The organism is Methylobacterium organophilum, assembly GCF_022533465.1.
Taxonomy (GTDB): domain Bacteria; phylum Pseudomonadota; class Alphaproteobacteria; order Rhizobiales; family Beijerinckiaceae; genus Methylobacterium; species Methylobacterium organophilum.
In genome coordinates this window covers 4039724-4267295 of the sequence record NZ_CP092848.1, presented here as the reverse complement: position 1 = coordinate 4267295, position 227572 = coordinate 4039724, and the positions used below count along the sequence as shown (strand labels likewise).

General features: G+C 69.8%; 201 protein-coding genes, 1 tRNA gene and 16 pseudogenes (2 of these 218 cut by a window edge). 113 read left to right on the top strand and 105 right to left on the bottom strand.

The features are described 5' to 3' along the window. The 6 genes from MMB17_RS20150 to xoxJ form a co-directional block, all read left to right on the top strand. On the top strand, window positions 1–28 hold the final stretch of the coding sequence (locus MMB17_RS20150) for an ABC transporter substrate-binding protein (protein ID WP_241100049.1). Its footprint begins 959 nt before the window's first position; the window shows 28 of its 987 coding nt (coding positions 960–987); its start codon lies beyond the left edge, outside the window; the stop codon is at window positions 26–28. Between the two features lie 25 nt (window positions 29–53). Continuing rightward, complete coding sequence (locus MMB17_RS20145) at window positions 54–788, top strand: ABC transporter permease (RefSeq protein WP_241100048.1); 735 nt, start codon at window positions 54–56, stop codon at window positions 786–788. Continuing rightward, entirely contained in the window at window positions 769–1542 is a 774-nt protein-coding gene (locus tag MMB17_RS20140) for an ABC transporter ATP-binding protein (protein ID WP_241100047.1), read from the top strand. Before MMB17_RS20145 ends, MMB17_RS20140 begins: the two co-directional genes overlap by 20 nt. Before the next feature lie 665 nt (window positions 1543–2207). Further along, window positions 2208–4013 carry a lanthanide-dependent methanol dehydrogenase XoxF1 gene (gene xoxF1, locus MMB17_RS20135; protein WP_241100046.1) on the top strand — a complete coding sequence of 602 codons (1806 nt, stop codon included), beginning with the start codon at window positions 2208–2210 and terminating at the stop codon, window positions 4011–4013. A gap of 153 nt (window positions 4014–4166) precedes the next feature. Further along, window positions 4167–4766 (top strand): c-type cytochrome, methanol metabolism-related, encoded by a 600-nt coding sequence (locus MMB17_RS20130; protein ID WP_238310926.1) that lies wholly within the window; start codon window positions 4167–4169, stop codon window positions 4764–4766. Beyond that, on the top strand, window positions 4766–5617 hold the full coding sequence (gene xoxJ / locus MMB17_RS20125) for a rare earth element methanol dehydrogenase accessory protein XoxJ (RefSeq protein ID WP_241100045.1): 852 nt from the start codon (window positions 4766–4768) through the stop codon (window positions 5615–5617). The genes MMB17_RS20130 and xoxJ overlap by 1 nt, the downstream gene beginning before the upstream one ends. A 16-nt stretch (window positions 5618–5633) precedes the next feature. On the opposite strand, the gene folK is transcribed toward xoxJ, so the two are convergent. From folK to MMB17_RS20045, 16 genes are all read right to left on the bottom strand, one after another. Beyond that, a complete protein-coding gene (gene folK / locus MMB17_RS20120; protein ID WP_238310902.1) occupies window positions 5634–6110 on the bottom strand; it encodes a 2-amino-4-hydroxy-6-hydroxymethyldihydropteridine diphosphokinase in 477 nt (158 codons plus the stop codon). Next, complete coding sequence (gene folB / locus MMB17_RS20115) at window positions 6107–6481, bottom strand: dihydroneopterin aldolase (protein ID WP_238310903.1); 375 nt, start codon at window positions 6479–6481, stop codon at window positions 6107–6109. The genes folK and folB overlap by 4 nt, the downstream gene beginning before the upstream one ends. Next, window positions 6478–7257 carry a dihydropteroate synthase gene (folP, locus tag MMB17_RS20110; protein ID WP_241102248.1) on the bottom strand — a complete coding sequence of 260 codons (780 nt, stop codon included), beginning with the start codon at window positions 7255–7257 and terminating at the stop codon, window positions 6478–6480. The genes folB and folP overlap by 4 nt, the downstream gene beginning before the upstream one ends. 798 nt (window positions 7258–8055) lie before the next feature. Continuing rightward, a complete protein-coding gene (locus tag MMB17_RS20105) occupies window positions 8056–8421 on the bottom strand; it encodes a hypothetical protein (protein WP_238311262.1) in 366 nt (121 codons plus the stop codon). Further along, the gene (locus MMB17_RS20100) at window positions 8402–9115 is read right to left on the bottom strand and encodes a hypothetical protein (protein ID WP_420847288.1); all 714 of its coding nucleotides are present in this window, start codon (window positions 9113–9115) and stop codon (window positions 8402–8404) included. Before MMB17_RS20100 ends, MMB17_RS20105 begins: the two co-directional genes overlap by 20 nt. After that, window positions 9112–10266 (bottom strand): pyrroloquinoline quinone biosynthesis protein PqqE, encoded by a 1155-nt coding sequence (pqqE, locus tag MMB17_RS20095; RefSeq protein ID WP_241100044.1) that lies wholly within the window; start codon window positions 10264–10266, stop codon window positions 9112–9114. The genes MMB17_RS20100 and pqqE overlap by 4 nt, the downstream gene beginning before the upstream one ends. Beyond that, window positions 10263–11351, bottom strand: a complete 1089-nt coding sequence (pqqC, locus tag MMB17_RS20090; RefSeq protein ID WP_241100043.1) for a pyrroloquinoline-quinone synthase PqqC — start codon at window positions 11349–11351, stop codon at window positions 10263–10265. Before pqqC ends, pqqE begins: the two co-directional genes overlap by 4 nt. Window positions 11352–11532: 181 nt before the next feature. After that, on the bottom strand, window positions 11533–12432 hold the full coding sequence (gene pqqB / locus MMB17_RS20085; RefSeq protein ID WP_241100042.1) for a pyrroloquinoline quinone biosynthesis protein PqqB: 900 nt from the start codon (window positions 12430–12432) through the stop codon (window positions 11533–11535). Window positions 12433–12480: 48 nt separating this feature from the next. Further along, on the bottom strand, window positions 12481–12570 hold the full coding sequence (pqqA, locus tag MMB17_RS20080) for a pyrroloquinoline quinone precursor peptide PqqA (protein ID WP_007564431.1): 90 nt from the start codon (window positions 12568–12570) through the stop codon (window positions 12481–12483). 251 nt (window positions 12571–12821) lie between these two features. Next, complete coding sequence (locus tag MMB17_RS20075; protein WP_241100041.1) at window positions 12822–13526, bottom strand: response regulator transcription factor; 705 nt, start codon at window positions 13524–13526, stop codon at window positions 12822–12824. Next, window positions 13523–15151, bottom strand: coding sequence for a sensor histidine kinase (locus tag MMB17_RS20070; protein WP_241100040.1), 1629 nt, complete (start codon window positions 15149–15151; stop codon window positions 13523–13525). The genes MMB17_RS20075 and MMB17_RS20070 overlap by 4 nt, the downstream gene beginning before the upstream one ends. A gap of 137 nt (window positions 15152–15288) precedes the next feature. Further along, the gene (locus tag MMB17_RS20065; RefSeq protein WP_238311268.1) at window positions 15289–15495 is read right to left on the bottom strand and encodes a hypothetical protein; all 207 of its coding nucleotides are present in this window, start codon (window positions 15493–15495) and stop codon (window positions 15289–15291) included. Between the two features lie 161 nt (window positions 15496–15656). Further along, window positions 15657–16457 (bottom strand): formylmethanofuran dehydrogenase subunit C, encoded by an 801-nt coding sequence (locus MMB17_RS20060; protein ID WP_241100039.1) that lies wholly within the window; start codon window positions 16455–16457, stop codon window positions 15657–15659. Next, complete coding sequence (gene fhcD, locus MMB17_RS20055) at window positions 16454–17392, bottom strand: formylmethanofuran--tetrahydromethanopterin N-formyltransferase (RefSeq protein ID WP_238311270.1); 939 nt, start codon at window positions 17390–17392, stop codon at window positions 16454–16456. The genes MMB17_RS20060 and fhcD overlap by 4 nt, the downstream gene beginning before the upstream one ends. A 31-nt stretch (window positions 17393–17423) precedes the next feature. Continuing rightward, the gene (locus tag MMB17_RS20050; RefSeq protein ID WP_241100038.1) at window positions 17424–19067 is read right to left on the bottom strand and encodes a formylmethanofuran dehydrogenase subunit A; all 1644 of its coding nucleotides are present in this window, start codon (window positions 19065–19067) and stop codon (window positions 17424–17426) included. Then, window positions 19061–20152 (bottom strand): molybdopterin-binding domain-containing protein, encoded by a 1092-nt coding sequence (locus MMB17_RS20045; RefSeq protein WP_241100037.1) that lies wholly within the window; start codon window positions 20150–20152, stop codon window positions 19061–19063. The genes MMB17_RS20050 and MMB17_RS20045 overlap by 7 nt, the downstream gene beginning before the upstream one ends. 403 nt (window positions 20153–20555) lie before the next feature. Between MMB17_RS20045 and MMB17_RS20040 the strand changes: the two genes are divergently transcribed. From MMB17_RS20040 to MMB17_RS20000, 9 genes are all read left to right on the top strand, one after another. Next, on the top strand, window positions 20556–21530 hold the full coding sequence (locus MMB17_RS20040) for a beta-ribofuranosylaminobenzene 5'-phosphate synthase family protein (RefSeq protein ID WP_241102246.1): 975 nt from the start codon (window positions 20556–20558) through the stop codon (window positions 21528–21530). 266 nt (window positions 21531–21796) lie between these two features. Further along, complete coding sequence (locus MMB17_RS20035; RefSeq protein ID WP_238311273.1) at window positions 21797–22690, top strand: NADP-dependent methylenetetrahydromethanopterin/methylenetetrahydrofolate dehydrogenase; 894 nt, start codon at window positions 21797–21799, stop codon at window positions 22688–22690. Window positions 22691–22713: 23 nt separating this feature from the next. Continuing rightward, on the top strand, window positions 22714–23874 hold the full coding sequence (locus MMB17_RS20030) for an ATP-grasp domain-containing protein (RefSeq protein ID WP_241100036.1): 1161 nt from the start codon (window positions 22714–22716) through the stop codon (window positions 23872–23874). Further along, entirely contained in the window at window positions 23871–24842 is a 972-nt protein-coding gene (gene mch, locus MMB17_RS20025; protein WP_241100035.1) for a methenyltetrahydromethanopterin cyclohydrolase, read from the top strand. The genes MMB17_RS20030 and mch overlap by 4 nt, the downstream gene beginning before the upstream one ends. A 163-nt stretch (window positions 24843–25005) precedes the next feature. Further along, window positions 25006–25920, top strand: coding sequence for an ATP-grasp domain-containing protein (locus MMB17_RS20020; RefSeq protein ID WP_241100034.1), 915 nt, complete (start codon window positions 25006–25008; stop codon window positions 25918–25920). A 3-nt stretch (window positions 25921–25923) separates the two neighbouring features. Next, the gene (locus MMB17_RS20015) at window positions 25924–26802 is read left to right on the top strand and encodes a triphosphoribosyl-dephospho-CoA synthase (RefSeq protein WP_241100033.1); all 879 of its coding nucleotides are present in this window, start codon (window positions 25924–25926) and stop codon (window positions 26800–26802) included. Between the two features lie 241 nt (window positions 26803–27043). Further along, a complete protein-coding gene (gene fae / locus MMB17_RS20010) occupies window positions 27044–27553 on the top strand; it encodes a 5,6,7,8-tetrahydromethanopterin hydro-lyase (RefSeq protein ID WP_238311278.1) in 510 nt (169 codons plus the stop codon). Between the two features lie 314 nt (window positions 27554–27867). Further along, window positions 27868–29151: a sensor histidine kinase gene (locus MMB17_RS20005; RefSeq protein WP_241100032.1), complete on the top strand. Its 1284-nt coding sequence runs from the start codon at window positions 27868–27870 to the stop codon at window positions 29149–29151. Window positions 29152–29264: 113 nt separating this feature from the next. Continuing rightward, complete coding sequence (locus MMB17_RS20000) at window positions 29265–29627, top strand: response regulator (RefSeq protein WP_238311280.1); 363 nt, start codon at window positions 29265–29267, stop codon at window positions 29625–29627. 7 nt (window positions 29628–29634) lie between these two features. Here the strand turns inward: MMB17_RS20000 and MMB17_RS19995 are convergent, their stop codons facing one another. After that, complete coding sequence (locus MMB17_RS19995; RefSeq protein WP_241100031.1) at window positions 29635–30315, bottom strand: HisA/HisF-related TIM barrel protein; 681 nt, start codon at window positions 30313–30315, stop codon at window positions 29635–29637. A 36-nt stretch (window positions 30316–30351) separates the two neighbouring features. Here MMB17_RS19995 and MMB17_RS19990 point away from each other — a divergent pair, with 36 nt between their 5' ends. Continuing rightward, window positions 30352–31392 carry a hydantoinase/oxoprolinase family protein gene (locus MMB17_RS19990; RefSeq protein WP_241100030.1) on the top strand — a complete coding sequence of 347 codons (1041 nt, stop codon included), beginning with the start codon at window positions 30352–30354 and terminating at the stop codon, window positions 31390–31392. A gap of 26 nt (window positions 31393–31418) precedes the next feature. Continuing rightward, window positions 31419–31604, top strand: a complete 186-nt coding sequence (locus MMB17_RS19985) for a hypothetical protein (RefSeq protein WP_241100029.1) — start codon at window positions 31419–31421, stop codon at window positions 31602–31604. Window positions 31605–31821: 217 nt separating this feature from the next. On the opposite strand, the gene MMB17_RS19980 is transcribed toward MMB17_RS19985, so the two are convergent. The 3 genes from MMB17_RS19980 to mntR all read right to left on the bottom strand — a co-directional run bounded on the left by MMB17_RS19980 (window position 31822) and on the right by mntR (window position 33058). After that, a complete protein-coding gene (locus tag MMB17_RS19980) occupies window positions 31822–32001 on the bottom strand; it encodes a YegP family protein (RefSeq protein WP_238311284.1) in 180 nt (59 codons plus the stop codon). 200 nt (window positions 32002–32201) lie between these two features. Then, the gene (locus MMB17_RS19975) at window positions 32202–32510 is read right to left on the bottom strand and encodes a hypothetical protein (protein WP_238311285.1); all 309 of its coding nucleotides are present in this window, start codon (window positions 32508–32510) and stop codon (window positions 32202–32204) included. A 62-nt stretch (window positions 32511–32572) separates the two neighbouring features. Beyond that, entirely contained in the window at window positions 32573–33058 is a 486-nt protein-coding gene (gene mntR, locus MMB17_RS19970; protein ID WP_238311286.1) for a manganese-binding transcriptional regulator MntR, read from the bottom strand. Between the two features lie 324 nt (window positions 33059–33382). On the opposite strand from mntR, the gene MMB17_RS19965 reads away from it, so the two are divergent. Continuing rightward, a complete protein-coding gene (locus tag MMB17_RS19965) occupies window positions 33383–34729 on the top strand; it encodes an Nramp family divalent metal transporter (RefSeq protein WP_420847382.1) in 1347 nt (448 codons plus the stop codon). A 19-nt stretch (window positions 34730–34748) separates the two neighbouring features. On the opposite strand, the gene MMB17_RS19960 is transcribed toward MMB17_RS19965, so the two are convergent. Then, a complete protein-coding gene (locus tag MMB17_RS19960; RefSeq protein ID WP_238311288.1) occupies window positions 34749–35633 on the bottom strand; it encodes a LysR substrate-binding domain-containing protein in 885 nt (294 codons plus the stop codon). Between the two features lie 248 nt (window positions 35634–35881). Here MMB17_RS19960 and MMB17_RS19955 point away from each other — a divergent pair, with 248 nt between their 5' ends. The 12 genes from MMB17_RS19955 to MMB17_RS19900 all read left to right on the top strand — a co-directional run bounded on the left by MMB17_RS19955 (window position 35882) and on the right by MMB17_RS19900 (window position 48344). Beyond that, a complete protein-coding gene (locus MMB17_RS19955; protein ID WP_241100028.1) occupies window positions 35882–37204 on the top strand; it encodes an SLC13 family permease in 1323 nt (440 codons plus the stop codon). A 127-nt stretch (window positions 37205–37331) separates the two neighbouring features. Continuing rightward, window positions 37332–37733: a succinate dehydrogenase, cytochrome b556 subunit gene (gene sdhC / locus MMB17_RS19950; protein ID WP_241100027.1), complete on the top strand. Its 402-nt coding sequence runs from the start codon at window positions 37332–37334 to the stop codon at window positions 37731–37733. Between the two features lie 8 nt (window positions 37734–37741). Then, complete coding sequence (gene sdhD, locus MMB17_RS19945) at window positions 37742–38161, top strand: succinate dehydrogenase, hydrophobic membrane anchor protein (RefSeq protein ID WP_238311291.1); 420 nt, start codon at window positions 37742–37744, stop codon at window positions 38159–38161. A 26-nt stretch (window positions 38162–38187) separates the two neighbouring features. After that, window positions 38188–40008: a succinate dehydrogenase flavoprotein subunit gene (gene sdhA, locus MMB17_RS19940; protein ID WP_238311292.1), complete on the top strand. Its 1821-nt coding sequence runs from the start codon at window positions 38188–38190 to the stop codon at window positions 40006–40008. Window positions 40009–40101: 93 nt separating this feature from the next. Further along, the gene (locus MMB17_RS19935; protein ID WP_238311293.1) at window positions 40102–40926 is read left to right on the top strand and encodes a succinate dehydrogenase iron-sulfur subunit; all 825 of its coding nucleotides are present in this window, start codon (window positions 40102–40104) and stop codon (window positions 40924–40926) included. A gap of 129 nt (window positions 40927–41055) precedes the next feature. Further along, entirely contained in the window at window positions 41056–41658 is a 603-nt protein-coding gene (locus MMB17_RS19930) for an AprI/Inh family metalloprotease inhibitor (protein ID WP_238311294.1), read from the top strand. Between the two features lie 208 nt (window positions 41659–41866). Next, the gene (locus MMB17_RS19925; RefSeq protein WP_241100026.1) at window positions 41867–43093 is read left to right on the top strand and encodes a D-alanyl-D-alanine carboxypeptidase family protein; all 1227 of its coding nucleotides are present in this window, start codon (window positions 41867–41869) and stop codon (window positions 43091–43093) included. Between the two features lie 47 nt (window positions 43094–43140). Then, window positions 43141–43932 carry a dTMP kinase gene (tmk, locus tag MMB17_RS19920; protein WP_238311296.1) on the top strand — a complete coding sequence of 264 codons (792 nt, stop codon included), beginning with the start codon at window positions 43141–43143 and terminating at the stop codon, window positions 43930–43932. Continuing rightward, window positions 43922–44983 (top strand): DNA polymerase III subunit delta', encoded by a 1062-nt coding sequence (locus MMB17_RS19915; protein WP_238311297.1) that lies wholly within the window; start codon window positions 43922–43924, stop codon window positions 44981–44983. The genes tmk and MMB17_RS19915 overlap by 11 nt, the downstream gene beginning before the upstream one ends. Window positions 44984–45119: 136 nt before the next feature. Then, on the top strand, window positions 45120–46682 hold the full coding sequence (metG, locus tag MMB17_RS19910; RefSeq protein ID WP_241100025.1) for a methionine--tRNA ligase: 1563 nt from the start codon (window positions 45120–45122) through the stop codon (window positions 46680–46682). 35 nt (window positions 46683–46717) lie between these two features. Continuing rightward, a complete protein-coding gene (locus MMB17_RS19905; RefSeq protein ID WP_238311299.1) occupies window positions 46718–47509 on the top strand; it encodes a TatD family hydrolase in 792 nt (263 codons plus the stop codon). Window positions 47510–47540: 31 nt separating this feature from the next. Next, complete coding sequence (locus MMB17_RS19900) at window positions 47541–48344, top strand: MBL fold metallo-hydrolase (RefSeq protein ID WP_241100024.1); 804 nt, start codon at window positions 47541–47543, stop codon at window positions 48342–48344. Between the two features lie 17 nt (window positions 48345–48361). Here the strand turns inward: MMB17_RS19900 and MMB17_RS19895 are convergent, their stop codons facing one another. From MMB17_RS19895 to MMB17_RS19830, 14 genes are all read right to left on the bottom strand, one after another. After that, the gene (locus MMB17_RS19895) at window positions 48362–49048 is read right to left on the bottom strand and encodes a response regulator transcription factor (protein ID WP_241100023.1); all 687 of its coding nucleotides are present in this window, start codon (window positions 49046–49048) and stop codon (window positions 48362–48364) included. Beyond that, window positions 49045–49539, bottom strand: a complete 495-nt coding sequence (locus MMB17_RS19890; RefSeq protein WP_241100022.1) for an MxaH protein — start codon at window positions 49537–49539, stop codon at window positions 49045–49047. Before MMB17_RS19890 ends, MMB17_RS19895 begins: the two co-directional genes overlap by 4 nt. Next, window positions 49536–50498, bottom strand: a complete 963-nt coding sequence (locus MMB17_RS19885; RefSeq protein WP_241100021.1) for a YncE family protein — start codon at window positions 50496–50498, stop codon at window positions 49536–49538. Before MMB17_RS19885 ends, MMB17_RS19890 begins: the two co-directional genes overlap by 4 nt. Before the next feature lie 14 nt (window positions 50499–50512). Continuing rightward, window positions 50513–51046, bottom strand: a complete 534-nt coding sequence (locus MMB17_RS19880; protein ID WP_241100020.1) for an SRPBCC family protein — start codon at window positions 51044–51046, stop codon at window positions 50513–50515. 2 nt (window positions 51047–51048) lie between these two features. Then, entirely contained in the window at window positions 51049–52062 is a 1014-nt protein-coding gene (locus MMB17_RS19875; protein WP_241100019.1) for a vWA domain-containing protein, read from the bottom strand. After that, window positions 52059–52682: an MxaK protein gene (locus tag MMB17_RS19870; RefSeq protein WP_241100018.1), complete on the bottom strand. Its 624-nt coding sequence runs from the start codon at window positions 52680–52682 to the stop codon at window positions 52059–52061. The genes MMB17_RS19875 and MMB17_RS19870 overlap by 4 nt, the downstream gene beginning before the upstream one ends. Continuing rightward, entirely contained in the window at window positions 52679–53731 is a 1053-nt protein-coding gene (locus MMB17_RS19865) for a vWA domain-containing protein (RefSeq protein WP_241100017.1), read from the bottom strand. Before MMB17_RS19865 ends, MMB17_RS19870 begins: the two co-directional genes overlap by 4 nt. Window positions 53732–53736: 5 nt before the next feature. Further along, window positions 53737–54663 (bottom strand): nonribosomal peptide synthetase MxaA, encoded by a 927-nt coding sequence (locus MMB17_RS19860; protein WP_241100016.1) that lies wholly within the window; start codon window positions 54661–54663, stop codon window positions 53737–53739. 2 nt (window positions 54664–54665) lie between these two features. Then, entirely contained in the window at window positions 54666–55523 is an 858-nt protein-coding gene (locus MMB17_RS19855) for a DUF58 domain-containing protein (RefSeq protein ID WP_241100015.1), read from the bottom strand. Then, window positions 55520–56551: an AAA family ATPase gene (locus MMB17_RS19850; protein ID WP_241100014.1), complete on the bottom strand. Its 1032-nt coding sequence runs from the start codon at window positions 56549–56551 to the stop codon at window positions 55520–55522. The genes MMB17_RS19855 and MMB17_RS19850 overlap by 4 nt, the downstream gene beginning before the upstream one ends. A gap of 237 nt (window positions 56552–56788) precedes the next feature. After that, window positions 56789–57079 carry a methanol dehydrogenase [cytochrome c] subunit gene (locus tag MMB17_RS19845; RefSeq protein ID WP_238311310.1) on the bottom strand — a complete coding sequence of 97 codons (291 nt, stop codon included), beginning with the start codon at window positions 57077–57079 and terminating at the stop codon, window positions 56789–56791. Window positions 57080–57164: 85 nt separating this feature from the next. Next, window positions 57165–57767, bottom strand: coding sequence for a cytochrome c(L), periplasmic (gene moxG, locus MMB17_RS19840; protein WP_241100013.1), 603 nt, complete (start codon window positions 57765–57767; stop codon window positions 57165–57167). A 46-nt stretch (window positions 57768–57813) separates the two neighbouring features. Further along, a complete protein-coding gene (gene moxJ, locus MMB17_RS19835) occupies window positions 57814–58704 on the bottom strand; it encodes a methanol oxidation system protein MoxJ (protein ID WP_241100012.1) in 891 nt (296 codons plus the stop codon). Window positions 58705–58834: 130 nt separating this feature from the next. Beyond that, window positions 58835–60715, bottom strand: coding sequence for a methanol/ethanol family PQQ-dependent dehydrogenase (locus MMB17_RS19830; RefSeq protein WP_238311313.1), 1881 nt, complete (start codon window positions 60713–60715; stop codon window positions 58835–58837). Window positions 60716–61069: 354 nt separating this feature from the next. Between MMB17_RS19830 and MMB17_RS19825 the strand changes: the two genes are divergently transcribed. Continuing rightward, window positions 61070–61882 carry a S1 family peptidase gene (locus tag MMB17_RS19825; RefSeq protein WP_241100011.1) on the top strand — a complete coding sequence of 271 codons (813 nt, stop codon included), beginning with the start codon at window positions 61070–61072 and terminating at the stop codon, window positions 61880–61882. A 40-nt stretch (window positions 61883–61922) separates the two neighbouring features. On the opposite strand, the gene mdoH is transcribed toward MMB17_RS19825, so the two are convergent. Next, window positions 61923–64097 carry a glucans biosynthesis glucosyltransferase MdoH gene (mdoH, locus tag MMB17_RS19820; RefSeq protein WP_241100010.1) on the bottom strand — a complete coding sequence of 725 codons (2175 nt, stop codon included), beginning with the start codon at window positions 64095–64097 and terminating at the stop codon, window positions 61923–61925. Window positions 64098–64152: 55 nt separating this feature from the next. Then, the gene (locus MMB17_RS19815; protein WP_241100009.1) at window positions 64153–65775 is read right to left on the bottom strand and encodes an OpgD/OpgG family glucan biosynthesis protein; all 1623 of its coding nucleotides are present in this window, start codon (window positions 65773–65775) and stop codon (window positions 64153–64155) included. Between the two features lie 208 nt (window positions 65776–65983). Here MMB17_RS19815 and glmU point away from each other — a divergent pair, with 208 nt between their 5' ends. The 3 genes from glmU to MMB17_RS19800 all read left to right on the top strand — a co-directional run bounded on the left by glmU (window position 65984) and on the right by MMB17_RS19800 (window position 70206). Beyond that, complete coding sequence (glmU, locus tag MMB17_RS19810) at window positions 65984–67366, top strand: bifunctional UDP-N-acetylglucosamine diphosphorylase/glucosamine-1-phosphate N-acetyltransferase GlmU (RefSeq protein WP_241100008.1); 1383 nt, start codon at window positions 65984–65986, stop codon at window positions 67364–67366. Between the two features lie 260 nt (window positions 67367–67626). Continuing rightward, a complete protein-coding gene (gene glmS / locus MMB17_RS19805; protein ID WP_238311318.1) occupies window positions 67627–69453 on the top strand; it encodes a glutamine--fructose-6-phosphate transaminase (isomerizing) in 1827 nt (608 codons plus the stop codon). A 114-nt stretch (window positions 69454–69567) separates the two neighbouring features. Continuing rightward, window positions 69568–70206, top strand: coding sequence for a 3'-5' exonuclease (locus tag MMB17_RS19800; RefSeq protein ID WP_241100007.1), 639 nt, complete (start codon window positions 69568–69570; stop codon window positions 70204–70206). Window positions 70207–70213: 7 nt separating this feature from the next. On the opposite strand, the gene MMB17_RS19795 is transcribed toward MMB17_RS19800, so the two are convergent. After that, window positions 70214–71440: an acyl-CoA dehydrogenase family protein gene (locus tag MMB17_RS19795; RefSeq protein WP_238311319.1), complete on the bottom strand. Its 1227-nt coding sequence runs from the start codon at window positions 71438–71440 to the stop codon at window positions 70214–70216. A gap of 181 nt (window positions 71441–71621) precedes the next feature. Here MMB17_RS19795 and MMB17_RS19790 point away from each other — a divergent pair, with 181 nt between their 5' ends. Next, window positions 71622–72011 carry a YciI family protein gene (locus MMB17_RS19790; RefSeq protein WP_241100006.1) on the top strand — a complete coding sequence of 130 codons (390 nt, stop codon included), beginning with the start codon at window positions 71622–71624 and terminating at the stop codon, window positions 72009–72011. Continuing rightward, window positions 72008–73264 carry an RNA polymerase sigma factor gene (locus MMB17_RS19785; protein WP_241100005.1) on the top strand — a complete coding sequence of 419 codons (1257 nt, stop codon included), beginning with the start codon at window positions 72008–72010 and terminating at the stop codon, window positions 73262–73264. Before MMB17_RS19790 ends, MMB17_RS19785 begins: the two co-directional genes overlap by 4 nt. A 47-nt stretch (window positions 73265–73311) precedes the next feature. On the opposite strand, the gene MMB17_RS19780 is transcribed toward MMB17_RS19785, so the two are convergent. Next, window positions 73312–73608 carry an FAD assembly factor SdhE gene (locus MMB17_RS19780; RefSeq protein ID WP_241100004.1) on the bottom strand — a complete coding sequence of 99 codons (297 nt, stop codon included), beginning with the start codon at window positions 73606–73608 and terminating at the stop codon, window positions 73312–73314. 240 nt (window positions 73609–73848) lie between these two features. On the opposite strand from MMB17_RS19780, the gene recG reads away from it, so the two are divergent. Both recG and MMB17_RS19770 read left to right on the top strand, forming a co-directional pair. After that, entirely contained in the window at window positions 73849–75984 is a 2136-nt protein-coding gene (gene recG, locus MMB17_RS19775; RefSeq protein ID WP_241100003.1) for an ATP-dependent DNA helicase RecG, read from the top strand. Between the two features lie 344 nt (window positions 75985–76328). Then, window positions 76329–76658 (top strand): hypothetical protein, encoded by a 330-nt coding sequence (locus MMB17_RS19770; RefSeq protein ID WP_238311324.1) that lies wholly within the window; start codon window positions 76329–76331, stop codon window positions 76656–76658. A 23-nt stretch (window positions 76659–76681) separates the two neighbouring features. Here the strand turns inward: MMB17_RS19770 and MMB17_RS19765 are convergent, their stop codons facing one another. Next, on the bottom strand, window positions 76682–77473 hold the full coding sequence (locus MMB17_RS19765; RefSeq protein WP_238311325.1) for a DUF502 domain-containing protein: 792 nt from the start codon (window positions 77471–77473) through the stop codon (window positions 76682–76684). Between the two features lie 94 nt (window positions 77474–77567). Continuing rightward, complete coding sequence (locus MMB17_RS19760; protein WP_241100002.1) at window positions 77568–78737, bottom strand: PepSY-associated TM helix domain-containing protein; 1170 nt, start codon at window positions 78735–78737, stop codon at window positions 77568–77570. Window positions 78738–79257: 520 nt separating this feature from the next. Here MMB17_RS19760 and mfd point away from each other — a divergent pair. After that, complete coding sequence (gene mfd, locus MMB17_RS19755) at window positions 79258–82857, top strand: transcription-repair coupling factor (RefSeq protein WP_241100001.1); 3600 nt, start codon at window positions 79258–79260, stop codon at window positions 82855–82857. Between the two features lie 78 nt (window positions 82858–82935). Here the strand turns inward: mfd and MMB17_RS19750 are convergent, their stop codons facing one another. Both MMB17_RS19750 and MMB17_RS19745 read right to left on the bottom strand, forming a co-directional pair. Continuing rightward, window positions 82936–83274, bottom strand: coding sequence for a hypothetical protein (locus tag MMB17_RS19750; protein WP_238311328.1), 339 nt, complete (start codon window positions 83272–83274; stop codon window positions 82936–82938). A gap of 235 nt (window positions 83275–83509) precedes the next feature. Continuing rightward, the gene (locus MMB17_RS19745) at window positions 83510–84853 is read right to left on the bottom strand and encodes an AMP-binding protein (RefSeq protein WP_241100000.1); all 1344 of its coding nucleotides are present in this window, start codon (window positions 84851–84853) and stop codon (window positions 83510–83512) included. 347 nt (window positions 84854–85200) lie between these two features. On the opposite strand from MMB17_RS19745, the gene MMB17_RS19740 reads away from it, so the two are divergent. Continuing rightward, window positions 85201–85989: an invasion associated locus B family protein gene (locus MMB17_RS19740; RefSeq protein ID WP_238311330.1), complete on the top strand. Its 789-nt coding sequence runs from the start codon at window positions 85201–85203 to the stop codon at window positions 85987–85989. A 149-nt stretch (window positions 85990–86138) separates the two neighbouring features. Here MMB17_RS19740 and hspQ read toward each other — a convergent pair whose 3' ends face one another. Both hspQ and MMB17_RS19730 read right to left on the bottom strand, forming a co-directional pair. Beyond that, a complete protein-coding gene (gene hspQ / locus MMB17_RS19735; protein ID WP_238311331.1) occupies window positions 86139–86477 on the bottom strand; it encodes a heat shock protein HspQ in 339 nt (112 codons plus the stop codon). Window positions 86478–86557: 80 nt separating this feature from the next. Continuing rightward, complete coding sequence (locus tag MMB17_RS19730; protein ID WP_238311332.1) at window positions 86558–87607, bottom strand: HpcH/HpaI aldolase/citrate lyase family protein; 1050 nt, start codon at window positions 87605–87607, stop codon at window positions 86558–86560. A 427-nt stretch (window positions 87608–88034) separates the two neighbouring features. Here MMB17_RS19730 and MMB17_RS19725 point away from each other — a divergent pair, with 427 nt between their 5' ends. Further along, window positions 88035–89261, top strand: a complete 1227-nt coding sequence (locus tag MMB17_RS19725) for a patatin-like phospholipase family protein (protein ID WP_241099999.1) — start codon at window positions 88035–88037, stop codon at window positions 89259–89261. A 3-nt stretch (window positions 89262–89264) separates the two neighbouring features. Here the strand turns inward: MMB17_RS19725 and MMB17_RS19720 are convergent, their stop codons facing one another. Further along, window positions 89265–90491, bottom strand: a complete 1227-nt coding sequence (locus MMB17_RS19720) for a UbiH/UbiF family hydroxylase (RefSeq protein WP_238311334.1) — start codon at window positions 90489–90491, stop codon at window positions 89265–89267. Between the two features lie 229 nt (window positions 90492–90720). Between MMB17_RS19720 and MMB17_RS19715 the strand changes: the two genes are divergently transcribed. From MMB17_RS19715 to MMB17_RS19690, 6 genes and pseudogenes are all read left to right on the top strand, one after another. After that, window positions 90721–90921 carry a hypothetical protein gene (locus MMB17_RS19715; protein WP_241099998.1) on the top strand — a complete coding sequence of 67 codons (201 nt, stop codon included), beginning with the start codon at window positions 90721–90723 and terminating at the stop codon, window positions 90919–90921. Then, window positions 90918–91157, top strand: a complete 240-nt coding sequence (locus MMB17_RS19710; RefSeq protein ID WP_241099997.1) for a hypothetical protein — start codon at window positions 90918–90920, stop codon at window positions 91155–91157. The genes MMB17_RS19715 and MMB17_RS19710 overlap by 4 nt, the downstream gene beginning before the upstream one ends. Before the next feature lie 131 nt (window positions 91158–91288). Then, window positions 91289–92263: a quinone oxidoreductase family protein gene (locus MMB17_RS19705; RefSeq protein WP_241099996.1), complete on the top strand. Its 975-nt coding sequence runs from the start codon at window positions 91289–91291 to the stop codon at window positions 92261–92263. 41 nt (window positions 92264–92304) lie between these two features. Continuing rightward, window positions 92305–92929 (top strand): annotated as a pseudogene (locus MMB17_RS19700) (nicotinamidase). A gap of 257 nt (window positions 92930–93186) precedes the next feature. Then, entirely contained in the window at window positions 93187–93405 is a 219-nt protein-coding gene (locus MMB17_RS19695) for a hypothetical protein (RefSeq protein WP_241099995.1), read from the top strand. Window positions 93406–93645: 240 nt separating this feature from the next. Then, complete coding sequence (locus MMB17_RS19690; RefSeq protein WP_241099994.1) at window positions 93646–93852, top strand: hypothetical protein; 207 nt, start codon at window positions 93646–93648, stop codon at window positions 93850–93852. 23 nt (window positions 93853–93875) lie between these two features. On the opposite strand, the gene rimO is transcribed toward MMB17_RS19690, so the two are convergent. After that, window positions 93876–95210, bottom strand: coding sequence for a 30S ribosomal protein S12 methylthiotransferase RimO (rimO, locus tag MMB17_RS19685; protein ID WP_241099993.1), 1335 nt, complete (start codon window positions 95208–95210; stop codon window positions 93876–93878). 274 nt (window positions 95211–95484) lie between these two features. On the opposite strand from rimO, the gene pabB reads away from it, so the two are divergent. The 4 genes from pabB to MMB17_RS19665 are packed head-to-tail and all read left to right on the top strand — an operon-like array spanning window position 95485 to window position 98782. Next, window positions 95485–96870, top strand: a complete 1386-nt coding sequence (gene pabB / locus MMB17_RS19680) for an aminodeoxychorismate synthase component I (RefSeq protein ID WP_241099992.1) — start codon at window positions 95485–95487, stop codon at window positions 96868–96870. Beyond that, window positions 96867–97496, top strand: a complete 630-nt coding sequence (locus MMB17_RS19675) for an anthranilate synthase component II (RefSeq protein ID WP_241099991.1) — start codon at window positions 96867–96869, stop codon at window positions 97494–97496. Before pabB ends, MMB17_RS19675 begins: the two co-directional genes overlap by 4 nt. Further along, the gene (locus tag MMB17_RS19670) at window positions 97483–98331 is read left to right on the top strand and encodes an aminotransferase class IV (protein ID WP_241099990.1); all 849 of its coding nucleotides are present in this window, start codon (window positions 97483–97485) and stop codon (window positions 98329–98331) included. The genes MMB17_RS19675 and MMB17_RS19670 overlap by 14 nt, the downstream gene beginning before the upstream one ends. A 10-nt stretch (window positions 98332–98341) precedes the next feature. Then, window positions 98342–98782, top strand: coding sequence for a DoxX family protein (locus MMB17_RS19665; protein WP_241099989.1), 441 nt, complete (start codon window positions 98342–98344; stop codon window positions 98780–98782). A gap of 75 nt (window positions 98783–98857) precedes the next feature. On the opposite strand, the gene mazG is transcribed toward MMB17_RS19665, so the two are convergent. After that, a complete protein-coding gene (mazG, locus tag MMB17_RS19660) occupies window positions 98858–99697 on the bottom strand; it encodes a nucleoside triphosphate pyrophosphohydrolase (RefSeq protein ID WP_241102244.1) in 840 nt (279 codons plus the stop codon). Between the two features lie 655 nt (window positions 99698–100352). On the opposite strand from mazG, the gene MMB17_RS19655 reads away from it, so the two are divergent. Together MMB17_RS19655 and MMB17_RS25445 are read left to right on the top strand one after the other, a co-directional pair. Continuing rightward, on the top strand, window positions 100353–101447 hold the full coding sequence (locus MMB17_RS19655) for a replication protein RepA (protein ID WP_241102243.1): 1095 nt from the start codon (window positions 100353–100355) through the stop codon (window positions 101445–101447). A 247-nt stretch (window positions 101448–101694) separates the two neighbouring features. Further along, on the top strand, window positions 101695–102549 hold the full coding sequence (locus tag MMB17_RS25445; protein ID WP_241099988.1) for a winged helix-turn-helix domain-containing protein: 855 nt from the start codon (window positions 101695–101697) through the stop codon (window positions 102547–102549). Between the two features lie 210 nt (window positions 102550–102759). On the opposite strand, the gene MMB17_RS19645 is transcribed toward MMB17_RS25445, so the two are convergent. Continuing rightward, complete coding sequence (locus tag MMB17_RS19645) at window positions 102760–103581, bottom strand: SGNH/GDSL hydrolase family protein (RefSeq protein WP_241099987.1); 822 nt, start codon at window positions 103579–103581, stop codon at window positions 102760–102762. A 502-nt stretch (window positions 103582–104083) separates the two neighbouring features. On the opposite strand from MMB17_RS19645, the gene MMB17_RS19640 reads away from it, so the two are divergent. Continuing rightward, window positions 104084–104536 carry a DUF2441 domain-containing protein gene (locus tag MMB17_RS19640; protein ID WP_241099986.1) on the top strand — a complete coding sequence of 151 codons (453 nt, stop codon included), beginning with the start codon at window positions 104084–104086 and terminating at the stop codon, window positions 104534–104536. A gap of 135 nt (window positions 104537–104671) precedes the next feature. Here the strand turns inward: MMB17_RS19640 and MMB17_RS19635 are convergent, their stop codons facing one another. After that, window positions 104672–105709 carry a methyl-accepting chemotaxis protein gene (locus MMB17_RS19635; RefSeq protein WP_238311347.1) on the bottom strand — a complete coding sequence of 346 codons (1038 nt, stop codon included), beginning with the start codon at window positions 105707–105709 and terminating at the stop codon, window positions 104672–104674. A 501-nt stretch (window positions 105710–106210) separates the two neighbouring features. On the opposite strand from MMB17_RS19635, the gene MMB17_RS19630 reads away from it, so the two are divergent. The 4 genes from MMB17_RS19630 (at window position 106211) to MMB17_RS19615 (ending at window position 111679) form a co-directional block, all read left to right on the top strand. Beyond that, the gene (locus tag MMB17_RS19630; protein ID WP_241102242.1) at window positions 106211–107644 is read left to right on the top strand and encodes a protein adenylyltransferase SelO; all 1434 of its coding nucleotides are present in this window, start codon (window positions 106211–106213) and stop codon (window positions 107642–107644) included. Between the two features lie 12 nt (window positions 107645–107656). Continuing rightward, window positions 107657–108595, top strand: coding sequence for an alpha/beta hydrolase (locus MMB17_RS19625; RefSeq protein WP_238311495.1), 939 nt, complete (start codon window positions 107657–107659; stop codon window positions 108593–108595). After that, window positions 108592–110124, top strand: coding sequence for a flavin-containing monooxygenase (locus tag MMB17_RS19620; RefSeq protein ID WP_241099985.1), 1533 nt, complete (start codon window positions 108592–108594; stop codon window positions 110122–110124). Before MMB17_RS19625 ends, MMB17_RS19620 begins: the two co-directional genes overlap by 4 nt. Window positions 110125–110287: 163 nt before the next feature. Then, entirely contained in the window at window positions 110288–111679 is a 1392-nt protein-coding gene (locus tag MMB17_RS19615) for a TolC family outer membrane protein (protein ID WP_241099984.1), read from the top strand. A gap of 15 nt (window positions 111680–111694) precedes the next feature. Here MMB17_RS19615 and MMB17_RS19610 read toward each other — a convergent pair whose 3' ends face one another. The 3 genes from MMB17_RS19610 to MMB17_RS19600 all read right to left on the bottom strand — a co-directional run bounded on the left by MMB17_RS19610 (window position 111695) and on the right by MMB17_RS19600 (window position 115094). After that, window positions 111695–111871 carry a hypothetical protein gene (locus MMB17_RS19610; RefSeq protein ID WP_238311350.1) on the bottom strand — a complete coding sequence of 59 codons (177 nt, stop codon included), beginning with the start codon at window positions 111869–111871 and terminating at the stop codon, window positions 111695–111697. A gap of 134 nt (window positions 111872–112005) precedes the next feature. Continuing rightward, window positions 112006–114180, bottom strand: coding sequence for a glycosyltransferase family 2 protein (locus tag MMB17_RS19605; protein ID WP_241099983.1), 2175 nt, complete (start codon window positions 114178–114180; stop codon window positions 112006–112008). Then, window positions 114177–115094, bottom strand: coding sequence for a class I SAM-dependent methyltransferase (locus MMB17_RS19600; RefSeq protein WP_241099982.1), 918 nt, complete (start codon window positions 115092–115094; stop codon window positions 114177–114179). The genes MMB17_RS19605 and MMB17_RS19600 overlap by 4 nt, the downstream gene beginning before the upstream one ends. Before the next feature lie 143 nt (window positions 115095–115237). Here MMB17_RS19600 and MMB17_RS19595 point away from each other — a divergent pair, with 143 nt between their 5' ends. From MMB17_RS19595 to MMB17_RS19580, 4 genes and pseudogenes are all read left to right on the top strand, one after another. Then, window positions 115238–116155, top strand: coding sequence for an aldo/keto reductase (locus MMB17_RS19595; RefSeq protein ID WP_241099981.1), 918 nt, complete (start codon window positions 115238–115240; stop codon window positions 116153–116155). Beyond that, complete coding sequence (locus MMB17_RS19590; protein WP_241099980.1) at window positions 116145–116888, top strand: NADPH-dependent F420 reductase; 744 nt, start codon at window positions 116145–116147, stop codon at window positions 116886–116888. The genes MMB17_RS19595 and MMB17_RS19590 overlap by 11 nt, the downstream gene beginning before the upstream one ends. Then, window positions 116885–118246, top strand: a complete 1362-nt coding sequence (locus tag MMB17_RS19585) for an NTP/NDP exchange transporter (RefSeq protein ID WP_241099979.1) — start codon at window positions 116885–116887, stop codon at window positions 118244–118246. The genes MMB17_RS19590 and MMB17_RS19585 overlap by 4 nt, the downstream gene beginning before the upstream one ends. A gap of 238 nt (window positions 118247–118484) precedes the next feature. Next, window positions 118485–118970: pseudogene (locus MMB17_RS19580) on the top strand (sigma factor); the annotation flags it as partial. A gap of 27 nt (window positions 118971–118997) precedes the next feature. Here MMB17_RS19580 and MMB17_RS19575 read toward each other — a convergent pair. The 3 genes from MMB17_RS19575 to MMB17_RS19565 are packed head-to-tail and all read right to left on the bottom strand — an operon-like array spanning window position 118998 to window position 122742. Then, window positions 118998–120422, bottom strand: coding sequence for an MATE family efflux transporter (locus MMB17_RS19575; protein WP_241099978.1), 1425 nt, complete (start codon window positions 120420–120422; stop codon window positions 118998–119000). Further along, window positions 120419–121744, bottom strand: a complete 1326-nt coding sequence (locus tag MMB17_RS19570; protein WP_241099977.1) for a lysine N(6)-hydroxylase/L-ornithine N(5)-oxygenase family protein — start codon at window positions 121742–121744, stop codon at window positions 120419–120421. Before MMB17_RS19570 ends, MMB17_RS19575 begins: the two co-directional genes overlap by 4 nt. A 23-nt stretch (window positions 121745–121767) precedes the next feature. After that, window positions 121768–122742, bottom strand: coding sequence for a GNAT family N-acetyltransferase (locus MMB17_RS19565; protein WP_241099976.1), 975 nt, complete (start codon window positions 122740–122742; stop codon window positions 121768–121770). 165 nt (window positions 122743–122907) lie between these two features. On the opposite strand from MMB17_RS19565, the gene MMB17_RS19560 reads away from it, so the two are divergent. From MMB17_RS19560 to MMB17_RS19530, 7 genes are all read left to right on the top strand, one after another. Then, window positions 122908–125757: an amino acid adenylation domain-containing protein gene (locus tag MMB17_RS19560; protein WP_241099975.1), complete on the top strand. Its 2850-nt coding sequence runs from the start codon at window positions 122908–122910 to the stop codon at window positions 125755–125757. Between the two features lie 38 nt (window positions 125758–125795). Continuing rightward, complete coding sequence (locus MMB17_RS19555; RefSeq protein WP_241099974.1) at window positions 125796–126563, top strand: GNAT family N-acetyltransferase; 768 nt, start codon at window positions 125796–125798, stop codon at window positions 126561–126563. 350 nt (window positions 126564–126913) lie between these two features. Further along, a complete protein-coding gene (locus MMB17_RS19550) occupies window positions 126914–130159 on the top strand; it encodes an efflux RND transporter permease subunit (protein WP_241099973.1) in 3246 nt (1081 codons plus the stop codon). After that, window positions 130156–131439, top strand: coding sequence for an efflux RND transporter periplasmic adaptor subunit (locus tag MMB17_RS19545; protein WP_238311362.1), 1284 nt, complete (start codon window positions 130156–130158; stop codon window positions 131437–131439). The genes MMB17_RS19550 and MMB17_RS19545 overlap by 4 nt, the downstream gene beginning before the upstream one ends. A 174-nt stretch (window positions 131440–131613) precedes the next feature. Then, window positions 131614–131703: transfer RNA gene (locus MMB17_RS19540), tRNA-Ser, on the top strand. 72 nt (window positions 131704–131775) lie between these two features. After that, window positions 131776–133434, top strand: coding sequence for a site-specific integrase (locus MMB17_RS19535; RefSeq protein WP_241099972.1), 1659 nt, complete (start codon window positions 131776–131778; stop codon window positions 133432–133434). 334 nt (window positions 133435–133768) lie between these two features. After that, the gene (locus tag MMB17_RS19530) at window positions 133769–134584 is read left to right on the top strand and encodes an IS5 family transposase (protein WP_048444039.1); all 816 of its coding nucleotides are present in this window, start codon (window positions 133769–133771) and stop codon (window positions 134582–134584) included. On the opposite strand, the gene MMB17_RS19525 is transcribed toward MMB17_RS19530, so the two are convergent. The 5 genes from MMB17_RS19525 to MMB17_RS19505 form a co-directional block, all read right to left on the bottom strand. Beyond that, on the bottom strand, window positions 134581–135267 hold the full coding sequence (locus tag MMB17_RS19525) for a hypothetical protein (RefSeq protein ID WP_135417729.1): 687 nt from the start codon (window positions 135265–135267) through the stop codon (window positions 134581–134583). The genes MMB17_RS19530 and MMB17_RS19525 overlap by 4 nt on opposite strands. A gap of 175 nt (window positions 135268–135442) precedes the next feature. Further along, window positions 135443–137107 carry a type IV secretory system conjugative DNA transfer family protein gene (locus MMB17_RS19520; protein ID WP_048444040.1) on the bottom strand — a complete coding sequence of 555 codons (1665 nt, stop codon included), beginning with the start codon at window positions 137105–137107 and terminating at the stop codon, window positions 135443–135445. 54 nt (window positions 137108–137161) lie between these two features. Then, window positions 137162–137716, bottom strand: coding sequence for a hypothetical protein (locus MMB17_RS19515; protein ID WP_048444041.1), 555 nt, complete (start codon window positions 137714–137716; stop codon window positions 137162–137164). An 83-nt stretch (window positions 137717–137799) separates the two neighbouring features. Further along, complete coding sequence (locus MMB17_RS19510) at window positions 137800–138546, bottom strand: P-loop NTPase family protein (RefSeq protein ID WP_048444042.1); 747 nt, start codon at window positions 138544–138546, stop codon at window positions 137800–137802. Further along, the gene (locus MMB17_RS19505; RefSeq protein WP_048444043.1) at window positions 138546–139073 is read right to left on the bottom strand and encodes a hypothetical protein; all 528 of its coding nucleotides are present in this window, start codon (window positions 139071–139073) and stop codon (window positions 138546–138548) included. Before MMB17_RS19505 ends, MMB17_RS19510 begins: the two co-directional genes overlap by 1 nt. Window positions 139074–139387: 314 nt before the next feature. On the opposite strand from MMB17_RS19505, the gene MMB17_RS19500 reads away from it, so the two are divergent. The 3 genes from MMB17_RS19500 to MMB17_RS19490 all read left to right on the top strand — a co-directional run bounded on the left by MMB17_RS19500 (window position 139388) and on the right by MMB17_RS19490 (window position 142989). After that, window positions 139388–139684, top strand: coding sequence for a hypothetical protein (locus MMB17_RS19500; protein WP_048444044.1), 297 nt, complete (start codon window positions 139388–139390; stop codon window positions 139682–139684). After that, on the top strand, window positions 139681–142626 hold the full coding sequence (gene mobF, locus MMB17_RS19495) for a MobF family relaxase (RefSeq protein WP_048444045.1): 2946 nt from the start codon (window positions 139681–139683) through the stop codon (window positions 142624–142626). Before MMB17_RS19500 ends, mobF begins: the two co-directional genes overlap by 4 nt. 69 nt (window positions 142627–142695) lie before the next feature. Then, window positions 142696–142989, top strand: coding sequence for a FitA-like ribbon-helix-helix domain-containing protein (locus tag MMB17_RS19490; RefSeq protein ID WP_083469131.1), 294 nt, complete (start codon window positions 142696–142698; stop codon window positions 142987–142989). Window positions 142990–143057: 68 nt separating this feature from the next. Here the strand turns inward: MMB17_RS19490 and MMB17_RS19485 are convergent, their stop codons facing one another. Then, entirely contained in the window at window positions 143058–144284 is a 1227-nt protein-coding gene (locus tag MMB17_RS19485; protein ID WP_238235811.1) for an IS701 family transposase, read from the bottom strand. A gap of 125 nt (window positions 144285–144409) precedes the next feature. Here MMB17_RS19485 and MMB17_RS19480 point away from each other — a divergent pair. Then, window positions 144410–144562 (top strand): annotated as a pseudogene (locus MMB17_RS19480) (transposase); the annotation flags it as partial. Window positions 144563–144620: 58 nt separating this feature from the next. On the opposite strand, the gene MMB17_RS19475 reads toward MMB17_RS19480, so the two are convergent. Next, on the bottom strand, window positions 144621–146021 hold the full coding sequence (locus tag MMB17_RS19475; protein ID WP_236012924.1) for an ISL3 family transposase: 1401 nt from the start codon (window positions 146019–146021) through the stop codon (window positions 144621–144623). A gap of 318 nt (window positions 146022–146339) precedes the next feature. On the opposite strand from MMB17_RS19475, the pseudogene MMB17_RS19470 reads away from it, so the two are divergent. Continuing rightward, window positions 146340–146522, top strand: a pseudogene (locus MMB17_RS19470) (IS5/IS1182 family transposase); the annotation flags it as partial. 248 nt (window positions 146523–146770) lie between these two features. On the opposite strand, the gene MMB17_RS19465 reads toward MMB17_RS19470, so the two are convergent. Further along, window positions 146771–147799 carry an IS110 family RNA-guided transposase gene (locus tag MMB17_RS19465; RefSeq protein ID WP_048444047.1) on the bottom strand — a complete coding sequence of 343 codons (1029 nt, stop codon included), beginning with the start codon at window positions 147797–147799 and terminating at the stop codon, window positions 146771–146773. 74 nt (window positions 147800–147873) lie between these two features. Between MMB17_RS19465 and MMB17_RS19460 the strand changes: the two are divergent. Beyond that, window positions 147874–148212 (top strand): annotated as a pseudogene (locus MMB17_RS19460) (transposase); the annotation flags it as partial. Between the two features lie 260 nt (window positions 148213–148472). Here MMB17_RS19460 and MMB17_RS19455 read toward each other — a convergent pair. Beyond that, window positions 148473–149501, bottom strand: a complete 1029-nt coding sequence (locus MMB17_RS19455; protein WP_048444048.1) for an IS110 family RNA-guided transposase — start codon at window positions 149499–149501, stop codon at window positions 148473–148475. Between the two features lie 92 nt (window positions 149502–149593). On the opposite strand from MMB17_RS19455, the pseudogene MMB17_RS19450 reads away from it, so the two are divergent. Continuing rightward, a pseudogene (locus MMB17_RS19450) lies at window positions 149594–149737 on the top strand (IS5/IS1182 family transposase); the annotation flags it as partial. A gap of 505 nt (window positions 149738–150242) precedes the next feature. On the opposite strand, the gene MMB17_RS19445 reads toward MMB17_RS19450, so the two are convergent. Further along, on the bottom strand, window positions 150243–151778 hold the full coding sequence (locus tag MMB17_RS19445) for a carbohydrate porin (RefSeq protein ID WP_053080306.1): 1536 nt from the start codon (window positions 151776–151778) through the stop codon (window positions 150243–150245). 106 nt (window positions 151779–151884) lie between these two features. Further along, window positions 151885–152364 carry a DUF2721 domain-containing protein gene (locus MMB17_RS19440; protein WP_048444058.1) on the bottom strand — a complete coding sequence of 160 codons (480 nt, stop codon included), beginning with the start codon at window positions 152362–152364 and terminating at the stop codon, window positions 151885–151887. A gap of 222 nt (window positions 152365–152586) precedes the next feature. On the opposite strand from MMB17_RS19440, the gene MMB17_RS19435 reads away from it, so the two are divergent. Beyond that, window positions 152587–152991, top strand: coding sequence for a flagellar basal body rod C-terminal domain-containing protein (locus tag MMB17_RS19435; protein WP_048444049.1), 405 nt, complete (start codon window positions 152587–152589; stop codon window positions 152989–152991). A 6-nt stretch (window positions 152992–152997) separates the two neighbouring features. Here the strand turns inward: MMB17_RS19435 and MMB17_RS19430 are convergent, their stop codons facing one another. Beyond that, the gene (locus MMB17_RS19430) at window positions 152998–154533 is read right to left on the bottom strand and encodes a phospholipase D-like domain-containing protein (protein WP_048444050.1); all 1536 of its coding nucleotides are present in this window, start codon (window positions 154531–154533) and stop codon (window positions 152998–153000) included. 225 nt (window positions 154534–154758) lie between these two features. Between MMB17_RS19430 and MMB17_RS19425 the strand changes: the two genes are divergently transcribed. The 4 genes from MMB17_RS19425 (at window position 154759) to MMB17_RS19410 (ending at window position 157687) form a co-directional block, all read left to right on the top strand. After that, entirely contained in the window at window positions 154759–155310 is a 552-nt protein-coding gene (locus MMB17_RS19425) for a DedA family protein (RefSeq protein WP_091891680.1), read from the top strand. A gap of 97 nt (window positions 155311–155407) precedes the next feature. Beyond that, entirely contained in the window at window positions 155408–155656 is a 249-nt protein-coding gene (locus MMB17_RS19420) for a hypothetical protein (RefSeq protein WP_236012820.1), read from the top strand. Between the two features lie 60 nt (window positions 155657–155716). Further along, on the top strand, window positions 155717–156319 hold the full coding sequence (locus MMB17_RS19415) for a hypothetical protein (protein WP_241099971.1): 603 nt from the start codon (window positions 155717–155719) through the stop codon (window positions 156317–156319). A 16-nt stretch (window positions 156320–156335) separates the two neighbouring features. Then, window positions 156336–157687, top strand: a protein-coding gene (locus MMB17_RS19410; protein WP_085987083.1) for an IS3 family transposase whose coding sequence is annotated in 2 segments (ribosomal slippage) — window positions 156336–156672 and window positions 156672–157687 — 1353 coding nt in all. Because the reading frame shifts where the segments join, the coding sequence is not laid out codon by codon here. Here MMB17_RS19410 and MMB17_RS19405 read toward each other — a convergent pair. Together MMB17_RS19405 and MMB17_RS19400 are read right to left on the bottom strand one after the other, a co-directional pair. Further along, on the bottom strand, window positions 157684–158238 hold the full coding sequence (locus MMB17_RS19405) for a heavy-metal-associated domain-containing protein (RefSeq protein ID WP_241099970.1): 555 nt from the start codon (window positions 158236–158238) through the stop codon (window positions 157684–157686). The two genes, MMB17_RS19410 and MMB17_RS19405, sit on opposite strands and share 4 nt — an antisense overlap. A gap of 65 nt (window positions 158239–158303) precedes the next feature. Next, the gene (locus MMB17_RS19400; protein ID WP_048447856.1) at window positions 158304–158540 is read right to left on the bottom strand and encodes a DUF2171 domain-containing protein; all 237 of its coding nucleotides are present in this window, start codon (window positions 158538–158540) and stop codon (window positions 158304–158306) included. 355 nt (window positions 158541–158895) lie between these two features. On the opposite strand from MMB17_RS19400, the gene MMB17_RS19395 reads away from it, so the two are divergent. The 3 genes and pseudogenes from MMB17_RS19395 to MMB17_RS19385 form a co-directional block, all read left to right on the top strand. Next, entirely contained in the window at window positions 158896–159429 is a 534-nt protein-coding gene (locus tag MMB17_RS19395) for a hypothetical protein (protein WP_048447857.1), read from the top strand. A 955-nt stretch (window positions 159430–160384) separates the two neighbouring features. Further along, window positions 160385–160726: a hypothetical protein gene (locus tag MMB17_RS19390; RefSeq protein ID WP_048447858.1), complete on the top strand. Its 342-nt coding sequence runs from the start codon at window positions 160385–160387 to the stop codon at window positions 160724–160726. Continuing rightward, window positions 160717–160890: pseudogene (locus MMB17_RS19385) on the top strand (histidine kinase); the annotation flags it as partial. The gene MMB17_RS19390 and the pseudogene MMB17_RS19385, both read left to right, overlap by 10 nt. Before the next feature lie 336 nt (window positions 160891–161226). Here the strand turns inward: MMB17_RS19385 and MMB17_RS19380 are convergent. Then, a pseudogene (locus tag MMB17_RS19380) lies at window positions 161227–161460 on the bottom strand (transposase domain-containing protein); the annotation flags it as partial. A gap of 306 nt (window positions 161461–161766) precedes the next feature. Between MMB17_RS19380 and MMB17_RS19375 the strand changes: the two are divergent. From MMB17_RS19375 to MMB17_RS19365, 3 genes and pseudogenes are all read left to right on the top strand, one after another. Then, window positions 161767–161946 carry a hypothetical protein gene (locus MMB17_RS19375; RefSeq protein WP_048447860.1) on the top strand — a complete coding sequence of 60 codons (180 nt, stop codon included), beginning with the start codon at window positions 161767–161769 and terminating at the stop codon, window positions 161944–161946. Next, window positions 161933–162130, top strand: a pseudogene (locus MMB17_RS19370) (recombinase family protein); the annotation flags it as partial. The gene MMB17_RS19375 and the pseudogene MMB17_RS19370, both read left to right, overlap by 14 nt. Before the next feature lie 167 nt (window positions 162131–162297). After that, window positions 162298–163452, top strand: a complete 1155-nt coding sequence (locus MMB17_RS19365) for an IS110 family RNA-guided transposase (protein WP_048447862.1) — start codon at window positions 162298–162300, stop codon at window positions 163450–163452. Window positions 163453–163889: 437 nt separating this feature from the next. Here the strand turns inward: MMB17_RS19365 and MMB17_RS19360 are convergent, their stop codons facing one another. Both MMB17_RS19360 and MMB17_RS25440 read right to left on the bottom strand, forming a co-directional pair. Continuing rightward, window positions 163890–165707: a site-specific integrase gene (locus MMB17_RS19360; protein ID WP_167350808.1), complete on the bottom strand. Its 1818-nt coding sequence runs from the start codon at window positions 165705–165707 to the stop codon at window positions 163890–163892. Between the two features lie 87 nt (window positions 165708–165794). Next, window positions 165795–165923 (bottom strand): annotated as a pseudogene (locus tag MMB17_RS25440) (DUF6538 domain-containing protein); the annotation flags it as partial. A gap of 684 nt (window positions 165924–166607) precedes the next feature. Here MMB17_RS25440 and MMB17_RS19355 point away from each other — a divergent pair. The 3 genes from MMB17_RS19355 (at window position 166608) to MMB17_RS19345 (ending at window position 167683) form a co-directional block, all read left to right on the top strand. Beyond that, window positions 166608–166841: a hypothetical protein gene (locus MMB17_RS19355; protein WP_241099969.1), complete on the top strand. Its 234-nt coding sequence runs from the start codon at window positions 166608–166610 to the stop codon at window positions 166839–166841. Between the two features lie 354 nt (window positions 166842–167195). Beyond that, entirely contained in the window at window positions 167196–167441 is a 246-nt protein-coding gene (locus tag MMB17_RS19350; RefSeq protein WP_241099968.1) for a hypothetical protein, read from the top strand. Next, window positions 167441–167683, top strand: coding sequence for a hypothetical protein (locus MMB17_RS19345; RefSeq protein ID WP_241099967.1), 243 nt, complete (start codon window positions 167441–167443; stop codon window positions 167681–167683). Before MMB17_RS19350 ends, MMB17_RS19345 begins: the two co-directional genes overlap by 1 nt. 452 nt (window positions 167684–168135) lie before the next feature. Here the strand turns inward: MMB17_RS19345 and MMB17_RS19340 are convergent, their stop codons facing one another. Genes MMB17_RS19340 through MMB17_RS19305 form a run of 8 tightly spaced genes read right to left on the bottom strand, consistent with a single transcriptional unit; the run spans window position 168136 to window position 176896 of the window. Beyond that, entirely contained in the window at window positions 168136–168597 is a 462-nt protein-coding gene (locus MMB17_RS19340) for a PTS sugar transporter subunit IIA (protein ID WP_241099966.1), read from the bottom strand. A gap of 31 nt (window positions 168598–168628) precedes the next feature. Continuing rightward, the gene (locus MMB17_RS19335) at window positions 168629–169375 is read right to left on the bottom strand and encodes a response regulator (RefSeq protein WP_241099965.1); all 747 of its coding nucleotides are present in this window, start codon (window positions 169373–169375) and stop codon (window positions 168629–168631) included. Beyond that, window positions 169372–172089: a sensor histidine kinase gene (locus tag MMB17_RS19330; RefSeq protein ID WP_241099964.1), complete on the bottom strand. Its 2718-nt coding sequence runs from the start codon at window positions 172087–172089 to the stop codon at window positions 169372–169374. Before MMB17_RS19330 ends, MMB17_RS19335 begins: the two co-directional genes overlap by 4 nt. A gap of 9 nt (window positions 172090–172098) precedes the next feature. After that, window positions 172099–172704: a K(+)-transporting ATPase subunit C gene (locus MMB17_RS19325; protein ID WP_241099963.1), complete on the bottom strand. Its 606-nt coding sequence runs from the start codon at window positions 172702–172704 to the stop codon at window positions 172099–172101. A gap of 22 nt (window positions 172705–172726) precedes the next feature. Continuing rightward, window positions 172727–174817: a potassium-transporting ATPase subunit KdpB gene (kdpB, locus tag MMB17_RS19320; protein ID WP_241099962.1), complete on the bottom strand. Its 2091-nt coding sequence runs from the start codon at window positions 174815–174817 to the stop codon at window positions 172727–172729. 59 nt (window positions 174818–174876) lie between these two features. Continuing rightward, a complete protein-coding gene (locus tag MMB17_RS19315) occupies window positions 174877–175065 on the bottom strand; it encodes a hypothetical protein (protein ID WP_241099961.1) in 189 nt (62 codons plus the stop codon). A 1-nt stretch (window position 175066) separates the two neighbouring features. Further along, entirely contained in the window at window positions 175067–176782 is a 1716-nt protein-coding gene (gene kdpA, locus MMB17_RS19310; RefSeq protein ID WP_241099960.1) for a potassium-transporting ATPase subunit KdpA, read from the bottom strand. 24 nt (window positions 176783–176806) lie between these two features. After that, window positions 176807–176896 carry a K(+)-transporting ATPase subunit F gene (locus MMB17_RS19305; RefSeq protein WP_241099959.1) on the bottom strand — a complete coding sequence of 30 codons (90 nt, stop codon included), beginning with the start codon at window positions 176894–176896 and terminating at the stop codon, window positions 176807–176809. Between the two features lie 634 nt (window positions 176897–177530). On the opposite strand from MMB17_RS19305, the pseudogene MMB17_RS19300 reads away from it, so the two are divergent. The 4 genes and pseudogenes from MMB17_RS19300 to MMB17_RS19285 all read left to right on the top strand — a co-directional run bounded on the left by MMB17_RS19300 (window position 177531) and on the right by MMB17_RS19285 (window position 182001). Further along, window positions 177531–178632, top strand: a pseudogene (locus tag MMB17_RS19300) (IS3 family transposase). A gap of 791 nt (window positions 178633–179423) precedes the next feature. After that, a pseudogene (locus tag MMB17_RS19295) lies at window positions 179424–180183 on the top strand (IS5 family transposase). A 353-nt stretch (window positions 180184–180536) separates the two neighbouring features. Further along, window positions 180537–181070 (top strand): annotated as a pseudogene (locus MMB17_RS19290) (IS3 family transposase); the annotation flags it as partial. A 256-nt stretch (window positions 181071–181326) separates the two neighbouring features. Further along, window positions 181327–182001 (top strand): hypothetical protein, encoded by a 675-nt coding sequence (locus tag MMB17_RS19285; protein WP_241099958.1) that lies wholly within the window; start codon window positions 181327–181329, stop codon window positions 181999–182001. 100 nt (window positions 182002–182101) lie between these two features. Here the strand turns inward: MMB17_RS19285 and MMB17_RS19280 are convergent, their stop codons facing one another. The 4 genes from MMB17_RS19280 to MMB17_RS19265 are packed head-to-tail and all read right to left on the bottom strand — an operon-like array spanning window position 182102 to window position 184909. Beyond that, the gene (locus MMB17_RS19280; protein ID WP_241099957.1) at window positions 182102–182719 is read right to left on the bottom strand and encodes a 7-cyano-7-deazaguanine synthase; all 618 of its coding nucleotides are present in this window, start codon (window positions 182717–182719) and stop codon (window positions 182102–182104) included. Window positions 182720–182721: 2 nt separating this feature from the next. Beyond that, window positions 182722–183882 (bottom strand): PfkB family carbohydrate kinase, encoded by a 1161-nt coding sequence (locus MMB17_RS19275; protein WP_241099956.1) that lies wholly within the window; start codon window positions 183880–183882, stop codon window positions 182722–182724. 4 nt (window positions 183883–183886) lie between these two features. Continuing rightward, window positions 183887–184216 carry a hypothetical protein gene (locus MMB17_RS19270; protein ID WP_241099955.1) on the bottom strand — a complete coding sequence of 110 codons (330 nt, stop codon included), beginning with the start codon at window positions 184214–184216 and terminating at the stop codon, window positions 183887–183889. A 36-nt stretch (window positions 184217–184252) separates the two neighbouring features. Continuing rightward, window positions 184253–184909, bottom strand: a complete 657-nt coding sequence (locus MMB17_RS19265) for an 8-oxoguanine DNA glycosylase (RefSeq protein ID WP_241099954.1) — start codon at window positions 184907–184909, stop codon at window positions 184253–184255. Here MMB17_RS19265 and MMB17_RS19260 point away from each other — a divergent pair. From MMB17_RS19260 to MMB17_RS19230, 7 genes are all read left to right on the top strand, one after another. Beyond that, window positions 184904–185320 carry a hypothetical protein gene (locus tag MMB17_RS19260; RefSeq protein WP_241099953.1) on the top strand — a complete coding sequence of 139 codons (417 nt, stop codon included), beginning with the start codon at window positions 184904–184906 and terminating at the stop codon, window positions 185318–185320. The two genes, MMB17_RS19265 and MMB17_RS19260, sit on opposite strands and share 6 nt — an antisense overlap. Before the next feature lie 262 nt (window positions 185321–185582). Next, on the top strand, window positions 185583–186455 hold the full coding sequence (locus MMB17_RS19255) for a hypothetical protein (RefSeq protein ID WP_241099952.1): 873 nt from the start codon (window positions 185583–185585) through the stop codon (window positions 186453–186455). Window positions 186456–187028: 573 nt separating this feature from the next. Continuing rightward, on the top strand, window positions 187029–188258 hold the full coding sequence (locus MMB17_RS19250) for a PGN_0703 family putative restriction endonuclease (RefSeq protein ID WP_241099951.1): 1230 nt from the start codon (window positions 187029–187031) through the stop codon (window positions 188256–188258). Next, window positions 188258–188605, top strand: coding sequence for a DUF2958 domain-containing protein (locus MMB17_RS19245; protein ID WP_420847287.1), 348 nt, complete (start codon window positions 188258–188260; stop codon window positions 188603–188605). The genes MMB17_RS19250 and MMB17_RS19245 overlap by 1 nt, the downstream gene beginning before the upstream one ends. A 417-nt stretch (window positions 188606–189022) precedes the next feature. Then, a complete protein-coding gene (locus MMB17_RS19240; protein WP_241099950.1) occupies window positions 189023–190996 on the top strand; it encodes an ATP-dependent nuclease in 1974 nt (657 codons plus the stop codon). A gap of 336 nt (window positions 190997–191332) precedes the next feature. Further along, a complete protein-coding gene (locus MMB17_RS19235; RefSeq protein WP_241099949.1) occupies window positions 191333–191710 on the top strand; it encodes a DUF6538 domain-containing protein in 378 nt (125 codons plus the stop codon). Beyond that, window positions 191653–192156, top strand: a complete 504-nt coding sequence (locus tag MMB17_RS19230) for a hypothetical protein (RefSeq protein ID WP_241099948.1) — start codon at window positions 191653–191655, stop codon at window positions 192154–192156. Before MMB17_RS19235 ends, MMB17_RS19230 begins: the two co-directional genes overlap by 58 nt. Here the strand turns inward: MMB17_RS19230 and MMB17_RS19225 are convergent. After that, window positions 192092–192583, bottom strand: coding sequence for a metallophosphoesterase family protein (locus tag MMB17_RS19225; RefSeq protein ID WP_241099947.1), 492 nt, complete (start codon window positions 192581–192583; stop codon window positions 192092–192094). The two genes, MMB17_RS19230 and MMB17_RS19225, sit on opposite strands and share 65 nt — an antisense overlap. A 97-nt stretch (window positions 192584–192680) precedes the next feature. Here MMB17_RS19225 and MMB17_RS19220 point away from each other — a divergent pair. Continuing rightward, window positions 192681–193738, top strand: a protein-coding gene (locus MMB17_RS19220) for an IS630 family transposase (protein ID WP_173807913.1) whose coding sequence is annotated in 2 segments (ribosomal slippage) — window positions 192681–193173 and window positions 193173–193738 — 1059 coding nt in all. Because the reading frame shifts where the segments join, the coding sequence is not laid out codon by codon here. Between the two features lie 131 nt (window positions 193739–193869). On the opposite strand, the gene MMB17_RS19215 is transcribed toward MMB17_RS19220, so the two are convergent. The 7 genes and pseudogenes from MMB17_RS19215 to MMB17_RS25435 form a co-directional block, all read right to left on the bottom strand. Beyond that, window positions 193870–194631 carry a 3'-5' exonuclease gene (locus MMB17_RS19215; RefSeq protein WP_241099946.1) on the bottom strand — a complete coding sequence of 254 codons (762 nt, stop codon included), beginning with the start codon at window positions 194629–194631 and terminating at the stop codon, window positions 193870–193872. A gap of 115 nt (window positions 194632–194746) precedes the next feature. Beyond that, window positions 194747–195064 carry a DUF6634 family protein gene (locus tag MMB17_RS19210; RefSeq protein ID WP_241099945.1) on the bottom strand — a complete coding sequence of 106 codons (318 nt, stop codon included), beginning with the start codon at window positions 195062–195064 and terminating at the stop codon, window positions 194747–194749. 88 nt (window positions 195065–195152) lie between these two features. Continuing rightward, entirely contained in the window at window positions 195153–197321 is a 2169-nt protein-coding gene (locus tag MMB17_RS19205) for an AAA family ATPase (RefSeq protein ID WP_241102240.1), read from the bottom strand. A 2-nt stretch (window positions 197322–197323) separates the two neighbouring features. Next, a complete protein-coding gene (locus MMB17_RS19200) occupies window positions 197324–198193 on the bottom strand; it encodes a metallophosphoesterase (RefSeq protein ID WP_241099944.1) in 870 nt (289 codons plus the stop codon). Then, complete coding sequence (locus tag MMB17_RS19195; RefSeq protein WP_241099943.1) at window positions 198193–198771, bottom strand: hypothetical protein; 579 nt, start codon at window positions 198769–198771, stop codon at window positions 198193–198195. Before MMB17_RS19195 ends, MMB17_RS19200 begins: the two co-directional genes overlap by 1 nt. 168 nt (window positions 198772–198939) lie before the next feature. After that, window positions 198940–199254 carry a hypothetical protein gene (locus tag MMB17_RS19190; RefSeq protein ID WP_241099942.1) on the bottom strand — a complete coding sequence of 105 codons (315 nt, stop codon included), beginning with the start codon at window positions 199252–199254 and terminating at the stop codon, window positions 198940–198942. Window positions 199255–200003: 749 nt separating this feature from the next. Beyond that, window positions 200004–200213 (bottom strand): annotated as a pseudogene (locus tag MMB17_RS25435) (ISL3 family transposase); the annotation flags it as partial. A gap of 354 nt (window positions 200214–200567) precedes the next feature. On the opposite strand from MMB17_RS25435, the gene MMB17_RS19180 reads away from it, so the two are divergent. Then, the gene (locus tag MMB17_RS19180) at window positions 200568–201089 is read left to right on the top strand and encodes a dihydroorotase (RefSeq protein ID WP_241099941.1); all 522 of its coding nucleotides are present in this window, start codon (window positions 200568–200570) and stop codon (window positions 201087–201089) included. Between the two features lie 99 nt (window positions 201090–201188). Here the strand turns inward: MMB17_RS19180 and MMB17_RS19175 are convergent. From MMB17_RS19175 to MMB17_RS19165, 3 genes and pseudogenes are all read right to left on the bottom strand, one after another. Next, window positions 201189–201461: pseudogene (locus MMB17_RS19175) on the bottom strand (IS5/IS1182 family transposase); the annotation flags it as partial. Window positions 201462–201757: 296 nt separating this feature from the next. Beyond that, window positions 201758–203419: a DUF3987 domain-containing protein gene (locus tag MMB17_RS19170; RefSeq protein WP_241099940.1), complete on the bottom strand. Its 1662-nt coding sequence runs from the start codon at window positions 203417–203419 to the stop codon at window positions 201758–201760. Window positions 203420–203671: 252 nt separating this feature from the next. Continuing rightward, complete coding sequence (locus MMB17_RS19165; protein WP_241099939.1) at window positions 203672–204607, bottom strand: plasmid recombination protein; 936 nt, start codon at window positions 204605–204607, stop codon at window positions 203672–203674. Between the two features lie 353 nt (window positions 204608–204960). Here MMB17_RS19165 and MMB17_RS19160 point away from each other — a divergent pair, with 353 nt between their 5' ends. Next, window positions 204961–205317, top strand: a complete 357-nt coding sequence (locus MMB17_RS19160; protein ID WP_241099938.1) for a hypothetical protein — start codon at window positions 204961–204963, stop codon at window positions 205315–205317. 579 nt (window positions 205318–205896) lie between these two features. Here the strand turns inward: MMB17_RS19160 and MMB17_RS19155 are convergent. Next, on the bottom strand, window positions 205897–206535 hold the full coding sequence (locus MMB17_RS19155; protein ID WP_241099937.1) for a recombinase zinc ribbon domain-containing protein: 639 nt from the start codon (window positions 206533–206535) through the stop codon (window positions 205897–205899). Between the two features lie 2 nt (window positions 206536–206537). On the opposite strand from MMB17_RS19155, the pseudogene MMB17_RS19150 reads away from it, so the two are divergent. Beyond that, window positions 206538–207020 (top strand): annotated as a pseudogene (locus tag MMB17_RS19150) (IS3 family transposase); the annotation flags it as partial. Between the two features lie 466 nt (window positions 207021–207486). On the opposite strand, the gene MMB17_RS19145 reads toward MMB17_RS19150, so the two are convergent. From MMB17_RS19145 to MMB17_RS19120, 6 genes are all read right to left on the bottom strand, one after another. Then, window positions 207487–208851, bottom strand: coding sequence for a hypothetical protein (locus MMB17_RS19145; protein WP_241099936.1), 1365 nt, complete (start codon window positions 208849–208851; stop codon window positions 207487–207489). Between the two features lie 341 nt (window positions 208852–209192). Further along, complete coding sequence (locus MMB17_RS19140; RefSeq protein ID WP_241099935.1) at window positions 209193–210794, bottom strand: dipeptide ABC transporter ATP-binding protein; 1602 nt, start codon at window positions 210792–210794, stop codon at window positions 209193–209195. A gap of 113 nt (window positions 210795–210907) precedes the next feature. Beyond that, window positions 210908–211774 (bottom strand): ABC transporter permease, encoded by an 867-nt coding sequence (locus MMB17_RS19135; protein WP_241099934.1) that lies wholly within the window; start codon window positions 211772–211774, stop codon window positions 210908–210910. Next, window positions 211774–212769: an ABC transporter permease gene (locus MMB17_RS19130; RefSeq protein ID WP_241099933.1), complete on the bottom strand. Its 996-nt coding sequence runs from the start codon at window positions 212767–212769 to the stop codon at window positions 211774–211776. Before MMB17_RS19130 ends, MMB17_RS19135 begins: the two co-directional genes overlap by 1 nt. Before the next feature lie 89 nt (window positions 212770–212858). After that, window positions 212859–214478: an ABC transporter substrate-binding protein gene (locus tag MMB17_RS19125; protein WP_241099932.1), complete on the bottom strand. Its 1620-nt coding sequence runs from the start codon at window positions 214476–214478 to the stop codon at window positions 212859–212861. 28 nt (window positions 214479–214506) lie between these two features. Further along, window positions 214507–215445 carry a LysR substrate-binding domain-containing protein gene (locus MMB17_RS19120; RefSeq protein WP_241099931.1) on the bottom strand — a complete coding sequence of 313 codons (939 nt, stop codon included), beginning with the start codon at window positions 215443–215445 and terminating at the stop codon, window positions 214507–214509. 267 nt (window positions 215446–215712) lie between these two features. Between MMB17_RS19120 and MMB17_RS19115 the strand changes: the two genes are divergently transcribed. From MMB17_RS19115 to MMB17_RS19085, 7 genes are read left to right on the top strand one after another with little or no spacing between them, the layout of a single operon-like run. Next, window positions 215713–216921 carry an aromatic ring-hydroxylating oxygenase subunit alpha gene (locus tag MMB17_RS19115; protein WP_238311406.1) on the top strand — a complete coding sequence of 403 codons (1209 nt, stop codon included), beginning with the start codon at window positions 215713–215715 and terminating at the stop codon, window positions 216919–216921. Window positions 216922–216951: 30 nt separating this feature from the next. Further along, complete coding sequence (locus tag MMB17_RS19110) at window positions 216952–217998, top strand: flavin reductase family protein (protein ID WP_238311405.1); 1047 nt, start codon at window positions 216952–216954, stop codon at window positions 217996–217998. Next, window positions 217998–219257: a cystathionine gamma-synthase family protein gene (locus tag MMB17_RS19105; protein WP_241099930.1), complete on the top strand. Its 1260-nt coding sequence runs from the start codon at window positions 217998–218000 to the stop codon at window positions 219255–219257. The genes MMB17_RS19110 and MMB17_RS19105 overlap by 1 nt, the downstream gene beginning before the upstream one ends. Window positions 219258–219272: 15 nt before the next feature. Beyond that, window positions 219273–220880, top strand: a complete 1608-nt coding sequence (locus MMB17_RS19100) for an FAD-dependent oxidoreductase (protein ID WP_241099929.1) — start codon at window positions 219273–219275, stop codon at window positions 220878–220880. Window positions 220881–220888: 8 nt separating this feature from the next. Then, the gene (locus MMB17_RS19095) at window positions 220889–222061 is read left to right on the top strand and encodes an NAD(P)/FAD-dependent oxidoreductase (protein WP_238311402.1); all 1173 of its coding nucleotides are present in this window, start codon (window positions 220889–220891) and stop codon (window positions 222059–222061) included. Window positions 222062–222096: 35 nt separating this feature from the next. After that, on the top strand, window positions 222097–223227 hold the full coding sequence (locus MMB17_RS19090; RefSeq protein WP_241099928.1) for an NAD(P)/FAD-dependent oxidoreductase: 1131 nt from the start codon (window positions 222097–222099) through the stop codon (window positions 223225–223227). A gap of 35 nt (window positions 223228–223262) precedes the next feature. Next, window positions 223263–224936, top strand: coding sequence for an electron transfer flavoprotein-ubiquinone oxidoreductase (locus MMB17_RS19085; protein ID WP_241099927.1), 1674 nt, complete (start codon window positions 223263–223265; stop codon window positions 224934–224936). A gap of 241 nt (window positions 224937–225177) precedes the next feature. Here MMB17_RS19085 and MMB17_RS19080 read toward each other — a convergent pair whose 3' ends face one another. Continuing rightward, window positions 225178–225666: an Lrp/AsnC family transcriptional regulator gene (locus MMB17_RS19080; protein ID WP_238311399.1), complete on the bottom strand. Its 489-nt coding sequence runs from the start codon at window positions 225664–225666 to the stop codon at window positions 225178–225180. Window positions 225667–225809: 143 nt separating this feature from the next. Between MMB17_RS19080 and MMB17_RS19075 the strand changes: the two genes are divergently transcribed. Continuing rightward, window positions 225810–226733, top strand: coding sequence for a DMT family transporter (locus tag MMB17_RS19075; RefSeq protein ID WP_241099926.1), 924 nt, complete (start codon window positions 225810–225812; stop codon window positions 226731–226733). Between the two features lie 236 nt (window positions 226734–226969). On the opposite strand, the gene MMB17_RS19070 is transcribed toward MMB17_RS19075, so the two are convergent. Continuing rightward, a protein-coding gene (locus tag MMB17_RS19070; protein ID WP_241102239.1) for an IS3 family transposase crosses the window boundary here: on the bottom strand, window positions 226970–227572 show its 3' portion. Its footprint extends 378 nt past the window's final position; 603 of the gene's 981 nt are visible here — the last part of the coding sequence; its start codon lies beyond the right edge, outside the window; the stop codon is at window positions 226970–226972.

Sequence of the window (227572 nt, the reverse complement as noted above, 5' to 3'; positions counted from 1 at the left end):
CTACCTCGACGCCTCCGGCAACGGCTGAATCCGGCCGAGCCGCCCCGCACCGGATGGCCCTCCTCGCCCGCCTCGCCTCTCTCGCGGTGCTGCTCGCTCTCTGGCAGGGCGCGGCCGTCTATGCGCAGGTGCGCACCCTGCCCTCGCCGGAGGCGGTGGCCGCCTTCGTGCTGCGCGAGGCCGAGACGGGCCAGCTTCTCTTCAATGTCGGAGTCACCCTCGCCCGGGTCGGCGTCTCCTTCGTCATCGCCATGAGCCTCGGCGTGCTGCTCGGCATCGCACTCGGGCGCTCACGGGCCGCCGACCGGCTGCTCGACACGCCGCTCCTCGTGGTCCTGAACACCCCGGCCCTCGTCATCACCGTGCTCGCCTATGTCTGGCTCGGGCTGACCGAGACCGCGGCCATCGTGGCGGTGGCGCTCAACAAGCTGCCGAACGTGGCGGTGATCATGCGCGAGGGCGCCCGGGGCCTCGATCCGGGCCTCGAGGAGATGGCCCGGACCTACCGCTTCGACCGGCGCACCTGGATTGCCCATGTGCTGGTCCCGCAGCTCCAGCCCTTCGCGGTCGCGGCGGCGCGCTCCGGCATCTCGCTCGCCTGGAAGATCGTGCTGGTGGTCGAACTGCTCGGACGCCCGAACGGGGTCGGCTTCGCCATCAACTATTACTTCCAGCTCTTCGATGTGACCGCGGTCATCGGCTACAGCCTCGTCTTCATGACGGTGATGCTCGCCATCGACACCCTGATCCTCCAGCCCCTCGATGCCCATGTCCGCCGCTGGCGCTGAGGTGGCTCCCCTGCGGACGGACCGGGATGCGCCGCTCCTGACCGTGGCGATCGCCGAGAAGGTCTACCGGCGCGCCCGCACTCAGGCCGTCGAGGCGGTGCGCGACCTGACCTTCGCGATCCATGCCGGCGAGATCGCCTGCCTGATCGGCCCCTCGGGGGCCGGCAAGACGACGACCCTGCGCATCCTGCTCGGCCTCGACCGGGATTATGCGGGCAGCGTCGCACCGGATCCGGCCACGCTCGGCATCGCCATGGTGTTCCAGGATCCGCGGCTCCTGCCCTGGCGCAGCGTGGAGCAGAACGTGCGCCTCGGCCTGCCGCGGGCGGAGCGCGGACGCGACCTCGATGCGCTGTTCGAGTCCCTCGGGCTCGCGCCCTGGCGCGACCGCTATCCCGGCGCGCTTTCCCTCGGCATGCAGCGCCGGGTGGCGCTGGCCCGGGCCCTTGCCCTGGATCCGCGCCTGCTCGTGCTCGACGAGCCCTTCGTCTCCCTGGACGACACCGCCGCCGCCGCCCTGCGGGGGATCGTCGTCGACACGGTGACCCGTGCCGGCATGAGCGTGCTGATGGTGACCCACAACGTGGACGAAGCGATTGCGATCGCCGACCGGCTGCTCCTCGTCTCGGCGCGTCCGGCCCATCTTCTCGGCACAGTGTCCCTGGACCTGCCCCGGCACGAGCGCTCCCGGAGCTGGGCCGAGGCGACCCGGGCCGATCTCTCCCTCCGATTCCCCGGCATCATCGCGGGCTGAGCGGGCTTTCTCCCGAATTTCCGTCCCTCGCGCCGCTCTCCGTAGTTTCTACGGAAGGCTTATGCGGCGAGAGAACGCATCCCCCATAAGCTCCGGAAACGAGGAATCCGACCTCCGGACATCCAGCCGTTTTGAGCGCGCGTCCTCGCAATGCCGCAACGCACCACGCCCCTCCTTCGAGGAATGATCGCCCCGCACGGGTTCTCACCTTCGGAGGCGGCGCCAGAGACATGGATGACCGGATGTTATCCGGCTCGACATGCGGCCTGAACATGAGTCGGGGCTAAGGTGCGGCAAATGGAATTTTGCTCACGATCTCGTAATTGTGCGATGCAATAACTTCGTGTGCGAAGCAGCGCAAAGAGGCGTCCCGTTTTGACCGCGTTTCGACTTGATGGAACCGGCTCCTGAGCTTGAGGAAGCGAGTTGACGGCGCCCGAAATTTTCTTAGAGTTCATTCAAGCTTCGGACTGAGGAGGCCGCGAGGGATGGCGGTCTCGACCCGAAACGATGGGGGACGAACGGGAGGCTCAAGAGCCTAACGAGCGACTTTCTGCGTGTCGTGAGTTTCTGAAGCGAATTTCAATCCCTGTCGCAAACAGCAGGTCAGCAGCAATTCGCGAGTTTACTTGCGGCTTGCTGTCAAAGACCTGCCGGAGGAATCCATGAGAGCGGTACATCTCCTCGCACTCGGTGCGGGGCTTGCGGCTGCTGGCCCGGCCCTCGCCAACGAAAGCGTGCTGAAGTCCATCGCCAACCCGGCGGAACAGGCGCTTCAGACGGTCGACTACGCCAACACCCGCTATTCCAAGCTCGACCAGATCAACGCCAGCAATGTGAAGAACCTCCAGGTCGCCTGGACCTTCTCCACCGGCGTGCTGCGCGGCCACGAGGGCTCCCCGCTCGTCGTCGGCAACATCATGTACGTCCACACCCCCTTCCCGAACATCGTCTACGCCCTCGATCTCGACCAGGGCGCCAAGATCGTGTGGAAGTACGAGCCGAAGCAGGATCCGTCCGTGATCCCGGTCATGTGCTGCGACACGGTCAACCGCGGCCTGGCCTATGCCGACGGCGCCATCCTGCTGCACCAGGCGGACACCACCCTGGTCTCGCTCGACGCCAAGACCGGCAAGGTCAACTGGTCGGTCAAGAACGGCGACCCGTCCAAGGGCGAGACCAACACCGCCACCGTGCTTCCGGTGAAGGACAAGGTCATCGTCGGCATCTCCGGCGGCGAGTTCGGCGTGCAGTGCCACGTCACCGCCTACGACCTGAAGTCCGGCAAGAAGGTGTGGCGCGGCTACTCCGAGGGCCCGGACGACCAGCTCCTCGTCGACCCCGAGAAGACCACTGCCCTCGGCAAGCCGATCGGCAAGGACTCTTCGCTGAAGACCTGGGAAGGCGATCAGTGGAAGACCGGCGGCGGTTGCACCTGGGGCTGGTTCTCCTACGATCCGAAGCTCGACCTGTTCTACTACGGCTCGGGCAACCCCTCGACCTGGAACCCCAAGCAGCGTCCGGGCGACAACAAGTGGTCGATGACCATCTGGGCGCGTAACCCGGATACGGGCTTGGCCAAGTGGGTCTACCAGATGACCCCCCACGACGAGTGGGATTACGACGGCATCAACGAGATGATCCTCACGGATCAGAAGATCGACGGCAAGGAGCGTCCGCTCCTGACCCACTTCGACCGCAACGGCTTCGGCTACACCCTCGATCGCGCCACCGGCGAGCTGCTCGTCGCCGAGAAGTACGACCCGGCGGTGAACTGGGCCACCAAGGTCGACATGGACAAGGGCTCCAAGACCTACGGCCGCCCGCTGGTCGTGTCGAAGTACTCGACCGAGCAGAACGGCGAAGACGTGAACTCGAAGGGCATCTGCCCGGCGGCGCTCGGCTCCAAGGACCAGCAGCCTGCGGCCTACTCGCCGAAGACGCAGCTGTTCTACGTGCCGACGAACCACGTCTGCATGGACTACGAGCCCTTCCGGGTGAGCTACACCCCGGGCCAGCCCTATGTCGGCGCCACTCTGTCGATGTACCCCGCGCCGAACAGCCATGGCGGCATGGGCAACTTCATCGCCTGGGACGGCGTGAACGGGAAGATCAAGTGGTCGAACCCCGAGCAGTTCTCCGCCTGGGGCGGCGCGCTGGCGACGGCGGGCGACGTGGTCTTCTACGGTACCCTCGAGGGCTACCTGAAGGCCGTCGACTCGAAGACGGGCAAGGAACTCTACAAGTTCAAGACCCCGTCGGGCATCATCGGCAACGTGATGACCTACGAGCACAAGGGCAAGCAGCACATCGCCGTCCTGTCGGGTGTCGGCGGCTGGGCGGGCATCGGCCTCGCGGCCGGCCTGACCGACCCGAATGCCGGCCTCGGCGCGGTGGGCGGCTACGCGGCCCTGTCGAGCTACACCAACCTCGGCGGCCAGCTGACCGTCTTCTCGCTGCCGAACAACTAAGTCGCATAGCAGCCATCGACCAAATGGTGCCGGCGCGGGTTTCCGCGCCGGCATCTTTATGATTATGTCCCGCTTATTAGAGGGAACCCCGCCGCACCTTGTTGCGGCGCAATATCAACATCAACCTCTCGGGGAGAGACGTCGTTGTTCAATATGAAGAAGTCCGCGCTCCAGGTTTTCGTCGCCGCCCTGGCGCTCGGGACGGTCTCCTCTGTCGCCGTGCAGGCCGAGGATGCGAAGCCCGATGCGGCCCTCGCCAACTCGCTGAACCCCAATGACAAGAGCGCCGAGCCGGACGAGAAGCTCCTGAAGCAGGATGCCGCGGTCAAGGTCGACGACGGCAAGTACTTCGACAAGGACGGCCACCCGACCTTCCACGTCACCAACGAGGGCAAGAAGGTCGACTGGTATGCCTATTCCGGCTACCGCCGCTATCACGCCGAGTGCCACGTCTGCCACGGCCCGGACGGCATGGGCTCGACCTATGCCCCGGCCCTCAAGGATTCGCTGAAGCACCTCTCCTACGAGGAGTTCATCGGCATCCTCGCCGGCGGCAAGCAGGACGTGAACGCCGCCGAGCAGAAGGTGATGCCCGCCTTCGGCGACAACAAGAACGTCATGTGCTACGCGGACGACCTCTACGTCTACCTGAAAGCCCGCGCCGCCGGCGCCATGGGCCGCGTCCGACCGAGCGACAAGGAAGACAAGCCGGAAGCCGCCAAGAAGACCGAGAAGGAGTGCCTGGGCGGCTGATGTCGCGCCAGAGCCCCTTCGCCGCGGCCCTCACCGCGCTCCTGCTGATCTCGGCAGGGGCGCGCGAGGCGCTCGCGCAGAATCTGCCGGATCTCGTCACCACGGATGTCCTCCGTGTCTGTAGCGATCCCGGCAACATGCCCTTCTCCGAGCGCAAGGGGGATGGCTTCGAGAACAAGATCGCCGAGATCGTCGCCGACGAGCTCAAGGTGAAGGTGCGCTATTACTGGCTGACGCAGGGGCCGGGCTTCGTCCGCAACACCCTGGGCAGCGGCCTGTGCGACGTCATCATTGGCACCTCCGGCGGCGAGATCGTCCAGCCGACCAATCCCTATTACCGCTCGGCCTATGTGCTGGTCTCCCGGAAGGGCGACCTGTCCGGCGTCGACCGGCTCGACGATCCCAAGCTCAAGGGCAAGCAGATCGGCATCATCGGCGGCACCCCGCCGACGGACCGGCTGGGCGCGCTCGGACTGACCGGGAACACCCATGCCTACGCGCCCTACGCCTTCGGGGCGGACCGCACATTCCAGACGGTGGCCGCGGAGGTGATCGCCGACCTCGCCGCCAAGAAGCTCGACGCCGCGATCCTGTGGGGGCCCGCCGCGGGCTGGCTCGCCCGGCAGAGCGGAACCGCGATGGAGGTGGTGCCCCTCCTGCACGAGCCCGACCGGCCGCCGCTCGCCTTCCGCGTCTCCATGGGCGTGCGCCACGAGGAGAACGAGTGGAAGCGCAGCCTCAACACCGTCCTGCGCAAGCGCCGGGCGGATATCGAGAAGGTCCTGCGCGATTACGACGTGCCCCTCCTCGACCAGGAGGAGAACAAGCTCCTCGAGGACGGCCCGAAATAGGGGCGGGAAGCCGCCCCTATTCGGCCCGCTCGATCCCGGTGCGGTCGAGCTTGTCCAGGGCCTGCGTCACGCTCTCGCCGCCGATCACCAGGTCGGGGGCGATCTCGGCGAGCGGCACCAGCACGAAGGCGCGCTCGCGCACATAGCGGTGCGGCAGGACGAGGCGCTCGTCCGAGACCTCCGCGCCCTCGAAATACAGCACGTCGATATCGATCAGCCGCGGCCCCCAGCGCCGCTCGCGCACCCGGCCGAGGGCCGCCTCGATGCGCAGGCAGGTCTCGAGCAGGTCGTGAGGCGTCAGGTCGGTGTCGATGCCGAGGGCCGCGTTGAGGAACCAGTCCTGATCGGTCTCGCCCCAGGGCGGGGTGCGGTAATCGCCGGAGCGGGCCACGACCCGGATGCCGGGGGCGGCGGCAAGCTTGTCCACGGCGGCCGCGATCAGCGCGGCCTTGTCGCCGATATTGCTGCCGAGGCCGAGATAGGCGCGGCTCATCCCCGTGTCTCCCGAAGGCGCCGGACCTCGACGCTGACCCCGTCGATCACCGCCGGCACCGGCGCGGCCGGCTTGTCGACCCGGACCCGGATCTCGTCGATCCGGGGGAAGCGGTCGAGGATCTCCGCCGCGACCGCCTCGGCCAGGGCCTCGATCAGGGCGAAGCGGCGGGTGGTGGCGATCCGCACGGCGATCTCGGTCAGGTCGGCATAGCTGACGCTGTGCGCCATGGCGTCGCTGCGCCCGGCCTGCGACAGGTCGAGGCGCCCCTCCAGGGAGAGGTAGAAGCGCTGGCCGATCCGCGCCTCCTCCTCCAGCAGGCCGTGATAGGCGAAGACCGCGATGCGGTGGACGAGGATGCGGTCGCTCACGGGCGGGTCTCCGGGCGCATCACCGCATCCGCCACCCGCAGGGCCTCCACGTGCTGGCGCACGTCGTGGACGCGCACGATGTCGGCGCCGAGCGTCGCGGCGAGCACATGGGCCGAGAGCGAGCCGATCAGCCGGTCCTTCGGCGCGGTCTCCGCATTATGCAGGCGCCCGAGCAGGCTCTTGCGGGAGACGCCGACGAGGAGGGGGAAGCCGAGGGCCCGGAGCTCGGGCAGGCGCCGCAGGGCCTCCAGATGCTGCGCCCAGCTCTTGCCGAAGCCGATGCCGGGATCGAGCACGATGTCGGCATCCGGGATGCCGGCCTGCCGGGCGATGGTGAGCGAGCGCTCGAAGAAGCGCAGCATGTCGGCGACGATGTCGAGGGTGCCGTCGATGGTCTCGCGGTTGTGCATGATCATCACCGGCGCGCCGTGGGCGGCGGCGACCCGGGCGATGTCGGGCTCGCGCTGCAGGCCCCAGACGTCGTTGACGATGGCCGCGCCCGCCTTCAGCGCCAGCGCGGCGGTCGAGGCCTTGTAGGTGTCGATGGAGATCGGGACGGAGAGGCGGCCGGCGAGCGCCGCGATCACGGGCAGGACCCGGGCCTGCTCCTCCTCCGCCGGGACCGGGACATGGCCGGGCCGGGTCGATTCCCCGCCGATATCGACGAGATCGGCCCCCTCCGCCACCAGGGCCTCGGCCTGGGCGAGGGCGGCCGGCGCCGCGTCGAACAGGCCGCCATCGGAGAAGGAATCGGGCGTGACGTTGAGGATGCCCATCACCAGGGTCTTGCGGCCCAAGGCGGGCAGCAATCCGGACAGGCGGTTCGAAGACGATTCGGGACGCGACACGATGGCCTCGGGGCGGTGCTCGGGCGGGGCTCACGCGAGACAAACGACTCCGCGTGATCCCTCAGAACGGGCGCGAAAGCCAGTCCTGTTTCCAGGGGCAAGCCCCGTGCCGGGGCCGCGCCGCCGGGGCAGGGGTCCCCGCTCCGATCGGGCTGCGCCACCGGCCCCGCGCGGAAACCCGCCGGGGCGCTCGTGCTTGACGACAGGGGACGCGGGACGCCGCGGAAACCCTTGTACTCTGTCATGCGCGTGGATCCGGTTTCCCCGGCGTCCCGCGGCTCGGGGAGGCAGACGCCGCCTCGAACCGATTTTGCGTCGCGGTTTTTTGCTCGCCCTGGCACGCCCCTGTCTCTCGGCACGGGAGGTGTCCTGCCCTCCCGGGCTCGGCGCGCGGAACCGCCGCGGCGACCCGGCCCTCGTAGTGGGGGCGGGCAGATCAGGTCCCTTGTAAGGCGCGAGCCGGCTTGCGGGATGAACCCGCCGCTCCGGCCGCCTCCAGCGTGCACGACGCCCGGGGCGTGGGTCGATCGCCACCCACGACGCGGGAACCGCCTCGCCGCCCCCGAAAGCCCCCCCGGCCGATCCTCCGGAAGGCTTCCCTGTGCCGTGTCGCCGGGACCCTGACAAAGGCCCCGCCGCCGGCGGCGAGCGGGACGACACCTAAGACATCAGACCCAGAATGTCAAGATATTATTCCCAATCGCGCAGTGCACCGGGAGCCCTTGGTCAGGACGCGCCGCGGTAGCAGCGGATCTCGGCCTCGGCCTGGGCGCGGCGGAGGTCGGCGACCTTGTCGTCGAACATCTTGGTCGACTTGAAGGCATTGGTGCGCTGGCCGATGCCCTGGCGCATCGAGAGGATCGTGCTCGCCTGGACGTATTTGTCGTAAGGAAGGATCGCGGCGAGGGCGTCGAGCGAGCAGGAGCATTTCTCCATCGCCTCGCGGGTCTGCCCGTTGGCGGCCATGCAGCCGAACACGTAATCGACCCGCGCATCGGTCGGGTAGTCGTTCTCGTCCGCCCGCGCCGGCAGGGCCAGCGCGGCGGCGGCGAGACCGGCGAGGAGGCCGGCCTCAAGAATCCTTCTGCGCATAATCCAGCCTCTCCTCGAGGAGCTCGCCCCCATCCGGCTTCTTGGCCCGCGCCTCGATCGAGACGATCTCGCCGGGCACCTCGGGGGCGGTGACGAAGGTGTAGGTGAGGGCGTCGAAGCCGCGCATGCGCTCGGTCTGGGCGTCGCCGACGAAGGGCTGCATCTCGACGCGCCAGCCATCGACCTGACGGCCCTTGTAGGTGACCTGGGTCGGGGTCACCGTCGCCTTCTCGCGCAGACCCTTGCGGATCGCGTTCTTGATGTAGCGCGGATTGGCATCGAGCAGGCCGGCGAGGCCCTTGAGGTGGTTCTCCAGGAACAGCGGCAGGATCGGGTTGCCGGGCATGTCCTCGAAGGGGCCGGCGGGCACGCGGTTGGCGCCGGAGAACATCTGCACCTCGATGTTCCGGCTGCCGGCATCCTTGGCCGGGTCGATCTTGAACTTGATCTCGTCGTTGATCGGCGGGCCGTAGGGACCCTTGGCGATGCCGGAGCGGCGCAGATAGGTGTAGGTGATGGTGCTGCCCGGCGCCGCGTTCTTCATCTGCGGCTGCTCGAAGAGCAGGTCCGCGGCGTTGGGCGTCGCCGAGGTCGCGGCGGCCTGCGGGGCGGGGGCTTTCTCGTCGGCCGGCGCAGCCTGCGCCAGCCCGATGCCGGCCAGGAGCAGGCCGGCGGTGAGCAGGGGGCGTTTCACAGAGGGGCCTTTTCTTTCAACGGATCCTGCACGTTGGATCCGATGGTGCGGTATATATAGTCGGGCGGGTTCTCGGCAGCCTCTTCCCGGGCGAGATCACGCATTTTCGAATGCAGCGGCGAGAGCGAGCAGGCCGGGTCGGTGGCCGCCGCGTCCCCCGCCAGGGCCAGGGCCTGGCAGCGGCAGCCGCCCCAATCCTTCTCGCGCCGGTCGCAGGAGCGGCAGGGCTCCTTCATCCAGGCGGTGCCGCGATAGGCGTTGAAGGCCGGCGAGCGCGTCCAGATGTCGCCGAGGGCATGGTCCTGCACATACCAGAATTCGAGGCCGGGGATGGTCTCGGCGGCGTGGCAGGGCAGCACCTTGCCCTGCGGCGTCACGTTCATGAGCTTGCGGCCCCAGCCACCGGCGCAGGCCTTGGGGTACTTGGCGTAGTAATCCGGCACCACGAGGTCGATGACGAGCTGGCCCTTCAGCCGCTCGCGGGCCGCCTCGACGATGCGGATCGACTCGTCGACCTGGGCCTTGTCCGGCATCAGCGCCGCGCGGTTCACGTAGGCCCAGCCGTAATACTGGGTATGGGCCACCTCCAGCCGCTTGGCCCCGAGCTTGACCGCGAGGTCGATGAAGCCCGGCACCTCGTGGATGTTGCCGCGGTGGATCACCGAATTGAGGGTCAGCGGCAGGCCGAGCTCGGTGACCCGGGCGGCGAACTGCATCTTCTGCGGCTGCGCGTTCTTCAGCCCGCCGATCTTTTCCGCGTTCTGCGCGTCGACGCCCTGGACCGAGAGCTGCACATGGTCGAGGCCCGCATCGTAGAGGGCGTCGAGCTTCTGCAGCGCGCCGCCGACGCCGGAGGTGATCAGGTTCGAGTAGAGTCCGAGCTCCGCGCATTTCGCGGTGATGGCGACGATGTCGTTGCGCGCGGTCGGCTCGCCCCCCGAGAGATGGACGTGGAGCACCCCGAGCTTGGCCGCCTCGGTGAAGACCCGCAGCCAGGTCTCCGTGTCGAGCTCGGCCGAACGGCGGTCGAGCTCCAGCGGGTTCGAGCAATAGGGGCAGCGAAGCGGGCAGCGATGCGTCAGCTCGGCGAGCAGGCCGACGGGCGCCGGGATCACTTCGGCGGGGGAGGGGGCGGGCGTCGGTGCATTCATCGCTCCAGAACCCTTTTGGCTGCGAGGTCGGCCAGCATCACGCTGATATCGGCCTCGATCACCGCCCGGTCGGCGGCATAGATCTCGGCGAGTTCGCCGGCGATGTCGCCGACGCTGCGGCTGCCATCCACGAGCTTGAGGACGGCGACGGCGTTGTCGTCGAGGTCGAAGGTGCGCTCGGGCGCGAGCAGGACGTGCTTGCCCCGGACGTCGTCGAAGCGCAGGCGCACGCCGCGGGGCAGGCGCGGCACGTCGCCCGAGGCGAAGGCGCCGGTGGCGGATGCGGGCGCCGTGGCGGCGGCGGCCTCGCGCACCAGCCCCTCGCCCGGCTGCCAGGCATCCGGCGGGATCATGCCGGGGGACACGTAGGCGAAGTAGAGCGCGTCGAGCTGCGTCCAGAGCACGTTGCACTTGAAGGTGAGCGCGGCCATCGCGGCGCGCTGCAAGGCCGGGGTGGTGGCGTGCTGCTTGACGTAGTCGAGGGCGAAATCGGCGTCCCGCGGCGCCTGGGTCAGGCGCTTGTCGAAATAGGCCAGCGTCTCCTTGGTGATGAAGTCGTAGTTCTTCAGCATCCCGGCGACGCGCTCGGAGATGATGGTCGGCGAGAACATCTCGGTCAGCGAGGAGGCGATGGCCTCGAGCAGGCTGCGCTCGGAGACGAAGTGGACATAGGCGTCCACCGAGAAGCGGGTGGCCGAGAGGAGGCCCTTGGTGGAGAGCACGTAATCGCGGTCGAAGCCGACGCCCTCGGCGAGCTTCAGCCAGCGCTCGATGCCGCCGTCGCCTTCGTGATCGCCGTCATGGTCGACGATGCGCTGGCGCCAGATCCGGCGCAGCGCGGCATCCTGCATGCGCGCGAGCACCGCGGCGTCCTTCACCGGGATCATCGCCTGGTAATAGTAGCGGTTGAGCGCCCAGGCCCGGACCTGATCCTTGTTCAGCTTGCCGTCGTGCAGCAGCCGGTGGAACGGGTGCAGGTTGTGGTAGCGGCGCGCGCCGATGTCGCGGAGCGCCGCCTCCAGCTCGTCATGGCTCAGGAGGCGCTCGTCGGCGTCCGGGACCGGGGTAGGGAACTGGGCAGTCATGGTCTTCGGCTTTCCCGACTTGGTTCGCGTTTCCTGGAGCTTTTTTTAACATGGGCCCCGGCCGCCCCGAAGGACAGCATGGCCACCGCGCGATTGTATCGCGCAAGAGATATTGGTTCCGGCACTAAAATTCCAGGCCGCCCGCCCCGCGCGGAAGCCCCCTGTGCGCTTTGGCGGCGCCTCAGAGCGCGAGGGTCAGGCCGTCATGGCCGACGATCCAGCCCCGCGCCTCCACGCTCGCGCGCTCGGGCGAATCCTCGATCAGCACCGGGTTGGTGTTGTTGATGTGCACGAAGATGCGGCGGCCGATCGTCGTCTGCGCCAGCGCGGCGATGGAGCCGGTCTCGCCGTTCATCGGGAGATGGCCCATGCGCCAGCCGGTCTTGGTGCCGACCCCGGCGCGGATCATGTCGTCGTCCTCCAGCACCGTGCCGTCGAAGAGCAGGGCGTCGACGCCCTCGATGCGGGCCTTCAGGTCCTCGGTGACGCGGGCGCAGCCGGGGATATAGGCGAGGCGCTTGCCCCCCGCCTCGATCATCGCGCCGACCGTGGTCTCGGTCTCGGCGCCGATCTGCATCGAGGCATCCTCCAGCCAGAGCGGCACCTTGCCGGGCACGGCGAACAGGGTGACCCGGAGGCCGGGCACGGGCTCGAAGCCGTCGTTCAGCGCGATCGGCTGCCGGGTCACCTTGTCGGCGGCCATCACGTCGAAGACGCGGTTCTCGTTGATCGAGCCGAGGATGCCCGCCGTGCCGTAGAGGGTGAAGGGCTGGCCCTCGCGCAGGGTGAGCAGGCCCGCGACGTGGTCGACGTCGCCGTTGGTGAGCAGCACCGCGTGGATGGGGGAGTGGCGCAGGCCCTGGCGCGGATGCATCTCCGGCACGGCCTGGATCTGTTGCCGGATGTCCGGCGAGGCGTTCACGAGGAGCCAGCGGTCCCCATCGGGGGAGACGGCGATGCTCGACTGCGTGCGCGGCTTGACGCGGGGGTCGCCCGCCCAGGCCAGGGCGCAGATGGAGCAGCGGCAGTTCCACTGGGGAATGCCGCCGCCCGCTGCCGAACCGAGGACCACGAGACGCATGGAACGGATCCGACGCTGCCTTACGATCCCCGGACGGCGACGAACACCTTAGTTGAAGGTGTCGATCTCGGCCGACTCGTAGCTCGTGACTTCCATGCCGACGCAGATCTCGGAAACGACGGGGGCAGCCCACTTCATGGTGTTTCTCCGCTGTTTATGAAACGTCAGCAGCATCCGGAGCAACTCTCTAAGAAGTTCCTAAGATACTGACGGCGCAGTGGTTTCTGTCGCGGGAGGTATATCGCCAATTCGCGGCCTGGCCGCAAGAGCTAAATTGCCGATTTTTCCCGTCTTCCGTGAATCAAACCGTGAACGAGGCCGTGACCGGAGGGCGCACCCGCCCCGTCCGACGCCGTCGGACCGGGACATGGCTCGGGCGCCCCGCGGGCTCAGTGCCGGTAATCCGGCCCCTTGAGGTCGAGCATGAAGCCGCGCCCCCGCACGGTGACGATGACGGGGCCGCCGAATCGCACGAAACCCGAGAGCTTCGAGCGCAGATAGCCGACATAGACGTCGACCACGTTGAGGGAGAGCCCGCCCTGGCTCGCCCAGAGCTTGTCGAAGATGTCGCCCCGGGAGACCGGCTTGTTGACCTCCTCCATGAGCAGGGCGAGCAGCTCCGCCTCCCGCGGGGTGAGCCGCGCCGAGGCGTCGCCGAAGCTGACCTGGCGCACGGTGAGGTCGAGGGTGAGGCGCCCGGCGGTCACGATCGTGCGCGGGGTGTCCGCCTCGCGCCGGCGCAGGAGATGGGTCTGCAGGCGGGCGAGCAGCTCGTCGAAGTCGAAGGGCTTCACGATGTAGTCGTCGGCGCCGATGGCCAGGCCCTCGGCCCGGTCGCGCACCTCGTCGCGGGCGCTCAGGAACAGGATCGCGCCGGGATAGCCGCCCTCGCGCAGGGAACGGCAGACGTCGTGGCCCGAGCCGTCCGGCAGGGTGATGTCGAGCACCACCGCCTCCGGCGCCTGGTCGCGGGCCGCGGTCAGCGCGTCCTCGACGCGGCCGGCGACGCCCACCGAGAACCCCTCCGATTCGAGGCCGCGGGCCAGCATGCCGCGGATGTCTCCGTCATCCTCGACGATCAAGATGCGTGTCATGCCACGCTCATCCTCCCCGTAGGCGCGCGTTCCGCGCCGGCCTCGCCCGCCATCCGTTCCGGCGGCAGGTCGAGGGTCACCCGGGCCCCGCATCCGTTCTCGCCGGAACCGAGGCCGATCCGCCCATCATGGCGCTCTATCACCCAGCGCGCCAGAGCCAATCCGATGCCGAAGCCGGTCTCGCCGGAGCGGCCCTCCCGCCGGAAGCGCTCGAACAGGCCCTCGCCCGGCTCCGGGAAGCCGGGGCCGTCGTCGATGATCGCGATGCGGGCGCCCCCCTCCGGCGTCGGCTCCAGGCGGACGACGATGCGGCAGAGGCCGGTCGCGTGCCGGAGGGCGTTGTCGATCAGGCTCTCCACGACCTGGCGCAGCCATTCCGGGTCGGCGCTGATCTCGACGTCCCGGTCGCCCGGCTCCAGCGTCAGGGCGACCCGGCGGCGGGCGGCCTCGGAGCCGGCGCTGTCGACCGCCTCGCTCAGGATGGCGACGGCGCTGACCGGGCGCCGGTCGAGCTCGATCTGACCCGATTCCGAGCGCGCCACCCGCAGCAGGTCCTCGACCCGGCGCTTGAGCCCCTGCGCCCGCTTGCGGATCGTGGCGAAGACCGGGGTGAAATCCGTGGGCCTGTCCGAGGCCCGGGCGGCGCTGCGCGAGGCGATGTCGCATTCGCCGAGGATCACGGTGAGCGGCGTGCGCAGCTCGTGGCTCACATCGGCGAAGAAGCGGCGGCGGGAGCGGTCGACCATCTCCAGGCGCGCATTGGCCGCGCGCAGATCGGCGGTGCGGGCGGCGACCGTGTCCTCCAGGGCGGCGCGGTCGGCGGCGAGCCGCCCCTCGCGCCGGGCCAGGCGGGCGACCATACGGTTGAAATTCGCCACCAGCAGGCCGAGCTCGTCCCGCCCGGTGAGGGACAGGCGGGTGTCGAGGGCGCCGCTGCCCACCGCGCTCGCCGCCCGGCGCACCGCCTCGATCCGGGCGAGAACCGGCCGGGTGACCCGCCGGTAGAGCAGCAGCACGAGGCCGAGGCCGAGCAGGACCGCGATCAGCGAGGCGACGGCGAGGCGCCGGGAGAGGGCGCGGGCCTCCTCCTGGCCGGCGGTCATGCTGCGCCGCTCCGCCTCGATCAGCAGGGAGAGGGGCGGCCCGGTCATGGCGCCGAAGCCGTTCAGCGTCCCCTGGATCGCGCTCTTGCGCTTCTCGGGATCGGTCTCGCGCTGGACCAGGGCGACCTGCCGGTCGAGGATGACGCGGGCGGCGCGCACCTTGGCCAGGGGCCGGGTGCGGGCGAGGTACTGCATGCGCTCGGCGGGATCGTCGCTGGCGCCCATGCCCCGGCCCAGGGCCTCGTCGACGGTGTTCAGCGCCTTGTCGACGGCGTCGCGGGTGACGGAGAGGGCTTCCGGCGGCGCCTCCGGATTGCCGACGCTCTCGATCGCCGCGAGGCCGTACTGCGTCAGCCGGCCGGACAGTTCGGCGAGCAGCTCCAGCCGGCCCTGGGCGGCGAGCGTACGGTCGATGGTGCGCTCGGCCAGCCCGATCGACCAGTTCACCCCGGCCGCGGCCAGCACGACGATCAGCGCGGTGCCCCCGAGCAGCAGCGCGAACCGGACCTTCAGCGAGCGCATGGCGTCCTTCCCTGCCGCGGGCGCGGCGGCGGGACCTTGTCACCGGGCCCGGGCCACCTCAAGGCCTTGCGGGATCGGCCGATCCCGCCTCGAGCCGTCCCGCGGAGGCGGAGCCGAACGCATGAGCGCAACCCGCCTCACAGATCGTTCGGGATCTGCCCCTTGGAGGCGCAGCGCCAGCGCTCGACATGCCAGTCCGGATGCTCTTCCTGCCAGCGGGCCAGGGTGCTCTGGGAATTGCGCAGGCAGAGGAAGGGGTTGGGATTGTCGTAGGAGAGGTTGATCCGCTCCTCGCGGCAATGGCTCGGCTGGGCGATCAGGCAGACGGAGAGCAGGAGGAACATGCCGGCTTCGGGGCTCGCGGGGACACAGCCGGCGCCGATCGGCGCCGGCCGCCCCGGCAAGATCTGGGACGAAGCGGCAGGGTGGCAAGTGAAATCCTGCAAGGGCGACCGTTCACGATCGCCGCATCGGCACGATCGTGCCTATCGGACGCCGTGCGGGCTCAACCCGCCGGCGTGAACAGCTCGCCCTTGCCGAGGGTGGCGAGGTCGCCGGAATAGCGGCGCAGGCCGCCCTGCAGCAGCCCGGCCTGCGGCGCGCCGATCCGGGCGAGCTGGCGGGCGAGGAGCTTCGGGTAGACCAGCTGGTCGAGGAGGCCGGTCTCGGCGAAGGTCGGCAGCAGCGCCCCGTGCCGTCCGGCCACGATCGTGCCGCGGCGCATGCCGTAGCCGGGATGGTCGCCGAGGGCGCCCGCGACGATGGTCCCGGCGATCATGCGGGAGGCGGCGAAGGCGCCGGCCTCGCCGACCAGGATCAGCCCGCGGCGCATGCGGTCGCCGAGATGGTCGCCGGCCTTGCCCTTCACGATCAGGGTGGCGCCGTCGAGGCCGGCCTTGGCGGCATAGACCGCGCCGCCGGCATGGGCGCCGGCATCGCCCTCGATGGTGATGGTGCCGCCGGTGGCCCCGGTCCCCGCATAGGGGCCGGCCGCGCCGGAGACCGTGAGCGTGCCGCCGGCCATGCCCTCGCCGAGGCGCTGGCCGACATCGCCCTCGACCCGGATCGTGCCCTCCGAGAGGGCCGCGCCGACCCGGTCGAGCCGCTCGGAGCCGCCCTCGATCACCAGGGTGTCGGAGCGGTCGAGGGTGATCGCGAACAGGTCGCCCAGCGTCACGCCGGTGCGGCTGGTGCCGACCGGGAGCCGGGCCGCCTCGGCCTCCGACAGGGCGGAGAGGGCGAGCGGGGTGACGGCGCGGAGGTCGATCCGCTCCGGCGGGGCGGCGCGCAGCTTGAGGGTGCTCATGCCGTGGGCGCCTTCTCCAAGAGGTCGCGCAGATGGTAGTGGTGGCGGCCGAGGTTGCCCCCGTAATTGCCCGCGGTGACCGCGACCAGGCCATGGGCCGCGCCGACCTCCGTCGCCGCATGCAGGCCCGCCCGCATCGATTCGGCCACGGCCTGCGAGGTCAGGGCGTCGATCACGATCTCCAGCACCACGCCGCATTCGGGCGGCAGGGCCGAGCCGGCCCGGCCCTTGAGCGTCGGGCAATAGGCGTCGTTGGTCGAGGCCATCATGCCCTTGGTGCGCCCGCCGACCTTCGAGCCGGAGCGGACGATGCCGCCGGGGAAGGGCAGGATGGCGCCGGGCACGGCCTTGGCCGCCTCCACCGCGATCTCGGCGACCTTCAGGGTGTCGGCATGCCGCCGGCCGAGGAAGAGCAGATTGCCGCCGCCCACCGCGCCCTCGACGGCGCGGGTGGAATCCTCGCACAGGAACTCGCCGTCCATGACGGGGATGCGCCAGTAGCGGCGCATCTTGCCGTTGGCGTCGGGCAGGCGCTTGGCCACGGCGAAGCCGTCGCCGAAATAGCGGATCGCCCCGCCGAGCTTGATCTTGGTCGGCCCCTCCACGCCCGCGTAGCAGGCGGTGCCGGGGCAGGTGAGGATGCACTGGCCGACGCGCTTGAGCAGCTGCTCCTTGAGCCCGTTCGGCTCGAAGCCGAACAGCAGGATGCGCACGCCCGGCCGCCCGTCCGGCGTCTCCTCCGGGGAGAGCTCGGCATCGATGCCCGCCTCGGCGCCGCAGCCGATCACCGAGGTGGCGAAGCCGGTCATCACGGTGGCGGCGATCATCGCCCATTTGGGCGTGTCGTTGGTCACGACGATCGCGGTGGCCGCGACGTCGAAGGCCTCGGCGAAGGTGTCCTCGACCTTGATGCCGTTGAGGATGAGGTCAGCCATCGTCAGTTACCTTGGCCCGGAGGCATCAGCGTCACGCCCGGCATGCCACGTCCTCGAACACGGCGGCTTCGGGGAAGGCGGCGTCGGGCACCGCGAAGGTGTCGAGGCCCGCGCCGAAGCGGTCCTGAAGATAGGCCTCGCTGCGCCTGGCGATGGCGGGATCCGCCTCGACGTCGAGCTCCAGGGTCTTGCCGAAGCCCCATTCCACGACCTCGCCGTCCTCGACGATGGTGCGGCCGTCCTTGAGCACGAGCTTGGCGTTGGCGAACATCGCCGTGCGGTTCTTGTCGTCGCGGTAGATCGCGACGTCGGCCCGGGCGCCGGGGCGCAGGTGGCCGCGATCGGTCAGCCCGAGGAGCTTGGCCGGGCCGGAGCGGGTCAGCTGGGCGATCTCGCTCAGGGTGTATTCGCGCTCGATGCTCGCGAGGCCCGAGCGCTCCGAGACGACGGCGGGCAGGGTGGCGATCTCGCGGGCGCGCTCCTCCGCATCCATCAGCAGGTGGATGATGCGCGGATACTCGGTGAAGACGCCGCCATTGGGATGGTCGGTGGTGAGGATGGTGCGCTCGGGATTCGACGAGAGCAGCATCAGCTCCAGGCCGATCGCCCATTGCAGGGACGAGACCGGGCCGCGGGGCCGGTAGAGGAAGGGCACCACGCCGCCGCCCTCGGCATCGCCCGCCTGCAGCACCCACTTCTTCGGCTTGGCGCCCTTGCGGCCGCCGAACTGGCGCAGGATGTCCAGCGAGATCGTGACGGTCTGGCCGAACACGACCTGGCCGACATCGTAGGTGGCGTTGGGATGGGCCTCCATCGCCGCGGTGATGCGCTCGGCCGCGGAGCGGAAGCCGCCGGTCAGCGGGTTCTCCGGGTCGGCGACGCCGTAGGCGTAGAACTGGGCATGGGCGAAGTGGATGCGCCGCCCCTCGGCCGCCTCCAGGGTCGCGACGAAGGAGTCGTCGGCGCCCGGCAGGCCGAGATTGTTGCAGTGGACGTGGAGCGGATGGGGCACCTTGATCGCCTCGACCGCGTCGAGGAGGGCGCCCATGATCTTGCGGGTCGAGAGACCGTAGCAGGGGATCTCGTCGTCGAGGCTGAGCTTCAGCACCCCGTCCTTGAAGGCGGAGGCGCCGCCCGCGTTGATGCATTTCACGCCGAGGCCGCGGGCATGGGCCAGGGTGTGGGTGACGAGGTCGCGCACCGCGTCCTTGCTCTCGCCGTCCCGCAGGAGGGCGAGGAGGTGGTCGTCGTTGCCCATCACCGCGAGGCCGCCGCGGTCGAGGAGCGGGATGTCGGCGAGCTCGAGATGGGTGGCGAGGGCGTTCGAGGGCGGCAAGGCCGGCTCGACGGCGGTGGTGTAGCCCATCCGCGCGTAGTTGGCGCCGATCCAGGCCCCGGAGCCGCCGGCATGGGCGAAGGGATGCCCGTCGGGCGCCGATTCGCTGACATAGAGGTCGGGCAGGAGCAGGCGGCTCATCACCACGTTGCCGCCGGCGATGTGCGAATGGACCTCGACGCCGCCGGCCATCACCACGCAGCCGGTGGCGTCGATGGTGCGGTCGGGGGTGCGGTCGCCTGCGGCGACGATGCGGCCGTTCTCGACGAAGACGTCGCCGACGGCGTCGCGCCCGTCGGTCGGATCGACGACGCGGCCGCCCTTGATACGGATCAGCATGAGGCGGCCTTCTTGCTCGGGCGCTTGCTCAGGAGGCTGGCGCGGATGCGGGCGAGAACGTCGGCGGCGGTCACGGCCTCGGCCGGGCTCGCCGCCTCCTGGAAGGCGACGACGCCGCGGCGCTCGTGCCAGAGGGCGCCCCCCGTGGAGGCGCCGGGCACGCCGACCGTGATGACGATCTCGGCGGTGCCGGGGCCGGCCTCCGGGCTGCCCTCGCCGACGACGGCGATGGCCGGCAGGCTGCCGAGCCAGGCGGGGCGCGGGGCGGGCAGGGCGGCGAGCCAGAGGGCGGCATCGGCCTCGCCGGCGGCGATCTGGCGGGCGCTGTCGAAGCGCCAGGGATCGTGCTCCGGCAGGGCACGGCCGAAGCCGACGCGGGGCGCCTGGCCGGTGGTCCAGGCGGAGAGCTGGAGCACGGCGCGCCCCTGGAAGGGATCGGCCAGCGGCAGGGCGAAGAAGCGGGTCGCCTCGTTGAGGTCCCGGATCAGGCCCTGCAGCATCTCGACCCCCAGGGTGCCGAGCTCGCCCGCATCGTAGACGACGACGCCGTACCGGGCCGCGGCCAGCCGCTTGCCGAGGTCGGAGAAGGCCTCGTCCCCGGCGAGATGCCCCTTCACGAAGGCGCGCAGGTGGCCGAGCGCCACGGCGAGGCCCTGGCTGCCGGCGGCATAGGCGACGTGGCGGGTGCCGCCGTTCTGCGGCCCGCCGAGGGAGAGCAGGGCGCGCTCCGCGCCCGCGGCCCGGCCGCGCACCGGCTTCGTGCCGGCGATCTCGGCGAGCAGGCCGCCGTCCCAGGGGCGCTGGCCCAGGGCGAGCACCACGTCGGCGCGCCCGATCGTCTCGGCGGCGGTGGTGGTCATGCCCCCGCCGGCGCTCAGGGATTCGAGCTCCGCGTAGAGATGGTCGCCCGAAACCGAATCGAGCGAGGCGCCCGCCGTCTCGGCCAGGCGATAGGCGGCCCTCACGGCCGCGAGATCGGCGCAGAGGCCGGCGATGACCGGCGTTCGTGCCGCGGCGATCAGATCGGCGGCGGCCCCGATGGCCGCATCCAGATCCACCGCGCCTCCCTTCACCCAGGCTGCCATGTCGGGTCCCGTGGTTTCTTGGTTGGCCGGGCGGGGCACCTTGGTGGCGGCGCCTTCGCCCGTGAAAGAGCTGAAGCGATCCGCCGGGATGCCGCCTCATGCTGGCATCCGACCACGCCGTGACGCGAAGGCGCCGGCGCTTCGGGGCTGATCAACCCGTGGCCGGCTCCTGCAGGCCGGCGCCCCGGTTTTGCATCCCCGGCCCGCGCCCCGCAAGCCCGGCGGTCGCAAAAAAGCGACGCTCGCCGGGCGCTTGCGCGTGTCTCGGGGCCGCCGGGGGCACCTTGCCGGTTGTCGCGGCGGCGCACCCATGGGAGAAGCCGGCCCGCGAGTCACGGGCCCGGCAGTCGGGACCCGGCCGGCGGAATGAGGCAGGATCGTCGTGGCCGAGGCCTCCGACAGGATGGGCGAGACGACCACCGGCTCCGTGCGCGGCGCGCCCGGCGTGCGGGTCCGGGCCCCGGCGCGGCTGCATTTCGGCTTCCTCGATCTCAATGGCGGCCTCGGGCGGCGCTTCGGCAGCCTGGGCCTCGCCCTCGACGCCCCCGCGGTGCAGCTCGTCGCCCGCCCGGCCCGGCGGGCCGCCGCGAGCGGGCCGGAGGCCGAGCGGGTGCGCAGCTACCTCCTCGCCGCCGCCTCCCATCTCGACGTGCCCGACGCCGCCGCGATCACGGTGGAGGAGACGATCCCTGCCCATGCCGGCTTCGGCTCGGGCACGCAGCTCGCCCTCTCCGTCGCCGCGGCGCTGGCCCGGCTCAACGGCCAGCCCTTCTCGCCCGACGACTTCGCCGACGTGCTCGACCGCGGCAACCGCTCCGGCGTCGGGCTCGCCGCCTTCACCCAGGGCGGGCTGATCGTCGACGGCGGCCGGGACGAATCCGGCGCGCCGCCCCCGGTGATCGCGCGGCTGCCCTACCCGGAGGCCTGGCGCGTCGTGCTGATCCTCGACGAGGCCGCCATCGGCGTGCACGGCTCCCGCGAGACGGAAGCCTTCCGCGACCTGCCCGTGTTCGATGCGGGCCAGGCCGCCGAGATCTGCCGCATCGTGCTGATGCAGGTTCTGCCCGCCGCCGCGACCGCCGAGCCCCGGGGCTTCGGCGCCGGCATCACCGCGATCCAGAAGCGGATCGGCGACCATTTCGCGCCCCATCAGGGCGGCCGCTTCGCCAGCCCCGCCGTGGCCGAGGTGCTGGCCGCCATCGCCGCCGAGGGCATCCCGGGCTACGGCCAGTCCTCCTGGGGGCCGACGGGCTTCGCGCTGATGCCGTCCCAGGCCGAGGCCGAGGCCCTGGTGGCGCGCCTGGAGCGGCCCGGCCGCCTGCGCTTCGTCATCGCCAAGGGCCGCAATGCGGGCGCGAGCGTGCTCGACATCGCCTGAGAATCGGCCCGAAAATCCGCCCGGTCCGGGAAAAGGGGCCGAGCCCTCAGGTTTTCTTCACCCGGGGGTTGAAAAACCATCGCTTGACCGGTCCTGCCGGGATCGGCTTTGGACTGGCCCGCGAGGGGCGGCACGCCGCGTTCGGGCGCCGGCCGCGATCCGATTCATCGGGTCGAAACCGGCGCCCTGTCATCAGTTTCGACGCGCATCCCCGATTGCCGGATTCGCCTTAAGCTCCCGGCACGGAGCGCTCTAGGGAGACGACCATGGCCCGTTCGATCCTTCACATGCTGACGCCGCTCAAGCACATGAGCCCGTTCGACGTGAACATGGCGATCGATGCGGGCTTCGAGACCCTCGTGACCTATACCGGCGTCGACCTCGCCGACGTGGTCTCCCTGACCCAGGATTCGATCTTTTCCCGGGCGCCGCAGGACGGCGTGCGCACCGGCATCTTCATCGGCGGCAAGAACGCCGAGGACGCCCTCGACATGATGGACCGCGCGAAGAAGGCCTTCGTGCCCCCCTTCGCCAACCATGTCTTCGCCGATCCGGCGGGCTCCTTCACCACCGGCGCGGCTATGGTCGCGGAGGTGTCCCGGGCGCTGAAGGCCAAGTTCGGCACCGACCTGAAGGGCAAGCGCATCGTGATCTTCGGCGGCGCCGGCGTCGTCGCCTACGTGGCGGCGGTGATCGGGGCGCTGGAGGGCGCGAAATCGGTGCTGGTCGGCCATGACGGCGAGGAGCGCGTCTCGAAGATCGCCTTCACCATGAAGTGGCGCTTCGGCATCGAGGTCGGCGCCGTCGACGGCTCGACCCCGGAGGCGCGCCGCGCCGCCATCACGGATGCCGACGTGATCCTCTCCGCCGGCCCCGCCGGCATCCCGATCCTCTCGGCGAAGGACCTCGAATCCGCGCCGAAGCTGCTCGTCGCCTCCGACGTCAACGCCGTGCCGCCGGCCGGCATCGCCGGGATCGACGTGAACGCCAAGGACGTGCCCCTGCCCGCCGGCAAGGGCGTCGGCATCGGCGCGCTGGCGGTCGGCAACGTGAAGTACCAGACCCAGTGCCGCCTGTTCCGCCGCATGCTCGAGGCGGACGAGCCCCTCTGCCTCGACTTCCGCGACGCCTACAAGCTCGCCGTGGAGATCGCGGGCTGACCCCGCCGATCCGGTGACACCGGATGGGGCGTGAGGCCTCCCCGGCCGGGGAGGCGATCCTCATCGCCGCGCAGTCGGGGCGGGCGCTGGCGGAGGCCGCGCGGCGGGCGGGCCTGCGCCCCCTGGTGCTCGACCTGTTCGGCGATGCCGATACCCGCGCTTTGGCGGAGGCCTACCGGCCGCTGCCCGGCCGCTTCGGCACGGGCCGCCTCGGCGGGGCGGCGCTGCTCGCCGGGCTGGAGGCCCTGGCCGAGGGGGCGGGGCGCCTGCGCGGCGTGGTGCTCGGCTCCGGCTTCGAGGGCGCGCCCGACCTGATGCGGGCCATCGCCGCCCGCTTCCCCCTGATCGGCGCCGAACCGGAGACGGTGGCCGCGCTCAAGGACCCCTTCGCCCTGGCCGCGCTCTGCGCCCGCCTCGGCATCCCCCATCCCCCCGTGACGCGGGAGCCCGTGCCCGACCGGGCGCGCTGGCTGCTCAAGCGCGTGGGCGGCTCGGGCGGCAGCCATATCCGCGCGGCCACCGCGGGCGCGGCGCCCCCGGGGGGCTATTTCCAGGCGCGGGTGAGCGGGCGCGCCTTCGCCCTGAACGTGCTGGCGGATGGGCGCGGGATCACGCCCCTCGCCCTGACCGAGCAATGGAGCGCGCCCTCGCCCCTGCGCCCCTTCCGCTATGCCGGCGCCCTGGCGCGGGGGCGGGGGGAGCCCGGCCCGGTCCCGCCCGCGCTGGTGGAGCGGGTGAGCGAGGCGGTCGCCCGCCTCGTGGCGGCGACGGGGCTGCGCGGCCTCGCCTCCGCCGACCTGCTGATCGACGGGCCGGATTGGTGGCTCATGGAGATCAATCCGCGCCCCGGCGCCACCCTCGACGTGCTCGACCGGCAGCCCACGCCCCTGCTTGCGGCGCATATCGAGGCTGCGTTCGGCCGCCTGCCGCCCCCGGAACCCGCACCGGAGGATGCGGCCGGCGCGGAGATCTGTTACGCGGCAAGCCGATACGCCCCGGTCCCGTCCCTGGACTGGCCCGGCTTCGTCCGCGACCGCCCGGTCGCCGGCTCGGTCGTGGCCCGGGATGCCCCGCTCTGCACGCTGCTGGCCAGCGGCCCGGATGCGGGGACGGTGCGAGAACGTTTGCGGGAGCACGCGGAGGCAACGCGCGCCCTGCTGGAGGAGACGGAGACAACACGATGAGTGCCGAGCAGACCTATCCGAGCGTCAACGCCCTGGCGGCCCCGCTGGTGGAGCGCCTCGCCGCCGACGCCGCGCTGCTCCGGCTCGCCGTCACGCAGGAGAACGGCGCGCGCATGATCGATGCGGGCGCCTCCGCCCGCGGCTCGATCGAGGCCGGCCGCCGCATCGCCGAGATCTGCCTCGGCGGCCTCGGCACCGTGACCCTCGCCCCCACCGGCCCGATCGCCTCCTGGCCCTATTCGGTGGTGGTGCATTCCGCCGATCCGGTGCTGGCCTGCCTCGGCAGCCAGTATGCCGGCTGGAGCCTCGCCGACGAGACCGGCGAGTCCGGCTTCTTCGCCCTCGGCTCCGGCCCCGGCCGCGCCGTCGCGGCGGTGGAGGAGCTCTATCACGAGCTCGGCTACCGCGATTCCGCCGACCGGATCGCCCTGGTGCTCGAATCCGCCAGCGCCCCGCCGGCCTCCGTGGTGGCCAAGGTCGCCGAGGCCGCCAAGGTCGCCCCGGAGAACGTGACCTTCATCTACGCCCCGACCCAGAGCCTCGCCGGCGCGACCCAGGTCGTGGCCCGCGTGCTGGAGGTGGCCCTGCACAAGGCGCACACCGTCGGCTTCGACCTGCACAAGATCCTCGACGGCATCGGCTCGGCGCCGCTCTCGCCCCCGCACCCGGACTTCATCCAGGCCATGGGCCGCACCAACGACGCCATCATCTATGGCGGCCGGGTGCAGCTCTTCGTCGATGCCGACGATGCCGAGGCCAAGCAGCTCGCCGAGCAGCTGCCCTCGACCACCTCGAGCGACCACGGCGCCCCCTTCGCCGAGATCTTCTCGCGGGTGAACGGCGACTTCTACAAGATCGACGGCGCCCTGTTCTCCCCGGCCGAGGCGATCGTGACCTCGGTCCAGACCGGCCGGACCTTCCGCGGCGGCCGCCTCGAGCCGCAGCTCGTCGACGCCTCCTTCGCGTAGGACGCAACCGGAAATCCCTCTCCCCTCCGCGGGAGAGGGTGCCTCGCGGAAGCGAGGCGGGCGCGGGGGCGGCGCTTCCGGAGACGGCGCTCCCCTCACCCGACCCGCTGTGCGGGCCCCCTCTCCCGCTAGAGGGGCGAGGGCGACAGAAACGGACAACGACATGCGCATCGGGCTCGCGGCCGATAACGGCACCTGGCACAAGACGCGGCTGCGCGAGGCCCTGCGCGCCCACGGGGTCGAGCCGGTGCTGTTCTCCCTGGCCGACGTCGCCGTGGTGACCGGCGGGGGCGAGCCCCTGCGGGTGCCGGGCTTCGAGGACAGGCTGCCGGACGGCGTCCTTCTGCGCACCATCGCGGGCGGCACCTTCGAGGCGACGACGATGCGCCTCGGCGTTTTGCATGCCCTCGTCGCCTCAGGCGTGACCGTCTGGAACGGCCCCGTGGCCATCGAGCGCTCCGTCGACAAGGCGGCGACCTCGCTGATGATCGCCCGGGCCGGCCTGCCGACCCCGGACACCTTCGTGTTCTCGAAGCGCGAGGCCGCCGCCGACTGCGTCGCCCGCGAGGCGGGGCCGGGCCGGCCGCTGGTGCTCAAGCCGCTCTTCGGCTCGCAGGGGGAGGGGCTGATGCTGATCGAGCGCCCCGAGGACCTGCCGCCGGAGGAGGCGGTGAGCCGCGTCTATTACCTGCAGCGCTACGTGCCCCGCCGGGACGGGCTCTGGCGCGACTACCGGGTCTTCGTCTGCGAGGGCCGGGCCATCGCCGGCATGATCCGCGAGGGCGACGGCTGGATCACCAACGTCCACCGGGGCGGCCGCCCCTTCGCCTGGGAGGTGCCGGAGAAGGCCGGCGCCCTGGCCGAGGCCGCCGCGGCGGCGATCGCCGTCGACTATACCGGCGTCGACCTGGTCGAGGACGGGGAGGGGGGCTTCCTGGTGCTGGAGGTCAATTCCATGCCCGCCTGGTCCGGCCTGCAACAGGTGACCGAGACCGACATCGCCGGGGCCGTGGTGCGCGGCTTCCTCAACGCCGTCCATGCCGCCCGCCCGCCGCGGCTGGTGGCCTCGCAGGGCTGACGCGTGGCCGAAGGCGGCGCCGAGGCGGGGACCGGGCCGGGCCGGGCGCTCCCGCAGGCGGTGATCGCCGACCTGTTCCGCGCCGCCTGCCTCGCCGAGCTCGACGCGCTCAAGCCCGGCAACGTCCATGCCTATGCCGCCGGCCACCGCATGGAGGTGGACGACTTCGTCACGAGCGCCGCGGTCGCCGCGCCCCCCCTCGCCGAGGCCGGCGCCGCGGTCGGGCGGCGGGTGCGCGGCGCCGTCGAGGCCACGATGGCGGCGGTCGGCCAGAACACCAATCTCGGCATCCTGCTCCTGTGCGCGCCGCTCGCCGCCGCGGCGGAATCCGCCCGGCCCCTGGGGCAGGCCCTGCGCGGGGTGCTCGGCGGACTCGACGCGCGGGACGGGGCAGAGGTCTTCGCCGCGATTCTCGCCGCCAATCCCGGCGGCCTCGGCCGGGCCGCGGGCCACGACGTCGCCGGCCCCGCCCCGCCCCTGGCCGAGGCCATGGCGGAGGCCGCCCCCCGGGACCGCATCGCCCGCGCCTACGTCACCGGCTTCGAGGACCTGTTCGCGATCGGCCTGCCGGCCCTGGCGGCGGCGCGGGCGAAGGGGCTCGCCCCGCCCTGGAGCACGACGGCGATCCACCTCGCCTTCCTCACCGGCGTCCCCGACAGCCACATCGCCCGCAAGTTCGGGCCGGAGCGGGCGGAATCGGTGCGGGCGGAGGCCGCGGCCGCCCTCGGCGCCCTCACGCCGGGCGAGGCCACCCGGGACACGCTGCTCGCCCATGACCGGCGCTTGAAGGAGGCGGGGCTCAACCCCGGCACCAGCGCGGATTTCACGGTGGCGACGCTGTTCCTCGACGCGCTCCTGCGCGCACGGGGAGAGGCCGCCTGACCCCTCGCGGGGCCGGGCGCGCACTACCGTTCGTTCACGCCCGAAAGCAAGGTCTCGCGCGCCGAAAAATTACCGATTTCAGGGCGTTGCCCAGGGTTGTTCCGGGCAGGGGGCCGCTGTAGGGTCCGCGCCGCTGTCCGGGCTAACCGGCTCGGTTCCGAGCGCCGCAAACAAGGATGGCTTCCGGCCTGCCTGCCTCAAGGCAGGCCTTCCTTTGAGGAATCCAGGGAGAAACCCCGACATGGCGAAGATCACCAAGGTTCAGGTCGGCGAGGCCCTCGTCGGCGACGGCAACGAGGTGGCTCACATCGACCTCATCATCGGACCGCGCGGCTCGCCCGCCGAGACGGCGTTCTGCAACGGCCTGATCAACAACAAGCACGGCTTCACCAGCCTGCTCGCGGTCATCGCGCCGAACCTGCCCTGCAAGCCGAACACCCTGATGTTCAACAAGGTCACCATCAACGACGCCCGCCAGGCCGTCCAGATGTTCGGCCCGGCCCAGCACGGCGTCGCCAAGGCGGTGCAGGATGCGGTTGCCGAGGGCATCATCCCGGCCGACGAGGCCGACGACCTGTACATCCTGGTCGGCGTGTTCATCCACTGGGAAGCGGCCGACGACGCCAAGATCCAGAAGTACAACTACGAGGCCACCAAGCTCTCGATCCAGCGCGCCGTGAACGGCGAGCCGAAGGCCTCCGTGGTCACCGAGCAGCGCAACTCGGTGCAGCACCCCTTCGCGGCCAATTAGATCGGGGGCAGTCCTGGGCAGAGCGAGCCTCCGCCCGCACCGCGGGGCCTGCTCCAGCGACTGGCCTCCATCTTTCTTGGACGCTGACTTCGATCGGGACGGTGCGCAAGCGCCGTCCCTTTCTTTTTGAGGCGCCGCGGGCCCCGCGACGGCGCGGCCCAACCCTCTGAGCGACAATGTGAACCTCGCCTTCGACGGGCGCCGCTCCCGCGGGGCTGCGACACGGCGCCGGAGGGGCGTTGGTACGGTGCCGGGCGCTTGCCCAGCTACACGGTTTCGGCAAAGAACGGAGGCCGATCCGTCGTGGTGCTGCCATGTTCGAATTTTTCAGAAAGTTCTGGGAAGCGGACAGTCTCTCCCCGCACGGTATCTGCCTGCTCTGGCGGCCGGAACTGATCTGGACACATGTGGTCTCCGATCTTCTGATCGCCGCCGCCTATTTTTCGATCCCCGGTGCGCTCGCCTGTTTCGTCTTGCGGCGCAGCGATGTCGTCTTCGGCTGGATGTTCTGGAGCTTCGCGGTCTTCATCACCGCCTGCGGCGCCACGCATCTGATGTCGGTCTGGACCCTGTGGGTGCCGGATTACGGGCTGGAAGCCCTGATCAAGGCGGTCACGGCCCTGGCCTCGGTCGCCACCGCCATCGCCCTCTGGACGCTGCTGCCGAAGGCGCTGGCGCTGCCCTCGCCCGGCCAGCTGCGCCAGGCCAACGAGGCCCTCGAGGCCCGCATCGCCGAGCGCGACGCGGCGCTCGCCGCCCTGGAGCAGGCCACGGCCGAACGGCTCCAGACCGAGGCGCTGCTGCGGCAATCGCAGAAGATGGAGGCGCTCGGGCAGCTCACCGGCGGGGTGGCGCACGACTTCAACAACATGCTCGGGATCATGCTCGCCAATATGGAGCGGGTGGAGTGGCAGCTCCCCCCGGACAGCCCGCTCCTGCGCCACGTGCGCAACGCCATGACCGGGGCGGAGCGGGCCGCGGCCCTCACGCACAAGCTCCTCGCCTTCGCGCGCAAGCAGCACCTGTCGCCCGTCGAGAGCGACCTCAACCGCCTCCTCGGCGATCTGGCGGAACTGCTCCAGAGCTCCACGGGACGGGCCGTGCGGGTGGAGACGGCGCTGGCGCCGGACCTGCCGCCGGTCGCCCTCGATCAGAACCAGTTCGAGAACGCCATCCTCAACTGCACCGTGAATGCGCGGGACGCGATGCCCGAGGGCGGCGCCCTCACCCTCGCCACCCGGTTCGACCCGCTTCGCGGCGAGGGCGGCAGCGTCGTGGTCGAGATCCGCGACACCGGGGCCGGCATGTCGCCGGAGGTGGCGGCCAAGGCCTTCGAGCCCTTCTTCACCACGAAGCCCCTGGGGCAGGGCACGGGGCTCGGCCTCAGCCAGGTCTTCGGATTCGTGCAGCAATCCGGGGGCAGCGTCGAGATCGAGAGCAGGCCGGGCCAGGGCACCACGATCCGGATGGCGTTTCCCGCCCTGGGCGCCGCGCCCGCCCCGACTCCAGCTCCCGCGGCCGGCTCGGTCGCGCCGCCGCAGGAGGAAGGCTGGCCGGCGGCCCTCGGGGTCCTAGGTCAGGGATCGGGACGGGCTTGAGGTGCCGAGAGATGACGTTCTTGCCACCTGAAGTTGCCTTATGCTTTGACCCGGGCGCAGGGCGGAGCGGCGACGGCGCCGCTTCGGGGGGCGGGCCCGGGAGAGAGGGAGCGATGGGCGGCAAGCCGATCGTCCTCGTCGTGGAGGACGAGGAACTTCTGCTCGACGTGATCGCGTCGGCCTTCGAGGATGCGGGCTTCGGCGTGCTGCAGGCCAAGACCGGCGCGGAGGCGATCGCCCATCTCGGGAGCGGCCAGCCCATCCACCTGCTGCTCACCGACATCCGCCTGCCCGGGGCGATCGACGGCTGGACCATCGCCGAGCAGGCCCGCGACCGCCTGGCGACCCTGCCGGTGATCTACGTGACGGGCTTCAGCCACGTGGCGCCCCGGCAGGTCCAGGGCAGCCTCCTGCTGCGCAAGCCCTACCGGCCCTCCACGCTGATCCAGGCCGCGCGCCAGCTCGGGGTCGGCTGAGGGGCGGTCAGACGCGACGCAGCCGGCCGTCATGGATCGCGGTGGCGACGAGGGCCCCGGCCACGCCGATCCCGGCGAGCGCCGCGAGATCCTCCGGCCCGCGCACGCCCCCGGCCGCGTGGACGCGGCATCCCGGCGCCAGCGCCCGGACCGCCGCCAGCGCCGCCAGATCCGGGCCCTGGCCGGCCCCGACCCGGGCGAGGGTCATCACGATCACGTCCCCGGGCCAGAGCGCGGGCTCCGCGTGCAGGGCGGCGGGGCCGAGGCGCTCGCCGCCGCGGCTGTCGAGGGAGAGCACGGCGGCCTCGCGGAAGCGCTCCAGGAGCGCGGTTCCCGTCTGGCTCTCGCTGCCGAGCACCGGCCGGCCGAACCCCGCCTCCAGGAAGCGGGCGACGCCCTCTTCTTCCCCGAAACCGGCATCGACCCAGAGCGCGGTGCCCGGGCAGGCTTTCGCGATCGCCGCCAGACTCGCCCGATCGGGCGGGCGGCCGCTGACGATGGCGTCGAGATCGGCGACGTAGAGCGTGTCGGACGGATAGGCGGCCAGAAGCCCGGCGGCGACCTCGGCGGGGCCGGAGCCGCTGGCCAAGGGGGTATGGATCGGGGCATAGGCGTCGCGTTCGCCGGCGCGGGCGCGCACCACCACGCCCCCGCGCAGGTCGATCACCGGGATCACCCGGACCGGCATGTGCCTCTCCTCGAAACCGTTTCAGGACCCTCACGCGTGAGCCAGCATCAAGTCCGGACCGTCGGGTGGGATCTCGGCGGGGTCCATGTCAAGGCGGCGCTGATCGAGGGCGGCCGGGTGCGGGCGGCGCGGCAGGCGCCCTGCCGCCTCTGGCACGGCCTGCCCGCCCTCGACGAGACCTTCGCCGGCCTGCCCGACTGGGCGCGGGGCGAGGCCGACCATGTCGTGACCATGACCGGCGAACTGACCGACTGCTTCGCCGACCGCGCCGACGGCGTGGCGCAGCTCGCCGGCTGGGCCGCCGCGAACCTGACGGGGCGGGTCCGCCTCTATGCCGGCCGGGCCGGCCTGGTCGGGCCTGAGGCCGCCGGGCGGCACGCCGCCGACATCGCCTCGGCCAACTGGCACGCCACCGCCGCCCTGATCGGTCGCCACCGGCCGGACGCGCTCCTCGTCGATATCGGCTCCACCACCGCCGACCTGATCCCGATCGCGGGCGGCCGCCCGGCGGCGACCGGCTACAGCGACGCGGAGCGCCTGGAGACGGGCGAGCTCGTCTATTCCGGCGTGGTGCGCACGCCGCTCGCCGCCCTCGCGAGCCACGCCCCCTGGAACGGGCGCCGGGTCGCCCTGATGGCGGAGTATTTCGCCACCACCGCCGACATCCACCGCCTCACCGGCGACCTGCCGGAGGGGGCCGACCAGCAGCACAGCCCCGACCTCAAGGGCAAGTCGGCGGCCGAGAGCGAGACGCGGCTCGCCCGGATGATCGGCCGGGACCGGGGGGAGGGGAACGCGGCCCAATGGGCGGCGCTCGCCGCCTTCTTCGCCGAGGCGCAGCTGCGCCCGCTGCAGGATGCGGCGGCCACCCTGCTCTCCCGCGCGGACCTTCCCGAGGGGGCGCCCCTGGTGGTCTGCGGCGCCGGCCGCTTCCTGGCCGAGCGCATCGCCGCCCGGCTCGGGCGCCGGGCCGAGCCCCTGACCGGGCTGATCGGCGCGGCCCTGGGGGAGGCCGACCCGGCCTGGGTCTCGACCTGCGGCCCGGCCGTCGCGGTCGGGCTGGTGGCGGCGGCGTGAGAATCGGCGAAGCGACGAGGAGACCCATGAGCGACGCGAAGAGACTGGTCCGCATCCTGGCCACCCGCTCCGGAGGGGAGGTGGAGCTCGCCTTCGCCCTGGCCGGCGGCGAGACCGTGCGGGTGCTGGCGAGCGAGGACCAGATCGACCGGCTCATCGACGAGCTGGAGGACATCCTCAACAGCCCCGGGGACGAGCCCTCCGAGACCTGAGCGGGCCGGAGCGTTTCCTGCTGATCGCGGCCCTCTACGGGGGCTCCTATCTGCGGGCGCGCTCCGTCTGCCAGGCGTTGCAGGCCCGCGGGCCGCTCTTCGACGGCATGCCGATGGACCGCATCGGGATCGCGATCAAGGCGCCGCAGCTCTCGCTCCCGCGGCATCTCGCGATCATCAACGACAGCGATCCGAGCGTCGCCCGCTGAGCCGGCGCCTAGCGCCGCTGCATCTGCTGGCAGGCCTTCGTCACCATCTGGGCGAAGGCGGTGGCGGCCGCGGAGGCCTGGATCCGGGAGGGGTAATCGGCATGGGAGCGGGCGATCAGCTCGCCGAAGGAGCCGCGCAGGATCCAGGACCAATGGCCCGGCCGATCCTCGCTCACTTCGAAACGCATGGCCCGCTCGCATCACGTTACCGCATGCGTATGAGACTAGACACGGAAAAGCGATGCGGCGTTAACGGCTTAGCCTGCAGCAAGTTTGAGCCGGCTATCCGGCCCTCCTCTCCCCGGAATCCCCGCTTTGCACATCGTGCGACATCGGGATGCGCAGGGCGGCAGCACCCCCGCTGCCGCCCGGGCAGCGGATTCGCGCTTTAGGAATCCGCGTCGGTCTCCGCCGGGCGCAGGCTCCGCTCCACCGTGTCGAGCACGGTGGCGGCCAAAGCCGCGTCCGGGTCGTCCCGGGTCAGGGCGTCGCGCAGCATGGCGAGATAGCCGCCGAGCCGCTCGTCGTAATGGTCGGAATCGATCGAGCGCAGCACGCTCGCCAGGAAGCCGATCGCCATCTGGTGGGCGACCTGCTTGGCGCTGGTCTCGGCGAGTGCCTCCGACAGGCTCTTGATCGCCGCGTCGTGCCCCGTCGTGACCGCGGCCAGGGCCGCCACCTGCCTCTCCAGATCCATCGTCCTCATCCCTTCTCACGAAATCCGTTCGGCCCCAGGCGGATTCCGGCCGCGCTCCGGCGTCACGCGTCCCGGGCGCGTTCGTCGGCGAAGCGGCGGAAGGCCTCCAGCGTCTCGCCGCTGACATGGTGCTCGATGCCCTCCGCGTCCCGGCGGGCCGTCTCCGGGCTCACGCCCAGGGCGCAGAGGAAGCGCTCGACGATGCGGTGTCGCTCCCGCGACTGCGCGGCGAGCGCCTGCCCCGCCTCCGTGAGGAAGACGCCGCGATAGGGCCGCTGCTGCACCAGCCCGTCCTCGGCGAGCCGCTTCAGCATCTTGGCCACCGTCGGCTGGGCGACGCCGAGGCGGGCGGCGATGTCGACCTGCCGAGCCTCGCCCCCGTCGCCGATCAGGTCCGCGATCAGCTCGACATAATCCTCGACGAGCTCAAGCCGGCGCGCCTCGCGCGCCTGCCGGAAGCTCTCGACATGCAACTCGGCATCGACGAGGGGCGCCTCGGCCGAGGCGCGTCCCGGACGCGGCTCCCGATCCTGCGACGTGTCCTGCATGGGGGTGGCCGGCTCCTCCGATCCGCGCGCCGATGCGGGGCCGCGCCTTGCGGCTGTCTAACCCATGCGGCGCGAAAGCGGGACCCCGGATGTCGCGCGAGCCCGCGCTCCGGGCGCCGCCGTCCACGCCCTCCCGGCGCGCGGCGTCGCAACGCTGTCGCGTCCGCTTGATATCAGCCTCGGCACAGCTTTATAGCTTGTGCTATATCGCCCTGGGCCGATCGGCCCGGATCCTGCCCTCCCATCCTCCCCGGTGCCGAGGCCGCCCCGACCGGCGGGGCCGGCCTCCGGCGGCCGGGGCGAACCGGAACGACGCGCATGCGGATGGACGCCGCCATGGACCAGCTCACCCCCCCGCGTCCGGTGGAGCGGCCGGAGGAACGCAGCCTCGGCGCGCTCAATGCCAGCGTGCCGGTGCGCCTGGGCGGCTCCTGGCTGCGGCGGCTCTTCGGCTTCCTCGGGCCGGGCTACATGATCTCGGTCGGCTACATGGACCCGGGCAACTGGGCGACCGACATCGCCGGCGGCGCCCGGTTCGGCTACACCCTGCTCAGCGTCATCCTGCTCTCGAACCTGATGGCGATCGTGCTGCAGGCGCTCGCCGCCCGGCTCGGCATCGCCACCGGCCTCGACCTCGCCCAGGCCTGCCGGGCGCGCTATTCCCGCGGCACCGGCATCGCCCTCTGGCTGATCTGCGAGGCGGCGATCATCGCCTGCGACCTCGCCGAGGTGATCGGCACGGCGATCGCGCTCAAGCTGCTGTTCGGCATCCCCCTCGCCCTCGGCGCGGTCCTCACGGCGCTCGACGTGCTCGTGGTGCTGCTGCTGCTGCGGCGCGGCTTCCGGGCGCTGGAGGCCTTCGTGATCGGGCTGCTCAGCGTGATCTTCGTCTGCTTCGGCGTGCAGATCGCGATGGCCGCCCCGCCGATCCAGGCGGTGCTCGGCGGCTTCCTGCCCGCGCGCGAGATCGTGACGAACCCGGCCGCGCTCTACATCGCCATCGGCATCATCGGCGCCACCGTGATGCCCCACAATCTCTACCTGCACTCGTCCATCGTGCAGACCCGCGCCTATCCGCGCACGGAACGCGGCCGGCGCGAGGCCCTGCGCTTCGCGGTGACCGATTCCACCCTCGCGCTGATGCTGGCCCTGTTCGTCAACGCCGCGATCCTGATCATGGCGGCGGCGGTGTTCCATGCGGGCGGGCGCACGGAGGTGGAGGAGATCGAGGAGGCCTACGCGCTGCTCTCGCCGCTGCTCGGCATCGGCCTCGCCTCGACGCTCTTCGCCGTGGCCCTGCTCGCCTCCGGCCTCAACTCGACGGTGACCGCGACGCTCGCCGGCCAGATCGTGATGGAGGGCTTCCTAAGGCTGCGCCTGCCCGACTGGGCGCGCCGCCTGGTGACGCGGGGCATCGCCATCGTGCCCGTGGTGGCCGTCACCGCCCTCTACGGCGACCAGGGCACGGCCAGGCTCCTGGTGCTGAGCCAGGTCGTGCTCTCGATGCAATTGCCCTTCGCGGTGATCCCCCTGGTGCGCTTCGTCTCCGACCGGGGGCTGATGGGCAGCTTCGTGATCCCCGGCTGGCTGAAGGGCCTGTCCTGGGCGATCGCCGGGGTGATCGTGGTGCTGAACCTGAAGCTGCTGGTCGATACGATCATGGGGCTCTGACGGCCTCGCAGGCGGCGCGTCAGCCGCGCAGATGCGCCACGAAATCCTGCGCGAAGGGGGGCAGGGCATCGAGGGCGCGCAGGCAGAGCTTGAGGTCGCGGGCCGCCCAGGCATCCTCCAGGGGCACCATCGCGATCTCCATGCCGCGCCGGGCGCGGCGCGCCGTCGTCTCCGGCACGATGCCGAGGCCGACGCCGCATTCGACCAGGCGGCAGACCGCGTCGAAGCTGCGCAGCTGCACCCGGAGCCGCATCGGCCGGCCGATCCGGGCCGCCTTGTCCGACAGGAACCGGGTCAGGGCGCTCGGCCGGTCGAGCCCGACGAGGTCGTGCTCCAGCACCTCCGCGAAACCGACCTGCGCGCGCGCCGCCAGGGCATGGCCCGCCGCCACCACCAGCACGAAGCGGTCGTGGCGGAAGGGGAAGGTCTGCAGCGTGCCGGTATCGACCGTGCCCGCGACGATGCCGAGATCGGCAGCGCCGTCGGCCACCAGCCAGACGATCTCGTCCGAGGTCTTCTCCTCGATGTCGACGCTCACCCCCGTATGCAGGGCGAGATAGGCGGAGAGCGCCTCCGGCAGGAACTCGGTCAGGGCATTGGTGTTCGACAGCACCCGGATCTGCCCGACCGCGCCGCCAGCGAAGACCGAGAGGTCGCCCTGCATCCGCTCGATCTGGCCGAGGATCTCGCGGGCATGGGCGAGCAGGGCGCGCCCTGCCGGGGTCGGGCTCACCCCCTGGCGCCCGCGCAGGAGCAGGGCGGCGCCCAGGGACTCCTCCATCGCGCGGATCCGCGTCGAGGCGGCGGCCAGGGCGAGATTGGCCCGCTCCGCCCCATGGGTGATCGAGCCCGCCTCCACGATGTGGCGGAACAGGTTCAGGTCGACGAGATCGAAGCGCATCATGGGGGAGGGGGCTTCGGGAAGGATTTGGGGGAGGGCGTCCAGGCCCGCCTCCCCGGGACGGGAGAAGGACGCGTCGCGGTGGCCGCGTGCGGATCCGGCCGGGGCGGGTTCGTCCGGAGCGGAGCCGATCCCGCGCCGCGCGATCCTATCACGCCCCCGGAATCCGCCGCCAGCCTTCGCCATCGACGAAGGCTCCTGCTACGAAAGCCGAATTGCGAATGCCTCCAATTCGCGATTGAAGCCCGGCCATGGGCGCAGCGGCGGGCATCATGGGCGGGCAGGGGACGGTCGTCGCGACCGGCGGCCTCCTCGTGCTCTGCATGGGGCTGTGGGCCACGGGGCTCGTGGCCGAGATCGTCACGGCGCTCCTGTTCTTCGCCCTGGCGATGCTGCTCAAGCTCGCCCCCGCCCCGACCGTGTTCTCGGGCTTCGCCTCCTCCGCCTTCTGGCTGGTGACGAGCGGCATGGTGGTGGGGCTCGCCATGAACCGGACCGGGCTCGGCGACCGGCTCGCGCGGATGCTCGCCGCGCGGCTGCCCGCCTCCTATCCGGGCTTCATCGGCGGCCTCGTCGCCTTCTCCTTCCTGCTCGCCTTCGTGATGCCCTCCAATCTCGGCCGCATCGCCCTGATGGTGCCGGTGATCCTCGCGCTCTGCGACGCCTTCGGCCTCGCCCCGGGGCGGCCCGGGCGGACGGGGGCGATCCTGTCCTTCGGCATCGCCACGCCGATGCTCTCGGCGGCGATCCTGCCCGCCAACGTGCCGAACCTCGTCATGGTCGGCACCGCCGAGACGCTCTACGGCGTGCACCTCGCCTACCTGCCCTATCTCTGGCAGCACCTGCCGGTCCTGGCGCTGCTGAAGGGCGCGATCCTGACCGCCTGCACGGTGCTGCTCTTCCGCGACCGGCTCGACGGGCAGCGCCCCGAACTGCCGGCCCTGCCCCCGGCGACGCCGGCGGAGCGCCGCCTCTCGGTGATTCTCGCGACGATGCTGGCCCTCTGGATGAGCGACGGCTGGCACGGCATCCCGCCCGCCTGGATCGGGCTCGCCGCGGCGGTGATCTGCCTGATGCCGCGGATCGGGGTGCTGCCCGGGGGCAGCTTCGGCGAGATCCCCTTGCGCACCTGCTTCTACGTCGCCGCCCTGTTCGGGCTCACCGCCACGGTCAACGAGACCGGGCTCGGGCGCGACCTCGGCCACGCGCTCCTGGCGCTGGCGCCCCTCGCGCCCGGCGCCGAGGCGACCAACTTCCTCACCCTGGTCGGCCTCTCGATCGGCTTCCTGTTCGTGGCCACCGCCAACGGCGCCCCGGCCCTCTACACCGCGCTCGCCGGCGAGCTCTCCCGGGCGAGCGGCCTCGGCCTGATGGACGTGCTGATGATCCAGGTCGTCGGCTACTCGACCCTGTTCCTGCCCTATCAGGCGCCCCCCATCGTGATGACGATGGAGCTCGGCCGGATCGGCCTGCGGGATGCGAGCCGGCTGACGATCGCCACGGGCCTCGCCTCCCTGCTGATCGCCACCCCGGCCGCCTATCTGTGGTGGCGCCTCGTCGGGGGACCGCCGTGAGACAGATGCGCGCGAGTCTCACCCCGACCCATGCCGCACCGCAATACGCGGCATTGCCGGCACCCACCCGCCGCCCTAACCGTTCCCTGGAAGAACTCCAGCTTTCGAGCCGAGGATCGTCATCGCGATGGCCCCACCCGTCCGCCCCACGGTCGCCCAGCCGCTCTCGCCGCATCTCCAGATCTACCGCTGGACCTGGACCATGGCGATGTCGGTCTTCCACCGCGTCACCGGCACCGCGCTCTACGGCGGCAGCGTTCTCGTCGCCGTCTGGCTGGTGGCGCTCGCCTCCGGCCCCCGCGCCTACGACGCGGTCGCCTGGTTCTTCGGCTCCCTGGTCGGCCGGCTGATCCTGTTCGCCTATACCTGGGTGCTGATGCACCACCTGCTCGGCGGCCTGCGCCACTTCATCTGGGATGCCGGCATCGGCTTCGACCGGGAGCGCCGCCTCGGCCTCGCCCGGGCGACGCTGATCGGCTCGGTCCTGCTCACGGTCGTCATCTGGGCGCTCGCCCTCATCCTGCGCTGAGGCCCGCCATGTCCAAGGTCGACACCCGCCAGAATCCCAGCCTCTCCATCCGCACGCCCCGCGCCCGGGTGAAGGGCCTCGGCGCCTCCGGCCACGGCGCCGGCCATTTCTGGCTGCAGCGTCTCACCGGCGCGGCCAACGCCCTGCTGATGCTCGGCTTCGTCGTCATCATCGCCCTGATGGCCGGCCGGCCCTATCCGGAGGCGGTCGCCCTCATCGCGAACCCCCTCGTGTCGATCGTCCTGATCCTCGCCGTCGTCTCGGTGACCGTGCACATGCGGCTCGGCATGCAGGTGATCATCGAGGACTACGTGCACGACAAGGGCCTCAAGGTCGCGGCCCTCATCGCCAACAACTTCTACGCGGCCGCGGTCGCCGCCGCCTGCCTCTACGCGATCCTGCGCGTGGGCCTGAGCCGGCTCGTCTGACCGCCCCGAAACGCGAGGATCCTCCCATGGCTTCCAACGGCACGAACGGCAGCGGCGCCCCGGCCTATGCCATCATCGACCACACCTTCGACGTGGTGATCGTCGGCGCCGGCGGCGCGGGCCTGCGCGCCACGGTCGGCTGCTCGCAAGCCGGCCTGCGCACCGCCTGCATCACCAAGGTGTTCCCGACCCGCTCGCACACGGTGGCGGCGCAAGGCGGCATCTCGGCCTCGCTGGGCAATATGGGCCCGGACGACTGGCGCTGGCACATGTACGACACCGTGAAGGGGTCGGACTGGCTCGGCGACCAGGACGCGATCGAGTATCTCGTGCGCAACGCGCCAGCCGCGGTCTACGAGCTGGAGCACTGGGGCGTCCCCTTCTCCCGGACCGAAGAGGGAAAGATCTACCAGCGCCCCTTCGGCGGCATGACCACCGATTACGGCAAGGGCACCGCCCAGCGCACCTGCGCCGCGGCGGACCGCACCGGCCACGCCATGCTCCACACCCTCTACGGGCAGGCGGTGAAGAACCACACCCAGTTCTTCATCGAATACTTCGCCCTCGACCTGATCATGGACGAGGAGGGCCGCTGCCGCGGCGTCATCGCCCTCGACCAGGCGACCGGCGAGATCCACCGCTTCCGCGCCCAGATGACCGTGCTCGCCACCGGCGGCTACGGCCGCGCCTATTTCTCGGCGACCTCGGCCCATACCTGCACCGGCGACGGCAACGCCATGGTCCTGCGCGCCGGCCTCGCCCTGCAGGACATGGAGTTCGTGCAGTTCCACCCGACCGGCATCTACGGCGCCGGCTGCCTCATCACCGAGGGCGCGCGGGGCGAGGGCGGCTACCTGACGAATTCCGAGGGCGAGCGCTTCATGGAGCGCTACGCCCCCTCGGCCAAGGACCTCGCCTCCCGCGACGTCGTCTCGCGCTCCATGACCATGGAGATCCGCGAGGGCCGGGGCGTGGGCAAGACCAAGGACCACATCTTCCTGCATCTCGACCATCTCGACCCGAAGATCCTGCACGAGCGCCTGCCGGGAATCTCCGAATCCGCAAAAATCTTCGCCGGCGTCGACGTGACCAAGGAGCCGATCCCGGTCCTGCCGACCGTGCATTACAACATGGGCGGCATCCCCACGAACTATCACGGCGAGGTGCTGACGCTGCGCGACGGCAACCCGGACACGGTGGTGCCCGGCCTGATGGCGCTGGGCGAGGCGGCCTGCGTCTCCGTGCACGGGGCCAACCGCCTCGGCTCCAACTCGCTGATCGACCTCGTGGTGTTCGGCCGCGCCGCCGGCCTGCGCTGCGCCGACATCGTCGAGCCCAATGCCCGCCAAGCCGAGCTGCCGAAGGACTCGGCCGACAAGGCGCTCGCCCGCCTCGACCGCTTCCGCTACGCCGATGGCGGCACGCCCACCGCGCAGCTGCGCGACCGCATGCAGCGGACCATGCAGAACAACTGCGCGGTCTTCCGCACCGGCGAGGTGCTGGAGGAGGGCAAGGGCCTGATCCACGAGGTCTGGAAGGGCGTCGCCGACCTCAAGGTCTCGGACCGTTCCCTGGTCTGGAACACCGACCTGCTCGAGACGCTCGAATTCGACAACCTGATCGGCCAGGCGGTCGTGACCATGGAATCCGCCGTCAACCGCAAGGAGAGCCGCGGGGCCCATGCCCGCGAGGACTTCCCCGAGCGCGACGACAAGGAATGGATGAAGCACACCCTCGCCTGGCTCGACGAAACCGCGCACACGGTCGCGATCGATTACCGGCCGGTCCACACCTACACGATGTCGAACGAGATCCAGTACATCGAGCCCAAGGCGCGCGTGTACTGAGCCCGACCCGCCCCTCTTCCATCCCGGGACGATCGCCCTCTGCGGCTTGATCGTCCGGGATCGATCCCGATCACTTGCGGAAGCTGCCTGCACATGGCCCAGTTCTCCCTCCCCAAGAACTCCCAGCTGACCGAAGGCAAGACCTGGCCGGCACCGGACGGCGCGAAGACCGTCCAGGTGTTCCGGATCTACCGCTGGAACCCGGATGACGGGAAGAATCCGCGCATCGACACCTACCATGTCGACCGCGACGATTGCGGGCCGATGGTCCTCGACGCCCTGCTCTGGATCAAGAACAAGGTCGACCCGACCCTGGTCTTCCGCCGCTCCTGCCGCGAGGGCATCTGCGGCTCCTGCGCCATGAACATCGAGGGCCAGAACGCGCTGGCCTGCACCATGGGCATCGACGAGTGCCGCACGCCGGACAACGCCCTGCCGTTCCTGACCCGCAAGGACAAGGACGGGGCGGTGCGGATCTACCCGCTGCCGCACATGCCGGTGCTCAAGGACCTGGTGCCGGACCTGACCAACTTCTACGCCCAGCACGCAGCGATCGAGCCCTGGCTCCAGACCGAGACGCCCGCCCCGGAGAAGGAATGGCGCCAGACGCCGGAGGACCGCGCCCGGCTCGACGGGCTCTACGAGTGCATCCTCTGCGCCTGCTGCACCACGAGCTGCCCGAGCTACTGGTGGAACGGCGACAAGTTCCTCGGCCCGGCCGCCCTGCTCCAGGCCTATCGCTGGCTGATCGATTCCCGCGACGAGAACACCGGCGAGCGGCTCGACGCCCTGCACGACCCCTTCCGGCTGTATCGCTGCCACACGATCATGAACTGCGCGAACACCTGCCCGAAGAGCCTCAACCCGGCCAAGGCCATCGCCGAGATCAAGAAGATGATGGTCGAGCGCGAGGTCTGAGCCCGGCCGGGTGCGGCACCTCCGCCACACCGGCCCGAAAAGGCCCGGGCCGGGTGGCACCGCCTTGCGGGCAGCGCATTTGACGGCGAGGGACGGGATGAAGCTGGACCGTTCCAGGAAGAGCCATCGATGCCGCGCACGCATTCCGCGACCTATGCCGCGACCCACGCCGCGACCCTTGCCGTCCTCGCCCTGTCGCTGGGCCTGAGCGCCTGCGCCTCGCAGCGCTTCGAGGGACCGAGCGCCCGCACGCCCCGGCCGCAGGCCTCCCTCGAACCGCTCGCCCCGGCACCGACCGGCACCGTGACCACCGCGCCGCTCGCCCCCCCGCCGGGCGCCTCGGCCGCCCCCGTGGAGGCGCCCCCCGGCGCCGGGACCGACGTGGCCGTCGCCGTGCCGCCGCCCGTCTCGGTCGAACCGCCGCCGGCCCCGGCGCCGCCCCCGGTGGTCGCCACCGGCCGCTCCGCGGTGGTCGGCGGCTGGACCGCCACGGACGCCGCCGGCTCCTGCAAGGTCTCCCTGTCGAGCGCCCCGGCCCTCGACCTCTACAAGGCCTCGACCTCGGGCTGCGCCAACAAGGACCTCGCCAAGGTCTCGGCCTGGGATTTCCGCGACGGCGAGGTCTATCTCTACCAGCCCGGCGGCACGGTGGCCGCGCGCCTGCGCCAGGGCAGCGGCGCGCTGGAGGGCGCCTTCTCGAAATCCGGCGCTCAGCTCTCCCTGGCGCGCTGAAGCCGCCAGCCAATGCTGTGATCCCCGGGCCCGCCGCGGCGTTTTGCCTTCGATCGCGCCGTGAAACCGGGTATGGTCGGCGGGGTTATGGCTACGCTTGAACCATGCCCCGGCCGGCCCGGCCGGGGAACGGGCGCCCTTCGCTGACGCGGTGATCCGTTCGGCGGAGAAGGGGCGCGGCATGGCACCGGGTGTGCGGGAGCGGTCGATGCGCGTGCGGTTTTCCTCGACGATCCTCGCCGGCGCCTGCGCGCTCCTGATCGGCCTCGCGGGCTCCGCCGCCCGGGCGCAGAGCTTCCAGACCGCCGCGCCCCACGCGATCCTGATCGACGCGGAATCGGGCTCCGTGCTGTTCGAGAAGGCCGCCGACGAGCCCTTCTCCCCGGCCAGCATGGCCAAGCTGATGACCACGGAGATCGTGTTCGCCGCCCTGAAGGAAGGGCGCCTCTCCATGGACACCGAGTTCACGGTGACCGAGGACGCCTGGCGCCGGGGCGGCGCGGGGGGCGGGGGCTCCTCGATGTTCGCGCAGGTCAACAGCCGCATCAAGATGTCGGACCTGCTGCGGGGCCTCATCGTCCAGTCGGGCAACGACGCGGCGATCACCATCGCCGAGAACATGGCCGGCACGGAGGACGCCTTCGCCGGCATGATGAACCAGAAGGCGAAGCAGATCGGGCTGACGCGCTCGACCTTCCGCAACGCGACCGGCTACTCGGCCCCGGACCAGAAGGTGACCGCGCGGGACATGGCGCGCATCGCCCTGCACCTGATCGACACCTATCCGGACCTGTACAAGATCTTCGCCGAGCGCGAGTTCACCTGGAACAAGATCAAGCAGCAGAACCGCAACCCGCTCCTCACCCTCGATATCGGCGCCGACGGGCTCAAGACCGGCTACCTCGAGGAATCGGGCTACGCCCTCACCGGCTCGGCGGTGCAGAACGGCCAGCGCCTCGTCATGGTCCTGTCCGGCCTGAAGACCGCCCGGGACCGCGCCTCCGAGTCGCGCAAGCTGATGGAATGGGGCTTCCGCGCCTTCGAGCCGCGCCAGGTCTTCAATGCCGGCGAGAGCGTGGCCGAGGTCTCGGTCTTCGGCGGCGAGAAGGGCGCGGTGCCGGTCGTGGCCAAGAAGCCGGTGCGGCTGCTGCTGCCGCGGGGCTCCTCCGAGCGGGTCGCCGCCAAGGTGATCTATCAGGGGCCGATCGTGGCACCGGTGGAGCAGGGCCGGGAGATCGCCCGGCTGCGCGTCACCCGCGGCGACGCGGTCGCCCTGGAGATGCCGCTCTATGCCGGCGAGGACGTCGCCGCCGGCAGCCTGTCGCAGCGGGCCCTCGACGCGGCGCTCCAGGTCGGCACCGACCTGATCCGCAAGGCCTTCGACAAGGCGAAGGGCGGCGCCGGCCCCAAGGAGGGCACGGCCAACGCCTCGTGAGGCGCGCGGGAATCGCGCTGGCGGGGCACCCGTGATAGGGGCCGGGCATGACGAGCGATGCGCCTGGAGCGCTCTCCGCGGCGGCCGCCGGTCCGGCGAAGGAGAGCGCGTCCGAACAGAGACAGGGTGAGCCACCTCCGGCCGGGCACGGCGCCCGCGGCCTGTTCCTCACCTTCGAGGGCGGGGAGGGGGCCGGCAAGTCGACCCAGGTCGCCCGGCTCGCCGCCACCCTGCGCGCGGCCACCGGACGGGAGGTCGTGACCACCCGCGAACCCGGCGGCACCCCCAAGGCCGAGAGCCTGCGCGCCGCGGTGCTGGAGGGCGTGGCCAAGCCCTACGGCCCCTTCGCCGAGGCGCTGATCTTCTCCGCCGCCCGCATCGACCATCTCGACCGGCTGATCCGCCCGGCGCTCGCCCGCGGGGCGATCGTGCTCTGCGACCGTTTCGCGGATTCGACCCGGGCCTATCAGGGGGCCGCGGGCGGGGTGGACGAGGCCACCCTGCGCGCCCTCGAACGGGTGGTGGTGGGGCGCACCCGGCCGGACCTGACCCTGATCCTCGACCTGCCGGCGGAGACCGGGCTCGCCCGCGCCAGGCGCCGGGGCGGGGAGGGGGACCGCTTCGAGGCGGAGGCGCTCGGCTTCCACGAGCGCCTGCGGACGGCCTTCGCCGGGATCGCCCGGGCGGAGCCGGGGCGCTGCGCGGTGATCGACGCCACCCCCGACCCGGACGCCGTGGCCGCGGCGATCCGCCGGGCCGTGGCCGCGCGGCTGCCGGGGCTGCTGCCCGCGGAGACGTCTCTGCCGGACCGGAACCGGGATCGCGACGATGCGGCCTGACCGCGCCGAGACGCCGGACGAGGCCGGCGACCTGCCCGACATTCCCCGCCCCCGGGAGCAGACCCGCCTCGTCGGGCACGGGAGCGCGCAGGCCGCCTTCGTCGAGGCCCTGCGGGCGGGGCGGCTGCACCATGCCTGGCTGATCGGCGGTCCCCAGGGCATCGGCAAGGCGACACTGGCCTACCGGGTCGCGCGCTGGCTCGTCGCCAATCCCGAGATCCGGTCCGTGCCCGACGACCTCGCCGTGGCGCCGGACCATCCGGCGGCGCGGCAGGTCGCGGCGCTCTCGCATCCGAACCTCGTCGCGCTGCGCCGGGTCCAGGCGCCCGGGGCCAAGACCCTGCCGACCAAGATCCCGGTCGACGCGGCGCGCAAGGCCCTCGACCTGTTCGGCGCCACCGCCGGCAATGCGGGCTACCGCATCTGCATCGTCGACAGCGCCGAGGACCTGAACGCCAACAGCGCCAACGCTCTCCTCAAGATGGTGGAGGAGCCGCCGCCGCGCTCCCTCTTCCTGATCGTCAGCCACGCCCCGGGCCGGCTGCTGCCGACGATCCGCTCCCGCTGCCGGGCGCTCACCCTGCGCCCCCTGTCCGAGGCCCAGGTGCGGGCGGTGGTGACGGGCTTTCCCCCGCCCTTCCCCGCCCCCGACGAGGCGGCGCTGGCCAATGCCGCCGCCCTGGCCGAGGGCTCCGTGGCGCAGGCGGTGGCGATGCTCGATCCCGCGACGGCGGGCATCGTCGCCGAGGTCGAGATCCTGCTCGGCCGGATCGCGGCGCCGGACTGGCGGCGCATCCTGAAGCTCGCCGACAAGCTCGCGCCCCGGGAGGCGGAGGCCCTGTTCGCCACGGCGCTCGACACGGCGGCGCGCTTCGTCTCGGCCGAGCTCGACCGGCGCCAGACGGAGAGCCCGGCCCGGCTCGCCGCCCTGGTCGAGGCGGCCGAGCGGGTGAACCGTGCCGCCCGCGAGGCGGCGATCTACAATCTCGACCGGCGCCCCCTGGTCCTGACCCTGTTCGAGGAGCTGTCCCAGGCCCTACGCACGCCGTGAGCCCCCGCGGCGCCGGAATCAGGCGGGCCCAGCCATCGGCCGGATCCCGCTTGAGGACGCCCGGGCCGCTTGTCTCGGTTGCGTCCCAGCGCCGGCCGCGCGACAAGGCGCGACGAAGATCCGGAGAGCGGCAGACGTGAGCCAGAGCGAAGGCAAAACCTTCAGCATCACCACGGCGATTTCCTATCCCAACGGCGCGCCGCATATCGGGCACGCCTACGAGGTGATCGCCACCGACGCCATCGCCCGCTTCAAGCGGCTCGACGGCTACGCGGTGCTGTTCTCCACGGGCACCGACGAGCACGGGCTCAAGATCCAGCAGACCGCCTCCCGGGCCGGGGTGAGCCCGCGCGCCTTCGTCGACGGCATGGCCGCCCGGTTCAAGGCGGTGGCCGACGCGCTGAACTGCTCCTACGACCGCTTCATCCGCACCACGGAGCCCGAGCACTACGCCGCGGCCCAGGCGCTGTGGCGGCGCATGGAGGCGAATGGCGACATCTACCTCGCCAAATATGCCGGCTGGTACTCGGTGCGCGACGAGGCCTATTACGACGAGGCCGAGACGGTGGTCGGCCCCGACGGGCAGCGCCGCTCGATCAAGACCGACACGCCCGTCGAGTGGATGGAGGAGGAGAACTATCTCTTCCGCCTCTCCGCCTACCAGGACCGCCTGCTCAAGCTCTACGCGGAGCAGCCGGGCTTCCTCGGCCCCGACACCCGGATGAACGAGGTCGCGAGCTTCGTGCGCTCGGGGCTGAAGGACCTCTCCGTCAGCCGCACCACCTTCGACTGGGGCGTGCCCGTGCCGGAGCATCCCGGCCACGTCATGTATGTCTGGGTCGACGCCCTCACCAACTACCTGACGGTGACGGGCTTCCCGGACGCGGCGGATGCGCGCAACAGGTTCTGGCCGGCGGACCTGCACGTCATCGGCAAGGACATCGTGCGCTTCCACGCGGTCTACTGGCCGGCCTTCCTGATGTCGGCGGGGCTGCCCCTGCCCAAGCGCGTCTTCGGCCACGGCTTCCTGCTCTCCCGGGGCGAGAAGATGTCGAAGTCGCTCGGCAACGTGGTCGATCCCCTCGACCTCGTCGCCACCTACGGCGTCGACGCCGTGCGCTACTTCGTGCTGCGCGAGGTGCCCTTCGGCGGCGACGGCAGCTACAGCCACGAGGCGATCATCAACCGCATCAACGCGGATCTCGCCAACGACCTGGGCAACCTCGCCCAGCGCTCCCTGTCGATGATCGCGAAGAACTGCGCCGCGGCGGTGCCGGAGCCGGGCGCCTTCACCGCGGCCGACGAGGCCATCCTCGGGGCCGCGGCGGCGCTGCCGGACAAGGCGCGGGCGTTGATGGGCGACCTCGCCCTCCACGCGATCCTCGCCGAGATCTGGGCGGTGGTGGCCGAGACCAACCGCTACTTCGCCGCCGAGGAGCCGTGGAAGCTCAAGAAGAGCGATCCCGCCCGCATGAACACGGTGCTCTACGTCACCGCCGAGACCCTGCGCCGGGTCGCGCTGCTGGTGCAGCCCTTCGTGCCGAGCGCGGGCGCCGCGCTCCTCGACCTGCTCGCCGTCCCGGCCGACCGGCGGCTCTTCGCCCATGTCGATCCGGCCCACCGCTTGCAGGCGGGAACCGCCCTGCCGGCGCCGAGCCCGATCTTCCCCCGTTTCGAGAAGCCGGACGCGGCCGCCTGAGCCGCCCCTTCCTTCCGAGGACCGTCACGCCTTCCATGCTGGTCGACAGCCACTGCCATCTCGATTTCCCCGAATTCGCCGAGGACATGCCCGGCGTGATCGCCCGGGCGCAGGCCGCCGGGGTGACGCGCATGGTCACGATCTCGACCCGGGTCGCCAAGGCCGACACCTACCGGGCCATCGCCGAGGCGCATCCGGCCGTCTGGTACACGGTGGGCACCCATCCCCAGGGCGCGGGCGAGGAGCCCGACGTCCCGGCCGAGGCCATCGCCGCGCTCACCGACCATCCCCGCTGCATCGGCATCGGCGAGGCGGGGCTCGACTACCATTACGAGGACGCCGCGCCGGAGGCGGTGCAGGAGCGGGTGCTGCGCGCCCATATCGAGGCCGCCCGCACGACCGGCCTGCCCCTGGTGATCCATTCCCGCGACGCCGACGAGCACATGGAGGCGGTGCTGCGCGACGAGATGGGCCGGGGCGCCTTCAAGGCGGTGCTGCACTGCTTCTCCTCCGGCGCGCGACTGGCGGCGGTCGGGGTCGAGCTCGGCCTGTTCGTCTCCTTCTCCGGCATCGTCACCTTCCGGCGCTCGACGGCCCTGCGCGACATCGCCCGGGCCGTGCCGCGGGACCGGCTGCTGGTGGAGACCGACGCGCCCTTCCTCGCCCCGGAGCCGCATCGCGGCCGGCGCTGCGAGCCGGCCTACACCGCCGACACCGCCCGCTCGCTCGCCGAGACCCTGGACCTGCCGTTCGCGGATCTCGCCGCCCTGACCACCGCCAATTTCCACCGCCTGTTCGACAAGGCCGCCCGCTCGGAGGCGGCATGAACCGGCGGGCCTCCACCGGAACGGAGCCGCGATGGCGCGCCTGAACCTGCGCATCCTCGGCTGCGGCTCCTCGGGCGGGGTGCCGCGGGTCGGCTACGGCTGGGGCGCCTGCGACCCGGCCGATCCCCGCAACCGCCGCCGGCGCTGCTCGCTGCTGGTGGAGCGGGAGGAGGGCGCGCGCAGGACGCGGCTCCTCGTCGACACCTCGCCGGACCTGCGCGAGCAGCTCCTGGAGGCGGAGGTGAAGCGGCTCGACGCCGTGCTCTACACCCACGCCCATGCCGACCACACCCACGGCATCGACGACCTGCGCCCCCTCGTCATCGACATGCGACAGCGCATCCCCGTCTATGCGGACGCGCATACCCGCGCCCTGCTCCTGGCCCGGTTCGGCTACGCCTTCGAGACGCCGCCGGGCTCGGCCTATCCCCCGATCCTCGACCTGCACGACCTCGCCGAGGAGGCCGTGCTCGCCGTCGACGGGGAGGGCGGCCCGGTGGAAGCCCTGCCCTTCCGGATGGAGCACGGCAACGAGGCGGCCTTCGGCTTCCGCTTCGGCCCCGTCGCCTACGCGCCGGACGTGAGCCTGATGCCGGAAGCGGCGGTCGACCGCCTGCGCGACCTCGACCTGCTCATCATCGACGCCCTGCGCGAGACGCCGCATCCGACGCATTACTCGGTCTCGGACGCCCTCGCCCTGATCGAGGCGGTGAAGCCCCGCCGGGCGATCCTCACCAACCTGCACACCGACCTCGACTACGCGACGCTGGCGCGCAAGCTGCCGCCCGGCGTGGTGCCGGCCTATGACGGGATGGCGGTGAGCGCGGAACTCTAGGCGGAGGCGGCTCCGCCTCAGGCGATGGTGCCCGCCCGGCTGACGGCGATGCGGATCAGGGCGGCCCTAGATTCGGCGCCGAGCTTCCGGCGCATGCTGGAGCTCGCATTGATCACCGTCCGGTAGCTCACCGAGAGGGCATTGGCGATCGCCTCGTAGGACTTGCCCTGGCTCAGGAGCGACAGGACCTGCAGCTCGCGGGCGCTCAGGGTGGCGAGCGGGGCGGGGCGCACGCTCCGGTTCAGCATGGCGACGTCGGTGGCGAGCGCGTGGGGCAGGTAGCCCCGGCCCAGGCCGACCGCCGCGACCGCCTCCAGGACCGTTTCGCTCCCCGCATCCTTGAGCACGAAGCCGAGGGCGCCGCTCTCCAGGGCGCGCGAGACCACGACCGGATCGGCGTGCATGCTGAAGACCAGGATCCGGGTCTCCGGCTCCAGGGCCTTGATCCGGCGGATCAGGGAGAGGCCGGACAGGCCGCCGTCGCGGAAGCTCAGATCGGCGACCACGAGGCCGGGCCGGTGCCGGTGGAACAGGCGGTAGGCCGAGACGATGTCGGCGGCCTCGAACACGCGGGCCATGCCCGCCTCCTCGGCGAGGCGGCGCAGCCCCTGCAGCACGATCGGGTGATCGTCCACGACGAGGACCGCCTCCGGCCGGGCCGGCGGCGCGGCGGGGCGCCGGGCGCTGGGGCGGCCGGGCGTCATCGCCGCTCCCGCTCGGCGAGGCGGGCCAGGGCCGTGTCGTGGTCGGCGCCCTGGGCCCGGGTGTTGTAGTAGTGCTGGCACATCTCGCCGTAGAGGCTCTTGTGGCGCCCGCGCTCGGCGGCGATCCGGCCCAGGCCCTGGAGCAGGACGAGATAGGGCTCGGGCTTGCCGATCTCGGAGAGCATCTGCCCGAGCTGCACCGTGCGGTTGGCGATCATGCGCGTGTCTTCCACGAAGCCGCCGCGCGCCTGCGCGAGGGCCTCGCGCATCGCCATCACCTCCGCCGCATCCCCCGGGAGGGGATGGCCCGCCGCGCGGCCGGCGAGCCAGCGCGCCGGCTCCGTCCCGTCGGTCTGCCCGAGCCAATCCGGCAGGTCCTTCTCCGCGGTCGTGGCGACCACGGCCTGGTCCTCGCCCCGGGAGGCCTGCTCCTCGCCGCGGTCGCAGGCGCCGAGCAGCAGCAGCGCGCCGAGCGCGGCAACGGCCTTCATCGCGTCTCCCCCTCCGATACGGCCCCCGCGGCGACGGCGAGGCTGCGCGGCCCCTCGGCCACCGGCAGGCGCGCGACCGGCTTCAGCGTGGCGAGATCGATCACGGAGACGTCGTCGGAGAACCAGTTGGCGACATAAGCCCGGCCGTCCGAAATGGCGATGCCCTCCGGGTAGCGGCCGACGCCGACCGTCGCCGCGACGCGGAGCGTCCCGGCATCGAGCACGGTGACGGTGCCGGCATGCTGGTTCGTCACCAGCACCCGCGCCCCGTCCGGGCTCACCGCGACGCCGTAGGGCATGCCGCCGGCGGGCACGGTCGCGCGCGCCGTGAGCGTCCCGGTGTCGATCACCGTGAGGTCGTTGCTGCGCACGTTGCCGACATAGAGCCGGTCCTCGTCCGGGCTGAGCGCCAGGGCGAAGGGCGCCTCGCCCACGGGGATCGTCGCGACCCGCACCATCCGGGCGGCGTCGAACACGCTGACCTGCCGGCTCTCCCGGTCCGCCACGAAGAGCCGGCCGGCGCGGTCGAGGACGAGATGGGCCGGATCCCGGCCGGTCTCGGCCGAGGCCTCGACCCGGCCATCCGCCGCCGCGATCCGGTCGACGCGGTGGCCGGACCAGTCGGCGACGAAGAGGTGGCGCCCGTCCGCGCCGGCCGCGAGCCCGAAGGCCTGGCCGGCATAGGGCAGGCGGCGCAGCACCCGGCCCGTGGCGGCCTCGGCCACGGTGATCGCGTGGCCGTCCGGGTGGGTGAGGAAGACCAGCCCGCCGCCCGCCGCGACCGTGGCCGGCGCCGCCGGGACCGACACGGCAGGGACCGACGCTTGGCCGGCCACCGCCGCCGCTTCGATCCGCGAGAGCTGCCCCGCCTGCTGGCTCGCGACGAAGACCGTGCCGGCCCGGGCGGGCAGGCCGGCGGCGGCGGCGAGACAGAGGATGGCGAGGGCGGGACGGATCATGGGGAAGGGGCCTCCTACTTGCCCTCCACCGCCGCCTTCAGGCCCTTGAGCCCGGCGGCGAAATACGCGTTCATGGCCGTGCGGCCGGCCTCGTCGCTCAATTCCTCCGGCGGCTCGTTGCCGGTGTCGCCGCGGTAGAAGCGGCCGAGCCACTCGACCTTGGCGCCGTCGCCCTCGGGCGAGACCGTGATCGTCGCGGAATAGGAGGAGACGGGCAGCGCCTTCAGGTCCGGATCGGACATCCGGTAGGAATAGGTGCGCGCCTCCGCCTTCCATTCGTCGAGGCCCTCCTTGAGGACGCCGCCGTTCTTGAGGGTCACGGTGCGGACCGCGCCTTCGCCGTTGCCGCCGGTGCCCTCGGCCTTGGCCACGTCCGGATGCCATCGGCCGATGCCCGCGAAGTCGCCCACCACCTTCCAGACGGCCTCCGGCTTCGCCTGGATCGTGACCGACTGGACGATCTTCTGCGGCGTCGGGCCATGGGCGAGCGCCACGCTCGCGACCAGCGCGAGCGCCGAGGCGGACAGCGCGACGAAGGGGAAACGCATGATCACATCCTGCTTGCGGTGAGGGGGGAGGCGGGCCGCAGCGCGCGCAGCGGCCCCGCGAGGAAGGTGGCGAGGACCAGGGCAAGGGCCGCGGTGCCGAGGAAGGGGCGCAGGTCGAGCCGGCCGGGCAGGGGGCGCGGGGTCGCGGCGGCGGCGAGCGGCGCGGCGAGGCCGCCCGGGCCGTCGAGATGCGCATAGGCAAGGCCGGTCTGGGCCGCGAGGGCCTTCAGATGCGCCTCGCGCACGGAGGAGAGATGCTCCGTGCCCCGGGCCGCGGCGGCGCCGAAGGGGGCGTTGCGCGGGTTGTAGCCCTCCCGGGATTCCGCATCCGCCGGCGGCGGCCCGAAGCGGTTCTCCTGCTGCACGTCGGTCTCGGCGTAGAAGCCGGTCTCGCGCCCGCGGTCGTTGTATTTTGGGATCGGGGACAGGGCGTAGCCGCCCGCCCCGACGATCAGGCCGCGCACCGCGCCCGGCTTGCCCTCGAAGGGGGGCAGGTCCGTGGAGGGCGGGGGCGGCGTCTCCTGCCCGTCGCTGACGAAGAGGAGATCCGTGCCGAGCTCGCCCGCCATGGCGACCGCCCGGTGCAGGCCCGCCGCCACGCGGCTGTCGCCCTCCCAGGCCATGCGCCAGTCGAGGGCGGCCAGGGCCCCGTCCAGGGGCGCGAAATCGGCGCAGACCTCGATGGGCGTGAACAGCAGGAAGGGCCGGCGCTCCGTGAACAGCCCCAGGGCAAGGCGCGAGCCGCAGGGCAGGTCGGCCACGAGCCGGCGCAGGGCGGCCTTGGCGGTGTCGAGGCGGCTCACCGGCTTGCCGCCTTCCGTATAGTCGCGCACGTTCATGCTGCCGGTGATGTCGACCACCGCCAGCACCGCGACGCCGGAGCGCGTGAGCGGCAGGGGCGGCACGAAGGCCGCGAGCAGCGTCAGCAGCAGGGCCGCCCCCAGCGCCTGCAGGCGGCGGTCGCGCAGATTGCGCGCGAGGGGCAGGTCGCGGAGCAGGCTCCCCGGTCGCGTCATGGCCCACCCCGCGGCTGGCCGGGGATGTCCGTCCAGATCTGCTTGGGCTCGGCCTTCATCTCGTCGCCGAAGGTGCGGTCGAATTCGGGGAAGTCGCGGATCAGGCGCGAGGCCACGTCGAAATTGAACTTCGCGTCCCAGAAATCGGGCTTGGCCTGGAGCGCCCGGCGGTAATCCTGGCGGGCCAGGGTCACCTGGGGGCCGGCCTTGTCGAGCTCGCTGCGCTCGATCAGCCGGAAGGCCTCCCGGATCCGGGCATTGGCGACGCTGTAGCGGGCGCGGGCGGCCTGCTCCGGGCTGCCCCTGCGGTCGAGGCTTTCGAGAAGCGGCTCGGCCTCGTCCAGCCGGTCGCGCCGAGCCAGGAACTTGACCCGCGCGACGAGGAGGGGTCCGGGCGCGTCGGGGGCGACGGCGACCTCCCGCCCGGCCTCCAGGGCAGCGATGGCCGCGTTGGTGCGCGCCGCGCTCCAGGCGGAGAGCGCGGAGAGGATGGCGAGGGCCAGAAGCAGGATCGGCAGCAGCACGAGCAGGTGCGGGCGGCCCGCGCGCCAAGCGCGGCGGATCTCCGCGCCGAGGCGGGCGCCCAGGCCGGGGGCGGGCGCGCGGGTCGAGGCGGTCATGCGGCTTCCCTCCGAGCGTCCTGCACCGGGGCCGCGGCGGCCCGGGCGGGCGCGGCGCGGACGAGATCGGCCTCCGCGAGCTTGGCGAGCACCAGGAGGAGGAGCCCGAAGGCGGAGAGGCCGTAGGCGAAGGGGGTGAGGTCCCGGCGGGGCCGCTCCTCGGTATAGGGGATGGGATCGCGCTCCAGCGCCTCGATCTGGCGGACCGCGTTCGCCACCGCCTCCGCCCCCTCCGCCTCGAAGGCGCGATAGGGGATGCCGAGGCTCTTGAAGAACAGGTCGAGATGGCGCTCGGGCGCCGCCTGCGGCGTGTCCTCCCCCGCCGGCTTGTCGTAGATCGAGGGGGAGCCCTTGGTGCGCAGGAACAGCCAGTAGAGGTTCGGCCGGACCTTGGCGAACTGCGCCCGCAGCTGGTCCTGGATGCGCGGGTCGATCACCGCCGCCCCGTCCGAGACGAGGAGGAGGGCGCGGGACACGCCCGGCGCGTTCGCTCCGAACTGCGCCAGGGCCAGCCCCAGGCCTCGGGCGACGTTGGTGTAGTCGAGCCCCGGCCGGTCGATCGCCGCGATGGCCGCGCGCACGGCCTCGTGCCGGTCGGTCATCGGCACGACGAGCATCGGCGCGGTGGAGAAGGCCGTGACCGCGAACTGATCGTGGGCGCGGTCACCGACGAAGTCGCCGAGGATGCGCCGGGAGGCCATCGCCTTCGATTCCTCGGCGCCCGAGGGCTGACGGCCGGCGAAGGTCTCGTTCATGCTGCCGGAGCGGTCGATCAGCATCGAGACCTGGGCGCCGATGCCGATCCGGGTCACCCGCTCCCCCGCCCGGTAGGGACCGGACAGCGCCAGGATCAGGCCGCCGATGGCGAGGAGGCCGGCCAGCGTCAGCACCGCGCGCAGGGCGGAGGAGAGCGGATCCTCGGGCGCGGCGGAGATCGCGGAGATCGCCATGCGGCGGTTGGCGGAGAGCGCCAGCGGCAGCAGGGCGAGGGGCAGCAGCCAGAGCCACAGGGGCGTGACGACCCCGAGGGGGGGCAGGAGGGCGGCCATCGCGCTCACGCGCTCCGCTCGATGGCGGACAGCCGTCCGAGCAGGGCCTCGATGTCGGGCAGCGGCAGGGCGCGGCTCGCGGCCGCCGTCTCGCGGCCGAAGAAGACGAGGCGCGACGCCGCGAAGAACGTCGCCAGGGCCGCGGCCTGCGCCCGGAAGGCCGGGTGCCGGGCGAGGAAGCCCGGCAGGTCGTCGGCGAGCAGGCGCGCGCCGTTGGTCTCGTCGAGGCCGCGATGCAGGGCGAGCAGAGCCTCGCGATACAGGGCCTCGCCCTGCGCCCTGGGCCGGGCCTGGCGCAGGGCCTTGCGGGCACGGGCGAAGGGCCGGCCGCGTCGCCGCCCGAAGATCCACCAGGCCCGGTCCCGGGCGAGCACGAGGCCGGCCAGGGCGGCGAGGGCGGTCAGCCCCAGGGCGGTCGCCGCCGCGGGCTGCGGGTCGAGGCGCGGGGTGCGGCCGTCCGGGCGCAGGTATTCGGCCGCGTCGTCGTGGCGCTCCGGCTGCACCTCGCGCAGGGCCGAGACGCCGAGCTTCCAGCCCGGGATCGGGGCGACGGCGCTGGTGAGGCCGTCCGATCCCCGGCTCTCCACCACGACGGAGAAGCCCGGCACCTCGAGGGTGCGGGTGTCGAGGGCGGCGTAGAACGTCTGATAGGTCAGGTGCAGGCGCACCAGGGTCGAGCCGTCGGCCGCGCGCTGCTCGTCGGCGGCGATCGCCCGCAGGTCGAGCCAATAGGCGACCGGGCCGGGCTTCGGCAGGGAGGGCCGCTGCAGGGTGAAGCCCGGATCGAGGCGGATCTCGGCCTGGACCAGGACGAGGTCGCCGAGGAAATAGCCGAAGGCGCGGGGCGTGCGCAGCTCGACGCCGCGGATCTGGGCGGCGGCGGGCAGGGCGGCGAGGGCGAGCAGCAGGGCGGCGGAGAGGAGCGCGCGCATCGTCACGTCGCCATCAGGTGCCGGCTCAGCGCCTCCGCGTCGAAGCGGTCGGCGAGGCGGAAGGGGGGGCGGGCGAAGGGAGCGCAGAGCCGGCGCAGGGTCTCGATCCGGTCCGCCTCCCGGGCGAGCCAGCGGCGGCGCAGAGAGGGCCGCAGGAAGACGAGGCGGCGCCCGGCGCCCTCGAGATCCTCGAGCTCGACGAGGCCGAAGGCCGGCAGCGCCGTGTCCTCGGCCGCATCGGCGAGCAGGACCGGCGTCACGTCGTGCAGCGCCAGCGCGGCGAAGACCTGCCCGATCAGCGCCTCCGGCCAGCGGAAATCCGAGACGAGGAAGATCAGCTTCGGCCGCCCGGCCAGGCGCCGGGCCGCCTCCAGCAGGCCCTCCGCGCTCGACCCGGCGCAGCGCGCGGCCCCGATCCGGCCGGCCGCGGCGAGGGCCGCCGCACGGTGGCGGGTGGCGGCCAGGAACAGGTCCTCCCGCAGGGCGCCGTCGCAGCCGATCAGGCCGAAGCCGTCGCCGATGCGGGTGGCGGAACGGGCGAGCCCGGCGCAGAGCGCGGCGGCGAGGCCGAGGCGGTCGGCGCGGCCGCGGAAGCGCATCGAGGCGGAGAGGTCGACCAGGGCATAGGTCTCGACGGGGTTGCGCGCCTCGAAGCGGCGCACGAACACGCCCTCGAACGGGTCCCGCAGGGAGGCGCGCAGGTCGATGCGCCGGGCATCCGGCAGGCGCAGGAAGGGCACCTGATCGCGGAAGGTGCCGAGCCCCCCGGCATCGCGCCCCCGATGGGCGCCGATCCTCTGGCCGCCGGGCCGCCAGCGCGGCAGATAGACGATGTCGGCCCCGTCCTCCTCCGCGCTCACGGGGCGGGCACCGTCTCGAACACCGCCCGGATGAGCTCGGGCACGATGGCCGAGCGCCGCATCTCGTAGACCGGCTCCAGGAAGACGCGGTGGGCCATCACCTCGGGGAAGACGGCGCGGACATCCTCCGGCACCAGCCAGTCCCGGCCCTCCAGCCAGGCGCGGACGCGGGCGGCGCGGACGAGGAAGGCGACGCCGCGGGGGGAGGCTCCGCCCTGGATCAAGCGGTCCATGTCGATGCCCGAGAGGCGGATGCCCGCGGCTCCGGGGCGGACCAGCGCGTCCCAGAGGCCGCCGACGTAAGCCTCGATGGCCGGCTCCGCCCGGACCGCGTGCTGGATCGCGCTGGCGATGGCGCCGATGCGCGCATGGTCGAGCACCCCGGCCTCGACCTCCCCGATCAGCCGGTCGGTGTCGTGGAAGCGCGGATCGAACACGAGGGCGCGGCGGGCCTGCGCGTCCCGGGGCGCCTCCATGCCGATCTCCATCAGGAAGCGGTCGCGGGCCGCCGCCGGCAGCTCGAAGGTCTCCTCGCGCTCGACGCGGTTGCGGTCGGCGAAGACCTGGAGATGGGGAAAACGGTATTCGCGGTTGAAGGCGGTGACGCTGCGCTCGGCCATCAGGCGCAGGAGCAGGGCGTGGACCTGGGGCCGGGCCCGGTTGATCTCGTTGAAGAAGAAGACCGACAGGTCCTCCGATCGGCGCAGCACCGGGCCGGGCTCGACCCGCGGGCGCCCGTCCTCGCCGAGAAAGGTGTGGTAGATGAGGTCCGTCGGCATCATGTCGACGGTGCCCTCGACGCGCTCGTAGGCGCCCCCCAGCCCCCGGGCCACCGCCCGCAGCAGGGTGGTCTTGCCGACCCCGACATCGCCTTCGAGCATGGCGTGCCCGCGGGCGAAGATCGCGATGGTGACGAGGCGGATCGCCTTCTCCTGGCCGACCACCGCCTTGGCGATCGCGCCCTCGAAGCGCGCGGCGGCCTGCCGCCAGTCGGTGAGCATCGCGTCGCCGGGGCGCAGGGTGTTCATTCGCCGGACGGGCCTTGCAATGATGGGTCTCGTTGAGGACGCGAGCGCAACCACGGCGCCGCGCTGTCCCTCGCCCCGAGGCGGGGGAGGGCGGCCCCGAAGGGGGTCCGGGAGAGGGGCGCCCGGCGTCGGGTGCCCGCATCGCGTCGAGGGCGGGCGCCGCGTTCGGGGCGCTCGCTCCCCTCTCCCGCCCCGCCTCCGCGGAGCCCCTCCCCCGGGAAGGGGGGAGGGCCGAGCTTAGTTCGACGAGATCTTGTTCACGTCGTATTCGAACTTGCCGTTCTTCTTGAAAGCCTCGACGCGCTTCTTGTTGCGCTCTTCCATCGCCTTGATGGACTCGGACTGCTTGTTCAGCTCCTTGGGGTCGTGCTTGGGATCGTACTTCGAGCCGGCGATCTTCTCCGGGAAGCCGGGCTTGGGCTCCCAGCAATTGCCGGCGGCCTTGCACTTGGTGCCGTCATAGGCGGCGGCGGGAAGGGCGATCACGGCACCGGCGAGGGCCGCGGCGGCAAGCAGATAGGTCTTCATGGTTTCCTCTCCGTCTCTCGATTGCGCGAGCGGTTCCTCCGCCCCTTGACCGCGCCCAGGAGGGCACGACCCCTTCCCCGGCGGATCACTCCTCCAGCGGCTTGCACTGGCCCTGGGCGTCCTTCGGGATGACCTCGCCCTGCTTGTAGGGCTTGTAGTTCTTCTTCTGCTCGTCATTGAGCCAGACGGCGTCCTGCACCGGCCCGGTGTAGAGATGCCGGATCCAGCTGATGACCTGCAGCATCTCGTCGGGGGTCAGGTTCTCGTTGTGCGGGCCCATCATGCCGTTGGCGCCGCCGAAGATCGTCGAGAACAGGCCGGTATCCTGGGTGTTGCTCGGATAGGTCCAGTAATTGTCGTTGAGGCCCGGGCCGAGCTTGCCCTCCGCGAGATGGCCGTGGCAGCCCGAGCAGGAGGTGGCGAACAGGCTCTCGCCGTTCCTCAGGCAGGACTTGTCGTCGATGTAGCTGTTCACGCCGGTCTCGAAGAACTTCTTCACCGCCGGGGTGTCGCGACCGCCTTCCTTGCCCTGGGACACGTCGAGCTGCTCGCCGGTCACCGTGTTGCGGAACACGACGCCCGTCTGCGGCGCCGATTGCGGCTGGGCCAGCGCGGGCAGGCTCACCGCGGCGAACCCCGCGCCGAGCAGGGCGGCGAGGGCGGTCGCGTTCATTTTCTTCTTCGTCATCGTGCTGTTCGTCTTCCTCATCACGGCATCGGATCCGGCCGGTATTTCAGTTGGAGGCGGCGAGCACCGGCACGCCCTCCTGCTTCAGGATCGCGTCGATGCGGGGCTTGGCCTTGGCGAGCGCCGCGTCGAGCTCGGCCTTGAGCGCGGTGTCGTCCCGGCGCACGCCCATGGACTGGTCGAAGCTCTGCGGCATCTTCTGGCCGTCGCTGCGGGTGGTGTCGTCGGGCACCGGCGTCATGCGCAGGGGCGTGGACGAATCCCGCACGTAGCGGGCGACGTCGGGGGCGAAGGCCACGGCGACGTCGGCCTTGCCGCCCACCACCTCGCTCACCATCCGGGCCGGATCGATCTGGGTGTACTGGTTGCGCGGGGCCCGGAAGTTCACGAGCGAGTAGAGGTAGGCCATGTCCTCCTCGTAGCGCCCGATATCCTTGAGCATCGCCTCGCCGGGGGTGCCGAAGCCGACCACCATGTGGTCGACCTGCTTGAGGCGCGGATCGGCCCAGGACTTCACGTCGAGGTCCTTGTCGGCGCGGGTGAGGAAGACGTAGCCGGAGCGGTAATAGGGCTTGGTGGTGAGGACCCGCGGGTCGTCGGAATCGAGCCCGACCACGACGTCGCAGGCCTTCTTCTCCAGCCCGTCCCGCACGAGATAGATCGCGGGCTTGCCCAGCCAGACGAAGTCCGGCTTGCGGCCCATGGCCTCGGCCACGGCGGCGGCGATGCGGTTCTCGAGGCCGGAACCGTCCTTGAGCGAGAGCGGCGGCTGCTCGGCGGCGCAGATGCGCAGGCGGCCCGGATCGGCCTTCGTCCCCTGGGCATTCTCGGCGGCCTTCGGCTCCTGGGACCAGGCCGCCGGCGCCCACAGGCAGGCCAGGGCGGTCAGGGCAGCGGCCGAGGCGGCCGCGCGGCAGCGTCCGTTGACGAGCGACATCTCGGGTTTCCTCTGGGATTTCTTCGGTCTTGGCGCGGGGCCCGGGCATGGCGTGCCCGTCTCGGTTTCTCTCGCGCGGGGCAGGCGAGGCCTCCCCCTCCGGAGGAGGGAGAGGCCGGCGCGTTGGTCCTTACTTGGAGGCCGACTTCCACTCGCCGACATTCGGGTCGTCGTAGGGACCCTTGCCGTCGAGGGAGAAGACGATCACGCCGCCACCCTGCTGGGTGTAGTTGGCGAGCTTCTTGAAGGCGCCCACCGCGCCGAGACCGGCGGTCGGGTCGGCGAGGTCGAACACCAGGCCCACACCCGGCCAGCCGCCGACGCCGTAGTAGATGGCGACGTACTGCGTGCCCTTGTGGGTGTAGGTCATCGGATAGCCGATGGCGCCCGACGGGATCTTGAACTTCCAGAGGAGGTCGCCCGTGTCGGAGTCGCGCGCCTTCAGGTAGCCGTCGAGCGTGCCGTAGAAGACCAGGTCGCCGGCGGTGGCGAGGGTTCCGCCCCACACCGCGAAGCGCTCCATCTTCTCCCACTTATAGCTGCCGGTGATCGCGTTGTACGCCTTGATCTGGCCGAGACCTTCGTAGTTCTGACGGTCGCCCTTCGGGCCCGGATACATGTTCAGCGTGGCGCCCACGAAGAACTGACCCGCCCGGTAGGGCAGCATGAAGGGCTCCCAATCCATGCAGATGTGGTTGATGCCCATGAAGAAGAGCTCACGCTTCGGATCGTACGAATCGTGGCCCTGGTTGTGGTAGCCCATCGCCGAGGGGCAGACGTCCTTGGCGAGGTGGTCCATCCGGGTGCCGTATTCCGGATCGCGCACCGGCTGGCCGGTCTTCAGGTCGACCGTCTTGAACACGTTGACCGTGTCGTCGAGCTTGTTGGCCGAGACCAGCGCGCCGTCGGTGCGGTCGAGGGTGTAGACGATGCCGTTGCGGTCCGGATGGGTCAGCAGCTTGCGGGTCTTGCCGTCCTTGTCCTTCTGCTCGGAGAGCATCATGACGTTGACGCCGGCATAGTCCCACTCGTCGTGCGGGGTCTTCTGGTAGCCGAACTTGGCCTCGCCGGTGTCGGCGTCGCGGCCGAAGATCGTCATCGTCCACTTGTTGTCGCCGGGACGCATGGTCTCGTTCCACGGCGCCGGGTTGCCAGTGCCGAAATAGATCAGGTTCGTGCCCGGATCGTAGGCGTACCAGCCCCAGTTGGTGCCGCCGCCGATCTTCCAGGCGTCGCCCTCCCAGGTCGCGGTGCCCAGGCCCTTCTGGCCGTAATGGGCGTTCTTAACGTTGAAGTCGTCGGCCAGCAGCAGGTCCTTGTCCGGGCCGGTGGCGTAGGCGCGCCAGACCTGGCCGCCGGTCTTCACGTCGTAGGCGGTCAGGTAGCCGCGCACGCCGAGCTCGGCGCCCGAGGAGCCGATGATGACCTTGTCCTTGACGACGTAGGGGGCGATGGTGAGCGTCGAGCCGACCTTGATGTCGGAATTCTCGACCTTCCACACGGTCTCGCCGGTCTCGGCGTTGAGCGCCACGACGTGGCCGTCGAGCTGGGTCTTGAGGATCAGGGCCGGGGTCTTGCCGTCGCCCGGCCAGTAGGCGAGGCCGCGGTTGACGAGGTCGCAGCAGGCGACCGCGCGGGCGGCCGGGTTCTGCTTCGGCTTGTCCTGCCACAGGATGTGGCCCGGATCGTCGAGGTCGAGGGCGAAGGTGTTGTTCGGGAACGAGGTGTGGACGTACATCTTGCCGTCCACGACCAGCGGGGCGCCCTCGTGGCCGTTGAGCAGGCCGGTGGAGAAGGTCCAGGCCGGCCGGAGCTGCTTCACGTTGCTCTTGTTGACCTGCTTGAGCTCGCTGTAGTTGTTCGAGTCGTAGTTCTTGCCGGGCATGACCCAGTTGTCGTCGCTCTTCGAGAGCTCGACGAGCTTGTCATTGGCGTAGGCCACGCTCGACAGCGCGGCGGGCGCGAGCGCCAGCATCGCCAATGCCGAGACCGATGTCACAAACCTGCTCATCCTGCGTCTCCTCGCTTGACCGCCACGCCTTTCGGCCTCGCGGTACCTCTTGAGCTATTCCCTCTGAGGTTCAGGGTTCGCCACGAAGTCCATTCCTCGACCGAGCAGAAAATCTAAGAACAATCTTAGATAAACCCTGTCTTATGAAAGACTTATTAGCACCCCGTCGCCTATCGTTTCTAGGCGTTGATTGAAGGAGATGTCTTTACCCGGTCAGACATTTCTTGCTGGGAAGATGTGGCATTTCTAAATTGGCGATCTTCTCGCGTGCCTCCGGCTTGACCGCGACGAAGGCCCGGCGCACCACTAGGCGCAACGGGCGCGCAGCAGCCCGAGGCATCGGGAGGAGCGGTGATGGCGCGAGGCTGGCATGGCCTGGCGGCGGGGTTGGCGCTCGCGCTCTGCGCCGCGGGCGCGCGGGACGTCGGCGAGACCGGCGCCCTCTATCCCCGCGACGGCCGGCGCGACCTCACCGGCAGCGACCGCGCCCGCTTCCCCGGGGCCGGCGTGCTCTGGTGCCGCCGGCCGGACGGCGTGCCGCAGAAGGCGGCGGCGGCCTGGCTGATCGGCGCCCCCTCCCTGGTCATGCTCAACGCGCACAATTTCCGGAACCGGCAGCTGGAGACGACCCGCTCGGTGGCCGATTGCTACTTCCAGATCGACGGCCGCAACTACGATTTCGTGGCCGAGAGCCTGCGCCTCGGCGCGGCCCGGGACGCCCAGCGCCTGCACATCACCGACGACTGGGCGCTGCTCAGGCTCGCCCAGCCGGCCCAGGCCCCGCACCAGCCGCTGCCCGAGGCGCCCCCCGACCTGCCGGTGGGGGACATCACGCTCCCCGTGACCATGGTCTCCCCCGGCGGCCACGAGAACTATCGCGGCCCGAGCAGCCTCGAGACCTGCGCGATCCGGCGGATCGACCCGCCGACGGAGGGGGGCACCCGCCGCGCCCGGCACGATTGCAACGACGGCTACGGCGGCTCGGGCTCGGGGCTCTTCGACGAGGCCGGGCGGCTCGTCGCCATGCAGAGCGCCTCGCTCTCCATGAATTCGCGGCACGCCTTCGACATCGAGTTCCATTACGGCTCCGCCCTCCTGATCGAGGGGGCGTTGCGCGAGGCCCTGCGGCAGGCGCTGAAGGAGGGGCGGGCGGACCCCGCCCCGTGAGCCTCAGCCCATGAGTCTCATGAGTCTCACGCCCCTGGTCTCAGGCCGGGCGCAGGCGCTGGAGCCGGTCGAGGAGGGCGCGGTCGTGGAGCAGCGCCATGCGCTCCTTCGGCTGCAGCCAGGCGCTGGCCTCGCCGATGGTCTCCGCCTCCACCACCTTGGCCTGGGCGAGCGCCCGGTCGGGATCGATCGCCCCGCGCGGCCGGCTCGGGGAAGGCGGCAGCATGGCGGCGTGGTCCGCGGCGAACGCCGGGTCGGCATGGAGGGCGACGAGGGGGTCCGCGTCGTCGAGCCCGGCTTCGGCGTTGCGGGCGGCGAGCTCCCCGGCCCGCGTGGCGATGGCGGGCGGGTCGCGCTCCTCCGGCGTCATCAGCAGGCCCCGGCGCTTGAGGGCGAGGCCCCAGGCGAGCTGGCCGCTCGCCCAGGAGAGCGGGATCGCCAGGACGAGGCCGAGGATGGTGGGCGACATCCAGAGGAACAGCGAGGTGGCGATGGCGAAGGCCGCCACCCCCGTCACCAGGCCGAGGATGGTGTGCCAGCGGTGGCGGGCGACGATGGCCGAGAAGGGGATCGAGCCGTCGTCGCGCCGCTGCGGGTTCCAGCCGGTGTCGCGGCCAGCCAGGATCTGGAAGACCGAGCCCGACTGGATCAGCATGGCGATGGGCGCGATCAGGGCCGAGAGCAGGATCTCGATCGCGAAGGAGAGGGTGAGCCGCCCCGCCCCGCCGCAGGCCCGGCGGGTGGGGCCGTCGGCGAGGGCGAGCACCAGGCCGAGGCCCTTCGGCGCGAGCAGGATGCCCATGGTGAGCCCGAACAGCTGGAGCGCGCGCACGGGATCGAACCGGGGGAAGACCGGGTAGAGGCCGAACTCGGCGGAGAAGTATTCGGGCCGCACCCAGGCCGTCTGCAGGACGAGGGCGATACCGATGACGAGCTGGGCCAGCCAGAGCGGGGAGGCGAGGTAGCCGGCGATGCCGGTGGCGAAGTGCTGGCGGGAGGCCAGGGCCAGCCCGGCCGCGCCGATGATGCGGGAATGCTGCAGGTTGCCCTGCGCCCAGCGCCGGTCGCGCACGGCGAGGTCGATCAGCGAGGGCGGGCTCTCCTCGTAGGAGCCCGGGAGCCGGGGCAGCATGTACACCGCCCAGCCGGCCCGGCGGATCAGGGCCGCCTCCACGAAATCGTGGCTGAGCACGTGGCCGCCGAAGGGCGGGCGGCCCTTCAGGTCGGGCAGGCCGCAGGCCTCGGCGAAGGCCTTCGTGCGGATGATGGCGTTGTGGCCCCAGTAATTGCCGTCCCGGCCCGACCAGATCGCCAGCCCCGTGGCGATGACCGGCCCGTAGATGCGGGCGGCGAATTGCTGGACCCGGGCGAACAGGGTGTTGCGGTTGATGATGAGCGGCAGGCTCTGGATGATGCCCGCATCCGGATCCGCCTCCATGGCCGCGGCCAGGGTCACGATGCACGCGCCCGAGAGCAGGCTGTCGGCGTCGAGGACCAGCATGTGGTCGTAGGCGCCCCCCCAGCGGGTGACGAAGTCGCCGATATTGCCCGCCTTGCGGTGATGGTTCTTCGGGCGGTGGCGATAATAGAGCCGCGCCCCGGGGCCGATCGCCCCGCGCAGGGCGAGGAAGGCCCGCTCCTCGGCGATCCAGGCCTCGGGCTGGGTGGAATCGGAGAGCACGAACCAGTCGAAGGCCGCCCCCTGGCCCGTGGCCTCCACCGCCTCGCGCATCGCCTGCACGGCGGCGAAGGTGCGCGCGGTGGCCTCGTTGTAGACCGGCATGATCACCGCGGTGCGGGTCGTCAGCCGCGCCGCCGGAGGCGCCTCCTTCGGCCGGCGCAGGAGCGCGAGGAAGCCGAGGATCGCCCCCGTGAAGGCCAGCGCGATCCAGGAGAAGTTGAGGGTGAAGAGCACGAGCAGCAGGTACTGCAGGGCGGTGGCGCCCCCCGAGACCGAGATCACCTCGTACATCTGCAGGGCGCCGTAGACGGTCAGCAGCCCGGCCCCGCCGAAGACGAAGAGGCGCGCCGCGACGGGGGAGCGCGGCGGGCGGGCGGGCCGGTGGGCGCGGCTCCCGTCCCAGCGCGCGAGATCCTGCACCGGCATGGCGAGCGGGGCCTCGTCCGGCATCGCCGGGCGGAAGGCGCGGGCCGGGGCGGGCTCGGGAACGGGGCGGTCGGTGACCGCGGCGTCGAGGGTCAGGGTTTCGGCCATCGGCGATCCGGCGGTGAGGGCAGGGGAGGCGGCGGGTGGGTCGGCGCGTGTCGGGTCAGGGCGTCCAGCGGTAGAGCCAGGTCTCGGTGATCTGGCGCCCGGCCGTCTTCAGGGCGAGGCGCAATTCGCAGGCCGGCGCGCCGGACGGCTCCATCTCGAAGGCGACGCGCACGGTGCGGCGCTCGGGATAGGGATAGAGCGTCTGGCGCACGATCTTGCCGGGGCTGGCGAGCAGCACCGTCTCCAGATCGGGCATCTGCCCGCCGGGGCCGGAGAACAGGGCGTCGCCGGAAAAGTCGACGAGGAAGAGCCGGCGCGCCTCCGTCGAGCCGCGGCCGCTGCGGGTGCCCGCCACCGCGGCGACGGGGAGGGGATCGGCGAGCCGCCAGCACCAGGTCTGGCGGTAGCTGAAGCTCGCCTCGCGCTTGGCGGGCACCTTCGCCTTGGGCCGCCAATAGGCGAGGATGTTCTCGTTGAGCTCGGAATCGCTCGGGATCTCGAGAAGCGTCACCGCGCCCTCGCCCCAGAGCCCGTCGACGCCGGAGGCCCCGAGGGGCTCGATCCAGAGCGAGGGCCGCCATTCCCAGTGCTGCACGTCGTCCTGGAAGGCGGCGTAGTCGCGGGCGCGCTGCATCAGGCCGAAGCCCTTGGGCTCGGAATCGAGGAAGGAGGAGATCTGCAGGGATTGCGGGTTGTGGACCGGGCGCCAGATCGCCTCGCCGCCGCCGTTGCGGATCTGCAGGCCGCCGGCGGCATAGGCGCCGGCCCGGGCGTCGTCCGTGCCGCGGCTGTCATGCGGCCCGAACAGGTAGCTCGCCTGCATGCCGGCGAGCCCGAGATGGTCGATCTCGGCCCGGGTGACGATGGTGCCCTCGATATCGGCGAGGGAGGCCTCGCCCGGCCGCAGGGTCAGGCGCAGCGCCCCGGCCGCCGATTCGGAATCGATCAGCGCGTGCACGATCAGGGGTCCGCCCACGACCGGCTTCTCGATGAAGAAGGCCCGCCAGCGGGGAAACTCCTCGCCGCGGCTGTCGGCCGGGCGCAGGGCGAGGGCCCGCGCATTGATGCCGAAGCCCTGCCCGCGGGCGAGCAGCCGGAAGAACGAGGCCCCCTGGAACACCGCGAAATCGGAGAGCTCGGCCGTGCCGAACCGCGCCTTCACCTTGAAGCCGGAGAAGCCCGGATCCTGCTTGCCCGGCTCGGGCAGGGTGACGCCCGCGGCCTCGAAGCGCTCGCGGGTATAGGCGACGGGGCGCAGGGTCCCGTCCTCGATGAGATAGAGCGCGACCTTGTCGGTGTAGACGAAGCCGCGATGCAGGGGCTCCAGGGTGAACCCGAGCTCCGCGTCGTGCCAGATCGCCGTGTTGGGGGCGGCGCGGATGCCCGCATATTGCTCGCGGCTCAGGGTCTTGAGCCCTTCGGGCAAATCGTCGGCATTGGGCTTGGCGAAGGCCTGCCCCGCCAGCGTGCGGGCGAGGTCGCGCAGGGTCGTGTCGGTGAAGGGCGTGCCGGCGGCGGGCAGGGCGAAGCCTTCCGCCTCCGCCGCCGCGCCGGGCAGCAGGGCGGCGCCGGCCGCGACGGCGGCACCGGCGAGGAGGTCGCGACGGCGGAACGCGCCGGAATTGGGGCGCGGGGCCGGGTGCGGGGCATCCCGGCGGCGGTCGAGCGGAAGCGTCATGCCCTCGTCGAAAGGTTCCAGGGTTGGTTGCGGTGCAAGACGTATCACGGGAACGCCTGAACCCCAGGTTAAGGTTGCTTTTTTGTCATCACCGCGGCCTGCAAAGTGTCATCGCTGCGGGCGCGCCGGCCGCCGGTTTCGCGGATGCGGCACGATCGGCTAAACGCTGCCGGAGGGCCTGGAAAGGGCTGCAGGACGGATCGGGCGGATGACGGGGCGCGTAGAGGACACGGCCGGGCGCGGCTTCACCGCGGTGGTGCTCGCCGCGGGCAAGGGCACGCGGATGCGCTCCGCCCTGCCCAAGGTGCTCCACGCCATCGCCGGGCGCAGCCTGCTCGGCCACGTGCTCGCCGCGGTCCAGGAGGCGGGCGCCGCCCGGATCGCCGTCGTGGTGGAGCCGGGCCAGGAGGCGGTCGCCCGGGAGGTCGCGGCGATGGCCCCGGGCGCCAGCGTCCATCCGCAGGCCGAGCGGCTCGGCACCGCCCATGCCGTGCTCGCCGCCCGCGAGGCCCTGGAGGGGCAGGCGGCGGACGTGATCGTCGCCTTCGGCGACACCCCCCTCGTCACCCCGGAGACCTTCGCCCGGCTGCGGGCGCCGCTGACCCAGGGCGCCGGCATCGCCGTGCTCGCCTTCGAGGCCGCCGACCCCAAGGGCTACGGGCGGGTGCTCACCCGGGACGGCCGCGTCACCGCGATCCGCGAGGAGAAGGACGCCTCGGAGGCGGAGCGGGCGGTGCGGCTGAGCAATGCCGGGCTGATGGCGCTCTCCGGCGCCCATGCCCTGTCCCTGCTCACCCGGATCGGCAACGACAACGCGGCGGGCGAGTACTACCTCACCGACGCCGTGGCGCTCGCCGTCGCGGAGGGGCTCCCCGTGGTCGTGGTGCCGGTGGACGAAGCGGAGGCGCAGGGCGTCAACGACCGCGTCCAGCTCTCCGTGGCGGAGGCCGCGATCCAGGCGCGCCTGCGCCGGGCGGCCCAGCTCGGCGGCGCCACCCTGGTCGCTCCCGAGACGGTCTTCCTGAGTGCCGACACGGTGCTCGGCCGCGACGTGGTGGTGGAGCCGCATTGCGTGTTCGGCCCCGGCGTGGTGATCGGCGACGGCTGCACCATCCGCGCCTTCTCCCATCTGCACGATGCCCGCCTGGAGGAGGGGGTCGATATCGGCCCGCATGTGCGCCTGCGCGGGGGCGCCGTGCTGAAGGCGGGGGTGCATCTCGGCAATTTCGTCGAGATCAAGAACGCGGTGCTGCAGGCGGGCGCCAAGGCCGCGCATCTCACCTATCTCGGCGATTCCGAGGTGGGGGCGGGCGCCAATATCGGCGCGGGCACCATCACCTGCAATTACGACGGGGTGAGCAAGCACCGCACGGTGATCGGGGCGGGGGCCTTCATCGGCTCGAATTCCGCCCTCGTCGCCCCGGTCACGGTCGGGGCCGGCGCCCTGATCGGGGCGGGCTCGGTCATCACCAGCGACGTGGCCGACGGCGCCCTCGCCGTGGCCCGCGGCCGCCAGACCACGCTTCCCGGCGCGGGCGCCCGGCGCATGGCGAGCCTGCGCGCCGCCAAGGCGAAGGCCGCGAAGGGCTGAGCCGCGGCGGCGCGGAGGATTCCTCTTCCGTAAGATTTATCAAAGGCCTGCGGAACGATCTTCATCTCGCATCCGAAGACCGTCCCGGCTTCGCGAAACGCCGCGGCGGCCGGGCTGGCTTTGCGGGGCCGCGATCCGGTACAACCCCCGGCTTCGCGGCACGCTCAAGGTACGGTCCTTGCGCGGGGGAGCGGCGGGCGGCCGGCCCTGTTCCGGAACGGGACGGAAGGCCGCAATCTGGGGCTTTCGAGGGGCACGCCATGTGCGGAATCGTCGGGATCGTCGGGCGGGACAGCGTGGCCGACCAGGTGGTCGAGGCCCTGCGCCGCCTCGAATACCGGGGTTACGATTCCGCCGGCATCGCCACCCTCGAGGCCGGGCGGCTGGAGCGGCGGCGGGCGGAGGGCAAGCTCTCGAACCTCCAGCTCAAGCTGATCCAGGCCCCGCTGAAGGGCGCCATCGGCATCGGGCATACCCGCTGGGCCACCCATGGCCGGCCCAACGAGACCAACGCGCATCCCCACGCCACCGAGCGGCTGGCCGTGGTCCATAACGGCATCATCGAGAATTTCCGCGAGCTGAAGGGCGAGCTGGAGGCGCAGGGCGTGCGCTTCGAGACCGAGACCGACACCGAGGTGGTGGCCCAGCTCGTCAGCCACGCCATGGGGCAGGGGCTCGGGCCGGTCGCGGCGGTGGAGGCGGTGCTGCCGCGCCTGCGCGGCGCCTTCGCCCTCGGCTTCCTGTTCGCGGGGGAGGCGGACTTCCTGATCGGCGCCCGCCACGGCGCGCCGCTCGCCATCGGCTTCGGGCCGGGGGAGACCTATCTCGGCTCGGACGCCCTGGCGCTGGCCCCCTTCACCGACGAGATCACCTATCTCGACGAGGGCGACTGGGCGATCCTGACCCGCGACGGGGCCGAGATCCGCGACCTCTCGGGCCAGGTGGTGGCCCGGCCCCGGCAGAAGATCGTGTCCCAGGCCTTCCTGGTCGACAAGGGCAACCACCGCCACTTCATGGCGAAGGAGATCCACGAGCAGCCGGAGGTGGTCGGGCGCACGCTCGCCCATTACGTAGATCTGGCCAACGGCCGGGTCGCCCTGCCCCAGGCGCTGCCCTTCGACTTCGCGAACCTGTCGCGCCTCTCGATCACCGCCTGCGGCACCGCCTATTACGCCGGCCTCGTCGCCAAATACTGGTTCGAGACCCTGGCGCGGCTGCCTGTAGAGATCGACGTGGCCTCCGAGACCCGCTACCGCGAGCCGCCCCTGGAGAAGGGCGGCCTGACCCTGGTCATCTCGCAATCGGGCGAGACCGCCGACACCCTGGCCTCGCTGCGCTACGCCAAGGCGCAGGGACAGCACACCCTGGCGGTGGTCAACGTGCCGACCTCGACCATCGCCCGGGAGGCCTCCGCCGTGGTGCCGACGCTGGCCGGCCCCGAGATCGGCGTCGCCTCCACCAAGGCCTTCTCCTGCCAGCTCACCGTGCTGCTCTGCCTGGCGCTCGCCGCCGCCCGGGCCCGGGGCACGATCGACGCCGCCCGCGAGCGGGCGCTGGTCGACGCCCTCATCACCGTGCCGGGGCTGATGGCGGAATCGGTCACGCTCGAGCCCGCGGTCGAGGCCCTGTCCCGCGAGATCGCGAAGGCCCGGGACGTGCTCTATCTGGGGCGCGGCACCAGCTATCCGATGGCGCTCGAAGGCGCCCTGAAGCTCAAGGAAATCAGCTACATCCACGCGGAAGGTTATGCGGCAGGCGAACTCAAGCACGGCCCGATCGCGCTCATCGACGAGAGCGTGCCGGTGATCGTGATCGCCCCCCACGACGCGATCTTCGAGAAGACGGTCTCGAACATGCAGGAGGTCGCCGCCCGCGGCGGCAAGATCATCCTGGTGGGCGACGCCCAGGGCGCGGCCAAGGCCGGGCTCGACACGCTCGCCACCCTGACCATGCCCGAGATCGATCCCGTGGTGGCGCCGATCGTCTACGCCGTGCCGGTGCAGCTCATCGCCTACCACACCGCCGTCTTCATGGGGAAAGACGTCGACCAGCCCCGCAACCTGGCGAAATCCGTGACCGTGGAGTGAGCGAACCGGGAGGCGTACTCGCTCCCCGGTCAGGTAAGGCTTCCTGTCTTTGTTCCGGCGCTGCCGATCTGCCAGGATGTGCAGTCAAATCCGCAGGCTCAGGATCCGATGACGATGAGGCAGCCCCTTCCTCCGCATGTCGTCGCCGTCGATGTAGAGACCACGGGATTGGGCAGTGGGGACCGCATCGTCACGCTAGCGGCAATCTGCCTGGAGACTTCAGGTCTCGAGAGCGGAGCGATCGATCTGGAGTACATGCACCTTGCCTTCGATCCCCGGAAGGATTGCCACCCAGCGGCGGCGGCCGTGCACGGATATTCGGACTGGGATCTGCGGCATCAGGATTTGTTCTCGCATCATGCGGAGACGATCCGATCCTTCATCCACCGGGCGCCGCTCATCGTGGCGCACAACGCCGCCTTCGATATGCGTTTCATCTGCAGCGCTTTCGAACAGAGCGGCGTCTCACCCGTCACCAACCCGGTCTTCTGCACCATGGAGGCCTACAGGAAGCGCGGATTTTCCGGTTCTGCGTCCCTGGATGCAGTCTGCAAGAAGATCGGAGCAGTGCGCTACGGAGCGCGGCACGGCGCCCTAGAAGACGCCTGGCTCGCCCTGAAGGTCTATCTCTGGCTCCATGGATGGAAGGGCAAGTTCGATACGCCGGAAGCCCTTCGCGCCCGGCCAGTCAACTGGGTTGAGCCGCCCCCACTCCCCGAGGGCCTATTGCCCTCGCGCGCGCGGAGGAGCTGATCCCCTTTCACGGCCGCGGCAGCATCCGGTCGCTGATGATGCGGCGCTGGATCTCGCTGGTGCCCTCGAAGATCGTGGTGAGGCGGGCGTCGCGCCAGTAGCGCTCGATCCGGCGCTCGGTGGTGTAGCCGTTGCCGCCGTGGAGCTGCATCGCCTGGTTGGTCACCCGCACCGCCATCTCCGTGGCGAGCAGCTTCACCTGGGCCGATTCGCTCTCGGCGGGTTCGCCCTGGTCGAGGAGATGGGCGACCTGCTGCCAATAGGCGCGGGCCTGCGCCACCTCCGCGGCCATGTCGGCGAGGGCGAAGCGCAGGGCCTGGAAGTCGCCGATCGGGTGGCCGAACTGCTCCCGCTCCTGCAGGTAGAGCGTGCAATCCTCCAGGGCCGCCCGGGCGACGCCGACGGCGCGGGCCGCGGTGTGGACGCGGGCGATGTTGAGGCCCCGCTGCACCGAGGCGAAGCCGCCGGCATCCGCATCCGCCCCCTCGTCGCCGTAGAGCCCGGTGAGCCGGTCGCTCTCGGGCACGCGCACCCCGTCGAGTTCGAGCTCGAAGGTGAGGAAGCCGTGATAGCCGATCTTGTCGATGACCGTGCCGGTCATGCCCTCGGGGAAGCGGCCGGGCTCCTTGACCACGAGGAAGGGCTCCAGGCCCGCCGAGCGGGGCTCGCCCGGCTTCGGCTCGCGGGTGCGGGCCAGGACCTCGATGAAGTCGGCGCCCTGCGCGAAGCCCGCCCAGCGCTTGGTGCCGGTGAGCACCCATGCGTCGCCCTCGCGCACGGCCCTGGTCCGCACGCCGGCGAGGTCCGAACCGGCGGTGGGCTCGGAGAGCGCGATCGAGCCGATCCACTGGCCCCTCGCGGATTTCGCCAGAAGCGCCCTGCGCCGGTCGTCGTCCAGGGTCTGCGTGCCGAGCCCCTGGCCGCGGGCGAGGATGGAGCCGACGGAGAGCCAGGCCCGGGCCAGTTCCTCGGAAACGAGGCAGTACTCGAACACGCCGAGCCCCATCCCGCCATAGTCGGCGGGGATGGTGATGCCGAACCAGCCCTTCTCCGCCATGGCGTCGATGAGGGTGCGGGGCATCTCGCCCTTCTGCGGGTCGAGCGCGTCGGCGAGGGGCAGCACCACCTCGCGGGCGAAGGCGCGGGCCTCCTGCTGCAGGGCGACCCGGGCCTCCGTGCGCCACGGGGACAGCAGCTCCGGCGGCCGCGGCGCCTTCAGCTCCGGCGTCGACATGGATCCTCCCCGTCCGGTTGTTTTCCAAGCCTGCGCCAACGCTCAAGGTGGCCAAGCGTTTCAGCGACCATGCGTTTCGCGGGGACGCATCGGGGGAGGGGGCCGGGCCGCCTTTTTCGCGCGCGGCCTGTCGGCACGCGCTAGGCTCGCCCGTCCTCGCCGCAAACACGGGAACCGGCCGATGCTCTACGCCCTGCTCTGCTACCACTCGGAAGAGGTCGTCTGCGCCTGGAGCCAGGAGGAGGACGCGGCGGTGATGGCAAAGCTCGCCGTGGTGCAGGAACGGCTCGCGCGCGCGGGCAAGCTCGGCCCCGTCGCGCGGCTGATGCCGACCACCGCGGCGACCACCCTGCGCAAGGACCGGGAGCCGCCGCTCGTCGTCGACGGCCCCTTCGCCGAGACCAAGGAGCAGCTCCTCGGCTTCTACCTCCTCGAATGCACGGATCTCGAGGAGGCCCTGTCGATCGCCCGGGAGCTGGGCCAGGCCAATCCCGGCGGCTCCTACGAGATCCGGCCCGTGGCGCATTTCGCCCCCGGCGCCGCCAGCCCGGTCGGCGCGGCCACCTCATGAGCCCCAACGCCCTCGCCTGGATCGACCAGGCCCTGCGGGCGGCTCGGCCGACCGCCCTGGCGGCGCTGCTGCGCTATTTCCGCGATCTCGACACCGCGGAAGAGGCCTTTCAGGAGGCCTGCCTGCGGGCCCTCGCCCATTGGCCGCGCAACGGGCCGCCCCGGGATCAGGCCGCCTGGCTGATCCTGGTCGGGCGCAATGCCGGGGTCGACGCCCTGCGCCGCCGCGCCCGGCAGGAGGCCCTGCCCGACGAGGCCGCCCTCTCCGATCTCGGCGACGCGGAGGCGGACATCGCCGAGCGTCTCGACGGGGCGCAGTATCGCGACGACATCCTGCGGTTGCTCTTCGTCTGCTGCCATCCGGACCTGCCCCGCACCCAGCAGATCGCGCTGGCCCTGCGCGTCGTCTCCGGCCTCTCGGTGACGCAGATCGCCCGCGCCTTCCTGGTGAGCGAGGCCGCCATGGAGCAGCGCATCACCCGGGCGAAGGGGCGGGTGGGGCGCTCCGACCTGCCCTTCGAGGCCCCGGGCGCCCCGGAGCGGGCGCGGCGCCTCGCGGGGGTCGCCGCCATGCTCTACCTCGTCTTCAACGAGGGCTATTCGGCCGGCTTCGAAGCGGTGGGCGCCCGCGCGCCGCTCTGCGACGAGGCGATCCGGCTCGCCCGGCTGTTGCTCAGGCTGTTCCCGGCCGAGCCCGAGATCATGGGGCTCACCGCCCTGATGCTGCTCCAGCATGCCCGCGCCGCCGCGCGGTTCGATGCGGAGGGGGCGGCCGTGCTCCTGGAGGATCAGGACCGCGCCGCCTGGGATGGGGGGATGATCGGGGAGGGGCTCGCCCTGCTCGACAAGGCGATGCGCCACAACGCCCCCGGCCCCTACCAGATCCAGGCGGCGGTGGCCGCGCTCCATGCCCGGGCGAAGCGGGCCTGCGACACCGACTGGGTGCAGATCGACCACCTCTATGCCAGCCTGGAGCGGATGCAGCCCTCCCCCGTGGTGACCCTGAACCGGGCGGTCGCCGTCTCCAAGGCGCGGGGGCCGGGGGAGGCGCTGGCCCTGATCGAGCCCCTGGCCGAGAGCCTGTCCGGCTATTTCTACTTCCACGGGGCGCGGGGCGCCTTCCTCAAGCAGCTCGACCGGCGGGCGGAGGCGCGGATCAGCTTCGACCGGGCGATCGCCCTTGCCGGCACCGCGGCCGAGGCCGCCTTCATCCGGGCGGAGCTCGACGCCCTGGGCGGGGAGGGGCCGCCCTGACGGCGCCCGCCCCCCGCGGCTCTGCCGCGCGCGGACGGGGAGGGCGCTCAGGAATGGATCGGCGCGTCGTGCCGGTGGAAGGCCTTGAGGCGGCGGTAGACCGTGGTGTCGTAATGGCCCGGGACCTCGGCCTCGCCGGTGAGCCAGGTGAAGAGGTCGCGGTCGGGCACCTCGATCAGGGCCTCGAAATCCGCGAGCTCGTCCTCGGAGAAGTCGCCGATCGCCGCATCGGCGAAGCGGCCCATGATCAGGTCCATCTCGCGGATGCCCCGGTGCCAGGCCCGGAACAGGGTGCGGCGGCGGCGGGGATCGAGATCGGCGCTGGAGCGGGTGGTGCCGGACATGGGAGAGACCTGGGACGGGCCGGACGGACGAGGCAGGATCCCGGGATCCGGGGAGACCGCGATCCTTGGATCCCGGACTCCTTGGACGCCGTGATCCCGAGCGGGACCCGAGCATAGGGCAGGGCGGGGACCGATGCACGCCGCCGGCATCCACAGGCCGGGCTTGCAACCTCATGCCGCAGCGCTACCGGATGGAAACCGGGGCAGGGCATCATGACAGGACAGGCCGCCCCTCCCCCGATGACCGACGAGACACCCCGCCTGCGCCCCAGCATCCTCGACGCGCTCTTCGCCCCCGCCCGCGGCCTGCCCGGGGTCGGGCCGAAGATCGCGCCGCTGATCGAGCGGCTGCTCGGCAGCGAGGAACGCCCGGCCCGGGTGGCCGACCTGCTGTTCCACCTGCCCCAGCGCGGGGTGGCGCGGCCGCTCTCGGGCTCGGTCCGCGACGCGCCGGTCGGCGAGCCGGTCACGATCGGCGTGACCGTGGTGGCCCATCGCCCGCCGATGCCCGGCGCCGGCAAGCGCCCGTTCCGGGTGCTCGTCGAGGACGAGACCGGCGACGTGACCTTGGTCTTCTTCGGCATGCCGCGCCAGCGGGTGGAGAAGATGCTGCCGCTCGGGGCCCATCGCTACGTCTCCGGCCGGATCGAGCTCTGGGACGGGCACCGGCAGATGGTCCATCCCGCCCGCGTGGTCGATGCCGAGGGGCTCGCGGCCCTGCCGGCGGTGGAGCCGGTCTACGGCGCGACCGAGGGGCTGACCTCGCGCATGATCGGCAAGATCGCCCATGCCGCCCTCGACAAGCTCCCCGTCCTGCCGGAATGGCAGGACCCGGCGTGGCTGCAGCGCAACCGCTTCCCCGCCTTCGCCGAGGCGTTGAAGGCCGAGCACCATCCCGAGGAGGCGCCCTCCGCCCCGAAGGAGGGGGAGGAGGCCCTGCAGACGCCGGCCCGGCGCCGGCTGGCCTATGACGAACTGCTCGCCTCGCAGCTGGCGCTCGCCCTGATGCGGGCGCGCCAGCGGCGCAAGCCCGGCCGCTCCAATGCCGGGGACGGCGCCCTGCGCGACCGGATCGAGGCGGCCCTGCCCTTCGCGCTGACCGGCGCGCAGCGGCGGGCCGTCGCCGAGATCCGCGCCGACCTGGCCTCGGAGCGGCGGATGCTGCGCCTGCTCCAGGGCGATGTCGGCTCGGGCAAGACGGCGGTGGCCCTGCTCGCCATGGCGCATGCGGTCGAGGCCGGGCGGCAGGCGGCGCTGATGGCGCCCACCGAGATCCTGGCCCGGCAGCATTTCGAGCGGCTGGCCCCGCTCGCCGGCTCCCTGCGCCTGCGGCTGCTCACCGGCCGGGACAAGGCGGCCGAGCGCCGGGCGACGCTCGCCGACCTCGCCGCCGGCAACATCGACATCGTGGTCGGCACCCACGCCCTGTTCCAGGAGGCGGTGGCCTTCCGCGACCTCGGCCTCGCCGTGGTCGACGAGCAGCACCGCTTCGGCGTCCACCAGCGCCTGGCGCTCGGCGCCAAGGGCCAGGCGGTCGACATCCTGGTGATGACCGCGACGCCGATCCCGCGCACCCTGGCCCTGACCTGCTTCGGCGACATGGACGTCTCGGTGCTCGACGAGAAGCCGGCCGGGCGCCAGCCGATCAAGACCCTCACCATCCCCACCGAGCGCATCGACGAGGTGGTGGAGGGGCTGCACCGGGCGCTGGCCGCGGGGGACCGGGTCTACTGGATCTGCCCGCTCGTGGCCGAATCCGAGTTCGTGGACCTCGCCGCGGCCGCCGAGCGCTTCGAGGACCTGAAGGCGCATTTCGGGGAGGCGGTCGGCCTGATCCACGGCAAGATGCCGAGGCCGGAGAAGGACGCGGCCATGGAGCGCTTCGCCGCCGGCGCGACCAGGGTGCTCGTCTCCACCACCGTGGTCGAGGTCGGCGTCGACGTGCCGGAGGCGACGATCATGGTGATCGAGCATGCCGAGCGCTTCGGCCTCGCCCAGCTCCACCAGCTGCGCGGGCGGGTCGGCCGGGGCTCGAAATCCTCCTCCTGCCTGCTGCTCTATCGCGGCCCCCTCGGCCAGGTCGCCAAGGCCCGGCTCGAAATGATGCGCGAGAGCGAGGACGGCTTCCGCATCGCCGAGGCCGATTTGCGCCTGCGCGGGGAGGGCGAGGTGCTGGGCACCCGCCAATCCGGCCTGGCGGCCTTCCGCCTCGCCCGGCTCGAGAGCGACGGCGATCTCCTGGAGGCGGCGCGGGACGATGCCCGGCTGATCGTGGAGCGCGATCCCGGGCTGACCTCGCCGCGGGGCGAGGCCCTGCGGGTGCTGCTCTACCTGTTCGAGCGGGACGCGGCGATCCGGCTGATCGGGGCGGGCTGAGCCCCGGCCGGCTCCGCCGCGCGGAGCGGCCGACAGGCACGTTCAGCGCCGTTCAGGTCCGTTCAGATTCACGGGGCCGTTCAGCTTCGCTTCAGGAAGCTTGGCGGGTGCGCAGGCGCACCGATCGCCGCAGCGGCGACACGGACACGAATCCGCTAAGAATTATTTTTCGATCAACTTCAATGACTTGCCAACATATCCTCATCTTTTGGATGAGGTTCCGGGTCGCCCTCGCGGAACTTTGCCAGCCTGAAATTCCTTGAATTGGCCCAAAACCTCCCTTAACTGAAGATGAACGAAAGGCCTCGATCATCGGGGCGCCACAGGAATCCAGGAGGAAGGCTATGTCGGCCGGACTGTTCCAGACCCTGCCGGGCGCGCACGAAATGGGCGGCGCTCAGGCGCTCCCCAGCGAGCCCTGGCTTCTCCCGATCTCGGACCGCGAGGAGCGGCGCGAGGAGACCTCGTCGGAAGCGTTGCTTCAGGCGGTCAAGCTCTCGTCCCGCCGCTTCTGGCTCGCCGCCAACGCGCTCTGCGCCGTGCTGGCTCTGCTTCTGACGGCGCAGGTCGCCACCGACTGGCGCAGCCCCGTCGGCCAGCCCGCGAGCGGGCAGGTGGCCGAGGCCACGCCGCCGACGATCGCCGTGGAGAAGGCCTCGCTCGTCCACCACTGACGCCGGCCCTCGGGCCGATCGGTTCAGGACTCCTGGCGCGCCGGCTCCCGGCGCGCCTTTTCCATGTCCGGGGGCGCACCGGACTGGGCCGCCCGCAGGGAGGCGGCCATGGCGTTGAGGCGGGCCTGCGGATCCTCGGGCTGGATGACGCCGGCCGACATCACCAGCTTGGCCGCGTCGTCCACGCTGATGCCGACCTCGATGATCTCGGAGCGGGGCAGGTAGAAGAAGAAGCCCGTGGTCGGGTTGGGCGCGCAGGGCAGGAACACGCCGACATAATCGTGCCCCGCCTTCTCGCGCTCCTCCAGCGCCCCCTGCACCTCGCTCGCCGCCGGGGCCGAGAGGAAGACCACCGACCAGGTGCCCTTCACCGGGAACTCGACCAGGCCGACCGTGCGGAACGAGGTGCCGTTGGCCGAGAACAGCGTCTCGAAGATCTGGCGCAGGCCGCGATAGAGCCCGGAGATCACCGGCGTGCGGGCGAGGAGCACCTCGCCGAACTCCACCACCGAGCGGCCGACCAGGTTGGCGGTGAGGAAGCCGAGCAGCGTCACCGCCACGAAGGCGATGACCAGGCCGAGGCCGGGGATCGAGAAGGGCAGGTAATGGTCCGGCAGGTAGCTCGCCGGCACCAGGGGCTTCACCCAGCCGTCGATCAGCGCGATCACCCACCAGGTCAGGTAGGCGGTGATGGCGAGCGGACCCGCCACGATGATGCCGGTGAGGAAATAGGTCCGCAGGCGCCCGCGGGCGCTCACCCGCGTCTTGGTGCTCGCGGGCTCGGGGTCGGGGATCGGCGAGATCGTGGGCGCCACGCATGCACCTTGGGGGAGGCGGGCGCCGGCCTTTGAGGCCGGCACGCCGCAGGATTCTGCCCTGTGCCTGACGTAGCGGCTGCGCCGCAGCGCCTCAAGAGCCGCCGGCTGCGGCGTAGGCGGGCTGCGTCGCCGGGGGCGCCCGCCGCCGGGCCGCGGCGCGGCGCAGCCAGTACAGGGTCAGCCCGGTCCCGGCGAAGAGCGGCATCATCAGCGCGGCGAGGCAGAACAGCAGGGCGACGGGGGCGCCGAAGAAGCGGCCGCGATGCACCTCCAGCATGTTCTCGGCGATCTGCCGGCCGAGGGGCTTATCGGCGGCCGGCTGCACCGCGAGCAGGGCGCCGGTCTCGGCGCTGAAGCGCGCCTCGTCGCGGTCCTTCTGGCCCTGGCCGCCCGTGGCGGTCAGGAAGCGGATGCGGATCGCCTCCGCCTCCGGCCCCGGCAGGGCGATGACGGACAGGCGCGCCTCCCGGCCCGGCCCGGCCATGAAGGCGGCCCAGGCCTTGTCGAGGGCGAGGGGGCCGCCGGCGCCGCGCTTGCGCTCCGCCTTCGCCGCGGGCGAGGCACCGGTGAGGAGGAGGGTCGCCCCCGTCCGGTACCAGTCGTAGGACCACCACAGGCCCGAGAGGGCGATGACCGCGTAGACCGGGACCAGCCAGGTGCCGAGGACGGCGTGCAGCGACCACCAGCGCGCCCGGCCGGGCCGGGACAGGCTGGGCTTCAGCCAGATCCGCCAGCGATGCAGCTTGGGCCAGCGCAGGTAGAGGCCGGTGCCGAGGAAGACGAGGAGGGACAGGGCGCAGAAGCCGGTGAGCGTGCGGCCCCAGCCCCGGCCGTCCCCGGGCAGGAGGAGCCAGCGATGCAGGGCGCGGATGGTGGCGAAGGCCGCCTCCGTCCGGGCCTCGCCGCGGACCGCGCCGTCATAGGGGTCGAGATAGAGCGAGGCGGGCCGGGCGCCGTCCCGGCCGCGGGCGAAGCGCAGGCGGGGGGCCTCGGCGGGATCGCCCGACAGGGTCAGGGCCTCGACCCGCGCCCCGGGCCGCTCGGCCTGCGCCCGGGCGACGAGCGCTTCGGGCGTCAGCCGCCCCCGCCCCTCCTCCACCCGGACGAGGGCGAGGTCGGCATCGACGAGATCCCCGATCGCCTCCTCGTAGGAGAGCAGCGCCCCCGTGATCCCCATCAGGGCCAGGACGAGCCCGGCGGTGAGGCCGAGCGCCCAGTGCAGGCGGAACAGGACGCTGCGCAGGCGGGGAAACGCCGTCATTCAGGACTCGGGGTTCGAGGATCACCGGAACGGACGACCGGCGGCGAGGGCCGGGGCGATCGAGGGAAGGTCACAGGTCTCACCGGCGCGGTCGCGACGGTCGAGCCGCAGGGTCGCCGGCCCCTTTCGGCCGGCCAAGCAAGGATCGGGGATAGAGGAGCGCGCGAGGAGCGGTCAACGATCACCGGTACATGGCGCGCATGCATTCGATAGATTATAATTTTTATAAATCAGAACTCTCCGCTGTTCTTGCCGATCACGGCTGAAGCAGAAGCAAGGTCAGGCATCGACATGTTCAGGTTGCAAGACCGGTCGTCGGGCGCGGGCGCCGGCCCCGCGGCGGGAGCAGGCGGCCCATGCGGCGCGGCCCTGCGGCATGGCGACTTCGCCCCTGACCGCGGGCGGGGTTTCGGCTAAACGTCCCGTCGAAGACCCGATCCCTTGCCGCCCGTGGGCCCCGGATGTGATCCGCCGTGCCCTTCGAGCGTTTCCCCGCCGACGAGATCCGCCGCGCCTGCCGATGGCCAAGCCGAAGCCCCCAGCCCCACAGCCCGCCCCGAAGCCGCAGACCGCCCGCTTCGCCCTGCCGAAATCGGCGCCGCTGACCCAGGCGCTGGAGGCGCTCAAGCGCGGGGACAGCCCGACGCTCGCCAGCGTGCCGGAGGGTTTCGACACCCTGGTCGCCGCCGATCTCGCCCGCGCCCTGTCGGGCAGCTTCGAGGGGCCGGCGGTGCTGGTCCACGTCGCGCGGGATTCCGGCCGCTCCAACGCCTTTCAGACCGCCCTGAAATTCGTCGCCCCCGAGATCGAGGTGATGAGCTTCCCGGCCTGGGACTGCCAGCCCTACGACCGGGTCTCGCCGAACGCGGCCATCGCCGCCCAGCGCATGACGGCGCTCTCGCGGCTGACCCGCTCGCGCTCCTCGGAGGAGAAGCCCCGCATCCTCTGCACCACGGTGAACGCCATGGTGCAGCGGGTGCCGCCCCGGGACCGGGTCGCGGTCGAGACCTTCTCGGCGGCGATCGGCAACGTGGTGCCGATGGACAAGGTCGTGGCCTGGGTCGAGGCCAACGGCTTCCTCCGCACGGGGACGGTGCGGGACACCGGCGAATACGCCGTGCGCGGCGGCATCCTCGACCTGTCGCCGCCGGGTCTGCCCAACCCGATCCGCCTCGACTTCTTCGGCGACACGCTGGAGACGATCCGCGCCTTCGATCCCGAGACCCAGCGCACGGTGGGCTCCCTGCGCTCCCTCGACCTCGTGCCGATGAGCGAGGTGCAGCTCACCACCGAGACGATCCGGCGCTTCCGCCAGGGCTATCTCACGAGCTTCGGCGCGGCCAACCGGGACGACCGCCTCTACGAGACGGTGAGCGAGGGGCGGCGCTATGCCGGCCTCGAGCACTGGATGCCGCTGTTCTACGAGAGCCTCGACACCCTGTTCGACTATCTCGGCGACGTGCCCTTCCTGTTCGACGCGCAGGTGGAGGATGCCGCCGCCGAGCGCTTCGCCCTGGTCCAGGACTATTTCCAGGCCCGCGAGAGCGCCCTGAAGACGCCCCAGCCCGGGGTCGCCCCCTACAAGCCCCTGCCGCCCCGCGCTCTCTACCTGACGCCCAACGAGTGGAAGAGCCGGCTCGAAGCCTTGAGCGTGGCCCGGCTCACCCCCTTCGCCCAGCCGGATTCCCCCGAGCGCGCGGTGATCGATTGCGGCGCCCAGGCCGGGCGCAACTTCGCGCCGGAGCGGGCGAACGAGGCGGCGAGCGTGTTCGACGCCGCGGTCGCGCATATCCGCGCGCTGCAGGGATCCGGGCATCACGTGATCCTCGGATCCTGGTCCGAGGGCTCCCGCGACCGGCTCTGCGCCGTGCTGACCGATCACGGCCTGAAGAAGCCGATCGAGATCAACACCCTGACCGCGGTCAACGCGCTCAAGCGCGGCACCGACGTGGCGGTGGCGGTCTGGGGCCTGGAGGCCGGCTTCACCATCGACCGCCTCGCGGTGATCGCGGAGGGCGACATCCTCGGCGACCGGCTGGTGCGCCAGAAGCGCAAGTCGAAGCGGCCGCAGGACGTGATCCTGGAGGTGCAGGCGCTCCAGCCCGGCGACCTCGTCGTCCATGCCGATCACGGCATCGGCCGCTTCGTCACCCTGAAGACCGTGCACGCCGCGGGCGCCCCGCACGATTGCCTGGAGCTGCAATATACCGGCGGCCTGCTGCTGCTGCCGGTGGAGAACATCGAGCTCCTGACCCGCTACGGCTCGGAGGATTCCGAGGTCGCCCTCGACCGCCTCGGCGGCGGGGCTTGGCAGGCCCGCAAGGCCAAGATGAAGCGCCGCATCCTCGAGATGGCCGGCGAGCTCATCAAGGTGGCCGCCGCCCGCTTCGTGAAGCCCGCCCCCGCCCTCAAGGCGCCGGAGGGGCTCTACGAGGAATTCGCCGCCCGCTTCGCCTTCCAGGAGACCGAGGACCAGGCCAACGCCATCGACGCGGTGCTCGACGACCTCAATGCCGGCCGCCCGATGGACCGCCTGGTCTGCGGCGATGTCGGCTTCGGCAAGACCGAGGTGGCTTTGCGCGCCGCCTTCGCCGCGGCGATCTCCGGCAAGCAGGTCGCCGTGGTGGTGCCGACGACGCTCCTCGCCCGCCAGCATTACCGGACCTTCGCCGAGCGCTTCAAAGGCCTGCCCGTTAACGTGGCCCAGCTCTCGCGCTTCGTCTCGGCCGGCGAGCAGCGCCAGACCCGGGCCGGGCTCGCCGAGGGCAAGGTCGACATCGTGGTCGGCACCCACGCCCTGCTCGCCAAGAACGTGGCGTTCAAGGATCTCGGCCTCATCATCGTCGACGAGGAGCAGCATTTCGGCGTGGCCCACAAGGAGCGGCTCAAGGCGCTCCAGGCGGAGGTCCACGTGCTGACCCTCTCCGCCACCCCGATCCCGCGCACGCTCCAGCTCGCCATGACCGGGGTGCGCGAGCTCTCGATCATCGCCACGCCCCCCGTGGACCGGCTCGCGGTGCGCACCTTCGTGACGCCGTTCGATCCGCTGCTGATCCGCGAGGCGCTGCTGCGGGAGCGCTATCGCGGCGGCCAGTCCTTCTACGTGGTGCCGCGCATCGAGGACCTCGCCGAGGTCAAGCGCTTCCTCGATCAGGAGATGCCCGAGACCACGGTGGCCGTGGCCCACGGCCAGATGGCGGCGGGCCAGCTCGAGGACGTGATGACCGCCTTCTACGAGGGCAAGTACGACGTGCTGCTCTCGACCACGATCGTCGAATCGGGCCTCGACATCCCCACCGCCAACACGCTGATCGTGCACCGGGCCGACATGTTCGGCCTCGCCGCGCTCTATCAGCTGCGCGGCCGCGTCGGCCGCTCCAAGGCCCGCGCCTACGCCCTGTTCACGACCCCGGCCAACCGCCAGCTCACCGCCCAGGCCGAGCAGCGCCTCAAGGTGCTCCAGAGCCTCGACACCCTGGGCGCGGGCTTCCAGCTCGCCTCCCACGACCTCGACATCCGCGGCGCCGGCAACCTCCTCGGCGACGCTCAGTCCGGCCACATCAAGGAAGTGGGCTACGAGCTCTACCAGCAGATGCTGGAGGATGCGGTGACCGCGCTCAAGGCGGGCATCGCGGAGCCGGAGGCGGAGGCCTGGTCGCCGACCATCGCCATGGGCGCGCCGGTCACGATCCCCGAGAGCTACGTGGAGGACCTCACCGTCCGCCTCGGCCTCTACCGGCGCCTCTCGACCCTCGAGAACGACCAGGAGCTCGAGAGCTTCGGCGCCGAGCTGATCGACCGGTTCGGGCCGTTGCCCGGGGAGGTGGAGCAGCTCCTCAAGATCGTGACGATCAAGATCCTGTGCCGGGAGGCCAATGTCGAGAAGGTGGAGGCGGGCCCGAAGGGCATCGTCGTCCAGTTCCGCGACCGTGCCTTCGCCAACCCGCAGGGGCTCGCCGCCTTCGTGGTGGAGCAGGGCTCCTTCGCCAAGGTGCGCCCGGACATGAGCGTCGTCTTCATCCGCGAGCTCGATTCGGTGCCCGAGCGCCTGAAGGTGACGACGCAGATCCTGCGCAACCTCGTGAAGATCGCGGCCCGCGGGGGCAAGAAGGCGGCCTGATCGGCGCCGCCTTCGTCCGGACAACGAAAAAGGCGGACCTCTCGGCCCGCCCCGTCATCCCTGCGTCAAGAGACGCGATTACTTGTCGGGCTCGTTGAGGACGTAGGGGCCGATCCGGCTCTTCAGGTCCACGGGCGCGCCGGCACGGGGGCCGGCATCGTCCATGTCGATCACCGGGATGCCGCCGGCCAGCATCTGCTCCCGCAGGCGCTGAGCGAGGGCCGCCCGGGTCGGATCGGTGGAGGAGAGCTGGAGCAGGATCGCCGCGGGCCTGGCGATCACCGCGAGGACATCGTCGGCCGCCTCGATCGACGCGGTGACGCTCGCGAAACCGAGCCCCGCGAGGTCGGCGGCGAGAGAATGGTCGACGGCCCTGCGGCCATCATCGACGACGAGCACTTGTTGCAGCGCACCCATAAGCTCAAGCGTTACCCTATGTCCGGCCCCTTGAAAAGGGACCGCTGCCATAACCCCCACAGCCACGATTTGGTTCGCCGGCCCTCCGCGCCGGAGGCGGCCGCGGGGCGGCGCAAAGGGAGGAGCGGCCCTGCGGCCGCCTCCGGCAACGCGCGCCAACCCTCGCAGGGGCTTCATGAATTCGGGCTGAAGCGCGGCGCTTGGCGCCCCCTGCGGGGCCTCCGGCGGAGGGCCGTCAGGCAGCGGCGGAGGCGTCCGGCGTCGCGTTGCGGGCGGTTTCGACCGCCGCGACCACCCCTTCCGAGGCGGACAGCGCATAAGGCGTAGCCCGCCAATTCTCGTCGGAGGCCGGATTCGCGCTTCCGCGTTGCAGCGGAGCGGCGTTGCAGGCCCGGCCTCGGAAACCGATTCGCCCGTCGCCCTCGCGGCGCATCGCCATCAGGTTGGCCGGCAGGGCGAGTCGGTCCGGGCGGGCCAGCACCAGGCCGAGATCCCCGGCCTCGCCGCGCGGCCGGGAGAGGAGGGCGGTCTCGCCGAAGGCGAGAGCATCGACCACGCTCGACACGCGCAGGGCCTCGCCCGCGCGGATCGCCGGCCCAAGCGGGGCCGGTGCCCGGCGGGCGAGGATGACCGAGCGCAGGCTCTCGGGCAGGTCGCGGCCGGCGAGATTGCGCTCCAGGAAGGCGGGGACGACGAGATGCGTCGGGACGGGGCGGGCGAGGGCGCGGGCGAAGCCCTGTCCGTCGAAGACCGGCAGCGTCTCGAGGCTCGCGCCCGAGACGAGGGCCGCGGCCAGGCCCGTGGCGAGGCCGAGCAGGTCCTGCGCGCCGATCAGGCTGAGGATGCGCGCCTCGGGGGCGATCCGCGCCGCGCAGAGATGGGCCGCCGTGGCCGCGACCAGGGCCTCCGAGGAGCGGTAGAAGGGCGCTTCGGGATCGCCGCCGCAGAAGCTCACGAGGCCGCCGCAGGGGAGGGGCGGGGGCGGCGCGTCCTCCGTCCGGGCCGGGAGGTTGCGCCCGTCCAGCGCCATGGCGTCGAGATTGATCACCCCGTCCGGCACCTCGGGCCCGAAGGCGGCGAGATAGCGCAGCCCGAAATAGCGGGCGGCGACCCCGCAGAGCCGCTGGGCGAGGGCGAGGGAACCGAGCCGGCTCTGCGTCAGGATCGCGCAGAGGCCCGCGCTCTGGGCGGCGGCGAGCAGCTTCTCCTCGTCCCAGCTCACGGGCAGCAGGCAGGGCAGGTGGCCGGCCGCCTCGACGGCGAGGAAGGCCAGGGCGCCCTCGCTGCCGGGCGGCAGGCAGAGGCCGATCCGGCTGCCGGGCGGCAGCCGCCAGGCGCGCAGGCCCCGGGCGAAGCGCTCGACGATCTCGGCGGCGGCGGCATAGGTCCAGGTGATGGCCGGCCGGTCGCTCCAGGCGGCCTTGTCGGCGGGATCCACGAAGGCGACCCGGTCGGGATGCCGGCGGGCGGTGGCGGAGAGCAGCAGGCCGAGGCGGATGCGGGCGAGCGGTGCCAGACCCGGCGAAGGCGTCTGCGCCGCTAGTCCTGCCTCATCCCCGATCGGACGATGCGCCGTCACCTTGAGCGATCTCCTGCGCGAACCGCCGGCCGCGCCTCCGCTGAGAGATGGGCGGCCATGGTTAACGGCGCGTTAAGTCGGGCCGCCGGGGCTCCGATTTCGTTCACGATCCGGCGGGCGGCGCTTGAGGCGGCGCGGGCGGCAGTGTAGGGCGCAGGCGTCATGCCTTCGCCGCATTCCAGGGGAAAGCAGGCGCCCCGATCGTCCGGGCAGGATCGGTCCGCGCTCCAGGGTCCACGACGATCCCGGTGATTCGACGCGCCGGCTGTGCCGCCTCCGGAAAGGCCTGCCCGCGACCGTCCGCCCTCACGTTCGAACGCGCTTTCGCTGAAGGGGTCTTGAAGCCGATGTTTCCTGCAAACCGTCCCGCGCGCCCGCTGCGCAGCACCGCTCTCCTGGTCCTGGCGGGCCTCGGGGCCGGCCTCGCTTCGCCCGCCCTCGCCCAGTCGAAGAAGCCCGCCGCGCCCGCCCCGGCTCAGCCCGCCCCGGCGCCGGCTCAGCAGCAGCCCGCGACCAACGCCGCGCAGCAGCCGGCCAATGCCGGCCCGCAGATCATCAACGTGAAGTCCGAGCCGAGCCAGGCCAACTGGACCAAGGTGTGCGGCAAGGACAACACCAGCGGCACCGACGTCTGCTACACCACCCGCGACTTCGTGTCGGACAACGGCCAGCCCGTGCTCGCGGCCGCCGTCTACGACATGAAGAACGCCGCCCAGAAGCAGGAGGTGCGGGTCGTCCGCTTCCTGCTGCCGCTGGGCCTGATGCTCAACCCGGGCATCCGCTTCAACATCGACGGCAAGGAGACGATCGGCGGCCGCTTCGCGGTCTGCTTCCCGAACGGCTGCTTCGCCGAGGCCGGCGGCGTCACCAACGAGTTCATCGCCGCCCTCAAGAAGGGCAACACCCTCAACGTCTCGGTGCAGAACCAGACCCAGCGCGAGGTGGTGTTCGCGGTGCCGCTCGCCGGCTTCGGCACGGCCTTCGACGGCCCGGCGGTCGACCCGAAGGTGCTCGAGGAGCAGCAGAAGAAGCTCCAGGCCGAGCTCGAGAAGCGCTCCGACGAGATGCGCAAGAAGCTCGAGACGCAGCAGGGCGGTGCCGCGCCGGCCGCCACCCCGGCTCCCGCCGCGAAGTAAGCGAGCGCGTCCCGCGCAGGAACAGGGCGGTCGCCGGCCACGGCGGCCGTCTTTTTCTTTGTCGTCACGGCCGCGCCCCGTGCCCGGAATGACGAGGGGCGCCGCTGAACCTCAGCGGCGCCCCTCCGTCCTCGATCGCGCGGCTGCGGTCAGTTCGCCTGGCTGCCGCGCATCCGGTAGCCGCCGTGGGAATCCCGCTCGAACACCTCGGGGATGCCGTGGTGGCGCAGGGCCTCGCCCGAATGGTCGGGCACGAGGTTCTGCTCCGAGACATAGGCGATGTACTCGCTGTCCGCGTTCTCGGCGAGGAGGTGGTAGAACGGCTGGTCCTTGCGGGGCCGCACCTCCTCGGGGATCGCGAGCCACCATTCCTCGGTGTTGGCGAATTCCGGATCGACGTCGAACACGACGCCGCGGAACGGATAGATCCGGTGGCGCACCACCGAACCGAGGCCGAACTTCGCGGTTCTCATCGTCGTCGCTGTCATGGTCGTCTGGGTCATGCCCGGAGAGATAGGGACGGGGGCGGCCGTCGTCACCGTCGATGCCCCGCGACCCTGCGCCCCGATCACGGCAGATTGTAGACCTTGGCGAGCTCCGGATCCTTCGCGGCGACGAGCTTCGCGAGGTCGACGATGACCTTGGCCTGCTTCCAGGTGGCGTCGTCCTGCATCTTGCCGTCGATCATCACGGCACCGGTGCCGTCGGGCATGGCCTCGACGATGCGCACGGCGAAGGCGACCTCCGCCGGATCCGGCGCGAAGACCGTCTTGGCGAGCGCCACCTGGCTCGGATGCAGGGTCCAGGCACCGGCGCAGCCCATCAGGAAGGCGTTGCGGAACTGGACCTCGCAGGCGGCCGAATCGGAGAAGTCGCCGAAGGGGCCGTAGAAGGCCTTGATGCCGTTGGCCATGCAGGCATCGACCATCCGGGCGATGGTGTAGTGCCACAGGTCCTGCTGGGCGGAGGCGCGCTCGGCATCGCCCTTGGGATCGGCGATGACGCGGTAATCCGGGTGGCCGCCGCCGACGCGGGTGGTCTTCATGCCGCGCGAGGCCGCGAGATCGGCCGGGCCGAGGCTCATGCCGTGCATGCGGGGGGAGGCGGAGGCGATGGCGTCGACATTGGCCACGCCCTCGGCCGTCTCCAGGATCGCGTGGACCAGGATCGGCTTGGTGACGCCGTGGCGCGCCTCGAGCTGGGCCAGCAGCTGGTCGATGTAGTGGATGTCCCAGGGGCCCTCCACCTTCGGCACCATCACCACGTCGAGCTTGGAGCCGATCTCGGCGACGATCGTGAACAGGTCGTCGAGAATCCAGGGGGAGTTCAGGGCGTTGATGCGGGTCCAGAGGCCGGTGCCGGTGGCGGCGAAGTCCGTGGCCCGGGCCATCTCGACGAAGCCCTTGCGTGCCGCCTCCTTCTGATCGGCGGGGACCGCGTCTTCCAGGTTGCCGAGCACCACGTCCACCGTCTTGGCGAGTTCGGGCACGCGGGCGCGGACCTTCTCGTTGTGGGGCGGCACGAAGTGGATCATCCGCTCGAGCTTGATCGGAAGCTCGCGGAAGGGTTCCGGCGCGCCGGCGGCGAGCGGCTGGAAGAAGCGGCGCGGCAGTTTCATGGGGTGTTCGCTCCTCGAGACTGTTCTTGGTGGCCCGGTTCGTTGGCCCGTCGCGGGACGGGAAGGGCTGCCTCCCGGTTAGTGCAGGGCCGCCCGTCCCGTAAAGCCTCGATGGGAGGGACCTTTCGGCGGAGGGCGGGTCCGCGCGACGTTCCCGTTGCCCGAGTCGTCGCGCGGCATGCTTGCGATGTCCCGGCGCGGGGCCAAGAAAAATAACTCGTCGTCAAGAAGTCGATGAGATATTGTTCATGTCTCTTCAGTCTTCGTCTCGTCCGAGGTGTTGTCGCGCACGGATGCCAGCTTCCCGACCGCTCCCCGCAGGCTCCGGCCGGAACCATCCGCGCCCGAACGTCTTCCACGGACGAGGTGGGTGAAGGTTCGACTGTCGACCGGTGTCGAAGGACCGGCGGCAGGGGAGGCTGTGGCCATGTCGGGATTGACCAAGCGCCACGTGCTCGCCGGTGCGTTCTCTCTGACGCTGGCGGCGGGCACGGCCGAGGCGAGGCCCACGCACCGCAAGATGCTCGACAAGTCGGCCGGGCGGCCGGACGGGGAGGGCGGCGAGAGGCAGGGGGACCGCACCGCGTTCACGGCCGAGGAGGCCGCCCATGCCAGGCCCGCCGGCCTTCCGCAGGCGTTCCGGATCGCGGGCGACGACAGCGAGGCCTTCGCGGCCCTGCTGGCCGGGGCTTCCCGCGCCGCCGATCCCTGGCTGGTGATGTCGGGCGGCGGCGAGAACGGCGCCTTCGGGGCCGGGCTCCTCTGCGGCTGGTCGCAGGCCGGCAACCGGCCGGAATTCGGGGTGATCACCGGCGTGTCCACGGGCGCCCTGATCGCGCCCTTCGCCTTCGTCGGCGCCCAGGCGGACGACGCGCTGCGCCGAAACTACACCGAGATCTCCGCGGCCGACGTGTTCGAGTTCGGGGCGACGCCCGTTTCGCTGACCGATACCTGGCCGCTCAAGGAGCGGATCGACGCCGCGGTCACGCCCGCGCTCCTCAAGGCGGTGGCCGCCGAGCATGCCAAGGGCCGGCGCCTGCTCGTCGCCACCACGCAGATCGACACGGAGCGCCCGATCCTGTGGGACATGGGCGCGCTGGCGCGCGAGGGCGGCCCGGCGGCGCTGACGCTGTTCCGGGCGATCATCCTCGCCTCCACCGCCGTGCCCGGCGTGTTCCCGCCGGTGCGCCTCCCCGTCGTCTCGGCCGAGGGCAAGGCCTTCGAGGAGCTGCACGCGGATGGCGGGGCCATGGGGTCGTTCTTCCTCGCCCCGGCCGAGGCGGTGGCGGGCGAGACGAACCGGGCGCTGACGCTGCCGGCCCGGGAGGTCTATCTCATCGTGCACAACCGGCTGACGCCGGAATTCCAGATGGCGGGCCTCTCGACGCTCGGCGTGCTCGGGCGCAGCATGTCGGCGGCGATCAAGGCGCAGACCCGGGCGGCCCTGGCCCTGACGCGGGCCTATGCCGCCCGCACGAATCTCGACCTGCGCGTCGCCCAGATCGACGGACGCTTCCCCGACATCTCCGCCGCCCCCTTCGACCGGGGCTACATGCGGGCCCTGTTCGCCCATGGCGAGGCCCTCGGCCGGGACGGGACCGGGTTCGCGCCGGCTGCCCAGTCGAACGATCGGGCCCTCGCGGCGATGCGCTGAGCCTCAGCCCTGCCGGCGGCGCATCAGGCTCGGCACGCCGAGCTGGGGCAGCAGGCCCTCGCGCATGACGAGGCGGCGCAGGGGCGGCAGCGCGCTCACGGCGGCGAGCCCGATCCCGCGCAGGGCGTCCACCGGCAGGAGATGGGTGAGCAGGCTGCGGTTGAGCATGTCCACCGCCGTGCTGCGCAGGCCCGCATCGAGGGTGCGGCCGGCGGCGAAGCGGGCCAGGGCCGCGGGCAGGCCGGGATCCCGCCCGTTGTCCCGGGCCGCCAGCACCGCGTCGCGCAGGGCCGCCGCATCGCGCAGGCCCAGATTGAGGCCCTGGGCGCCGATGGGCGGGAAGACATGGGCCGCCTCCCCGATCAGGGCGAGCCGCGTCGCGACCGGCGCCGCGACGGAGAGCCCGCGCATCGGCACCAGCCCCCGCGGCCCGTCGATCCGCATGGCGCCGAGCATGGATTGCGCCTGATGCTCGACGGCGGCGGCCAGGGCCGGGTCGTCGAGACGGGAGAGGCGCTTGGCCGCCCGCTCCCCGGTGACCCAGACGAGGCTCGAGCGCTGGCCGCCGGGCAGGGGCACCAGGGTGAAGGGCCCATGCGGGGTGTGGAACTCCGTCGAGACGTCGCGATGGGGCTTCTCGTGGGCGAGCAGGGTGGTGATCGCGGCCTGGGGATAGGACCATTCCCGCACGAGCAGGCCGGAGGCGGCGCGCAGCGGCGAGCGTCCGCCATCCGCCCCGACGACGAGCTGGCCCTCGACGCTGCGCCCGTCCTCCAGGGTGACGCGCGCGCCCTCCTCGCTCCTCCGGCTGCCCGCGGCATCGCTCTCGAACAGGGTCAGCCCCGGCACGTGGCGGGCCCGGCGGCGCAGGGTCTCGATCAGGGTCGCGCTCTCGACGTTCCAGCCGAAGGCGTCGAGGCCGATCTCCGCGGCGGTGAACCGGGCCGGCGGCGGCCGGAACAGGCTGCCGGTGTCGTCGATGATGTGCAGTTCGGCCAGCGGCGCGGCGTGGGGGGCGATCTCCGGCCAGGCGCCGAGGGCGTCGAGGAGACGGATCGATCCGTCGAGCAGCGCCACCGTGCGCCCGTCGGCGACCGGGGCATGGCGGCCGATCAGGGCGGTCCGGATGCCGTCGCGGGCGAAGGCCAGGGCGGCGGCGAGCCCGACCGCGCCGGCCCCGACCACGATCGTCTCGAACCGCTGGTCCCGTGCCGGCTGCGGATCCGCCACCACGCCTCTCCCTCGCATCGCACGCGTCTCTCCCGACGCGTCTCTCTCAGAGATCCTACAGAGGAGACGGACGGGCGAGGTCAAGGCCAACAGGCCAGGTCCGAGGGGCGATGCGGGACTCGGCGTCGGCCCGGATCGGGCCGGCCGACGCTGAGACGGCAACCAACCGGCTCCGCGGGCATTGTCCCGTACGGCCGCGGTTCTGCCGGATGCCGCACGGGAGCATGGCGTGAAGACCTTCATCGACCAGAAACGGGATCTCGACGGGCACCGCACGCGGTCGGATTACGATCCCGTGCTCCTCGGCGTGGCCCATGGGCTGGCCCGCCTGCTCCCCCCGGTCGAGCATCCCGGCGCCCTGCGCGGAAACCCGGCCCGGGATACCGGGACGACGCGGCCGGCACCGGCGGGGAACGGCCCGAACGCATGAGATCCGAACGGATGAAACCCGAGCTGATCGACCAGCACATCACGGCGATGACCCGGGCGGGCACGAACCTGCTCGCGCAGATGCGGGAGGAGGGGCTGCGCTACCGCCTCTCGATCCGCCGCGAGGACACCGCCACCGTCCATGTCGCCGTCGAGGGCCTGACCCCGGACCTGGAGAGCCGGATCCGCCGCTGCCTGTCGGGCACCGGCATGCGGGTGGCGGTGGCGCAGGTCTGACGTGGGAGGCGGGCGTAACGCGGGCGAGGGGCGCAGGCGCTCCCGACAAGGCCACGCGGGTTGAGACTTCGAGGGCCGTTGGTCCTATCATGGCCGCCACGAGGCGGGCGTCAGGCCAGGGACGACACGACATGCCGAAAGCGATCCGGGTGCACGCATACGGTGGGCCGGAGGTGATGCGCTACGAGGAGGTGGCGGTCGCCGATCCCGGCCCGGGCCAGATCCGCGTCCGCCAGACCGCCATCGGCGTGAACTTCATCGACATCTATTTCCGCTCCGGGGCCTACAAGATGCCCGCGCTGCCCTTCACCCTGGGCAAGGAGGGCGCCGGCGCGGTGGTCGCCGTGGGCGAGGGCGTGACCGATTTCCGGGTCGGGGAGCGAGTCGCCTATGCCGGTGCCAGCGGCACCTACGCAGAGGAGGTCGTGGTCGACGCGGCCGGCGTCGTGCACATGCCGGAGGGCATCGCCGACGAGACCGCCGCCGCGATGATGCTCAAGGGCCTGACCGCGCAGTACCTGCTGCGCCAGACCTACCGGGTCGAGCCGGGCGACACGATCCTGTTCCATGCCGCGGCCGGGGGCGTCGGACTCATCGCCACGCAATGGGCCAAGCATCTCGGGGCCACGGTGATCGGCACCGTCGGCAGTCCGGAAAAGGCGGAGCTCGCCAAGCAGCATGGCTGCGACCACGTCATCCTGTACCGGGACGAGGATTTCGTGGCGCGGGTCCGGGAGATCACCGGCGGCAAGGGCGTGCCGGTCGTCTATGACGGCGTCGGCAAGGCGACCTTCCCGGCCTCCCTCGACTGCCTGCGTCCCCGGGGCCTGCTCGCGAGCTTCGGCTCCGCCTCCGGGCCGATCGAGGCCTTCGATCTCGGCCTCCTCGCCGCCAAGGGCTCGCTCTACGTCACGCGCCCGACCCTGTTCAGCCACACCGCCACCCGGGCCGGCCTCGACGCCATGGCCGCCGATCTGTTCGAGGTGGTGCGCAGCGGCGCGGTGAAGATCCCGATCCATGCCCGCGCCAAGCTCGCGGACGCGGCCCAGGTGCATCGCGACCTCGCCGGCCGGCAGACCACCGGCGCCACGGTGATGACGCCGTGATCCGCGGATCACGGGATCCGGGGATCTTCGGATCCCCGGCTATGAGCCTCGGCCCGCGCGACGTCCTGCTCGTCATCGACGTGCAGAACGACCTCCTGCACGGCGGCGCGCTCGCGGTGCCGGAGGGCGACGCCGCGAGCGCGCCGCTCAACCGGCTGATCGCGGCCGCGCCCCACCTGGTGCTGACGCAGGACTGACATCCGCGGAGGCACGCCTCCTTCCACGCGCCACGAGGGCCGCGCGCCCTTCGAGACCGCGGCGCTGTCCTACGGCCCGCAGATGCTCTGGCCGGACCATTGCGTGCAGGGGACGCCGGGGGCGGAGATCGCCCCCGGGCTCGCGGCGGAGAAGGCGCAGCTGATCCTGCGCAAGGGCTTCCATCGCGGCGTCGACAGCTACTCCGCCTTCCTCGAGGCCGACCGCACCACGCGCACGGGGCTGACCGCCTACCTGCGGGAGCACGGATTCGAGCGCCTCGTGCTGTGCGGGCTCGCCACCGATTACTGCGTCGCCTGGAGCGCCCTCGATGCCCGGGCGGACGGCTTTTCGGTGAGCGTCGTGGAAGACGCGGTGCGGGCCATCGATCTCGACGGCTCGCTGGCCCGGGCCTGGGTGGAGAGGGAAGGGGCGGGCGTCGGCAGGCTCCTAAGCGCGGCTCTTCTCTAGAACGCCTTCCGACGAAGGGCCTGCCGCCAGCTTCGCAGTCCCCCGCTTCGGATCCGCAAGCACCGAACCCGTTCCCGCGCATGCCGCGAGGTGAATTTCTCCAGGCGGCGCAGGCCCGGGGATGGCGAAGACGGCGCCGCCCGGTCGTGTGTCTCGGAGCACAGCCAAGCTGAGGGGATCCGTTGTTCTATCGGGACAGATGCAAACACGGCATCGGTTCCGAGTTCGGAGATCCTCCCATGACGCATGCAGTGAACATGAAGCTCGACGACGCCGCTCTCGACGCCGTCCAGGGCGGAACCGGCGGATACTGGGATCACAGCGGCAAGATCTCGATGTATGTGACGCCGGTCGCCGGCAACGCCACGATGTCGACCGCGCAGGACAGAAGCTCCGTCCGCAAGAACGAGCAGGGCGTCTTCGTGAAGTGGGACCGGGCGCAGGGGCGCGAGGTTCCGGCGGCAAAGCTGCGTTGACGTCTTCCGGCCGTACGGGACGGCTCTGCTGAGCACGCGCTCGGCAGAGCGCATCGCGGGCCGATCGGGAAGACGAGCCGGATCGGGGCCGTGCGGCGTGCGATCGAGCCGCGGCCCACCCCGGCCGAAACCCCACCTCCAGAGGCGCGCGTCCGGACACACCCGGTGGTTCCGAGAGGGCCGGGAAAGATCGCGCAGCCCATGGGTTCTCCCGGGACGTTAGGAGAACCGGGAGGCCGCATGGCGACCAAGCATCTCAAGACCGCGCATCCGAGCGACGCCGACCTCAAGGGCGATCCGGGCATCGGCGCCGCGAAGGGCATGACCCGCTCAGGCGGCGATCCGGAGGATCTGCAGGCGGATTCGACCTTCGAGGGCGATGTCGAGAACGAGACGACGCCGGAGGGCGGCGTCGATCCGGATCACCGCCCGCGCAAGAACCGCTGACCGAAAGCCTGAGAACGACGACGTTACACCGCCGTCCCGTGCAGGTCGTAGGCGTCGGCGCCCTCGATCTTCACGGTGACGATGTCGCCCGGGCGGACCGGGCGGCGGAAGGCAACGTGGACGGAGCCGTCGATCTCCGGCGCGTCGTATTTCGAGCGCCCCTTGGCGACGGTCGGGCCGGCCTCGTCGATGATCACGGGCAGGCGTCTGCCGACTTTGGCGCGCTGCAGCTTCAGGGACACGCCCTGCTGCGCCTCCATGAAGCGCCGCTTGCGCTCGGCCTTCACCTCCGGCGGGACCAGCTCGGCGAGGTCGTTGGCGGGCGCGCCCTTGACCGGCTCGTATTCGAAGCAGCCGACCCGCTCGAGCCTGGCCTCGCGGATCCAGGCGAGCAGCTCCTCGAACTCGGCCTCCGTCTCGCCGGGAAAGCCGACGATGAAGGTGGACCGGATCGCGAGGTCCGGACAGATCTCGCGCCAGCGGCGGATCCGGTCGAGCTGCTTCTCCTGATTGCCGGGGCGCCGCATCCGCTTGAGGACGGAGGGGCTCGCATGCTGGAGCGGCATGTCGAGATAGGGGAGGACCTTGCCCTCGGCCATCAGCGGGATGACCTCGTCGACATGGGGGTAGGGATAGACGTAGTGCAGACGCACCCAGGCCCCGAGCTCACCGAGCTCGGCGGCGAGATCGTAGAAGCGGGCGCGCACCTCGCGGTCGCGCCAGGGGCTCGCGGCGTAGCAGGTGTCGATGCCGTAGGCGCTCGTGTCCTGCGAGACGACGAGCAGCTCCTTCACCCCGGCCTTGACCAGCTTCTCCGCCTCGCGGAGCACGTCCCCAGCAGGGCGGCTGACGAGGTCGCCGCGCAGGGAGGGGATGATACAGAAGGTGCAGCGGTTGTTGCAGCCCTCCGAGATCTTCAGATACGCGTAATGACGCGGCGTGAGCTTCACGCCCTGCGGCGGGATCAGGTCGAGGAAGGGGTCGTGGGCCGGCGGCACCGCCTGATGGACGGCCTCGACCACGGACTCGTAGGCCTGGGGGCCCGTCACCGCGAGCAGGTTCGGGAAGCGGTCGCGGATCTCGTCCGGCTGCGCGCCCATGCAGCCGGTAACGATGACCCGGCCGTTCTCCGCCATCGCCTCCCCGATCGCCGAGAGGGATTCGGCCTTGGCCGAATCGAGGAAGCCGCAGGTGTTGACGATGACCACGTCGGCCCCGTCGTGGCGCCGGGCCAGCTCGTACCCCTCCGCCCGCAGCTGGGTGAGGATGCGCTCGGAATCGACCAGCGCCTTGGGGCAGCCGAGGGAGACGAAGGAGATCCGCGGGGCGGCGGTCTTGGGAGAAGCGGTGGTGGTCATGGCAACTCGTCGCGCCCGAACCCGAGGCCGGTCCGGCACAATCGATAGGGCGCGTCTTTCGGATGTCGCGCGTGCTATAACGCGATTGCGGCGCCCATGCGAGCCTCGTCGCGGCCGGCTTCGCGCGGCAGCGTTCGCATGGATGCAATCCGCCCTTGCATCCCGCCCCTGCATCGGACGGGCCCGGCTTCGCCCCGGAAGCGATTGACGGGGACGTTCCGGCACGGTTGGTGGGCAAGGTTGCTTTCCGGCCGAAAAGTTCTGCTGCCGTTTCATGGTCTGGACCCGAGACATCCCGCCGATCGAGCCGATCACGGCTGCGGCCCGGCTCGCCCGGCTGCCGGGGCTCGCCTTCCTCGACAGCGCGATGGCGCATCCGACCCTGGGCCGGGTGTCGGTGCTCGCGGCCGATCCGTTTGGGCGCTTCCGTGTCCAGGACGGGAAGCCGAGCCTCGACGGCCGAAGCCTCGACGGAGCGCCCCTCGAAGCCCTCCGCGTCTGCCTCGCGCCCTATCGCCTTGATCCGCAACCGGATCTCCCAGGCTTCCCCGGCGCAGCGATCGGCTACTTCGCCTACGACTTCGCCACTTGCCTGGAGCGGGTCGAGCAGCCGGCCCGGCGGGCCGGGCTCACCAACGATGCCGCCTTCAACTTCTACGACACGCTCCTCGCGATCGATCATGCAAACAGGACCTGCCGCCTGATCGCGACCGGCTTTCCCGAGATCGGCACCGGCCAGGAAACGCGGGCGAAGGCGCGCCTCGACGCTTTCGCGGCTCTTCTCGCGAGCCCGGAACCAGAGCCGCAGGTGCAATCCGCGGCGACATTCATCTGGGATTCCAACTTCACCCGAGCAGGCTACGAGGCCGCCGTAGAGAAGGTGCGGGATTACATTCGCGCCGGCGATATCTACCAAGCCAACATCGCGCAGCGTTTCTCGACAACACTTCCGCCGGGCTTCGATGGTTTTGCTCTGTATCGCCGCTTGCGGGAGACGAACCCAGCGACATTTGGCGCCTATCTCGCCTTCGAAGGGCTGACCGTCGCCTCCTCCTCGCCGGAGCGGTTCCTGAAGCTCGACGGGCGGCAGGTCGAGACGCGGCCGATCAAGGGAACGGTGCGGCGTTCTTCCGATCCTACGGAAGATTCCCGTCTGGCGGCAGCGCTCCAGGCCCATCCCAAGGAGCGGGCCGAGAACATCATGATCGTCGACCTGCTGCGCAACGACCTCTCCCGGGTCTGCGCGCCGGGTAGCGTCAAGGTACCGATCCTGTGCGGGCTGGAATCCTATGCCGGGATTCACCATCTCGTCTCCGTGGTCACGGGAACCCTACGCGAAGGCCGGGACGCCCTCGACCTCATCGCGACGACCTTCCCGGGCGGCTCGATCACCGGTGCGCCGAAGCTCAGGGCCATGGACATCATCACCGAGATCGAGGGCGATGCGCGGGAGCTCTATTGCGGAGCCATCGGCGCGATCGGCTTCGACGGCTCCCTCGACACCTCGATCGCGATCCGCACCGTGTTCATGAACGACCGGGAGGCGGTGCTGCAGGCCGGAGGCGGGGTGACGCTGCTCTCGGAACCCGGTCCGGAATACGAGGAGACGCTGACCAAGGCCGCCCGGGTCTTCCAGGCTTTCGAGGCGCCGGAATCATGATCCTCGTCATCGACAACTACGATTCCTTCGTCTTCAACGTCGTGCGCTACTTCGAAGAGCTCGGCGAGACGGTGAAGGTCGTGCGCAACGACGCCCTCGACGTGGCCGGCATCCGCGCCCTCGAGGCCGATGCCCTGGTGCTCTCGCCGGGGCCCTGCACGCCCAACGAGGCGGGGGTGACCTTGCCCGCGATCCGGGAACTGTCCGGGAATATTCCAATTCTCGGCGTCTGCCTCGGCCATCAGGCCATCGGCGCGGCCTTCGGCGGACAGGTCGGCCGGGCGCGGCAGCCTCTGCACGGGCAGGCGACGCCGATCCGGCACGAAGCGGCGCGGCTGTTCTCGGGCCTGCCCGATCCGATGCAGGTCGGGCGCTACCATTCCCTCGTGGTCGAGCCGCAGCCGGCGATGGCGGAGCATCTCGTCGTCGACGCCCTGTCCGCGGAAGGGGAGGTGATGGCCCTCTCGCACCGGACGCACCCGACCTACGGGATCCAGTTCCACCCCGAGTCGGTGCTGACGGAGAACGGCCACGCCCTCTTCGCCAACTTCCTCGATCTCGCCCGGACCTGGCGGGGGAAGCCCGGCCGGGGACGGTCCGAGACGCCGGCCGATGCTGTGGTTTGACGGCCGGCCCACGGAAGGGAAGGTGCCCTTCGACCTCGCCGACCGCGGCCTGCTGCTCGGGGACGGGGTGTTCGACACGGCCCTGGCGCTCGAGGGCCGCATCGCCTTCGAGGAGGCCCATATCGCCCGCCTCGTCGCGGCGGCCGCGACCCTGGGCTTCGCAGTCGCGCCCGAGACGATCCGGGCGGCGATGCGGGGGCTCGCCGCGGGGGAGGCCCGGGCCGGCATCCGCACCACGGTGACCCGGGGCGTCGGCCCCCGCGGGATCCTGCCGCCGGAGACGGCACAGCCGATCGTCTTCGCGAGTTCGGCCCCTTTGGCGCCCAATTTCGCCGCCGCGACCCTGACCCTGCGCACGACCGGCATCGCCCGGAACGAGACCTCCCCCACCTCCCGGCTCAAGACCCTGGGTTATCTCGACGCCGTTCTCGCGATCCGGGAAAGCCGGGCCGCGGGCTTCGACGAGGCCCTGTTCCTCAACACGCGGGGCCGGGTCGCCTGCGCCGGCACCGGCAATCTTGTCGCCCTCAGCGGCGACCGGTTGATAACGCCGCCGCTGGGGGAGGGGGTGCTGGCCGGTATCCTGCGCGGGGTTCTGGGCGATCTGGCGCCGAATCTCGGCCTCGTCTGGGACGAGAGCCCTCTGACGCCGGAGGCGCTGAAGGCTGCGGAAGCGGTCTTTCTCACGAATTCCCTGCGGCTCGTCTGCCCCGTCACCCGCATCGACGACACGATCCTCGGGAGCGCCGGGCATCCCCGCCTCCGGCAGCTCGCGGAAGCCGTCCGGCGGGCGACGGCTGCCTCCTGCGGCGTCGATCCGGGCCGGCTCCCATGAGCCGAGATCGATGAGGGGAGGGGGCCGCGACGGGCGGGCGCCCCTGCGCTGGGCCCTGTCCGGCCTCTACGGAATCATCGGCCTCGTGCATCTCGTCGCGACCGAGCACTTCCTGCCGATCATGCCGAGCTGGGTCCCTGCCCCGGTCCTCGTGGTGATCCTCACCGGGCTGTGCGAGATCGCCGGGGCCGTTGCCCTGTTCCTGCCGCCCCTGCGGCGGGCGGCCGGTTTCGCCTTCGCGCTCTATGCGATCTGCGTCGTCCCGGCCAATCTCAAGCAGGCCTTCGAGCATATCGACGTGCCGCCGATCCCCGACAGCTGGTGGTATCACGGGCCGCGCCTGCTGCTTCAGCCCGTCCTGGTCTGGCTCGCCCTCTACGCGGTGCATCTCATCGACTGGCCCCTGCGGAGACGGAGAGGGGAGAGGGACGATCCCAGCCGGTCCGGTTGAGCAGGACTCGCGTTTCTTCGCCCGCTTGGGGGAGAAGAAACTTGCGTTCCCGGACGTGAGTCGGAAAAATCCGCGTCAGCGTTGCGCCTTCTCGACCTGCTTCACCGCCTGCCAGGCAGCCTCCATCGCGGGGAGGTCGCTTTCGTCAAGATTTTGGCCTTGCCGGGCGAGGAGATCTGCCATGGCCTCGAAACGGCGGATGAATTTTTGGGTGCCGCGGCGCAGGGACTCCTCCGGGTCGACGCCGGCATGGCGGGCGAGATTGGCCACGGAGAACAGGAGATCTCCGATTTCCTCCGCCACGGCTTCCCGGTCGTTCTCGGCCAGGCTCTGTTCGACCTCGAGCACCTCCTCCCGGACCTTGGCGAGGACGTCCGCAGCGTTCGGCCAGTCGAAGCCGTAGCCAGCCGCCTTCCGCGAGATCTTTTCGGCTCGCATCAGAGCGGGGAGGGCACTCGGAATGCCGGCGAGGGGACCTTGCGGCTTCCTGACTCCTCGCCCGGCTTTCTCCGCCCGTTCCTCCGCCTTGATGCGTTCCCAGGCCTGCTTGATCGCCTCCGGATCGGTTCGGCGCTTTTCCGGGGCGAGGAGGTTGCCGGAAGCATCGAAGACATGCGGGTGCCGGCGGATCAATTTGCGGATGATCGCCTCGACCACATCGGAAAAGGCGAAGGAGCCCGCTTCCTCCGCCATCCGGGCCTGGAACACGACCTGGAGGAGCAGATCTCCGAGCTCGTCGCGCAGCTCGAAGGCATCGCCCTGATCGACGGCTTCTGCCACCTCATAGGCTTCCTCGATCGTGAAGGGGATGATGGTCGCGGGTGTCTGCGCGACATCCCAGGCACAGCCTCTCTCGGGATCTCGCAAGGTCGCCATGATCCAGAGAAGGCGGTCGACGGAAAAGGATTGCGTCATGGGGAGTCCAGGCACCTGCGGAGAAACGTGGTTTTGTGGACAAGCTGCGGGAAAAGGGTAAGGAGCTTGTGAAAAATTCCAAAAATTCTCTCTTTGAACCAAGCCAGCACAGCCCGTTCGTCGACACGAACGCTTTGGGCCTGCCTTATAGGAAAGATATCAGAAGGGGTTATAGGGAGTCTGTTCTGTCTGTTATATGGGAGGCGAGATTCCTCCTTTTCCTGAACGGTTTAAGAAGGATCCGCGTATCGAATTCTGCGTAAATCCGCATGAGATTCTGCGTGGATGCGTAGGGGATTCTGCGGGCCGGAACAGGGGACCTGCATAGAAGTCTGCGCAGAAGCGTAGGGGATTCAGCGGGGATAACCGGACAAGGGGGCCGGCTCTGTGGAAAAGTCCCGGAGATGCCGTCGTATCGAACTCTGCGCAGTGGCTTCGATCGGTGTTCTCGATCCCCTCCCCACGCAGCGCGGGTTGGGGAGGAATGCTCCCCCTTGACGTCCTCGCTCTCATCGAAAAACCCACCCGACTTGCGGGGATAGCCGGGATAAATCGTAAGCTCCCCGAGACTCCCGCCGCCCGAATCGTGTGAGGCTACCTGAGGACTCTGCCCACGGACCGGCAGAACCGGACAGGAAGGGTGAGGGCGACACAAGTGGGGCTCGCGGACAAGATCGCGCTGATCCGCGATGCGGACCTCCTCGCGGAGCTCGAGGCCGCCCGGGGCGATTTCCTATTCGCGCCGATCGTCGAGCATCTGCTGTTCCGTCAGCGGGAGCGGGATGCGGCCGCGAGCGCCCGGGCGGTGGAGGTGGACAGCCAATCCTCCCGCCGCGCCGGCATGGGCCGCGACCAGCGCCGGCGCGATGCCGTCCGCGAGGTGATCGAGAATGAGCCCACGGGGCCGGAGAACCTCCAGCACATCCATTCGGTTCTGGCTCTGTGCGGCCTGCCCTATCGCGATCCCGGCGCCGCCCGGGAGGTGTTTCGCGAATACGGCCGCAATTCCCTCAGCCTGACCGCCGGGCGGCTCAAGAACCCCGTGACCGGGGAGATGGAGCCCCAGGGCCTGCCCTACGGCCCCAAGGCCCGCCTGGTGCTCCTGCATCTCTGCTCGGAGGCCGTGCGTCAGCGCAGCCCGGTGATCGAGGTGGGCGACAGCCTGTCGGGCTTCATGAAGGCCATGGGCTTCGCCGTGACCGGGGGCGAGCGCGGCACGATCGGCGCCTTCAAGGAGCAGCTCAACCGGCTCGCCGCCTGCTCCATGCAGATCGGCCTCTGGGACGGGGCCGACCAGGCCTCGACCCTCAACGTGCCGCCTTTCCGCCGCCTCGACCTGTGGCGGGCGGGCTCGGACGGGCTGGTCTGGCAGAAAGAGGTGCAGTTCCACCAGGATTTCTACGACAGCCTGATCCAGCACGCCCTGCCCGTCGATATCCGGGCGGCCCGGGCCTTTTCCGGCTCCGCCCGCAAGCTCGACCTGCTGTTCTGGCTCGGCTACCGCCTGCGCCTGCTGCAGCGGCCCCTGCGGCTGACCTGGGACAACCTGCACCGGCAGTTCGGGGCGGACAATGCCAGCATCCGCAGCTTCCGCCAGGCCTTCAAGGCGGATGTGGCCGGGGTGCTCGAGGTGTTTCCGAAGCTGCCCCTGAGCCTCGACGACAACGGCATGACCCTGCGGCCGGCCGATCCCGGGGCCCTGCTCGTTCCGCCGAAGCCGGCGGCGCGCAGACGGAATGGGACGGAATAAAGCGCACGCTCGCCCCGCGAAACGGAAACGCGGCTTCAAGGCGGCTTCCTCGGCCTTCCGCAAGCGCCTCGAAGCCGGCTCCGGGATCTTCCAAGCCGATACGCTTTTTGTTCTATTCCCTATGATATTCCACGGAAGATGGTGGTGGAATTAATAGGAATAAGATGGAACAAAGAAATCCATATTCCATAACGGTCCTTTCCGTGCTACGGGATATTCCATTGGGGAAAGTGACCGGGAAAATTCCATGGTTCTGTCGGAAGCGGAAGCGGAAGCCCGCCTGAACGCGCTGCGGCGTCAGCGCGAGGCCCTGGACCGGGCCATCACCGATCTGACCCTCTATCTGGAACTCGGCCGGCGACTGAAGGCCGGGCTCGGGACGACGGCGGAGGACGAGCCGACCGAGATCAGGCACCCGGCACAGGCCACCCCTCCGTCTCCGCCTATCGCCCCTTCCTCCGCATCCGCCAAGTCGGGGCGGGACGACATCGCCTCCCGGTCGGCCTGGGCGGATCGGCCCGATCCCCTTGCGCCTGCCGAAGGGAGCGAACCCCGCCGGGGCTCGCCCTCCCGCCCGGACGGCGCGGTTCCGGCCAGTCCTGCCGAGGGGGCTTCCCGCCCTGCGGGTGCCGGGGGGCAGGAGAGGCACGATCTTCGGGCGGCCGATTCGGGCGATCCGGGAACCGCGACGGCGGGGCCGTGGCCGGTGCCCGGCTTCGCCACGCGCGGAGCCGATCGGCCGCCGCCGCGCCCGGCAGAGAGGGCATGGCCCGAGCCCTGGCCGGCCGCGACTCCCGCGACGGCGACGGGGCAGGGGGCGTCGAAGGAGGCCCGCTCCGAGGCCGTGGCCGCCCGGCGCTACGGACGGGTGCTGATCGGGGCAGCGCTCGCCGTGCTGCAAGAGGCCGACCGGCCGCTCCATGCCAGCGAGATCTGGGCGGCGCTCGCCGCCCGGGGCTTCAGCCTGCCGGGGGCCGACCCGATCGCGGCCCTCAACACCCGGCTCTGGAAGCGCTCCGGCCCCGGCGGCCCGCTCCGCCGCCTGGGGGACGCGGTCTACGCCCTTCCCGGCAGCCGCGGCGCTCCCGAGGAGGTCGGCTGACGGGCTGTGAGGTCGGTTGCCGGAGAGCGACCCGGCCCGATGCCTACGTTCTGAGACGCAGTCGAGCCAGGGGCCTTGCCGGATCGGGCAAGGCCCCTGGCTCGCCTCGCGTCCATGCGAGGACGAACACGACACCTGTACGATCGCGCAGTGACGGGAGCCTGGGCCGGGGAGGGGCGTCTCTCGATGCTCCGCCCTGCCCCGTCCGGCTCAGTTCCGGGCGAGGGAGGGCTGGATCAGGCCGGCGCCGACGAGGATCTGGGCGGCGGCGGCCTTGGCGAGCTGGCGGTAGCCGGCATCGGTCATGTGCAGGCCGTCCGGGCCGATCATCTGGGCCGGGGTCATCAGGCCGTGCGAGACCCAGGATTGCATCAGGGCGTGGCGGCGGATCACTGGCACGCCGAGCTCGGCGGCGACCGCGTGCAGGGCCTCGCCGTAGCGGCCGGCGCCCTCGACGCCGGAGAGCTTGCGGCACCATTGCTGGTCCATCAGCACCACGTCGGCGCCGGTGGCCCGGATCGCGGCGATGCCCTGGCGGGTCAGTTCGGCGAAGCGCTCCACCGGCACGCCGGAGAGCGGGTCGTTGCTGCCGGTCTGCCAGACCACGAGATCCGGCTTCTCGGCCAGCACGTCGCGCTCCAGGCGTCGGGCCATCGCCTCGGAATCGTCGCCGCCGATGCCGCGGTTGATCACGGTGACGGCGCGGCGCTCATGGGCGCCGACCTGGAGCCGCTCCTCGAGGTCGCGCTGGAGCAGGGCAGGGTAGGCCGCTGCCGGTGAGGATGCCCCCGCCCCCGCCGTCGAGGAGGAGCCGAAGGCGACGATGCGGATGTCGCCGTTGCCCGCCAGCCGCGCGGCGAGCCGGGTCAGCTTCACCGGCAGACGCTCCGGCGCCCCTTGCGGGACCGCGGCGGGCTTCAGGGCCGGGGGCGCCAGATCCGGCTGGGCCTGGGCACTCTGGTCCGGCGCGGCGAGGGCGAAGCCGAGGGCGGTGGCGAAGCCGAGGAGCGGCAGGCGCAGGCTGAGCGACATCGGAGGCGGTTTCAGTGATTCGGAAAGGCGAATATCGGCGTGTCCAGTGCCAGCGATGCCCCAGGATTATGACAATTGCGAGAGCCTCGGGTTACGAAACGCCCTTAATGAATTTTTTATTTTCATTCCTGCGGTCAAGGTTGCCGAAGGCTGACGCTTGGATCCTCATGCGAGAGAATTCGTCTCCGTGACTTGAGCCTGACTTGTCCGTGCGACGGGGTGTGATGCGCCGTGACTTGGCTGTCGGCGGCACCGTCTCCGTGCGCGCGGAAACCGTGCCGAGACGAGGCGGGACGGCGGGCGCCGGTTTCCGGCCGCCTTTCCAGGCCCCCTGCCCCCGCGATCGGGGTCTCAGGTTCCATAATATATCTTATGCGAACAGCTTTGAACGGTTTTGAGTGGCCTAGCTAGGCGCCAAGGGTGCGTTGATTTACCGGCGAGCTTAAACTTCGGACCGCGGACCAGGGGCTATTGTCCCCCATTCATCTTTGAAGGACCGACCTTGCCCTTCCACTTCAACAGCACGCCGTTAGCGCCGGGTTCTGTGATTTTTCCGGGCAACTGGGGGCGGATTGTTTTGAGGGCCGGCAAAGCCCATAGCTTCTATAGGCGCGAGACAATTTTGGAGGATATTAGACAAGCCGAATTCCCAGATAAGCCTTCACGGCTTGCTGCCGCCTACTTCTTTGATACCGAGGAGATGGCAAAGGTATACGGTATGGCTGATCAATTACGATATATTACGGGAATTCTATATGAGGTCGAACTGCTAAACCCGAGCGCTCCGCAGCATCGCACAGACTGGAACGCCCTACCGCAAAGTGAAAACCCTGACGCGGACATGGCCCGGCGATATTGGCAAGGCTATGAGTATAGCTTGGTTGTGGGTGCAATTGAGCGCGTCGAGGTTCTTTCGCAAACCCCGATGAAGATTGTGCGGGAGATCCCCTACTAGTGGAAGGCGTGAGAACCGCCGAAATGCTCTCATGCTTCACCGTTAGCGATGTTAGCGATCCCCGCCCGATGCGGGCGGGGGCAACTCTCACAGGCTCCGATGCGGCGTGCCTATCGAACCGCCGGACCTGTCCGGTCAATCCGCTTCCCGGACGATGACCCCGCGCCAGCCGAGGCCGCGATAGGTCTCGTAGCCGGGGGTCGCGTGGAAGGCGACGAGACGGCCGGCCTCGTCCCGGTAGGAGCCATGCGACTGCCCGCCCGTGCGCAGCGGGAACACCTCGCTCAGCACGCCCTGCCCGCGCGAGCAGGCGATCACCCGGTTGCCGGCATCCAGCAGCATCACCCGGGTCCTCTCGCGCTCGCTCAGGCCCAGGCGGACCCCCTCGACGATCGCCCGCGCCTGCGGCTGCCAGTCGAAATGGATGGCGAGGACGCCGAGGGGCCGGCCGTCGACGCGGCCGTCCTCCCGGACGCTCGCGCAGTAGGTGGCGACCTGCGCGCCGTCGAGGGCGGCCTCCCGGCGCACATCCGCCGCCACGAAGGCGTCGCCGTTCCGCAGCGCCAGGGCCTCGCGGAACCAGGCCTCGCCATGGACGGAGGTGCCCCGGACCCGGGGATAGCGCTCCGGCCGGCCATGGGCGACGACGCGCCCCTGGAGGTCGCAGAGCCAGAGGTCGAGATAGACGGTGTAGGCGGACAGGATCACGCCGAGGCGTTCCTCGGCATAGGCCACCGCCGCCGGGGTGCCGTCGGCGGCGCAGGAGACCACGGCGGAATCCGTCGCCCACCAGCGGACGTCGCAGGTGCGCTCGTAGAGATTGCGGTCGATCAGCTCGACCGCATTCAGGGCGAGGTCGACGTAGCGCGTCGCCTGCGCCTCGTCCGTGAGCCTGTCGACCGCCTTCGTCAGGTCGTCCACGCCGTTGCTGATGTTGTCGCCGAGCGTGCTGGCGAGATGCTCGACCTCCCCCGCCACGGCCCGGACTTCCTGCGCCACCACGGAGAACCCCGCCCCCTTCTCGCCCGCATGGGAGGCCTCGATCAGGGCGTTCAGCGCCAGGAACTTCATGCGCCGGGTGATGGATTGAATCGATCCCAGATCCGATGCGGCGCTGGATTTCAGAGCGTGCGCGGAGGTCTCGACAACTTCGGAGAGTGTTGAATTGGTCATTGTGTTGTGCAAGTCTAGAATTCTCCGGATCGCGTCGCGGCGAGATCGATTATTTCCACGCGGAAAGTGATTGTGTAAAGTTAACCAAATGTTGCTTCGAGCAAAACCAGCGGTGCTCGTGCCGGTTTTGCTGAGGTTCCTGCCCAGTCGCTGGGCAGTCCGCCGGATATGTCCCTCGGACTGCGTATCGGGCAAGCTGAAAGTGCCTGTTTTCAGGCTGCCAAACGATTCGTGATCGATCGCATCATCGACCGTTCTTGGGCTGATATGCAGGGAAATCATGTATACGTATGCACGACGCTGCCTGTGCGCGTCGAACGTATGCGATGTCGGCCTTGAGCTTGGTTTCCGTCCGGCGTGACGGACTGTGCCGCGACAGCGGCCGATCCGGGGCAGGGGCTCCGCAACGTCCGATGCATCCCGGGCGCCTCCGCCTGGGTTGACGGAAGGCGCGCCCTGCACGACCTCCCTCCCCTCACCCGCGCCCCGTGGAGCCCGCCCCTGCCCTCCCCGAAGACCTCCCGCCGCCATGCCGATCTCGGGCCCGACTTCTACGACGTGGTCGCGCCGGCCGATTTCCCGCAGGCGATCCTGCGCTACCGCAACCAGGACTGGGCGCAGCGGGTCGGGCTCGACGGCCTGAGCGAGGCGGCGTGGATCGCGCATTTCGCGCGGTTCGAGCCCTTGCCCGGCAGCTTCGAGAAGCCCCTGGCCCTGCGCTATCACGGCCACCAGTTCCGCTCCTACAACCCGGATCTCGGCGACGGGCGCGGCTTCCTGTTCGCGCAGCTCCACGACCTCCGGGACGGGCGGCTCCTCGATCTCGGCACCAAGGGCAGCGGCCGGACGCCTTGGTCGCGCACCGCCGACGGGCGGCTGACCCTGAAGGGCGGCGTGCGCGAGGTGCTCGCCACGGCCCTGCTGGAGGCGTTGGGCGTCGAGACCTCCAAGAGCTTCAGCCTGATCGAGACCGGCGAGGCGCTGGAGCGGGGCGACGAGCCCTCCCCCACCCGCTCCGCGGTGCTGGTGCGGCTCTCCCACGCGCATCTGCGCATCGGCACCTTCCAGCGCTTCCTCTTCCTCGACGAGCCGCACAACATCGCCCGCCTCGTCGACTACGTGGTGGCGACCTACTATCCCGATATCCAAGAGGCCGATCCCGCGGAGCGCGCGCGCGCCTTCTTCACGGCGCTGACGGCCCGGGTCGCCCGCATGGGCGCGCAATGGATGGCCGCGGGCTTCGTCCACGGCGTGCTCAACACCGACAACATCAACGTCACCGGCGAGAGCTTCGATTACGGGCCCTGGCGCTTCGCGCCGGAGAACGACCCCGCCTTCACGGCGGCCTATTTCGACCAGTTCGGCCTCTACAGCTTCGGCCGGCAGCCCGAGGCGCTGTTCTGGAACCTGAGCCGGCTCGCCGAATGCCTGATCCCCCTCGTGCCCCAGGACAGGCTGGAGGCGGCGCTGAAGGGCTTCGGGCCGGCCCTGCAGCAGGGCTTCGCCGAGGCGATCCTGTTCCGGCTCGGGATCGTCCCCCGGGAGGGGGAGGGCGAGGCGGCGGTCCACCGGCTGGTGGGCAGCCTCTGGAGCTTCCTCGAAAAGACCCGGGCGCCCTTCGAGCGCGTCTTCTTCGACTGGCGCGGGGGCCTCGCCAGCGAGGCCCGCGCCGCGGCGAGCCCGGCCGCGCCCTTCTACGCCCGCGACGCGTTCCGGCCGGTCCACGCCGCCCTGCAGGCGATGCGGCCCGCGGCGGACGCGAATCTCGACCATCCCTATTTCGCCGATCCCGCGCCCTGCACCCTGCTGATCGACGAGGTCGAGGCCCTGTGGGCGCCGATCGCCGAGCGGGACGACTGGTCGGCCCTGGAGGCCAAGCTCGCCGCCATCGCCCGGATGGGGCAGGCCTACGGCACGCGGCTCGAGCCGGCCTGACCGCCCGTGAGCCTGTTCCGGGGGAGCCTGCGGGCGCATCTCTTCGACGCCGTGCTGCGGCTGGCCGTGCGCCGGCGGCTCGGGCAGGTCTTCGATGTCCAAAAAATCCGGGCCTCCCTCGACCGCCGGGGACGGCCGGACCCGCGCGGCGTGGCCTTCACCCCGGGCGCCCTCGGGGGCGTGCCGGGGGAATGGGCGGTCGCGCAGGCGGGGGAGGGGGAAGAGACGGCCGGAGAGACGGCCCCTGCCCTGCTCTATTGCCATGGCGGCGGCTTCATCGCCTGCTCGCCGAAGACCCACCGCCCGATCACCGGCGCCTTCGCCCGGGCGGGCTTTCGGGTCTTCGTGCCGGATTACCGGCTCGCCCCCGAACATCCCTTCCCGGCGGGACTCGAGGACGTGGTCGCGGCCTGGGCCGCCCTGTCGGCGCGGGGGCCGGCGGCGATCGCGGGGGATTCCGCCGGCGGCAACCTGGCCCTCGCCACCCTGCTGGAGGCGCGCCGCCGCGGCCTGCCGCCGCCGGCGGCCGCCGCCCTGTTCTGCCCGGTGACGGATCTCCTCGGCCGCAGCCCGTCCCTGCGCCGGAACGCGGCCTGGGACGCGATGTTCAAGCCGGAGGCGCTGATGCGGCTGGCGCCGGTCTATCTCGCCGGGGCCGATCCGGGCGATCCCCGCATCTCCCCGATCGAGGGGGATCTCGCCGGCCTGCCGCCGCTGCTGATCCATGCGGGCGAGCGGGAGATGCTGCGCGACGATTCCGTGCGCTTCGCCGACAAGGCGCGGGCGGCGGGGACCGCCGTGACCCTGAGACTCTGGCCGGTGGTGCCCCATGCCTGGCAGATCGCCGGGGACGCGCTGCCGGAGGCGCGGCTGTCGCTGGCCGAGGCCGCCGATTTCCTGCACCGGCATCTTGCGCGCAGGGCCGCCCTGGACGAAGCGATGCCGGCATGAGCATGCCCGGCCCCGACGATCCTCTGGACCTGTTGATCGTGGGGGCGGGCTTTTCCGGCCTCGCCCTGGCGATCCGGGCCGAGCGGGCCGGGTTGCGCAACTTCCTGATCCTGGAGAAGGCGGGAGCGGTCGGCGGCACCTGGCGGGACAACACCTATCCGGGGGCGGCGAGCGACATCCCCTCGCATCTCTACGCCCTCTCCTTCGCCCCCAAGGCCGATTGGAGCCGGCTCTATCCGCGCCAGCCGGAGATCGCGGCCTATCTCGAGGGCCTCGTCGCCGCCCATGGCCTCGGCGACCGCCTGCGCCTCTCCACCCCGGTCGGCGCCTGCCGCTGGGACGAGGCGGCGGGGCGCTGGCGGGTGGAGACGCCGCACGGCACCCTGACGGCCCGCGCCCTCGTCCTGGCGGTCGGCGGCCTGCACGAGCCCGCCCTGCCCGCCCTCCCCGGCCTCGACCGCTTCGCGGGCGCCGCCTTCCACTCCGCCCGCTGGGACCACGGCGTGCCGCTCGACGGCAAGCGCGTGGGGGTGATCGGCACGGGGGCGAGCGCCGTTCAGTTCGTGCCGGAGATCGCCGACCGGGTCGGGCACCTCGTCCTGTTCCAGCGCTCGGCGCCCTGGATCCTGCCCCGGTGGGACCGGGCGCTCGCGGGCTGGGAGCGGGCGCTCTATGCGCGCCTGCCGATCCTGCGGCGGCTCTACCGGCTCGCCCTGTACGGGCGGCAGGAGGCCCCTGCCCTCCTCGGCTTCACCCGCCTCTCCCGCCTGACGGCCCTCGCGGAGACGCTCGGGCGCCGCCACCTGCAGCGCGCGGTCTCGGATGCGCGCCTGCGGGCCAAGCTGACGCCGGATTTCCGCCTCGGCTGCAAGCGGGTGCTGCTCTCCGACGACTACTACCCGGCGCTGGCGCGCAGCGGCGCCCTGGTGGTCCAGGCGCCGATCCGGGAGGTACGGCCCGGCGGCGTCCTCGCGGCCGACGACGTCGAGCACCAGCTCGACGTGCTGATCCTCGCCACCGGCTTCGAGGTCGCGGGCAGCGTCGCGCGCATCGCCGTGACCGGCCGCGGCGGGCGCAGCCTGACGGAGGCCTGGTCCGGGGGGCGCGACGCCTTCCAGGGGCTCGCCGTGCACGGCTTCCCGAACCTGTTCCTGCTGCTCGGCCCCAATACCGGCCTCGCCCACAACTCGGTGCTCCTGATGATGGAGGCGCAGCTCGACCACGTGCTCGGCGCCCTGCGCCACCTGCGCCGCCATCCCCGGGCGGCGCTCGACGTGCGCCCGGACGCCCAGGCGCGCTTCCGGCAGGCGGTCGATGCCAGGATGCGCGACAGCATCTGGCTGCGGGGCGGCTGCGGCAGCTGGTATCTCGACGCGGCGGGGCGCAACCGCGCCCTCTGGCCCGGCACCGTGGGGGCCTATCGCCGCGCCGCCGCCCGGCTGCGGCTGCGCGACTACGACACGCGTCCCCAGGCTTCCCAGGCTCCCGCGCCGGCCGAGACGAACGGGGCGGATCGGTCCGCCTCGTGACGGGCGCCCCGGCGCCGGGCCCCTCCCCGGCCGGCGGACCTGCATGGAAATACAACCTGTACGGGCTAACGAATACTTAGAAAAACTTCTGCTAAGGATGACTTCCTGAGCCCGACATGGTGAAGGAGACGATTAATTAATCGCCATCCTTCATGATTTCTCAATGCCATCTGGATCGAGACACGTTCGCACGGCATGGCGTCTGATCGCCATCCTTCCGCTGCTTTCCGTGCCGTCCGGCCCGATCCGGGCGGAGACTCTGGAAAGCGCCCTGTCGCGCGCCTACGCGGCCAATCCGACGCTGAACGCGCAGCGCGCCAATGTGCGCTCGACCGACGAGAACGTCGCCATCGCCCAGTCGGGCTACCGACCCACCGCCAGCATCACCGCCGATATCGGCCTCGAAACCCTGTCGGGGACGATCCAGAGGGCGACGGTCGACCAGCGGGTCACCCGCCCGGGCGGGGCGGGGCTGACCGTCAACCAGATCCTGTTCAACGGCTTCCGGACCGACAACCAGACCCGCCGGGCGGAATCGGGCGTGCTCGGCGCCCGCGAGACCCTGCGGCTCAGCGAGATGCAGACGCTGTTCGGCGCCGCCCAGGCCTACATGAACGTCCTGCGCGACACCGCCACCCTCGAGCTCCAGCGCAACAACGTCGAGGTGCTCGAGGAGCAGCTGCGCCAGACCCGCGACCGCTTCAACGTCGGCGAGGTCACCCGCACCGACGTCGCCCAGGCCGAGGCCCGCCTCGCCGGCGCCCGCTCCCAGGTCAGCGCCGCCGAGTCCAACCTGCGCTCCTCCATCGGCGTCTACCGCCAGGCCATCGGCGTCGAGCCGCGCCAGCTCGCCCCCGGACGCCCCCTCGACCGCTACGTGCCCGCCAGCCTCGACACCGCCGTCACCATCGGCCTGCGCGAGCATCCCCAGATCCTGGCCGACCTGCACGCGGTCGATGCCGCCGAATTGCAGGTCAAGGTGCTCGAAGGCGCGCTCGCCCCGCAATTCGGCATCCAGGGCAACGTCCAGCAGCGCTACGACCAGACCCTGCCCGGCGACAACGGCGTCACCGCCTCCATCGTCGGCCGCCTGACCGTGCCGCTCTACCAGGGCGGCCAGGAATACGCCCAGATCCGCCAGGCCAAGGAACTCGTCAGCCAGGCCCGCCTGCTGGCCGAGCGCGACCGCGACGCCGTGCGCGCGGCCATCGTCCAGGCCTGGGGCCGGCTCGAGGCGGCCAAGGCCCAGGTCATCGCCTCCCAGGCCCAGGTCCAGGCCAACGAGGTCGCCCTCAACGGCGTGCGCGAGGAGGCCCGGGTCGGCCAGCGCACCACCCTCGACGTGCTCAACGCCCAGCAGGAACTGCTCAACGCCCGGGTCAACCTGATCCTGGCCCAGCGCGACCGCGTCGTGAATTCCTACGACGTCGTCCAGGCCGTCGGACGCCTCACCGTGCGCTTCACCGCGCTGCCCGTGGCCGCCTACAGCGCCAAGGAGCATTACGACCAGGTCAAGGATCTCTGGTTCGGATTGCGCACACCCGACGGACGATGAGCGGGCGGCCCGGGCTCAGGCGTCGCGGAAGGCGGCCGCCACGCCGGCCCTGAGCATCCGCGCCTTCGCCTTCAGGAAGGCGGCGAGGTCCATGAGGGCGAGGATCGCGCCGAAGCCGAGGCGCAGGATCGGGCCGTGCGGCTCGGGCGCCTCCGCGCGATCGTACCAGAGGGGGTCGTCCTCGACCGGCATCGGGGCTCCGGTGGCCTGATGTTTACACTTCCGTTACCAAACCACAGGCGTCCCGCCCTGTCGATGACACCACCGTCGCTTGTTCTTCCGATTCCGACGGGGCGTTCTACGGAGGGCGCCCGCGCCCCCTCCCCTCAGATCAGCTTGAAGTTCGCCTTCGCCCGGCTGAGATTCGGGTTGTAGAACGGGTCGCGGGACAGGCGCTTCTCCCAGCGCTCGACCATGGTCCGGGTCTCCCCCTCGAAGCGGGCGCGCTTCTCGGGCGTGTCCTCGAAGCCGCGGCTCTTCGATTCGTGGTGGATCAGCACCGCGTGCGGGGTCCAGATCACCCGGTAGCCGGCCTGGCCCACCCGCAGGCAGAGATCGATGTCGTTGAAGGCCACGGCGAGCCGCGCCGCATCGAAGCCGCCGACCGCCTCGAACACGTCCCGGCGCATGGCGAGGCAGGCGCCGGTCACCGCCGAGACCTCCTGCGCCACCACCATCCGGGCGAAGTAGCCGGGATCCTCCCGCACGATGCCGAGATGGGAATGGCCCGCGATGCCGCCGGCGCCCAGCACCACGCCGCCATGCTGCAGCGTCCAGTCCGGATAGAACAGCTTGGCGCCGACGGCGCCGACCTCCGGCTCCGCGGCGATCGAGACGAGCTCGGTGAGCCAGCCGGGCTCCACCACCTCGATGTCGTTGTTGAGGAAGAGCAGGATGGAGCCGCTTGCGGCGGCCGCCCCCGCGTTCGAGAGCTTCGAGAAGTTGAACGGCCCGGGGCTCTCCACCACCCGCACCCGCGCGTCGTCGCGGTAGCGGTCGAACAGCGCCCGGGTCTCGGGCTCGCGGCTGTCGTTGTCGACGATCACCGCCTCGAGGGCCGGGTAGTCGGTCTTGGTGAGCAGCCCGTCGAGGACGACGCCGAGCAGTTCCGCCCGGTCCCGGGTCGGGATCACCACGGAGACCAGGGGGGCGGGGTCGGGCAGGGCGCGCACCAGCCGGTTGAAGCCCTGGCCGCCGCGCTCGGCCCGGTGCGGCCAGCCCCTCCGGGCGATGGTCTCCTCCAGCGCCCGCAGCCGCGCGGCCTCGGCCACGGCGAGCGCCTTGTCCGAATAGGTGCCCGAGCCGATGGCGGTGCGCCAGTGATAGAGCACCTTCGGGATGTGGTGGACGCGGGCGGCGGGCAGGTCGTCGCCGATGCGCAGGAGCAGGTCGTGGTCCTGGCTGCCCTCGAAGCCGGGGCGGAAGCCCCCGGCCCGGCGGATCCGCTCGGTGCGCAGCACGGTCAGATGGTTGATGTAGTTCTGGGCGAGCAGGAGCTCCGGGTTCCAGTCCGGCTTGAAATGCGGCTCGAAGCGCTTGTCCCGGGCATCGACCTTGTCCTCGTCCGTGTAGACGAGATCGAGGCCGGGATCGGCCACCAGCGCGGCGGCGACCTCGTGGAGGGCGTGCTCGGGCAGGAGGTCGTCATGGTCCATCAGGGCGCAGAACGTGCCCGTGGCGAGCGCCAGGGCGTCGTTCGAGGCCCGGGCGATGTGGCCGTTCTCGGACCGGCGCACCAGCCGGATCCGGGGCTCGGTGGCGGCGGCCTTCTCCAGGAGGCGGGCGATGCCCGGCCGGTCGGAGGCGTCGTCGGCGATGCAGAGCTCCCAATGCGGGTAGATCTGGCCGCGCACGGAGGCGATCGCCTTCTCCAGCACCGCCGGGTCCGGGTTGTAGACCGGCATCAGCACCGAGATCGTCGGCGGCGCGGCCCAGCCCGCGAGCGCCGCGCGCATCCGGTCGCGGTCGGCCTGGGTGAGCGTGTCGAAGCGGGCGATCCAGTCGTCGTAGCCGGCGAGCGCCTTCGGCTTGATCGCGGATTCGATCCGGTACTTCGCCCGCAGCCGCCGCTTCAGCAGCCACCACCAGGCCCCCTCCGCCGCGAGCCGCGGCCGGCGGGCGAGCGCCGTGCCGATCAGGCGCGCGGGATGCGGCTCGGCGATGCGGATCTCGGTCAGCGGCGGCAGAACGTCGTCGAAGGTCGGCGCGAGCTCGAGGTGGCACACGGCCTCGGGCAGGATCCCGGTCCAGCTGAAGCGGCCGCTGCCATCCGCCGAGAGCGTCAGCTGGGGCTTGTAGGCCGCCTGTTTCAGGCCGGCGCTCAGGGTCACCCGGCTGAAGGCGGCGCTGGTGGCATCGCGGAAGCTCACGGTGACGAAGCGGAGGCCGAGGCCCTCCCCTTCGAGGTCGACGAGGCGGCGGGTGCCGCTGCCGGCGAGGGGCAGCAGGCGCGGCGCCTGCCCGCGGCGGAGCAGCGTCGCGGTGGCGGCAGGCGCGCTCATTCGTGGGCGTAGGCGAGATCGGCGATGGCGCCGGCCTCCGCCTCCCAGGCGACCTGGGGCGCGCCCGTCTTCTGCACGAGGCAGGCGGAGGCGAGGAAGGCCTGGCCGTAATCGAGCCCCGCGAGCGGCCCCCCGGCGGCGGCCACCGGCACGGCCATGGCCGGCAGGTCGTAGCCGGCGCCGAGCAGGGTGAAGCCGGTATGGGCGTTGAACAGCCCGCGCCAGCCGTTCTCGGAAAAGCGCCAGAAGTCCCAGGGCTCCTCGTGCAGGGGCCACATCGGGTGCGACTGGATATAGGCGAGGCCGCCCTCCCGCATCACCGCGTTCATCTCCAGGGCCACCTTCCAGGGCAGGAGCAGGTGCTCGAACACCGAGACCGAGAAGACGTAGTCGAACGGCCCCGCCGTCCCGGGGGGCAGGTGGCGGGAGAGATGGTGCGCGTCGCCCACCACGTCGACATTCGGCCCCGCCTTCACGTCGAGGCCGGTATAGGGCAGCCCGTCCGGGAAGTTGGACCGGTAGGAATGGCCGCTGCGCGCCCGCGAGCCGATCTCCAGGAGAGGGCCCGGCGCCTCCGCCACATGCGCGCGGAAGCGCTCGAACAGCGCGCTCATCAGCGGCCGGCCCGGCGGCATCGAGGCGGTGTCCCGCGGGCCGGTGCGGCGCCCGTCCGGCCAGACCAGGGCGAGGGCGGAATCCGGCACGATCACCTCGGCCGTGACGGCGGCGATGCGGAAGCCCCAGTCGCGCGCCCGCGGCCCGAAATGCGGGACGAGGTCCTCCCGCGGCGCCCGGGACGCGCAGGTCTTGGCCGCCTTGCCGCCGATCAGCAGGCGCGGCAGCGCGCCGTCGGTCCAGCCGGTCACGACGACGCATCCGCGGAGAATGGCGAAGGTGTCGATCGCGAAACGCATCCGGGGCCTCGAGGAGAGGGCGCGGGTCTAGCCGCGGGGCGGGCGGGGATCAACTCGGGCCGGGATCTCCCTGCGTCCTTTGGCCCCCCGACAGGGCCGTTGCGCGCCCCATGTAGTCCCCGTCCGCCCGGAAGGAGCGCGCCATGCCGTCGTCCCTGTCCCGCCGTTCGCTGATCGCCGCTGCCGCGCTGGGGCCCCTCGCCCCGCCCCTCGCACGGGCCGCCGCGGCGGAGCCGGCCCTGCTCGCGCGAAGGATCCCCTCCTCGGGCGAGAGCCTGCCGGCGATGGGCATCGGCACCTCGCGCCGCTACGAGGTGCCGCCGGTGCCCGAGCAGGTCGCGCCCCTGCAGGCGGCGGTGGAGCGCTTCGCGGCCCTCGGCGGCCGGGTGATCGACACCGCGCCGAGCTACGGCACCGCCGAGGACGTGCTCGGCCTGATCCTGTCCGGGAGCGACCTGCGCCCGAACATCTTCCTGGCGAGCAAGGTCTCCGAGAGCGGCCGGGAGGCGGCGCTCGCCCAGATCGAGCGCTCGTTCCGGCGCCTGCGCACGAACCGGATCGACCTGATCGCCGTGCACAACCTCGTCGACACGAAGGGCAACCTCGCCCTCCTGCGCGATCTGAAGGGGCAGGGCCGGATCCGCTATCTCGGCGTCACGGTCTGGCGGGACGACCAGTTCCCCGACCTCGAGGCGGTGATGCGCGAGGCCGCCCTGGACGTCGTGCAGGTCAACTACGCCCTCGACAACCGCAAGGCGGCCGAGCGCATCCTGCCGCTCGCCGCCGACCGGGGCATGGCGGTGATGGTCAACGTGCCCTTCGGCCGCGACCGGCTCCTCAACGCCGTCAAGGGGAAGCCCCTGCCCGACTGGGCCCGGCCCTTCTGTGCGAGCTGGCCGCAATTCTTCCTGAAATACGTCCTGGCCCACGAGGCCGTGACCTGCCCCATTCCCGGAATGGCCAAGGTGGCCTACGTCGAGGACAATCTCGGCGCCGCGCGGGGGCGCCTGCCCGATGCCGGCGAGCGCCGGAAGATGGAGGAGCTCATCGATGCCGCTTAACGTTCCGCCGCCCCATCGCCGCGCCGTGCTCGCCGGTCTTTTCGCCGGCCTGTTCGCCGGCGTCCTCGCCCTGCCGCTCGCCGGCCGGGCCTTCGCGGAGAACGGGACCAAGCGGATCGGCATCATCGGCGGCGGCCATATCGGGAGCACCTTCGCCGCGCTCTGGAGCAAGGCCGGCTACGAGGTGCTCGTCGCCTCCCGCCACCCGGAGGAGCTGAAGGGTCTCGTCGAGAGCCTGGGGCCGAAGGCCAGGGCCGGCACGCCGGCCGACGCCTTCGCCTTCTCCGACGCGGTGTTCCTGGCGATCCCCTACAGCGCCTATCCGGCCTTCGCGAAGGAGCATGCCGCCGCCCTCAAGGACAAGATCGTGATCGATGCCGGCAACGCCACCCAGGGGCGGGACGGGGCGGTCTACGAGGAGGTGGCGGCCGAGGGCATCGCCGCGGCGTCGCGCAAGTACCTGCCCGGGGCGCGGATCGCCCGCGCCTTCAACGCGATCAACTACAAGATCTTCGTGGCCCAGGCGAACCGCCCGGCCCCGCGCATGGCGGTGCCGATCGCCGGCGACGACGAGGCCGTGGCGGTCGCCAGGATCCTCGTCGCCGATGCCGGCTTCGACCCCGTCGTGGTCGGCCCCCTGAAGGAGGCGGACACCTTCGCCATGGGCTCGCCGGGCTTCGGCCACGACCTGCCCGCGCCGGAGCTGAAGGCCAAGCTCGGGCTGAAGCCTTGAGCGCGGCCCCCGCCCCCCTCCTGCGCCGGCTCGTCGACATCCGGCCCGGAGAGGGGCAGGCCCTGGCCTGGTCCTGGGCCTATATCTTCGCGCTGCTCGCCGCCTATTACGTGCTGCGCCCGATCCGCGACCAGATGGGCGTGGCGGGCGGGCTCGAGAACCTGCCCTGGCTGTTCCTGGCGACGCTCCTCAGCATGCTCGCCCTGAACCTGCCCTTCGGCTGGCTGGTGAAGCACCTGCCGCGGGCGCGCTTCGTGCCCCTCACCTACCGGTTCTTCGCCCTGAACATCCTCGGCTTCGCCCTGGCCGTCTCCCAGGTCCGGGGGGAGGCGGAGATCTGGGTCGGACGGGTGTTCTTCGTCTGGCTGTCGGTGTTCAACCTGTTCGTCGTCTCGATCTTCTGGGCGACCGTCGTCGACATCTTCTCGACCGAGCAGGGCAAGCGGCTGTTCGGCTTCATCGCTGCCGGGGCGACCCTCGGGGCCATCACCGGCTCCGCCTTCACCGCCGTGCTCGCCCGGGACGTGCCGACCGCCTGGCTCCTCGTGGCCGCCGCGCTGCTGCTCGAGGCGGCGGTCTTTGCCATGCGCGGCCTCGCCCGCCTCTCCGACGCGCTCCGTGCGGTGCCGGCCTCCGAGCAGGCCCGGGCCATCGGCGGCAGTCCCTTCGCCGGCATCACCCGCACGGTCCGCTCGCCCTACCTGCTCAACATCGCGCTGTTCCTGCTCCTGTTCTCGATCACCTCGACGGTGCTGTATTTCGAGCAGGCGGGGATCGCGAAGCGCAGCTTTCCCGACCGCGCCGCCCAGACCGCCTTCTTCGCCAGCGTCGACCTCGCGGTGAACCTGCTGACCCTGGGCGTGCAGCTCTTCCTCACCGGGCGGATCACGCAAGCGATCGGCGTCGGCCCGACCCTGGCGCTCCTGCCGGCGGCGAGCATCGCCGGCTTCGCGGCCCTCGCCTACGCCCCGACCATCACCGTGATCGTCGCCTTCCAGGTGCTGCGCCGCGCCGGCAACTTCGCCATCAGCCGGCCGATCCGCGAGGTGCTGTTCACCGTGGTGCCGCGGGAGGACCGCTACAAGGCCAAGAGCTTCATCGACACCGTGGTCTACCGCACCGGCGACCAGATCGGCGCCTGGTCGACCTGGGCCATCGGCGCCCTCGGCCTGACCGGATCGGCCGCCGCGCTCCTGGCGGTGCCGCTCTCGGCGGCCTGGCTCGTCAACAGCCTCTGGCTCGGGCGGGCCCAGGAGCGGCGGGCGGAGGCGCTGGCGGCGCAGGACGAAGGGTCGCAGGCGGCAGGAGAGGACGTGCCCGAGGGCCGGGCGCGCGTGGCCGAACCGGGGCGCGCATGAATTGAGGGCGATCTTCCAGGAGCGAATGTCTCGATATCCCCGTGTTCTAGGGAAGTTTATCCTCAATAAAGGCAAAGTTATAACAATTAAAAACAACAAGTTGTATAAAAGATCGGTTGATACTTCGGCGTGACTGTGCTGGTTTGCCGCTCGACGAAGCATCGTCGCGCATGCCCCGTCGTGCCCTCGCGCGCGCCGGCCGCCGCGATGCGCCCCCGCTCTTTCGGGGGTCGAGACCATGCCGAGGCCCATGCCAACGATCTCGCACGACGCGGCCGGCCGTGCCGGTTCCGGCCGGACCGACGACGGGGCGGCCCCCGGTCCCTGGGGCCTGGCCGCGCTCGCCGCCCGCAAGCCGGTCTATCTGGCGCTGGCCCGCCGCCTCACCGGCTGCCCGGCCCTCGCCGAGGACGTGGTGCAGGACGTGTTCCTGCGCCTCGTCGCCGAGCCGCCCCACCGGGGCCGGGGGGCGATCCCGGGCAAGCCCGAGGCCTATGTCGCCGGCATGGTGCGCAACCTCGCCATCGACCGGGCGCGCCGCCTGCGCTTCGAGGCGCGGGTCTTCACCGATCTCGACGGGGCGGGGGAGGCTGCGGGCGGCCTCACCCCGGAGGCGGTCGCCTCGGACCGGCAGCGCCTGCGCCTCGCCGAGGCCGCCCTCGACGGGCTGCCGGAGCCGGTGCGCACGGTCTTCTGCCTGCACCGGCTGCACGGCGTGCCGCAGAAGGACATCGCCGCCCGGCTCGGCGTGTCACGCGCCCTCGTATGCGGCCTGGTGCGGCGCGGCCATCTCGGCTGCCTCGCGGCGCTGGAGGGGGGCTGCCCCCTGGCGGGATCCGCGCAGGAAGCCGAGGAGGAGCAGGGCCCCGAGCCCGTCGGCGAGGAATTCCGCCGCCAGCCGGCTGCCCAGCACGCCGTCGAAGCCGTAGAGCTGCGGTAGCACCAGGAGCGGCGGGATCAGGGCGAGGCCCTGGGCGGAGAGCGAGACCGCCGCGGCCCGCCGCGGCGCGCCGATCGCCTGGAACAGGGTGGCGGCGGAGAGCTGCAGCCCCACCGGCATGAAGGCGAGGGCGAAGGCGCAGAGCGTGCGCGCCCCGGCCGCGATCGTCGCCGCATCCTGCGCCACCAGCCCGACCAGCGGCTCCGCGAACACGATCATCAGGGCGCCGACGACGAGGCCGTAGGCGAGCGCGCTCCCGGTGACGAAGGCCAAAGCCGCGTCCCGCCGCCGGCCCTGCCCCGCCCCGTGGGCGAAGCCGAGCACGGCCTGGGCCCCGGCCATGACCCCGAGCAGGGGCAGGGCCGCGACCATGACGAGGCGCAGGCCGAGGCCGAGGGCCGCCACCGCGGCCTCGCCATAGGCGGCGCCCGCGCGCACGAACAACGCCATGGCGAAGGCCGCGAGCAGGCTCGAGGCGGTGACCGGGGCGCCGATGCGCAGGAGCTCGCCCGCGTGAGCCCGGCCCGCTTGCCCCATCCGCCAGGGTGCCCGGAAGGCGATGCGGTCCGGCGGACGCGCCGTCCGGAAATGCCAGACGAAGGCGAGGGCGGCCGCGCCCTGCGCGAGCAGGGTCGCCCAGCCCGCCCCGACCGTGCCGAGATGCAGGCCCCGGATCAGCAGGGCGTCGAGGGCGATGTTGAGGCCGAAGGCCCCGACCATGACCGCGCCGGAGAAGCGGGCGAGGCCCTGCGCCCGCACGACGAAGCCGCCGACGATCATCACCAGCATCAGGCCGGTGCCGAGGGTCGCGAGCGCGGTATAGGGCGCGGCGGCGGCGGCGAGGGAGTCGTCGGCGCCGAGCAGCCGCAGCCAGAACGGCGCGTCGAGGGCGATCAGCCCGGCGAGCAGGGCACCCGGGGGCAGCACCAGCCAGAAGCCGAGGGAGGCCGCCTCCTCGACGCCGCGCCGGTCGCCGCGCCCCAGCGCCCGGGACAGGATCGAGGCGGCACCGATCCCGCCGCCATAGCCGAGCGCGGCCACGAGCAGCGTCACCGGATAGGCGATGCCGATCGTGGCGATGGCCGCGGCGCCGAGATCGGCCACGAACCAGGCATTGGCCAGCATCTGCAGGGAATGGGCGGAGATGCCGAGGATCGCCGGCCCGGACAGGCGCAGGATCAACGGGACCACCGGCGCCCGCCCGAGATCGAGGGGCGCGCGAACGGGGGCGCTCACGACGCCCGCAGGGCCGGGCGGTTGGCGGCGCGGGCCTCGGCCTCGGCGTCGAGGATGGTCCGGGCGATGGCGGCGGCGCGCACGGGCAGGATCGAGAGCAGGGTCTCGGTGAGGCCGTGGCTCGCCTCGGCGAAGCCCTGGAGATGCACCGTGACCCGCGGATCGGCCCGCTCCAGGGGCAGGCGGTAATGCCGGTCGACGGTCTCGCCGGCGAGGAAGGGGCGCAGGCCGTCGAGCAGGGCGGGCAGCGTCGCCCGGGCATAGCCGGTGGCGAGCACGATCAGGTCGTACTCCGCCGTGTCGACCGTGCCGGCGAGGCGGTCGCGCAGGGTCACGCGCAGGCCCCCGGGGCCGGCGGCGACGGCCTCGGCCACCGTGTTGCGCAGGAGCCGGTTGCGGGCCTCGCCCGCGACGCGCTCCTCGTAGAGCGTGGCGTAGAAGCTCTGGATCAGGTCGGAATCGACCACCGCGTAGTTGGTGGCGCGGTAGCTCGCCAGGAGATCGGCCCGCATCGCCTCCGGGGCGTCGTGGACGAGATCGACGCTCTCCGGATCGAAGATCTCGTTGACGAAGGGGCTGTCGTCGGCGGGCTTGAGGGCGGGGCCGCGGATGGCGAGATCGACCCTGGCCTCCGCGTAGCGGCTGCCCGCATCGACCGCGACCTCGACGGCGCTCTGGCCGGCGCCGATCACCAGGATGCGCGGCGGCGCCGTCCGCGCCCGCGGGTCGCCCAGGGCCGCGGCGATGCCCGGCAGGTAGCCCGAGGAATGGATCACCCGGGGATCGGACAGGCCGGCGAAGGGCGCCGGGACCACCGGCTCGCCGCCGGCCGCCAGGACGAGGTGGCGGCAGCGGCGCTGGCGCAGTTCGCCCGCGGAATCGCGGGCCAGGACGCCGATCGCCACGAGGCGCCCGTCCCGGGTCTCGGGCTCCACCGCCTCGACCCGCTCGCCATAGGCGGCGTGCTCGGTGAAGTGGGCGGCGGCCCAGGCGAGGTAGTCGTTGTACTCGACCCGGGAGGGGTTGAAGGTCTTCAGGTTGAGGAAGGCGTTCAGCCGGCCCTTCTCGTGCAGGTAGTTGATGAAGCTGAACGGGCTCGTCGGGTCGCGCAGGGTCACGAGATCCTTCACGAAGCTGATCTGCATGTCGGCCCCGGGCAGCATCATGCCCCGGTGCCAGCCGAATGCGGCCTGGCGCTCCAGGAACAGCATGGAGGGGCGCTCGCCCCGGGCGCGGGCCGCGTCCGCGAGCGCGATCGCCAGGGAGAGATTGGCCGGGCCGAAGCCGATCCCGAGGATGTCGGTGGTCGAGGGAGGCGTCATGGGTGCTCTCTGAAGGCGTGAGGTCAGACGGCGGCGGGGCGCGGGGTCGCGTCGGCCGCGGCGGCGCCCGGCACCCAGAGCCGGTCGCGGAAGAAGTGGTCGCGGGTCAGCATCACCAGGGCGGCCCGCTTGTGCGGGAAGTCGACCGTGGCGACGGTGGAGAAGCCGGAGCCGTGCAGGTTGCGGATCTGCTGGGCGTGGTCGGCCCGGGGCTCGCCGACGATCCGCCGGGTGCGGGGATCGTCGAGGAAGAGGAAATGCATCAGCGAGGGCAGCCAGGCGGAGACGTAGCGCCGGCCGCGCACGCCCTCCTCCCCCACCGCGACATGCCAGCCGCGGTCGTAATCCGCCGCCGCGTAGAGCGGGCCGAGGCGGTTCTCCTTGGCCCAGTACAGCTCGAAATAGGCGAAGGGCTTGTCGTCGAGGCAGCCGAACAGGGGCAGCATGTGCGGATCGGCCTGCAGGCCCTCGAGATAGGCGCGGTGCCGGTCGAGATCGCCGCGCTCGTCCCAGATCGCGGCCACGCGGTCGTCGTTCATCCAGCGGGAGAACAGGGCGACGTCGCCGGGCTCGGTCAGGGTGCGGAAGCTGAGCGACTGCCCGAGCCAGGGGATCTCCCGGCGGTAGAGGAGGCCCTCCGGCGCCTCGGGCCGCAGGGGATGGCGCCGGCCGTGGCTGATCGTGGGAAGCTCGGGGAAGGGCGGGCGCGCCTGCGGCAGCCAGCCCTGCGCCACCTGCCAGAGCAGGCCCGGCAGGATCTCGACGCGCCCGTCCGCCCGCCGGGCGGCGCCCTCGGCGACGAGCCGCGCCGCCGCCTCCGGGCAGGGGCCGGGCTCGACCAGGATGCGCGTGACCCCCGCATCCTCCGCCGTCAGCGCCTCCGCCCTGCGCAGCAGCGCCTCGGCCGCCGCGCCCGCATGCGAGGCGGCCTCGAGGCGCAGGACGGGCTCCTTCGCCTCGCCCGTCACGCTCAGGCGCACCGTGTTTTCCTCCCGCACGTCGAACGCTCCCGTCTCATCCCGTGAAGTCCCGGGCTTTCCGCGCCCCGGTCCTTCCATGACGGATGAGCCGCGGGCCGGTTCACGGGCCGCGGCGAAATCGAGCGGAGGCGTTGGGCGGGCGCGGCTCGTGAACCGGCCCCGCCCTCATCCGTCTTGTCAGGGATGACCCAGACCGCGATCCCCGACCCCGTTTCCGAATCCGCCGACTGGAGCGCCGGCCCGCTGATCGTGGTGCAGGACGCACGGGGCCACCGGGCGCTGTGGCCGGCGGAACGGGCCCTGCCGAAGGGCTGGGACTTCCTGCACGGCCCCCTCCCCCTGGCCGCGGCCAAAGCCTGGCTCGACGCCCCGGAGAAGGCCGGTCCGGTCCCCTCCCCGCCCCGTCCCGCGGCCTGGCCCGAGGGCGTGGACGAGAGCATCCCCGCCACGCTGGCCCGCCTCGCCCGCGCGGCGCCGGAGCATCCGGCGATCCTGTTCGGCGGGGAGACCCTCACCCGCGGCGGCCTCGACGCGCGGGCCGGCCGCCTCGCCGCCGGGCTCATGGCCCGCGGCATCGGCCGCGGCCACATCGTCGCCGTCGCCCTGGAGCGGGGGCCGGAGGCGGTCGCCGCCTTCCTCGGGGTGCTGCGCGCGGGCGCCGCCTTCCTGCCCCTCGACCCGGCCGCGCCCCCGGAGCGGATCCGGCTGATGCTGGAGGATGCGGGCGTGCGCCACGTCCTCGCCCCGGCCGCGCTCGCCGCGCGGCTGGACCTGCCGGCAGGCGCCGCGGCGCTCGACCCGGCCGCCTGCGACGCGCCGCCGGGTGCCGAGCCGGCCATCGGCCCGGAGGACCCGGCCTATGTCATCTTCACCTCGGGCTCGACCGGGCGGCCCAAGGGCGTGCTCGTCGAGCACGGGCCGCTCGCCATGCACTGCTTCACCACCGGCGCGGCCTACGAGATGGGCGAGGCCTCGCGGGAACTGCACTTCCTCTCCTTCGCCTTCGACGGGGCGCATGAGCGCTGGATGACGCCCCTGGCCCTGGGCGGGGCGATCGTCCTGCGCGGTCCCGAGCTCTGGACGGCGGCCGAGACGCTCGCCGTGATCCGCCGCCACCGGGTCACCCATGCGGGCTTCCCGACGAGCTATGTCGGCCAGCTCGCCGAATGGGCCGACACCCTCGGCGAGGCGCCCCCGGTCGAGGTCTATTCCTTCGGCGGCGAGGCGATGTCGCAGGCGGTCTTCGCCAAGGTCGGCCGCGCCCTGAAGCCGCGCCTGCTGATCAACGGCTACGGGCCGACCGAATGCGTGATCTCGCCCCTGATCTGGAAGGTGGCGCCGGGCACCGCCTTCCCCGAGCCCTACGCCCCGATCGGCTCCGCGGTCGGCGCGCGACGGACCTACGTGCTCGGGCCGGACCTGGCGCCGGTGCCCGCGGGCGAGACCGGTGAGCTCTACATCGCCGGCGGCCTGGCGCGGGGCTATCTCGGCCGGCCGGGCCAGACCGCCGAGCGCTTCCTGCCCGATCCCTTCGACCCGGCGGGGGGCCGCATGTACCGCACCGGCGACCTGGTGCGGCTGCGCCCGGACGGGGCCCTCGCCTATGCCGGCCGGGCCGACGACCAGGTGAAGATCCGCGGCCACCGGATCGAGCTCGGCGAGGTCGAGGCGGCCCTGCGCGCCCTCGACACCGTGGCCGAGGCGGTGGTGGTGAAGCGGGAGGGGCCGGCGGGCCCCTATCTCGCGGGCTACGTCACCCCCGCCCGGGGCCGGAGGCCGGAGGCGGGCCGGCTGCGGGCGGCCCTCGGCCGGGCGCTGCCGGATGTCATGGTGCCGGCGCGGCTCGTGGTGCTCGACCGCCTGCCCGTGACCACCAACGGCAAGGTCGATCGCCGGGCCCTGCCCGATCCGGCCGCGGACGAGGCCCCGGCCCGGGCGCCCGAGGGGCCGACCGAGACCCGGCTCGCCCGGATCTGGTCGGAGATCCTCGGCTATCCGGTGAAGGCGGCCGACCGGCCCTTCTTCGAATGCGGCGGCGATTCCCTCTCGGCCCTGCGGCTGGTGGCACGGCTGCGCCTGATCGCGCCCCAGGGCGGCATCGGCGTCGCCGACCTCCTGCGCAACCCGACCATCGCCGCGCTCGCCGAACGGATCGAGGCGGGACGCGGCGAGACCGGGGGCGATGCCCTCGCGCCGGTGGTGGAGCTGAGCCGCGGCGGCGACAGCGCGGCGCCGCTCCTCGTCCTGTTCCCGGGCCTGCTGGTGAGCACCCGGGAATACGAGCCGCTGGTGGCCCATCTCGGCGCCGAACAGCCGGCCCTCGGCTTCCTCTGCGCCTCGCTGACGGAGGCGGTGCGCCCCCTGCCGGCGGTGGCCGATCTCGCCCGCGCCTATGCGGCGGCGGTGCGCCGGCGGGCCGAGGGGCGGCCTTGCATCTTCCTCGGCTGGTCCTGGGGCGGGGTGCTCGCCTACGAGACCGCCCGGGCGCTCGGCGAGGGCTTCCCCCTCCCCTTCGTCGGCATGCTCGATGCCTGCGGGCTGGAGGCGAATTTCGCGGTCGGCGCCGGCCGGCCCCTCGGGGCGGAGGAGCGGGCGGCGCACGAGGCGATGCTGGCGGAATGGCTGTCCCGCTCCGCGATGCGGGCCGACTGGGAGGCCCTGTTCCCGCGCATGGATGCGGAGGCACGGGGGCAGTTCCTGCGCTTCCTGGCGGCCGAGCCGCAGCCCCTGGCCGCGGACGGCCCGGAGGTCGGCAGCCGCGAGCGCATCCTCTGGACGCTCGTCGACCACGCCCTGCAGTTCCGGGCCCTGCGGCTCGGCCCGAGCCGGGTGCCGGTGCGGGTGTTCCGGGCGAGCCGCTCGGTGGCGGAGGGCCTGCCGATCCTCGACTGGTCGCGCCTCACCCCGAACCTGCTCTCCGACGAGACCATCCCCGAGACCGACCATCTCGACATCGTCCTGTCGCCGGCCTTCCACGCCCGCTTCGGGCATTGGCTGGCGGCGGCGCGGGAGACCCGGCGGCCGGCGGCCTGAGCGCCCGGCCGTCCCGAACCTGGATCGAAAGGAGCCCGATGACTGCCTTCGAGACCCTGCGCGACGCGCATGTCGTGATGCTCACCGGCACCTATCTCGACGGCTGCGCGGAGGGGCCGGACGGGGCGGGCTACGTCTTCTCCCGGGCGATCCCCGACCCGACCCTGAATTTCGCCTACGGCATCCGCAGCCCCGCCCAGCTCGACTGGGCGCGGGCCCAGGCCCAGGCTCTGGGCCGCGCCCCGGCAGTGCTGGCGCGGGAGGAGGAGCAGGCGGGGCTGCTCGCCCTGTGCAGGCCGGAGGCGACCTATCCCGCCCGCTGGATGCTGCGCCCGGCCGCCGAGCCGCCCGCCTGCGCGGCCCTGGAGGCGGTGGTCGTGGAGCCGCATGCCGATCCGGTGCCGCCGGAGGATTTCGTCGCGGTGTTCGGCGCCCTCTCGGACGAGCCCTTCGTGCGCGAGCACCTCGCCCGCTACTACCTCCCCTCCCTCGCCGAGGCCGCTTCCCCCGAGGCCATCGCCGCCCACCACATCGTGGTGCATCACGAGGGGGCGCCCGCGGCCTGCGCCAGCCTCTACCTGCAGGAGGATCTCGCCGGCCTCTACAACGTCTCCTGCCGGGCCGATCTCCAGGGCCGGGGCCTCGGCAGCGCGGTCACCGCCGCCGCGATCGGCCATGCCGCGGCGGAGGGCGCCCGCGCGGTCTTCCTGCAATGCCCGGCCGACGGCCCGGTCGAGCGCCTCTATGCCAGGGCCGGGTTCGAACCCGCCTACGCGCCGGTGCTGGTCTGCCTGCCGGAGGAATGAACGGTCCCGGCGGGCGCGGCCGGAGGCGCCCGCACGCAGCCCCCTCCCCCGCGGAGCGTGAAGAACAGATGTCGCGGAGCCCGCAGCGACGCGGTGGCGCCGCGTCGTTCCACGCAGGCGCGCAGCCTTGAAGAATCTGCTACCGCGTTGCGTCATGGCAGCGCGGCGGCCCCGGGACTGTTTCCGGACACAGGACAGAAACATGGGCCGCCTTTTGTTGCCGGATCGTCACCGGTGAGGGATCGGCGCCGCCGCGCCCGGGTCCCCTCCCCCGGCACAGTCAATCCCGTCGCGCGCTGGACCGGCCCCGCAGGGCAGCGCCTCGGATCGGAGACGGCAACGGGAAGGGCATGGGCCTCGTCCAGTACGCGCTGAAGTTCCGCATCACGACCTACGTGCTCGCCGTGCTGATGATGCTCGGCGGCCTGGGCGCGATCGTCGTCACGCCCAAGGACGTGCTGCCCACCGTCGACATCCCGGTCGTCGTGGTGGTCTGGACCTATACGGGCCTGTCCGCGCCGGAGGTCGAGAAACGGATCACGACCTATTCGGAATTCGGAATCTCCAACAACGTCAACAACATCGCCCGGATGGAATCGACCACCCTCCAGGGCACGGCGGTGATGAAGATCTATTTCGACCCGAGCGTCAGCATCGATCTCGCCATCGCCCAGATCGTCTCCTCCACCAACTCGATCCGCGCCCTGATGCCCCCCGGCGTGCAGCCGCCGGTGATCGTGCGCTTCTCGGCCTCCTCGGTGCCGGTGATCCAGCTGGCGCTGACCTCGGCCAAGGACAGCCTCAACAAGGTCTACGACTACGCCCAGTACCGGATCCGCCAGCGCCTGACCCAGGTGCCGGGCTCGACCCTGCCCTCCCCCTTCGGGGGCGCCCCGCGGCAGGTGATGGTCGATCTCGACCTGCAGGCCCTGCAGGCGCTGGGGCTGACCCCGCTCGAGGTCACCAACGCGATGACCTCGCAGAACCTGACGATCCCCTCGGGGCTCGCCAAGATCGGCGAGCAGCAATACCCGGTGCAGCTCAACGCCACCCCGGACGCCATTGCCCAGCTCAACGAGATCCCGATCAAGGTGGTGGCCGGCCAGCCGGTGCTGGTGCGCGACGTGGCCCATGTCCGCGACGGCGGGCCGCCCCAGGTCAACATCGTGCGCGCCGACGGCCAGGCCTCGGTGCTGATGCGGGTGCTCAAGAACGGCAACGCCTCGACGCTCGACGTGGTCAACAACGTCAAGAAGGCCCTGCCCGACATCCGCGCCGCCGCCCCCGAGGGCATGGAGATCAAGCCGCTCTTCGACCAGTCGGTCTTCGTCTCGGCGGCGATCGAGGGGGTGCTGCACGAGGCGGCCATCGCCGCCGGCCTCACCGGCCTGACCATCCTGCTCTTCCTGGGCTCCTGGCGCTCGACGCTGATCGTGCTGGTCTCGATCCCCCTCTGCATCATGACCTCGCTGGCGATCCTCGCCGCCCTCGGCCAGACCATCAACGTGATGACGCTCGGCGGCCTGGCGCTCGCCGTCGGCATCCTCGTCGACGACGCGACGGTGGCCATCGAGAACACCTACCGCCTGTTCGAGGAGGGCCGGCCCTTCCGCAACGCGGTGGTCGAGGGCGCGGCGGGCATCGCCAAGCCGGCCCTGATCTCGACGCTCTCGATCTGCGCCGCCTTCGTCTCGGTCTTCGCGCTCACCGACACCCCGAAATACCTGTTCACCCCGCAGGCGCTCGCGGTGGTGTTCGCGATGCTGACCTCCTACCTGCTCTCGCGCACCCTGGTGCCGGTGCTGATCGACGTGCTGGTCGCCCGGGAATACGCGCAGCATCACGGGCAGGACGAGGGGCTGCGTCGGGGCCGGATCGAGCGGGCGCTCGGTGTCCTGCTGCGCCCCCTGTTCCGCCTGGCCGGCGCCTTCCGGCACGGCTTCGAGGCGCGCTTCGCCCGCTTCCACCGCCGCTATCTCGGCCTGCTCCACGCGGTGCTGACCCACCGGCTCGCCACGCTCGCCACCGTCATCGCGATCCTCGGCGGCAGCGGCGTCCTGCTCGGTTTCACCGGGCAGGACTACTTCCCGCAGGTCGAATCGAGCCAGATGACCCTGCACCTGCGCACCCGGCCGGGCATGCGCATCGAGACCGCCGAGCAGGTCTTCGCCGGCGTCGAGGGCGTGGTGCGCGAGGTGATCCCCGAAGGCGAGATCGCGCAGATCCTCGACAACATCGGCATTCCGTCCAACAACTACAACTTCGCCTTCTCGGACGGCTCCTTCGTGTCCTACAACGACGGGCAGATGCTGATCGACCTGAAGGAGGGCCACGGCTCCGTGGCGCTCTACCAGAAGCGCCTGCGCCGGGTGCTGCGCGAGCGCTTCCCCGACCTGACGGTCTATTTCCAGCCCTCCGACATCATCACCCAGATCCTGAATTTCGGCGTGATCGCGCAGATCGACGTGCAGGTCTCCGGGCGCAACACCGACAAGGACCTCGAGGTCGCCCGGCGCATCGAGGCGCGGCTGAAGCGGACCAAGGGCCTCGTCGACGTGCATCTCCACCAGATCGTCGACGTGCCGCAATTCTTCGTGGACGTGGACCGGCGCCTCGCCTCCGAGCTCGGCCTGACCCAGCAGCAGATCGCCCAGAGCCTCAACGTCTCGCTCTCGGGCTCCTTCCAGGTCACCCCGAACTTCTGGACCGACCCGAAAACCGGCATCCCCTACCAGCTCTGGGTGCAGACGCCGGAATACCGCAACGACTCGCTGACCGCCCTGCAGAACACGCCGCTCCTGGCCCGGGCGGATGCGGCGGCGGCGACCTCGGGCAATGGCGGCCCCGGCGTGCTGACGCTGCTCTCGAGCGTGAGCCGCTTCACCCGGCAGCCGACCCAGACGGTGATCAACCACGTCAACACGCAGCCGACCTTCAACGTCTACGCCGCGGTGCAGGACCGCGACCTCGGCGCGGTGGCCCGCGACATCGACCGCATCGTCGAGGAGGAGCAGACGGCCCTGCCCGCCCCCGACAAGATCGCCGTGCGCGGCCAGATCGAGAACATGCGCGCCGCCTTCTTCCGGCTGGAGGTGGGCCTCGGCATCGCGCTGATCGCGGTCTACCTGCTCATGGCGGTGAACTACCAGAGCTGGGGCGACCCCTTCGTGGTGCTCGCCGCCCTGCCGCTGGCCTTCTGCGGCATCGTCGCCAGCCTGTTCGTGACCGGCACGACCTTCTCGATCCCCTCCCTGTTCGGGGCGATCATGTCGGTGGGCATCGCGAGCGCGAACTCGATCCTGCTCGTCACCTTCGCCAAGGAACACCGGGAGGCGACCGGCTGTTCGGCCTACGAGGCGGCGATCGCGGCCGGCGAGACCCGGCTGCGGCCGGTGCTGATGACCGCGGGCGCCATGTTCCTCGGCCTGATCCCGATGGCGCTCGGCACCGGCGAGGGCGGAGAGCAGAACGCGGCGCTCGCCCGGGCCGTGATGGGCGGCATCGCGCTCGGCACGCCGTCGACCCTGCTGTTCGTGCCCTTCCTCTACACCCTGCTGCGCCGCGGCCCGGTGAGGCCGCTCGAGGATTACGTATGAGTGCGCGCGTCGCGACCGGGACGGAGGACGGGGAGCGGCCGCGCCCGCCGGGCAAGGGCCTGTTCTTCCTCGTGGTGCTCGTGGCCGGCAGCCTGATCGGCTACGGCGCCTACGGGCATTGGCAGCGCAGCGCCGAGGCCGACGCGACCCGGCGCCGGCAGATCGAGTTCGTGCCCAAGCTGCGCACGGCCGAGGTGCAGCGCCTCGACGCGCCGATCGCCCTCACCCTGCCCGGCCAGACCGAGCCTTTCGCCACGGCCCGCATCTTCGCCCGCGCCACCGGCTACGTCGCCGAGCGCCGGGTCGATATCGGCTCCCGGGTGAAGAAGGGCGACACGCTCCTGCGCATCGCCGCCCCCGACCTCGACCAGCAGCTCGCCCAGGCCCAGGCCCAGCTCGGGCAGCTCGAGGCGCAGCGCCTGAAGGCCAAGGCCCTGGTCGACCAGGCCAAGGCCAACCTGACGCTCGCCGAGGTCACCAACAGCCGCACCGCGACCCTGGCCGGCCAGGGCTGGGCCTCGAAGCAGAACGCCGACAATTCCCAGGCGAGCCTGCTCAGCCAGAACGCCAACCTCGCCTCGGCGGAGGCCGACGTGAAGGTGGCCGAGGCCAACATCAAGGCGCAGCAGGCCACCGTCGATCGGCTGAAGGCGCTGACCGGCTTCGAGACCGTCACCGCCCCCTTCGACGGGGTGGTGACCACCCGCACTGTCGATGTCGGCGACCTCGTCCAGGCCGATGCCGGCGGGGGCACGGCGCTCCTCGCCATGGACCGGGACGACGTGCTGCGCATCTCGGTGAACGTGCCCCAGAACGCCGCGGTGGGGGTGGAGCCCGGCATCGCCGCCGAGATCAAAGTGCCGCAGATCCCCGGCCGCAGCTTCAAGGGCGAGGTCGAGCGCAGCTCGGTGGCGCTGCTCTCCGCCTCGCGCACCCTCACCACCCAGGTCGACGTGCCCAATCCCGACCGCGCGTTGCGCGCCGGGCTCTACGTGTACGTGACCCTGCAGATCCCCCGCACGCGCCCGAGCGTGGCAATCCCCGCCGAGGCCCTGGTGTTCAACCAGAAGGGCACGCGGGTGGCGGTGGCCCGCGACGACGGCACCGTCGCCTGGACGCCCGTGCGGATCGAGCGCGACCGGGGCGCCACCATCGAGATCGACCAGGGGCTCTCGGGCCAGGAGCGCATCGTGCTGAGCCCCCCCGCTGACCTCTCCGACGGCGCCCGCATCACCCCCCAGGCCCCCGCGGGCAAGCCGATGCAGGCGGCCGAGCGCTGACGGGCCGCGGCCCCGGACTGCCCTGCCCCGCCGTGGCAAGGCGGTCGCGGCGCGCCGGTCGCAGACAGGCCGTCGCGACGCCGCCGCCGGCCAACCCGGCCCGAAGGGGCGGCCGAACCCGCTTGTGAGCGTGAAACGCGCGTGCTAGTCACCCGCCACCGCTGACGGATCCACGGAGAGGTGGCAGAGCGGTTGAATGCACCGCACTCGAAATGCGGCATGCCTGCAAGGGCATCGGGGGTTCGAATCCCCCCCTCTCCGCCACATTAATCCCTAGAGCGCCGATCCGGCCGGTGAACCGCCACGCACCCGCGATGTACACGGGATTGTACACGCGTGCGAAGCCGCCACCTGACCCGTAACGGGCGAACTTCCGTCTTCCAGATCCGGGTGCCCAAGGCGCTCGATCCCGCTTTGACCCTGGCGCCGATTCGGATCACCCTCGGGTGCGTGCCGAATTCGCAGGCCCGTCGCATGGCCGACGTGCTCGGCGGCTTGGCGCGCATTGAGTTCGCACGGATCGAGAACACGCCCATGAACGATGCGACGCCTGCCGATGCCAGGCGGCAGGTCGAGGATCGGCTGACCCTCGTCCTGCCGACCCTCCTCGGGCTCGGCGTCCTCGGCCAGAGCAGGCTCTCGCACGAGATTGCGCCGGCCGCGATCGATGGCGTCTTCGACCTGCTGGCGGAGGTCGGGGCGAAGCGTCTCGCAGGCGACGACAAAGCAAGACGTCTGAGACCGGAAGTGCCGATCATCGCGGCGCTGGCGGACGAGAATACGGCGCGCGGGATGCTGGGGCTTGCACCGATCACGCTTCCCCCGAAGCCCGATCCGATCATGGCCGAACTCGTCGCGATCCGGGAGATGATCGGCGGGCAGAAGGGCCCACAAGGTCCCCTTTTCAGCGTGGCCGCCGAGCGCTTCATCACCGGCCGGGTCGAGACCTACGGTGACCCCCGCCATCCGGAAATCGGCTACCTCCGTCACCGGTCTTCGGTGTTCCTTGCGCTCGTTGGCGACAAGCCCGTCGACGCCTATGACCGCACGGACCTGCAGCACTTCGCCAACGAGCTGTCGTGGCTGCCACCCAACATCTCGAAGCAGGAAGGCTACGATCTCGCCAGGGTCGCCGAGTACGTTGCGGCCAACAAGGAGGCCGAGGGACCTGGGTTAGCGGAAAAATCGATCCGCGAGACGTATCTGAGCCGGATCAAGACGATCCTGCGTGAGGCCTGCGCCGACGCCAAGGTGCCCGTCGCCTTCGAGGGCCGGATCGTGATCCCGAAGCGCGCCGCGCCTTCGAAGGCACGCATCGCACCCGACCAAGACGAGTTCGGCAAGGTCGTCGCCGCGGGAGTCGCCTCCGGCATCCTCTCCGATGCCCTGCTGCCGGCCCTCGGTCAACTTACTGGACGGCGGCTGGGTCTGCTCGCCTTCATGCGGCGCGAGAACATTCTGCGCTACAATGGGGTTTGGGTGTACCGCCCTCAATCGCACCAGATGCGGGACGGGCGCTGGGAGCCGGTGCCGTTCAAGACCGGCGAGTCGCTCGGCTTGTTCGTCCTGCACGACTTGTTTGCAGAGTGCGGCTTCATCGAATGGGCGCTTCGAGACGCGGGGCCAGTGTTCCCAATGCTGATGCGAACGGAAGATCCCGCCGACGCGGCACAGAAGCGCATGAAGCGCCTGTATGTGCGGTCGGGCGCTGATCCGCAGCGCTCCAGTACTTTCCATGGCTTGCGCGTCGGCAAGATCCGCAATGACCGTGATCTTGCGTTGCCCGCGCGGGCTGTGCGCCTGCAGGTTGGCCACGAGCTCACCGACGTGCATGAGCGCTACGACGGGCAGATGACCGATGGAGAGCTCAAGGCGTTCGCGACCGCGCCCCTGCCGCCTGGCGTCAATTGGAGCTTGCTCAAGACGATCGACTTCGGCGCATTCGCTGTGCGACAGCCGAAGGGCGGACGACCGCGCCGGTCGTCATTACAATGACGACTGGCTGCCAGCCTGCCTCTGCGCAGGGCGGCCGGCGAGCTAACTTGGCTGAGGCGCCAGGATTCTCACCTAAGCGGCAGCCCGCGTAAGTCGTTGACTCAGCAGCACTAAACGGCGTTACAGCTGCGTTGTCATACATTGATGTGCGACAACGTGCAACTCGTCGTTGGCTCAATATTGCGGACGTCAGTTCGGCTTGGTCAGCATGTAATGAATGGCCGAATGTGGCCGGCTGAGGTTTGCCCTTCAAAGTCGAATTGGAGCTAACTATGAGGTGTAGTCAGAATTCTAGAGGGTGTTACGGACCTACGAGGGCACCAAATTGGCGGCGATGCAGTCCCGCCGTGCCTACCCCTCCGATGTCAGCGATGAAGAATGGGCGCTGGTCGCCCCCTACCTGACCTTGCTTCCCGAAACGGCCGCTCAGCGCGAGCACAGTCTGCGGGAGGTGTTCAACGGGCTGCGCTACGTCGTGCGCTACGGCGTGGCTTGGCGCGCGATGCCCCACGATCTGCCGCCCTGGCACGCCGTGTATGACCAGGCGCAACGCTGGCTGAAAGCGGGCTGCTTCGAGAGTTTGGTCCACGACCTGCGCGCCGTGCTGCGCTTGGCTTCGGACCGGACCGAGGAACCTTCGGCCGTGGTGCTCGACAGCCGGACGCTCCGCTCGACGCCCGAGAGTGGCGCTCGCGCCGCCTGGGACGGACACAAGCGCACCCGCGGTTCGAAGCTGCACGCGGCGGTCGATACGCTCGGCCAAGTGCTGGCGCTGCATGTCACACCCGCCGATGCCGATGACCGCGCCGCCGTGGCCGCGCTGGCTGATGCCGTGCAGGAGGCCACCGGCGACAGCGTGGATCTCGCCTATGTCGATCAGGGCTACACCGGCGAGCGCGCGGCGAAGGCGGCGGCTGATCACGGCATCGCCCTGGAAGTGGTGAAGCTGCCCGAAGCCAAGCGCGGCTTCGTCCTGTTGCCACGCCGGTGGGTGGTCGAGCGCGCCTTCGCCTGGATGGCCCGCTTCCGCCGCTTGGCCCGCGACTACGAACGCCTGCCGGCTACCCTGGCCGGGCTGCACCTCGTCGCCTTCAGCGTCCTACTGCTCCGCAGGGCTGCCGATTTCGCAGCAGTCCGTAACAGCCTCTAGGGCCCGAAGCGAAGTCTACTCAGGATCTCCTGTTCAGCATAACTACTGTTTTCCTCTAACGATGTTGTGAGTTCATCTAAACGATCCCACCTTTTGGTTTGTTCTCTGAGGGCAGAAGACTGAGAGTGATGCGTGATTCTGTATAGCATCGGCATATCGCAGAACCGAATTACTCTATGTCCTTCTATAAGATTACCACTGCCCAATTTCTTGAGGATTGCGTGGTGTAGGGCGTATGCAAAATACCTTTCCGACCTAGTCGGAAATTTGGTTCCGTAATCCGCAAATAATCTCTCCGCAAACGGAACGCCGGAATCGATTCTGTTTGTGAGGGCTGGGTATATTTTTCCTGATGCTCTAACCATATCGGCAATCTTCATGAAATCGCCGTATGCGGTGTCGACATTAAAATCGCCAAAAATTGCCTTCTCCATGAATACTCCCGAAGCATGGATTAGGATTTGATTTTCAATTGAAATTTCTGAAGTATCAGAAGGAGAAGGGGCAAATATAGATCCTATGTTATAATCTTCATGTATCGCTATATAAGCTGTGCTTATACCTATGCGGCGGTATGCAATCACATGCCCAATTTCATGCATGATTACACCCGATTTAGTCTGATGTTTTGCACTGAGTTCTTCGCGGCTCAACATCAGGAGATTTTTCTTGAAGATTTTCATGGCTCAGACCTTCATTTTACTGTAGTTGACGACACTGCTAATAATTGTGCCATTATAATTCTAATGACAAACGTAGCATTTATCGCGAATTTGCAATTTTATAATAATATATTTATTGTGAATCGATATAATTCAGTTCAATAAGTTTTGCACGTCGTTCAATGTAAGTGCATCATCAGCTTTGTCCGACCGGGGCTACAGAGTTGATCAGACTTAAGAAGCGTGGGTCGGAATGAGCCACGGTTTTGTGCAAGCGGATCGGATGGCGCGGATAAGCGGCACTGTTGGCGAACACCAGAAGCTCTCGGCTCGGCATGCTGGTCAGGGCCTGAGCCGGGACCAACCGCGCGGCCTGCGGTGTCAGGGCAATGCTGCGCTGACCCTGCCCCTCGGCGGGCCGGGTCAGCGTCTCGACCCGGGCGGTGTAGTCGCCGAGCGCCCGCGACCAGCGCTCGCTCGCGTCGGGATCGACCGCCGGCACGTCGAACACAGTCACGATCTCGGCGGTGTTGAGGATGGTGTCGGCCCCCGCCTGCCCGTAGAGGCCGACAATCTGCGAACGGTCCTGCCACAGAGTCCAGAGCGAGGCGCCGTAGCCCGGAAGCTCGGCAGATGCAGTCAGGATCTCGGAGAACCGCCCGAGGGCTGCGGCCTCGTCGATCATCACCAAGATGCGTTCGGCCGGCCGGTTGCGGCGCACGCTCGTGAACAGATCGCTGAGGAACCAGCGCAGCAGCGGCGCCAGCAGATCTTTGTACTCGGGCGGCACCGCCACGAACAGATCGACCCGGCCGGTGGCGAGGTCGGCGAAGTCGAAGCTGGTGGCGCCGACGAGATGGCGTAGGCGCGCGTCGGCGAGCCATTGGAAGGCCTGGGCGCAGGTGGCGACGAGCGGGTCGCGGGTCTTCGGATCGGCCTTGAGGATCTCCAGGGCGCTCAGCGCGGCGGGGGCCGGTCGCAAATGTTCGAGTTGCGCGATCAAAGTATCAGGGTCGGCGATCAGCGCCTGGACCTGTGCGACGCTGCGGGTGCCGCGCTTCAGGGTGACTAGGAGTGCACCGGTGATGAGATCGATCGCCCGGTTGCGGAAGTAGGCGGCAGCCTCGCCGTCGCCGCCCGGTTCGGGAAGGAGGGCGGCAGCGGTATGCTGAAGATAGAGCACATCCTCCGGATCGCGGTCAGCAAGGGGATTCCATCGGTCCGTGCCTCCCACGAGGTTCAGCGGATCGAGACAAATGACACGCCTGCCGATGGCGCGGCGCCGCTCGGCCGTAGCCCTGTAAAGTTCGCCCTTCGGATCGAAGACGACCGCGGGCCCGGACCAGGCGTTCGGCTCGGGATAGGCCAGGTTCGGGATCAACGCGCCGGAGGTCTTGCCCTTGCGCGGTGGCGCGATGGTCGCGAGCGTGCCCTGGACGGCGACGCGCACCGCGCGCCCGGTCTCCGGGTCGAGGCCGAGTTCGAGGCCTCGACCCATCGCGGCGCGCTCGGCGGCGGTCGCGAAGCGCGCCCCCCCGAACAGGTCGGAGGCGTCGCGCCGGGGCGCGGCCTTCGATCCGGCGAAGCGCCAGCCGATCATCAAGGCAATCGGTGCGAGCACCGCCATCAGCGTCCAGAAGCCGCTCGCGAACGCCGGCGCGCGGCCGATGAGCATCGCCCAGTACAGTTCCACGATCGCATCGAGCTGCCCGGTGCGCCAGAGCGCGAACCACATGCCCGGGCGCATGGCCTCACTCGGCCAGAGGGTTGGATCGAGCCCGTGCACGACGAGCGCCGCAGTGGGGTAGCCAAGAAGCAGGATCGCGATCGTCAGGACGACGATCTTCAATGCGAAGGACATCGATGGTGGATTCCGTCGATCAGCGGTTTGAGCGCAGGCGAGAGGTCATTCAGCTCAGGGGGCTGTGGCGAGGAGGCTCAAGGGCACGCGCGCCTCCGCGTAGCCGGACTGCGCCACCCAGCTTCGCAGCACACCGTCCGCGCCATCACGGCGCCAAAGCAGTGCGCGGGAACCAGGATCGAGCCGGCCCGCGACGCGCATGCCGTCCGGCATACGCCAGCCGATCGGCTGCGGCTCCGCACCCCGCAGGGTGACCCATCGCTCTGGCGTGCGGTACCAAGCGACTAGTGCCAAGCCGAAAAGCAGTAAGGCACTGCCCAGGCCGAGACCGATTGGCACGAGGCGGTAGGGCAGCCGAGAGCGCCAGATCGCGAGCCGGCTCGCCGTCCCGGCTCGGATCGGCCGATGCGAGGCCTCCGCATTCCGCAGCGAGTCCAACAGCGCCAGGCGGTCTTCCGGCGTGAGTACGGATTCCGCCTCGGCGAGGGCGGCAAAGCGCGCATCGGGTCGCGCCTTTAAAAGCCCGTCAAGCCGACGCTTGCTTACCCGCGCCACCTCCGTCGCCTCGGCCTCGGCCGCCTTAGTGGCGGCAGCGAGGTTGTCCCGCACCGTCTTCGCCGTCGGTGATCCCGAGGCAGATGGAGCCGAGGCGGGCGGGCCCGCGGGGCGCTTCGGTGGAATGGCCACGAGGCTCAGCCCTCGACTAGCCAGAGAGCCGCGGGCTTGACCGCTTCCATCACCGCGAGGCGGAAGGCGGTCAGGTCGCGCAGCATCCGCCCGGCCTGGGCCGGCGAGGTCTCCTTAGCGAGCCTGGCGCGGTCGAGCTTCGGGATGCCGCGGAGCTGCCCCGCCGTGAGCACCTCGCGGGTGGCGTCCTCTAGCTCGAACGCGCGCAAATGGCTCAGCGTCGCCGCACCTGCGACCCGCTTCAGAATGACGGGATCGATCGCGCCGCGCAGCGCGTTCGCCACCACGAAGCTTGCCGCCGCCCAGTCCTTGGCCGCCTGAAGCAGCTTGCCCGCATCCGCCAGCGACCCTGCCTCGGCCGCGACCACCACGACGAGGCCGAGCTCGATCCCGGCCTCACGCAGCGACGCCGCCTCGTCCTTGAGCACGCCGAGCAGGCTCGCCGAGGAATTGGCCCCGAGATCGACCAGCGTCGGACCGGTCACGCTGTAGAGCGCGTTGACGACCGGGTCGAACTCGGCGCGCGCTGCCTTGCCGCCCGAGGCCTCGATCGCCTCGCGGCTGGCGCGCACCGAGAAGTGGCGCACGCTTCCCGGCTCGTTGTCGGCCTTCGCGGTCTTGAACTCCGTAAGGCGCGGGGTCGATTCGACTTCGAGTATCGGCACGTCGGTGACCGCCTCGGCCAGCCCGCGGGTGATCGTGCTCTTGCCGATGCCGCCGGTTTCCTGAGCGACGATAAGAACGCGGGCCATCACTCGGGGTCCTTCCTGAACAGGTGCTTGTGCTTGGTGACGTGATGATCGCGGATTTCGGCCTCGCTCATGGGCGGCTCGCCGGATTCCGGAGGCGAACCGGCCGTGAGCTCGGGGGCGAGCCGGGCTCGCCGTGCGCCGGCATCGGAGGGCGAAGCCGGCGCGGGCCGGCGCGGTGGCAGTGGAGCCGCGGCGAGATCGGGCCGCATGTCGCGCAGAGCCGCCCGCGCGGCCCGGCGGCGGGCCTGCCGGCGCACGCTAGAAATCACGCCGGTCAGCTGCGTGTCGGTGAGCGGGCGCCCGTCGGCGGTGGCGTAACCCTGTGCGGTCAGGCCGGCGGCAATCTCCTTCCAGGTGCTGCCGGAGGCCTTCAGGGCGAGCAGCGCGTCGAGGTTGTCGCGCACCATCGCCATCAGCCCTGTGGCCGCCCGCCCGCCCGGGGCGAGCGTCATGCCGTCGCGCGCCTTGGCGGAGGCGGCGAGGTCGCGCTTGAGGCGGCTGAGGTCGAGGCGGGACTGCATCGGCATGTACGCCGACCTATCAGGCGGTCCCTTGTCGGCCGGTGTGGTGGGGCCGGCAAATGCCAGGGATCACGGCAAGGAATCGTTAGCGCGCGGCTGCATACGGCAGGTAACGGTTGCATCGCGGCTGGACGCGGCAGCAATACGGCAACCCACGGCCAAGTACGGCAGCGATTACGGCTGGGCCACGGTAGCAGAAGGGATATCACACCACACGCACTGAAGTGGCCCGGCGTTAACCGCGCGGCCGTGTCGGCCTCGCCCAACCGCCTCGTCCGTGCCAAGCCTGCCGTCTCGATCCGCGCGCAGCAGGTACGCCGATGGCCCAGGAGGTCAAGCTCACCGTGACCCTGGAAGCGGCGCTCGCCGCCCGGTTGCGAGCCGCCGCGGCCGAGCGCGGCTGGTCCGCCGAGAGCTTGGCCGTCGAGTGCATCGTCCAGCACCTGGAAGTGGCGATCCGTCACCGCGTCCTAGTCGAGCGGATGGAGCAGATCGACGGCGCCATCCTCGAGATGGCCCAGGCGGTCGGCGAACTCGGTGCGCCGTCGGCCGGCATCGACCTGTCCAAGGTCTGCCGCCTGCACAAGGGCGACGGCGTCGCCGATCCGGCGCCGTGACCGCCTCGCTGCACCGGCTCGGTGCCGGTTCGCCGGCAGCGTCGTACTACACCCACGACAGCCAGCGCGAAGCCAAACCCGACAAGCGGGACGAGTACTACCTCTCGGACGGCGGCGGGGTCTGGTGGAGCAGCGGCGAGACGATCGTGCGCCACGGCGCGGCGATCGATGCAGCCTCGTTTCGCGACCTGTGTGCGGGGATCCACCCAGGCACGGGCAAGCCGCTGGTGCGCGGTGCCGGCCCGGGTCACTGGGCGGGCGTCGACTGCACTATGACCCCCGGGAAGAGTGTGTCCGTGCTTTGGATGGCCGGCACGCCCGAGCAACGCGCTGCGATCGAGGCCGCCCATCGCGCCGCCGTCGAGCGGGCGCTGAGTTTTGTCACCGCGGAGGGCCTCGTCACTGTCCGGACCGGCGCCGGCGGTACCGACCAGCATCGCCCGCGCGACCTGATCGTCGGCCGGTTCGATCACTATACAACTCGTGAGGGTGACCCGAATATTCACACGCACTGCGTGTTCATCAATGTCGCTGGTACGCCTGCAAATGCCGGTGCTGGTCGATACAAGTCCCGGACGCATCTAACCATTGAGCCTGAGCGATTATATGCCGCCCAGCTCGGAGTGGGAGCGGCGTACAGGGCGGCCCTCGCCGAAGGGCTGCGCGAGCGGTTCGGCCTGCAGTATCGCGAGGCCGGACGCGGGCAGTGGGAGGTCGCCGGCCTGCCGGAGACGTTACTCGCGGCCTTTTCCAAGCGCTCGCAGCAGATCCTAGCCTATGCGGGCACGGGCGCCAGCAGCGCCCAGCGCGAGATCGCCGCCTTGGCGACCCGCCGGGGCAAGGAGGAGTTGCCGACCGGGCCGGAGCTGGAGGCACGCTGGCGCGCGGAACTCGCCGCCTGCGTGATCGATCCGTGGCTGGCCGCGCGTCACCTTGAGCGCGACTCCGCCCTCGTGCTGACCGCCGAGCGCGATCGGGAGCGGGAGACCCCGTTCGAGCCGCCCGAGATCCCCGGCGACGGTGCGGTGGCACGCGCCGCCTCGGCCTTGTTCCGGCACGAGAGCGTCGTGGCGCGCAAGGATCTGCTCCAGCGCGCCCTGGAGGTCGCGGGCCTCGCCGGCGTCGGGGTCGACGCCGTGGAGGCGGAGCTCGCCCAGCTCGAACGGGATGGCGCGCTGCTGCCGCTGGCCGACGCCGCGATGGTCCCGGGTGCCAGCGCGTGCTGGACCAGCCCGGGCATCGCCGCTTGCGAGGCGGCGATGCTGCGCGCGGCCGATCGTCCCCTGGAGCGGACCTGGATTACGCCCGAGGCGGTCGAGGATGCGCTGGAGCATGCGCCTCACCTCAGCGCCGAGCAGGGCGAAGCCGTGCGCCACGCCGCCGGTCGGGACGGGGTGTCGCTGCTGCAGGCCGGTGCGGGGACCGGCAAGACCACGACGGCGGCCGCCCTGGTGGCCGCCGCCCGCGGCTCCGGTCTCCGGGTGATCGGCCTCGCCCCGTCGTGGGTGGCCGCCGACGAGCTCGGGCGCTCGACCGGGATCCCGGCGCAGGCGATCGCGCGCTGGCGCCAGGACCGGACGCTGACAGCAGGTCCGGATACCGCCAACCGCCCCGACCGGCCGGCGCTGCTCGACGCCGGTACCCTGGTGCTGGTCGATGAGGCGGGGATGGTCGCGACCCGCGACATGGAGGCCGTGCTGAGCGCGGCCCGGTCGGCCGGGGCGAAGGTGGTTCTGATCGGCGATCGGCGCCAGCTCGCCTCGGTCGGGGGCGCGAGCGCTCTGCGGGCGGTCGCCGATGTGGTCGGGCGCTCTGTGGTGCTCGAACAGGTCCGCCGGCAGACGGTGGAGTGGCAGCGCGCGGCCTCGGTGCTGATGGCGCGCGGCGAGGTCGAGGCGGGCTTGCGCGCCTACTCGGCCCGGGACCAGATCGAGCTGGTCGCCGGCGCCGAGGCTGCGCAGGCGCGCGTGCTCGCGATCTGGACCGAACAGCGCGCGGCGCAGGGCGAGGACGTGCTGATCGTGACCCGGCGCAACGCCGACGCTGCAGCGCTGAATATCCGGGCGCGGGCCGTGCTGCGGACAGAGGGACACCTCGGTCCCGATGTGGTCACCCTGCCGGCGCGCGACCGTGACGACAGGCCAGTGCCGCTCGCTCTCGCTGTCGGCGATAGCCTTCGCATCGGCGAGAGCCTGCCGCATCTCGGGTTGCGCAACGGCAATCGCGCCCGGGTCGAGGGGATCACAGTCGAGCCGGAGGGAGGAGCACGCCTGCGCCTGGCGCTGGAGGATGGTCGCGCGCTGGAGGTGGCGTGGTCGGATCTGGCGCAACAGCCGCGGTTCGGCCGGAAGCGGCCGCAGCCCAGGATCGTGCATGCCTATGCGGGCACGGCCTACGCGGCGCAAGGCCGGACCTCGTCCGCGGCGGTGATGTATGTCGGGGCGGCGACCGACGCGCGCGAGCTCTATGTCGGCCTGACCCGGCACCGGCACGAGGCCAGGGTGGTGGTCGAGCGCGACCGGCTCGACGCCCTGTGCCGGCAACGTCAGGCGGATGCGTGGATGCCGGCCACCGACGCGATGGTGCTGGAGCGCCTGTTCCGTGAGGCGCGGAACTACAGCGAGAAGGCCAACGTAGTCGATCACGCCGCCGACCGGGTGGCTTTCGTGCGGGATGGATCGCTGGAAACGCGCGAGCCCATCGGCCAAGGGGTCGACGTGCCGCGCGTGATGCGCGCGGCGCGGCTTTTACGTGAGGCGATGTCGTGGCTTGGCGTCGAGCCGCTCATCGTGCCGACGTGGCGGCTGGTGGATGCCTACGGGCGTCGTCTGACGCAGGCACCGGCCCGGGCGACGCGCGCTTTGGTCGACGAGCTCGCCCGCCGCCTCGATCGCCCCGATCCGCTACTCGACCGTGAGCGGGGTCGCCACATCGAGCGATGATAAGGCTGAATGCAGAGTGCAAAAAACGATTTCGTTGCCAGCAGTGCTAGCAACGCCTACGATCGGAGCATGGCCGTTTCCCACGCACCCAGCGCGACGATCACGATCGGTAATCTTGACGGGCGGGTGAAGAAGCGGCTTCGCGGGCGCGCTGCTATGAATGGCCGATCAATGGAAGCCGAGGTGCGTTCAATCTTCTCGGACACGCTCGGCACCGAGGCAGTCGAGTCGGTGAATTTGGCGGAAGCGATCCGCCGGCGGGTCGCGCCGCTTCGTGGCATTGAGCTTGAAGATCATCCAGCCATCTCGCTCGGTGAGCCGCTCGGATGGTGCTCTAAGATTACAGTTGCATCCTTCTTCTGAGATGCGCCTGTCGAGCGGCAGCTTGGTGGGCGCGCCGCCAGGCTGACCAGGCGAGCACGAGGGCGGGCTCAATGCGCCGCTGCGCCAGCCGCATCGCCACGCGCCGGATCTCTTGGATGGACCACGGCACCGGCGAGCTTGGCGATGAGCGTCGTTTTTGGGGGCGGACTGTTGGCCAAGTGGCGCACCCGCGCCAGCATCGCGAAGGCCAGCATCACCAAGCTGACGTGCCGGTGCCAGCCGTGCCACGAGCGGCTCTCGTTGTGGGCCAATCCGAGTTCCGTCTTGGCGGTCTGGAACGCGTCCTCGATCGCCCAGCGCCGGCCTTCCACCATCACCAGCTTCTCGACCGGCGTGCCGGCCGGGCACCAGGTGGTGAAGTACGCGAGCGCCCCGTCCGACAGGCTGCGCCGCACCAGCAGGCCGCGCGTCCACAAGCTCTGATCGAGCGCGGCGTCGAGCGCGTCGGCCCGGAGCGTGGCCAGCGGCAGATAGGCCCAGTCAAACAGGCGTGGTCCCTTGATTCCGGCTCCGGCCGAGAGGCGCAGCCAGTCCTGGTCGGGGATGCCCTTGGCGATCTCCGCGGCGGTGCCCGCGACGTCGAGGTGTGCGTTCCAGGACCAGAAGTGATGCTGACCGGTAACGCCCAGCACGTAGCCCTTGTAGGCGCGCCGCAGAGCCAGCTCGATCTCGCCCACGCCGTAGATGCTGTCGACCGCCATCCAGGCAAACGGCACCTCTGCCTGGATGGCCCGCTCGATCATGGTCTGCGCCAGCTGCGGCTTGGTGGCGAACGTGATCGCCTCGGGCACATGCGCTGCTTGCCTTCGGGCTGGATCGCCGGTCCAGGCTTTGGGCAGGTACAGGCGACGGTCGATGAAGGCATGGCCCTGATCCGAGACGTAAGCGGCAAACACCCCGGTCTGGCAGTTGGTGATCTTACCGGCCGAGCCTGTGTACTGCCGGCCCACACCGCATGAGGCTTTGCCCTGTTTGAGAAAACCGGTCTCGTCGATCACGAGAACCGCGTCGGGTGCGGCAAGCGTCTCGACGACGTAGTCACGCACGACATCGCGCAACGCCTCCGCATCCCAGTGCGTGCGACCGAGGATGGCCTGCTGGCGCCAGGGACCCGGGTCCCCGGCAGCCTCAGCCCGCATCCAGCCGGTTTTGCGCCGCTCACCCCCGAGCAGGCCGTCCAAGAAAGCGTTAACCGAGGCGGCGACACTCGGGGCGGCGAACAAGGGGCGGATGCGCTGTTTGGCCTGTCGTAGCGTCCTGGACCAGAGCTCCAGCGTGGATTGGAGCGAGGCTTAGGACATCGCGCTCTCCCATCCGAAACCTCTCAGATAGGAGCCTTTCCCTTCAACTGTAATGCTAAAAGCGTGGGACAAAACTGGTGTGAGTGGGTTGGGAGCGTATGGACGCTCTCGTTCCCGACGACCTGTGGGCAGTGATCGAGCCGCTTCTGCCGTTTGAGCCTGAGAAGCCGAAAGGCGGTCGACCGCGCACCTCGGATCGGGCGGCGCTGGCTGGCATCATCCTGGTTCTGCGCACGGGCATGCAGTGGAAGCTGTCAGCGGGCGTTGAATACTGGTTCTTCCGCACTTCGTGCGGCGCGGAACGACAGGTCAGATCGCTATGAGGGCGCGCTGGCGCAACAGCGCGAAGCCCGCGCGGCCGAACATCGTGCGCTTGAGCATCTTCTGCCTACCGATCTGCCCCTCCACCGGACTCGTCGACCAGGGCGTCGTGATCGTGCCGCGTAACGCGTCCCTGTCGCCCTCGAGGCCGACGGCGAACTTCGCCAGCGGCGTCGCAGCCGCCGCCGCGAACCAAGCCTCCAGGCTCTCGCCCGAGCGCCGTCGCACGAGGTCGGCAAAGCGCGTCGCGACGGCCACGCTCTTCGCCAGATCGGGTGCCTCTACCCGTAAGCGATCGAGGAAGCGGCGATCGTCCGCAACGAGCGTGCTCGGGTCCGCCTGCAGAAGCCACGCCGTCCGGTTGATCGACGGGGGCCGCCATGGCGGCGCGCTCGTCGAGCCGGGCGTGGCGTCCATCACGTCCGTGCTCGCGCGACGCCGCCGCATCGCCCAATCCCGCACCATACGCGGACGGATGTCGGCGCCCGCGTGGATCAGCCCGCGGGCGAGTTCGGCGGCGTTGCGGCAGCCGGCCTGCCAGCGCGCCTCGAGATGATCGCGGTAGGGGTCGAGGATCGTCGGCACGATGCGGCGTCGCTGCCAGGAGGGCGGTGCGTCCTGGCGCAGCCAGACCCGCACCGTCTTGCGATCGAGATCCAGAGCGCGAGCCATGCCGGCCACCGAGGCGCCGGCCTCGGACAGCCGCTTGAGCTCGGAGTGCCGAGCCCGACGCGGCGCGTGCGTCGCCTGCTTCCGAACCTCGATCGCCGTCGGCGGCCGCGCGGCTCCCGCCACAGCCCGCGCCGCCTCGACCTCGTAATCGACGCGCGCACGACCGACGGCGCGGATCACGCCATGATGATGGGCAACGATCGCATGCAGGGCGACGCTAAGGTTACGCAGCAGGTGAAAACGATCGAGCACGTGCTGGGCTTGCGGCGCGCCCGCGCGGGCGCCCTCGGCGAAGACGTCGGCGCGGTCGCGAGCGATGACCTCGATGCCCGGATGGGCGCGCAGCCACGCGGCGACGCTCCCGGCGTCCCGGTCGGGCAGGAGATCGAGGACGGTGTGACGTTCGAGGTCGACGACCATAGTGCCGTAGCTGCGCCCGCGCCGCCAAGCCCACTCGTCGATGCCGACGACGCGCGGCTCGGGTTGCGTCGGCAGTGGCGCCGCACGCACGAGGCGCACGAGGGTATCGCCACTCACCGGCATCGCGAGACGATGCGCCATACGGGCGGCGGGCGCACCACCGAGGGCGAGACCGAGATGGCGCTGGAGCACGCGCAGCCGCTCGGACCGGCGGGCGTGAGAGACGGCGACGTCACCAACGCTCTCGCTGAAGGTCCGCCGCGGACAGGCTGGGTTCGCACAGCGGAAGCGTTGCAGCCGGAGGCGCAGGCGGACGGACCGGCCCTGCTAGGGAAAATCGGCGAGGGTGCGCTCGCAATGACCGTGCTTGCGCCCTGCTGACGATCGACAGGTGGGACAGCGCGTCGGGCTCGGGCGGGGTACAACGCGCACGATGAGCGGGTCGGTCGCCGGCTCGATGCCGACGACGTTCAAGCCATCGGGCACGAGGGGCAGGATACGGCGGGGCATGGCGTCCTCCGGAAAGCCGATCTCCGGAGATGGGGCACGTCACGCCGGCCGGCACACTTCGCCACACGAAGTGCGGAAGAACCAGACTTCGGTGCCCGTTGATAGAAGCACCTGCCGCGTTTTGAGGTGGGCTGCAGCGGCAAAACGAGTTGGCGGCGGCTCGGCACGTGGCAGGCAGCCGGTGTTTGGGCCGCCCTGCACCGCGTGATGATGGAGCAGCTTCAGGACGCCGATGCGCTCAACTGGTCGCGCGCGGCCCTCGACAGTAGGAGCCTGCCGGCAAAACGTATGGCCCGCCCCGTCCGCAAGTGGCTCTGGATCCGCTGGTCTGAGCAGTCTGCATAAACGTATCCGGCCTTCGGGCGAGCCCTTGGCCAAGATGGAGATCCGCGCGTCCTGGGCCTCATAAAGGGGTCGGCGTCGAGCGCCATTTTTGCCGGGAGGCTTCCAGAACACCGATCTACTGTCAGGCCATCTTCCTCTCACCGCTCGCAGACATCGGAAGGCCGGCGCGCGCCGCGCCAGCCAAACTCGGATCAGGCGGCCACGGCCGTCGCCTCGTAGACGCGCCCGTGGCGCAGCAGCGCCCAGACGATGCGCGCCATCTTCGCCGCCAGCGCCACTACCGCCGTGTTGGCATGCGCCCGCGCCAGAAGCCCGCGCAGCCACTGCCCGAGCCGCGTATCACTTTGCCGGAGCGTCGGCATCGCCGCCCGGGCACCCTGGATGAGCGTTTTGCGCAGGTACTTGCTGCCGCGCTTGGTGATGCCGACCAGCCGGGGCTTCCCGCCGGTCGTCACCTGCCGCGGTACGAGGCCGAGCCAGGCGGCGAGGTCGCGTCCGCGGGCGAAGCTTGCCACGTCGCCGATGGCCGCAATCAGCGCGGTCGCATTGAGCGCGCCGATGCCTGGGATGGTGGTCAGCCGACGCGCGTTCTCGTCCGTGCGCGCCTGCTCGGCGAACTCAGCATCGAGCGCGGCGATACGCCGGTCGAGGCCCTGCCAACGCTCGCGCACCTCAGCCACGAGGGTGCGCATGCGCGGTGTGAGCGAGGAGCCCGCTCTTGTGTCGAGTAACGCAGCCAGACAGGCGGCCAGCTTGGCCCGCCCTTGCGCGACGACATGGCCGCGCTCCAGAAGGATGGCGCGGACTTGGTTCATCAGCGCCGTGCGCTCGCCCACGAGCTGGTCCCGGACCCGGTGCAGGGTTTGCACGTCGAGCTGCGCCTCGGACTTGAGCGCCACGAACCGCATCGTCGGGCGGGTGGCCGCCTCGGCGATGGCTTCGGCATCGCGGTCGTCGTTCTTCTGCGCCTTGACGTACGGGCGCACGTATTCCGGCGACATCAGCCGGACCGTGTGTCCCTGCTCTACGAGGGCGCGGCCCATGTGGTGCGCACCGCAGCACGCTTCCATGGCCACGACGCACCCCGGCAGCTTCGCGCCGAAGGCGATCACCGTCTCGCGCCGCATCTGGCGGCGCAGCACGACCCGCCCGCTCGCATCCAGCCCGACAAGGCTGCAGCTGTTCTTGCCCAGATCGATCCCCAGCACCGCGATCGTCATCGTTCCGCTCCATCCCTCATCTCGGCCGCGCTGCAAGCCTAGCAGTGCAGCCCGGTGAGGGGCGGGCCATCCATAAAGGGGGCTCCGCGACGGGCCCGAACCCGACGGACCGGGGCAAGCCGGGGACGAAGCGCCACCTCGTCGTGGACGCCAACGGCACGCCGCTCGGCCTGACGCTGACCGGGGCCAACTGCAACGACAGCCGTATGCTTGCGGCTACCCTCGACGCGGTGCCGGGCGTGCGCACGGGCCGCCGGGGCCGTCCGCGGCGCAGACCGGACAAGCTGCACGCCGACAAAGGCTACGATCATCGTCGCTGCCGGCACGAGTGCCGGGCACGCGGGATCGTGCCACGGATCGCTCGGCGTGGGGTGGAGAGCCGCGAGCGGCTCGGGCGCTATCGCTGGGTCGTTGTTTGATCGCGTTGCAGGCGTCAAGTTGGACGAGAGCGGTCGCCGCCGGATCGTGGTTGTTTCCGCGGTCGGCCCCTCTGACCGCCGCACCATGCGTCTCGAAGCGAGGCTCACCATGTCGAACGCGCGGTCCGGCTCGACACCGGCCGCAAGACCCGACCCCGGGATGGCCCTGCTCGCGTCCCGGCGGGGACGCCCTTGTCCGCCTCACGCTGGCGGAACTCGATGAACGGTACCCGTGCGTGCGTTCAGTACGTGCCTCACGCGGCAGCCGGCGGCCACGGCTGGAACGGTGTTCCCGCTCGCCACATCGCGTGCAACACGACCGCGAGTTTGCGCGCCACCGCGACGGCGGCGTGCTTGAAGCCCATGCGCTCGGCCAGTGCCCGTCCCCAAGTCTTCAGGGCCGAGTCCTGCCGCACGCGCACCAACAGGCTGGCCGCCGCCTCGAACAGGTAGCTTCGCATCAGCCGGTCGCCGCGACGCGAGATCCCGCCCGTCCGGTCGATCTCGCCGGACTGACGGCGGACCGGCGTCAGCCCGAGATAGGCCCCAACGGAGCGTGAGTGGCGGAAGTGCTCGGGCGCCTCGATGGCGGCCGCAAAGCTCGTGGCGACGATGACCCCAACGCCGGGGCAAGTCATCAGCAGGCGGCAGGTCGCATCGCCCCTGGCCAAGGTGATGAGCCGTCGATCCAGGACACCGATCTGGCCGCGCACGGCGCGCCATGCCGCCAAGAGCGGCTCGACGATGACGGCGACGGTCGGACGGGACGCGATGAGGTCTTGCACCCGGATCTCGAAGGCCCGCCCCGCTCCCTTGCCGGCCATCAAACCGAACGTCTTGAGCGTGCTGCGGATCTGATTGGACAGGTCAACCGCTACGCCCATGAGCTGGGCGCGGGCGCCGATGAGGTGGCGCACGGCATGGGCGGCGTAGCTTTTGACGCGGGCCTCGCGGTACCAACCCATGCGTACGAGTTGCGCCAGCGTCTCTGCATCGCGCGCGTCGGTCTTGTTCCGCTGCAGGGCCGTGGCGGCTCGCGCATGCCTCGCATCCAGGCAGACGATGGGCAGGCCGAGCGCCTTGCAGGTGTGGTAGATCCAAGGGGTCAGCGGCCCCGTCTCCAGGCCGACGCGCAGGAGATCGGGGGCGTGACTCCGCAAAGTCGTGGTGAGCACATCCGGATCGCTGGCGCGTTTGCCGCGCCAGACCGTGGCTCCGGTCTCGTCGATAACGTGGATGGCGGTCTCTTCGTTGGAGACATCGAGGGCGCCGTATTGGGGCATGGAGGCGCTCCGATGCAGGTAAGGACGCGGCCATCAGACCGCATCGCGTCACCCTCAGCAGCCTTCAATTCCGGCTCGGGTCGCGATCAGCGCATGTCGAGCGCGCCTTCGCCTGGATGGCCCGCTTCCGCCGGCGGGCCATCCGCTACGAACGGCGCGCCGACCTCCATCTCGCCTTTACCACCGTCACCTGCGCCCTCATCTGCCGCAAACAGGTCAAACGGTTTTGTCCCTGACTTTAATTGACCAAGAGCGCGAGACGGTTCAAACTATGAATTGCTAGGATTTTAGGCAGTGATCAGACATGTTGTGTCGATGGTTGCTGATTTTGTTGGCGTCGAGCGTCTCTGCCGAAGCGCACCCCAGCGCTTCGCAAGGTGACGTGGGCACACCGCAGACGCTCACCGAACCCGTGTACGTCAGGCCTATCTATGGCGCCTATCGCCGGTGCGGAGGCGCCTGCCTCAAGAGCGGGTTGCTGACGTGGTTCTGTGGGACAAAGACGATCTGCATTCTCAACTGCGCGACTGGCCCCCCCGCCAGGCGCTGCGCGTCACGTTGAGCCGCTTCGACGCTCTACTGAAAAGAAGTGCGTGACCCGCGGGAGCGAAATATCCTGAAATTAAAAAATGACAGCCTGGAGTAGCTTGCGCCACTAACCCCAACCAGAAAAGTCTCTTAAACTCCAAGGTCAACACGGCCATCCGGTCGGCTTCGATCCTGTTCGAAATCATGTCGGCTTCAGAACTGTGCACGCAGCCGTGTCCCGAAGATAAAGGCCGGCCCACGATCCCGATTGTATCCGGGGCTTACTACGATCTGACTGTCGAACGTCAGTCGTATAGAAGGCGCCAGCGGCAAGCTGTAGTAAGCTTCGACGATCCTCTCGGCCCCAGGGTGGGGCAATCGACCGTCCCCGACGAGGATGCCGAGTCCTCCGGCATCGAAGTAGGCTTGATGCGGGCGGGTGATACCGTTGATGACGCCGGCTAATCCCACGGTGTCCGATGGGCGTCCCCAACGCTCACCCGCGATCGACAATCCCGCTGCCAAGGTTCTATCGACGTCGGTGAACTCGTACGGCTCAACATTTCCGTCGGCCAAGCCGCATCGGACGAACATACCGACGTCGGGCAAGATCTGCTGTTCGAGGTTGAAGCTGAGCCCTGGGCGGCTGCGGTAGCGGCGGACGGTCGCCACATCCGCGGGCCCGCCCGTCACCATTGCCAGACGAACCGCGTCGTCGAAGCGACCCATGCGGCCGCGACTGAGAAAGCCGGTGACCTTGATCTTGCCGGGTCGTCCCCAAAGTTCATGCCTCCGTTCGATCTCGAGAACGGCTTGATTTTGATTGAAACCTGGGTCCAGATCCTTGCTGTTGGGGACAATAGAGAGGTCGAAAAAGCCCGCGCGGAACACCCAGGCGTCCTGGTACCACTCTGCTGCGGCGCCGACCGTATAGCCCCACGCATTCGCAGCGTAATCGAATGTGCCGGTGTCAATAAGGGCCCAGTTGAGGAAGTCGGTTCGTGGGTCGTGGGCGTACCTGTTGGTGTCGAAGACATCAGCGACGCTGAACTTCCCTAACGTCAGCACGATCCTGTCGGCCTGCCGCGACCCGCCGAGCTGGTTCAGATCTGGATCGACCCTCTCGGTTTCGCCTCCCAAGCCGATTATCTGGCGGATGAAAGCGCGGTGAAGCTTCACGTAGGGGGTGATGCTGCCGACCTTGTAAGCTTCCCCGTTTGGGAAACCAGCGACACCAAGCGTGGTACTGAGACCAAAACCCTGATCGACCTCCGGGTTTAACCAAATCTCTGCCCCGGGCCACAGCCGCATACCCGCGTAGAGCGTGAAATCGAAGGTCTCCTTAATCTGCCCTTTGGCGTTGAGGCTGTTCGGCCCACGGTAGGGCGAGCGAAACCGAGAATTGCCCTGTGTGACGAAGGTGGTCTGGGCGCGAATGGCCCAGTCTTCTTCGACGAAAGCATCTGACACCGGAGCGTCCGAAGAGGGCGAACGCGACGTATCCTTCATCTCCGATCCGGCAGAATTCCAAACCGCGTCGCCGGTCCGAAAGATCGGGATGCTGGGTCCGCTGCCCGTGGTCAGCTTGAAGTCGGAGCCGCTGTCGGAAGCGTCAGCGCCGCCCTTTGCGTTGAGATGGTCGCCGAACCAATCGACGAAGGTCGGCCTCGACGGCATCGAGCGACCGAGCGGGAGGTCAGCCGTTCGACCGAACTCAACCGACATCAGCAACAGGGTCAGCGCACCCATAGCGGCTGCAGGGAGGGCGCAACACCGGGTAGGCATCGTGAATGCGGGCCCGAATTGATTAGCTGTTGCTATACCGTAAGCGGTGTGCTCAGGCCACGAGGAATGCTCAATCCGCTGCAGCAACTGCAGTGTCCTGCTGGTGCCCGACCTCAAGCCGGATGCTCCGGCTTGCCATAAGGATTTCGCACAGGAAGCCTGCAATGGCGGCGATCGTGAAGGCCAGAGCCAGTCCAAAACAACCGTAGAGCACCGTCTCCGTTGTCGCGTTCCTCAACTCGCCGATGAAAAGCACCATGGCTGCGATGCCCGTCAGGAACCCCGCCAAAGCCACGAGGCACACAGCTCCGTCGAGCAGGAGGGATCTCCGCTGCAATTGCGACAGCTGACGCGCCAGCCTTTTGGTCTCGCGGGAAGGCCCCTTCTTAAGATCCTGGGAGAGGTCACGGACTTGGTCCCCGATCCGGCCGTGGCGCGTTGCGAAAACGTTGAGCAAGGTCGCCAGGGCCGAGAGTAGAAAGATCGGGGTCAAGGCGACTTGGATGATGTGAGACAGATTGTCGAGGGCAACAGCAGTCGGATTTGGCATGCCGAGGCTCATAGGCAAAGCAGGCCTTGGATACCAGGGCCGATCGCGGGCGGTTTGACGCTTCGCCACGTGCAGCCCTGCAGAGCGCGGTCGCGACGCCATCCACTGAACCAACGCGCCGTGATTAACCGGCCATTAACCGCAATCCCTAACCCTTCCTTCAGGATTTTGCGAGTCGCGCCGGCATCGATCGTCCGCTCGCCGGATCAGGGGAGAGAACAGATGGCCGGGAGCGAGGGCGTCTCTGGATCCGCCATTGCGGCGGCAGGCCTGCGGGTGCAGCAGGGCCGCCTGCGCGTCATGACCGAGAACCTCGCCAACGCAAACAGCACCGCGAGCACGCCCGGCGGCGACCCCTACCGGCGCAAGATCGCGGTGTTCGAGCCGGTCGGGGCCGATGCCGAGCCGACCGGTCGCGTCGTGCGCGACACCAGCCCGTTCCGCTCAATCTCCAGCCCCGGGCACCCCGCTGCCGACGCGCAGGGCATTCTGAAGCTGCCCAACGTCAATCCTGCCACCGAGATGGCCGGGTTGCGCGCGGCGATGGGCGCCTACGAATCCAATCTGAAGGTGATCGCGACGCTCGACGACCTCAACAGGCGCACCGTCGACCTGCTGAAGATCTGAGGAGCGTCATTCGCTTGAGACGCCCGTTCGTTCGGCTCCGCGGCGCAGCGGATGCGCGCGGCGCCGATCGGCGAGCGCGTGCAGCACGGCTCTCCAGACCGGCTCGGGCTGCTCGGGGTCCAGAAGCTCGCCCTCGCTCAACGGCTGCACGGCTCCTGCGGCTGATGCGTCCAGGGGAACCAGTGTACGCCCGGTGTCGCAGCGTAGCGCCTCGATCGCCGCAATCAGCGAACCCGAGCGCGCCAGGGTGCGGGCGATGTCGTCCGGTGGAACACCGAGGTGCTCGCCGAGAAGCGCATCGCGCAAGCCGAGGATCTCTGCCGCGACGGCTCGATCGGTCGCATGGCCAGGCACGGCTTCGACGGCCAGATCGCATTCCGTATCGAGGCCCATCGAGCGGTTGTTCAGGTTGGACGAGCCGATCTTCAGCAGGCAGTCGTCGACGATCAGCACCTTGGCATGCACGTAGATCGGCTGCCCGGCTGCGGTCACCGGACGATAGATGCGGAAGCGTCCGAAGCGGTCCGCGCCGCGGATACGCGCCAGAACACGGCCGCGTCCCCGTCCCATGGCCGCTTCCTCGAGCCAGCCCATGGCACGCTCGGGATTGATCACGACGATCTCGGGCCCGTCCGGCTCCCTCAGACGGGATGCCATGGCCTCGGCGATGCAGCGTGCGGCGAAGTACTGACTCTCAATATAGATCGTGTGTCGCGCGGCTGCGATGGCGGCGAGGTAGAGTTGCTCGATCTCGTGCACGTTGGGGCGGCCGTGAAAGGGCGGCGCGGTCCGGGCGATCCCCACCTGCACGTCGCGCAGAAGCGGCCTCAGCCCGTCGGGCCAGGGGTCTTGCGTAGATGGACCGGGCGGCGCGATCCGCTCGCCGGTAGCATAGTGCCAGCGCTCGCGCGCAAGGTCACCGAGGGCTGACGCGGCCGCGCCGTCGACCGCGACGGTGGCGTCGTGGAACGGCGCGTAGGCGCGTCCCGACGGGCGCACCCGGCGCGTGTCCTGGTCGGCATGGTCGCGGGTGTCCCAGCGGTCGTCCGTCATGTCGATGCCGCCGCAGAAAGCGAGCGCGTCGTCGATCACCACGATCTTCTGGTGATGCGAGGCTCCGGGCGGGTGGGCACTGTCGAGCCGGAACTGGAAGCCGCGGGCCCGCATCGAGTTCAGAAGGTAGAGCGGCGTCGTGCCGCGCGCCAGCGTGCCGAGGACCCCTAAATTCCACTGCAGCACGCGGATGCTCAGCTCCGGCCGGCGCCGGCCGAGTTCGGACAGGAACGGGCCGAGTTCCTCCGGCAGGCCCGGCAGCGGGTGGTCGGGGTCGAGCTTGATGCGGGTGTCGAACTCCCAGCCGATGAACAAAACCGCGTGGCGGGCGCGCAGGAGGGCGCTGCGCAGATGCGCGAAGTAGGCGGCGGCATCCACGATTGGGGCAAAGCGCGCCGCAGGCTCGACGCGCCAGCAGGTCAGGCCGGACTGCAGCAGCTTCGCCCCGCCCGTGAGCGGGACCGATGCCGTATGGGGCGGATGATGCATCGGCGCGTTTGGTCCCCGGGATGGCGGCCCGCTGCATCGTCGCGCTGCAACAGGGCGCGGGCAGCGCTTTGGTGTCTGCGTATGAACCCGCCCCCCACTTAGTGCGTTCCCGATCCGACCTGCGGCGGCAAGGCTTCTGCAGGTGCCGCTTGCGAGGAGGTTGCGCTGGTCGACTGGATCGTAGCCGCGATCGAGCGGACCGGCTATCTCGGCGTCTTCCTGCTGATGCTGATCGACAACATCTTCCCGCCGATCCCCTCTGAGGTGATCATGCCGCTGGCAGGCTTTGCCGCGGCGCGCGGCCAGCTCAGCCTCGTCGGCGTGTTCCTCGCCGGCACGGCCGGATCGCTCTCCGGCGCGCTGGTCTGGTACGGCGTGGGGCGCTGGCTCGGACGCGAGCGCTTGCGGCGCTTCGCGGCCCGGCACGGGCGCTGGCTCACCCTGAGCCCGGCGGAGGTCGATCGGGCCGGCGCCTGGTTCGCCCGGCGCGGCGGCGTCACCGTCCTAGTCGGTCGCGTCGTCCCGGGCGTGCGCAGCCTGATCTCGGTGCCGGCCGGGGTGGCCGGTATGCCGCTCACGCCCTTTCTGGCCTACTCGGCTCTCGGCACGATCGTCTGGACCGGGCTGCTGACGGCGGCCGGCTACGGGCTTGGCGAGAACTACCGCAGCGTGGGCCGCCTCATCGAGCCGATCGGCAACGGCGTGCTGGTCCTGGCGCTCGTGCTCTACCTCTATCGTGTCGCCACCTTCGGACGCCGGAGCGGCGTTCGGGGCTGAGGCGCGGCAGAAACAGTCCTTTGCCGGCGTGATCGCGCGACGCTCGCTTCAGCGGAACGCGAACAGGCAGGCCGTGACATGACGTAGAGGAGTTCGCGTGAAACGCTTTCTGATCCTGGTTGCCGTCGCGGTCATGGCCACCCTCCCGGCCCTCCTGCTGCGCGCGACGGGCTGGCGGCCCAGCCCGGTCCTCGATGCCGCCGCCTTCGGCAGCGCCATTCTGGCGGCGGGCTTCCTGCTGTCTTGGGGAGCGGAGACGGCCGAGCAGCATATCGCGCAAGGCCTGATCCTGGCCGTGGTCGCCCTGGTGACCGTGCTGCCGGAATACGCGGTCGATCTCTATTAAGCCTACAAGGCCGGGCTCGAGGGTCCGGGGTCGCAATACGTTCATTACGCCGCCGCCAACATGACCGGCGCCAACCGGTTGCTCGTCGGCTTGGCCTGGCCCCTGATGGTGTTCCTGCATTGGACGAAGGACCGGCACCGCGCGGTCGATCTTGCCCCTGTCAATGCCGTCGAGATGGGCTTCCTGCTGCTTGCCAGCCTCTACGCCTTCGTGATCCTGTTCAAGCGCAGCATTTCCGTCGTGGATTTCGCCGTGCTCGCGGCCATCTTTGCGGCCTACGTCTGGCGCGTGCGCAACCTTCAGAAGAGCGACAATCCGGACGAGGCGGAGGAGCCGGGGCCAGCTGCCGCTCTAAACGCCTTGTCTCCCGGCCAGCAATGGGCCGCGATCGGGGCTCTGGTGGCCGTGGCCTGCGGCGTCATCCTCGCCTCGGCCGAACCCTTCGCCGAGGCCATGGTGGGCACCGGCCGGGCGATCGGGCTCAACGAGTTTCTGCTGATCCAGTGGCTGGCGCCCCTGGCCAGCGAGGCGCCGGCCATCTCGGTGGCGGTGCTGTTCGTGCTGGCCAACCGCGCCGGCGACGGGCTGATCGCCTGTCCGCCGTCAGCGGCCGTGAGACAGAGTGAGGCCCTTCACGAACGGAGGATGACTGGTTCATCGTAGCCCCCAAGGAGCGAAGATGAAGCAGACATCCGGGCCGGCACGGAAGCCGGCAGAGGCGGTGATCAAGGACATCCGCCGCGCCACCCGCCGCCAGTTCTCGGCCGAGGAGAAGATCCGCATCGTGCTGGAGGGCCTGCGCGGCGAGGACAGCATCGCAGAGCTGTGCCGACGCGAAGGCATTGCCACCTCGATGTACTACGGCTGGTCCAAGGAGTTCCTGGAAGCGGGCAAGAAGCGGCTGGCCGGCGACACGGCCCGCGCCGCCACCTCGGACGAGGTCAAGGACCTGCGCCGTGAGGCTCGTGCCCTCAAGGAGGTCGTGGCCGATCTCACCCTGGAAAACCGCCTGCTCAAAAAAAGTATGAGCGGAGCTGGGGAAGACGAGGCATGAGGTACTCGGCTTCTGAGAAGCTGGAGATCATCCGGCTGGTCGAGCAGTCCTCTCTGCCGGTGCGCGCCACCCTGGAGAAACTCGGCATCCCGCGCGCCACATTCTACCGCTGGTACGACGCCTACCAGCAAGGGGGACCCGAGGCCCTGGCCGACCGACCCTCTCGGCCCAGCCGGGTCTGGAACCGCCTGCCCACGGCGATCCGCGAGCAGATCGTCGCCCTCGCGCTCGAGCAGCCGGAGCTCAGCCCACGCGAGCTGGCCGTGCGCTTCACCGACGAGCAGCGCTCCTTCGTCTCGGAAGCCACGGTCTACCGCCTGCTCAAGGCGCACGACCTGATCACCAGCCCAGCCTACATCGTTGTCAAGGCAGCCGACGAGTTCCGTGACAAGACCACGGCCTCCAACCAGCTCTGGCAGACCGACTTCACCTACCTGAAGGTGGTCGGCTGGGGCTGGTACTATCTGTCGACGGTGCTCGACGACTTCTCCCGCTTCATCGTGGCCTGGAAGCTGTGCGCCACGATGCAGGCCAGCGACGTCACTGCCACGCTCGACCTGGCGCTCAGCGCCGCCGGGCTCGATCAGGTGCAGGTGGTGCACCGGCCGCGGCTGCTGACCGACAACGGATCGAGCTACGTCGCGGGTGACCTGGCCGACTGGCTCGGCAGCCGCGGCATGACCCACATCCGCGGTGCTCCCCGCCATCCCCAAACTCAGGGCAAGATCGAGCGCTGGCACCAGACGCTGAAGAACCGCATCCTGCTCGAACACGCCTATCTGCCCGGCGAGTTGGAGGCGCGGGTCGGGGCGTTCGTGGAGCACTACAACCACGTCCGAGCTCATGAGAGCCTGAACAATCTCACGCCGGCCGACGTCTACTTCGGCCGGGGCGAGGCCATCCTGCGCGAGCGGGAGCGGATCAAGCGCCAGACTCTCACCGACCGCCGCTTGCGCCACCACGCGCAGGCTGCCTAACTTCTCAACCCAGGTGGACCAGTGCCTCCGTTCCTGAGGCCCGCAGCCTGTCTCAAATCATCTGACGACGGACAGGCGCCGGTGAACAGGACCAGACGGCCCTTGCTGGCCTGCCACCAAGGCCTGTCAGCGCTCTCGCCATGTGCGTGCCCTTGCTTTGCGAGAACGCCGTCATGCTGGTCTGCCGCCGTCAGGGGTGCCTGCTCGTCCTGGTCACAGCCCGGCTCACCACAGCCGTGTGCTGCGTTCGCATCGCGGCGGCCGAGCAGCTCGTGCTCGGGACCGGAAGTGAGGGATGGCGGCAATTTGCGCGTGAGCGTGTAGCCGAGGCCGGCCACGCGTTTCTCGACGGTCCTTGAGGAGATCTGGGTCTGATCGATCGTGGCGGTCAGGGTCTCGGTGATCGTCGAAGCCCTGACGTCGCTGACGCCCGGCAACTTGGCCAACGCCGTTTGGATCTTGCCGACGCAGCTGGCGCAATCCATCCCCTCGACCTTCCAGGTGAAGGTCGAACCGTTCTCGCGCGCGGCGTCCGCACTGTGTCCCGTCATGAGATCCTCCTGCTCCCCGGCAGCCTAGAACCTTTAGCCGCTAGAGGAGCAAGGAGCGGTCGGTCTCAGCCTTGGCTCTGCCACTGCGTCATGACCTCTTGGCTCGACCTGCTGAGGTGCACATGCGCGTCGACGCGCTCGACCCAGGCGAGCGGGATGAGGTGATGCGCGCCGTGCGCGGCCGGATCGTTCCGGGTCAGCTTGATCTGATCGGATCCCTGCATGTGGTCGACGGTGCCGACATGGTGCCCATCGGACGCCTTGACCTCCATGTGCTCTTTGATCTGGCTTGCATCGATCATGACGTATCTCCTCGACCTGAGACGGCTGACACATGGTATGAGGGGAGACGCTCGACGAGCGCCTCGCGCGCTAGGCGGCCATCTTCCGGCAGCTCTCGGCGCAAGTCCGATACCGTTCGAGGCCGATGAGAACACCGTCTCGCCCTGGAACCGGGGATAGCGACGAGAGAACCAGCGCTGCAAGGAATGGTTGCGCACAGTCGTGCTCGAGCCCAACATCGATGATCTCGGAGTATTCCCGCGGGGGGTCTCGTGCTCGGTCCGGAAGAGCCGCTCGAGATCGCAATCCATGATTCAGTCGCGCGCCAGCGACGACGTGCGGGGACGTCGCGGATCAACGGAGGGAGAGACGACGATGAGACGCAGCGCCCTGTCGACCCTGCTTTGGCTCGGCTGCCTGCACGGAGCCCATGCTCAGGAAGCCCCATTTGGCCTGTCCTGGGGACCCGTCGACACGGTGCCGAAGCCCTCGATGGTCGACCGCGAAGCGAACATCACGGCGCTGACCTACTTCCACGACCGTCCGCTGGCCGCGGGCATCGATACGGACGAGGTCATCCTGGAAGTCTGCCGGGACGAGGGCCTGCAGCAGGTCATCTGGCTCAGCCGTCCGCTCTCGGAGGCCGAACTGCCGTCGCGCTACGAGGCCATCTACCGGGAGGGCGTGCGGCGGTACGGTCAGCCGCAAACCGAGCCGGGTGCCGAGACTGTGTCGTGGCCGTCTGGACGCGCGCTCCTGGCCGTCAGGAAGGCTGTTCCCGGCGAGCGGCGCTTGACCATGCTGGCCAGGGGCGACCACTACGAGGCGTGCTCGGTCGCCCACCAGGCGGCCACAGGCCACCCGGCCTCCCGGCACGCGTCGGACCTAATCCTCGGGCAGACCCCGTGAAGCAGGTCGCGATCATCCGCACCGGGCCTACGATGGCGGCCGATCCACAAACCGCCGAGATAATCGGGCTCGGTGCGACGCCATATGCGGCCTTGATCGGACAATCGCCGCCTTGGTGCCCGGACATGACGATGCGGCCTGAGCCCGGGGCTTCATGAGCGGTGCGCCGCAGTGGGCTTCGTCAGCGGACGACGATCGGCCGACCTGCGGGCCCCGTCCTCCTTTCGAGAGCAAGCCGGTTCCCGCAAACCTGTCCCGCCGGGATCATCCCGGACGGGACGACATGGACGCCACGCACGCCCTCCAGCGCAGGCTTCGAGGCCGGGGGGTGGCGCCCGTACCGGTCGCCCCGCGCCAGCTGTGCTGCGCAGCCGAGAAGCTCACAAGTGGCATCGAACCGTCATCGGCCGTCGATAAAACAGGCGCACCCGGAGATTGCCGCCTGTTTCGGCGGTGACGCGCCCCTGACCGAACCCGCGGCATTCGGGGAACGATCGATCGCGCGCACGACCACGATGCGTTTCGAATGTCGCCCCATTCGCCCGCACGCGGGTTCGCAGTCGTGATTACGGCCGATGGGAAGAGCGGCATGGCTGCCGTCGCTGCGAGCAACCCACACGCTATGCCGCTTGAATTCTGGAAGTTCGGCCTCTCCCCGTCCCGCTCCATAGGCGTGGCGAGGGGCGTGAGGGCGGTGTCTACCTCGGTGGTACGCGTGGCTATCTCATCGGCCGGGGTCGTCAGCTCAACCCGAACCCGGCGGCGGGCTTGCACGAAGCCGCTCGTCCATGGTTAGCAGCGCGGCCAAGTTTGGGCGGATGCCGCATCGTGTCCTGGTCACCGCATCGCTAGTCCGGGTTCGGTTCACGCATGTGGAGGCGGCACGATGAGCCGGTGGAGACAGGCCGCAGGACGCCTCCGCGCAGGTGCAGGGGTTGCGACGTTGCTCGCTGGCGTGTCCACCGGCGCCCACGGGGCCAATCTCGCCACGCCGACGCCACACGACGCGACGCACCTGCCCTCCTTCGGTGCCTGGGCGGGCGGCTATATCGGATGGCAGGGCAGCGCCGGTGACGCCTTCGGCAGCTTCGGCTTCGGTTCCGGCATGATCGGCCGCCGTTCGGTGCCGGAATTCCGCACCGGGGATGCCACGGGCCGCAACGATGCCGGGCGCGATGCGACCACCGCGCTCGGCGGCCTGTTCGGCGGGTATGCTTGGCAGAGCGGCCCGTTCGTGTATGGCCTTGAAGCCGACGTTGACGCCTCGAACCTGGAGCGGCCCGTGTCCAGGTGCTGATCGCCCAGCAGGGCTACCTCTCGGCCCTGGTCACTTCGGCGGGCGCGCGCGCCACCCAGTACGCCGACACCGCCGCCCTGTTCGTGGCGCTCGGCGGCGGCTGGTGGAACCGGGCCGACGTGGCCCCGCCCCCGCCCGAGAAGGACCCGCTCAAGTTCCTGTGAAGGGGCTCTCCCGCGGGACCGGCCAGCCGTCCGCCTCGGGGTCCGCCCGAGCCCAAATCGCACGCCGACGGTCGGGCAGGGCATCCACGCGACTGAGCCGACGCGGCTCAGATCCCCTCGCCAGCTCATGCTGGGCGGTTCTGTCCATGAACGCCGGGCCCGGTGTCGGCCTCGGGAGGTCGGTCATGTGATGGCTCACGAACGGTCGCGGGCGTGGCGCGTCGGTGCCGAGCCCAAGGTCCGGCCCATGGGATTCCGTCAGGGGCATGGATTGGATCCCCGGCCCCGGACGTTTCCTTCCGATCCAGGAGGGTAACGATGGTAAGCGTCAGGCTTTCACACGTTTGCTGCCGGTTTGACGGCGGTCGACCAGTTCCAAGGCAGGAGTACGTCGAGATCTCGGGCCGGATGACCGCTGCTCATCCGGGTCAACACGTCGGTGAGGTAGGCATAGAGCTCGACGCCGTTGAGCTTGGCCGTCTCGATCAAAGAAGCGATGACGGCCCACCGCGCTCCGCCGCCATCTGAACCGGCGAACAGGTAGTTCTTGCGCCCGACCGCCATCACCCGTTCATTCTGCCCATGTCGGGCAGGAAGCGGAGGTTCGTTATCGCGGGCACCCCCATTCCGGCCGGAAGGTGCTGGTGCGCCGGGTCGAGCAGCGGACGTACGGCCCGATTCTCCTGGTGCAAGCGCCTTCCGGCGTTGTGATCGTCATGGCCGGATGGATGTTCGACCCGGTTCACTGCGCCGGCATGACGTCCGGGTCTCCGCGCGTCGATGTCACGGCGCTGATCGAGCTGGCGCGGCTGTTGAGTGGGGCAGACAGCCCCGCAAAGTTCCGGAGCGATGTCGGCATCGTTCCGGAGGCACAGGATGGAACCTTTCAAGCGGCCGGCCGCGGTGCCGGATCGGCAGATCAGCTTCCTCTTCGAACAGGACGGGCTGGAGGGCCTGAGCGCTCAGGAACGCGACACGGTCGTCGCAATGCTGGCGCAGATCCTCATGCAGGCCGGCGGCCTCGGCGTCGAGGAGCTTGACGATGACGAGCGCTGAGCTGCTCCCGCCAGCCATCCTGAAGCGAACGGCGGTCGTCTATGTGCGGCAGTCGACGCAATCCCAGGTCATGACCAATCTCGAGAGCAAACGGCGCCAGTACAATCTGGTCGATGTCGCCCGCCAGCGCGGCTTTGTCGACGTCGAGGTCATCGACGATGATCTCGGCCGGTCGGCGAGCGGACTTTAGCAACATCACCGCGCCGACGCGCCCGAACAAAGCCCCGCTTCCGTTTGCCAGCGCCCTGGGCCTACGCGCTCTGCCACGCCGCATGAATGGCCAAAGATACCATGCAGGGAGCTGGAGATTGGATCACTCTCCGGTTCTCTGACCTTGGACCGGAGTTGGCCATGCTTGATCGTGAACAGATCCAGACAAACCTGCCTGAGGTTGCTGTGTTCGTCACGCTGGAACTCAGCAAGTCGGCATGGCTCCTGGCCGCCCAGGCCGTCCCGAGCGGGAAGACCTCTGCACACCGGGTGAGCGGCGGCGACGTGGAGGGCCTGCTCGCCTTGCTGCGCCGCCTGCAGGCTCGCGAACAGCGCAGCTCCGGCCGAGAGGTCGCGATCATCCTCGGCTACGAGGCCGGATACGACGGCTTCTGGCTGCAGCGCCGCCTCGCGGCCGAGGCAATCACCTGCTTCGTCATGGATCCCGGCAGCCTCCAGGTCGACCGCCGCGCGCGACGGGCCAAGACCGACCGGCTCGACGCGGCCATGCTGCTCCGGGCCCTGATGGCGTGGTGCCGCGGCGATCACGCCGCCTGCCGCATGGTGCAGGTGCCCTCGGTCGAGCGCGAGGATGCGCGGCGCACTCATCGCGAGCGCCAGCGCCTGATCGCGGAGCGGGTGCAGCACGTCAACCGGATCAAGGGCCTGCTCGCCACCCAGGGCGTCTACACGTTCCAGCCGCTGCGACGCGACCGTTGGGAGCGGTTGAAGGAGGTGCGCACCGGCGACGGGCGCGACCTGCCTCAGCGCCTGCGCGGCGAGATCGAGCGCGAGTTCCGGCGGCTGGAACTCGTGCTCGAACAGGTTGCGGCCGCCGAGGCCGAGCGCGATGCCGCCGTGGCGGATCCGGCCGTCACGGACGCCGACGCCGAGAAGGTGGCGCGTCTGGCCCGGCTCGGTGGCATCGGCACCGAGCTGGCCACGGTGCTGGTGCGCGAGGCGCTGTACCAGCCGTTCGCCAACCGCAAGCAAATGACCGCCTATTCCGGGCTCACGCCGAACCCGTACGCCAGCGGCGACCGACAGCGCGACCAGGGCATCTCAAAGGCCGGGAACCCACTCCTGCGGAAGTCGATGGTCGAGCTGGCGTGGCTGTGGCTGCGCTATCAGCCGGGCAGCGGGCTCGCCCGCTGGTTCGTCGAGCGGTTCGGCACCGGACGCGGGCGCATCCGCAAGATCACCGCGGTGGCGCTGGCGCGCAAGCTGCTGGTCGCCCTGTGGCGCTATCTCGCCACCGGGCTGGTTCCAGAGGGCGCGCGCCTGAAAGCGGCCTGAGGATCAAGGTTCGTCCGCCGGGCCGGTCCACGGCATGTCGGACGAGTGGGGGCAGGCGTGTGACCGGAGCTCGACGGGGTTTGCTGCCGTCGCCAAAGATGGGTCCCGCCGCCTTCAGCCGGTTCGCCTCGCATGAGGCATCTTGGTCAGGAACGTTCTGTTCCGCCGGACACGAGTGGATCCGCGAGCCCGGCGCTCGCACGACATCCCGGCTCCCCCGCCCGTCCGAAACGTCGATCACCGACCCCCTTGCGGAAATGCCTCATACGAGAGTTTGGATGAAGGACCGGCCGCGCTGCGGGCACCTTCAAACGTAAGTGCCGGCGCTCCGTCTTGCAGCTCCCGCACAAACTGCATAACCTGTACGCGTGGACGCTCGTTAGAGCGCTGGCAGCAATAGCTTTTTTGGTTGCAGGTTCGAGTCCTGCCGGGCCCACTTATCCCCGAGAGATGGAGCGTCTGCGGGCTCTTGCGAATGGCGGCCGCTCTTTTGCGGAGACCCACGGGAGCAGCTGTATTGGCTTCTGCGCTAGATGGTTGGTGACCGCTGGAACCTTTTTCAGCTCCTCCAGCATCAATGCCAGAGCTGTCGGATCGCAATAACGCTCGTCTGTTTCACCGGACCCGGCGTGTCCAAGGATGTCGGCTCTGATTTCCGTGTGAACGCGGGCTTGCTTAAGATTGTTGCCGAGCGAATGTCTGAAGGAGTGGATGACCTTTTTACGTTCTGCTTCGTTTGAGATCGCTTTTCGAAGTCCGCTGCTAAATTCATCGTAGAGGCGATCGCCGAGCGGCGAGCTTGAGTTTGGCGATTTTAGATCCGGAAACACGAGTCCGTATCCGAGTGCGCGAACAGCTTTGACGTAGTCCAAAAACCCGAGGCGGAGCACCTCTGGGTGCAAAGCGACAAACCGAATAGATTGAACGTTCTTAAGACGACGCGTTTCGTTGAATCGAAAAGCAAGGTATGCAATCCCGCTTGCCTCCTCCACGTCGTCGACATGAAGTCCTGCAATTTCCTCTCGTCTCGCGCCTGTATAATAGAGTAAAATAATTGCGAAGTACAAAGCGCGATGGAATACCTGATCGCCGGTGGTAAACGGATCGCGCCACGAACGACAGCCTGTGAAGCAGGGCAGTCGGAAGATCGCCGCAACATCGTCGTTGCTAAGAGATGGTCGCCGGTTACGTGCCCTGTCCCGCTTGCGGGCGCGAAGGAGCGCGAGATCGATGCTCGCATCAATCGCGAGGCCCTGCGCTTTGAGAAATGTTACAAGCTGTCCGAGGAAAGTCAGGTGACGGTTGATGGTATCCCCGACGATGCCTCGTTTGTTGGTTGGAAGCTTGGCGCCAATCTCACGCAGTTCGGCAGTGCTGCGTTCGGCATCACGAGGGCTCTTACCATACGACGGCGAGACGGACCGCAAAAGATCAACTAATTCGGCAAAATGGCTCTGCCGAAGATCAGTCACACGGATGAGGCCGTTCTCGACGAGTAGCTTGGCGAACAGGGCAAAAATCTGACGCGCCTGGTGCTGTGTTTTTGCATCCCAGGTTTCGTCACGAGCGCGCCCGGCGATCATCGCCTCCCCGAACGCTATGATTGGATGCATCCCCTTCTGATGAGGCTCTTGGTCCGTCGTATCCAGCGCGAGGTCCGGGCTTGCTGACACGATTGCAACGCCTGTCGGCATTTGAGGGACGGCATCAGCGTTTGATTGCGAACGAGCTGTACTCACGGTTGCCGTCGAGCCTGTGGCCTCCGGCGGCACCTGCGCTTCCCTCAGCAGGATCGCGTCGCGCAGTGTGACCTCTTCGATCCGAAGACCATCGTAGCGGCGCTCAGTTGCAAAGGCCGCCGCGGACATACCGCGGAAGGCAATCTCCTGAGCTAGAGACAAGTTAGTCATGGTCGGTGCGACCGCTTGGTTTGCGAGCAGCCCTTCCAGCCGAGCGCGAGGCATCAGGTGGCCGTTCTGGCGCACCATCGCGGCCAGCGTCGCCCGTGCTTCCTCAATGTCGAGGTCATTCAGCCCGTCGCGACGCATCTCATCAGCCAACGGAGTATCAATGGTCGCTGCCGCGCCGCGCGCTCCAAGGATACGCAGGATCCATCCCATACGCCGATCGGCACGCCGGCTCGCCTCAGGATCGAAGTCCGGTTCTGCACGTTCTGCCGCAGCGATCCGGTCGAGTTTTTCGAGGTGGGCCAATAGGCTTTCGCGAAAGATGCCGTCGAGCTGGCGGCGGCTCATGATGAGATCGGGTTCGGGCTCGCTCATGGCGCGATGAAAAAGCTGATCGGAATGAGCCGTGAGCTGGCTCGCGAGGAAGCGTGCCCTGGCTGGGTCGCGCGTGCCTAGGCTTACCACGAGCTGCCTGGAACGGCAGAATCGGATCAGCGGCAGCGGGATCCGGCGGCGCCAGGAATAGCTCCCACCGCGCCTGTAAGCATGAGCGATAGCCGGCACCGGACACCTCGTGTGAGACACGCATGTGCAACACCGATGTGTGCCGACGCCTCCCGCTTCAGCGGGAAATCGTTCGAATTCAGAGACTTACGGGGGAATTTGGCTGGGGCGCCAGGATTCTCAGCCAAAACCGAAGGGGTACGACATCAAGGGGTTAGGCCCTCGATCACCCGTCTTGAGCGGCATCGGACCTGGAGAATGGACCATCAGAGTGGACCCTGGTCAACGCTGCGTCCGAAGCATTCCACAACCGGCAACGATTGGCGGCAGGTCCGCATAGCGCCACTTGCAGACCCTAGCCCTTGTGTAACAGCAGGTCCGCTGTTGATGCATGATCGGACGTAAGATGCGCAAGCCTGGCTGCAACGCGTTTAAGCTTGCGGCTAGCTGGTGGCCCGGCGGTAGGACCCGCGCGATCCGTAGTTCCTCTGCTCGGACGCGCGCTCGCCAAGGTCAGCAGGAGGTTGTGCCCACCGAAGCCAAGCCATCCATGATCCTGAATGGCGCCCAGGTGGGCGACCGGTCGCCACTTTTTCAAGTGGATGATCGCTTTCCCGTTGGCGGTGTCCGAAATCCTAACGAGACACTTATTTAATCAACCCCGCTTCACGCTCGAAACTTAACGCGGTTCGGCACAGCTTATGGGCGCGGTCCCCGGAGGAGCGCGTGAACCCCAGACACCCGATGTCTCCCACCATCCAAGTCGACGCCATCCATGTCGACGCTTCGGCCGCGGACGCTGCCCGGTTCATCGTCGGCCAGGACCCCGAGGGCCACTGGGTCGCCATCGAGACCCACGGGCGCGCTGGCGGCCTGTTCCGGAGCCGGAAGGACGCGGTCGACTACGCCGAGGACGAGACCGATCACCGGCCCGACGCCGTGTTGCTGTCCGGGGAGCGCATCGAGCTGCGCATCTGAGGCCATGGTCGGCCGCCTGGAGCGGTCGTGCCCGACACCCCATATCCTTCCCGTCACCAACCGTAGGGGCTTCCCGTGTCCACCAGTACCGGCCGAGTCCGCCACATCCGGCACCTGGCCCCGGACGCCGTTCCGCCGACGTTCCACGTACCTCGGACCTCGTGCTCACCGTTGAGGGCGTGGCCACCCTCGGCGGGTTCTGCCTCCTGCTCGCCGCCGACGCCCTGGGCAATCTCGCGGGCATCTGACGCCTTACGGGCCGGGCGCAGGGTATCCTGATGAGATACTGATGCGCCTGCCCCGCTCGCCCTCTCGAACCCTTATGCGAGAGGGCGCATGCTCCGGAGCCGTCCCATGCTCGCCGTTCCTTCCTCCGCGCTCGGCCTCGACGCCAAAGGGGAGCGCCTCGCCCAGGCACGCCTGACCGGCGGCCTCGTCGACGTGGACCTTGCCGGCCTCGTTGATCTCGACCAGGCCGAGGACGTTCGCGACACGGCCTTGAGGGCCTCGGCTGGGCGCAGGTCGGCTACGCCATCGTCGGCGCGCATCCAGCGGTCGCGCGGGCGCTACGCCTTGACGGTCCGGTCGTGGCCCCGCTGATGCGCGAGACCCTCCTTGAGGACGGCACGACCTTCCGCGTGCCGCGCGGCCTGCTCGGGGCAGGCGTCGGCCTCACCTTCCTGCTCGGCCGCTCCTTCCCGTTCTCCGACGAGGAGCCGCTCACCGCCCGCAACACCTCCCGGGCCTGCCTCGCCTGCCGGCTCGACCTTCACCTGCTGGGGCGGCGCACCACCGTCCCGGCCCTCCTCGACGAACGCGCCGCAACTCCGGTCGCAGCCTAGGCGCGGCGTTGGCCAGGAACCGGTCCGGCTGGGTGGAGCGGGTGTAGCGCAGGGCGGCGTCGAGCTGCGGCAGTGTCGAGTTGCGGCCGAGCACCGACATCAGGTGGCCGATCTCCTCCGGGTCGATCTCGTCGTCGAAGGCCCTGTAGTCAAAGTAGGGAGACGGCCAGGCAGTGCCGGGGCATCAGGTCGAGGGACGCCTGCGACTTGAACATGTTGAACCTGGTCAGGTCTCTCCACGCGGCGATAAGCTTGACCGCCGATGGTGCGGCCTAATAATGACGGATGAAAGCTATGTATGTTGATGAATTGCAGAATTAGATCAAACTTTTATTTTCATGATATGTGATGATTGCTGTATCTCATACGTGGGCGCTGAGACGAGAGGATGGCGACAAGTGCGGATATCAAGGAACCGGCATCCGGGCATGGAAGTGCCCGCAGGGCTCGGCTCACGCCTTGCTGAGAGCCCGGCCCGTGAGCAGCGAGTAGAGGCCGGTCGCGTCGCGGGCGCCGCGCAACGCCGCCGCGGCCTCCGGGTCCCGGAGCTTCCGCGCCACGCATGCCAGAGCGTTCAGATGCTCGCTCAGCGCGCCGGCCGGGAGCAGCAGCAGGAAGACGAGGTCCACCGGCCGCTCGTCCACCGCCTCGAAGTCGACCGGCTCGCGCAGCCGCGCCAGCAGCCCGAAGGGCCGCCGGACGGCCTCCATGCGCGCGTGGGGCAAGGCCACGCCGTCTCCGACCCCGGTCGAACCGAGATCCTCGCGTCGCGCGAGGGCGCCGAGGACATCGTCGGGATAGAGGCCGAGCGTCAGGCTCGACAGGTGGGCCAGCTCCGTGAGGAGGGCCTTCTTGTTGGGGATGCGGAGGCCATGGATCACGTCGGCCGGCGCGAGGAACGCGTCGATGGTCATCGCGCCGGCCGACGACGTGTGGGGATAGGCATCAAGGGTTCGTCTCCGTCACGGCCGGCTTGGCGTCGTTCGCCGTGCGCAACCTCAGGTTCGGTTCGTCGTCGGGGGCCCGCAGGCGATAGCCGACGCCGGTCTCGGTGAGAAGGATGCGCGGCCGCTCGGGATCGGCCTCCAGCTTCTGCCGGAGCTGGCGCATGTAGACCCGCAGGTACTGCGGCTCGGACGAGACCGAGACCGCGTGCATGAGCTGGGAGTGGGTGAGCACCTTGCCGGCGTGCAGCACCATGACGCGCAGGAAGTCGTACTCGCGAGGGGTCAGCTTCACCTCGACATCGTCGACCTTCACCACCCGCCGGACGAGGTCGACCGAGAGGCCGTCGACCCGGAAGACCGGGCGCTCGCCCCGGGCGGCGAGCTGATGGCGGAGCGCCGCGCGCAGCCGCGCCAGGAGCTCCGCCATCCCGAAGGGCTTGGTGACGTAGTCGTCGGCACCGAGGTCGAGCGCCTCGACCTTGCCGCCCTCGTCGTCGCGGCTCGACAGCACCACCACCGGCAGGCCGGGATGGCTCGCGCGGATCGCGCGGAGCAGGTCGTGCCCGCGCATGTCCGGCAGGCCGAGGTCGAGGATGACGAGGTCCGGGCTCTCGCGCCCGAGCACCTCCAGGGCGGTCGCCGCGTTCGGCGCCTCCAGGATGGCGTAGCCCTGCGTGGCGAGGCCCATGCGCAGGAGCTTCCGGATCGGGGGCTCGTCGTCAATGATCAGGATGGTCGGGCTCATGCGGCGATATCCCTCGGGGTGGTCTGGGCCGGTACGGGAAGCGTCACGGTGAAGGCGGCCCCCAGCCTGTCGCGCCGGTTGCCGGCGGTGACGGTGCCGCCCATCGCCTCGACGAAGCCGCGCGAGATGGCGAGGCCAAGCCCCGTGCCGGCGCGGACGCGGTCACTCTTCCGTATCCGGTAGAACTTGTCGAACACCCGCTCGACGTCCGCCTCGGGAAGCCCGAAGCCCTCGTCCATTACCTCGATGCGCACGGACCGGCCATCCTGGCGGGCGCGCACGGTCACGGTCGAGCCTTCCGGCGCGTACTTGGCGGCGTTATCGAGCAGGTTGACCAGAACCTGCTCGAACAGAACGGGGTCGAGCCGCAGGGTCGGCAGGTCGGGCGCGACCTCGACCGCAACCCGGTGGCCGGCCAGCACCTTCTGGGTGCGCCGGAGGGCGGTGTCGACGGTCTCGGCCACGTCATGGGGCGCTAGGTTCGGCGTCACCGCCCCGGCCTCCAGGCGTGTCATGTCGAGAAGGTTGACGATGAATCGGTTCAAGCGCTCCGACTCCTCGATGATGGTCGCCAGGAGTTCCGCCTTGGCCTCGGCCGTCAGCGCCGCGTCGAGGTCGCGGAGCGTGCTGGCCGCGCCGAGCACGGCGGCGAGCGGCGTGCGCAGGTCGTGGCTGATCGAGGTCAGCAGCGCGCGCGCGAGGCGGTCGGTCTCGGCGGCGCGCTCGGCCCGGTCGAGATCCTCGACGAGGCGAACCCGCTCGATGGCGAGCGCGCCCATGTCGGCCAGCGCGTCGAGCAGGCGGCGGCCTTCGGGCGTCAGGATCGGGCCGGTGCCGTCGGCGTCGAGGCCGATCACGCCGATGGTGCCGCGCCCGGTGCGCATCGGCAGGAACAGGCGCTTGGCGCCGGGCAGGGTGTCGGCGCCGCGACCCGCCGGACGGTCGTTGTCGAAGGCCCACTGGGCGGCCGCGAGGTCGGCCTCGTCCAGCATGTCCTCGGGCGGGTAGCCGGCCCGGACGGTGACGGCCTTGCCGTCCGGCAGGAGCAGCACGACGCGGACGCGCAGCATGGCCGCGACCTGGGCGGAGGTCGCCCAGAGCACGTCGTCGAGGGAGGCGCAGGCCGCAAGCTTGCGTGAGAACCCGAACAGCCGCTCCGTGGCCTTGGCGCGGCCCTGGCTGACAACCGCGGTCAAGCGGGCCCGTGCGGCGAGGTTCGAGACCAGCACGGCCACCAGGGTGAAGAGCAGGAAGGCTGCGACGTTGGTCGGGTCGGCGATGGTGAAGGCGTAGACCGGCGGCAGAAAGAAGAAGTTGTAGGACAGGGAGGCGGCCACCACCGCGGCGAGCGAGGGGCCCAAGCCCCAGCGCACGGCGACCGCGACGACGGCGGTCAGCAGCATGAGGTCGGCGTTCTCGACGCCCGTATACGGCTCCAGGAGGAGGGCGAGCCCGAGCCCGACGGAGGTTGCGAGCAGCGCCAGAACGTAGGACCGGGCGTCGAAGACCGCCGGCGGGGCGAGGGTGGCGACCGGCCGGCGCGCCCCCGCATCGGCCGGCACCGCCTCGCCGGGAACTACGTGCACGCTGATGTTGCCGCTGCGGCGCACGAGGTCGTGCACCACCGAGCCGTTCAGGAGTTCGAACAGCCAGGAGCGTGTCGCCTTGCCGACCACGATGTGGTTGACGTTGGCGGACTGCGCGTAGGCGAGGATGTCGTCGGCGACCCGGCGGCCGCCCGGAAGGGTGACGGCGTCGCCGCCGAGCCGGTCGGCGAGCCGCAGCGCCTCCGCGATCCGGTCGCGCTCCGCCTCGCTCAAGGAAGCCGCGCGTGCATTCTCCACGGAGAGGGCCGTCCAGGGTGCGTGCAGGCGGTCGGCGAGCCGCTTGGCGTAACGCACCAGGCCGGCCGAGCGCGGGTCCTCGCTGATGCAGACCAGCACCCGTTCGCCCGCCGCCCATGGCCCGGGGATGGCGTTCGCCCGCATGTGGCTGAGGAGCTCGTCGTCGACCCGGTCGGCGGTGCGCCGCAGCGCGAGCTCGCGCAGCGCCGTGAGGTTGCCGCGGGAGAAGTAGTGCTTCAACGCTCGCTCGGCGTTCGTGGGCACGTAGACCTTGCCGGCTTTCAGGCGCTCGATCAGGTCGTCCGGGTTGAGGTCCACCACCTCGATGTCGTCGGCCCGGTCGAGGATGCTGTCCGGCACGGTCTCGCGCACCCGGATCCGGGTGATGGAGGCCACCACGTCGTTGAGGCTCTCGACGTGCTGGATGTTCAGGGTGGTGAGGACGTCGATGCCGGCATCGAGCAGTTCCTCGACGTCTTGGTAGCGCTTCGGGTGGCGCGAGCCGGGCGCGTTGGTGTGGGCGAGCTCGTCGACCAGCGCGAGGGCCGGTCGGCGGGCGAGCAGGGCGTCGAGATTCATCTCCTCCAGGACGGTGCTGTGATACGGCACGGCCCGCCGGGGGATCACCTCGAAGCCGTCGAGCAGGGCTTGCGTCTCCGCGCGCCCGTGCGTCTCGACGACCCCGACCACCACGTCGGTTCCCGCCTTCAGCTTGGCGCGGCCGACGGTGAGCATCTCGTAGGTCTTCCCGACGCCGGGCGCGGCCCCGAGGAAGACCTTGAGCCGGCCGCGCGACCGCTCCTCCCGGCGCGCCGCTTCGAGCAGCGCGTCGGGCGAGGGGCGGTTCGGGTCGCGGCCGGTCTCGGGCATGGTGTCCGCTCAGCGCTTGGCGAGGTCGTCCAGGGCGAGGTTCAGCGCCAGGACGTTGACGCGGGGCTCGCCGAGCAGTCCCAGGGTGCGCCCCTCGATCCTCGACGTCACCAGCTCGCGCAGCTTGTCCTCGGCCAAGTTGCGGGCCCTGGCGACGCGGGGCACCTGGAACAGGGCGGCGTCGGGCGAGATGTCCGGGTCGAGGCCCGAGCCGCTCGTGGTGACGAGATCGACCGGCACCGGCTGGCCCGGGTTCTCGGCGCGCAGCGCATCGAGGTCGCCCTTCACCCGCTCGGCGAGCGCCGCGCTCGTGGGCCCGAGGTTCGAGCCCGCGGAGTTCGCCGCGTTGTAGGGCGCCGGCACGGTCTTCGACGCGTCGGCCGGGTCGGGCGCGGTCGTGGCCGAGGGCCGGCCGTGGAAGTAGCCGGCGCCCGTGAAGGACTGCCCGATCAGGCTGGAACCCACGACCTTGCCGTCGCGCTCGATCAGGCTGCCGGCGGCCTTGGCGGGGAAGACGGCTCCCGCGATGCCGGTCACCGCGAGCGGGTAGGCGAGGCCCGTGACCGCCGTCAGCGCGACGAGGAGGACGAGGGCGGGACGAAGCTGGTTCAACATGGCAGGTCTCCTGGACCTTCGTTCAGGCGAGATGGAGGGCGGTGACGGCGAGGTCGATGGCCTTGATGGCCACGAAGGGCACGAGCACGCCGCCGAGGCCGTAGACGAGGAGGTTGCGGCGGAGCAGCGAGGCCGCACCGACCGGCCGGTAGGTCACGCCGCGCAGAGCGAGCGGGATCAGCGCCACGATGACGAGCGCGTTGAAGATGATGGCCGAGAGGATCGCGCTCTGGGGCGAGGCGAGGCCCATGACGTTGAGCGCCTGCAGCTGCGGGTAGAGCGTCAGGAACATCGCCGGGATGATGGCGAAATACTTCGCCACGTCGTTGGCGATGGAGAACGTCGTCAGCGCGCCGCGGGTCATCAGGAGCTGCTTGCCGATGCCCACGATCTCGATGAGCTTGGTCGGGTCGGAATCGAGGTCGACCATGTTGCCGGCCTCGCGCGCCGCCACCGTGCCGGTGTTCATCGCCACGCCGACATCGGCCTGGGCCAGCGCCGGGGCGTCGTTGGTGCCGTCGCCGCACATCGCCACCAGCTTGCCCTCGGCCTGCTCGCGCCGGATCAGCGCGAGCTTGTCCTCGGGGGTGGCCTGGGCGAGGAAGTCGTCGACGCCGGCCTCCGCCGCGATGGCGGCGGCGGTCATCGGGTTGTCGCCGGTGATCATCACGGTGCGGATGCCCATGCGGCGAAGCTCCGCGAAGCGCTCGCGGATGCCACCCTTCACGATGTCCTTCAGGTAGACGACGCCGAGCAGGCGGCCGTCCTTCGCGACGGCGAGCGGGGTGCCGCCGGCCTTGGCGATCTCCTCGGCGATGGCGCGGATCTCGCTGAACGTCTCGGACTCCGCCACCGGCTGGTAGGCGAGCGCCGCGCTGGAGCCGCGCGTCGCCATCGGCTGCCCGCTCACGGAGGCGATGACGGCGTCCACGGCACCCTTGCGGATCGAGGCCCCGTCGAGGTCGACACCCGACATGCGCGACTGGGCCGTGAAGGGCACGAAGGTGGCGTTCAGGCCGGCCATGTCGCGGGCGCGGATGCCGTACTTCTCCTTGGCGAGCACCACGATGGAGCGGCCCTCCGGCGTCTCGTCGGCGAGCGAGGCGAGCTGCGCGGCATCGGCGAGGTCTTGCTCGGTGACGCCGCGGACGGGACGGAACTCGGTGGCCTGCCGGTTGCCGAGCGTGATCGTCCCGGTCTTGTCGAGGAGCAGCGTGTCCACGTCGCCCGCCGCCTCGACGGCCCGGCCCGACATGGCGAGCACGTTGAAGCGCACGAGCCGGTCCATGCCGGCGATGCCGATCGCCGAGAGCAAGGCACCGATCGTGGTCGGGATCAGGGTCACGAACAGGGCGACCAGGACGATCACGGGGATCGAACCGCCCGCATAGCTCGCGAAGCTCGGGATCGAGGCCACCGCGAAGACGAACACGATGGTGAGGCCGGCGAGCAGGATGTTCAGTGCGATCTCGTTCGGGGTCTTCTGGCGCGCCGCGCCCTCGACGAGCGCGATCATGCGGTCGACGAAGGTCGAGCCGGCCGCCGCGGTGATGCGAACCTTGATCTCGTCCGACAGGACCTGCGTGCCACCGGTGACCGCCGAGCGGTCGCCGCCCGACTCGCGGATGACGGGGGCGGACTCGCCGGTGATGGCGGCCTCGTTCACGGAGGCGACACCCTCGATGACCTCGCCGTCGGAGGGGATCAGGTCGCCGGCCTCGACGAGCACCACGTCGCCGACCTTCAGGCTCGTGCCCGGGACGGTCTCGTAGTTGCGGCCGGGGCCGGTCAGCCGCTTGGCCGTCATCTCGGTGCGGGTGCGCCGCAGGCTGTCCGCCTGCGCCTTGCCGCGGCCCTCGGCCAGCGCCTCGGCGAAGTTGGCGAAGATCAGGGTGAACCACAGCCAGAGGATGATCTGGCAGGAGAAGAACAGGTCGCTGCCGCCGGTGACGAGGTCGCGGACGAATAGCACGGTCGTCAGTGCCGCCACCACCTCGACGACGAACATGACCGGGTTGCGGATCATGGCGCGGGGGTCGAGCTTCCTGACGGAGCCGACGAGTGCCGGCCCGACCAGGGCGGCGCTGAACAGGGATGAAGTCTTGCGGGACATGGGTTCGGGTGTCCGGAGAGGGCGGGGAGGCCCGGCGTGCGGCGCCGGGCCTTGCCGGTTCAGGGGGCGGTCGCGCCAGCGGCCAGGGTGAAGGCCGCCGCGAGGGTGAGCCCTCCGAGCAAGGCGACGCCGAGAAGGGCCAGCACGAGGTCGGAGGTCCGCAGCGGTGGTGCGCCGGCCTGGTCCCGCGGCCGATGCGGCATCAGATGATGGCGCGGCATGCGTCGGGACGGGAAAGCGCGCGGCATCTCAGCCTCCCGTCGTGAAGGTCTGCCCCGCCGCCCCGGCGAAGTGCTCGACCACCGGGCCGAGCGCAAGCGAGGGGAAGAAGGTCAGGCCGCCGATGATCAGCACCACGCCGACGAGTAGGCCGACGAAGAGCCCGCCGTGGGTGGGGAAGGTGCCGGCGGAGGCCGGGACGCGCTTCTTGGCGGCGAGCGAGCCGGCGATGGCGAGAACCGGGATCTTCACGAAGAACCGGCCCACCAGCATGCCGATGGCGAGCGTGGTGTTGTAGAACAGGGTGTTGGCCGTGAGCCCTCCGAACGCCGAGCCGTTGTTGGCCGCCGCCGAGGTGTAGGCGTAGAGGATCTCCGAGAAGCCGTGCGGGCCGGCATTGGCGGGCCCGGCGAGACCGGCCGGCAGCACCGTGGCGAGGGCCGTGAAGCCCAGCATCATCAGGGGCAGGCAGAGAATGCCGAGCATGGCCATCTTCACCTCGCGCGCCTCGATCTTCTTGCCGAGGTATTCGGGCGTGCGGCCGACCATCAGACCGGCCACGAAGATCGCCACCACGACGAAGACCAGCATGCCGTAGAGGCCGGCACCGACGCCGCCGATGATGACCTCGCCGAGCTGCATGTTGAGGAGCGGGACGAGACCGCCGAGGGCCGTGAAGCTGTCGTGCATGGCGTTGACCGCGCCGCAGGAGGCGGCGGTGGTGATCACCGCGAACAGGGCGGACGCCGCGATGCCGAAGCGGACCTCCTTGCCTTCCATGTTGCCGCCGGTCAGGCCGAGATTGGCGAGGACGCCGTTGGCGTTCGCTTCTGCCCAGTAGGTGACGGCGACGCCGACGACGAAGATCAGGCCCATGGCGGCGAGGATCGCCCAGCCCTGGCGCTCGTCGCCGACCATCCGGCCGAACACGTTCGTCAGCGCCGCCCCGATCACGAAGATCGACAGCATCTGCAGGAAGTTCGACAGCGCGGTCGGGTTCTCGAAGGGGTGCGCGGCGTTGGCGTTGAAGAAGCCGCCGCCGTTGGTGCCGAGCATCTTGATGGCGACCTGGCTCGCCACGGGACCGACCGCGATGGTCTGCTTGGCGCCCTCCAGGGTCGTCGCCTCGACGTAGGCGCCCAGGGTCTGCGGCATGCCCTGGGAGACCAGGAACAGCGCGTAGACGATGCAGATGGGCATGAGCACGTAGAGGGTGGCGCGGGTCATGTCGACCCAGAACGAGCCCAGGGTCTTCGTCGAGGCGCGCGCGAACCCGCGGATCAGCGCCACGGCCACCGCCATGCCGGAGGCTGCCGAAACGAAGTTCTGGTGCGTCAGCCCCAGCATCTGGCTGAGGTACGACAGCGTGGTCTCGCCGCCGTAGGACTGCCAGTCCGTGTTGGTGACGAAACTCGTCGACGTGTTGAAGGCGAGGTCCGGCGCGACCGCGGCTTGGTCGGCCGGGTTCAGCGGCAGCACCGCCTGCAGCCGTAGGATGGCGTAGAGCAGGACGAAGCCGAGCAGATTGAACACGATCATCGCCCCGGCGTAGCCGAGCCAGGTCTGCTCCTGGCGGGCGTCGATGCCGGAGAGGCGGAAGAGCCCGCGCTCGACGGGGCCGAGCACGGGCGAGAGGAAGGTGCGCTCGCCTTCGAAGACGCGGGTCATGTAAAGTCCTAGCGGCTTCACGAGCACCAGGACGACCACGCAGTACAGCGCGATCTGCATCCAGCCGTTGAGTGTCATGGGAGGTGGTCCGTGCTCGGCCGCTCAGAACCGCTCGGGGCGGACGAGGGCATAGGTGAGGTAGACGAGGAGACCGGCGGTCACGAGGGCGCCGAGGGTGAGGTCGATGGTCATGGCGGGCTGCCTCAGAGGCGCTCGCAGAGCGCGGTGTAGCCGGCGATCAGGCTGAAGAAGGCGAGCCCGCCGGCGATGAAGACGATGTCGAGCATGGGATGTCCGTATTCGTTCGGCCCGTTGGTCGCGGGCGCTCCGCGACCGACCTGGACCCATCCCGAATGTGGACGGGAACCGCGTTAGGGTTCGAGACGGAAAGGGATGCGATCCTATAAGGAGCTCATTAGGATCGGCCCGATTCCGAGCCTTGTCCGGGACCTTTGAGGCGCGCCTTCGGACGCCAGGCGGCCTGCAACTCCTGGCAGGCACCGGGCGCGTCGACGAGCATCGTCCTCGGGCAGGCGACGCGCCACAGGGTGCGGTCCACTTGGATCACGCCCGTGTCCGCGCCCGCGAACCCGCTAAAGGGCACGCCGCAGGCCGGGCAGCGCCCGACGATGCGGCGGAGGTCCCCGGCGCGGGTGTCCGCATGGACCGGCTCGGGGGGAGCCGGGGTGGACGGGAAGCGTGGCAGGACGCCGGCAAGGCGACCCCGCAGTCCGGGATGGGACCCGACTGACCCTGACCCAGCAAACTGGTCCGCGCCGAGCGCAAGTTTTTCGGGCATCCTGAATCCTGAAGGAGGGTGGATGCCATGCCTCGCAAACGCTTCACGAACGAGCAGATCGCTTTTGCCCTGCGGCAGGCAGAGAACGGTGCGACGGTGGACGAGGTCTGTCGGAAAATGGGCGTGTCCGAGCCGACGTTCTACCGGTGGAAGAAGCAGTTCGTCGGCATGGGTGTGCCGGAGATCCGGCGGCTGAAGCAGCTGGAGGACGAGAACGGCAAGCTCAAGCGGTTGGTCGCCGACCTGACGCTGGACCGCTCCATGCTGCAGGACGTGCTCAAGCGAAAGTGGTGAGGCCCGCCGTTCGCCGCGAGGTCGCCGGCCACCTGCAGGTGGCCTACGGCATCAGCGAGCGACGGGCCTGCCAGGCTACCGGCTTCGGCCGTTCGTCTCAGCGTTACCGCAAGCGCTCTGATCCGCAGGTGGCGCTGCGGATGCGGCTGAAGGAACTCGCTGCCGCACGGGTGCGCTACGGCTACCGGCGACTGCACATCCTGTTGCGGCGGGAGGGCTGGGCCGTGAACCACAAGCGAACGTACCGGATCTACCGCGACGAAGGGCTGTCGATCCGGACCAAGCTGCCCAAGCGCAAACGGGCCTGGCGCTACCGGCAAGGGCGGCCTGTGATTGGTGGTCCCAATGAGGTCTGGGCCATGGACTTCGTGTCCGACCGCCTGTTCGACGGGCGTCCGTTCCGGATCCTGACGGTGGTGGACTGCCACACGCGAGAGGCGCTCTCGCTCACACCAAGAGCCAACTTCCGCGCCTTCCAGGTGACTGAGGCGCTCGACGCCTTGGCCCAGCTGCGGGGTCGGCCCAAAAGCCTGCGGGTGGACAATGGGCCGGAGTTTGCCGGTCGTATGCTCGACCAGTGGGCCTACCTGAACGGGGTCGAGATCGACTTCTCCCGACCGGGCAAGCCGACCGACAACGCCTACATCGAGTCGTTCAACGGCCGCTACGGGCGGAATGTCTGAACGCCTCGTGGTTCCTGTTGCTGGCCGATGCCCGCGAGCGCATCGAGGACTGGAGGTGTCACTACAACGAAGACCGACCCCACACGGCCCTGGGCGGCTTGACGCCTCGAGCCTTCGCCAACCAAGCTGTCACAGCCCGAGAACTTGCATAGGTGGCGGACCACAAACCGGGTCAACTCCAAACAGGCACCGGCCGTCGCGACGGTCCTGGACCAGTTGGTGGGCGCAGTGGTGCCGCTGGCTATCGATAAAGAAGGCGCGAGGCTCCAGCGAGCGGACACTGATGGCCGATTGCCCGGTCGCGTCTGCACCGCACTCCGCCCAGGTGTGAAAGCGGCATCCCGCCACCCGCGGCTCCGCGAGAAGGAAGTGAGTCGAGTTGCCGGTGGCAATGAGCCATTCATTCGCCTCTGTTAGTTCGCCCACGACCGTCCTCGCCATGGCGTCGCTCGGAAATCCGGGAAAGGCCGCAAGCGATGGAGCCGGCAACGCTCCGCCGAGTTCGTGCGCGCAAGCGGCAAGAAGCGCGCTGCTACGGGCATGGATGGCGGCTAGGTGCGGGGCCGGCGAGTCTCCGCCTGCGTCATCGCGCTGATAGTCGAGGTCTATAGGCGTGTCATTGTCGATCACGGTGTAAATCGCGTCATCCCTGCGGACCACGAAAGCGGCTGGATAGATCGAAATACGCGGCCGGGGCGCGAACAGGCTGCTGCTCCCTCGTTCGTAGTGGACATGCACCCCCTGAAACGCACCGACGACGCCCCCCAGATCGACAAATTGCCGGAGTTGCGCTGGTCGCAGAGGAATTGGGGCGTCCTCTGTCAGAGAGGAGCGATGGAGAAGCTTGAAGATCTCCCCCGCCTGACCTTTAGGTCGTGAACCCATAACGGCTGGCACGGATGAGGCGTGGCATCGTTAGCCCTCTGGAGACGGAGGGTTCTGGATGGCGCGGTTTGACCTGACGGATTCGGAGTGGGCGGTGATCGCGCCGCTTCTGCCGACGGATGTGCGCGGCAAGGAGCGGGTGGATGACCGGCGGGTGCTCAACGGCATCTCTTCTGGCGGCTGCGCACGGGTGCGCCCTGGGCCGACATCCCGGCGCGCTACGGTCCCTACACGACTTGCGGCAACCGCTTCCGGCGCTGGCGCAAGCGTGGGATCTGGGACCGGCTTCTGGAGGCGGTGTCAAAGGCTTACGACGGCGACCTGCAGATGATCGACGCCACCCGCGTGCGGGTGCATCAGCATGCCGCCTGCGCCCAAAAAAAGAGGGCGGATCCGGTGGCATGGGTCGCTCGCGCGGCGGCCTGACAAGCAAGATCCACGCGCTGGTGGACGCCGAGGGCCGTCCTGTGGCGCTGAAGATCACGGAAGGCCAAGCGCATGACGGGCGTTCGGCGGACGACATGCTGGACGGGTTGGGTGCGGGACAGATCCTGCTGGGTGATCGGGCCTACGACAGCGACGCGCTGCGGGCCCGGATGGCAGAGCAAGGTGCGTGGGCGAACGTGAAGCCGATGCCCAACCGCAAACAGGTGCTGGCCTTCAGCCCGTTCCTGTACAAGTACCGCAACGTGGTCGAGCGCTTCTTCAGCAAGATCAAGCACTTCCGGGCTGTTGCCACACGCTACGACAAGGACCCCGACAACTTCCTCGCCAGCGTCAAGCTCGCAGCCCTGCGGGTCTGGCTGCGAGCTTTATGAGTCCGCGACCTAAACTCTGCGCGCCGGTAGACCGCGATGTCGACGGACCGCGCGGCGCCTAAAAAGGTCTCGACCGGCTGCTTGAACACCACCAGCCATTCGCCGCTGACGATCACAGCCCGAGGTAGGCCGTGACTGTAGTCATTCTTGAGAGTGCGGACATACCCGTCGACTTGGCGAAGGTACTTGTGCCACTCGGCGATCGCCGGCGAGGTCTCCTCGGACTTTCCATCCCGCACATGTTCGACAGCGGCCACGATCAGGTCGGCTTCGTTGGCATATGCGCCTCCTGCCCGAGCCGAGACAAAGGGCTTGTCCCAAGCCTTCGCTTCGACCAGCAACTGAACTAACACTTCTTCGCGCCTGCGCCGAACATGCTCTGGCTTTCTGATTTCACCTATGTGGCGACCTGGCAGGGCTTCGTTTACGTCGCGTTCGTAATCGATGCCTTTGCTCGCCGCATCGTCGGTTGGCGGGCAAGCCGGACTGCCCATGCGGGTTTTGTTCTCGATGCACTCGATCAGGCGCTTCATGATCGACGGCCCGTCCACCGTGGCGGGCTCGTCCACCATTCCGACCGCGGCTCGCAATATGTGTCCATTCGCTATTCTGAGCGACTGGCGGAGGCAGGCATTGAGCCTTCCGTCGGAAGTGTCGGCGACAGTTATGACAACGCTCTCGCCGAAACGATCAACGGTCTTTACAAGGCCGAGATCATCCATCGGCGAGGACCGTGGCGCAACTTCGAGGCCGTGGAGTTCGCCACGCTGGAATGGGTAGATTGGTTCAACAACCGACGCCTTCTGGAGCCCATCGGCAACATACCGCCAGCCGAGGCAGAAGAACGATACTATGCCATGCTGGACGCGCCAGCCATGGCCGCATAACTTAAACCAAACGGTCTCCGATTAACTCGGGGCGGTTCACCGACATCCGCTACAAAGCTCGTAAAACCACCTGAAATTTACCACCTGAATAGTGCTAGGCAGCACAACTGCCATAGCGAAGGCAAGGCGACTTATCGCCGAGATCGCATGTTGGAAAGCGTGGAGGACGAGTTTGGACGAGGGACGCGAGAACCATCTGTCAGTAGCCGTCTCGCATTCATTGGAGACCGGAACGACCGCGTGCGACCAAGCCGCAATGCCGGCCGACAAGGTGCTGGAGCACCTCTGGAGATACTTCGCCCTACATGCCCAGCAGCGGGTGTCCGTATTCAACTTCTTCGTCGTCCTCTCGGGCGTGATCTCGGCTGCCATTGGTGGCGCGCTCCAGGTCGGCGGGCCGCTGAACTTCGTGGTCGTTATCCTTGGTCTCCTCCTGCCGCTCCTGTCCTTCGTCTTCTGGAGGCTCGACCAACGTAATTCGGACTTGGTCAAGATTGCGGAGAGGGCCTTGCGCCGGGCCGAGGAGGCCCACCTGCCCGACTACGCACGCATCTTCGTCCGGGAATCCCTGGCCGGTACCGGCGCCGCCGCGGCCGAGGATCGGCTCACCCAGACGAGGTGGACCTTCAGGATGTCCTTCAGGCTGATCTTCGTCGTCATGGGGATCGCCGGGACCCTGGCGAGCGGCTTCGCTGTGTATCGGTGGATTTCCTATCCAGCGGCCAAGGGCGGGGAGGCGCAAAGGGCCGGGACACTGCCGGGGGCGGATTCGGGACCGGCCGTGCCTCCGGCATCGCGGGCCGGATCGTCGCAAGGGCCCGGCCCGGAACGGCCGCAGGAACCGGGCCAGCCGGGGAGCCCGTCAACCGAGCCCCGTTCAGCCCCTAGGACCGAGCCGACGTCTAGGAAGGGCGAGGCTCCGAAACACTGAGCATCGGACCTTGGTGCTTGGGCCGGACTCGATGTTCCGGTCGCGGGTCCGAGATCCTCGCTCCGGTTCGTGACGGCGGCCGAGCTTACCCGGCCGACCCTCAGGCTGGACTGCGCGGCCGCGGCTCGCCGCGCTCGCCTTCGTCGAGGCGGGCGATGACGTCACGGTGTTTGTGGCAGCCCCTGCAGCTTCCGCACGCCCATTCGCCAGTATGGCAGGAAAAGGTCCAGCCGAGCACGGATCGCGGCACGGCGGCCTTCCTCACCAGTTCCAGGGTCGTCATTCCGAGCGCCGGGGCGACGACTCTGACACCGGACTGCTGGCTCACGACGCGGTCCATGGCGTCCAAGAACTCTGGGCGTCCATCGGGATGGGCGTCGTCGCCGACCACCGTCCCTATCACGATCTCTGCCAGCGGCTCGGCCGCGTAGGTCATCGCGGCGAGGGTGATCAGCATCTGGTTCCGATAGGGCCAGAACTCCGGAGCGCCACGTGCCGATGGGAGCGCGACCCCCGTCGCCGACATCGTGCCGTGACCGAACGCGGACAAGTCGACACGCCGGATGTCCAAAGGGATGCGGAGGGCTTCGGCAACGGCCCGCGCGGCCCGCTCCTCCCCCTTCGCGGGCCGCTGCCCGTAGTCCACGAACAGCGCCCGCTCAATCTCGAGCATCCAGGCAAGCGCGGCCGAGTCCAACCCGCCCGTCAGGAGAAGCACCCTCAAAGCCGCACCCACTGCGTTTGATAGAGGGCAGAGCAGAGGTCGGCACTTCCCGGGACGCCCAGCTTCCCGGCGGCCTCGAGTGCGGCCGGATCGTCCGCGAATACGACCACGGGTTTCCCGAGCGCGAGGGCCGCCCGCAACGCGGCGGCGGCGGTGCGCCTGTCATCAGCATGCGCGAGGACGACGTCGAACGTCGCCCGATCGACGGAGGCAGGGACCGATCCCCGGTCCCCGGGGAAGCAGCCGTCCCCGGGCACGACCGTGGCCCCGAGGTCCCGCAGCCCGCGGACCGCCTCCTCACGGACCCAACGTCGCGACGCTGTCCCGCCGTCGACGGCGAGCAGCACCCGGCGACCCCGGGCATCCGACCGCCCTGGCGCCCGGTTCGGGAGTTTGGACGGAAGCGGGAAGACGGGCGCCTCGACGTATTGGGCCGTTCGGCGCGAGGCCCGGTCGGCGGCCTCGGCGGCCTCGGCCCGGTCGGACATCCAGGCATGCGCGAAGGTGGCGGAGAAAACATCGCCGGACCCGATCTTGTAGACCGAGTCCGTCGGATATGCCGGTACGTGCCGCGGCGAGCCGGTGCCATCGAACACGTAGGCCCCGGCCGGGCCGTCCTTGACGACAAGCACCGTCGACGCGGCATCGCGCATCACGTACGTGGCCGCGTGACCCAGGTCATCCGTGCCGGCCATTCCGCGCAGTTCGTTGGCGTTCAGGATCATCGCAAGGCTCCCGGCCGTTGAGCCGTTGGCGCCGAACGGCGCCGGGTCGGAGCCGGACTGTGGATCGTAGACGGCCCGCGCGGCTGCTACCCGGAAGTCACCCTCAATGCAGCCGAATCGCAGTACCTCCTCCCCTTCGAGCGGAACGGTGATCGCGTGCCCCGTTGGAAGTGGGGTGATTCGCGGTCGGGCCATCGGATGCAGATATTCGAAACACAGGCGCCGCGGACTCGGGTGCGCGACGACCCGGATACCGGCTGGGTTGAAGTTCGCTTCGATGTCGTCTCGCAGCGCTTCCGGATGGAAGGTGTGCAGGACGACCGCGCCTCCTAGATCGACCGCAACCATCGCCGCGCGGCCGCCCGAGCCGAAGAGGGCGATCCGCGCCGGCGTGACGCAGGTCTCGGTGTAGACGCCGCCGCCGATCAGCAAGCCGCTAGCCCCTGATGACGGTGACGTCGATCCGACCGCCGTCCACGTGGTCGACATAGGCCCTGTAGGGAATGTCCTGCTCCAGGCACCTGATCAGTGTCGCCAGGTCGGGGATGCCGGCGAGGGAGCCGACCGTCACAAGTGTCACCTCGTCGACGAGAACGACGCGGGGGTGGCCACCCGTCCTGTCGACACGCACGTCCAGCCATTCCCCCTTGGCGATGCCCGCGGCCGGCCCCGCGATGGTCGTGGCGATCCGCGAGGGGCAGTTCCCGCCCGATCCGAGCCCGTGCGAAGGGCCGCGGTTCGGCGGATTCGGATCGGACCCGCCCATATGCTCTAATCTCCCTGCCCGACGCGGCCGCCGGCATCAACGCGGCGCCGCTCTCGTCTCCGTCCACATCACAGCGTCGAGGAGCGAGGATCGCACGTTTATCGCCCTGGCGAAATTGAGAAACGCCTTCTCGAGGCTCAGGTAGTCCCGAGGAAGCGAGATGTCCTCCGGAAACAGGCCCATGCGCCGGCAAGCCCGGAGAACGTGGACGTCGATGATGGCGACCTCGTCGCTGTCGAGGTGATTTCGCACGATCCAAGAGGCCGTCTTCGGCCCGATGCCGTCGAAGGTCATGAGGTCGTCGCGCAAGACCCGCGCCGAGGTGGGGGCCGGCGGCGCGGAGATCATGCGGCGGCGCATGGCGGAGATCCGCATCGCGCGCTGGTTCGGGAAGCGATAGCGACGCAGTCGGCCATCGACGACCAAGGGCGTGGACAGGAGCTTCACGATGTCGTCGGTCTCGATCTCGGCTCCGAGGTCGAACACGTCGTTCTGTCTCAGCCAGGCGAATGCCGCCATGTTGGCCTCGAAGGTGACGCTGTAGCCGCCGAGAAGGCAGAAGCCGATTTCTTCCGCGAGCGTGCCAGCGCCGCAGGCGAAGCTGGGCACGTCGTCCCGGCCCCACTGGCACCGTACCGCCCAATAGGCCGGCGTTCCGGGGAAATCCGGGCTGCCCCAACGAACTCCGTGCACGACCTCCTCCGCGCCGTCCGGCAACGCGATCAGCCGCGCCGTTTCGCCATGTCCAGCCCATACCGCCTGCATCGCCGCAAACTCCTTGCGGTTTTATGCAGGAATATGCATAAAACCGCAATGGAAAAGTCCTTCGCACAGATCCGCATGGCGGCAACGATCTCGCGGAGCGGGTTGTCCGACGCGCAGATTGCGGTGGTTCTCGGCGTCAGCCAGCCGACGGTCTCGCGGCTGAGGAACTGTTTGATTCAGAAGGTAGGTAAGTACCAGTTGGCCCTGGACCGCCATCTCGGTACATCGCCGTCCGACGGCACTGGCGAGATCCGGGATCTATTCGCCATGGCGATGCTGTCGCCCCCGCTGCGGAATGCGCTGATCGCGATTCAGCGGCTTATGCAGGAAAACGCATAGACGGCCAAGCGTGTCGCCGATGCTTGCGAGCGGGATCGGATGGCTTCCCTCGATGACCACCTTGCTGCAGTATCCATATCTCGCGTGCCCCAATCGGGCGCGTCCTCTCGCGGCGCATCGGGCGGGCGCGGCGTCATTTGGATAATCGATGCCGCAGTCGAGTTCGCGCGGGCCCCGCCCAATATCCGTCGGAGGCAAGGTCGTCGTCGAGGGACCACTCGTAGTTCCGTCCTACTCCAGCAAGGCGCTCCCGAGGATCTCGGTGAGCACCGCATTGAAGATGACCGCAGACTTCATTGTCAGCCCCGTCCTCGTCAGCGCGTATGACATCCGCCACCACGCGGTCGATCCGAGGCGATTCCAGGTTCCCCTGATCATCGTCGACAGTGGCGGCTACGAAGGGCTGGTCGACGAGGAGGGCCGGCGCAGGGGAGGAAACCCCGACCATGCCGCCTTCGAGTGGTCCGCGGAGCTATACGCCGAGACTTTGGCGGAGGTGGAGATCGATGTTCCCGTCATCGCGGTCAGCTACGACCGCACGTCACTGTCCATCGGTCGGCAGATCGAGGCCGCCCTCGACGAGCGGCGGTCGCGCTTCGGGAGCGCGTTCCTCCTCAAGCCGATGGACGGGGAACGCTTGACGATAGAGTCCGTGACCGAGCACGTCCCGCTACTCGATGGCTTCGATGTCATCGGCGTCACGGAGAAGGAGGCCGGATCCTCGCTCATCGAACGGCTGACGTTTGTCGCGCGCCTGCGTGCCCTCCTCGACGAGCACGGCGTCGACAAGCCGATCCATGCTTTCGGCGCCCTAGATCCGTTCATGACGCCTCTCTACTTCCTCGCCGGCGCCGATATCGTCGACGGCCTGACGTGGCTCCGCTTCGAGTTCTCGGAGGACGGTGCCCGCTATCTCCAGTCGCGGGCCGCCTTCGTCGATCCGATAGCGACGATCAAGGATACTGAATGGCTCATCCGGCGCGCTAACTACGCGCGCGCCGTGGACATGCAGATCGCTTTTCGACGGTACCTTCGCTCGGGTCGGTATGCCGACCTATCCAAGAGTACCGACCTCGTCGAGGCCATCATCAAGATCCACGGGACGCTGCGATCCGCGTCGCACCTGGCACGCTGAGTCCAGGACACGAAGCTGAATGGCCGCTCCCGGGCGATGAGACCGCTTCTGCTCCTGGCACATCTGAGACCTGTGGTTCTACTCGTGTCGATGCCCGCTTCGGAGATGCCTGCAAAGGCCGCTGAATGGCCGAGATGGAGCGCAATGCTCGAAGGTCTGCTCTTCGGTTGATGCTCGGGGTTTGCTGCTGGAGCACTGCTGCCGTCCAGCCCCACGTTCCTGTGTCCGCAAAACGCTGTGAGAGCGGACGCACTTTGAAATGAGGAACCGCTGGTCAACGAGCTACATACAATCCCCCTGTAACACCGGTAGGTGATGATCCCGCTAGCAATGTGTGCCGCGCAATCGCCACCATGCCGAGCGATCTACACGGAATCATTGCCGCTGTCCTGTGCTTTATACGCCAGACCGGAGGTTGTTATGGCAATATCTGCTTCAAAATACTTCCGTCCTCTGCCAGTTGCCTTCATTCCAACGCCCGCAACTCCCGCCCTGTGAAACTGAACCTTCAGCTGTCCTCATCCGCAGTTGAAGGCCAGTTCTATGCATTCTCATCTCGCGCCCCGAACCGCCGTGGCCGTCAGCCCTTTCAATCAGCCCCTCGCTCCCGCCCCTTTCCTGAACGAAGCTATCCGCCGCCGACACCACGCCTTCGTCGCCAACGACAGCCGCTTCGCTGCCTCGGCCCGCCTGCTCGCCCATCTTTGGCGCCAGGATCAGCAGTTGCCTGCGGCTACCTTCATCACCCGCGACCCCACCAGCAAGCCGCGCCGCCGGCCCGCGAACTGGCTCCTCCGCCGCGACACCGCGCAGGCCGGTGCCACCTTCCTCACCCTCGCCATTCGTGATCACGCCCGGCAAGCGCTGCTCTTCCGTGAGCCTGGGGCTATGTGGAACGAGGATCGACTGTGGGCCAACCTCCTCTCCTCGCAGGCGCTCACCCTCAACCTGCTCGCGCCGCTCGCCATCGATCTCGTCCTCGCCACACGTGTCTTCCGCAACCTCCTGCCGAGCTTCATCGGCGAGGTCCGTAGCATCCGGTTCGAGCACAGCCCCGGCCGTTTCGACGATCGCTACTTCGGCGACGGTACCGCGCTCGACGCCATGATCGAAGCCATCACGCCCGACGGCGAGATCGCTGTCATAACCATCGAGGTGAAGCTCACCGAGGGCCTCACCGGCCCCACTGCGACCCCGCGCAACCGCTACGGCGAGGCGGCCCGGGCCAGCGGCCTCTACCACGATGCCACCAACGCCACCCTGGCCCGCGCCGGCTTCGAGCAGCTGCGCCGCGAGCACGTCATGACGTCCCTAATGCTGCAGCACGGCCTCGCCTCCCGCGGCAGGTTCATCCTGATCGCCCCGCAGCTCAATCGCCGCGCTCAAGCCGTCGCTGCCCTCTACCGCACCGAACTGCGCGACCCCGACGGCACCGGTGATCCCGCCACGGTCGGCTTCAGCAACATCACGCTGGAAGCGGTCATCGGTGCTATCCATGAGGCCGGCGCCCCCGACTTCGCCCACCAGCTCTGGGCGCGCTACTGCGACCACGCGCGGGTCGCTCAGTTCGCCCTGCACGGCGACGACCCGTCGTCAACGCCGCTCGTTCCGAACCCAGTCCGTTCCCTGCCGCCGCCAGCAAGCACTTCCGAGCCGGTGCCAGACGAGGCACCTCCGCCGGCCATCACCCGGAGCAGCCGGCGACGCAGTCCTTCCGCGACCACGACCGCCAAACGCTCCACTCAATTGGCGACGTCCCGACCTTCGTCGGCCACCACCTCGGCGACGCGGGGCACACGCTGATGCCCGCCCTCCTCACCACCGCGATCCGCGAACAGCTCCTCGCCAACGGACGTCGCACCGCCCGCGGCGAGGAGATCGACCCGCCCCCCGTCGTCAAGCTCTTCATGCCGGATGGCCCGGGCACTTGGCTACTCACCGAACTCGATCCGGCCGAGCCGACCCGCGCCTTCGGTCTCTGCGACCCCGGTCTCGGCTCCCCCGAATTCGGCTACGTCGACCTCACTGAACTCGCTGCCCTTCAGGGCCGCCTCCGTCTGCCTGTCGAGCGCGACATCCACTTCATCGCCGACCGCTCCCTCTCGACCTACGCGGTCGAGGCTCAAGCCGCCGGGAGGGTTGCCGTATGAACCAAGTTCAGCTTTCCACCTCACTCATGACCCCGACATCGGTTTACCCTGTCCCGCCCCCACCATCCTGGAGCCAGAGTTCGTTATCCTCGCCCGATTCCTGCTCAAGGTCGTCGCCGAGCCCCCGACGGCTGCCTCGTTGAGACTGATGGCATCTGCCGGCACGGTCATCCTTCCTGGCTCCTACGCCTCAGCTTGATCTGGCGCGGTTGGGAAAGCCGTTCAGTCCATAGGCTCGCTGATTTTCCAGAAAAACGCCTGATCCGACAGAAGCTTAGTCGCCAACCTACCTATGCCGGTTCCGTTTCTCTGCAGCAGCCCTCCTTTTTTTCGCAGCCGGAGTACCGCTGCGACCCCTGGGATACGCAAAGACCGGCATCTAATCGGCGGCAACCCATTCTGGCGAGTTAGATAGACATGCCGAAATTTGCCGTCCAAACAGGCGGCATGGCTAACGACGACGCACTGAGCATGGATGTGACTGCAACGCCTGACGCGAGCGCTCCGGGAACAGCGGCAGCCGACGAGCCATACACGATGCTCAAGGCTCCAGAGGAAATCGTTAGCGCGCAGGGACATACCGAAGACGTGCCGGCAGACAGCCTGAGGGGAGATGGCTCAGAGCTACCCGCAGCCGACGGAGGCACGCCTTCTCCTGTGGGAATCACGGACACCCGTTCTACTAGAGCGCGACGGTGGAGCACGCTGGAGTCGATCACGGTTCGAGGCTTCAAAGCCACGCGGGAGGCAACAATCCCCCTCGACCGTGTCACGATCCTTGTCGGACCAAATGGATGCGGCAAATCCTCAGTGCTCCAGGCAATTCATTGGGCTGCACGTGCGGCGAGTTACGTGCTGCCGAAGAACACCAAGGAAATGGTATCCTTCGAACGCCTAGACTACGTTCCGTCGAGCGAGCCGTTATCGACACTTCATAAGGGCGAGCTAAAATCAGACGCGACTTCCACGCCAGTGGAGATTGTCTTCTCGCATCGGCCGGTCAGCGGGGAGGCAGTGTCGACCACAATCCGCATACGCGCTGCTCGCAACCGTGGTGGAATTACGGCGTACATGGACGGCGGCACCGCCGTCACGCCCTACAAACAGCGATTCCAATTCATCACTGCCTACATTCCCGGCCTCGCTGGCCTTTCTGAAAAGGAGTCGATCCTCGCTCAGCCGACGCTTAGGCGGCAGGCCGCGAGCGGGGATGCCGGAGGAGTGCTGCGCAACATCCTGCTCAATCTCAGGAGTCGCCGCGTCGGCGAAAGCGACGAAACACAGGGTATATATCGGCTGTCGAGACTCAATCAGATGGTGCAGCAAGTGCACCCAGGAATCCAAGTTGACGTCGCGTTTGACGAACGCGAAGACTACCACATCTCGGCAACGATCCGCACTAATGGCTTCGCGGGTCAAAGCCGCCCGTTGGAGACGGCTGCCACCGGTGTGCTCCAAGTCGTGCAGATTTTCGCGTACCTAATCCTCTTCGAACCCAAGGTGATGCTCATCGACGAACCGGACGCGCACCTACACCCGGATAAGCAAGAGCGTCTCATCGAGGCACTCGAACGGGCCGCGCCCGAATTCGATACGCAAATCATCCTCACGACCCACAGTCCGCACATCGTCCGGGCTGCCAGCCCAGCCGCGAAGCTCGTTTGGATGAAGGACGGCGTAGTTGAAACCAAGGATGATGAGGCGATCCGGCGGCTGCTCGGTTGGGGTGGGCTCGACAAGGGCGCCCTATTCTTCGTCGAGGACGAGGACGATAAGCCGCTTAGGGCGCTACTTCGCCAATGGCCAGATCTCGCACGGCAAGTCGCGGTGTGCAGGTGCTTTGGCATTGAGAACCTGCCTCGAGATAAGTTCTTAGAGGGCCTCCTCGTCGATGGAGAATTGAAAATCAAGGCACTACTGCATCGCGATGGCGACTTCATGAACCCCGACGAAGCTGAACGCTGGCGGCAGGGTTTCAAGACTCCAGGCGTGCATCTTTGGGTCACTGCTGGGTCGGACATTGAAGCTTATTTCTGCCAAGCCGACTATCTGGCGGCCCTTTACAGCGTAACAGTCGAAGAGGCGGAGCAGTGGAGATGGGAAGCGTCTAAGAAGGTCAGCAAGGCGCGGGATACCTACTTCGCCAAGCGTCAGAACGTCGTGCGTGCGGTATGGCCCAACGGCGGGTCGCCCGACGCGGAAGCAATGTGGACGGCAGCTGGAGGAATCTCACCCACTACGGTAAAGGGTAAGAAGCTCCACGCTGCACTGAAGCCCATCGTTAAAGCGGCCGGAAAGAACGACGGCCTTCTGAATGGCTTCATGATCCCGGAGGGCTTCGTTCTAGCGTCTGAACTCAAATCCATAATTGAAGAGGCGGTCTCGGGATGATGTCGAGCACCTCCAAAACGAGCTAGCAGCCTGTCTGCTGTTGACGGCGTCCAGCCGCACAGCGGTGCGTCGATCCAGCGGCGGGAAGCATCCGCTTTTCCTTGACGAACTGCTACACCTGTCTGCTACAAGGGGGACTGGTAGCAGACAGTTAGTTTGTTGACTTTGCTTGGGTTTTCGTGAGCTGTCGACACAGGGGAGTATCCTGGCTTCTCAGCCAAGCCTCTTAAGTCCCTGATCTCACTCGTGTCTCCTGTGGTTGGGTATCTTTGTGGCCCAACCGGGTCACGGAGGTGGGTCACACGCATGGGACACGGGACACGGGATGCGGGCCGGGTGGCGCTCGCGACGAACCTCCACCGCCGGGGCGCCGTCTACTACTGGCGGCGACGCGTGCCGGTGACATTCGCCTTGGCGACGGGCGCGAATTGGCTGAAGCTCAGCTTGAGGACGCGCGAGCCGGTTCGCGCGCGCTTCCTCGCCGCCCAACTGGACGCGACCGCCGCCGACCTGTTCACGACGATCCTGCCCGATGCCATCACGAAGGAGCAACTCGCGACGCTGTTCCGGAAGGCCCTCCTCGGCCATGAGGCGAAGCTCGACCGTATCGCGGCCTTCTCGCGCGCCAGGAACCCGACTTCAATCCGGCGGCCGAGATGGCCGCGGAACAGGCAATGGGCTGGAGCTATCGAGTCGCCTCCAGCCGGGGCGTGAACGGACGCCTGACCGAGGATGACCGCGCTGCCATGGCGAAGGCGGGCCTTGCGGAAGCCGAGATCGCCGGGGTCGGCGATTGCCTCGACGCCATGCAGAAGAGCGGCGCCCTGGCACCCTCGCAGGCACGCATCTGCGAGATCGTCGAGGAGATCGGGGCACTGCCGACGCCGGGCAACGTGGCGCGGGCCGAGCCGATCTGCCTGCGCGCCCTGGGTGAGGCCCTGCTGCGCACATGCGACCGCTTCGTCTCGGACGCGCTGCCCTACGAGGACCTCATGGCGGACCTCGGTACGGAAGCAGGCGAAAACGAATCGGAACGGCCTGTTGTCGAACCGATTGTTGCCGTGGCGGACCCGATCACGGCACCGTCGGTTCCTCTCATCTCCGCCCTGCAGCGAGCCGCAGTTCGTCCTCCAGGACGGTGTTGGCGTTCATGCGCATGAGCAGGTCGGGGAGCGCAACCGGAGCGTAGCCCCACGCGTCGACGCCCACATCCTCGGAGTGGCGCGTGCCCGGGATGCGGGCGTGAGTGTGGCCGTAGAGATGCACCGCCCCGCCGTGGATCCGCCGCCAACTTCGCAGGGCGTAGTGGCACAGCACGATCCGCTGGTGATCGACGACGATCTCGCGCATCGGCTTGGGCTGCGACGACCACGGCAGGCGCAGCGTGAGCCGGGCATCGTGGTTGCCCACGATCAGGTGCTTGCGGCCGTTCAGCCGACCGAACAGGCGGGACAGCGCCGTTTCATCGAGACCCAGCGCGAAGTCGCCTAGGTGCCAGACCTCATCCCGCCGCTCAACCCTGGCGTTCCATGCCGCGATCAGCGCCTCGTCGTGCGCCTGGATGTCGGCGAAGGGGCGACGCGACAACGCTAATACCAGACCTCGTTGAGCGCGACTCACGACGGGTAGCGCCGCTGTCTCGGCCGTGATTCTGTCCTCGGGTTTGGGGCCTGAGGAGGATGCGATGGCCGCTCCCGTACCGCTGCGGTCGGACTTCGATGCCGGATCCTTACGTGCCCTGGCCAAGGGTTCACGCGATCCGGCCCAGACCCGCCGCTTGCTGGCGCTGTCGGTGATCTCGGCGGGCGGCTCGCGCTCGGAGGCGGCCGAGATCGGCGGGGTCGGGCTGCAGACGGTGCGCGACTGGGTCCTGGCCTTCAACGCCGATGGCCCGGACGGGCTGATCGACGGCAAGGCCCCTGGGGCCCGTCCGCGCCTGAACGCCGATCAGCGGGACGTCCTCAAGGCGCTGGTCGAACAGGGGCCGGTTCCCGCCGCTCACGGCGTGGTACGCTGGCGGCTCTGCGATCTGGCCCAGATCCTGTCCGAGGATCACGGCGTGTCGGTTTCCGAGCAGACCCTGAGCCGGGTCTTGCGGGCGATGGGCTACCGCAAGCTCTCGGCCCGTCCGCGCCATCACGCCCAGGACCCGGAGGCCGCGGCCATTTTTAAAAAGACTTCCCCGACCGTCTGGCGGAGATCGCGCAAGCTGTCGGCGGCAAGCCGATAGAGGTCTGGTTCTGCGACGAGGCCCGTGTCGGCCAGAAGAACACGCTGACCCGGCGCTGGGCCAAGCGCGGGACACGCCCCTCAGCCCCAAAGGATCAGCGCACACAGTCGGCCTACATCTTCGGGGCGATCTGCCCGGCCCGGGGCGTCGGCGCGGGTTTGGTCATGCCCCGCTGCACCACCGAGGCGATGGCCCACCACCTCGAAGAGATCTCAGGGACCGTGGCTCCCGGTGCCCACGCCGTGCTCCTCCTCGATCAGGCCGGCTGGCACACGACCAAGAAGCTGCCGGTCCCCGACAACATCACCCTTCTGCCGCTGCCGGCGCGTAGTCCCGAACTCAACCCCGTCGAGAACCTGTGGCAGTTCCTTCGCGACAACTGGCTCGGCAACCGGATCTTCAAATCCTACGCCGATATCCTCGATCACTGCTGCGACGCCTGGAACAAGCTCATCGACCAGCCCTGGCGCATCATGTCCATCGGACTACGCCAATGGACACATGGGTTCTGATCAATGAGGATTGGTATAAGACGTTGGCGTGCCCGAAGTGCGTGTCCGCCGTAAACCACACGGTCATCTCGGTCTCCAGTCGCTGCGGGTGCGGGCAGGACGGCGGCGTGGGCGCTCGCGATCGCGCGCCGTCAGGCGGCATAGGGCGACGCCTGCGCCTCGTCCCCGGCGGCGGTTACATCCCGGCTCTGGATCTCAGGCCGCGCGAGGAAGACCGAGAGGTTGGCAGCGCTTCGCTCGTAGCCGTCGGGGGAGAGGTTCCCGCGCAGGTGCTCGTAGGCGAGGAAGATCCTATAGGTCGCAACCACGTCGGCCCGGCAGTAGGCCGCAACCTCGTCAAGCCGCCCCTGCGCGACGAGGTCGGCGACACTGCCTCCGTCGATACCCTCCGGCTTGCCCGGCAGGCCCATCGCTCGGCACAGCGCGTCGAGGCCAATCCGGCCGCGGGCGTCGAAGTTGGCCAGGACGTCGCAGAGATCGAGGCCGGCCTCGTCGTAGCGCCGGTAGTACGGACGGGCGGTGAGACCGGGCGCCGAGACGCGATGGATCATTGCCCGGTAGCGCAGGACCGGCAGATCGAAGCCGTGCCCATTGAAGCTCACGAGTTGCGGCTGCAATCGTTCGACCCGCGCGGCGAAGTCGGCGATCAGCCGGGCCTCGGTCCGGTCGCCGACGTGCGGCGCACCCAGCGCCCGCACCCGCCACGCTCCGTCCAGGCGCTCGGCGATTAGCGCGCCGATGCACACGACCGCGTGGTAGATCAGCTTCGGGAAGCCCGCGCCGAGCTTCGCGCGGGCGGCGTCCGTGTCGGCCGGGTCGAGACCGTGCACGCGCGCCACCGCCGCCAGATCGGGCACCGTTTCGAGGTCGAACACCATCACGGTCTCGGGCACGGGCATTCTCCGGAAGCTTCGAGAAGTGTGGAACGGCGCGGCACGGGATGCCCGATCCGGGCTGGCGCACACCCGATCGCTGGCGTTCCAGGCGATGAAGCACGCCCCTCATGCCTCAGGCAGCGGGCGACTCGAGCCGGTACAGCCTGCTGAGGCTTCGCGCCCATCCCGCGGATTCGTCGAGCACGAGTAGCCGCGAGGTGACGACGCGGCGGGGCCCGGGCAGGAGCGGGTGGCCTTCGACCCGGCCCATCAGGGCCGGCTCGGGCGTCGGCACCAGCGTGCGGCGCCACTCCGTCAGCAGCGGGGCTGCCGCGAGTTCATCCCGAGAGGGAGGCGAGCCGGCGATGAGTCGGTCGAAGGCCGCCAGCGCGCTCTCCAGGCGCACGGCCTCGTCGACGGACAGGTGTAGTTCCAGCTCGGCGTGGCTCATGTCGGCGTCCTCTCTCGCGGCGGGGAAGGATCTCGGATCGGGGCCGGCGTCGGACCGGTCCCGCCGGGGGATGGCGATCGGCCCGATCTCACGAGCCCGCGGCGGGGGCGGTGCGACCGAGGAGATCCGCTCCAATCGGTGGCGGGACGGGATCCCGACGTCCGGCGGGGACGCGGAAGCGGGGCCGATGCCGGGCGGCGAGCTCGGCAACCTCCTCGCCGGTGAGGACGCGGCGCGCGAGCAGCGCCTCGACCAGCGCCAGGATCGCCGCCTGGTCGGCGCGCACGAGGGTCTCGGCGACACCCTGCAGGCGGCGCAGGTCCGCCTCGACCAGCAAAGCCAGGGCCGGGTCCTCGCGCAGCAGCACCACCGCCTGCTCCTGGTCGACGACCGCCCGCAGGGTCTTGCCGAGCCCGAGGCTCGCGTGCACCGCCGCCAGCAGGCGCGTCGCCTCGCGCAGGTCTTCGCTCGCGCCCGCCGTGACGCCGCCGCCGAGCACCGCATCCACCGCGCGCCCGGCGAGCAGCCCGATCACCTGCCGCTCCAGCCCGGCGCGGTCGGGGGTCGGATCGGACAGGCGCAGCACCGTCGCACCCTCATGATGGGCTCCGCCCCGGGTCGTTACCTGCACGACGGCGAGGCCGAGGCGGTGGGCGATCAGGGCGTGCCCGGCCTCGTGCAGGGCGACGGCCCGCAGACGGGCGGGCGGGCGCGCGTCGGCCGGGGCGATCTCGGCGAGCAGGTCATCGAGACGCATCGGCCGCCCGGTCGCCCGCGCCCGGGCGGCGCGCACGCACCCGGCCAGCACCGCGCCGGTCATTCCGGACGACAGGCGCGCGGCCAAGGTCAGGTCCGCGTCGGCAAGGTCGTTTCCGAGATGGATCCGCAGGACGCCGAGGCGGCCGGCCTCGTCGGGCGGCGCGATCAGGAACTGCCGGTCAAACCGCCCCGGCCGCAGCAGCGCCGCGTCGACCCGGTCGAGGTGGTTGGTCGCACCGATCAGGATCACGCCGGCCTTGCGCGCGGCCTCGAACCGGATGAGACAGTATGAGACGACGGTACCCCACCAAGAGGCGTTGCGATCGTCCAGTCTCGCCCGATTCGGGAGCGCATCGAGTTCGTCACAAAAGCCGACGGCACAGCCATCTTGCTTAGCAGCAAGCTCCAGACGATCGCAGAACTGCGCGATCTGCTTGGTAATGCTATCGAGGAAGCCCGGACTATTCGCGAACCACGAACCGACGCTGGTCTCGATGCAGACAACGCCGGAGGCCTGCGCGAGCGACCTCGCCAACGTGGTCTTGCCGGTTCCCGTGGGCCCGAACAGCACCACCCCCTCCAGGGCCGAGGCCGGCATCTCGCCGCGGCGCACCCGGGCGATGTCGGCCACGGTGCGGGTCGCCCAGGCATGGGCCTCGCCGTACCCGGTCAGCCGATCAAGGGGCGTGACCGCCTCGCCCTCCGATGCGCCGACCCGGGCGCGGCTCGCCCGGCGTATGCGGGCGATGCAGGCGGCCGGGGTCGAACCCGGCCGCAGGGCGGCGGACACGTCGGACACGTCGAGACCGGAGAGGTCGCCCGCCGCCAGCACCGCCCGCGTCCGGCGCCCGCACCACACGCGCACGGCGAGGCCGACCTGCGCAGCCTCGAGCGGCGGCACGGCGACGACGTGGTCGGCGGCGGCGAGCAGCAGCGGCGCGATCCAGGACCGGTCCGGGGTGATCGCCACGACGGGGCGGCCGCCCGCCACCAGATCCGCCGCCTCCGTGTCGAGATCGACGACGGTCGAGGCGCGCGGCTGAACGGTGCGGGCGAGGCACTCCGCCTGACCGCCGCTGGCGCGCCGGACCACCGCCTCGACCGGCTTCACCCACGCCGGGCTCGGCACGGTGATTAGCACGACGACCGGCTCGGCCCGGCGCAGGGCGTGGCGCAGGCGCGGCGACAGCGGCGCGTCGAGGGCGATCTCGGCCAGCAGGTCGAGCGGCTGGCCGAGGCCGTCGAACCGGCGCACGCCGCGCCATCCCCGCCACTCGGGTCGGCCGCCGCCGGATGCACCGGCGGTCCCGGCCGCATCGTCCCCGCCCTCGTTAAGGTCGAGCAGATCGGGGATCGCCAGGTCGAGGCCGGGCGCCGTCTCGGCGGCGTCCTCGCCCCCGTCGCCGGCGAGGCTCGCGTGGGTCTGCCGGCCCACGTCCGCATCGCCAGAGTACGTCGGGCCGGTATCCACCAGCGTAGGCTGCTCCTGCTCGTCCATGCTCACGACCTGTCCTCCGTGCGCGGTGTCAGCGGAATCTCGACGACGAGGGCGGGGTCGAAGGTGCCACGGCACTCGTCACGGTAGCCGTGGGGATTCGAGACGAGCCGGGTCGGCCCGAGCCACGTGTCGACCGGGTGGTGGGTATGGCCGCAGACCCACAGGTCCGGGCCCCCGGCATCAATCAGCGCGGAGAGGTCGCTGGCGAAGGCGGCGCTGAGCGGGTCGCGGCCGAAGCGGGGCGCGACGCAGACCGGGTGGGGGGCGTGGTGGGTAACGACCACGCTGGGCCCGTCGAACGGCCGGGCCAGCGCGTCGTCGAGGAACCGGACCGAGGCCGCGTGCAGGGCAGCGGCGTCCGTGGGCAGGAACGGGCGCCGCTCCGACCCGCGCCCGATCGAGATCAGGCGGTGATCGTTCATCCCGCGCCGGGCCGCGGCCATCGCCACCGCCAGGTGCGCCGGGCCGAACAAGCGGTAATCGGTCCACAGAGTCGCGCCGAGGAAACGCACGCGGCCAATCACGGCCGCCTCGTCCTCCAGAAGCGTGATGCCGAGGCGCCCGGCGGCCTCCCGGGCCCGCTCCAGTTCGGTGGCGATCGAACCGCCGTAGTACTCGTGGTTGCCGAGCACGGCGACGATCGGCGTCGGCGCCGGGATGCGCCGGCGCAGGTAGGCGAAGGCGGCGTCGGTGTCCGCGCGGGTATCACCGGCCACGACGACGAGGTCGGCGCCGGGGGCGAGGCGCAGCCGCCCTGTGTCGGCGACATCGACGTGCAGGTCGCTGACCACCTGAACGCGCAAGGTCCGCGCGGCCGCGGCCGTGGACGGGTCGGCGGGGATCGTCCCCGCCGCGTTCGTGGGGCCGGTCATCACGCCGCCTCCGCCAGGAGGGCGGCGACCTGCCGGGCGAGCCGGCTCTGGCCCGGCTGCAGGACGCGCAGGCCGGCGGCGTAGAACAGGTTCAGCCCGAGCAGCACGGCGAGGTCGAGCGACTTGCGCTCCGCGTCACCGAGGGGAAAGCCGGCCAGCGGGCCGCAACCCTTGTGGTAGTCGAGCCCGGGCTCGGCCTGCACGATCTCGGAGAGCGCCTCCTGCAGGTAGACGGTCGCGCCCTTGTGGAAGGCGGGCGAGACGAGGACGTAGACCTCCTCGACGAAGTCGAGCTGCGGATCCGCCTTGTGGTCGCCCAGCCGCGTCCAGAGCTTGACGCCCTCGCCCACCCTCACGCGGATCCTGCCGCCGCGGCGACCGACAAGGACGTAGACGCCGCCGTGCCGCCGCTCGGCGAGCCACGCCTGGACGCGGGGCAGATCGGGCCAGTCGGCGGCGATGACCTGCAGGCCGGTGAGGCTGTCGCCCGCGACCCGGAGGCTGGTGCCGGGGACGGGGAAGCCGATGGCGATGGCGAGGCGGAAGAGGTGGAGGAGCCTAGCGAGGAGGACGGGCATGCGGGATCTCCCGCACCGCCGCGGTTGCGCGGCCGGTGCGTCGATGTGGACGGTAAGGGTGATTAGGACGCGCGTGCTCCGGCATGGGCCGGACGCGAGGAGCGCACGCCGGGTGGGGACCCGGCGCGAACGCAGCGGGCGGTCAGGGACCGACGGTCGGGGTGGGGATCAGTGGCGCGCGGGGCCGATCCGCCAGACGCGGCAGGAGGCGTCGAAGGCGGAGACGAGGTCGATGGCGAGCAGTCCGGCGTCGACGAGGGCGAGGACGGCCGAGATCGGCTGCGGGTGCGCGGGGATGGCGTCGGCGAGGTCGCCGAGGCAGGCATCGCCCGTCTCGTCCACGGCAGCGAGCAGGGCGACCTGCACGTCGGGGGTGATCAGCGGGTGGACGACGAGGTCGGGGTGGGGGATGGGCGGACCGGCGAGCGTGGGCCGGACGGTGTTGCGCGCGGACACGAGTCCGCCGTAGATGGCCTCAGCCATGTGTTGTCTCCTGTCACAGCAGAGAGACGCGGATGGTCAGGTCGCTGGCGCGGCGGGAACCGCGCTGGCGGCCGCCCCCGGGAAAGGGCGGACACCGGATCCAACTCCTACGTCGAGCAGACGTCCAGCCTGCCCTGGCACATCATCTGGCGAGCTTCGCCACAAATGCAAGTGCCGCCTGGAGAGAAGAGCGCCGGATTATTCTTTAACCTTAACGTATCTGCGTATACCGTTGATGCCAGCGAAGAGCGGGTCGCTGGACAAATCTAAGGATGCATGACAGCAGTGCATTAAATAAAATCTCATACATGCTTATCCAATAAATGATTGTGATTTTAAGGTTCGACGAGATTCGTTGTTCCAGAGAAATCATCACATACACTTATCCGTCCCCACAGGATGGCTCATCGCTAAGTTTGGTGCATAAGGGATCTAAAAAGAGAACAGCGGTGAAGGAGTCCGGGCATAGTGCGGCCGCAAGTGGTACACTTGAGTAGCTTGAGGTGGTTGGTCTGTCCCTCTGCTTGCCCGCAACTTCAGTGGAGGAGAAGTCATGCTCAGACGGCGGCTCCGCCCTAATCGAGGTTGGCGGCGAAGCTTGCAACAACGCGTACGCTGCAACCGTGGACTATAGGCAGCCACGCGTCGAAGGCCGCGATGGCATCTGAATCTGTCCGCGCGCCGCGGCAGCGGCTGTGCACGATCATGCAGAAACGACGACCGAGATTGACGACCTTGGCGGCTTCGTCAAGCCAGCGCCCGATCGTGTGGCGGGTGGTGATTAGCAAGTGCCACCGGTCGGCAACCTGCATGGCGTCGGGTGCACCCAGCGTCGTGCCGCGTGCATCCTCAGTCAAGCAGTCGCGTGCCACGAGCCGGATCTACGGCTAACGCCGGGGCTCCGCGGCCGAGCGGTCGGGGGGACTTCGGCGGTCGATGTCGATGACGATAGTGCCGTAGCCGAGATGGACAGTGCGGATGCGCTTCAGCAGCGCGGCGTCCGCCTCCGCTCGTGCCGAGGGTTTTCGCCCAGCCCAAGCATAGTAGCCTGCCTTCGACACGCCGAGCACACGGGCCATGGCGGCGACCGGGAAGTTGGCCTGGTTCGCGCTCATGAACCGGAAGACCCCGACGGCAGGATCCTGGTCTCTCGCGCGAACCAGGCCGTCGCGCGAGAGAGGACATCGCGCTCCAGCTTCAACAGGATGTGCGCATGAGCGTGGACGCGCTCTTCGACGCCGTCCCGGCAACGCCCCGGAGCGGATCGTCATCCGCCGCCCCGACGACTGCACGTGCATCTGCGGGACGGCGAAATGCTGAGGGCCGTCCTGCCCTACACCGCCGCGCAGTTCGCGCGCGGGATCATCATGCCCAATCTCGTGCCGCCGGTGACCACGGTCGAGGCCGCCGAGGCCTATCGCGCGCGGATCCTCGCCGCCCTGCCGCCCGGATCCGACTTCCGTCCCCTGATGACCTGCTACCTGACCGACGCCGCCGATCCCGGCGAGATCGAGCGGGGGCATGCCGAAGGCGTCTGGCTCGCCGCCAAGCTCTACCCCGCGGGGGCCACCACGAACGCGCACCATGGGGTCACCGACATTCCCGGCCTCGCGCCCGTGCTCGAGCGCATGGAGCGGATCGGGATGAGGGTGGTGATTGCCGCTGCTCTTTTGGGAATTTCGTTATGCACACCGCCCTCCCCGGCGGCAGCCCAGGAGGGCGAACGGTCCAGCTACCCTCGGGGCTGCAACCGCTCCTGGTGGCACGGAAGGGTTTGCCGGACTGCGCAACAGACGCGATGCGGTCAAGTCCAAGCGGCTCCGCATCGAGCCTGAGCAGCCGTTGCGGCCGAAGAAAAATTGGCCGGTCCGGTGACCTATTGATCGTTCTGCAGGGAGTAGGCCCTGCGCAACCTGCATCGCCGCGAAGACATCGGTGGCCTGGGTGAGGCTGGCGTCCACCACCAGGCCGTTGCGGTTCTCCATCAAGGCGTGGCCGAGGTAGCACAACCGGCTCTCCTGGCCGTCCGCCTTGCGGTAGAGCCGGGCGTCCGGGTCGGTGGTCGAGGCGTGGGTCGCGTTCGAGCGCTTCTCCTGGCGGAAGTCGCGCTCGCCGTTGCGGCTCGGCCCCGGCGGCCCGCCCGAGCCGTCCTTGGGCCGGAAGCTCTTCATCGAGGCCCAGGCCTCGATCATCGTGCCGTCGACCGATGACCTGACCGGCTGGCTTTGGACCGGGCTGATTGAGGATCAGGCGGACATGCTGGTCTCGCAGGGGATAGCGTCAGAGACGCGATCCGCTCGGCCTGCGTATCAGCGTCCAAGTGCCTGTTTGAGCGCCTCTGCTGGCCGTCCCCATCTGTCTCGTGTGCCCACACATTTGGTTTGAGTCGAGCGGCTGGAGAACGAACCTTCGATCGTTGTTCGCAAGGCTGCACGGAATGCGCAAAACGGGCAAAACGCCGGGAGAGAATTCTCTCGCTCCCGGCGCCCCTGATTGGCCAGCCTCACAGTACCCTGCGGGCTGCCGCAACGAATTCGGGATGGGCGCGATAGTCGCTCCGGGTCCGGCCGGTGGCGTTGCGCCGCGGCGCCTCCGTGATACAGCCAAGATGGACCAGCCGCTCCAGCGCCTGCGTCCAGACGCGGTGGTCGCGGCCGGACGGCGCCCGCGGCGCCTCACGCAAGGCTCGCGCGTTGAAGGTCGGGGCACCGACACGCTCGTCGTCGACATGGCGGGCGATGAACCGGGCGATGTCGCGCAGGCCCCTGTCCGGGTCCGGACGAGCCTCGGCGCGTTCGAGCGCGCGCTCCGCGCTCGGCAGGTAATGCATGTCGACCAGCGTCACCGCCGCGCGGGCGCAGTCCTCGTTGAGGTATTGCGGGAAGCCGGCCTTGCCGGCGAGCACGTGCTCGAAGATTGCCAGCACGAGGCCCAGTCTCAGCGACTGGGTCGTGGCACGGTTGTAGGTCGAGGCCAGCATCCCGTCCGTATCGTCCGCCGTTTTCGCCCACCGGCGCGAGGCGACCTCGACCGCCCGCCGGCCGTGCTCGCTCAGGAGTACGGTGTGGCCGCCGAAGCGCTCGCGCGCGGCCGGCAGCGCCAGGACATGGCGCAGCACCGCCTCGATCGGGGGCGCCGCCGCGGTGCCGCGGGGTGCAAGTTCCGGATCGCGCTCGACCTGCGGGTAGCTGACCAGGCAGCGCGCGAGCAGGCCGTCATCCTCCCGGCCGATCAAAGCGCCGAGCTTGTCCGGGGTCACGCCGCCGCATAGGCTCAGTTGCAGAGCCGGGATCACCTGCGCACCTGTGGCGCGCTCCCGGACATAGGGGTCGCCGTCATAGGCCTGCAGCAGGGCCGAGCGGCCCTCGTCCGAACGCATCGTCGGGCCGCGCACGAGGCCGATCACGTCAGGCTGCGCCAGCAGCAGTCCGCGCGGCTGGGCCGCGATGCGATCGAGGATGCCGGGCAGGGTCGTGCTGGTGCAGGTGTTCAGCGCCGCCGGCCTCATGGCCGCCTCGTCGCGCACCACGTAGGCGGAGAAGTCGGTCTCGGCCCGGTCGAGCCCGTCGCGGATCGCCCGCTGCGTGCGCCGCCTGACTTCGGCACGGACCATCTGCGCCAGTTCCTCCTCGGCGGGGGCGGCCGCCGCGCGCTCCAGGGCCGCGATGCCGAGCGCGGTCAGCACGTGGACCGTCTTGCCCATCGCCACCGACTTGCCCATGCCGGCCGCGGCCACCATGAGGGTCCAGGCCACGCTGGGCTCGCGCCAATCGGCGCTCACCCAGAGATGGGCCGCCGTTCCGACCGCCCCGGCCAGCGTGGCGACGGCGCTGGTGAACACGAAGGCCGGATGGGTCTTCTGGCCCCGGACCGCCGCATCCACGAACTGCCGCACCCCATCGGGCAGCGCCTCGATCGGGAAGCCCGGCGCCGGCAGCATCGTGGGCGCGAGGAAGGACAGGTCTGGATCGCGCGGAAACGCGGCCTTGCTCACCTCCGAGAGCGCGGCGAGTCTGTCACCGCCCGCGGAGACGGCAGCACGGTCGTCGGCGAGGCCGGCCGCCCCGGCCTCGGGCCGCAGGGGGGCGCCGTCGGAGGACAGGATTGCAGGGGCGAGGTCGGCCGGACGGTTCGGGTCGGGCCGGTCAGCTTGATCGAGGGTCATGGCGCACCTGAGCGGAAGTCGGTGCGGATCGCGTCGTCACGCGATCCGCGGGGAAGTCGGCCGATGCGCAGAGGGTCGAGGACAGAAGGGCCGCCGGGCTAGCGATACAATGTAGGATAATTCGAGAATCCTCTTCGGCCGCCATTATTCGCCGTTGTGCGTGTCCTCCCGGCAACAGATCGGGGTCAAGTTGGGTTACCGCGACGCGCCGGTGCAAGGAGGGGGCGGCGTCCCCCGCCGGCTCCGCCGTCTTCAGCGTCCGAAGCTCGGTCCGTCCTCCGGGGCGAGGCCTGCCAGCGCCTCCTGGAGACGCGTGCACTCGGCACTCAGCGCCGCGATGCGCTCCAGGTCGGCCTCGCGGCCCTGCGCAAGGGCATCCGCCCGCCTGCGCGTCTCCATCAGCACTGAGGCGAACCGCTCCAGCATCTCGGCCTGGATTGCGGTCCTCAGTTGCGCTTCCTCCTCCGCATAGGCCCGCTCCCGCTCCGCCTCACGCATCCGGGCCTGCTTCACAAGGAGATGCTCGGTGCGCTCCAGCCGACGCCGACGCGGTCCGACCCTGGCATGGCCGTAGCGCATGCTGAGCGCGGCATGGAACTCGTCCTGCAGGCGCTTCATCGCCTCCAGGTACGCCGCCCGTTGGCCGGCCTTGTCCCGCCCACCGGCTTCGGCCTGCTTCAGCGCGGCTCGCCCGGGATGGATCGCCTCCAGCGCCAGGCGGTTACCCGGGCCGAGGGCCGGGACGGCGTAGGCATGCAGGTGTAGGTATTCTTCGTCGTGATGCTCGACCAGCGAGACGAGGGTGTCCCCGAACCGGTTGAGGCACCACTGAGCGGCCTCCGAACGCCAGGCGTTGTAAAGGTCTTGGGCATCCGGGGCGTCGCGGTCTTCCACGAGGGTGCGGGGGACTGGATAAGACAGGACGGCCGCCACGAGCACCGCACCGTCGCGGCGCAGGCGGCGGCCCTTGGCGTCGCGGGCCTGTTCGGCCCGCTCCAGGGCGATCCGGCCGGCTTCGATCGGCGAGCGCCCGTGCAGGACGGTCGGCTCGGCCGGATAGGCGACGTGGCGGGCAGCGCCGGGTGCGCGGGCGCCCTCGCTCACGATGCCGGCGATGCTGGACCAGGGGGGCTGCCCCTTGCGGGGCGCGGGGCCGTACAGGCTGATATGTAGGAATTGGGTCGACACGGGGCACCTCCACCCCGGATTATCGCCAGCACCCCGCAAGGAACCAGGCGCCGCCCGGCTTTCCGTTTACGGTGGGGTTAGGCTCGCGGTGCGCCGACGGCCCGAATGGCGCAGCCTGTCGATTCGCGGCAGACACGGCCGTGCAGGCCCACGATGTCCGCCCCGCGATGAGGCGGCCGTCACCTGTGCTGGTAACACGGGCGCGGCCTTGCCACAGCAACCACCTGTTGGAGAGGTGTGCACCATGGTTCCCAGGACCATTCGCTGACGCGTGCTCCGCGTCAACCCGATCCCTGCTTCCGCAGCCGGGCGTGCCGACCGCACCGCCTCCGTACGATGCTGAGGAGGCGCCGATGAAGATCGTCGTCACCATCCTCAACGGCCAAGCGCGGGTCCACATCGCCGCGACCCGGGCGCCCGACCTCCTGCGCCGGCAGATTGCGGCGCGGACCGGCCACGCCCTGCTGCTCGCCGTCGCGCTGGCCCCGCCGAGGCTCGGCCCGGAGGCCCTGATCGCCGGGATCGACCGGCGCCTGCAGGCCGAGCGTCTCGCCCAGGGCCTTCGCCGTCACCCCCGCTGCCGCAGCCCGGGCGGGATCCGCGGCCGGCTATCCGTTCGATCGTCACGCGCACGAGGGAGCGAGTGCGGAGAGGGCTGCGGCGGAGGCTCAAGCAGCTCCGTCTCTCCCGCGAGAGGAAGCCGAACGTGACCTAATCCCCTGTAGGATGCTTGCGGCGGGCGGTGGAAGATCGCCTGTCACATCCTCGACGCGACTGAGCAGGCGGTGGTTGCGGCGATCCCCGAGAGGAACGATCCTGCGGTCGATGAGGAGAGGGGCTCGTGGCCTCCGTCTCGTGGCTTCCGTGCAGCGGTGTCGAGGGGGGCGTGCCGGGCACACTTGCTGTCCGGGTGGGGCAACCTGGCAGGGACATCCTAGAGACCGACTAGGATGTCCTTAGGAGTGGGCTACCTCGGAGGATGGCGAGCGGAGCGGAACCTTGGTCAAGCACGGTGAAATAGGGCCTTTGCTTTACCGGCATTTCGCGCGTTTTGCGCATTCTGAACGATCGGAGACTGTCATGCGTGGCTTGTACCGAACGGAGCGAGCCGCCGCCCCCCGGCAACAAGGTGGTGGCAAACCTGAGCTGGCACACATTCCCTTGCATCGCGTCCTAACGGGTGCAATGTACACGTCGATGAAGCCAGCGCGGGCTCGGAGTGGATCCGTTCATGGCTCGGCGCTCTAGATTCACATAATCTGGCGGATTATCCCCCCCTCTCCGCCATTTCAGTCCCATAGTGGGCACGCCGATTTCCCGCTAGAGACAGAAGTGAGGGTGCGGAGCAGTTCGCCTTTCGATCCCATGATGCGGAAATGTCTCTCCCCGACCTCGACGCGCTGGGCGAAGGCGCGCAGATGCTCCCGCCGATAGCCGCCACCATCCTGCCGGAGACGCTTGCGGGCGGCGGTCGCGAACTTGCGGAGCGCGGCGGGAGTGACGGCCATCTGGCCGGAGCTTTCGAGCTGGGCCTGCGCCCGTTCGGAATCGGCCTGCGCCTGATCGCGGAGTGCCCGGAGCGCGACGACACGCTCTTTCAGTGCCGGGTCGTTCAGATCGGCCACGCCTGATTCGATCGCCTCGTAGAGACGCTTCAGCCGAAGCTCGGTCTCGGCCGCGCGGCGGTTCAGCTCGGCGATATGCTCGCGGCGGCGGTCGGCTCGCTCCTCGCGCCGGTCGAGAATCGAGGCCAGGATGTCCTCCAGCCGCTCGGGCTGGAGCAGCCGGTTCTCGATATGGTCGCAGACGATGGCGTCGAGCTGCGGCATCGGGATCGAGCGGCCGGAGCAGCCGGTCTCGCCCTGCCGCGCCTTGATCGAGCAGGTATAGTAACGATAGCGCCCGCCCTTGCCGGTACGGATGGTCATGGCCCCACACGGTTTGGCTGGCCGACATCACCTACCTGCCGACCGGCGAGGGCTGGCTGTACTTGGCTGCCGTCCTCGATCTGGCCACGCGCAAGATCGTCGGTTGGTCGATGCGCGATCACATGCACGCCGAGCTGAGCGTAGCGGCATTGATGATGGCCGCCCAGCGGCAGCGGCCGGCCGCCGGGCTCATCTGCCACTCGGATCGCGGCAGCCAGTATGCGGCCGAGGCATACCGGAGGCAGCTTGCCGGCATGGGGGCGAAGCCGTCGATGAGCCGGACGGCTTGCTGCTACGGCAACGCCCCGATGGAGAGCTTCTTCCACACCCTCAAGGTCGAACTCGTCCATCAGCGACGATGGGCGACCCGAGATGAAGCGCGGCGCGATCTGTTCGCTTACATCGAGGGCTACGACAATCGGCAACGCATCCACTCGGCAATCGGCTATCTCACCCCCGAGCAAGCCGAGAGGACCGCGAAATGATCTCCCTGTGTCCGCGATGTCGAGGGAGGATCATTGCCGCTGACCGGTAGGTCGGTGGGCCGTCGATGGTAGCGGCTATGGACCGACGTACTGAGGACCGCATCGACATCGTGTCCGTCCGCATCGATCACCTGCCAGTGGCAGCCTCGGCACGAGCCTGGGCATCACCACCCTCGTGGAGGGCGCCGAGACCGAGCCGCATGGCACCTCGTCCGGGCGGAGGGGCTGAAACAGGTTCAGGGCTACCTTTTTGGCCGGCCGGTCCCCGGCGCGCAGATCGCATGACGGGTATTATTTCGGAAAACTGATGCTCGCATGCGGCCCTGGACGATATAGCGTCCAGGGCCGCAACTGCCTGCAAAACCGATAATATGAATAACTCATACCATTATATTGGCGATCACGACAGAATGCCAACCCATTAAATCGGCATGGACGACCATCTGATTACAAAAACATAACCATATTAGAAATAATATCCGATGTTGACGTAAAAGCTTTTCTTGAATTTGTTGTCGCCGCCTGCGGCCAGGCCCTGGGTGTATTGCCCAGCCCCTGTATAGGGATCATTCCGGCCAATGCGCATTTCCGTGTAAACGTAAAGGCCGCTGATGTTGCGGATCGTCCAGGCTGATCCGACGATGTAGCGTTCCGTGTCGCGGTAGGCGCGTTGATCCTTGTAGTATGCGCTGTAGTTAAAGTAGGGCACAATCTCAGTGAACGGGCCAACAGTCGGCGTAAACTTGTACGAGAGATCTCCAGAGAAGAAGAACGCCTTTGTTGCCAGATTGTACGAGCCGTCGTAGCTGCCGATGGTGATCAGGCTGTTACGCCCCCCAGGGTTCCGTGGGTCGATATCAACCCGCGCACCGATCGCACGCAAGGTCCAAGGCCCGTACGTCCCGACGAAATGGAGGGCCTCCTGCTGTTTGGAGCCGTAAGTGCCGGTGTCGTAATTGTAGATGCTTGAGTGCCAGATCGAGGCGCCGACTGTCGCCGTTACGGCCTCGTTCCGGAAGAAGGTGTACTCGCCTCGCCCGACCAGCATGTGCTGCTCGACGTTGTTGGAGCCACCTGCCACGTAGCTATCGGCCTTGACGACGTTGGTCGAGTACCGCGAGGCGTCGCGGCTGATGCCGAAGTAATTCCCGCCGTCTGCGGGAAAATAACCAAGCTGGTAATTGAAGTCCTTTTCGACGTGAGAGAACTTCAGGCCTGTATTGTAAACTTCCTCCAGTCCGGCGACAAAACCCACCGTCTCGAAAAACGTCGTACTGAAGTAAGGCACCAATCCGAAAGGCACCTGTTGCAGGCCAACGGAGATGCTATCCTCCGGAGAGAGTTTGACGCCGGCATAGGCGAACTGCAGGAAGTTGAACTCTCCAAAAGTACTCTTGTAGCCGGACTCACGCGTGTAGGGATAGGCACCACCGTAGAAGCGATATTGGGCGGCTCCGAACAACGTGCTGGAATCGTAAGCCGCTTTCACGATCAGCGTGTCGAAGCCGAAATAGCTCCGGGTATCGGGCGCGCCGGTTCGAGCGTTCGTAGCATCGAAATTCGCATCGATTCGGGCGCGGATCGCGCCGCCGAACGTCCATTTCCCGTCGAGTACGGAGGGAGCCGCCAGCGGAGCGACGGGGCTCGGCGCCGACGCGGGGATCTTCTTCCGCCGCGGTTCGGGGACGGTCACCCTCTGTGCGCGGTTCACGCGGCTCGGCTCCGCGTCGAGTTCTTGCTGCTGAGCGTGGGCGAGGCCGCTACCGAGAATGGCGAGGCCGCTTGTAACGACGGCTCGGGCAAGCCAATGAGTACCGACCCTGTCCTGCATTTCGGAGCACCCCAAGTCTTTGATTTATGCCCTTCCGTATTGATTTGTTTTTATTCAAACGGTTGGCGATAAAACTTAGAATCCAAAATCGAGTTGCTCCAAGAAACAAATCCTTAAAACGGTATGACTTTTTATCATTGCCAAAAAATTGGGACGAGCGTCGATTAAACCGGAGGCTTTGCGCTCAGCACGCGATCATTTCTTTCCGATCCGCTACGACGGTCGGTCATTTATGGTCATCTGAGTCGATCTTTCGCAGACGGGCAGAGCCTATCTCCGCCCCGCCGCGTTCCCCGGCGGCGAAGCGCCGGGAGCGATTCCTTGGCCAGCGCAGGCTCGGCTCAGGAGGCCGGCGCCTTCAGCTTCCCCGCGTGGAAAGCCCGCCCTGGGATCGCTGCGACGAGTTCGCGGGTATAGGCGTGTTTCGGTGCCGAGAGCACCGCGCTCGGGCTGCCGCTTTCGACGATCTGGCCGCGCCGCATGACGATGACGGTGTCGGCGATCTGTGCGGCCACCCGAAGGTCATGCGTGATGAAGAGCATGGTCGTTTCGGTGCGCGCGCGTAGACCGTCGAGAAGATCGAGCACCTGCTTCTGGATCGACACGTCCAGGGCGGATACGCTCTCGTCCGCGATGATGATCTTGGGCCGCATCGCGAGCGCCCGCGCGATGCCGATGCGCTGCCGCTGGCCGCCGGAGAAGGCGCCGGGCTTGCGCGCCAGCACGGTAACCGGCAAGCCGACCTCGCGCACAAGGCGTTCGGCCTGCGCTTTTGCCTCGGCTCGGTTGAGACCGCCGAGGCACCCGGCCCGTTCCAGGATGCTGCCCACGGTGCGCTGCGGGTTGAGCGAGCCGAAGGGGTCCTGGAAGATCATCTGAATGAAGCGCCGGCTCGCGTTCAGCTCCCGTCCGCTCAGATGCGCGAAGTCGCGCCCTTCGATGACGACTTGGCCGCTGGTCGGCTGGACCAGGCGGATGATGCTGCGCGCAAGGGTGCTCTTGCCCGAACCGGACTCACCGACGATCGCGACCGTCTGGCCTTTGAGCACCTCGAGATCGATCCGGTCGAGCGCCTGCATCTGGCCGTAGCGCTTGGACAAGGCGCGGACCGAGAGGATCGGATAGCCCTTCGCGACGATGTCGCGGCGCATCGTCCCGCTCGGCACGGCCGCGAGCAAGGCGCGCGTGTAGGGATCGGAGGGATGGCTCAGGATCGCTTCTGCCGTTCCCTGCTCGACGATGCGGCCATGCCGCATCACCACCACCCGGTCGGCGATGTCGGCGACGACGCCGAAATCGTGCGTGATGAACAGGATGCCGTGCTCCTTCCGGTCCCGCAGACCGCGGACGAGGTTCAGGATCTGGGCCTGTGTGGTCACGTCGAGGGCTGTGGTCGGCTCGTCGGCGATGAGCAGGCGAGGGTGCAGGCTGAGCGCCATGGCGATCACCACGCGCTGGCACTGGCCGCCGGAGAGCTGATGCGGCAGGCGGTGCATCATCGCCTCCGGATCGGGCAGTTGCACATCGCGCAGGAGGCCGAGCACGCGCTCTCGGATCTCGGCCCGGGACAGGGTCGGCTCGTGGATCTCGAACATCTCGCCGATCTGCGCGGCCACTGTCATGGCCGGGTTCAGCGAGGCCATCGGCTCCTGGAAGATCATGGCGATGCCGCAGCCGCGGATCCGGCGGAGGCGCTCCTCCGGCAGGCGCAGCATGTCCTCATCCCCGAACAGGATGCGCCCTCCGGCGGCCGTGAGACCGCGCGGGATCGCGCCCATGATGGCGCTCGAGAGGATGGACTTGCCGGAGCCCGATTCGCCGACGATGCAGACGATCTCGCCTCGGTTGACGGTGAGGCTCGCGCCTTCGACGGCGAAGGGTCGGTCCGCACCACGCGGCAGCCGGACCGTGAGGTCTTGGATGGAGAGAACGGGCTCCAGCATAGGGCGTTTCCGGCTCGACGGCAGGGAGGAATGTGTGGGGCGAACCACCCCACTGACGGGTTGGGGCAAGCGTGGAGAGTGGCCCGAAGGCGCGCTCCCCAGATCCGGGCGGGTCAGACCGGCACGGCGGGGGCGGCCACCTCTTCCGAGACCGGCCCTCGGCCGCCCTCGCGCAGGGCGTCGGCCAGCAGGGAGAGGCCGAGCATCAGCGAGGAGATCGCGATGCAGGGGAAGAGGATGAGGTGGGGGAAGGCGATGGCGAGGCTGCGCCCCTCGTTGACCATGCCGCCCCAGTCCGGAGTGGGCGGGGGCAGGCCGAGGCCGAGGAAGCCAAGGACGCCGATGGTGATCGCCGTGTAGCCGAGCCGCAGACAGGCATCGACCACGAGCGGTCCCGTGACGTTGGGCAGGATGTCGATGGCCATGATCCGCAGCCCGCTCTCGCCCTGGGTCACGGAGGCCTCGACGAAGTCGCGCGTGCGCATGTCGAGGGTGAGCGCCCGCACGATCCGGAAGATCGCCGGCGAGCTCGCGAAGGTCACGGCCAGGATGATGTTCAGGCCCGACGCCCCGAACCGGGTGATCACCACGAGGTAGAGAACGAGGATGGGGAAGGAGAGGATGACGTTCGCGCCGAACGAGAGCGCCCGGTCGAGGGGACCGCGATAGAACCCCGCGACGAGGCCGGTGGCGATGCCGAGAAGGTAGGCGGTACCGGTGGCGAGCCCCGACCAGATCACCACGGAGCGCGCGCCGTAGATCAGCCGCGCGAAGATGTCCCGGCCGAGGATGTCGGTCCCGAGAAGGAAGAACGTGCCGTCGGAGCCGCGGGAGAGCGGAGTCTGCAGGGGGACGAAGCTGTGCAGCGGATCGTGGGGCGCGAGCCAGGGGGCCAGCAGGGCGCAAACCAGCCAGAACAGGACGACGAGGCCGCCGATCAGACCCAGGGGCCGATGGCGGAGAGCGAGGAGCGCGCGCATCAGACCACCTCCATCTTCTTCAGAAGGGAGAGCCTGCGGATGGTCGCAGCCGGGCGTCTCTCGCGGACCGGCCGTGTCCGCGGGTTGAGCCACGTGTTCACGAGATCGGAGGCGAGCTGGGTCGTGACGACGACGAACACGCTGATCATCGCGCAGGCCTCGATCACGTCGATGTCGCTGTTCAGTCCGGCCTCGTAGAGGAGCGAGCCGAAGCCGCGATACGCGAAGAATACCTCGACCACGATCACGCCCGAGAGCAGCCACGGGATCTGCAGCATGATCACGGTGACGGGTGCCACGAGGGCATTGCGCAGCACGTGCCGCAGGACGATGCGGCGCGGATCGGCGCCCTTCATCCGGGCCGTCCGCACGTAGGGTGCCGTCATGACCTCGGCCACGGCCGCGCGGGTGACCCGCACGAGGTAGCCGGCCGCGTAGAGGACGAGGACCAGGAGGGGCATCACCAGCTCGCGCAGGGAAAAGCCCCCGGTCATCGTGCTGGCGCCCGGGAGCAGATCGAGCCAGAAGACCAGCAGGCCCGACAGGAAGACGGCGCTGGCGAATTCCGGAACCGACGTCGTCACGATGCTGAAGACCGAGATGAGGCGATCGGCCAGGGACCCTTCCCGCGTCCCGGAGAGGATGCCGAGGCCGAGGCCGATGGGCACCATCAACGCCAGCGTCGCCCCGCCGAGGATGGCCGTAGCGGCGAGGCGCTCCGTGACGAGGTCGAACACGGGGACTTGGTAATGCAGGGATTGGCCCCAGTCCCCGGAGAGGAAGCGCTGGAGCCATTGGACGTACCGCGCGAGGAAGGGCTGATCGTAGCCGTGCTCGCGCAGCCACTGGACCCGCTGGGCGGCTGTCGAAAACTGCCCGAGCATCTTCACGGCCACATCGTCCGCGTCGAGTTCGAGGAGAAAGTAGACCGTGAACGAGACCGCGAGCATCGTCAGGGCGATCTCGGACAGGCGGGTCAGGCCGGCGCGCATCATGAGGCATTCCTTCGTGCCGCTCCGCCGGCAGTTCGGCGGAGGCGGGTTCGGGGCATGGGTCGGTGCGGCAGGCCGCACCGGCGACGGCATCAGGCGAGCCAGACCTTGTGGAGATCGAAGCAGTCGCTCGGATTGAGCGCGTAGCCGCGGACACGGCTCGCGACCGCCGTGTACTTGTTCATCCAGAACGGCTGCACCATGAGCGCCGCGTCGCGCAGGATCGTCTCGACCGAGACCATAGCGGCCTTGCGGGCCTGCGGATCGACAATGCCCATGGCGTTGTCGAGGGCTGCGTCGAAGGCCGGATCCGCGAAATGCGTCTCGTTCCAGGCCGCGCCGCCGCGATAGGCCAGGTCCAGGGTCTGCACGGCGAGGGGGCGGTGGGCCCAGTAGGTCAGCCCGAACGGAACCTTGTTCCAGATCGGCCAGTACTGCGCGGCCGGCATGACGTCGAGCTTCACCCGGATGCCGGCCTCGGCGCATTGCTGCTGCAGCACCTGGGCCGTGTTCTGCTCCCAGACGCCCTGCGTGTTGCCGACGGCGATCGCGAGATCGAGCCCGTTCGCATGGCCCGCCTCCCGCAGCAGGTGCTTCGCCTTCTCCACGTCGCGCTTGGGCGCGGCAACGGGCGCGTATTCGGGCTGGAAGGGAGCGACGTGGCAATTGTCGCCGATCACGCCGGCCCCGCGAATGGCCACGTCGAGGATGCGGCTGTTGTCGCAGGCCAGCACCACGGCCTGGCGCACGCGGATGTCGTCGAAGGGCTTCTGGTCGACCTGCATGCGCATCACCGGGGTCTGCGCGGCGCGGCCGGTGAGGATCTGCACGTCGCTCAGGCGCTTGGCGAGGTCGAGATCCGAGACGTTGATGCGGTAGAGCATGTCGACCTGCCGCGCGGCCAGGGCCGCGAGATGGGTCGAGATATCCGTGCCGAGGTCGATGAAGCGGATCTCGTCGAGATAGGGCATCTCGCCCCAATATTCGGGGCGCCGCACCAGGGTCGCCTTCTGTCCGACCTGGAACTCGGCCAAGCGATAAGGGCCCGTGCCGATCGGGTTCTTGCTCCAATCCCCGCCCATCTTCTCGAAGTCGCGGTGCATGATCGGCGTGTTCGGCGCGTAGAGGATCTCCGGCAGGGCGAGCAGGGGCCGGTCGAGATGCAGGCGCAGTTCGAGCGGCCCGAGGATTTCGATGTCCCGCAGGGCGGCGAAGGTCGTCTTGTTGGAGGATTTCGAGGCCGGCCCGATCCAGCGGCGGAAATTGGCCGCCACATCCGCGCTGGTGAAGGCATCGCCGTTCGACCACTTGACGTTCGGCTGCAGCCGGAAGGTCCAGGTCTTCAGATCGGCCGAAGGATCCCAGCTCGTGGCGAGATAGGGATGGACGACGTTGTCGGCATCGACCTTGGTCAGATACTCGATCACGTTCCGGAAGACGTTGGCCGCCTCGAAATAGGTGGATGCGGCCGGATCCTGCATCTCCTGGATCTGACAGGCGAACCGGACGCTGCCGCCGCGCTTGGGCGCCTCGGCCGCCGCGGCGACCGTCGTCCGCCCCGCGAAGGCGGCCGCGCTCGCCGCGGACACGCCGAGCCAGGCCGCGGTGCGCAGGAAGTCGCGCCGCCCGATCAGCCCCCTATCGAGACTGTGGCAGAGATCCTCGATCGCCGGATGTTGCGGGCGACCGCTCAACGTCTTCAACCTGAACATACCGCTCCCCCTGTCTCGGTTCGTGCTGTCAAAGGTCTTTCACAGGGTGCGCTCCGCTCTTCGCGGGTCCTGTGAATCGCTCGATCATCCAGGCGCGGAACAGGGCGATGCCCGGCTCCGTCACGTCTTCGGGATGGAAGGTGAGGTAGTAGCCGTACCCGTCCTCGCAGACGGTGTCGTAGGGCTGCACGAGCTGGCCGCTGGCAATCAGGTCGGCGAACATGTGGATGTCGGCCAGGACCACGCTGGCCCCCGAGAGGGCGTATTGGACGGCGAGGCTGGCCGTGTCGAAGGCGAGGCCCCGCTCCGTATTGAGCCCGATCCCAGCCTGCGCGGCGAAAGCGTCCCAGAGGAAGCCGCGTGGCTGGCCGTCGAGGCGGACATGCAGCAATTCGTTGGCGGCGAGAAAGGCGGCGAGGTCGAGCCCTTCGCTGTCCCGGGCGAGTTCGGGCGAGCAGAGCGGCGTCACGCGGACCGTCCAGAGCAGGTCGCGAATCGCGTCGCCCTGGCGGGGCCGGTCGTAGATCACGGCGATGTCGAGATCGCGCGACGGGACGCCGGTGACAGGAGAGCTGGAGACGTCGACAGGAATGTTGGGGAATTCCCGTCTAAAATCCCGCAGCATCGGAATCGCCATGTGCTGCAGGAAGGACGGCGGCATGTGGACCCGCAGCGTCCGTACGAGTCCGCTGCCGTCTCGCAGGATCTCGTTCATCGTGTCCTGGAGACGGTCGAAGGACTTGCTGATCGTCGGCAGGAGCGCGGCCCCCGCCGGGGTGAGGATGAGCCCGTGCGGCTTGCGCTCGACGAGCTTGCATTCGAGCAGAACCTCGAGGCTGGCGACGTGACGGCTGAGTGCGCTCTGGGTCACGTGAAGGGCCTGGGCTCCTGCGGTGAAGCTCAGATGCTTCCCAACGGCCTCGAAGGCCCTCAGGGCATTCAGCGGGAGCCAGCGTCGATCGATCATCGAATCCTCTCAGTGCGGCGAGGCGCAACCGGCCTGCCTCCTGCGGAGAACAAGCAAGATGCCTGCATCGCCCAACTTAAGGGCAGACGCTGCACTATTTGCCGCCATGCAGTGAAATTCTGCCCGGCAAATGAGCTTTACTGATAAGCATCCTCAATTTTGCGATAGCATCTTGCAATTGCTTAAATTCGATACCGACATTCCAAAATGGAGTTTTTCTAAGTCGGGAAGCTTGTGGCAACGTCTCCGCACATTCCGGAGACACCCATGTACGACCTCAAGCGGATCCGCGCTCTTCTCGACGAACGCCGTCCAGGTTATACTCTGCCGCAGTCTTTCTATAATGATCCCGAGATCTATCGCTTCGATCTCGACGCCATCTACGGCCGCTCATGGATCATGATCGGGTTTGAGACCGAGATCTCGGAGCCGGGCAACTATATCGCCACCAAGATCGGCGAGACTCCCGTCGTCGTGGTGCGCGACCGAAACGGCGACGTGCGCGGCTTCTTCAATTCGTGTCGTCACCGGGGGGCGCAGATCTGCGAGCATGGCCACGGAAAGTCCGCGCGCCTCGTCTGCCCCTACCACCAGTGGACCTACGGCCTCGATGGCAAGCTTCTCCATGCCGGCCGCATGCAGGAGAGCTTCGATCCGTCCGAGCACGCCCTGGTGCCGATCCATGTCGAGCTGGTCGCGGGGACCATCTATGCCTGCATCGCCGACACGCCGCCCGATTTCAGCGCCTTCCGCGACGGCCTGACGCCGCTGCTCGCTCCCCACGACCTCGCCAACGCCAAGCTCGCGCACCAGAGCACCCTCGTCGAGAGGGCGAACTGGAAGCTCGTGATGGAGAACGGTCGCGAGTGCTATCACTGCGACGCCAAGCATCCGGAGCTGTCCTTCACCTTCCCGACCGGGACGAGCCGGAACTTCGACTATAACGGCGATCCAAAGCTCGCCGCCTTCAACGCCCGCATGCAGGAGGTCGGTCTGCCGGTCGGCCCCATCGAGGGCGACTGGTTCCAGGCCATGCGCTTCCCTCTGAACGAGGGCTGCACCTCGATGTCGGAGGACGGGCGGGCCTGCGTCTCGAAGCTGATGTGCGAGGCTGGCGGCGGCGACATCGGCTCGATGCGCTGGGCGCTGGAGCCGCACAGCTTCGCCCACGCGGTCGGCGATTTCGTGTTCATGTTCTCGGCCATGCCGACCGGACCGCAGGAGACGGTCGTCACCTCGAAGTGGCTCGTCCACAAGGATGCCGAGGAGGGTGTCGACTACAAGGTCGACGAGTTGATCCGTCTCTGGACGACGACCAACATGCAGGACCGCGACCTCGCGGAGAACAATCAGCGGGGCGTCAACGGCGCGGGATACCGGCCGGGTCCGTATTCGGAGGAGGCCGAGGAGCTCGTCCGCCGCTTCGTCGACTGGTACTGCAACAAGGCCCGCAGCTTCGTCGAAGCGAACGCCTGAGCAACCCTCGGCGGCGGGCGAACCATGGACATGCAGGCCATCTGGCGGGGTGGCGGAGATCGCCTCGTCTGCGCGGCGATCCGCGACGAGGCGCCGGGCGTCAAGACGTTCCGCTTCGTGCCGGCTTCGGGGTCCCGGATCGTGTTCGATCCGGGGCAGTTCCTCACCATCGCGGTACCGCTCGGGGACGAAGCGGCTTGGCGCAGCTTCACCATCGCGAGTTCGCCGCTGCGCGGCGACGGCGTCGACCTGACCATCAAGGCTCAGGCAGGCGGGCGGGCGACGCGCTGGCTGCACGACAGCCTCGCGCCGGGCATGAGTCTGGAGTCGCGTCCGCCCGCCGGCAGCTTCCGGCTGGCGGCGGCGCCGGACCGTCCGCTCGTGCTGGTCTCGGCCGGCAGCGGAGCGACGCCGATGGCCGCGATCCTGCGCTGGCTCGCCGACCGGGACCTCCGGGTGCCCGTTCACCATGTCCATGTGGGGCGCACCCGTGAGGACCTGCTCTTCCGGGAGGAGCTGACCGACCTCGCCCACCGAATCGGCACTTGGCGGCTCGACTGGATCGTCACGCGCGGCGCCCCCGAGCCCGGCATCCTGGCCGGGCGGCCGGAAGCCGGGTTCTGGACCACGCTGATTCCGAGCCTTCGCGACGCGGAGGTCTTCGCCTGCGGGCCCGGCGCCTTCATGAGCGCCGTCGCCGCCGCGCACCGGACGACCGGGGCGGCGACAGCCCGCTTCCATCAGGAGAGCTTCGGCACCGAAGCTCCGACGGCCGCGCCGCCGGCTGTCCTGCCCTCGGAGGCGGCGGGGGCGGAACAGCTTGCCCGCTTCCTGCCCTCCGGCCGCGAGGCGATGGTGCGGTCGGGCGAGAGCCTGCTCGACGCCGCGCTGCGCGTCGGCGTGCGGATTCCGAACTCCTGCCGCCAGGGGATCTGCGGCACCTGCCGCGTCCGCAAGGTCTCCGGCGAGGTCAGCATGACCCATGCCGGCGGCATCTCCGACGAGGAGATCGCGGACGGGGACATCCTCGCCTGCTGCGCCCATCCGCAAGGCCCCGTCACCCTGAAAGTATCGTGATGAGCCCTCCAGATCGCATCCTGCGTCCCGAAACGGTGACGATCACGCATGGCTACGACCCGCACGCCTATCGAGGGGCCGCCAAGCCGCCCATCTTTCCCTCCTCGACCTATCTCTACCGCTCGGCCCAGCACGCGAAGGACGTACACCGCGCCTATTTCGACGGCGTGCCGATGCCGGATGACGAGGATCCGGGCTACATCTATGCCCGCCTCGGGCATCCGAACCTGACCATGGTCGAGCGCCGTCTTGCCGCCCTCGACAAGGGGGCGGACGCAGCGGTGTTCGGCAGCGGCATGGCCGCGATCAGCGCCGTGATGCTCGCCTTCCTGCGGCCCGGCGACACAGTCCTGCATTCTCGCCCGCTCTACGGCGGCACCGACGGCCTCCTCTACGGGGAACTCGCCGCCTTCGGGATCAAGGCATTCGGGTTCAAGGACGGCCTCGACGGGGCCGCGATCCGAGCCGAGGCCGAGCGCGCGCTCCAGACCGGCTCGCTCGGGCTGATCCACTGCGAGACGCCGGCCAACCCGACAGGCTCCGTCAGCGACATCGCACTGCTCTCGGAGATCGCCGAGGCGGTCCGGCTGAAGCAGGGGCGCCGGCCGCTCATCAGCGTGGACAACACCTTCCTCGGGCCCTTCCTCCAGTCGCCGCTGGAGCACGGAGCCGACCTCTGCATCACCTCGCTCACGAAATATGCGGGCGGCCACAGCGACCTCCTGGCCGGCGGCGTCAGCGGCTCGGCGGCGCTGATCGATCGCCTCAAGAAGCTGCGCACGCTGCTCGGGAGCCACCCGGACCCGCATGTCTGCGCCGGCCTGCTGCGCTCCTTCGAGACGCTGCACTTGCGCACCGAGCGGGCCTGCGCGAACGCCCGCAAGATCGCCGACTTCCTGAGCCTGCACCCCAAGGTCCGCTCAGTCTCCTTCCTCGGCCATGCCGACCCCGACACGCCGACCGGGGCGCTCCTGGCACGCCAATGCTCCGGCACCGGCTCGACCTTCTCCTTCCGCATCCACGGTGGGGAGGCCGAGGCCTTCCGCATGCTCGACCGGCTGAGCCTGATCCGCATGGCGGTCAGCCTCGGGGGGACCGAGACCCTGATCTGCCACTCCGCCACCACCACCCACTACTCGGTCCCGCGCGACCGGCGCGAGGAGGTCGGCGTCGATGACGGCACCCTGCGCATCTCGGTCGGCATCGAGCACGCCGACGACCTGATCGCCGACCTCGTCCAGGCGCTCGACGCCGTCTGAAGGAGCAAGCCCGCAATGGACGACACCATCATCGCCGGGGTTCCTGCCGCGCAGGTCGACCTGAAATCGCTCCACGGGAAATTTCCCGCTGCCCGTGAGCATGTCGAGATCCTAGTCGTCGGCGCAGGCCCCGCCGGCGTCGCCGCGGCGATCGAGGCCGCCGCCCACGGTGCCCAGGTCAAGCTTGTGGACGAGAACCCGCTGTCCGGCGAGCTCATCGGCATGGACGTGCCGCTGTTCTACGGCGGGCGGGCGGGGGCCGCGGTCCACAACACGGAGCGGATGCTGGAGCAGGTCTTCTCCAGCAATCCGCGCCTGGAAGAGGCGTTCGAGGCGGGCGTCGACGTCGCCCTCGGCGTCCAGGCCTGGGGCGCCTTCGCGCCCGGTCCCGGCGCACAGACGCTCCCCGGACCGGTGGTCGGCCTCGCGAACGAGACGGACACCTGGTTGTGCGGCTTCGATCGGCTGATCCTCGCCGCCGGCGCGCGCGACCTCGTCCTGTTCTTCGAGGGCGTCGATCAGCCCGGCATCATGGGCGCCCAGGCCCTGCACGCGCTTCTCGCCCGCTACGACGCCTTCGAGGGCAGGCGCATCCTCATCCTGGGCAGCGGCAGCCTCGCCGTGCAGACGGCTGAACTGGCCCTCGCCCGCGGCCTCACCGTCTGCGCCCTGGTCGAGGTGCGCGAGGCGCCCGAGACCGATTGCGCCGGGCTCGCCGCCCGCGGCGTCGAGATCCTGACCGGTCACGTGATCCGCGCCGCCGAGCGCGGGCCGTTCGGAACGACCGGCGCGGTGCTTCGCGGCCCCGATGGCGCGGAGCGGCGGATCGCCTGCGACACCATCTGCCTCGCGGTCGACAGGATCCCGAACGTCGAACTCCTCGACGTCGTCGGCGCGACGCTCGAATTCGACGGCGCCCGCGGCGGCTACGTGCCCCAGCTCGATGGTGCGGCGACGTCGCGGCCGGAGGTCTTCGTCGCGGGCGACTGCGCCGGCCTGTCGGACGCGTCCCCGGGGGAGATCGCACCGGCGGAGGCACAGGGCCGGCTCGCCGCGCGCGCTGCGCTTCGCTCCCTCGGACGCACGGTCGAGGCGACGGAGCCCGCCGCCGTCCGGCCGACGCGGGACCGTCACCCCTACCGGCTCGACTGGATGCGGGCTCTGCTCGCGATCGGTTCGCCCGAGGTTCTGGCCTGCCAATGCGAAGAGGTCTCCCGCGGCGATCTCCTGGGTGTGCGGCCGCCCCGCTATCTCGGACCTGCCCCGGCGGCGGTCGAGAAACGCGACCTCGGCAGCCTCCTGCGTGACGGTCCCGTGAACCAAGACCAGATCAAGCGGCTGACCCGCGCCTGCATGGGCCCCTGCCAGGCTCGGCGCTGCCGGGAGCAGGTGGCGATGATGCTGGCGATCGGCGGCGACCGCGACCTCGCCGGCGTGCCCCTCGCCGGCTATCGCGCGCCGGTCCGCCCCCTGACCCTCGGCCTGCTCAGCCGCATCGAAGAGATCCCGGCGATGCGCGAGCATTGGGACGTCTGGTTGGGCATCCCGACCCAATGGGTGCCCTATGCCGATATCGGGACGCCCCGCGAGGCCGAGTATCTCGGCGGCAACATGCACCTGTGAGACGGACCATGAACGAACAGATCGCTCTGCCCTCCGGCGCATCCGTCGTCGTCGTCGGTGCCGGCGTCACGGGTCTCAGCGCCGCCTGGTGGCTCGCCCGCTCCGGCGTCGACGTGGTCGTCCTCGACAAGGGGGTGGTCGGCTGGGAGGCCTCCGGCCGGAACGGCGGCGGCTGCTCCCACTACCAGAGCCCGCTCTTCCTTGAGGAGCAGCGACTGTGGCCGCAGATGGACGCGCTTCTCGGCTACCCCACCGAGTACCGCCGCGAGCGGATCATCCTCGCGGTGACCGACCGGCAATGGGCCCAGTACCGGCGCATCGCCGAGATCATCCGCCAACACGGGATCCGCGTCGACGAACTCGACCCGCAAGCCTGCCGCGAGGCGATCCCGCTTGCCGGCGACAACGCCGTCGGCGCGATCCACGTCCATGGCGGCGGCCATGCCAACCCGCAGCGCACGGTGCAGGCCTATGCCTGGGCGCTGCAGGATCTCGGGGGGCGCATCCTGCAGCACTGCCCGGCTCAGCGCATCGTCCTGCGCGGCGGCAAGGCCGCAGGCGTCGAGACCCCGCGGGGCTTCATCGCATGCGACCACGTCGTGGTGGCCGCGGGACCGCAGAGCGAGGCGCTGCTGGCCCCGGCCGGGATCCGGCTGCCCCTGGCCTCGGCCCGCGCCGAGATGATCGTCACCGAGCCCCTGCCGCTCATGCGCATCGGGGGCTGCGACGGCAACGGCCTGTACGGGCGTCAGACGCTGCGCGGCAACCTCGCCTATGGCGGCGGCCCGCATGAATGGCTCGACGTGGAGCCGGACGGCCCGTTCGCCCGTCCGAGCTCGCCCCTCCTTGCCAACCTGTCGCGGCGCCTCGCCGACCTGTTCCCGAAGGCGGCCCATGTCCGCGTCATCCGCTCGTGGGCCGGCATCATCGAGAACACGCCGGATGGGCGTCCGGTGATCGACCGGCCCGCCGATCCCGGCAACGTCACGGTCTGCACCATGTCCGGCGTCGGGTTCGGATTGTCGCCGGCCAGCGGCCACGCGATCCGCGACCTCGTCCTCGACGGGCGCTGCTCGTTCACCGACATCGAGAAGCTCGGCCTGCACCGCTTCCGCAACCTCGCCCCCGATTGGCGCGAGCGCCAGGGCTGGCTCACGCCGACGGCCGCAGCGGCGGCCTGAGATCCCCGACCCCTTCTTCAGCGAAAGAGAGCGCGATGATACAGGAACCGCAGGGCTCGGCCCGGCGCGGCAAGGTGCTGGTCGTGGGCAGCGGCATCGCTGGCCTGTCGACGGCCTGGGCCCTCGTCCGGCGCGGCTTCTCCGTGGAGGTGTTCGAGCAGGGACAGATCCCGCACGCGATGGCTTCGTCCTACGACGAGCACCGCATCACGCGGCACGCCTACGGCGATTTCCCCGGCTACGCACGCCTGATGCCGGAGGCCTTCGCGGCCTACGAGGCGCTCTGGTCCGATCTCGGCGTCCGGCATTTCGAGGCGCTGCCTCTCGTGGTGCTGATGCGCGAGCCCGTCACGTGGTTCCAGGGGAGCCGGACGAGCATGGACGAGCTCGAAATCGGCTATCGCGACATTCCCCTCGGCGCTCTCGCGGACCGCTATCCGATGATCGAGCCCGAGGGCGTCACCGGCGCCTACGAGGCAGATGGCGCGGGCATGCTGTTCCCGATCCGGATCCTCACCGATCTCGTGGTCCACCTCGCCGCTCGGGGCGTGCGCTTCCATCCGGGCTCGCCGGTCACGGAGGTGGATGCGGAGCAGGCCAGCGTGAGGGTCGGCGCACAGGTGCATCGCGGGGACGCCGTGGTCGTCGCCGCGGGCGCGTGGGTCGATCGCCTCGTGCCGGACCTCCGGGGCGTCGCCGTCGCCTCCCGTCAGGCCGTGGCCTTCGTGGCGCCGCCGGTCGAGCTCGCGGATGCCTGGGCACGCGCGCCGATCTTCATCGATCTCGGCCTGGAGAGCGGGACCTATACCCTGCCGCCCCGGCCCGGTACCCGTCTGAAGCTCGGCGATCACCAATTCACGCGCCAGGGCGATCCCGACGGGAACCGGCTCGCCACCGACGAGGACGTGGCCCGCCTGTATGCCGCGGCACGCCTCTCCTACCGGGATTTCGACCGGTACACGGTGCTGGAGCGCAAGGCGTGCTTCTACACGGTCACGGAGGACGAGGCGTTCATCGCCAAGGCGATCGGAGCGAAAGGCTACGTGCTCAGCGCCTGTTCCGGGCATGGCTTCAAGTTCGGTCCTCTGATGGGTGAGGGCGTCGCCCGGGTCATCGCGGGAGAGCGCAGCGCCGCCGATCTGCCGGCCTGGGCAGCCGGACGCTGAACGGCGCAGGCGACGAACAGGGGACTTCCGGAACGATGGCGTTGCCGGATCGCGAGGGGATGGATTTCGACGTTGTGGTGGTGGGTGCGGGGCCCGCGGGCCTCGCCGCCGCGATCCGCCTCAAGCAGCTCTCCGCGGAGAAGGGCGAGGAGATCTCCGTCGTCGTGGTGGAGAAGGGCGGCGAGGTCGGCGCGCATATCCTGTCGGGCGCCGTGGTCGACCCGATCGGCCTCGACGCCCTGCTGCCCGACTGGCGCACGGATCCCGAACGCCCGCTCAAGACCGCGGTGGAGCGTGACGAGTTCCTCTACCTCACCAAGAACAGCGGCGTCCGCCTGCCGAACCTGTTCTTTCCCAAGCTCCTGTCGAACCACGGCAACTTCGTCGGCTCGCTCTCCAACACGGTGAAGTGGCTCGGCGCAAAGGCCGAGGGCCTCGGCGTCGAGATCTATCCCGGCTTCCCGGCCTCCGAGGTGCTCTACGACGCGCACGGCGCCGTGACCGGCATCGCCACCGGCGATCTCGGCATCGGCCGCGACGGTGCGCCGCGCGCCGATTTCACCCGCGGCATGGAGCTGCGCGCCAAATACACGGTCTTCGGCGAGGGCGCCCGCGGCTCGCTCACCAAGACCCTGATCGAGCGCTTCCAGCTCAACCGCCACAGCGACCACCAGAAATACGGCATCGGCATCAAGGAGCTCTGGCAGCTCAGCGATGCGAAGTTCGAGCCCGGCCTCGTCCAGCACACCATGGGCTGGCCCCTGCCCAACAAGGCCGGCGGCGGCTCCTGGCTCTACCATTTCGACGACAACCTGCTCTCGGTCGGCTTCGTCACGCACCTGAACTACGAGAACCCGACCCTGTCGCCGTTCGAGGAGTTCCAGCGCTTCAAGACCCACCCGATGATCCGCGAGACCTTCGAGGGGGCCAAGCGCATCGGCTACGGCGCGCGCGCCATCATGGAGGGCGGCTGGCAATCGGTGCCCAAGCTCGTCTTCCCCGGCGGCTGCCTAGTCGGCGACTCGGCCGGCTTCGTGAACGTGCCGCGCATCAAGGGCTCGCACAACGCGATCCTGTCCGGCATCCAGGCGGCCGACGCCATCTTCGCGGCCATCGCGGCGGGCCGTCAGGGCGACGAGCTGACCGCCTACGAGGAGGGCTGGCGCGGCAGCGCGATCGGGCGCGACCTCAAGCCGGTGCGCAACGTCAAGCCGCTCTGGTCGAAATACGGCACCCTGGCCGGGGTCGGGCTCGGCGGCCTCGACATGTGGACCAATGCCCTCGCGGACACCTCTTTGTTCGGTACCCTCAAACACGGCAAGCCGGACCATGCCTGCCTGAAGCCGCTCTCCGAGGTGACGCCGATCACCTACCCGAAGCCCGACGGCAAGCTCACCTTCGACCGGCTCTCCTCGGTCTACCTCTCGAACACCAACCACGAGGAGGACCAGCCGCCTCACCTCAAGGTGACGGACAGCGAGCTCCAGAAGCGCTCCGAGCACGACGTCTATGGCGGCCCCTCCGGCCGCTACTGCCCGGCGGGCGTCTACGAATGGGTGGAGGACGCCTCCGCCCGCGACGGCCTGCGCTACCAGATCAACGCGCAGAACTGCGTCCACTGCAAGACCTGCGACATCAAAGATCCCAACCAGAACATCACCTGGGTCACCCCAGAAGGACCAGGCGGGCCGAACTATACGAACATGTAGTTCTCACACGTTGCAGAAACCTGGATGTCGAAGGGCGATCCTTCGCCGGTCCAGGGCAGAGCCCTGGGTGAATTCTCAGGCACGGTACGACATCCGAAGGCGATCCTTTCGGAATCACCGTTCATCAGGCGACGAACGGCTTCCGCCAAGCCGGCACGTCGAGACAGGGCAGCCGTCCGATCTTCGACCGGCGATCCACCAAGCCTTGCCGCGCAGGTCTGACCTTCGCGCGCCGGCCGCTTCAGCGATACAGATGACCCAATGGCAGGGCGGTGGTGTACTTCACCTGCCCGAGCGCGAAGCTGGATCGAATATTCGCCACGCCCGGAATCCGGGTCAGGTGATTGAGCACGAGTTGCTGATACTGCGCGAGGTCCTCGACGACGACGCGCAGCATGTAATCGGCTTCGCCGCTCATCAGGTAGCATTCCATCACTTCGGGACGATTGCGGACCGCATCGTCGAAGGCTTTGAGTGCGGCCTGGGTCTGCTTCTCCAGAGAGACGTGCACGAAGACGTTGACCGCGAGGCCGAGCGCCATCGGATCCGCGACCGCGACGCAGCGGCGGATGATGCCGCTGGCCTTAAGGTCGTTGATGCGGCGCCAGCACGGCGAGGTGGAGAGCCCAATCTCCTCGGCCAGATCCGCGACGCTGACCTCGCTGTCCTGCTGCAGGCGTTCGAGGATACGCAGGCTGGACGCATCGAGGTCCGCCGGTTTCTGAGGCATTTTATTCCGATGCGATGTTGAGAGCCGGCAATTTATACCGATCATTGGCGTCAATGAGAAGCATCGAGACGAAAATTCCGCCCCCGTGGCGATAAAAAACCCGTGCCGCCACTCCTTTCGTTGCGGCCCGCGAGACCCTTGCCATGGCTGATTCGATGTCCCCCGCCCTCGCACCGATCCGAGCCCGCGTGGCCGTGCCGAATGGTGTCTGGCTCGGGCTCATGGTCGTGCTCTGGGGCCTGAGCTGGCCGGCGATGAAGCTCTGCCTCGGCGAGATCAAGCCGCTCTGGCTCGCCACCTTGCGCTTCTCGACTGCAGGGGCGGCTCTCTTCGGGGTGCTGGCCTTCAACGGGCGTCTGCGGCTGCCGGCGCGCGCCGACTGGCCGGTGCTCGCCAGCATCGGAGGCCTGCAGATGATGGCCTTCACCGCCCTCGGATTGGTCGCCATGCGGCACACCGATGCGGGCCGTGCAGCCCTGCTCGCCTATACCACCCCGGTCTGGGTCATGCTCGGGGCGTGGCTATTCTTGCGCGAGCGTCCCTCGCAGGCCCAGACGGCCGCGATCGGCTGTGGCCTCACCGGTGTCGCCGTCGTGTGCTCGCCGTTCGGCATGGACTGGACCAATCCCGACATTCTCCTCGGCAATGCCCTTCTGCTGGTCTGCGCCGCGTGCTGGGCCGTCGTGATCCTGCATGTCCGCCACCATCGCTGGAGCATGCATCCGCTCGATCTCGCGCCCTGGCAGATGGCCTTCGCCGCGATTCCCCTCGCCGCCGCCGCCTACGCAATCGAGGGCCCCCTCAACGTGGTCTGGTCGCCGCGCCTCGTGGGGCTGCTCGCCTTCATCGGGCCGGTGGCGACATCGTTCTGCTTCGTGATCTCCGCGGAGGTCGGACGGCGGATCAGCAGCGTCACCCTATCGAACGTGACCCTGGCGGTTCCGGCCATCGGGATTCTGTCCTCCGCCCTACTGCTCGGCGAGCGGCTCGACATCGTCCTCATCGTGGGCCTCGGTTGCCTGACGGCTGCTGTGATCACCGCCGCACGCGACAGCTGCCACGCCTGATCGGCCTCGCCACCTACCCAACGCCGCCAAATCCTGGGATGTCGACGTGACCGGCGCCTCCGCGATCCAAGATCTCGCCGTCGGGGACATAGACACGAATGGTTGCGTCACAGCTCGGGATGTGCAGTGCGGCGCACTGACGTCCCCCCGTCGCTTTGGTCCAGCCGAAAGGTGAGCTTCCGGGTCTCTGAGGGTCCCCCGGATTCTAGTCCGGCCGAAACGTGAGCTTCCGGAACTCATTCGGCGACCTGCAGGGCCGCCGCCAGGGCGAATTCCTGGGGCGTTCGCCACCCCAGGGCGGTGTGAGGACGGCTCTCGTTGTAGTGCCGCCGCCACGTCTCGATCTTGCTCTTCGCGTCGGCCAACGACAAGAACCAGTTCGCGTTCAAGCACTCGTCGCGCAAGCGGCCGTTGAACGACTCGACCAGCGCGTTGTCGGTCGGCTTGCCGGGCCGTGAGAAGTCCAACGTGACACCGTTCTCGTAGGCCCAGCGGTCGAGGACTTTCGAAACGAACTCAGGCCCGTTATCGACCTGTATCGCACGCGGTGCTCCACGTAGCAGTGCCAAGCGGCCGACGACAGGCACGACCTGCTCGCCCTTGATACCTTGGTCGACCTCGATCGCCAGGGCCTCGCGCGTGAACGCATCGACGACCGTCAGGGCCCGCAACCGGCGGCCGTCAAACAGCGCGTCGGAGACGAAGTCCATCGACCAGCGTTCATTCGGCCGGAGCGCAGCAGGCTGACGCTCACGGTGTGCCGCGCTGACGTGCCAGCGCGGCCGCTTGAGCCGCAGGCTCAGCCCCTCGTCCCGGTAGAGACGGTGAACCCTCTTGTG

Coding starts and splice junctions, on each gene's coding strand:
- MMB17_RS20145 (WP_241100048.1), top strand. CDS start 54: ATGGCCCTCCTCGCCCGCCTCGCCTCTCTCGCGGTGCTGCTCGCTCTC.
- MMB17_RS20140 (WP_241100047.1), top strand. CDS start 769: ATGTCCGCCGCTGGCGCTGAGGTGGCTCCCCTGCGGACGGACCGGGAT.
- xoxF1 (WP_241100046.1), top strand. CDS start 2,208: ATGAGAGCGGTACATCTCCTCGCACTCGGTGCGGGGCTTGCGGCTGCT.
- MMB17_RS20130 (WP_238310926.1), top strand. CDS start 4,167: ATGAAGAAGTCCGCGCTCCAGGTTTTCGTCGCCGCCCTGGCGCTCGGG.
- xoxJ (WP_241100045.1), top strand. CDS start 4,766: ATGTCGCGCCAGAGCCCCTTCGCCGCGGCCCTCACCGCGCTCCTGCTG.
- folK (WP_238310902.1), bottom strand. CDS start 6,110: ATGAGCCGCGCCTATCTCGGCCTCGGCAGCAATATCGGCGACAAGGCC.
- folP (WP_241102248.1), bottom strand. CDS start 7,257: ATGGGCATCCTCAACGTCACGCCCGATTCCTTCTCCGATGGCGGCCTG.
- MMB17_RS20105 (WP_238311262.1), bottom strand. CDS start 8,421: ATGCGCAGAAGGATTCTTGAGGCCGGCCTCCTCGCCGGTCTCGCCGCC.
- pqqE (WP_241100044.1), bottom strand. CDS start 10,266: ATGAATGCACCGACGCCCGCCCCCTCCCCCGCCGAAGTGATCCCGGCG.
- pqqC (WP_241100043.1), bottom strand. CDS start 11,351: ATGACTGCCCAGTTCCCTACCCCGGTCCCGGACGCCGACGAGCGCCTC.
- pqqB (WP_241100042.1), bottom strand. CDS start 12,432: ATGCGTCTCGTGGTCCTCGGTTCGGCAGCGGGCGGCGGCATTCCCCAG.
- pqqA (WP_007564431.1), bottom strand. CDS start 12,570: ATGAAGTGGGCTGCCCCCGTCGTTTCCGAGATCTGCGTCGGCATGGAA.
- MMB17_RS20075 (WP_241100041.1), bottom strand. CDS start 13,526: ATGACACGCATCTTGATCGTCGAGGATGACGGAGACATCCGCGGCATG.
- MMB17_RS20070 (WP_241100040.1), bottom strand. CDS start 15,151: ATGCGCTCGCTGAAGGTCCGGTTCGCGCTGCTGCTCGGGGGCACCGCG.
- MMB17_RS20065 (WP_238311268.1), bottom strand. CDS start 15,495: ATGTTCCTCCTGCTCTCCGTCTGCCTGATCGCCCAGCCGAGCCATTGC.
- MMB17_RS20060 (WP_241100039.1), bottom strand. CDS start 16,457: ATGAGCACCCTCAAGCTGCGCGCCGCCCCGCCGGAGCGGATCGACCTC.
- fhcD (WP_238311270.1), bottom strand. CDS start 17,392: ATGGCTGACCTCATCCTCAACGGCATCAAGGTCGAGGACACCTTCGCC.
- MMB17_RS20050 (WP_241100038.1), bottom strand. CDS start 19,067: ATGCTGATCCGTATCAAGGGCGGCCGCGTCGTCGATCCGACCGACGGG.
- MMB17_RS20045 (WP_241100037.1), bottom strand. CDS start 20,152: ATGGCAGCCTGGGTGAAGGGAGGCGCGGTGGATCTGGATGCGGCCATC.
- MMB17_RS20040 (WP_241102246.1), top strand. CDS start 20,556: ATGGGCGAGACGACCACCGGCTCCGTGCGCGGCGCGCCCGGCGTGCGG.
- MMB17_RS20035 (WP_238311273.1), top strand. CDS start 21,797: ATGGCCCGTTCGATCCTTCACATGCTGACGCCGCTCAAGCACATGAGC.
- MMB17_RS20030 (WP_241100036.1), top strand. CDS start 22,714: ATGGGGCGTGAGGCCTCCCCGGCCGGGGAGGCGATCCTCATCGCCGCG.
- mch (WP_241100035.1), top strand. CDS start 23,871: ATGAGTGCCGAGCAGACCTATCCGAGCGTCAACGCCCTGGCGGCCCCG.
- MMB17_RS20020 (WP_241100034.1), top strand. CDS start 25,006: ATGCGCATCGGGCTCGCGGCCGATAACGGCACCTGGCACAAGACGCGG.
- fae (WP_238311278.1), top strand. CDS start 27,044: ATGGCGAAGATCACCAAGGTTCAGGTCGGCGAGGCCCTCGTCGGCGAC.
- MMB17_RS20005 (WP_241100032.1), top strand. CDS start 27,868: ATGTTCGAATTTTTCAGAAAGTTCTGGGAAGCGGACAGTCTCTCCCCG.
- MMB17_RS20000 (WP_238311280.1), top strand. CDS start 29,265: ATGGGCGGCAAGCCGATCGTCCTCGTCGTGGAGGACGAGGAACTTCTG.
- MMB17_RS19995 (WP_241100031.1), bottom strand. CDS start 30,315: ATGCCGGTCCGGGTGATCCCGGTGATCGACCTGCGCGGGGGCGTGGTG.
- MMB17_RS19985 (WP_241100029.1), top strand. CDS start 31,419: ATGAGCGACGCGAAGAGACTGGTCCGCATCCTGGCCACCCGCTCCGGA.
- MMB17_RS19980 (WP_238311284.1), bottom strand. CDS start 32,001: ATGCGTTTCGAAGTGAGCGAGGATCGGCCGGGCCATTGGTCCTGGATC.
- MMB17_RS19975 (WP_238311285.1), bottom strand. CDS start 32,510: ATGGATCTGGAGAGGCAGGTGGCGGCCCTGGCCGCGGTCACGACGGGG.
- mntR (WP_238311286.1), bottom strand. CDS start 33,058: ATGCAGGACACGTCGCAGGATCGGGAGCCGCGTCCGGGACGCGCCTCG.
- MMB17_RS19965 (WP_420847382.1), top strand. CDS start 33,383: ATGGACGCCGCCATGGACCAGCTCACCCCCCCGCGTCCGGTGGAGCGG.
- MMB17_RS19960 (WP_238311288.1), bottom strand. CDS start 35,633: ATGATGCGCTTCGATCTCGTCGACCTGAACCTGTTCCGCCACATCGTG.
- MMB17_RS19955 (WP_241100028.1), top strand. CDS start 35,882: ATGGGCGCAGCGGCGGGCATCATGGGCGGGCAGGGGACGGTCGTCGCG.
- sdhC (WP_241100027.1), top strand. CDS start 37,332: ATGGCCCCACCCGTCCGCCCCACGGTCGCCCAGCCGCTCTCGCCGCAT.
- sdhD (WP_238311291.1), top strand. CDS start 37,742: ATGTCCAAGGTCGACACCCGCCAGAATCCCAGCCTCTCCATCCGCACG.
- sdhA (WP_238311292.1), top strand. CDS start 38,188: ATGGCTTCCAACGGCACGAACGGCAGCGGCGCCCCGGCCTATGCCATC.
- MMB17_RS19935 (WP_238311293.1), top strand. CDS start 40,102: ATGGCCCAGTTCTCCCTCCCCAAGAACTCCCAGCTGACCGAAGGCAAG.
- MMB17_RS19930 (WP_238311294.1), top strand. CDS start 41,056: ATGCCGCGCACGCATTCCGCGACCTATGCCGCGACCCACGCCGCGACC.
- MMB17_RS19925 (WP_241100026.1), top strand. CDS start 41,867: ATGCGCGTGCGGTTTTCCTCGACGATCCTCGCCGGCGCCTGCGCGCTC.
- tmk (WP_238311296.1), top strand. CDS start 43,141: ATGACGAGCGATGCGCCTGGAGCGCTCTCCGCGGCGGCCGCCGGTCCG.
- MMB17_RS19915 (WP_238311297.1), top strand. CDS start 43,922: ATGCGGCCTGACCGCGCCGAGACGCCGGACGAGGCCGGCGACCTGCCC.
- MMB17_RS19905 (WP_238311299.1), top strand. CDS start 46,718: ATGCTGGTCGACAGCCACTGCCATCTCGATTTCCCCGAATTCGCCGAG.
- MMB17_RS19900 (WP_241100024.1), top strand. CDS start 47,541: ATGGCGCGCCTGAACCTGCGCATCCTCGGCTGCGGCTCCTCGGGCGGG.
- MMB17_RS19895 (WP_241100023.1), bottom strand. CDS start 49,048: ATGACGCCCGGCCGCCCCAGCGCCCGGCGCCCCGCCGCGCCGCCGGCC.
- MMB17_RS19890 (WP_241100022.1), bottom strand. CDS start 49,539: ATGAAGGCCGTTGCCGCGCTCGGCGCGCTGCTGCTGCTCGGCGCCTGC.
- MMB17_RS19885 (WP_241100021.1), bottom strand. CDS start 50,498: ATGATCCGTCCCGCCCTCGCCATCCTCTGTCTCGCCGCCGCCGCCGGC.
- MMB17_RS19880 (WP_241100020.1), bottom strand. CDS start 51,046: ATGCGTTTCCCCTTCGTCGCGCTGTCCGCCTCGGCGCTCGCGCTGGTC.
- MMB17_RS19875 (WP_241100019.1), bottom strand. CDS start 52,062: ATGACGCGACCGGGGAGCCTGCTCCGCGACCTGCCCCTCGCGCGCAAT.
- MMB17_RS19870 (WP_241100018.1), bottom strand. CDS start 52,682: ATGACCGCCTCGACCCGCGCGCCCGCCCCCGGCCTGGGCGCCCGCCTC.
- MMB17_RS19865 (WP_241100017.1), bottom strand. CDS start 53,731: ATGGCCGCCCTCCTGCCCCCCCTCGGGGTCGTCACGCCCCTGTGGCTC.
- MMB17_RS19860 (WP_241100016.1), bottom strand. CDS start 54,663: ATGCGCGCGCTCCTCTCCGCCGCCCTGCTGCTCGCCCTCGCCGCCCTG.
- MMB17_RS19850 (WP_241100014.1), bottom strand. CDS start 56,551: ATGAACACCCTGCGCCCCGGCGACGCGATGCTCACCGACTGGCGGCAG.
- MMB17_RS19845 (WP_238311310.1), bottom strand. CDS start 57,079: ATGAAGACCTATCTGCTTGCCGCCGCGGCCCTCGCCGGTGCCGTGATC.
- moxG (WP_241100013.1), bottom strand. CDS start 57,767: ATGACGAAGAAGAAAATGAACGCGACCGCCCTCGCCGCCCTGCTCGGC.
- moxJ (WP_241100012.1), bottom strand. CDS start 58,704: ATGTCGCTCGTCAACGGACGCTGCCGCGCGGCCGCCTCGGCCGCTGCC.
- MMB17_RS19830 (WP_238311313.1), bottom strand. CDS start 60,715: ATGAGCAGGTTTGTGACATCGGTCTCGGCATTGGCGATGCTGGCGCTC.
- MMB17_RS19825 (WP_241100011.1), top strand. CDS start 61,070: ATGGCGCGAGGCTGGCATGGCCTGGCGGCGGGGTTGGCGCTCGCGCTC.
- mdoH (WP_241100010.1), bottom strand. CDS start 64,097: ATGGCCGAAACCCTGACCCTCGACGCCGCGGTCACCGACCGCCCCGTT.
- MMB17_RS19815 (WP_241100009.1), bottom strand. CDS start 65,775: ATGACGCTTCCGCTCGACCGCCGCCGGGATGCCCCGCACCCGGCCCCG.
- glmU (WP_241100008.1), top strand. CDS start 65,984: ATGACGGGGCGCGTAGAGGACACGGCCGGGCGCGGCTTCACCGCGGTG.
- glmS (WP_238311318.1), top strand. CDS start 67,627: ATGTGCGGAATCGTCGGGATCGTCGGGCGGGACAGCGTGGCCGACCAG.
- MMB17_RS19800 (WP_241100007.1), top strand. CDS start 69,568: ATGAGGCAGCCCCTTCCTCCGCATGTCGTCGCCGTCGATGTAGAGACC.
- MMB17_RS19795 (WP_238311319.1), bottom strand. CDS start 71,440: ATGTCGACGCCGGAGCTGAAGGCGCCGCGGCCGCCGGAGCTGCTGTCC.
- MMB17_RS19790 (WP_241100006.1), top strand. CDS start 71,622: ATGCTCTACGCCCTGCTCTGCTACCACTCGGAAGAGGTCGTCTGCGCC.
- MMB17_RS19785 (WP_241100005.1), top strand. CDS start 72,008: ATGAGCCCCAACGCCCTCGCCTGGATCGACCAGGCCCTGCGGGCGGCT.
- MMB17_RS19780 (WP_241100004.1), bottom strand. CDS start 73,608: ATGTCCGGCACCACCCGCTCCAGCGCCGATCTCGATCCCCGCCGCCGC.
- recG (WP_241100003.1), top strand. CDS start 73,849: ATGACCGACGAGACACCCCGCCTGCGCCCCAGCATCCTCGACGCGCTC.
- MMB17_RS19770 (WP_238311324.1), top strand. CDS start 76,329: ATGTCGGCCGGACTGTTCCAGACCCTGCCGGGCGCGCACGAAATGGGC.
- MMB17_RS19760 (WP_241100002.1), bottom strand. CDS start 78,737: ATGACGGCGTTTCCCCGCCTGCGCAGCGTCCTGTTCCGCCTGCACTGG.
- mfd (WP_241100001.1), top strand. CDS start 79,258: ATGGCCAAGCCGAAGCCCCCAGCCCCACAGCCCGCCCCGAAGCCGCAG.
- MMB17_RS19750 (WP_238311328.1), bottom strand. CDS start 83,274: ATGGGTGCGCTGCAACAAGTGCTCGTCGTCGATGATGGCCGCAGGGCC.
- MMB17_RS19740 (WP_238311330.1), top strand. CDS start 85,201: ATGTTTCCTGCAAACCGTCCCGCGCGCCCGCTGCGCAGCACCGCTCTC.
- hspQ (WP_238311331.1), bottom strand. CDS start 86,477: ATGACAGCGACGACGATGAGAACCGCGAAGTTCGGCCTCGGTTCGGTG.
- MMB17_RS19730 (WP_238311332.1), bottom strand. CDS start 87,607: ATGAAACTGCCGCGCCGCTTCTTCCAGCCGCTCGCCGCCGGCGCGCCG.
- MMB17_RS19725 (WP_241099999.1), top strand. CDS start 88,035: ATGTCGGGATTGACCAAGCGCCACGTGCTCGCCGGTGCGTTCTCTCTG.
- MMB17_RS19710 (WP_241099997.1), top strand. CDS start 90,918: ATGAGATCCGAACGGATGAAACCCGAGCTGATCGACCAGCACATCACG.
- MMB17_RS19705 (WP_241099996.1), top strand. CDS start 91,289: ATGCCGAAAGCGATCCGGGTGCACGCATACGGTGGGCCGGAGGTGATG.
- MMB17_RS19695 (WP_241099995.1), top strand. CDS start 93,187: ATGAAGCTCGACGACGCCGCTCTCGACGCCGTCCAGGGCGGAACCGGC.
- MMB17_RS19690 (WP_241099994.1), top strand. CDS start 93,646: ATGGCGACCAAGCATCTCAAGACCGCGCATCCGAGCGACGCCGACCTC.
- rimO (WP_241099993.1), bottom strand. CDS start 95,210: ATGACCACCACCGCTTCTCCCAAGACCGCCGCCCCGCGGATCTCCTTC.
- pabB (WP_241099992.1), top strand. CDS start 95,485: ATGGTCTGGACCCGAGACATCCCGCCGATCGAGCCGATCACGGCTGCG.
- MMB17_RS19675 (WP_241099991.1), top strand. CDS start 96,867: ATGATCCTCGTCATCGACAACTACGATTCCTTCGTCTTCAACGTCGTG.
- MMB17_RS19670 (WP_241099990.1), top strand. CDS start 97,483: ATGCTGTGGTTTGACGGCCGGCCCACGGAAGGGAAGGTGCCCTTCGAC.
- MMB17_RS19665 (WP_241099989.1), top strand. CDS start 98,342: ATGAGGGGAGGGGGCCGCGACGGGCGGGCGCCCCTGCGCTGGGCCCTG.
- mazG (WP_241102244.1), bottom strand. CDS start 99,697: ATGACGCAATCCTTTTCCGTCGACCGCCTTCTCTGGATCATGGCGACC.
- MMB17_RS25445 (WP_241099988.1), top strand. CDS start 101,695: ATGGTTCTGTCGGAAGCGGAAGCGGAAGCCCGCCTGAACGCGCTGCGG.
- MMB17_RS19645 (WP_241099987.1), bottom strand. CDS start 103,581: ATGTCGCTCAGCCTGCGCCTGCCGCTCCTCGGCTTCGCCACCGCCCTC.
- MMB17_RS19635 (WP_238311347.1), bottom strand. CDS start 105,709: ATGACCAATTCAACACTCTCCGAAGTTGTCGAGACCTCCGCGCACGCT.
- MMB17_RS19620 (WP_241099985.1), top strand. CDS start 108,592: ATGAGCATGCCCGGCCCCGACGATCCTCTGGACCTGTTGATCGTGGGG.
- MMB17_RS19615 (WP_241099984.1), top strand. CDS start 110,288: ATGCCATCTGGATCGAGACACGTTCGCACGGCATGGCGTCTGATCGCC.
- MMB17_RS19610 (WP_238311350.1), bottom strand. CDS start 111,871: ATGCCGGTCGAGGACGACCCCCTCTGGTACGATCGCGCGGAGGCGCCC.
- MMB17_RS19605 (WP_241099983.1), bottom strand. CDS start 114,180: ATGAGCGCGCCTGCCGCCACCGCGACGCTGCTCCGCCGCGGGCAGGCG.
- MMB17_RS19600 (WP_241099982.1), bottom strand. CDS start 115,094: ATGCGTTTCGCGATCGACACCTTCGCCATTCTCCGCGGATGCGTCGTC.
- MMB17_RS19595 (WP_241099981.1), top strand. CDS start 115,238: ATGCCGTCGTCCCTGTCCCGCCGTTCGCTGATCGCCGCTGCCGCGCTG.
- MMB17_RS19590 (WP_241099980.1), top strand. CDS start 116,145: ATGCCGCTTAACGTTCCGCCGCCCCATCGCCGCGCCGTGCTCGCCGGT.
- MMB17_RS19570 (WP_241099977.1), bottom strand. CDS start 121,744: ATGACGCCTCCCTCGACCACCGACATCCTCGGGATCGGCTTCGGCCCG.
- MMB17_RS19560 (WP_241099975.1), top strand. CDS start 122,908: ATGACCCAGACCGCGATCCCCGACCCCGTTTCCGAATCCGCCGACTGG.
- MMB17_RS19555 (WP_241099974.1), top strand. CDS start 125,796: ATGACTGCCTTCGAGACCCTGCGCGACGCGCATGTCGTGATGCTCACC.
- MMB17_RS19550 (WP_241099973.1), top strand. CDS start 126,914: ATGGGCCTCGTCCAGTACGCGCTGAAGTTCCGCATCACGACCTACGTG.
- MMB17_RS19545 (WP_238311362.1), top strand. CDS start 130,156: ATGAGTGCGCGCGTCGCGACCGGGACGGAGGACGGGGAGCGGCCGCGC.
- MMB17_RS19530 (WP_048444039.1), top strand. CDS start 133,769: ATGCAGTCCCGCCGTGCCTACCCCTCCGATGTCAGCGATGAAGAATGG.
- MMB17_RS19525 (WP_135417729.1), bottom strand. CDS start 135,267: ATGAAAATCTTCAAGAAAAATCTCCTGATGTTGAGCCGCGAAGAACTC.
- MMB17_RS19520 (WP_048444040.1), bottom strand. CDS start 137,107: ATGTCCTTCGCATTGAAGATCGTCGTCCTGACGATCGCGATCCTGCTT.
- MMB17_RS19510 (WP_048444042.1), bottom strand. CDS start 138,546: ATGGCCCGCGTTCTTATCGTCGCTCAGGAAACCGGCGGCATCGGCAAG.
- MMB17_RS19505 (WP_048444043.1), bottom strand. CDS start 139,073: ATGCCGATGCAGTCCCGCCTCGACCTCAGCCGCCTCAAGCGCGACCTC.
- MMB17_RS19500 (WP_048444044.1), top strand. CDS start 139,388: ATGGCCCAGGAGGTCAAGCTCACCGTGACCCTGGAAGCGGCGCTCGCC.
- MMB17_RS19490 (WP_083469131.1), top strand. CDS start 142,696: ATGGCCGTTTCCCACGCACCCAGCGCGACGATCACGATCGGTAATCTT.
- MMB17_RS19465 (WP_048444047.1), bottom strand. CDS start 147,799: ATGACGATCGCGGTGCTGGGGATCGATCTGGGCAAGAACAGCTGCAGC.
- MMB17_RS19455 (WP_048444048.1), bottom strand. CDS start 149,501: ATGCCCCAATACGGCGCCCTCGATGTCTCCAACGAAGAGACCGCCATC.
- MMB17_RS19445 (WP_053080306.1), bottom strand. CDS start 151,778: ATGGGTGCGCTGACCCTGTTGCTGATGTCGGTTGAGTTCGGTCGAACG.
- MMB17_RS19440 (WP_048444058.1), bottom strand. CDS start 152,364: ATGCCAAATCCGACTGCTGTTGCCCTCGACAATCTGTCTCACATCATC.
- MMB17_RS19435 (WP_048444049.1), top strand. CDS start 152,587: ATGGCCGGGAGCGAGGGCGTCTCTGGATCCGCCATTGCGGCGGCAGGC.
- MMB17_RS19430 (WP_048444050.1), bottom strand. CDS start 154,533: ATGCATCATCCGCCCCATACGGCATCGGTCCCGCTCACGGGCGGGGCG.
- MMB17_RS19425 (WP_091891680.1), top strand. CDS start 154,759: ATGCTGATCGACAACATCTTCCCGCCGATCCCCTCTGAGGTGATCATG.
- MMB17_RS19415 (WP_241099971.1), top strand. CDS start 155,717: ATGACCGGCGCCAACCGGTTGCTCGTCGGCTTGGCCTGGCCCCTGATG.
- MMB17_RS19405 (WP_241099970.1), bottom strand. CDS start 158,238: ATGACGGGACACAGTGCGGACGCCGCGCGCGAGAACGGTTCGACCTTC.
- MMB17_RS19400 (WP_048447856.1), bottom strand. CDS start 158,540: ATGATCGATGCAAGCCAGATCAAAGAGCACATGGAGGTCAAGGCGTCC.
- MMB17_RS19395 (WP_048447857.1), top strand. CDS start 158,896: ATGAGACGCAGCGCCCTGTCGACCCTGCTTTGGCTCGGCTGCCTGCAC.
- MMB17_RS19375 (WP_048447860.1), top strand. CDS start 161,767: ATGGAACCTTTCAAGCGGCCGGCCGCGGTGCCGGATCGGCAGATCAGC.
- MMB17_RS19365 (WP_048447862.1), top strand. CDS start 162,298: ATGCTTGATCGTGAACAGATCCAGACAAACCTGCCTGAGGTTGCTGTG.
- MMB17_RS19360 (WP_167350808.1), bottom strand. CDS start 165,707: ATGAGCCGCCGCCAGCTCGACGGCATCTTTCGCGAAAGCCTATTGGCC.
- MMB17_RS19355 (WP_241099969.1), top strand. CDS start 166,608: ATGTCTCCCACCATCCAAGTCGACGCCATCCATGTCGACGCTTCGGCC.
- MMB17_RS19350 (WP_241099968.1), top strand. CDS start 167,196: ATGCTCGCCGTTCCTTCCTCCGCGCTCGGCCTCGACGCCAAAGGGGAG.
- MMB17_RS19345 (WP_241099967.1), top strand. CDS start 167,441: ATGCGCGAGACCCTCCTTGAGGACGGCACGACCTTCCGCGTGCCGCGC.
- MMB17_RS19340 (WP_241099966.1), bottom strand. CDS start 168,597: ATGACCATCGACGCGTTCCTCGCGCCGGCCGACGTGATCCATGGCCTC.
- MMB17_RS19335 (WP_241099965.1), bottom strand. CDS start 169,375: ATGAGCCCGACCATCCTGATCATTGACGACGAGCCCCCGATCCGGAAG.
- MMB17_RS19330 (WP_241099964.1), bottom strand. CDS start 172,089: ATGCCCGAGACCGGCCGCGACCCGAACCGCCCCTCGCCCGACGCGCTG.
- MMB17_RS19325 (WP_241099963.1), bottom strand. CDS start 172,704: ATGTTGAACCAGCTTCGTCCCGCCCTCGTCCTCCTCGTCGCGCTGACG.
- kdpB (WP_241099962.1), bottom strand. CDS start 174,817: ATGTCCCGCAAGACTTCATCCCTGTTCAGCGCCGCCCTGGTCGGGCCG.
- MMB17_RS19315 (WP_241099961.1), bottom strand. CDS start 175,065: ATGCCGCGCGCTTTCCCGTCCCGACGCATGCCGCGCCATCATCTGATG.
- kdpA (WP_241099960.1), bottom strand. CDS start 176,782: ATGACACTCAACGGCTGGATGCAGATCGCGCTGTACTGCGTGGTCGTC.
- MMB17_RS19305 (WP_241099959.1), bottom strand. CDS start 176,896: ATGACCATCGACCTCACCCTCGGCGCCCTCGTGACCGCCGGTCTCCTC.
- MMB17_RS19285 (WP_241099958.1), top strand. CDS start 181,327: ATGCCGGCCGACAAGGTGCTGGAGCACCTCTGGAGATACTTCGCCCTA.
- MMB17_RS19270 (WP_241099955.1), bottom strand. CDS start 184,216: ATGGGCGGGTCCGATCCGAATCCGCCGAACCGCGGCCCTTCGCACGGG.
- MMB17_RS19245 (WP_420847287.1), top strand. CDS start 188,258: ATGCCCGCCCTCCTCACCACCGCGATCCGCGAACAGCTCCTCGCCAAC.
- MMB17_RS19240 (WP_241099950.1), top strand. CDS start 189,023: ATGCCGAAATTTGCCGTCCAAACAGGCGGCATGGCTAACGACGACGCA.
- MMB17_RS19230 (WP_241099948.1), top strand. CDS start 191,653: ATGGCCGCGGAACAGGCAATGGGCTGGAGCTATCGAGTCGCCTCCAGC.
- MMB17_RS19210 (WP_241099945.1), bottom strand. CDS start 195,064: ATGAGCCACGCCGAGCTGGAACTACACCTGTCCGTCGACGAGGCCGTG.
- MMB17_RS19205 (WP_241102240.1), bottom strand. CDS start 197,321: ATGGACGAGCAGGAGCAGCCTACGCTGGTGGATACCGGCCCGACGTAC.
- MMB17_RS19200 (WP_241099944.1), bottom strand. CDS start 198,193: ATGACCGGCCCCACGAACGCGGCGGGGACGATCCCCGCCGACCCGTCC.
- MMB17_RS19195 (WP_241099943.1), bottom strand. CDS start 198,771: ATGCCCGTCCTCCTCGCTAGGCTCCTCCACCTCTTCCGCCTCGCCATC.
- MMB17_RS19190 (WP_241099942.1), bottom strand. CDS start 199,254: ATGGCTGAGGCCATCTACGGCGGACTCGTGTCCGCGCGCAACACCGTC.
- MMB17_RS19180 (WP_241099941.1), top strand. CDS start 200,568: ATGCTGAGGGCCGTCCTGCCCTACACCGCCGCGCAGTTCGCGCGCGGG.
- MMB17_RS19170 (WP_241099940.1), bottom strand. CDS start 203,419: ATGACCCTCGATCAAGCTGACCGGCCCGACCCGAACCGTCCGGCCGAC.
- MMB17_RS19160 (WP_241099938.1), top strand. CDS start 204,961: ATGAAGATCGTCGTCACCATCCTCAACGGCCAAGCGCGGGTCCACATC.
- MMB17_RS19155 (WP_241099937.1), bottom strand. CDS start 206,535: ATGACCATCCGTACCGGCAAGGGCGGGCGCTATCGTTACTATACCTGC.
- MMB17_RS19145 (WP_241099936.1), bottom strand. CDS start 208,851: ATGCAGGACAGGGTCGGTACTCATTGGCTTGCCCGAGCCGTCGTTACA.
- MMB17_RS19140 (WP_241099935.1), bottom strand. CDS start 210,794: ATGCTGGAGCCCGTTCTCTCCATCCAAGACCTCACGGTCCGGCTGCCG.
- MMB17_RS19135 (WP_241099934.1), bottom strand. CDS start 211,774: ATGCGCGCGCTCCTCGCTCTCCGCCATCGGCCCCTGGGTCTGATCGGC.
- MMB17_RS19130 (WP_241099933.1), bottom strand. CDS start 212,769: ATGATGCGCGCCGGCCTGACCCGCCTGTCCGAGATCGCCCTGACGATG.
- MMB17_RS19125 (WP_241099932.1), bottom strand. CDS start 214,478: ATGTTCAGGTTGAAGACGTTGAGCGGTCGCCCGCAACATCCGGCGATC.
- MMB17_RS19120 (WP_241099931.1), bottom strand. CDS start 215,445: ATGATCGATCGACGCTGGCTCCCGCTGAATGCCCTGAGGGCCTTCGAG.
- MMB17_RS19115 (WP_238311406.1), top strand. CDS start 215,713: ATGTACGACCTCAAGCGGATCCGCGCTCTTCTCGACGAACGCCGTCCA.
- MMB17_RS19110 (WP_238311405.1), top strand. CDS start 216,952: ATGCAGGCCATCTGGCGGGGTGGCGGAGATCGCCTCGTCTGCGCGGCG.
- MMB17_RS19105 (WP_241099930.1), top strand. CDS start 217,998: ATGAGCCCTCCAGATCGCATCCTGCGTCCCGAAACGGTGACGATCACG.
- MMB17_RS19100 (WP_241099929.1), top strand. CDS start 219,273: ATGGACGACACCATCATCGCCGGGGTTCCTGCCGCGCAGGTCGACCTG.
- MMB17_RS19095 (WP_238311402.1), top strand. CDS start 220,889: ATGAACGAACAGATCGCTCTGCCCTCCGGCGCATCCGTCGTCGTCGTC.
- MMB17_RS19090 (WP_241099928.1), top strand. CDS start 222,097: ATGATACAGGAACCGCAGGGCTCGGCCCGGCGCGGCAAGGTGCTGGTC.
- MMB17_RS19085 (WP_241099927.1), top strand. CDS start 223,263: ATGGCGTTGCCGGATCGCGAGGGGATGGATTTCGACGTTGTGGTGGTG.
- MMB17_RS19080 (WP_238311399.1), bottom strand. CDS start 225,666: ATGCCTCAGAAACCGGCGGACCTCGATGCGTCCAGCCTGCGTATCCTC.
- MMB17_RS19075 (WP_241099926.1), top strand. CDS start 225,810: ATGGCTGATTCGATGTCCCCCGCCCTCGCACCGATCCGAGCCCGCGTG.